We start from the raw sequence: 167,687 nt of genomic DNA, 5'->3' as shown, positions 1-167,687 counted from the left end.
TGAACTTCAAGGAGTTTTCCGTTTCGACTGCGCCGGAAGTGGGGCGAATTATAGGCCTCCAGAATCTGCCGTCAACCTTTAATTTCGCTTTAGACTGCAAAGACCTGTTTTACGCCCTCTATATAGTCGCAGACCACTACGCACCCACGCCCCAAAAGACATCACGAAAGGATCCCCATGGAAGCGTCACTGGAAACCGTCGCCTCAAACTGGCTTATGAGGAAGAAGGCCTGAGCCCGATCCTGCGCGATGATCTGGTCATGGGGGATTAGCGGCGGGACGTGTTCGAACTGTTGGTGCGCCGGGAAGACGTCCAGACCTGGCCCATTACATAGATGAAGGAAGTGGCGCCCCGCTTCTATTTTGATATCTTGCCGTCCATCTTCAGCGCTTATCATCGGGAACGCGCTGATCTCAGGCCATCGAAGGTTTAAGGAAAGGATCGAATGGATTTTTTGTGTTTTCTGGCATTTGTCGCGGCCTGGGGTCTCATGTGGCGCTGGGTGGTGAAAAACCGCGGTAGCTGGAACCTGTTTCTCGGAAACCTGATCGGCGCGGTCGGCGGTTTCATTGTTGGCGTCGTGGTGCTATCCATCTTCCTGTCGTTGTTCCCGTCCGCAAACAAGTCAAAAGACAAGCCAGCGCCCGAGATTGCCAAAGAGGCCGCCGCGACGAAACCTGGTCTGATGCCAGAGCAGGAGTCCGCCGCAACGCAAGCACCAATCGCTCCGGTTCCGGCACCAACACCGGTTTCCGACAACCTTGCAAGCTATGTCGCCAGCGAACCGCAGAATGAACCTTCACCGCCCGAATCCGCGCTTATGCCCTACTACAGTAAGCGCTTGGCAACTTCAGTATCTGAAAAGAAGGTCGAAGACACGGCAGGCAAAAACTTTGTCACTCTGCGCCAGATGATGGGCAAGGATCCGAACGCTGACAAATCGGTACTGGCATCGGTCATGTGCACGCCTTTCATCCAGAGTGCCATGCGTTTTCCAATGGCGGCGGTCATTACCCCGCAAGAGAAAACCAGCAGCAAACGGTTCAAGGATCAGACTTACACCATCAGTAATACTGTCACCGCCCGCAACATGCTCGGCGATGATGTCCGTTACCGGTTCGATTGTTCGATTCAACAACTGCCGGCCAATGACTCGGGTTATGCCGAGTGGCGCCTGCTGGATCTGAAGCTGCAAAAGACTGGTTCTTAAGCCTCGCTTAAGGGTTGAAGACGCAGGCTGCGCTATCATCGCCAGCCTGTGCGCCTTGAGCTTTTCCCTCTGATGTCTCGACCCTCTGCTGACCTCTCCCCGCTGCCTCCTGTATTGGCCGGCCCGCTGTTGCGGCGGCTGGAACCGACACGACTTGTATTGTGGCTGGTGGGTACTCGCCAACTGACGCTGACCCTACGCCTGCAAGGTGTGGGAGACATTCCTCTCGACGCAACGAAATGCACGGTCATCCCTGTAGGCACTCGGGCGTTTGTCCATCTGATCGATGTCGTCCTCGACAGCGCCCTGCCCTGCGAAGAACGCATCAACTATGACTTGCTGATTGACGGCGAAACACAGATCGCCGATTGGGCGCCCCATCTCCTGTACCCGACAGACCCGCGCCCGAACTTCGTCCTGCGTTCTCGGATCGATCAACTGTTGCACGGCTCCTGCCGCAAGCCCCATCACCCGGCAGCGGACGGCCTGCTGTGTGTCGATCGATTACTCGCCGCCGAAACCGATCCGCAACAGCGCCCGGCCCTGCTGATGATGAGTGGCGACCAGATCTACGCCGATGACGTCGCTGGCCCGATGCTGCGGGCGATTCACGCCCTGATCGAACGGCTTGGCCTGTTCGGCGAGCACCTCGAAGGTGCGGTGGTCAGCAATAGCTCCAAACTTTATGAGCACCCGGCCAGTTACTACCACCGTGCGGATTTGTTGCCCGCGCTCGAAAGCAACGAGACATTGCGCGAACGTTTTTTCGGCGGTGCACGTAAGCCGATTTTCACCAGCAGTAGTGCCGACAATCATCTGGTGACGTTTGCCGAAGTCATGGCCATGTACCTGTTGGTATGGTCACCAACGCCATGGACATTGATCGACCCGCAAGCGCCAGCGCTGACACCCCAACGCCACAAGCGCTACACCTTGGAACAAATCCGGATCGATGCCTTCAAGGCAGGTCTAGGCAACGTTGCCCGAGCCTTGGCGCACTTGCCGAGCCTGATGATCTTCGATGACCACGACATTACCGATGACTGGAACCTTTCCGCGCAATGGGAAGAAACGGCCTACGGCCATCCGTTCTCCAAACGCATCATCGGTAATGCACTGATCGCCTATATGTTGTGTCAGGGCTGGGGCAACAACCCGGACGCTTTCAGCGAGCTACTGAAGAAAACCCGTCGCCTGAGCGACAGCGGTGATGACCACTATCTCGATGCGCCAGTGCAAGGCGATCTGATCGATGCGTTGCTGCGTTTTCAGCACTGGCACTTTGTACTGCCGACCAGTCCGGCCTTGGTTGTACTCGACACCCGCACCCGACGCTGGCGCAGCGAAATGGCGCTCAAGCAACCTTCCGGTCTGCTCGACTGGGAAGCCTTGAGCGAACTGCAACAGGAACTGCTCGATCATCCCTCCGCAATCATCGTCTCACCGGCACCGATCTTTGGTGTAAAGCTGATCGAAACGGTGCAGCGGGTATTCAGCTGGTGCGGTTATCCACTGCTGGTGGACGCGGAAAACTGGATGGCCCACCGCGGCGCCGCCCAGGTGATCCTGAATATTTTCCGACACACACGTACACCGGGCAATTACGTGGTGCTGTCAGGGGATGTGCATTATTCCTTCGTCTACGAAGTGCTTATCCGACACCGCAAGGCCGGCCCGCGAATCTGGCAAATCACCAGCAGCGGTATCAAGAACGAGTTCCCGAAAACCTTGCTCGAATGGTTCGACCGCCTGAACCGCTGGCTCTACTCACCCCGCTCGCCGCTGAACTGGCTGACCAAACGCCGGCGCATGCGTATTGTGCCGTACGTTCCCGAGCATGCCGAAGCAGGTGAACGTCTGTGGAACTCGGCGGGGATTGGTCAGGTGTTTTTTAATCAACAAGGGCAGCCTCTGGACATCATTCAGCACAACTCGAATGGCGCGCCAGAGACCCGAATGCTGGCACCGGATCTGACGGATTATCCTGATTAGGATTGCGACAATTTCCGACAGGAGATTGCCCGGATGAACGAAGTGCCTGCCGAAAATAATCGGCAGCCACTTCAGACCAAGTCGCGACAGTCACTTTGCCTCAAGTATCCGTCCCATACCCCTGACAATCATCCCCACCTCCCGCTCATCAATCGTCAGCGGCGGCAGCAACCGTATCGTCTTGCCCCGGGTGACGTTGATCAGCAACCCATGATCCCGCGCTGCAATCAGTGTCAGGTCGCGAATCGGCTGCTTCAGTTCGATGCCGACCATCAAACCCTGCCCACGAATTGCCAGCACATTCGGATTGCCCGCCAGTTCCGCGTGCAAGCGACTGAGCAAGCGCTCACCTTGAATCCGCGCATTTTCCAGCAGGCCTTGTTCCTCGATGATCTCGAGCACGGTGAAGCCAACCCGGCAGGCCAGCGGATTACCGCCAAACGTGCTGCCGTGGCTGCCGGGAGTGAACAGGTCCGCCGCCCTGCCCCGTGCCAGGCAGGCACCAATCGGCACACCGTTACCCAAGCCCTTGGCGAGGGTCATGACGTCGGGAACGATGCCTTCGTGCTGGAACGCAAACCAGCGCCCGGTCCGGCCGATGCCGGTCTGGATTTCGTCGAGCATCAGCAACCAGGCGTGGCGGTTGCAGAGTTCGCGCAGGACTTTCAGGTAACCCGGCGGTGCCATTTGCACGCCGCTTTCGCCCTGGATCGGCTCGACCAGAATCGCCACGATCCGCTCGCCATGTTTTTGCTGCACCTGCTCCAGAGCCTCAAGATCACCAAACGGCACTTTGACGAAGTCACCCGGTAGATCGTTGAAACCCAGACGTACCGCCGGGCCATCGCTGGCTGACAAAGTGCCAAGGGTACGGCCATGAAACGCATTGGCCATGACCACCACCAGTGGCTGCTCGATCCCTTTGCGCCAGCCGTGCAGCCGCGCCAGTTTCAGCGCGGTTTCGTTGGCTTCGGCGCCAGAGTTGTTGAAGAACGCCCGCTCCATTCCCGCCAGTTGCGTCAATTTCAGCGCCAACTGCTGCTGCCAGTCGATGCTGTAGAGGTTGGATGTGTGCAACAGCAATCCAGCCTGTTCGCTGATCGCCGAAACGATCCGGGGGTGCGAATGGCCGACGTTGGTCACCGCCACTCCCGCGACGGCATCGAGATACTCGCGACCGGCCTGATCCCACAGACGGGTGCCCAGACCTTTGGTGAAACTCAGGGCCAGCGGTTGGTACGTGTTCATCAGGGCGGCGGTCATGACTTCAAACTCCAGTGAAGGTCGGTGTGATTGCAGTATGGTTAGCCACCAGAGCTGGATAAACTCGGTAAAACTTCAATCATTTAGAAGCAGGGCTTGATAATGGATCTGTTCCAGTCGATGAGCGTCTACGTCAAAGTCGTCGAAGCCGGCAGCATGACTGCCGCCGCCCTGCAGTGCGAAATGTCCACGACCATGGTCGGCAATCACCTTCGTGCACTGGAACAGCGGCTCGGCGTGCAACTGCTGCAACGCACCACCCGGCGTCAGCGGCTGACCGAATTCGGCACGGTCTACTACCAGCGATGCCTGGAGGTACTGGGGCTCGTGAAAGACTCCGAACGTCTCGCCGAACAGACCATGGATGAACCGCGTGGTCTCCTGCGCATCACCGCGCCGCTGACCTTTGGCGTCGAACGCCTGGCTCCCGCGCTGAGCGATTTTTCCCTGCAGTACCCGCAGGTAAAAATGGATGTGGTCTTGACCAACCGCCGACCGGACCTGATGGAAAGTGGTCTCGATGTGGCGTTCCGACTGGGGCATTTCGAGCAGTCGAATCTGATTGCCCGGCCATTGATCGACTACACCCTGACCGTCTGCGCCTCCCCGGAATACGTCGCCCGACGCGGCATGCCACTGACGCCCGAAGACCTGCAACAACACGATTGCCTGTCGTTCGCCTATCCCGCCGGTGATGACTGGCAATCGGTGGAAAAACGCTGGCGACTGAGTGGTCCGGAGGGTGAAATCATGATCGACGTCAGCGGGCCGATGCTGATGAACACCTCCGCCGGTTTGCATCAGGCGGCCCGTACCGGCATGGGCATCGTGATGTTGCCGGATGCACTGGTGGAACAGGATCTGCGCGACGGCAAACTGGTCACGGTGATTCCCGACTACCAACCGCCGAGCCGCCCATTGCACCTGCTTTATGCTCAGGATCGCTATCGACTGCCGAAGCTTAGGCGCTTCGTTGAGTTTGCGATGCAGACCTGGGGGAAAAGCTGACTACGCTAGGCATCGGTTCAATAACAATCACTTGGTCATCAAGGACTCGATCACCCAATGAAAAACGATCTGACGGTACGCGATCTACTACCCGCCGAAACGGAATCGGTGCGGTTGTTTCTCGGGCAGCACGGCTGGGCGCATCGAGTCGGATCCGCGGAGCATTTTGCGCAGTTGATTCAAAACTCGCAGCGGACGGCCGTCGCGCTATCGGGCGAACAGATTATTGGCTTTGCCCGCGGCATCACCGACGGTTTGTCCAATGGCTACCTGTCGATGGTGGTCGTTGATGTGCAGCACCAACGCAAAGGCGTGGGCCGGGCACTGGTCGAGCATGTGATGGGCGATAACCCCGATATCACCTGGGTACTGCGTGCGGGGCGCGAGGGAGCCGAAGCATTTTTTGCCAGCCTGGGGTTTGAAACATCAGTGATTGCGATGGAACGCCCGCGATTGAAATAACGGGTACTGAATGCGACCTCGGCTATTATCCACCTTCTTCTTTTTCAGCATGGATGCTGCGCGATGCTCACGATTCTGCAAAACACCCCGATACGGGCCTACGTGTTTTTTCTGATTGTGGTTTATTTCGGGATCAAGGCGTTTTCTCCCCGCCGTGAAAGCCGTCTCTCGATGCTCATAACACCACCCGCATTTTTGGCGTGGTCGTTGTACTCCCTGAACTTGACGATCGACCCGGTCCTGTTTTTTAGCAGTTGGTTCGGCGCGCTGTTGCTGGGCGGTCTCTCGGCCTGGCTGGTTTTCTCCCGTAAGGGCGTGGTACTCGACGACTCCTCGACTGGGCTGATCATGCCGGGCACCGTGAAAATCCTGATCATGTTCCTGATGTTTTTTTTCGCAAACTATTACTTCGGGTATCAGGATGCCGTAAATCCGGAGCTTGCCGCGTCCCCCGACATGCTGCTGCTCAAGTCCACGGTGTCGGGTTTCATGTGCGGCCTGATCAGTACCCGATCTCTGAAGCTCTACTGGACGTTGCGAGCCCTCGCCGCCCGACAGTCGCCCGTGACCGCACATTAACCATTGAATAACCGGTGATTACGACCCGCTTTTCACCAGCACCGGTTTCTCCTGATAACGCTGGGCAAACAACTGCTTCAATTGCGCCACTTTCGGCATGTCATTGATCACGATGTACGGATAGCTCGGGTGTTCGGTGAGGAAGTCCTGGTGATAGTCCTCCGCCGGGTAAAAACCGTTGTAGGTTTCCAGTTTGGTGACGATGGGTTTGCTGAAAGCGTGCGCGGCATCCAGTTGTGTAATGTAGGCCTGTGCTACACGTTGCTGATCCGTATTGACCGGGAACAGCGCCGAGCGATATTGGGTGCCGCTGTCCGGCCCCTGGCGGTTGAGTTCAGTCGGGTTGTGGGCCACCGAGAAGTAGATCTGCAACAGGCTGCCGTAACTGACCTGAGTTGGATCGAAGGTGACCTGCACCGATTCGGCATGGCCGGTATCCCCTTCGCTGACCCGTTCGTACTCCGCCGTATTGGCCGCACCGCCGGCGTAACCGGAAACGGCTTTCTGCACACCTTTGACGTGCTGGAAAACACCCTGCACGCCCCAGAAGCACCCACCGGCAAATACTGCGGTTTCGCTGTGTGCCTGGGTGTTTTCGTCGAGGGCCGGCGGCGGAATGACCACGCCCTCCTCGGCCCCGAAGGAAAACGCCGAGCATTGCGCAACAACCCCAGCCGTCGCGACGCCCAGCAGCAGACGACGCCAGATAGTTTGAGCTTTCATGTTCTGTACTCCTGATCAGCCGAAGGTAAAGGCGTAGGCCGACACGCCCGGATCGAGAAATTCGATGCAGAAGGTGCGGTCCTTCACGTCAGCGGTTTGCCGTACCAATTGATACAAGCGTTGTTCGGTCACGCGACCGCTGCCGTCAGGCGCCACGTCGACACCGTGGGCATCGCCCGGTGCCTGACCATCGATCATCACTTTGAAGCGCACCGGTTTACCGTCCGCCCCTGGGCCCAGCACGAGGTGCAGGTCACGGGCATGGAAGCGATAAACGATACGACTTGCCGGCGCACTGGCGGTGGCACGCTCAGCACCGACCGCCCATTGGCCGCCGAGGCTCCAGTCATTCAGGGCAAGATTTGCAGGTGTCTTGTAGGCCGCGACCTTGTCAGGCACCAGGCTGGTTTCCGGTACGAAATGTTCTGCGCGCTGGTAGCCGACGTAGGTTTCCGGTGACAGCACCTGATTCATGTCCGGTGCAAGCTGCACGCCTTGAGCGTCTGCGTTGATCAGGCCATCAGCCACGGTTTTTGCACCGGCCTCACGCAACAGTTGCTGTATGACTCGTTCCGACTCGGCGTAGTCCCCTTCGCCAAAATGGTGGTAACGAATGCGCCCCTGAGCGTCGGCAAAGTAATGCGCTGGCCAGTATTCATTGTTGAAAGCGCGCCAGATCTTGTAGTCGTTATCGATGGCTACCGGGTAATTGATGCCCAGTTCCTTCATGGCTTTGGTGACGTTGCCTACATCACGCTCAAAGGCGAATTCCGGCGCGTGGACACCAATCACCACCAGTCCCTGATCGCGATACTTCTCGGCCCAGGCTTTGACATAAGGCAGAGTGCGCAGGCAGTTGATGCAGGAGTAAGTCCAGAAATCCACCAGCACCACTTTGCCCTTGAGTGCCTGGGCATCCAGCGGCGCGGAGTTGAGCCACTGCACCGCACCATCGAGCGCTGGCAACTGCCCCTCGACCGGCAACGAACCCGGTGCCTTGGCGGCCATTTTCATCGCGCCGCCGGCCGCCATCATGCTGCCGTTTGCCACGTCATCCGCCGCAGGAATCTGCGCCATCATCGTGCCGTTGCCCTGAGGGGATTTGCCCGAGAGCTTGCCGACCAAGGCCTGTTCCAGCCCACCGGTGGAGGCGGTCGAGAACCGCGCCAGAATCCCGGTATCAAGATCCAGTGCGATGGCGGCCACACCGGCCAGCATCGCGGCGCCAAGTCCGCGTCGGATCCACTCGCCAGTCCCGATCGAACGCTTCATCACCGCGAAGACTTTACCGCCGAGCAACAGCGCCGCAGCGAGCGAGGTCGCGGCACCGGCGGCGTAGGCCAGCAGCAACAACGTGGTGGCGATGCTTGCACCTTGCAGCGCGGCACCGGTCAGAATCAGCCCGAGGATTGGCCCGGCGCAAGGCGCCCACAGCAGCCCCGTGGCGACGCCGATCAGAAACGAAGCGCCGGGACGCGGACGATTGTCCTGACCGGCGGCCTCCGACAAGCGACTGCCGGCGGACACCAGCGGCCGGGTCAGACGCTCGGCCAGACGCGGCAACAGCAGCGTCAGCCCGAACAGTGCAACGAACAGCAACGCGAGCCAGCGACCGTACTGATTGACTTGCACCACCCAACCGCCGCCCACCGCCGCCAACGAGGCGACGAGCGCGAAGGTCAGCGCCATCCCCGCCAACAGCGGCAAGCCACTTTTGATAAACGGCTGCCCGGTGCGAGCGAAGACAAAAGGCAGAACCGGCAGGATGCACGGGCTGACAATCGTCAGCACACCACCGAGATAAGCGAGAACCAAGAGCCACATAGTGTCGTCCTGTTGTAAGTGAAGATCGCCGGCGAGCCACGACTCAGGCCGCCACGGGTTTGAAGGTCATGGCCAGACCGTTCATGCAGTAACGCAGACCGGTGGGTTTGGGCCCGTCGTCGAACACATGACCGAGGTGACCGCCGCAACGCCGACAGTGGACTTCCTCCCGCGTCATGCCGAAAGAACGGTCCTGACGTATGGCCACGGCGTGTTCCAGCGGCGCCCAGAAACTCGGCCAACCGGTGCGGCTGTCGAATTTGGTCTCGGACGAGAACAGCGCCAGATCGCACCCGGCACAGGCAAACGTGCCGGTCCGGTGTTCGTTGTTCAGCGGGCTGCTATAGGCGCGTTCCGTGCCCTCTTTGCGCAGCACTTCGAATTGCTCATCAGTGAGCATCCCGTGCCATTCACTGTCGCTGTGTGTCACTTCAAACGCTTCGTCGGCCAACGCCTCGCCGACCAACGCGGAGCCGGTGGATAACTTTGGCAATACACCGGCCAGAAGGGCTGCAAGCCCCAGCCCGCCGCCCGTTGCCAGAATCTGTCGCCGTGAAAACATGGCCGTCTCCCAAAATTCCAGATGCCTGTCGTGGAACACAGCCTAGGCTTGGGTTGATCGCCAAATCCTCACGGGAAGTTAAACAATTCGTGATAACTCGCCCCGAGGAAAACCCGCACAATGCGTTCATCGCGCCGAAGGATTGAGCTTCATGGAACAGACCAAACGCGTCCTGGTGGTCGAGGACGACCTGCACATTGCCGACCTCATTTGCCTGCACCTGCGGGACGAGCAATTCGAGGTGGTACACAGCGCCGACGGCGACGAAGGCATGCGCCTGCTGCAGCAAGGTCACTGGGATGCGCTGATCCTCGACCTCATGCTGCCGGGGGTAGATGGTTTGGAAATCTGCCGTCGCGCCCGGGCCATGGCCCGTTACACGCCGATCATCATCACCAGCGCCCGCTCCAGCGAATTGCACCGCATTCTCGGCCTTGAACTGGGTGCCGATGATTACCTCGCCAAACCGTTTTCGATGCTTGAACTGGTGGCTCGGGTCAAAGCGCTGCTGCGCCGCGTGGACGCCATGGCCCGCAATCTGAAGATGGACGCCGGCAGCCTGAGCCTCGATGGCTTGACCATCGACCCGATCACCCGTGACGTGGCCCTCAACGGCCAGCGCCTGGACCTCACTCCCCGGGAATTCGACCTGTTGTATTTCTTCGCCCGTCAGCCGGGCAAGGTGTTCTCGCGCATGGATCTGCTCAACGCGGTGTGGGGCTACAGTCACGAAGGTTACGAACACACGGTCAACACCCACATCAATCGCCTGCGGGCGAAAATCGAAGCCGATCCTGCGCAACCGGTGCGCATCCTCACGGTGTGGGGTCGCGGCTACAAATTCGGCACGAGCGCAGAGCAACCATGAAACTGACCCTGACGCAGCGCCTGTCCCTCGTGTTCGCCGTGCTGTTGTTGGCGTGCTGCGGCACCTCGGCGTGGTTGCAAGTGCGCTCCAGTCAGATGCATGAGCTGGAAGTGGTGCAAGGTCTGTCCCGGGATCTGGCGCAACACATCGCCCACGACACGGTGCTGATGGACAGCAACGGACTGATGCCCGGCGCGGTGCGCGAATTGTTCAGCCAGTTGATGCTGGTCAACCCGAGTGTCGAGGTGTACCTGCTCGATACCGAAGGCCGGATCGTCGGTAACGCGGCACCGGAAGGACGCCTGCGTCGGCAGACTGTCGATCTCGCGCCGATTCGACGATTGCTCAACGATCAACCGTTGCCGATCCTCGGCGACGACCCGCGCAGCGTCGATGGTCGCAAGGTCTTCAGCGCCGCACCGTTGCAGGTCAACGGCAAAGCGGCCGGTTACCTTTACGTGGTCCTGCTCAGCGAAGCGCACGACCGTTTCGCCGAGCGCGGCGCCACCAGCGCAGCGCTCAACACGGCGCTGCTGTCCATCGGACTCGTGGCATTCCTGTGCCTGATTGCCGGCCTGACGGCATTCAATCTGATCACCCGGCCGTTGCGACGACTGACCGAAACCGTGGGCCAATTCGACATCGACGGCGCACCGCAATCACTGCCCGTCGCGCCGACACCTGTGGACAAGTCCGCGGACCCGGATGAAATCGCGGTGCTCGACGCGGCGTTCCGGCAGATGCAAAACCGTCTCGGTGAACAGTGGCGCTCACTGACCCGCCAGGATCAGGAGCGTCGGGAACTGGTGGCGAACATTTCCCATGACCTGCGCACACCGTTGGCCTCGCTGCATGGTTACCTTGAAACCCTGTCACTCAAGGACGCGACCCTGTCCCCGGAAGAACGCCGTCGCTATCTGGGCATTGCCCTGGATCAGAGCCGCAAGGTCGGCGGCCTCGCGCAATCGTTGCTGGAGCTGGTGCGTCTGGAACATGGATTCGTACAGCCTGTGCTGGAGAAGTTTTCCCTGACCGATCTGGTACAGGACATCTTCCAGAAATTCGAATTGGGCGCCGAAGCCCGAAATGTTGCACTCAAGGCCAGCTTCAGCACCAACCTGTCGACCGTCTGCGCTGACCTAGGGCTGATCGAACGAGTGCTGACCAACCTGTTCGATAACGCCTTGCGCCATACGCCGCCGGGTGGCGAAATCGAACTCGGCCTGAAACCCCAGGGCGCCCTGGTTGAAATCACCGTCAGCGATACCGGCCCCGGCATCGCCGCGGAGTTGCGCGAGGGTTTGTTCCTGCGACCGTTCAATATCGGTGGCGCGCGACGCGATGGCGGGCTGGGTTTGCGGATCGTGCACCGGATCCTGCAGCTGCACGGGCGTGAGATTCAGTTGCTCGATGTCGCGGGACGGGGCGCTACCTTTCGCTTTTCGCTGCCGGTGGATCAACAGAACGCCGAACAGTGGATCGTGCGTTCGATGAACCTGAATACGCCGGACAAATAATCAACTCCACCGGGCCGTTGCTCCGTGACAACAACGTCTCGCTCCCCTAAATTAGTCGGCCTGAAAAAGCCCCCCAAGCTTTCTCGTCTCATCTCAAGTTAAAAAAGTAGTGAAATTTCAATGTCCGATTTCAACACCGCTGAATCCGTAGTCACCCTGTCGTCCAAAGCGGAATACGAAAACTCCATCAATCTTTCACAACACATCCCACAGGCGAAGATCATCAGCGAAATGGTGCTGGACGCGTTCCAGTCGAGCCGCGAAAGCGACCAGATCCGCGAGCTGCGCGCTGCGATCCGCCAGGCCCACGACCGCTTCGATGACGACCAGGCCTACGAGCTGATGGGTGAACTCAAGCGTCTGAAAGATGCCGAAGCCGCCGACATTGCAGCGCTTGAAGACCTGAGCAGCAAATTCCCGATCAGCCGCATCCTGTCCAGCTTCAAGGACGACCCGGCGTTCCAGGAAATAGTCTACGGCCTGGCCCTGAAGGTTCTGAACCAGACCCATCAGGCGATCAGCAACCCGAGCGGCGGCAAAAGCAAAGCCGCACGCGCCAAGAAAGACGTCGAAGTGTTCAGCATCAGCAAGGACGGCATCAGCGTGACCCTGCCACTGCGCACGCCGCGCTCGCGCCTGAGCGTGGATCGTGAAGCACTGGAATTCCTCGGTTTCACCTTCGTCGGTGAAGGCGAAGAAGCCGAACTTGAAGGCGAGACCTTCGTCGACAACGCCGGCACCGAGCACGCGATCAACCGCAAGAACATCATCACCGCCCTGCAACAGCAGACCGCGTTCGACGGTTACAGCATCGCCGCCCAATAAGCGCAGCGCTGACGAAAAAAGCCCCGCTCTGAATTTCAGGCGGGGCTTTTTGTTGTTCGGCGTTAAGCAACTATGCCGACGGATGCACCGCCGCGATCATGTCGACTTCGATGGCGGCGTTTTTCGGCAACTGATAGACGCCGACGGTTGTACGCGTATGGCGGCCAGCATCACCCAACACATAACTGAAAACGTCGGATGCACCGTTGGCCACTTCGCTCAGGTCGACGAAGTCCGGGGTCGACTTCACATAGACCGTGACCCGCAACAACGCTCTGACCTTGTCCAGCGAACCGACTGCATCGACGATGAACGCCAGGCAACGCATGGCGCTGATGCTCGCGGCGGCTTGCGCATCCTTGAGAGTCAGCTCCAGCCCGACCCGCCCCGGATACTGAATCTTGCCCTCGGTGCGCGGCACCATGCCACTGATGTACAGCTCATCGTGATGACGAACCAGCGGCGCGTAATTACCGCCCACGGTGTTCTCGCCATTGATGTCGTAATTCAGCTCTTTTGCCAGGGCAATGAAGCGTTCGTCGCAGGTCATCCTCTCAGTCATTTCGCCCAGCCTCTTGATCGATGCATGAAGAATTGCAGATTACGACAGTTGAACGCCGAACAGTGCATGGCGCCATAACTGACAGGGTTGGATCCAAATCTAGGGCTTTTACCGACACACCGCAACCTGTGGTTGCTTGTACGAAAAAGCCCCGCACGACATTGAACGTGCGGGGCTCCATTTAGACTTGGAAACGACTTTAAACAGCGCTCAATCGCTCGACCATGTCAGGGAATTTTTCCACCAAACGGATCAGCAAAGCAGCCTGAGCGTTGGGCTTTGATTTCTCCTGCTCCCAGTTTCTAAGGGTGCTTGGACTTGTTCTGATTCTTCTGGCAAAAACTGCCTGTGACATGTGCAGTTTTTCCCGTAGCGCTACGATTTCCTGAGCAGCGACTTCAGGGGCTGGTTTGTCCTCAAGTGTCGTATTACGTAGTGTGATTTTTCCTTCGCGTTGAGCCGCCATCTCATCAACGCCCTGCATCAATTCTGCAAACAGGTCGCGTTTTTTCATGGGGTACCTCGTGTTTTCAACTCTTTCTCTATGGCTCCCTTGAGCGCCCTCTCTTGATCGGCGGTCAAATTCTCAAGCTCATCTTTGTCATAAATCGCAAACATCCAAAACTGGCCATCATTCATAAGCCAATAATAGATAACTCGCAAGCCACCTCGCCTGCCTTTACCACGACGAGCATCCGCCCAACGCAGTTTTCGGAAGCCACCGGTTCGTTGCATGACATCGCCTGCATGCGGATTGTTCTGCATGTAGGTCTGTAGCTCACGATATTCGTCGTCCGTGAGGTAATGACCCAGGTTTGCGGTGAACAGCGTGGTTTCAAAGAATATTGTTCTCATTCAAAAACTATAAGCAAATTGCTTATAGATTGACAATAAACACCTTTCGTTGCGGATAAACAATCCTCAACAAAAAACCCCGCTCATCTCTCGATGAACGGGGTTTCTCGTACAGCGTTCGAACCTTACGGCGCGTACGTCAGCAACAGCTCGGTCGGCACCTTGAAGTCCAGGGACATCATGACGCTCAACGCAGTGATGGTGAAGATCGAGAACACGAACAGCTTGCGTGCCCAGACCGTGTCATCCACCGCCTTGTAGCCGGTCCAGGCCATGTACAACCAGTACATGCCCATGGCCGCGGCGACGGCGAGGTAGCTCATGCCGGCGTAACCGCTGAAGGTCAGCATCAAGGTCGCCACGAGGAAGGCCAGGATGTAGAGCAGGATGTGCTTCTTGGCCACCTGGATTCCGCGCTTCACTGGCAGCACCGGAATCGATGCGGCCAGGTAATCGTTGAAGCGGAAGATCGCGATGGCATAGGAGTGCGGCATCTGCCACAGGCTGAACATCACCAGCAGGGTCAGTGCGGCCATGTCGAAGCTGTTGGTCACGGCGACGTAACCGATCACTGGCGGCATGGCGCCCGACAGACTGCCCACCAGCGTGCCGTGAACCGACTTGCGCTTGAGGTACAGGCTGTAGAAGCCGACGTAGATGATGAAGCCGATCACGGCGAACAATGCAGCCAACGGGTTGGCCACCTTGTACAGCAACGCAACGCCGGCGACACCCAGGATGGTCGCATAGACCAGGGCCAGTTTCAGGGAGATCAAGCCCTGGACCAGCACCCGGTTCTTGGTGCGTTCCATCTTCAGGTCGATGTCACGGTCGATGCAATTGTTGAACACGCAACCGGAGGCCACGACCAGGGAAGTGCCGATCATGGCGGCCAGGAACACCGCCAGATCTACATGCCCTTTCGAGGCCAGGAAGAACCCGCCTGCCACAGAAAGCACGTTACCGAAAATGATCCCCGGTTTGGTGATTTGGATAAAGTGCTTGAGCGACATCGGGTCTACCTCACTTCGCCATCATGAACGTGTGGATGCTGAACATGATCCACAGCGACAGGCCGACCAGCAGCAGGATCACGATGGCCGTAAAGACGAACGCGATCACGTTGTTACGCTGAGCCACGGAGCGGTCCAGGTGCAGGAAGTAATACAGGTGAACGATCACCTGGATCACTGCGAACAGCAGGACGATTGCCAGCGTGGTGGACTTCGGCAAGGTCGGGAACATCACCAGGCCGAACGGGATGACGGTCAGGATCACCGACAGGATGAAGCCGATGGCGTACGACTTTACGCTGCCGTGGCCAGCATCATGGCTGTCATGGGAGTGTGCATTAGCCATTACAGGGTCCCCATCAGGTAAACAACGGTGAATACGCAGATCCACACCACGTCCAGGAAGTGCCAGAACAGGCTCAGGCAGCTCAGACGGGTCTTGTTGGTCGCCGTCAGGCCGTGCTTGTTGACCTGGTACATCATGATGCCCATCCAGATCAGACCCGCGGATACGTGCAGACCGTGGGTACCGACCAGGGTGAAGAACGCCGACAGGAAGCCCGAACGGCTAGGACCGAAGCCCTCGGAGATCAGCAGGTGGAACTCGTTGATCTCCATGGCGATGAAGCCTGCGCCGAGCAGAAAGGTCATGAACAACCAACCCAGAACCTGCTGCTTTTTACCCTTGTACAACGCCAGCATGGCGAAGCCGTAGGTGATCGAACTGAACAACAGCAGAGCGGTTTCGCCCAGCACGTATGGCAGTTCGAAGATGTCGTGGCCCGACGGGCCACCGGCGACGTTGTTTACCAGTACCGCGTACACCGCGAAGATCGACGCAAACAGAATGCAGTCGGTCATCAGGTAGAGCCAGAAACCGTATACGGTCATCTCGCCCGAGTCGTGGTGATGGTCATCGTGCCCATGGTCATGACCATGAGCGTGTCCAGCATTGGTCACTAAGTTCGACATTGTTTAAGCCTGTTCCAACTTGGTTTCAACACGGGTTGCGGAAGCAGGGATCTTCCCGGCCGCTACCAGACGCTTGTGCTGCTCGGCTTCGATGCGCTCGATCGTTTCAACCGGAACCATGTAGCCCTGGTCGTCACGTGCAGCGTGGATCACGAAGTAGATGACAGTGCCGGCCAGGCTGGCGATCGCCAACCACCAGATGTGCCAGATCATCGCGAAACCGAACACGGTCAGCAGTGCGCCCATCACCACGCCAGTGGCGGTGTTGTTCGGCATGTGGATCGGTTCGTACTTGGCTGGAGCCTGGTACGCGGTACCGTTTTCCTTGGCCTCGGTGAACGGATCGATGCAGTCTGCCTTTGGCAGTACAGCGAAGTTGTAGAACGGAGGTGGCGACGAGGTCGACCATTCCAGGGTATGGGCATTCCACGGGTCACCGTGTTCGCACATGTTTTCTGGCTTGTTGCGGTCACGCACCGACACGTACAGCTGGATCAGCTGGCAGGCGATACCGACAGCGATCATCACCGCACCGAACATGGCAACGTACAGGTACGGTACCCACTCAGGGTTGGTGGTGGCGTTCAGACGACGGGTCATGCCCATGAAGCCCAGTGCATAGAGCGGCATGAACGCGACGAAGAAGCCCGAGATCCAGAACCAGAACGCTGCTTTACCCCAGCCTTCGTGCAGCTTGAAGCCGAATGCTTTCGGGAAGTAGAAGCCGAAACCTGCGATGTAGCCGAATACCGCGCCGCCGATGATCACGTTGTGGAAGTGAGCGATCACGAACAGGCTGTTGTGCAGAACGAAGTCAGCACCCGGGATGGCCAGCAGTACGCCGGTCATGCCGCCGATGGCGAAGGTCACCATGAAGCCCAGAGTCCACAGAACCTGGCTGGTGAAGCGCAGACGGCCCTGGTAGATGGTGAACAGCCAGTTGAACAGTTTCACACCCGTCGGGATGGAAATCAGCATCGTCGCCAGACCGAAGAAGGCGTTGACGCTGGCACCCGAACCCATGGTGAAGAAGTGGTGCAGCCAAACCATGAAGCCCAGTACCGAGATCGCGCCCGAAGCGTAGATCATCGAGTGGTGGCCGAACAGTTTCTTGCCGGTGAAGGCCGAGATCACTTCCGAGAAAATGCCGAATGCCGGCAGGATCAGGATGTAAACCTCAGGGTGGCCCCATGCCCAGAACAGGTTGACGTACATCATTGGATTGCCACCAAGTTCATTGGTGAAAATGTGGAAATCCATGTAACGGTCAAGGGTCAGCAGTGCCAGGGTAGCGGTCAGGATCGGGAACGAAGCCACGATCAGAACGTTGGCCCAGGTGCAGGTCCAGGTGAAGATCGGCATGTCCATCAGTTTCATGCCAGGGGTACGCATTTTCAGCACGGTCGCGAGGAAGTTAACCCCCGTCAGCGTTGTACCCAGACCGGATAGCTGTAGCGCCCAGATGTAGTAGTCCATGCCCACGCCAGGGCTGTATTGCAGACCCGACAGCGGTGGATAGGCAACCCAGCCGGTCTTGGCGAATTCGCCGACGCCCAGGGACAGGTTGATCAGCACAACGCCGGACACCAGCAGCCAGAAGCTCAGGGAGTTCAGGAACGGGAAGGCAACGTCACGCGCGCCGATCTGCAGCGGCACTGCAAGGTTCATCAGGCCGGTGAAGAATGGCATCGCCATGAAGATGATCATGATCACACCGTGAGCGGTGAAGATCTGGTCATAGTGTTCAGGCGGCAGGTAGCCAGGCGAACCCTCGGTGGCCATCGCCAGCTGGGTACGCATCATGATGGCGTCGGCAAAGCCACGTAGCAGCATGACCATGGCAACGATGATGTACATCACACCGATTTTCTTGTGGTCGACCGACGTCAGCCACTCGGTCCACAAGTAGGTCCACTTCTTGAAGTAGGTGATTGCAGCGAACAACGCCAGACCACCGAGCGCGATCATCGAGATGGTGACCATCACGATCGGCTCGTGGAAAGGGATCGCTTCCCAACTTAATTTACCAAACATCGTTTACTCCTCTGCCCCGGCAGCTGAATGCGAATTCGAGTCCATATCCGTTGCCGCCACTTCTTTCTCTTTCTTCTCGTGCTTCAGTGGCTTGCCCGGTTTCATGCCTTCGTACTTGTCGACGATGGTCTGGAACAGGTTCGGCGTGACCGAGGAGTAGAGCTCGACTGGATTGTTCTGGCTTGGCTTGGCAAGGGCTGCGTATTCAGCTGGTTCAAGCTGTTTAGGTGCCTTTTTGACTTCACTTACCCAGGCGTCGAAATCTTCCTGAGAAGTTGCGATCGCTTTGAATTTCATACCGGTGAAACCAGCGCCGCTGTAGTTGGCGGAGATACCGTCCATTTCAGCGTTGCGGTCAGCGATCAGGTGCAGCTTGGTGGTCATGCCCGCCATCGCGTAGATCTGGCCGCCCAGGCCCGGGATGAAGAACGAGTTCATCACGGCGTCGGAGGTGATCCGGAAGTTAACTGGCGTGTGCGCCGGGAACACGATCTTGTTGACCGTGGCGATGCCTTGTTCCGGGTAGATGAACAGCCACTTCCAGTCCAGCGCGACCACTTCGATGGTCACAGGCTTGACGTCGGATTCGATCGGACGATACGGGTCCAGCTCGTGGGTCGACTTATAGGTGATGTAACCCAGAGCGATGATGATCAGGACCGGAATGGTCCAGACCGCCACTTCGATCTTGGTCGAGTGCGACCATTTCGGGGTGTAGACGGCGTTCTGGTTGGAGGCGCGGTACTTCCAGGCGAACAGGAAGGTCATGATGATGACCGGCACAACGACCAACAGCATCAGCAGCGTGGCGGTGATGATCAGGTTGCGCTGTTCCAGGCCGACCTGGCCCGTTGGATTGAGCAAGGTCATGTTGCAGCCTCCCAGCAACAACGTGCCGAGCAGCGGCACTAGGCCTAGTAATCTGGGGTACCTGTTTTTACTCATCTCACGACCTCTAAAGCAGCTTGCGCAATGCAGTTGGGTTTTGATCGCCAACACTTCACCCTGCCAAGGGTTGGCATTTTCTTTGGATTGAATAAGGGCCGCCCGTCGCGCGTCAGACGCTCGACAAATCCTGGGACAGCGGTCAGTTCTTATTCGAATTCGTGGTCAAAGGCCTTGTTACAGACCAATTCCATTTGGTGCGGAAAGTTGGAAGGCACCGACACCTGGGTGTCTCGCAAGCCTTTCGGCCGCTCGACACCCGACTTCCTGCTCAGTTCCTTATAAAGGCTGAACAGTGCCGGGAATTCAGTGCGGGCGATTGTAGATAGGTAGCGCCCTATACACCATGTCTTATCCCGAAATAATTTTTATCCGTTCGAGCAACAATCCATCACCATTTTTGCAAAAGTTCCGCATGTTATCGAAATCGATTCTCAACAAAAACACCAAAAAATGTAGGTCTATCGGCCTCAGTTCAGACAGCTCCGAAAGCTTTTTCTGACGTCGCGATCCGCGCAAAGCCCGATACCCCAAGGCTTTTGGCCATGTGCCAGCGTCTGTTAAAACTGCCTGATCCGGCACACGCGTGCAAAAACAGACAAACGCTGAAACAGACCAATCCTTTTTTGTAACAGCGCACCAATCCGTGCCTGTGAAACGAGCTGCGACACGACGCGTGTGACAACATGTCGCACACCTGTCGCACCCTCCCTTGCCGTTCGTCACGGTGTTTTCACAAAGACCCTGAAATGCAAAACGCCCCGATTTCCATCACGGCAAATCGGGGCGTTTGTTTTATCGGCGCCGGGGCCGAAAAGTTGATTCAGCGCAGTGCTTTTCGGTTACGCGAAGTCAGCAGCGGCACCAGGATCACCACCAGCACGAAGGCCACCAGTGCCCATTGCGCCAGCGACAGACCGAGGATCGGCGGGTACGGCGTTGAGCAGAAACCGTCTACCTGAAAGCCCAGCGGGAAGATCTTCGCCAGCGGCAAATCATCGACGATCGGCTGCAGCACATCGATGCCGCAGCTCACGGCCGGGTAGAACTGGGTGTACACGTGATGCCCGGCGACACCGGCCCCGGCAATCGCGCAGATCACCACCAGCACCTCGAACACGGTGATGCTGCGGCGGGTGCGCATGGCCGCGCCGATGAACGCGAACAGCGCGATCAACAGCAAGGCATAGCGCTGCAGGATGCACAGCGGGCATGGCGCCTCGCCCAGCACGATCTGCATGTACAGCGCGCCGCCGATCAGCGCCAGGCAGATGATGCCCAGCAGCACCAGAAAGCGCCGCTCACGTCCCAATCGAATCGTTTCCTCGCTCATCGCGTTTCCCTTTCATGTCCATGGTTCAGCTGGCCGGCGGCTGCGCTTGCAGTTGCGCCATCAGGCTGATGTTGTCTTCGATATGCCAATTGGCCGCGATGCGACCGTTGTCGATCTGATAGATATCGGTTGCCCGGAAGTCTACACGCTGCCCCTGCCCTTTGAGAGCCTTGAACGTACCGGTGAAGTGCCCGCGAAAGTGCAGATGCACCACCACGCGATCACCGGCGACGATCATTTGTTCGATCTCGCAACTCAAGTCCGGCACCGCCGTGCGAAAGAACTTCGACGCCAGCAGCGGCCCGGTCGGCCCTTGCACCCGTCCTTCCGGCGGGGTCTTGTCGACAAACTGCGGCGACAGGGCTGCGGTGGCCAATGCCTCTTCGCCCGTGTTCCAGAAACTGCCATAACGCCGCGCCGCCAGTTCCATTGCATCACGCTGCGCCTTGGGCAGGCTCTGATCGACGATCAGGGTCTGCGGCTGGATCAACGCGGATTCGGCAAAGGCAAACGGACTGGACAGCAAGGCAACGGACAGGCCCAAAGTGGCCAGGCTGAAACGGCGGGAGGAAGCGAAGTGCGACATGGGGGCGATCCTGATCATGTAAACGAACGAGCGCCTATCATCAGCATCGGGGAATAAACGATAAACCGGTTAAGAAACGATTAACCTTTAAACACTTTTTAAGAATCAGAACGGTTCGAAAAAAAGCGACCCGAGAATCTCGGGTCGCTCATGAGGCTTATTCCAGAGCAGCCGCCGGCCCGAAGAACTCGTAACGGCTCTGTTTCTCCGGCACACCCAGCGCCTTCAGATGACGCTTGATCGCCCCCATGAAGCCTTTCGGCCCAAGGAAGTAGGCGTCCACATCACGCTGTTCCGGCAGCCACTCACCCAGTTGTTCCTGGCTCAGCAACCCGACCTTGTCCGCCGCCGGGCTCACGCCATCATCTTCGGCGTAGCAATAGAAACGCTTGAGCTGCGGATGACGCTCGGCCAGCCCGTCGATCCAGTCACGGAACGCATGCACGCTGCCGTTGCGCGCGCAGTGAATGAAATGCACCGGACGCTCGGTTTCCAGCGCCGCTTCCAGCATGGCCAGAGTCGGGGTGATGCCGACGCCGCCGCTGATCAGCACCAGCGGTTTGTCGCTGGCCGTCAGAGTGAACTCGCCCGATGGCGGGAACAGTTGGATGCTGGCGCCGACATGCAGTTGATCGTGCAGGTGATTGGATGCACGGCCGCCCGGTTCACGCTTGACGCTGATGCGGTACTGACCTTTGTTGGCCAGGGCCGACAGCGAGTAATTGCGGCGAATTTCTTCGCCGTCGAGCACCAGCTTCATGCCGATGTACTGTCCCGGCTCGGCTGCGAGGATCGGGCCTTTGTCCGCCGGTTCGAAGTAGAACGAAATGATTTCCGCACTCTCCTCGACCTTGGCCGCGACGATGAACTCCCGCGCCCCGCGCCAGCCGCCGACGGCGTGTTCTTTCTGGTCATAGATGGCGGTTTCGGCGCCGATCAGGATATCGGCCAACTGACCGTAGGCTGCGCCCCAGGCACTCATCACTTCCGGGGTGGCGATTTCTTCGCCGAGCACTTCGGAGATGGCGCGCAGCAGGCAGGTGCCGACGATCGGGTAGTGTTCCGGCAGAATCTGCAACGCCACGTGCTTGTTGATGATCTTGGCCACCAGATCGCCCAACTGGTCGAGTTGATCGATGTGGCGGGCGTACATCAACACGCCATTCGCCAATGCACGAGGCTGGTCACCGCTGGCCTGGTGGGCCTGGTTGAACAGTGGGCGGACTTCCGGGTACTCGGAGAGCATCATGCGGTAGAAATGGGTGATCAGCGCTTCACCGCCGCTTTCCAGCAGAGGCACAGTGGATTTGACGATGGCACGATCCTGGACGCTAAGCATAAGGGTGACTCCTGAGCTTTCTCTAAAAGTGCCTTAACCGTTTCAGTTATCGTGCCAACTAAATTATCCATATAAATCAATAACTTGAAATTTATGTAGTCAGATCGACACAAGCACATCTATAGTCGCTTCGACTACAACGCGTCTCTTTGACTACAAAACCATGTCCGCCAAATCCCTGCTGACCGCCCTGCTCCCACTGGTTTCCGACCTGTCCCGCGAACTGCCCGAAGGCGAGCGCTACCGACGCCTGCTCGAAGCCATGCGCGCCCTGCTGCCCTGCGATGCCGCCGCACTGCTGCGCCTCGATGGCGAGTGGTTGGTGCCATTGGCCGTGGACGGCTTGAGTACCGACACCCTCGGCCGCCGCTTCAAGGTCAGCGAACACCCGCGCTTCGAAGTGTTACTGGCAGGCGTCGGCCCGACCCGTTTCGCCGCCGACAGCGAATTGCCCGACCCTTATGACGGACTGGTCGACGGCCTCGACGATCATCTTGAAGTCCACGATTGCCTCGGTTGCCCGCTGTTTGTCGATGAAAAACTCTGGGGTCTGATCACCCTCGACGCACTCGATCCCGAGCGTTTCGAACCGATCGAACTCGATGCCCTGCAGGCCTTCGCCAGCCTCGCTTCGGCCACGGTCAACGCCGCCGAACGCATCGAACGTCTGGCGATCCGTGCTGAAGACGAGCACCAGCGCGCCGAGGTCTATCGCCAGGCCAGCGGCCAGCAGAACCGCGAGATGATCGGCCAAAGCAAGGCCCACAAACGGCTGGTGGAAGAGATCAATCTGGTCGGCGGTAGCGACCTGACCGTGCTGATCACCGGGGAAACCGGGGTCGGCAAGGAACTGGTGGCCCAGGCGATCCACGCCGCCTCCAAGCGTGCTGACAAACCGATCATCAGCCTCAACTGTGCGGCCCTGCCGGACACCCTGGTGGAAAGCGAACTGTTCGGCCACGTGCGCGGTGCCTTCACCGGCGCCACCAGCGACCGGCGCGGCAAGTTCGAACTGGCCAACGGCGGCACGCTGTTTCTCGATGAAGTCGGCGAGCTGTCGCTGACCGTCCAGGCCAAACTGTTGCGGGTTTTGCAGAGCGGCCAGTTACAACGTCTGGGTTCGGACAAAGAACATCAGGTCGACGTGCGCCTGATCGCCGCGACCAACCGCGACCTGGCCGAAGAAGTGCGCAGCGGCCGCTACCGCGCCGACTTCTATCATCGCCTGAGCGTGTACCCGTTGCGGGTGCCGGCGCTGCGTGACCGGGGTCGCGATGTGCTGCTGCTCAGCGGTTACTTCCTTGAACAGAACCGCTCGCGCATGGGCCTCAACAGCCTGCGCCTGAACAGCGACGCGCAAGAAGCGCTGCTTGCCTACACTTGGCCGGGCAATGTGCGGGAACTGGAACACCTGATCGGCCGCAGCGCGCTGAAGGCGCTGGGCAACTGCAAGGTGCGGCCGAAGATTCTCAGCCTGAGCGCGATGGATCTCGACCTGCCGCGTGAGGTTGTGGATAACTCGCCGGAGCCGGCCAGTGCCGTCGTCGCGATGCCGTTGATTTCCGGGGATCTGCGCGCAGCCACCGAGCAATATCAGCGGCAGTTGATCAGTGCTGCACTTGAGCGGCATCGGGACAACTGGGCCAGCGCCGCGCGTGAACTGGGGCTGGACCGGGCGAATCTCGGGCGAATGGCCAAGCGGTTGGGGATGAAATGACAGTCCCGCCGTCGGATTGGCGCCAGAATCCCTAAAGCCTGCCGGTTACAAGTCGATAACCCGGCATCAATAGTTTTCGGCGATTTCCACCCTCGCCCATCACCTTTTTTCCACAGAAGGTTTTTATGTCTTCCAACAAAGCCCGCGCAGATTCACTTTCGCTTCTGCTGTTTACCTTGCGCAGCGGCAAGCTGATGGCGATCAACCTGCTGAAAGTCAGTGAAATCATCCCCTGCCCGCCGCTGACCAAGCTGCCGGAGTCGCACCCGCACGTCAAAGGCATCGCCACCCTGCGCGGCGCTTCGCTGTCGGTGATCGACCTGAGCCGTGCCATCGGCGAGCGTCCGCTGGAAGACCCGAACGGCGGCTGCCTGATCGTCACCGATGTCAGCCGTTCGAAACAGGGCCTGCACGTGCAGGCGGTGAGCAAGATCGTGCATTGCCTGACCACCGACATCAAACCGCCGCCGTTCGGCTCCGGCGGTTCGCGCGCCTACATCACCGGCGTGACCTCGGTCGACGGCACCCTGGTGCAGGTGCTGGACATCGAAAAGGTCATCCACAGTATCGCCCCGGCGCAAATCGAGATGGCCCCGACCGACCTGAGCATGGAAGACGCCGAAGTGCTGGGCAACGCGCGGATTCTGGTGGTCGACGACAGCCAGGTGGCGCTCCAGCAATCGGTGCACACCCTGCGCAACCTCGGCCTGCAATGCCATACCGCCCGCAGCGCCAAGGAAGCGATCGACTGCCTGCTGGACCTGCAAGGCACGGCGCAGCAGATCAACCTGATCGTCTCCGACATCGAAATGTCCGAGATGGACGGCTACGCCTTCACCCGGACCCTGCGCGAGACCCCGGACTTTGCCCACCTCTACGTGCTGCTGCACACCTCGCTGGACAGCGCGATGAACAGTGAAAAGGCCCGCCTCGCCGGGGCGAACGGGGTGCTGACCAAGTTCTCCTCGCCAGAACTGACCCACTGCCTGATCGAAGCGGCCAAACACGTCGCCGCTCACGGACACTGAGTCTTGCGCGAGACGTTCTGTTTTCTGATGCGGCGCGACCTGAGCCAGGACGTGCCAGCCATCGAATGGCCGAACGGCATCGAACTCACGACCTACAGCGCCGAACGCGCACCCGCCGTGCATGAACTGATGCAAATCGGCTACCGCGAAGGTGGCGGCCGGGTGCCGGCGCTGGACGTCTGGCAACAGCAGTTTGAAAACGATCCGGAATACGATCCCGCACTGTGCTTCATCGCCAGCGATGCCGATGGCGTCCTCGGCGTGGCGCAATGCTGGACCAGTTCCTACATCAAGAATCTGGTGGTGCATCCTCGCACCCAAGGACGTGGATTGGGACGGGCGCTACTGCTTCATGCATTCAAGGTGTTTCAGGATCGGCGCGAAGGGTTTGTCGATCTGAAGGTGCTGGAAGACAACCGTCGGGCGCAGAGCTTGTACGAAACGTCCGGAATGTATGTGGTCCGCCGGGAATTGGTGCCGGACTGACAAACTAAAATCCTGCGGCATACTCCAACCCTGGCGATCAACCCTCCAAGGATGCCCAAACCATGAAACGCCTCGCCCTCTCAGTGCTTTGCCTCATCGCCCCGTTTGCACACGCCTCCAGCCCCGACGCCTGGGCCGCCTACGACAAAGCCGTACTCGCCAATTGCACCAAGGCCAGCGGCCTGAAAGACGCCAAACCGGTCGGCAACGCCGCGCAATTCGATGACCGCGTCGGTTACACCGCGCTATTGCTGCAGGGCCAGTACCCGCAAAAACACATGAAGGGCCAACAAGGCACCGAGCTGTGCCTGTACAACAAAAAGTCGAAAACCGCGTTCGTCACCGAATGGGACTCGATCCGCCCGACCGCCAAGCCCTGAGTGAATGGCGCACAACTTGCTTCAATCCAGGCCTGCATGGCGGCTTTACGTCGCCGTTTCACACCCTGATTGAAGATTGCCCGCTCAATGAATACGACGTTTTCCTGCGTAGGTTGCGGCAAATGCTGCACCGATCATCACGTGCCTCTCACGCTGGCCGAAGCCCGTATGTGGGCGGCTGACGGCGGTCAGGTGATCGTGTTGGTGGAGGCATTTCTCGCCAATGGCCTGGGCCTGCCGGTGCAACAGCGTGAACACGCGCAGCGTCGTTCGGCGGTGGTGCGCAGCGGAAACTCCGACGCCCATGTGGCGATCACCTTCGCCGCCTACAACGTCGGCCCCTGCCGGAATCTTGACGAAGACAAGCTGTGCCGCATCTACGAGCGCCGGCCGCTGGTGTGTCGCATCTATCCCGCCGAAATCAATCCGCACATTTCGCTGAACCCGGCTGCCAAGGACTGTCCGCCGGAGTCTTGGGAACAAGGGCCGGAGCTGATCGTCGGTGGTGAACTGGTGGATCAGGAACTGGTGACGCTGATCCAGCGCTCCCGTCAGGCCGATCGCGATGACATCCGGACCAAGGATGCGATTTGCGGGTTACTCGGCATCCGCACCACGGCACTCAAGGGTGACGGGTTTACCGCGTACCTGCCGGACATGAGCGTGTTTGCCTCGGTCATCGATCAGGTCACCGCGCAGCCATTGAGCGAAGTGTCCAGCGAATGGCTGTTTCACCTCTCCGGTGATGATGTCGCCGGGCAAGTGCTGGCGGCGGGTGCACAAGTGGTCACCGAACCGCCGCAGACTTACGCGTTCATTTCCCTGCGCGCGGCCTAGGATCCCTGCCGCCGCCCCCAGAACTCCCGCGCCAGCGAACGCAAATCCCCCGCCAGCCCCGCCACGTCCTGTGAGTTGAGCTGGCTCTGGCGCCCTTCATCCACCGTCAGCTCACACGCCGTGCGAATGCTGACGATGTTGCGGTTGATGTCCTCGCTCACTGCGCTCTGTTCTTCAACCGCTGCGGCAATTTGCAGACTCATCTCGGTGATCTGCTCGACCCGCCCACTGATACCGTCCAAGGCACGGGCCGCGCGTTGCGCCTGTTCGACACTGTTATCCACATGCTCGCTGCTCTGCTGCATCACCAGCACCGCATCCCGCGCACCGTTTTGCAGGGTACTGATCATCCGCTGAATCTCGTTGGTCGACTGCTGAGTACGCTGGGCCAGGCCCCGCACCTCATCGGCCACCACCGCAAAACCACGCCCGGCATCCCCGGCCCGCGCCGCTTCGATTGCCGCGTTAAGCGCCAGCAGATTGGTCTGCTCGGCAATGCTGCGAATCACCTCCAGCACGCCGGAAATCTCGCTGCTGTGGCCTTCGAGCTGATGAATCACCTCGGTGGCCCGGCCCAACTCTTCCGCCAGTCGCAACACCGCACTGCGACTCTCGCCGACCAGCAGATGCCCCTCACGGGTTTCCGTCCCCGCCATATCAGCCGCCACCGACGCCTGCTGCGCATGGCTGGCGACTTCGGCCACACTGGCCGCCATCTGATGAATCGCCGCCGCCACCTGATCGGTTTCCGCCTGCTGCGCCAACGTACTGGTGTGACTGCTGTGCAGATGATCCACCAGCTGCGCCGCATGTCCGGCCAGCCGTTGCGACGCATCGCCGATCCGCCCGACCACCGCGCCGACCTGCGCTTCGAGCATCTGCAAGGCGAACTCGATCTGCCCGAACTGATCCCGCCGCCCGGTATAAATGCCCTGGCTCAACGGATTGTCGGCAATCTGCCGCGCACGCTCGGTCAGTCGCTCCAGCGGCCGCAATAACCAACCCACGCCCAAGGCACACGCGCCACTGCCGGCCACCAGCGCAGCGGCTTCAATGCCCATGGACTCCGGCCGCAGCCAGGCTTCAATCCCCAGCACCACCGCCAGCACCGAACTGGTCAACGCCATGATCCGCGCCCGCAACCCCAACACCGGCAGCCACTGCCAACGCGCCACCCGCTCTCCGCGCAACTGCGCGTAGGCCCGCTCCGCCGCTGCAATTTGCCGCGCATCCGGCCGGGTACGCACCGACTGAAACTCCACCGCCGCACCGTTCTGCGTGACCGGCGTGACATAGGCACTGACCCAATAGTGATCACCGTTCTTGCAACGATTCTTCACCAGCCCCATCCACGACCGCCCGCGCTTGAGCGTCTGCCACATATGGGCAAACGCCTGCGCCGGCATGTCCGGATGACGCAACAGGTTATGCGGCGTGCCCAGCAGCTCGTCACGGCTGTAACCGCTGATCTTGATGAAGTCTTCGTTGGCGTAGGTGATCGCGCTGGTCAGATCGGTGGTCGAGAGAATGTTCGCATCCGGCGCAACATCGACATTGCGCCCGGTCACCGGGAGATTGATCTTCATGGAAAGCGCGCTCGTTTTATTGGAAAGAGTCGGCAGGGCTGCTGACTCTAAGCGCACTAACTGGTTAAACGTTGATCTGGCTCAGGTTCCGGGCATTTAGCCATCAATCGCCGATATACAACTGCTCAGTCTGACAATACCGCCACGCACTCGATCTCAACTTTGGCACCCGGCACCACCAGCTGTTTGCCGGCGAACGTTGTACGGGCAGGCAAACGGTCGCCAGGGAAGAACTGGCGGTAGGCCTGATTCATCCCGGAAAAATCCTTGATGTCGGCAAGGATCACCGTGCATTTGGCAACGTGCGATGAGGATGATCCGCTTTCCTTCAAGGCAATGCGCAGGTTTTCCAAGGCTTGGGCAGTCTGCGGGCCGATACCGCCCTTGACCAGTTGCCCGTTGGCATCCAGTCCCAGTACACCTGACAGATAAACGGTTTCCCCGACTCGCACGGAATCCGAGAATGGCAACCCTTCGGTGTTGGGCTTGTAGCGCAGGGAGTCATCGGCTGCGGCCGGAAGGTAACGCTCGGAGATCGACTGATATTTACCGCTGAGCTTCAGACGCTTCAGTGCAGAATTCAGGTCATCACGCAGTACGGAATCGGTTTTACGGATCGCCATTGCAACGCCCGAACCGAGCATCGGATCCATCAATACCGGACCTGCGAAAGCAAACTCCCGCCCCTGCGGCTGACTCAGCAGTGCCTGGGTAATCTCGATCGTGTCTTGCAAGGTCGCGTCGATTTCCCCTGATTGCAGGGCGGCAATCAATTGATCGTTGAACTGAAAACTACGCACCGTCACACCCGACGAACCCCACCGCTCCCTGGAGAACCCCTCTCGGCTGGTGCCGGCCAGAACGCCGATGCGTTTTCCTTTGAGCGATTGCACATCCGGACTCAGGTTCGACCCCTTGCGGGCGACCAACTGGCTGCTCAGCGGGTAAAGAATGTCGGTAAAGTCGACACGTTCACGCCGCGCCGGGGTGGGGCTCATTGGCATGATCACGTCAAACTGGCCGGCTTGCAGCGCTGCGATATTGCTCGCGTAATCCTGATCGACCCAGACGCATCGAGCCTGCAACTCCGCGCACAACGCGTTACCAAGTTCGATGTTTAACCCGACCAGCTCACCTTTGTCGTTGCGGCTCTCGAAGGGCGGAACCAGCGCCTCGACACCGATGCGGACAGCGCGATCAGGATTGGAAGAAACACATCCGGTCGTGAGAAGCATCAGCGAAAGAACAGTCAGTTTTTTTGCCAGAGACATTGCGGCAGCCTACTTCAAGTATTCAGGGGAGCGAATTCTTGTCGAGTGGCTGCCATTGTTCCCAGAGGATGATTCTCTCGTCTGCGTGGGAAGAGTCCGAATTGAAAAGCGAATTCTTTCCTGACGAGAAGGGAAACTCAGCGCTTGCCCATCGAACGGCGAGTGCCCGACGGAGCCACGCCCGGAATCTTGGCGTGACGATCACCGTCCTTGCCCTTGAACTGCGGCTGCTTGGCCGCTTTGGCAGCCGCCAGGTCACCTGGCTTGAACGGGAACTTGAAGGCCGGGATCTTGGCTTGGGTTTCGTTGGTTTCAGCATGCTCGGCCGTGACGTCGCTGATAGCGTCATCAACTGGCGGTTGGGTCGGGGAAGTCATAAAAGCTCCGCAAAGCAAAAAGTCGGGCCCGAACAGTGAGCCGCGAAGGCGCGCAGTATACCTGCGCGCCCAATATCGGCACCTGAAGATTTACACGGCACGCCGAACGGCTTACAGATAACTGATGGTGACAATGCCCTTGTCGCTCGAAGTCTTCAGCGCCTCATAAGTGACGGACATCGGCAGCGCCTCATGGCTGCACGCATTGCGAAAGGAATCGACATCAAGCGTCAGGCCAGGCTTGATCTCAACCTGCCGTGACTCCTTCGAACCCAACGCCCCGACACGCCCCACCTCACAACCTGACTCGACAATCCGCCCACTGAACCGGATCTCACCGGAACTCGTCTGCGGCGCGGCAAAGACACAAAGCGGAAGCCAGACAAGCACAGCCGATATTGCGATATTCAACTTCATGGCAAAGACACTCCCGAAAGACCCACCCCAATGGCGTCAGGGCTGTACACCGTGTATCCGCTGGTGGAGGCGGATCTTTAGGAGCGTAGTTGGCAGTCGCCAGGGAAGATAAAAATCTGGAGATCGCCGAGGCAAATATGAAAGGTGAATCACATTTTCAAAACTGAGTTGCTGATCCGCCCCCTTTCGCGAACAAACACGCTCCCACCACCCTGCACCTCACCACTCAAAACGATGAGCGTTAGCTCGAGTAAAGCTTTTGACGTGCCGGCCCCATCGGCAGGCTGAGTGGAGGGATTTATCCGGGGGAGGGAGCGCAGCGACCGTTCGACGCAGTCGAACACATCGAGAGGAGGTGCAGCGAAGCAAACCGTAGGCGATGCCCCCGGATGAATCCCGGAACGAAGGAACACCGAGCCAAAGCGAGGTGCCGAACGCCGGGGCCCAGCCCTTTGGTTACTTTGGGGCGTTTGCCAAAGTGACCCGCCGTAAGGGCGGAACCCTAAGCGGCCGTTACCGCAGCAACGGATATACACACAGGAAAACTGACAGCGCCGTCAGCTAGCCGTCACCCTCCTGACCCCCAAACAAGTTTATAAAGAACCAACCTGCCCAAACCCCGTCCCCCTGGCGCCCCACAAGCATGCAAATCCAGAAGAAAAAGGCCCTGCTCGCCACCCTGCTGATCGCCCTCGCAGCCGCCGGCCTGTGGTACGCGATAAAACCCGCACCGGCCAAACTCGCCGCCCCCACCGCCATCCCGGTCAGGGTCGTCGCCGTCAGCGAAAAAGACGTCCCCCGCTACACCAGCGGCATCGGCTCGGTCCTCTCGCTGCACAGCGTCGTGGTACGCCCGCAGATCGACGGCATCCTCACCAAGCTTCTGGTCAAAGAGGGTCAACTGGTCAAACAGGGCGACCTGCTCGCCACCATCGACGATCGCTCGATCCGCGCCAGCCTCGACCAGGCCCGGGCGCAACTGGGCGAAAGCCAGGCACAACTGCAAGTGGCGCTGGTCAACCTCAAGCGCTACAAACTGCTCAGCGTCGACGACGGTGTATCGAAGCAGACCTACGACCAGCAACAGGCACTGGTCAACCAGCTCAAAGCCACCGCCCAAGGCAATCAGGCCTCGATTGACGCGGCTCAGGTACAACTTTCCTACACCCAGATTCGCTCCCCGGTCACCGGCCGCGTCGGGATTCGCACGGTCGACGAAGGCAACTTCCTGCGCATGACCGACACCCAGGGTCTGTTCACCGTGACCCAGATCGACCCGATCGCCGTCGAGTTTTCCCTGCCGCAGCAAATGCTGCCGACCCTGCAAGGTTTGATCAGCGATCCGCAGCGCGCCCAGGTCAAGGCCTACATCGGCGCCGACACCGACGGCGAAACCGGCAACCTGCTCGGCGAAGGTCACCTGACCCTGATCGACAACCAGATCAACGCCAACACTGGCACCATCCGCGCCAAGGCCGAATTCGACAATCCCAATCAGAAACTCTGGCCGGGCCTGCTGGTGACGGTAAAGATTCAGACGGCGCTGGATAAAGATGCGCTGGTGGTCCCGCCTACCGTCGTACAGCGAGGTCTGGATCAACACTTCGTGTACCGGGTCAACGGCGACAAGGTTGAAGCCGTGCAGGTGCAGATGGTTTATCAGGGCAGCGGCCAGGACATCATCAAGGGCGTGAAGCCCGGCGACGTATTGGTCAGTGACGGCCAGTCGCGGCTCAAGCCCGGTTCGACCGTGCAGGTCATGAGCGAGCCGCCGCAGGTGGTGCAAGCGGAGCCCAAGCCATGAAGCAGCACAAAGGCGTTTCGACCTGGTGCATCGACCATCCGGTGGCGACGATTCTGCTGACCATCGCGCTGGTGCTGGTCGGGGTGATTGCCTTCCCGCGCCTGCCGATTGCCCCGTTGCCGGAAGCGGAATTTCCGACGATCCAGGTCTCCGCACAACTGCCCGGCGCCAGCCCGGACACCATGGCGTCGTCCGTGGCCACGCCGCTGGAGGTGCAATTCAGCGCCATCCCCGGCATGACCCAGATGACCTCCAGCAGTGCGCTGGGCTCCAGCCTGCTGACCCTGCAATTCACCCTCGACAAGAGCATCGACACCGCCGCCCAGGAAGTGCAGGCCGCGATCAACACCGCCGCCGGAAAACTACCGAAAGACATGCCGACCCTGCCGACCTGGAAGAAGGTCAACCCGGCGGACAGCCCGGTGCTGATCCTCAGCGTCAGCTCGACCCAGATGCCCGGCACCGAGCTCAGTGACCTGGTGGAAACCCTGCTGTCGCGTCAGATCAGTCAGATCGACGGCGTAGGCCAGATCAACATCACCGGTCAGCAACGTCCGGCGATTCGCGTGCAGGCCTCGGCGGACAAACTGGCGGCCATCGGTCTGACCCTCGCCGACATTCGTCTGGCGATCCAGCAGACCAGCCTCAACCTCGCCAAAGGTGCGTTGTACGGCGAGTCGAGCATTTCCACGCTGTCGACCAACGACCAGTTGTTCCACCCCGAGGAATACAGCCAGCTCATTGTTTCCTACAAGGATGGCGCCCCGGTTCACCTGAAAGATGTCGCCAAAGTCGTCAACGGTTCGGAAGATGCCTATGTGCAAGCCTGGGCCGGCGATCAACCGGGGGTGAACCTGGTGATCTCCCGCCAGCCGGGGGCCAACATCGTCGAGACGGTGGACCGCATTCAAGCCGCCCTGCCCGGCCTCGAAGCCATGCTGCCGGCCTCGGTGCAGGTCAAAGTGCTGATCGACCGCACCCAGACCATTCGTGCCTCCCTGCATGAAGTGGAAATCACCCTGCTGATCGCGATCCTGCTGGTGGTGGCGGTGATGGCGCTGTTCCTGCGCCAATTGTCGGCAACGATGATTGTCTCGGCGGTGCTCGGCGTATCGCTGACCGCCAGTTTCGCCTTGATGTACCTGCTCGGTTTCAGCCTGAACAACCTGACGCTGGTTGCGATTGTGGTGGCGGTCGGGTTTGTGGTCGACGATGCCATCGTGGTGGTGGAAAACATTCACCGTCATCTGGAGGCCGGCGACAGCATGCGCGAAGCGGCGGTCAAGGGCGCCGGCGAGATCGGATTCACCGTGGTCTCGATCAGTTTCTCGCTGGTGGCGGCGTTCATTCCGCTGCTGTTCATGGGCGGCGTGGTCGGGCGCCTGTTCAAGGAATTTGCCCTGACGGCGACCTCGACCATCATGATTTCCGTGGTGGTGTCATTGACGTTGGCGCCAACGCTCGCGGCGCTGTTCATGCGCAAACCGGTGCATCACGCCCATGACAAACCGGGGTTCAGCGAGCGCCTGCTCGGCTGGTACGAAAAAGGCCTGCGTCGCGCCCTCGCCCACCAGAAACTGATGATCGCGGTGTTCGGTGTTTCTGTGGCGATGGCCATCGGTGGTTACATCTTTATCCCAAAAGGGTTCTTCCCGGTGCAGGACACCGGCTTCGTCCTCGGTACGACGGAAGCCGCCGCGGACATTTCCTACAGCGACATGGTGAAAAAACACCTGGCGATGGCCGAAATCGTTGCCGCCGACCCGGCCGTCCAGGCGTTTTCCCATTCGGTGGGCGTGTCCGGCAGCAACCAGACCATCGCCAACGGCCGCTTCTGGATCGCCCTGAAAAAACGCGGTGATCGCGACGTCTCGGCCAGCCAGTTCATCGACCGCATCCGCCCGCAACTGATGAAAGTCCCCGGCATCGTGCTTTACCTGCGCGCCGGCCAGGACATCAACCTCAGCTCCGGCCCGAGCCGTGCGCAGTATCAATACGTGCTCAAGAGCAACGACGGGCCGACGCTCGCCACCTGGACCCAGAAACTCACCGAAAAGCTGCGCAGCAACCCGGCGTTCCGTGACATTTCCAACGACCTGCAACTGGGCGGCAGCATCACCCACATCAGCATCGACCGCAGTGCCGCCGCGCGTTTCGGCCTGACGGCGAGTGATGTCGACGAGGCGCTGTACGACGCCTTCGGCCAGCGGCAGATCAACGAATTCCAGACCCAGGTCAACCAGTACAACGTGATTCTGGAGCTGGACACCAAACAGCGCGGCAAGGCCGAAAGCCTCAACTACTTCTACTTGCGCTCACCGCTGAGCGGGGAAATGGTACCGCTGTCGGCGCTGGCCCGATTCGATGCGCCAACCATCGGCCCGCTGTCCATTGCCCACGACGGCATGTTCCCGGCCGCCAACCTGTCGTTCAACCTGGCGCCCGGCGTGGCGTTGGGCGACGCGGTAATCCTGCTCAATCAGGCCAAGGCCGAGATCGGCATGCCGACCGCGATCAGCGGCAACTTCCAGGGCGCGGCCCAGGCATTCCAGAGTTCGCTGGCCAGCCAGCCGTGGCTGATTCTGGCGGCGCTGGTGGCGGTGTACATCATCCTTGGTGTGCTTTATGAAAGCTTCGTCCATCCGCTGACGATCATCTCGACCTTGCCGGCAGCGGGCCTTGGCGCGGTGATCATGCTGTGGATCTGCGGCCAGGACTTTTCGATCATGGCGCTGATCGGGCTGGTGCTGCTGATCGGTATCGTCAAAAAGAACGGCATCCTGATGATCGACTTCGCCCTGGAAGCGCAGCGTCATCGCGGTCTGTCACCGCAGGACGCGATTTTCGAGGCGTGTATCACGCGGTTCCGGCCGATCATCATGACCACCCTCGCCGCCTTGCTCGGCGCGCTGCCGCTGATGCTCGGCTACGGCACCGGCGCCGAACTGCGCCAGCCGCTGGGGATCGCGGTCGTGGGCGGCTTGCTGGTCAGCCAGATGCTGACGCTGTTCACCACACCGGTCATATACTTGTGGCTTGAGCGGCTGTTCCACAAGCCCAAACCATCGCCCGTCGCGGCGCTGGCAACGACAGACTGAGGCGGGTCATGCGCGTTCTGATTATCGAAGACGAAGAGAAAACCGCGGACTATCTGCACCGCGGCCTGACGGAACAGGGTTACACCGTGGATCTGGCTCGCGACGGCATCGAGGGCCTGCACCTGGCGCTGGAAAGCGACTACGCGGTGATCGTCCTCGACGTGATGCTGCCGGGCCTCGACGGCTTCGGCGTACTGCGCGCGTTGCGTGCGCGCAAGCAGACGCCGGTGATCATGCTCACCGCCCGCGAACGGGTCGAAGACCGGATCAGGGGCTTGCGCGACGGTGCCGACGATTACCTCGGCAAACCGTTTTCCTTCCTCGAACTGGTGGCGCGTCTGCAAGCGCTGACCCGTCGCAGTGGCGGCCATGAACCGGTGCAAGTGAGCATCGCCGACCTATGGATAGATTTGATCAGCCGCAAGGCCACCCGCGCCGGCACCCGACTGGATCTGACCGCCAAGGAGTTTTCGCTGCTCAGCGTGCTGGCCCGGCGTCAGGGTGAGATCCTTTCGAAAACCGCGATTGCGGAAATGGTCTGGGACATCAATTTCGACAGCGACGCCAACGTCGTCGAAGTCGCGATCAAGCGTCTGCGGGCCAAGCTCGACGGGCCGTTCGACGAGAAACTGCTGCACACCATCCGTGGCATGGGTTATGTGCTGGAGAGCCGTGGTGTCCAGTAACTCTATCGCCCTGCGCTTGAGCGGGATGTTCACGCTGGTGGCGCTGCTGGTGTTTCTGTTGATCGGCGGCGCGCTGTATCAGCAGGTGGACAAGGGTTTGGGCCTGTTGCCGGAAGCCGAGCTGGATGCGCGTTATAGCGTGCTGGAGTCGGCACTCAACCGATTCGGCACCCCCGAACATTGGGTGAAGATCAACGCCAAACTGAACTTGCTCGGCGAAGAAGACAAACGCATCCGCTTCTGGGTGGTGAGCGGTGACCCGGGGTATGAATATGGCCAGCCGGACGCCATGATCCGCGCCTTTGCCCAAGGCCCTCTGGGCATGCGCGACCTGCAACTGCCCAACCATGATTACCCGCTGAAAGTGCTGCTGACCGAACTGCCGGCCAAGGATCAACGCCCGCCCCTGCGGTTCATGATCAGCATCGACACCGAGACCTTTCACCAGACCCAGCACAACCTTCTTATCGCCTTGATCGGCCTGGCGATTGTCGGCGTGTTGATGGCCTCTGCATTGGGTTATTGGGTAGCGCGGATCGGCCTCAAGCCGCTGATCAAACTGTCCCACGAGGCGCAGCGTCTGGCGCCGCCGCTGCGGGCCGGGCGCTTGCGTCTGTCGCCGTTGCCACCGGAGCTCGAACAGTTTGTCGACTCGTTCAACTCGACACTGGAGCGGGTTGAACAAGCCTACTCGCGTCTCGAATCCTTCAACGCCGACGTCGCCCATGAACTGCGTTCGCCGTTGACCAACCTGATCGGCCAGACCCAGGTCGCCCTGACGCGCGGGCGTTCTGCCGAGCATTATTTCGAAGTGCTGCAATCCAACCTCGAAGAACTGGAACGCCTGCGTTCGATCATCAACGACATGCTGTTCCTGGCCAGCGCCGATCAGGGCAGCAAGGCCACCAAACTGACCTCGACCTCGCTGGCCGATGAAGTGGCGACCACCCTCGAATACCTCGATTTCATCCTCGAAGATGCACAGGTCGAAGTACGAGTGAGCGGCGACGCGCAGGTGCAGATCGAGATCGCTCATTTGCGCCGGGCGTTGATCAATCTGCTGAGCAACGCAGTGCAACACACCGCGCCAGGACAGGTGATCGAAGTGCAGATCACGGTCGAGGAACATCAGGTCAGCATCGGCGTGGCCAACCCTGGTTCGCCGATTGCCAGCGAGCATTTGCCACGGTTGTTCGAACGCTTCTACCGGGTCGACGCGTCGCGCAGCAACAGTGGCAACAACCACGGTCTGGGGCTGGCGATCGTCAAGGCGATTGCGTTGATGCATGGTGGTGATGTGTTCGTGCGCAGTGATCGCGGAATGAACACTTTTGGCATTCACCTCCCGGTCTGAGGACCTGGATCGTTGCCATTCCCGCAACAGTCATTTATGAAAATCACGCTGTTTCCCAACGCCCGGCAACCTTATCTTTGCCCGCACCAAACAGCACTTGCCAAGCAAGAAGGTTTTCAAGATGTCCAACAGTATGGGTATTGCCAGCGCTTTCGTTTTGTCCTCATTGATCCTGTCGCCGATGGCGATGGCTGAAGAATCGCAGTCGTTCGTAGCGCAAAACGCCGCTCGCGCCCAGGCATTCGAGCAGTATCAGGCAGACGTGATGGCCAAGGCCCAAGACGCTACGCAAGCCCCTCAGGCTGCAACTTCCCAGGCTCAGGCAGCCGAGAAAGACAGCTGAGTCACGCACCGCACAAAGTTTCCCTCGACGCGGTTGTTTGGCTCTTCCCGTTCAACCGTCGTCCTTCCAGGCCGCTGACTTTCAGCGGCCTTTTTTCGTTGTGGTGTACAAGCGGACTGGTTCGTCTCTTACAATTAGAAACATCCCGCACCTCAAGACATTGAAGTGTCAGTTGACCCAAGGAGCTTTACCGCACGTGCGTTACCCAGTTCGCTTCACCCCGCTGTTCATTGCAATTGCCGCAACGATTGCCCCCGCCGCCCACGCCGTCGAACCCGAGAAAGAAGGTTTCGTCGAAGGCTCGAGCCTCAACCTCAACGCCCGCAACTACTACATGAACCGTAACCGCCTGCAGCAGACGGACGACAACATCGAGTGGGGCCAGGGTTTCCTCGGCAAATTCCAGTCGGGCTACACCGAAGGCACCGTCGGCTTCGGCATTGATGCCCACGCCATGCTCGGTCTGAAACTCGACGGTGGTGGCGGTACGGACAACTCCAGCATCCTGCCGGTCAGCGACGGCAACGGCAAAGCGCCGGGCTCGTTCTCCACTGCGGGTGGCACGCTGAAAATGCGTGCGTTCGATACCGAACTGAAGGCCGGTGACCTGTTCCTCACCAACCCGGTGATCGCCGGCGGTGAAAGCCGCATGCTGCCGCAGACCTTCCGTGGCGTCAGCCTGACCAACCACAGCTTCGACGGCTGGATGATCGAAGGTGGCCAGGCCAGTTTCACCAAACCGTACAACCAGAGCGGTCACAAACGCATCGGCACCTCTTATGGCACCCTCGCCGAGCACGATGACAGCCAGCACCTGAACTGGGCCGGCGTGGCCTGGAGCGGCGTCGAAGGCCTGACCAGCAGCCTCTACGCTTCCGAGCTGAAGGACATCTGGAACCAGTACTACTACGACCTCGACTACACCTGGGCGCTGAACGACCTGGTGACCCTCAACCCGGGCCTGCACTTCTATCACACGCAGGACACCGGCGACGCGTTGCTGGGCAACATCGACAACAACACCTACAGCCTGCATTTCACCGTCGGCATCGGCAGCCACAGCATCACCGCCGCCTACCAGCGGGTCAACGGCAACACGCCGTTCGACTACATCAGCCAGGGCGACAGCATCTACCTCGACAACTCCCAGCAGTACTCGGACTTCAACGGCCCGAACGAGCGCTCGTGGAAACTCAAGTACGCCTACGACTTCGCTGGCCTCGGCATGCCAGGCCTGACCTCGGCGGTGTCCTACTCGCGCGGCACGCTGGACCTGACCAAGGTCGACCCGGACAGCAAAGGCTACGCCTCGTGGTACAGCGCCGAAGGTCGCAACGCCAAGCACTGGGAACGCGACATCGACCTCAAGTACGTGGTGCAGAGCGGCCAGGCCAAAGATCTGGCGGTACGTCTGCAATGGGCCACCAACCGTGGCGGCAACGGTTACGGCGCGCTGGATACGGACACAGATGAATACCGCGTGATCATCGACTACCCGATCAACGTCTTCTAAGATCGGCGCTACAGTAAGAAGGCCAGCCTTATGCGCTGGCCTTTTTCTTGCGTGTGCGGCAGCGACGTTTGTACAACTACGCTTAGAAGACTCTTCAACCGATAACCCAACCATGATCGCGAGCCGTACCCCACCCGTTGCGGGCAAGACCGGACGCCCCGAGTTGCTGTTGATCCTCGGCAGTCTGCTGAGCGTCATCGCGATTGTGTGCATCGTCACTTTTCTGCTGATTCGTGAGCACGCCAACGCTCAGGAGTCGGCGACACGCAGCGCCACCACCATCGCCCAACTGATCGATGCCGATGTGTTGCGCACCGTTGAGCTATACGACCTGACCCTGCAGGGGCTGATCGCCGCCGCCCAGCGTGATGACCTGAAAAGCGTGTCGCCGCAGATCCGTCATCTGGCGCTGTTCGACCGCTCGACGACGGCGCGTTTCAAGGGCGACATCCTGCTGCTCGACAAACACGGCGAGGTCCTCGCCGACTCTTCCCGGATTGACCCACTGCCGGGCAACTTCGCCGACCGCGATTACTTCCTCGCCCACGCCTTCAAACGCGATACCGGCATGTACATCAGCCGCCCGTTCAAGCCACGTTGCGACTGCGACGACGCCAATCAGTGGCGTGTCAGTTTCAGCCGACGCATCTCTTCGGACACTGGCGAATTCCTGGGTGTGGCGGTCGCTTCGATGAAGCTCGATTACTTCGACCAGTTGTTCAACAGCCTCGACATCGGCGTCGACAGCACGCTGAACATCATCAACAGCGACGGCATCCTCTTGGCCCAGAAGCCTTATCTGCAGAGCGATTCGATCGGCAAGAGCTTTGCCGCCCGTCCCAATGTGGTGCGAATTTTGCGCGACCGCAGCGGCAATGGCAGCTTCAGCAGCATTTCGAGCATGGATCACCAGCAACGGCTGTACACCTACTCTCAGGTCGGCAACCTGCCGCTGACAGTCATCGTTGCGCTGTCGAGCGATGAAGTGTTCGGTGCGTGGAAGCGCACGGCGATTCTGATCAGCGGTGCCACCGGTGTGCTCTGCCTCGGCCTGTTGTGGCTGACCTGGCTGTTGGCTCGAGAGCTACGGCTGCGACAACGGGCCGAACATGAACTGGCGCAACTGGCTGCCACCGATGCCCTCACCGGCGTCGCCAACCGGCGGATGCTCGATCAGGCGCTGCGACACGAATGGTTTCGTGCCCAGCGCTCGGGCAAGGCGTTATCGGTACTGATGGTCGATGCCGATCACTTCAAGGCGTTCAACGACCGGCATGGCCACCAGGCCGGGGATCAGGCACTGCGTGAACTGGCCAAAGTGATTACCGCCAATGTGCGGCGCCCGGCGGATCTGGTGGCACGTTATGGCGGTGAAGAGTTCTCGGTGATCCTGGCCGAAACCGACAGCGTCGGCGCGCAACAGATTGCCGAACATGTACGGGCGGCGGTGGAGCAGTTGCCACGCCTGGAGGGGGATGAAGTGCCGATGACCGTGAGCATCGGTATCAGCACCTGGACGGCTGCGAGCGAAATCAGTCTGGAGCAGCTGATGTTTGCGGCAGACAAGGCGCTGTACCAGGCCAAGGAAGGTGGCCGGAATCGGGTGGTGATGGCGTCCTGAAAACCGGCATAAAAAAAGGCCACCCTAAGGTGGCCTTCAAAAAACTAGAGAGGTTTTTTACTTACACCGCCGCAACCGGGCGCATGTAAGAGATTGGTGCGGTGCTGGCGTCTTCAAACGTCACGACTTCCCAGGCATCTGTCTGCTCAATCAACTTGCGCAGCAGCTGGTTGTTCAGTGCGTGGCCGGACTTGAAGCCCTTGAACTCACCAATCAGGCTATTGCCCAGCAGGTACAGGTCGCCAATTGCATCGAGGATCTTGTGCTTCACGAATTCGTCTTCATAGCGAAGGCCGTCTTCGTTCAGTACGCCATCGGCGTCGACCACGATCGCGTTTTCAACGCTGCCGCCGAGTGCGAGGTTGTGCTTGCGCAGGTACTCGATGTCACTCATGAAACCGAAAGTACGGGCGCGGCTGACTTCTTTTACGAACGAAGTGCTGGAAAAATCCACGCTTGCACTTTGGGTGCGGTCCCGGAAAACCGGGTGATCGAAATCGATCTCGAAGCTCACCTTGAACCCTTCGAAAGGGACGAAAGTGGCGCGCTTGTCGCCGTCTTCCACTGTCACTTCACGCAGGATGCGGATGAATTTCTTGGCGGCGTCCTGTTCTTCCAGGCCTGCCGATTGAATCAGGAATACGAAAGGTCCTGCGCTACCGTCCATGATCGGGACTTCGGACGCGGAGAGCTCGACGTAGGCGTTATCGATGCCCAGGCCAGCCATGGCCGAGAGCAAGTGCTCTACCGTGTCCACTTTGACGTCGCCGTTAATCAGCGTCGTCGACATAGTGGTTTCACCGACGTTTTCCGCGCGGGCAGGAATCTGCACCACAGGGTCGAGGTCAGCGCGACAAAACACAATGCCAGTGTCGACAGGCGCAGGCTTGAGGGTCAGGTAGACCTTCTCCCCGGAGTGCAGGCCTACACCTGTGGCACGGATAATATTTTTCAGTGTGCGTTGTTTAATCATGGCTTGGGCCGCTTCAGCGCAAATTGCGAACTGGTATCAACAAAGGCTGGCGATGATAGCAGACCATGCCTTTGCTGAACACCAATCACCTTCATAGCCCTGATACATTCCATCAATCAGCCTGACGACGCAGGAAAGCCGGGATGTCCAGGTAGTCCAGGTCATCTTGCGGATTCATCTTCGCGGCAGTCGCAGCACCGGCCTGAGCCTGGTTGCGCATGACGGTCGGACGGTCCAGATCACGGTAGTTCACCGCTGGCGCTTCCTGACGGGCGGGAGCCGGTTGTTGCACCTGAGCGGCAGCCATGGAGGTGTGAACAGTGTTGTCGATGACCTTCACAGGCTTCTCGATTTTCGCGCCCAGACCGGTGGCAACCACGGTTACGTGCAGCTCGTCGCGCATGTCCGGATCGATAACGGTACCGACCTTGACCATCGCGTGCTCGGAGGCAAAGGCTTCGATGATCGAACCCACGTCGGAGTACTCACCCAGGGACAGGTCAGGACCGGCGGTGATGTTCACCAGGATGCCGCGTGCGCCTTGCAGGTTCACGTCTTCCAGCAGCGGGTTGCGGATGGCCGCTTCGGTCGCTTCACGTGCACGGTTCGGACCGCTGGCGCAGCCAGTGCCCATCATCGCCATGCCCATTTCGCTCATCACGGTACGCACGTCGGCGAAGTCGACGTTGATCATGCCCGGACGCTTGATGATGTCGGAGATACCGCGAACGGCACCGGCCAGTACATCGTCAGCCTTGGCGAAAGCCGACAGCAGGCTTGCGTCTTTACCGAGGATGGTCAGCAGCTTCTCGTTGGGAATGGTGATCAACGAGTCGACGCTTTCGGAGAGCATGCGGATGCCTTCGTCGGCGATCTGCATACGCTTGCGGCCTTCGAACGGGAACGGACGCGTTACGACAGCAACGGTCAGGATGCCCATTTCCTTGGCCACTTCGGCGATGATCGGCGCAGCACCCGTACCGGTACCGCCGCCCATGCCAGTGGTGATGAACACCATGTTGGTGCCGGCCAGCACTTCAGCGATGCGCTCGCGATCTTCCAGCGCAGCCTGACGGCCGACTTCCGGGTTGGCGCCGGCGCCCAGGCCTTTGGTCACGCCAGTGCCCAGTTGCAGAATGGTGCGCGCGCCGATGTTTTTCAGCGCTTGAGCATCGGTGTTGGCGCAGATGAACTCGACGCCTTCGATGTTGCTCTTGACCATGTGGTTGACAGCGTTGCCGCCGCCACCGCCAACACCGATAACTTTGATTACCGGGCTTGCGGGGATGTTGTCTACGAGTTCGAACATTTTCCCTCTCCTTACATTCTCTAGTTTTTTCGCCTACTGCATTTTGTTGCGGTGTTGCGGTAAAGCTTTAGAAGTTGCCTTGAACCCACTTCTTCAATCGGTCCAGCAACGGCGCCTGTGGCTCATCGTTGCTGTAGCTGTCGCGGCTGCCGATGCCCGAGAACGAGATCCCGTCTGACTGCTTCTGCAGGCCGTACATCAACAAGCCAACGCCAGTGGAATAAATCGGGTTGCGCACCACGTCATCCAGACCTTTCACGCCATGGGGCACGCCCAGACGGACCGGCATGTGGAAGATTTCCTCGGCCAGTTCGGTGGCGCCTTCCATCTTCGACGTACCGCCAGTCAGCACGATGCCGGCCGGGATCAGGTCTTCGTAGCCGCTGCGACGCAGCTCGGCCTGGATCAGGGTGAACAGCTCGTCGTAACGCGGCTCGACCACTTCGGCCAGGGCCTGACGGGACAGTTCGCGCGGCGGACGGTCGCCGACACTCGGCACCTTGATGGTTTCACCGGCACCGGCCAGCTTGGCCAGGGCGCAGGCGTAGCGGATCTTGATCTCTTCGGCGTACTGGGTCGGAGTGCGCAACGCCATGGCGATGTCGTTGGTCACCTGGTCGCCGGCAATCGGGATCACGGCCGTGTGGCGGATGGCGCCTTCGGTGAAGATCGCGATGTCGGTAGTACCGCCGCCGATGTCGACCAGGCACACGCCCAGCTCTTTTTCGTCGTCGGTCAGTACCGAGTAGGCCGAGGCCAGTTGCTCGAGAATGATGTCGTCGATTTCCAGACCGCAGCGACGCACGCATTTTTCAATGTTCTGTGCGGCGTTGACGGCGCAGGTGACCACGTGGACCTTGGCTTCCAGACGCACGCCCGACATGCCCAGCGGCTCGCGCACGCCTTCCTGGTTATCGATCACGTAGTCCTGCGGCAAGGTGTGCAGCACCCGCTGGTCAGCCGGGATCGCCACAGCCTGGGCGGCGTCGAGCACGCGCTCAAGGTCAGCCGAGCTGACTTCGCGATCACGAATCGCCACGATGCCGTGGGAGTTCAGGCTGCGGATGTGATTGCCCGCCACGCCGACGAACGCCGAGTGAATGCGGCAGCCCGCCATCAGTTGGGCTTCTTCGATCGCCCGCTGAATCGATTGCACGGTGGACTCGATGTTCACCACCACGCCTTTCTTCAGGCCGCGGGACGGATGAGTGCCGATCCCGACGATTTCCAGCGAGCCGTCGTCGGAGACCTCGCCGACCAGCGCCACCACCTTGGAGGTGCCGATATCGAGACCGACGATCATTTTGCCGCTTTGCACGTTTGCCATGGGTCCTGCCTCTTCTTAATTCTTTGCGACAGCGGGTTGGGCTGTCGTCGGCGCTACTGGTTCCCGCCAGCCAACAGCGAGGCCGTTGGCATAGCGCAGATCGATGCGCGCAATGTTCGTAATCTGGTCTTTAAGCGTCTTGTCATAGATGGCAATGAAGCGGCGCATCTTTTCCACCAGGTTGCCGCGTCCCAGCAGCAACTCGATGCCGGGGCCGGAACTGCCGGCACCGGTGGTCAGGAACCAGCTGCCACGCTCACGCAGCTCGAGGCGCGCAATCGAGAAGCCCATTGGCCTGAGCATCTGGCTCAGCACCTGATACTGCTGCATCACTTGCTGCTGGGCCCGCTGCGGGCCGAACAGCTGTGGCAGGTGTTCGTAGTTCGCCAGTTCCTTGGGCGTGAACGCCTGGCCCTGGTTGTTGAGCAGCGACTCGTCGCCCCAACGGGCCACGGGCAGTTGCTCTTCGAGGCGGATCACCACCTGGTCCGGCCACACCCGACGGACTTCGGCGTGAGCGATCCACGGCATCTGCTCCAGCTCGGTGCGCATGCTCGCCAGGTCGATGGTGAAGAAGCTCGACGCCACGTACGGGGCGATTCGCTGCTGCACCGCTTGCTGGCTGATGTAGCTCAGGTCGCCCTGCACCGCGATCTTGGTGATCGGCCGGTCGGCGTACGGCAACAAACGCTGCGCGCCTTCGTAGGTACCGAACCCGAGTACCACCAGCAATACCGGCCAGAACAGGCTTTTCAGAAAACCGAAATTGGCTTTGGGCAGGCGCGCGGACATCGGCTCTTTGGCCACCATTCGGCTGGCACCCCGCGGCACCGGCTTGCGGCCGGGAGCGGGTGGCTGATGTCTGAGCTGTGCGCCTTGCATGGTCTTAACCTCGCGCCTCTTTCTTGCCATCGGCATCGACACTGGCGGCCAGAATGGCCAGTACCAGTTGCTGGAAATCCAGACCGGCCGCTTTCGCCGCCATCGGTACCAGGCTGTGATCGGTCATGCCGGGAGCTGTGTTGACTTCCAGGAACCAGAATTTGCCGTCGGCGTCCTGCATTACGTCCGCCCGACCCCAACCACCGATGCCCAGCGCCTCGCAGGCTTGCGCCGTGAGGTCCATGAGTTCTTTTTCCTTGGCGGCATCCAGCCCGCACGGAATCCGATACTGGGTATCGTTGGCGATGTACTTGGCGTCGTAGTCGTAGAACGTGTGTGGCGTACCCAGGGCGATAGGAGGCAACACCTGGTCACGCAGGGTGGCGATGGTGAACTCCGGACCGTGGATCCATTGCTCGACCAACACTTGCGAATCGTAGGTACTGGCCGCTTTCCATGCGTCGATCAACTCGGACGCAGAACTCACTTTGGCCATCCCGATACTTGAACCTTCATGCGCCGGTTTGACGATCAAAGGGAAGCCCAGTTCCGTCGCGGCCGAAATACAATCGGCCTCGCTGCGCAGCACGGCGTGACGCGGCGTCGGAATCCCGAGGGTGTGCCAGACCTGCTTGGTGCGCAGCTTGTCCATCGCCAGCGCCGAAGCCAGGATGCCGCTGCCGGTGTATGGGATGCCGGCCACTTCGAGCAGGCCCTGCATGCTGCCGTCTTCACCGCCACGACCGTGGAGGATGATGAACGCGCGGTCGATCTTTTCACTCAGCAGACGCTGCAGAATGTCGGCGCCGACATCGATCCCGAACGCGTCCACACCGGCGCTTTGCAGCGCAGTGAGCACGGCGTTGCCGGACTTCAGCGAGACTTCACGCTCGGCACTCAAGCCACCGAACAGCACGGCAACGCGGCCGAAGTCTTTCGGGGCAATGGTGGAGAACAGATTGGCGTAGGCAGCAGTCATTTCAACTTCCCCTCGACCGGTGCGGCCACGGCACCGGCGAACAACTCGCTTTTCAACAGTTTCGGTGCGAGACCGCCGATATCACCGGCGCCCTGGCACAACAGAATGTCGCCGGCACGCAGCAGCGGCTTGACCAGCGGCGCCAGATCGACACCGCGCTCGATGTAGATCGGGTCGAGCTGACCGCGCTGACGGATGCTGTTGCACAGCTTGCGGCTATCGGCGCCCGGGATCGGCTCTTCGCCGGCCGGATAGACTTCCATCAGCAGCAGCACGTTGGCGTCGGCCAGTACATTGACGAAATCGTCGTACAGGTCGCGGGTGCGGCTGTAGCGGTGCGGCTGGTAAACCATCACCAGTCGGCGCTCTGGCCAGCCACCGCGCACAGCCTTGATCACGGCCGCGACTTCGGTCGGGTGATGGCCGTAGTCGTCGACCAGCATCACGTTGCCGCCGTCTACCGGCAGTTCGCCGTAGACCTGGAAGCGACGACCGACACCCTGGAACCCGGACAGGCCCTGGACGATGGCTTCATCGCTGACGCCTTCGTCGGTGGCGATGCAGATGGTCGCCAGGGAATTGAGCACGTTGTGGTTGCCCGGCATGTTCACGGACACGTCCAGCGGCTCGCGATCAGGGCGCAGCACGGTGAAGAAGGTCTGCATGCCTTGCTGGCGCACATTGATGGCGCGCACGTCAGCGTCTTCGCTGAAGCCGTAGGTCACGGTCGGACGTTTCACCTGCGGCAGGATTTCACGCACCACCGGATCGTCCAGGCACATCACCGCCAGACCGTAGAACGGCAGGTTGTGCAGGAACTCGACGAAGGTTTTCTTCAACTTGTTGAAGTCACCGTCGTAGGTCGCCATGTGGTCGGCGTCGATGTTGGTGACCACGGCCACCAGCGGTTGCAGGTGCAGGAAGCTGGCGTCGCTCTCGTCGGCCTCGGCGATCAGATAGCGGCTGGTGCCGAGCTGGGCATTGGTGCCCGCGGCATTCAGACGGCCACCGATGACGAACGTCGGGTCCAGGCCACCGGCCGCGAACACCGAAGCGATCAGGCTGGTGGTGGTGGTTTTGCCGTGGGTACCGGCGACGGCGATGCCATGGCGGTAGCGCATCAGCTCGGCGAGCATCTCGGCACGCGGCACCACCGGGATACGACGTTCCAGGGCATTCGCGACTTCCGGGTTGGACGTGTTCACGGCGCTCGACACCACCAGCACATCGGCGGCAGCGGCGTTCTCGGCACGGTGACCGATGAAGATCTGCGCACCGAAGGATTCCAGGCGCTCGGTGACCGGCGAAGCCTTGAGGTCGGAGCCGGACACGGCGTAACCCAGGTTCAGCAATACTTCGGCAATGCCGCACATGCCCACGCCGCCGATGCCGACGAAGTGGATGCGACGGATGCGGCGCATTTCCGGTTGCGGCATGGCTTTCTGATTCTCAACCATGGGCCACCTCCAGACAGGTATCGACCACGCTGCGGGTGGCTTCGGGTTTTGCCAGACGGCGGGCCGCTTGGGCCATTTCTTCGAGTCGTTGCGGTTGCATCAAGACCTCTGTCAGGCGCGCGGCAAGGTCCGCGGCACCAGTCGTTCTTTGCGGCATCAGGAAGGCAGCGCCTTCGCGGGCCAAATAATCGGCGTTGCGGGTCTGGTGATCGTCGATCGCGTGGGGCAAGGGCACCAGCATCGAGGGCAGACCGGCGGCAGCCAGCTCACTGACGGTCAATGCGCCTGCGCGGCACACCACCAGATCAGCCCAGCCATAGGCCTGGGCCATGTCTTTGATGAAGGGCTGCACCTGCGCGTCCACGCCAGCGGCGCGGTAGCGCTCTGCAGTCACTTCATCGTGATTTTTGCCGGCCTGATGAAACACTTCCGGGCGCAAGTCGGCAGCGACTTGTGCCAGGGCTTCAGGCAGCAACTTGTTCAACGGTTCTGCACCCAGGCTTCCGCCCAGGATCAGCAAACGCGCCTTGCGTCCGGCCAGTGCCGCACGCGGTGTTTCGAGGAACAGCTCGCTGCGCACCGGGTTACCGGTGGTACGGCGGCTGTCCGACAGGGTAAAGGTGTCGGGGAAGGCTTCACACACCCGGGCGGCGAACGGCACCAGCAACCGATTGGCGGTGCCGGCCACGGCGTTCTGCTCGTGAACGATCACCGGCACACCGGCCAGTTTGGCGGCGATGCCACCGGGGCCGGTCACGTAACCACCGAAACCGACCACACACACCGGACGCAACCGACGAATGATCGCCCGCGCCTGCCATACCGATTTCAGCAGCATGAACGGCGCCTTGAGCAGCGACAGCTTGCCCTTGCCGCGCAGACCGCTGGCGTTGATGCGATGCAATTCGAGGCCGGCGGCCGGCACCAGGTCGTTTTCGATCCCGCGTGGCGTGCCGAGCCAGTGCACGGTATAACCGCGCGCCTGGAATTCACGGGCACAGGACAGCGCCGGGAACACGTGGCCACCGGTACCACCGGCCATGATCAATACGTTAGCGCCCATGATTCGGCTCCTCCGCGAAGTCGCTCTCATGGAACTCCATCTCTTCACTGCCCAGATGGGTCCGACTCTCCCACTCGATCCTCAGCAACAAGCCAAGGCAGGCGCAGCAGATCACCAGGGAACTGCCGCCATAACTGAGGAACGGCAAGGTCAGGCCCTTGGTCGGCAGCAGGCCGACGTTCACGCCGATGTTGATCAGGAACTGGCCGATCCACAGGAACGACAGGCCGTAAGCAACATAAGCGGCAAAAAACTGTTTGGCTTTCTCGGCCCACAGACCGATGTACATGCCGCGAATACACACGAACACGAACAGCGCCACGGTGCACAGCGAGCCCACCGCGCCCAGCTCTTCAGCCAGTACCGAGAACACGAAGTCGGTGTGGGCTTCCGGCAGGTAGAACTGCTTCTGCACACTGTTACCCAGACCAACACCCAGCCACTCGCCGCGACCGAACGCGATCAAGGCCTGGGACAATTGATAACCGGCACCGAACTGGTCGGCCCACGGGTCGGCGAAGTTGGTCAGACGCGCCATCCGGTACGGCTGCATCTGAATCAGCAACACCACCGCCGCCACCGCCAGCACCACCATCAGCGAGAACCGGAACAACCCGACCCCGCCGAGGAACAGCATCGCCGCCGCAGCGCCCATCATTACGACGGTGGCACCGAAGTCCGGCTCCATCAGCAACAGACCGGCCATCGGCAGCAACACGATGAACGGCTTGAAGAAGCCCATCCAGCTCTCGCGCACTTCCTTCTGGCGACGCACCAGATAACCGGCGAGGTAAATCACCACGAACACCTTGGCGATTTCGGACGGCTGAACGTTGAAGAAGCTGAAACCGATCCAGCGCATCGAACCGTTAACCTCACGGCCGATCCCCGGGACGATCACCATCACCAACAGGCCGAACGCACCAATCAGCATCAGCCAGCCCAGCCGCTGCCAGGTGGCGATCGGAATCATCATCGTGACGATGCACGCGCCCAGTCCCAGCACCACGTAGATCAGGTGACGGGTCATGTAATACAGCGCACTGCCCGACTGCACCGCACCGACTTCGGTCGATGCCGAAGCGATCATGATCAGGCCCAGACCGAGCAGCGCCAGGCAACCGGCGAGCATCGGGAAGTCGAGGTCGATCCCGCGCCCGGTGATGATCGGCGACGGATACGGCTTGATGATATTTCGCAGGCTCATGCCAGTTCCTCCACGGCGCGGACGAACTGGTGACCACGGTCTTCGTAATTCTTGAACATGTCGAAACTGGCGCAGGCCGGCGACAGCAGCACCACATCACCCGGTTGGGCGGCGGCGCGGCATTGTTCGACGGCATCGACCAGCGAAGTGGCGCCGATCCGTGGAACGGCATCGCCAATGGCCTCGCCGATCTTGTCGGAGTCGCGGCCCATGAGGATCACGGCGCGGCAATGGGCCGCCACCGGATCGCGCAGATCCTTGAATTCGGCACCCTTGCCATCGCCACCGGCGATCAGCACGACCTTGCCGTCGATGTCCGCGCCCAGGCCTTCGATGGCGGCCAGTGCGGCGCCGACGTTGGTGGCTTTGGAATCGTTGTAGTAGCCGACGCCGTCCAGGTCACGCACCCACTGGCAGCGGTGTTCAAGGCCGGCGAAGTTGCGCAGGGCCGCGAGCATGGCGTCGAACGGCAGACCGACTGCATGTCCGAGCGCCAGCGCCGCCAGGGCGTTGGACTGGTTGTGGGCGCCGCGAATCTTCAGTTCACGCACTGGCATCAGGTTCTGGAATTCGAAGGCCAGGTATTTCTCGCCATTCTCTTCGCGCAGACCGAATGCCTTGAAATCGGGTTTGGTCAGGCCGAAGGTCCAGCATGGCTGGCCCTCGCCCATCAGCGGACGGGTCAACGCGTCCTGACGATTGACCACGAACTGCTTGGCGCCACGGAAAATCCGGTGCTTGGCCAGGTGATAGGCCGGCAGACCGCTGTAGCGATCCATGTGGTCTTCGCTGATGTTGAGCACGGTCGCCACTTCGGCGTTGAGCTGGTCGGTGGTTTCCAGCTGGAAGCTCGACAGCTCCATCACGTACAGCTCGACGTCATCGCTGAGCAGGTCCAGCGCCGGCGTGCCGAGGTTGCCGCCCACTGCCACACGTTTGCCGGCCGCAGCCGCCATCTCGCCGACCAGGGTGGTGACGGTGCTTTTCGCATTGGAACCGCTGATGGCCACGATCGGCGCCTTCGCGTTACGCGCGAACAGCTCGATGTCGCCGGACAACTTCACGCCACGGGCCGCGGCGGCTTGCAGGGCCGGGGTCGCCAGCGCCAGGCCGGGGCTCACGTAGAGCTCGTCGGCACGGCACAGGAACTCGACGTCCAGCTCGCCACAACGCACTTCCACGTGCGGATAGTCACGCTGAAGCGTGGCCAGTTCCGGTGGACTTTCCCGCGTGTCAGCCACTGCAAACGCCACGCCCCGGTTCGCCAGGAAGCGAACCAGGGACATGCCGCTCTTGCCGAGGCCGACAACGATGCGGAAGTGGTCAGAAGCGATCAGAGACACTCGTTCTACCTCAGCTTCAGGGTGGCAAGGCCGATCAGCACGAGAATCACGGTGATGATCCAGAAACGGACGATCACACGCGGCTCGGGCCAGCCCTTGAGTTCAAAGTGGTGGTGTATCGGAGCCATGCGGAACACACGGCGACCGGTCAGCTTAAAGGAAGCAACCTGAATCACGACTGACAGGGTTTCCATCACGAACACGCCGCCCATGATGAACAGGACGATTTCCTGACGGACGATCACCGCGATGGTGCCCAGGGCTGCGCCCAGCGCCAGTGCGCCGACGTCACCCATGAAGACTTGCGCCGGATAGGTGTTGAACCACAGGAAGCCCAAGCCCGCACCGATCAGCGCGCCGCAGAACACGATCAGCTCGCCTGCGCCCGGTACGTAAGGGATCAACAGGTATTCAGCGAATTTCACGTTACCCGACAGGTAGCAGAAGATGCCCAGGCCACCGCCGACCATCACCGTCGGCATGATCGCCAGACCGTCGAGGCCGTCGGTCAGGTTGACCGCGTTGCTCGAACCGACGATCACGAAGTAAGTCAGCACGATGAAGCCGGCGCCCAGCGGAATGCTGTAATCCTTGAGCATCGGCAGGATCAGGGTGGTTTCCACCGGAGTGGCGGCAGTCATATAAAGGAAGATCGCCGCGCCGAGGCCGAACACCGACTGCCAGAAATACTTCCAGCGACTTGGCAGACCACGGGAGTTCTTCTCGATCACCTTGCGGTAGTCGTCGACCCAGCCGATGGCGCCGAACAGCAGGGTCACCAGCAGAACGGTCCAGACATAACGATTACTCAGGTCAGCCCACAGCAAAGTGCTGACGCCGATCGAAGACAGAATCAGTGCGCCACCCATGGTCGGCGTACCGGATTTGGACAGGTGCGATTGCGGGCCGTCGTTACGAACGGACTGACCGATCTGACGGTTCTGCAGGGTGCGGATCATCCACGGGCCATAGCACAGCGACAGGACCAGCGCGGTCAGCACACCGAGGATCCCGCGCAGGGTCAGGTACTGGAAGACCGCGAAGCCTTTGTAGAACTGTTGCAGATACTCCGCTAGCAGCAGCAGCATTAATGTTTCTCCAGACTGGACCCGCACAGGGCCGCAACGATGTTTTCCATCGCTGCGCTGCGCGAACCCTTGATCAAAATGGTGGTGTTTTTGTCCTGCTCGGCGCCGAGGGCCTGGATCAGTTCGGCCTGTGTGCCGAAGTGATGCGCCTCGTTACCGAATGCGTTCACGGCGTGGACCATGTTCGGCCCGACGGCGTAAAGCGCGGAAACCTTGCCCCGGGCGTATTCGCCCACGTCGCGGTGCCCCTGCTCCGCCCAGTCGCCCAACTCGCCGATATCCCCGAGCACCAGAACGGTGCGGCCGGAAAAGCCGGCGAGTATATCAACGGCCGCACACATGGAGGTGGGGTTCGCGTTGTAAGTGTCATCGATCACGCGCATGCCGTTTTTCGCCAGTTGCGCGACGGTGCGACCCTTGACCGGTTGTACCGCGCCAAGCCCGGTGGCGATGCCGAACAGCGACACGCCCAAGGCGTGAGCGGCAGCGGCAGCGGCCAGGGCATTGGCGACGTTATGGGTGCCGAGCAGGTTCAGTTGAACCCGTTCCACACCTTCAGGACTGTGCAGGTTGAACGCCGGGCAGCCACGGGCGTCGGTGGCCAGATCGCTGGCGTGGAAGTCCGCCTGCGTGTTGCTCAGGGCGAAGGTCAGCACCTTGCGACCGGCAGCGCGGGTCTTCCAGATACCGAAGGCCTTGTCATCGAGGTTCAGCACGGCAATGCCATCAGCCGCCAGCCCTTCGATGATTTCGCCCTTGGCTTCGACGATTTTCTCTGGCCCACCGAACTCACCCACGTGAGCGGTGCCGGCGTTGTTGAGGATCGCTACGTGCGGCTTGGTCAGCCCGACGGTGTAGGCGATTTCACCCAGACGCGAGGCGCCCAGTTCGATCACTGCCGCGCTGTGCTCCGGGGCAAGTTCGAGCAGGGTCAGCGGCACGCCGAGATCGTTGTTCAGGTTGCCACGGGTCGCGTGCACCGAGCCGCGCGTGCGCAGGATGCTCGCGAGCATTTCCTTGACCGTGGTCTTGCCGCTGGAGCCGGTGACAGCCGCAACCGGTTTGGTAAATGCGGCACGGTTCAGCGCGCCCAACTGGCCGAGGGCCTGACGGGTGTCCTTGACCAGCAATTGCGGCAACGTGCTGTCGGCGACTTCACGCTCGACCAGCGCCGCGACCGCGCCTTTTGCAGCAACGTCATTCAGATAGTCATGACCGTCGAAACGCGGGCCGGTCAGTGCAATAAACAGTTGGCCAGCCTTGATGGCGCGGCTGTCGATGCTCACGCCGTCAAAACTGGCATCCGCGCTGATCAGCCGTGCGTCGAGTGCATTGGTCAGTTCGCTGAGTTTCAGGGCCTTAAGCATGGGCCACCTCCCACGCGGTCAGGGCGTGATCCGCCTCGACCAGATCAGAGAATGCGTGGCGCTCGCCGTTGATTTCCTGATAGTCCTCGTGACCCTTGCCGGCCAGGACAACCACGTCATCCGCCGAGGCGCTGGCGATCAGTTGCGCAATGGCCTGGCCACGGCCGGCCACGAACGTCACGTTATCCATAGCCGCAAAACCGGCGCGGATGTCATCGAAGATCACCGCCGGATCTTCGGTGCGCGGATTGTCATCGGTGACCAGCACGCGGTCGGCCAGACGCTCGACCACTTCGGCCATCAACGGACGCTTGCCGCGATCGCGGTCACCGCCGCAACCGAATAGGCACAGCAATTGGCCTTTGACGTGCGGGCGCAACGCAGTCAGAACTTTTTCCAGCGCATCCGGCGTGTGGGCGTAATCGACCACCACCAGCGGCTGAGTACCGCCGCCGAGACGCTGCATACGTCCGGCCGGGCCTTCGAGTTTCGGCAGCACCTTGAGGATTTCGTCGAGGGCGTAGTCCAGACCGAGCAAGGCGCCAACCGCAGCCAGTACGTTGCTCAGGTTGAAACGGCCCAGCAATGTGCTGCGCAGATGATGTTCGCCCTGCGGCGTGACCAGCGTGGCGCGCACGCCATGATCGTCGAACTGCGCTTCACGGACATACAGATAGGCGCTGCTGTCGAGCAGACTATAAGAGATCAGGCGCGACTCACGTTTTTCAGCGGCCAGTTGCCGGCCGAAATCGTCGTCCAGATTCACTACCCGGCACTTCAGGTCATTCCAGGCGAACAGCTTGGCCTTGGCCTCAGCGTACGCTTCCATGGTGCCGTGGTAATCGAGGTGATCGCGGGACAGGTTGGTCATCACCGCCACGTCGAACGCCAGTGCGGTGACCCGGCCCTGATCCAGACCGTGGGACGAAACTTCCATGGCCACGGCTTTGGCGCCGGCCTTTTTCAGGTCGCCCAGGGTCGCTTGCATGGCGATCGGGTTCGGCGTGGTGTGCAGGCCGCTTTGCAGCGAGCCGTAGAAACCGGAGCCCAGGGTGCCGACGATGCCGCAGTGCTGGCCGAGCAGGTCCAGCGCCTGGGCAACCAGCTGAGTCACGCTGGTCTTGCCGTTGGTGCCGGTCACGCCCACCAGATTCAGGTGATGACTCGGCTCACCGTAAAAACGGCCGGCGATATCCGACAGCTGCGCCGCCAGGCCTTTGACCGGAATCAGCGGCACGTCAGTGATCGGCAGCACGGTGGCGCCTTCCACTTCATAAGCCACAGCGGCCGCACCACGGGTGAGCGCATCAGCAATGTGCGCACGACCGTCGAACTTGCCGCCCGGCACTGCGAGGAACAGGTCGCCCGCGCGCACGTTGCGGCTGTCGAGCGCCAGTTCACGGATCAACAGATCGTGGCCGGCGTGGGGGAAAATCTTGTTCAGACTAAGAGACATCAGCCGCGCCCTCCATTGGCTTTCAGCGGAACGGCCGGGGTGGCGTTGGCCTGTTGTGTTGTCGGCAGGTTGTCCGGGGTAACGTTCATCAGACGCAGGGTGCCGGACATCACACGGCTGAACACCGGCGCCGAAACCAGACCACCGAAGTAACCGGCCTTGCTCGGCTCATCGATCACCACGACGATGGCGTAACGCGGATCGCTCATCGGGCCGAAACCGGCGAACAGCGAGCGGTACGAGTTTTCGGCGTAGCCCTTGGTGCCCACCGACGTCTTGCGCGCAGTACCCGACTTGCCCGCCACGTGATACGCCGGCACCTGCGCACGGAACACACCGCGCGGCGCCTCGATCACTTGTTGCAGCATGCCTTGCATGGTTTTCGCGACGGCCTCCGGCAGTACCTGAGTGGTCTGCGGCGCCTTGTCGGTTTTGATCAGGGTCAGCGGCGCGAGGCGACCGTTGTTGGCCAGCGCCGAGAACGCGTGCACCAGTTGAATCGCGGTCACCGAAATACCGTAGCCGTAGGACAGCGTTGCGGTTTCGGCTTTACGCCACTCGCGGTAGTTCGGCAGGTTGCCGACACGTTCGCCCGGGAAGCCGAGACCGGTGTCCTGGCCGAGGCCGACTTTCTGAGCGAGACGGAAAATGGTTTCGCCGCCGATATCAAACGCGACCTTGCTCATGCCGACGTTACTGGAATTGATCAGAATGCCGGTCAGGTCGAGTACCGGACCTTCGGTCTTCGATACGTCCTTGATCGTGTATTTGCCGATCTGCAGAGAGCCCGGGTACACCTCGACGGTGTCGCTCGGTTTCCAGCGGCCGGTTTCGATCGCGGCACTCATCGAGATCGCTTTCATGGTCGAACCCGGTTCGAACACGTCGATCATCGCGCGGTTACGCATCATCGCCGGTTGCAGGTTGCGACGGTTGTTCGGGTTGTAGGTCGGCTGGTTGACCATGGCGAGGATCTCGCCGGTCTTCACGTCCATGATCACCAGGCTGCCAGCCTTGGCGCCGTTCTCGATGATCGCGTTACGCAGCTCGCGGTTGGCCAGGTATTGCAGACGCAGGTCAATCGACAACGCCAAGGGCTTGCCGGCCTTGGCGTTTTTGGTGACCTGGACATCCTTGATCAGCCGTCCGCGCCGATCCTTGATGACTTGCCGCTTGCCGGGTACGCCGGCCAGCCATTCGTCGTAGGCCAGTTCGACGCCTTCACGACCGTGATCATCGATGTCGGTGAACCCGACCATGTGCGCGGTGACTTCACCGGCCGGATAGAACCGGCGGAATTCTTCGATGCCGTAGACGCCCGGCACTTTCAGGTCGAGCACGGCCTGGCCCTGCTCGGGGGTCAGCCCGCGCACCAGATAAATGAATTCTTTGTTGGCCTGGGCTTCGAGGCGTTCGGCCAGGGCTTTCGGATCCTGCCCCAGCGCCGCTGCCAGTGCCGGCCACTTCTCTTTGGCCGTCTGCATTTCCTTGGCGTTGGCCCACAGCGTGGTCACCGGGGTACTCACGGCCAGAGGCTCGCCGTTACGGTCGGTGATCAGGCCACGGTGTGCCGGAATCGGGATGTGACGAACGCTGCGCGCATCGCCCTGCCCCTTGAGGAAGTCACGGTCGACCACTTGCAGGTCAATGATCCGCCAGCAGATCGCGGCCACCATCACGCCGAGCAGACCTACCAACAGACGGAAGCGCCACGGGAAGAGTGCCCCTTCGAGTTTCATCATGGCGCCACCATCTTCACGTCAGCTGCGCCAGGGATGTGCATCTTCAGTTGTTCGGTGGCCAGCACTTCGATCCGGCTGTGGGCGGTCCAGGTGCTTTGCTCCAGGATCAGGCGCCCCCACTCGGCCTGCGCCTTGTCGCGCACGCTCAGTTCGTTGTACAGGGTGTTGAGCAACTGCCGGTTCCAGTGGGCGCTGTAAGACACACCAATGGCCGACACGAGCACGCCGATGAACAGCAGCAGCATGAAAAAGCTGCCGCCGGGCAGAGGCTTGGCGAAAAGCTTGCTCACCGCAGCTTCTCCGCGACGCGCATGACGGCGCTACGGGAACGTGGGTTGGCTTTGAGTTCGGCGTCGGAGGCCGTCTGCGCTTTGCCATGGACTTTGATTTTCGGTTCGAACGCAACGTGGCGAACCGGCAGGTTGCGCGGCAGGTTGTCGGCTTCGCCTTTCACCAGCTTGCGCATGAACAGTTTGACGATGCGGTCTTCCAGCGAGTGGAAGCTGATCACGACCAGACGGCCGCCGATTTCCAGGGATTCCAAAGCGGCTTCGAGGCCCGCTTCCAGATCGCCCAGCTCGTTGTTGACGTGAATGCGCAAGCCCTGGAATGCACGGGTTGCCGGGTTCTTGCCCTTTTCCCACGCCGGGTTGGCGACTTTCAGCACTTCGGCCAGATCGGCAGTGCGCTCGAACGGCGTGATGTCACGGCGCTCGGCCACGGCGCGAGCCATGCGACCGGAGAAACGTTCTTCGCCATATTCCTTGAACACCCGGGCGATTTCTTCCACAGGCGCGGTGTTGACGAACTCGGCTGCGCTGATACCACGGGACGGATCCATGCGCATGTCCAGCGGGCCGTCATTGAGGAAACTGAAACCGCGTTCGGCATCATCGAGCTGCGGCGAAGACACGCCCAGGTCGAGCAGAATGCCGCTGACCTTGCCGTCCAGACCACGCTCGGCAACCACCGAGCCGAGCTCGGCAAAGCTGCGCTGCACAACGACAAAGCGGCCGTCTTCGGCCGCTAGCGTTTGCCCGGTGGCAATCGCTTGAGGATCCTTGTCGAATCCGATGAGCCGGCCGTCGGGACCGAGCTTGCTGAGGATCAACCGGCTGTGCCCGCCGCGTCCGAACGTGCCGTCCAGATAGCAGCCATCAGGACGTACGGCGAGAGCCTCGACGGCTTCGTCAAGCAGTACGGTGATGTGGTTAAAGCCGCTATCAATAGTCACAGGATCAAATCACGCAGTTCGTCAGGCATGGCGCCCGGTTGTTGTATGGCAGCCAGGTCAGCGGCAGAAACCGCGTTCCAGGCATCTTCGTCCCACAATTGGAACTTGTTCAGTTGGCCGACCAGCATCGCGCGCTTGTCCAGCTTTGCGTATTCGCGCAGGCGCGGCGGAACCAGAAAACGACCACTGCCGTCGAGCTCGAGGTCAACGGCATTACCAATCAATAAACGCTGCAGACGACGGTTCTCTTCGCGAAGCGAAGGAAGCGCGCGCAACTTGGTTTCAATAATTTCCCACTCATCGAGCGGGTAGACACACAAACATGGATCAACGGCATCAATGGTCACGATCAACTGGCCGGAACTACGCGAAACGAGCTCGTCACGGTACCGGCTCGGCATGGCGAGACGGCCCTTTGCGTCGAGACTGATAGCGTTAGCTCCGCGAAACACGTCTGCGTTTCTCCAATTTTTATCGTTTTGAGCTCAAAAAACCCACTTCATGCCACTTTCCGCCACTTGCGCACACTATAGGAATGCGCCCACCACACCGTCAAGGCGCGGATTAAAGGAAAACCCTTACAGAACGGAGATTTAGGAGCATAAAAGGAGGCGCAACGAGAATCTGGCGGATGCTTTTATCCAATAACTTGATGCAGCACTGAAAGCTGCGCTCGAAAGTTAAAGTAATTTGTTAAGAGTAAGATTTTTTCGGTATTACAAAAGCGCTTCTGCTGTTGATTGAAGCAAGGTGGGAAATGGCTATTACTGCGGTTGCCGCTGCCGGATTTCCAGCGCAGGCCTGCTGATAATAAACAGCCCTGTCGCCTTTAATTCAAGCAGGGAAAAGAAAAAGGTGGAGAGTCGATCTGTAAGCCGGGTTCTGTCTTGAACAGTCATTCGTCTACGATGGCCATCACTGGACATCTTTAGCAACCTACCCGGTCCCAGCGCGGGCCACGCCTTGGGACCCTATTTGGTCTTGCTCCAAGTGGGGTTTACCTAGCCACGAACTGTTGCCAGACGTGCGGTGCGCTCTTACCGCACCTTTTCACCCTTACCGGCGCCGAAACGCTTAGGCGGTTATTTTCTGTGGCACTTTCCGTAGGCTCACGCCTCCCAGGCATTACCTGGCACTTCGCCCTATGGAGCCCGGACTTTCCTCCCCCCCCTAATTTTCATAGAGGGCAGCGACTGTCCGATCGACTCTCCGCCGCGCAGGTTAACGGCAGAGCGCCCGAAGAACAAGCGCTAATAGCCCGCAAACCGGTCTGCGCGACGGGTTACGCGTCTTTTTGCTGATCCAGCGCTACCTGATACAGCACGTTTTTGCGCTCACCGGTGATTTGCGCCGCCAGAGCCGCGGCACGCTTGAGCGGCATCTCTTCGAGCAAGAGATTGAGGATGCGCATCGCCTCGCTGCTGACGGCGTCTTCGGATTCCGGCGCAGTCCAGCCAGCCACCACAACAACACATTCGCCACGCTGCTGATTGCTGTCCGCCTCGACGAATGCGCGCAACTCGGCCAGCGGCAGGCCCTTGAGCGTTTCAAAGGTTTTGGTGATTTCACGGGCGAGCAATGCCGGGCGATCAGCGCCAAACACAGCTTCCATATCCTGCAGACACTCAAGAATACGATGCGGCGCCTCGTAGAAAATCAGCGTGCGCGGCTCTTCCTTGATCGCCTCAAGACGCGCCTTGCGCCCCACCGCCTTGGCCGGCAGAAAGCCTTCAAAGATAAAACGATCGGACGGTAGACCGGCAGCCGACAGCGCCGCAATCAACGCGCAGGCGCCCGGCACAGGCACCACATTGATCCCGGCGGCACGGGCCTGACGCACCAAGTGATAACCCGGATCGGAAATCAGCGGCGTACCGGCATCGGAAATCAGCGCCACGTTATCGCCAGCCAACAGCCGGGTGATGAAGCGACTGCCTTCGTCACGCTCATTGTGTTCGTGACAGGCCGCCAGCGGTGTAGTGATGCCGAAGTGCTGCATCAGACGCTGGGAATGGCGCGTGTCTTCGGCGGCAATCAGCGCCACTTCGCGCAGGATTTTCAACGCCCGGGCGCTGATGTCATCCAGGTTGCCGATGGGCGTCGCCACCACATAAAGCGAGCCCATAGCGGAATTCAAAGCACCTGGAGCAGTCAAAGCGCACACCTCATGATCGGTAAAAGCCGCCATTGTAGCGCGTCACGCGCCCGGCGATGCGGTCGTGGCAGACACGGTTTGTCGCACCATTGTGCGGTCGCGCAACATTTGTATCAGCTAAATTGACGGTTTCACGCCAGTAACATCGCGCCCCGGCCAGCGCTTGGGTACAATTCGACGCTAATTTGATCGAGTATCAGGAACACTTACATGATCGCTTGCCTGCGGCTGTTCACTGCCCTCTGCCTCGCTGCCTTGCTGGCGGCTTGCGCCAGCTCCCCTTCCTCCAGCCTTGGCGAACTTCCACGGACTCCGGATGCCAGCATCGAGCAACTGCTCGAACAGGCTGCCCAGGCCAAATCGCCAGACAAGGCTGCACTGCTGCGCCTGAGCGCGGCGGACATGGCTTACCGCCAAGGCAATGCCGGGCAGTCCGCGCAAATCCTGCAACAAGTGCCGATGGAACAACTCCAGCCTGGCCAGCAGGCATTCGCCAGCACCCTGGCCGCTGAACTGGCCATGACCCGCAACCAGCCGAAAGCCGCGCTGGCAGCCTTGAACCATCCAAGCCTGCAGCGCCTGAGCGAAATGTCGATTCCGCTGCAGGTTCGCGCCGGCACCGTTCACGCCCGCGCCCTTGAAGCCGATGGCCAGACACTGGCTGCCGCCCGCGAGCGCATCTTCATCGCACCGATGCTGGAAGGCGAAGCCGCCAGCAAGAACCACGAAGCGATCTGGACCCTGATTGCGTCGCTGCCGACCGATCAACTGCAACCGAACACCACCGACGACCTCGGTGGCTGGATGAGCCTGGCCCTGGCAGTGAAAACCGCCGGCACCCTGGAGCAACAGCAGGCTGCCATTGATGCCTGGCGCTCGCAGCACCCGAAACACCCGGCCGCGATCAACCTGCCGCTGCCACTGACCAAGCTCAAGGAACTGGCCAGCCAGCCTTTGAGCAAGATCGCCCTGCTGCTGCCGCAGGACGGCCAACTGGCATCGGTCGGCAAGGCCCTGCGTGACGGCTTCATGGCCGCGCACTACCAGGCTCAGCAAGCCGGCCAGAAACCACCGGCCATCGTGTTCTACGACAGCTCGCACCTGACCTCGATGGACGAGTTCTACCGCAAGGCCCAGGCCGACGGTGTGCAACTGGTTGTCGGGCCTCTGGAAAAACCACTGGTCAAACAGCTGAGCACCCGCCCGCAACTGCCGATCACCACCCTCGCGCTGAACTACAGCGAAGGCGACCAAGGCCCGGCACAACTGTTCCAGTTCGGCCTGGCGGCTGAAGACGAAGCCCGCGAAGTGTCCCGCCGCGCCCGTGCCGACGGTCTGCACCGCGCCGCGATCATGGTGCCGAAAGGCGAATGGGGCGACCGCGTCCTGCGTGCGTTCAGCCAGGACTGGCAAGCCAACGGCGGCAGCATCGTCGCCACCGAGCGCGTCGATCAGCCCGTGCAACTGGCCCAACAGATCGCCGACATGTTCCAGCTGCGTCAGAGCGAAGCCCGCGCCAAGAGCCTGCAGAATGCTGCCGGCACGAACGTCGCCGCCCAGCCTTCGCGTCGCCAGGACATCGAGTTCATTTTCCTCGCCGCGACCCCGCAACAAGCGCAGCAGATCAAGCCGACCCTGAACTTCCAGTACGCCGGCGACGTGCCGGTCTACGCGACCTCTCACGTGTTCAGCGCTAGCGGCGACGTGAACCAGTACAACGACATGAACGGTGTGCGCTTCTGCGAGACCCCATGGCTGCTGGATGCCAACGATCCGCTGCGCAAGCAGGTCACCGCACAATGGCCACAAGCCTCCGGCAGCCTCGGCCGCCTGTATGCGATGGGTGTTGATGCCTACCGCCTGGCACCACGCCTTGATCAACTCAAGGCGCTGCCGGACAGCCGCATCGACGGTCTGTCGGGCAGCCTGGGCATGACTCAGACACAACGCGTCGTGCGTCAACTGCCATGGGCCCAGTTCGTCAGCGGTCAGGTTCAGCGTCTGCCGGACACTCCGCGCTGATGCCCGACAGGTCACACCTGCAAAGCGGCAAGGATGCCGAGCGCCAGGCGCTCGAGCATCTGCAACACCAGGGTCTGCGCCTGCTGGCGCAGAACTGGTTATGTAAACGCGGCGAGCTTGATCTGGTCATGCTTGATGGCGATACAGTAGTATTCGTCGAAGTACGTTACCGAAAGAACACTCAATGGGGTGGAGCGCTCGACAGTATCGATGGGCGCAAACGGCAGAAACTGATTTTCGCCGCACAGTATTTTCTTCAGCGCGAGTCGCGTTGGGCCAACTCCCCCTGCCGCTTCGACGTGGTGGCCATCGACAGCCACCAGGGTCAGCTGAACTGGTTGCAGAATGCGTTCGACAGTTGAGCGCCTGCGCCGACCTGGACATTTTCACTCAACACTTTTGCTCTTTGCTTTGCGGGCTGCACATTCACGTGCCGGACAGCCGCGCTAATTAAGGTCACACAGATGGACATGCAATCCCGAATTCGCCAGCTTTTTCAGGCCAGTATCGACACCAAGCAACAGGCGATGGACGTACTTGCACCGCACATCGAGCAAGCCAGCCAAGTGATGGTCAACGCCTTGCTCAACGAAGGGAAGATGCTCTCGTGCGGTAACGGCGGCTCGGCCGGCGACGCCCAGCATTTCTCCTCGGAGCTGCTTAACCGTTTCGAGCGCGAGCGCCCGAGCCTGCCGGCGATCGCCCTGACGACCGACAGCTCGACCATCACCTCGATCGCCAACGACTACAGCTACAACGAAGTGTTCTCCAAGCAGATCCGCGCACTCGGTCAGCCAGGCGATGTGTTGCTGGCGATTTCGACCAGCGGCAACTCGGCGAACATTATTCAAGCGATCCAGGCCGCACATGATCGCGAAATGATTGTCGTAGCATTGACCGGCCGCGATGGCGGCGGCATGGCGTCGTTGCTGTTGCCCGAGGACGTCGAGATTCGCGTACCGGCCAACGTCACCGCACGTATTCAGGAAGTCCACTTGCTGGCGATCCATTGCCTTTGCGATCTGATCGACAGCCAACTGTTCGGGAGTGAAGAATGACCCCTAATCGCCTTGGCCTTCTGGCCTTGACCCTGTGCCTCGGAATTACTGGCTGCACCTCCGTGGTGAATGCCAGCCGCGAAGCACCGATCGAAGACGATCGCGGCACCCGCACCTTCGGCAGCAAGATCGACGACTCACTGATCGAAACCAAAGTCGGCGTCAATGTGTCCAAGGCCGATCCGAACATGGACAAAAAATCGCACATCGTCGTCACCAGCTTCAACGGCGTCGTGCTCTTGGCTGGCCAGACCGAGAACGCAGACCTCAAAGCCAAGGCCGAACAGGCTGCTGCCAACGTGCAACGAGTGAAGACGGTGCACAACGAGTTGCAATTGATTGCACCTTCAAGCTTCCTCGCCCGCCAGAATGACTCCTGGCTGACGACCAAGATCAAAACCCAGATGCTTGCCGACGCCAACATTCCCGGCTCGCGCATCAAAGTCGTGACCGAGAACGGCATCGTCTACCTGCTCGGCCTGCTGACCAAACAGGAAGCGGCCCAGGCCACCAACCTGGTGCAGGGTGTTTCCGGCGTGCAGAAAATTGTGAAGCTGTTCGAATACATCGACTGATACGCAAAGCGCAGGCACAAAAAAGGCGATCCGGTTGGATCGCCTTTTTTATTACTTCACCACTTTCAGACTTGGCCGACCGCTTGGGCGTGGCGGCTCGCTGTCCGGCGGCGGAATATCGTCATCCTGTTCGATCTCGTCTTCGTCATCCATCGGCGACTCCAGATCGAACACCATGCCCTGACCATTCTCCCGGGCATAGATACCCAGGATCGCGGCTATCGGCACGTACAGGCTGTGCGGAACGCCACCGAAGCGACCTTCGAAGGTCACGACGTCGTTGTCCATGTGCAGATGACGCACGGCACTCGGCGAAATATTCAGGACAATCTGCCCGTCACTGGCAAAACCCTGTGGCACCTGGACCGCCGGGTATTCGGAATTGACCAGCATGTGCGGGGTGCAATCGTTATCCACAATCCACTCGTAGAGCGCGCGGACCAGATAAGGTCGACTGGAGTTCATAGCGGCTCCTTAAGCCTTAGCGCATGTCGCGTTCGACACCAGACAGACTCGCCTGGAAAGCCTCACGCGCAAACTGACGCTCCATATAATCAAGCAGCGGCTTGGCTGGCCGCGGCAGTTCTATACCCAGAATCGGCAAACGCCAGAGTATTGGCAATAGGCAGCAATCCACCAGACTTTGTTCCTCACTGAGGAAAAACGGCTTGTCGGCAAACAACGGCGACACGCCTGTCAGGCTTTCGCGCAACTCCTTGCGCGCCACGACGCGCGCGGCTTCCTTGGTGCGTGAATCCAGAATCAGATCCACCAGACCACACCAGTCGCGCTGGATACGGTGTATCAACAGACGACTGTTGGCACGCGCCACCGGGTACACCGGCATCAATGGCGGATGCGGGTAACGCTCATCCAGATATTCCATCACCACGGTCGACTCCCACAACGCCAGGTCGCGATCGACCAGCGTCGGGAGACTCCCGTAAGGGTTCACCTCAATCAGTTTAGGCGGCTGACGACCAGCCTCCACATAAATGATTTCGGCGCTGACACCCTTCTCTGCAAGCACGATGCGCACTCGGTGGGAATAGTGGTCGGCGGGGTCGGAGTAACAGGCCAACCGATTGGTCACGCCCATGGCGATCCTCCTCGCTTGTTGAAATTGTCGGAGCCGGAAAAACGCGCGCGCCCAGAGGGCGCCTCCCGCAACACCTGACAGACCAGGCGTTGCGTTTTCAGAGGCGCCCTTGGGCGCGCGCGATTAACAGCAATTGCTTGAAGCGTTATCAGTGCACGTCTTTCCAGTATTCACGCTTGAGCAGGTAGGCGAACACAAAGAAGAACGCCAGGTACAGCAAGACGTAAGTACCGATGCGCTGATGTTGCAGCTTAACCGGGTTAGCCGAGTAAGCCAGGAAGGTTACCAGATTCTTGACCTTCTCATCGAACTGCTCTTCGTTCAGGGCTCCGGTTTTCGGCACGATGGTCAACTGATCGCACGCTTCATGAGTCAGAGGCGTACCGGTCAGCGGGTCATATTGCTTCTTGCCGTTTTCGACGATCTGCACCTGCTTGCAACCCACGACTTGACGACCTTGCAGGCCGACCAGCACGTTTGGCATGCCGACGTTCGGGAAGACCTTGTTGTTCACGCCCCATGGACGCGCAGGATCTTCGTAGAACGACTTGAGGTAACCGTAAAGCCAGTCAGTGCCACGAACACGAGCTACCAGGGTCAGGTCCGGCGGCGCTGCGCCGAACCAGGTCTTGGCGTCGGCCGGCTGCATGCCGATGGTCATGTGATCGCCGATCTTGGCGCCAGTGAACACCAGTTTCTGCAGCATCAGGTCATGCGGTACGCCGAGGTCATCGGCAACACGCTCGTAACGCTGGAACTTGGCACTGTGGCAACCCATGCAATAGTTGGCGAAGGTACGCGCACCATCCTGCAGGGCAGCCTTGTCGGAAACGTCGATGTCGACTTTTTCCAGTTCCGGACCACCGTGTTCAGCGGCGAAAGACAGCACTGGCAGCGCAGCAAAAATCAGAGCAAAAAATAACTTTTTCATCAGCCAGTCACCCTTTCCGGAACCGGTTTGGTCTTCTCGAGCCTGGTGTAGAAAGGCATCAGAATGAAGTAGGCGAAGTACAGGAAGGTACATACCTGCGACAGCAAGGTGCGCTCCGGCGTCGGGGCCAGAACGCCCAGAATGCCGAGGATCACGAACGAAATGCAGAACACCACCAGCCAGATCTTGCTCATCCAGCCTTTGTAGCGCATCGACTTGACCGGGCTGCGGTCGAGCCATGGCAGGACAAACAGCACCGCAATCGCCGCACCCATGGCGATAACACCCATGAGTTTGTCAGGGACCGCACGCAAGATCGCGTAGAACGGCGTGAAGTACCAGACCGGTGCAATGTGCTCAGGCGTCTTGAACGGGTTGGCTTGCTCGAAGTTTGGTTTTTCGAGGAAGTAGCCGCCCATTTCCGGGAAGAAGAACACAATGAAGCAGAAGATGAACAGGAACACCACGACGCCGACAATGTCTTTCACGGTGTAGTACGGGTGGAAGGCGATGCCGTCCAGCGGGATACCGTTTTCGTCTTTGTGCTTCTTGATGTCCACGCCGTCGGGGTTGTTCGAACCCACTTCGTGCAACGCCAGGATGTGCAGCACCACCAGACCGAGAATCACGATCGGCAGGGCCACAACGTGCAGGGCGAAGAAGCGGTTCAGGGTGATTCCGGAAATCAGGTAGTCACCACGAATCCACTGGGTCAGGTCGTTACCGATGACCGGAATCGCGCCGAACAGCGAGATGATCACCTGGGCGCCCCAGTAGGACATCTGGCCCCATGGCAGCAGGTAACCCATGAAGGCTTCAGCCATCAGCGCCAGGTAGATCAGCATGCCGAACACCCACACCAGCTCGCGCGGCTTCTGGTACGAACCGTAAAGCAGGCCACGGAACATGTGCAGATAGACCACGATGAAGAACGCCGAAGCGCCGGTGGAGTGCAGCAAACGCAGGATCGAGCCGTACTCGACGTCGCGCATGATGTATTCGACGGAGGCAAACGCTTCTTCCGCCGACGGGGTGTAGCTCATGGTCAGCCAGACACCGGTGACGATCTGGTTGACCAGAACGAGCAGCGCCAGCGAGCCGAAGAAGTAGAAGAAGTTGAAGTTTTTTGGAGCGTAATACTTGCTGAGATGGTCTTCCCACATCTTGGTGGCGGGGAAGCGCGCATCAACCCAATCCATGAACTTGCTCATCACGCTTTCTCCGTATCGACGCCAATGACAATCAGGTCATCGGTCTCATAGGAATGCGGGGGTACTGGCAGGTTCAAAGGCGCAGGTTGCGACTTGTAGACGCGGCCAGCCAGATCGTAGTGGGAACCGTGGCAAGGGCAGAAATAGCCGCCTACCCAGTCTTTTCCCAGATCCGCGGGTGCCACTTCGGGACGGAAGGTCGGTGAGCAACCCAGGTGAGTGCAGATCCCGATCAGCAGCAGAATTTCCGGCTTGATCGAACGCACTTCAGGGTCGACATAGGTAGGTTGCGTGGAGTTTTTGGAGGTCGGATCGGAGAGCTGGCCCTCGATCTTCTTGAGATTCCCCAGGATTTCCGCAGTACGGCGAACAATGAATACCGGCTGGCCGCGCCATTCAGCAATCATCTGCTGTCCGGGCTCGATTTTGCTGACATTCACTTTCACCGGTGCACCGGCAGCTTTCGCCTTGGCACTGGGAAACCATGACCCCACGAACGGGACCGCAGCCCCCACCGCTCCTGCAGCACCCACCACGGATGTGGCTGCTACCAAGAAGCGACGCCGGCCTGCATTCACGCCGTCATTGCTCATTCAGTCCTCTCCCATCAGCTTTGTGGCCTGTTAAATCAGGCATCTACTAAATATGAATCTATGTACTTATAAAAATTTTGCCGAATGGTAATGAAAAGCCCCAATTCTGACAAGGTAATTACCCGGAGGGGTGGCCCCCAAGCCTTGTAGTATAGGGGGTCTACGAATGTGGCAAGTTGTCACAGCGCAATTATTCGAGAAATCGCACGCATAAAAAAACGCCCGGTTCCGTGAGGAATCGGGCGTTCTTTTTGAACGTGGAAGCGAAATTAACGCTTCGAGTACTGCGGACGCTTACGCGCTTTACGCAGACCAACTTTCTTACGTTCAACTTCACGGGCGTCGCGGGTAACGAAGCCAGCTTTGCGCAGAGCGCTACGCAGGGTTTCGTCGTAGTCCATCAGAGCGCGAGTGATGCCGTGGCGGATTGCGCCAGCTTGACCACTTACACCACCGCCGATCACGGTGACGTAGATGTCGAATTTCTCGACAGTCTCGGTCAGTTCCAGCGGCTGACGAACTACCATGCGGGCAGTTTCGCGGCCGAAGAACGAATCCAGCGAACGGTTGTTGATGGAGATGTTACCAGTACCCGGACGCAGGAAAACGCGTGCGGTTGCGGTCTTGCGACGGCCAGTGCCGTAATTTTGAGTCGCCGACATAATGTACTATTCCGTTAAAACTTCAGTTCTTGGGGCTGCTGAGCAGTATGTGGGTGTGCAGCGCCCGCATAGACTTTCAGCTTACGGTACATGTCGCGACCCAGTGGGTTTTTAGGCAGCATGCCTTTAACCGCGGTCTCGATCACGCGCTCAGGGGCTTTGGCGATCAGCTTTTCAAAGTTGATCGACTTGATGCCGCCCGGGAAACCGGAGTGGGAGTAGTACATTTTGTCAGTGGTTTTAGCACCGGTAACACGGATCTGCTCAGCGTTGATTACGACGATGTAGTCGCCGGTGTCAACGTGAGGAGTGTACTCAGGCTTGTGCTTGCCACGCAGACGGCTCGCGATTTCGGTGGCCAGACGACCCAGGGTCTGACCAGCAGCGTCGACGACAAACCAGTCGCGCTTTACTGTTTCCGGTTTAGCAGTAAAAGTTTTCATTCTTTATAGCCTCAGGGGCCGCCTGTAAATAAGACGGCGGATCTTACTGAATAGTGCGTACTTTGACAAGTCAAAGGCAGCCGGATACAGACGCTTTCGGGGGCTCGGGTCGGCGCGTCCGTTCAACGGCAAGATTCTTCGGCGGCGGCGCATCACTTCCACTGCAGAAAGAGGTCGGCAATTATGCAGATTGCGAAAAAAATTTCAACCTGCTTTTATGCTTGTTTTGCCCAAGGAGCACCCGATGGACTATCGCCAGCTAGGCCGTACCGACCTGAACGTGAGTGCAATCTGCCTCGGCACCATGACCTGGGGCGAGCAAAACACTGAAGCTGAAGCCTTCGCCCAGATCGAACGGGCCAAGGGCGCCGGGATCAATTTCATCGACACCGCCGAGATGTACCCGGTGCCGCCGAAAGCCGAGACCTATGCCACCACCGAGCGCTACATCGGCAATTACTTCAAGAGTCGCGGCGACCGCGCCGACTGGATCCTCGCCAGCAAGATCGCCGGCCCCGGCAACACCATCGACTACATCCGCGACAAGAACCTGCGCCACAACCGCCAGCACATCACCGAAGCCGTGGACGCCAGCCTCAAGCGTCTGCAGACCGACTACATCGACCTGTATCAATTGCACTGGCCGGAGCGCAGCACCAACTTTTTCGGACAACTGGGCTACAAACACAAGATTGAAGCCAACCTCACCCCGCTCGAGGACACCCTCGAAGCGCTCGACGAGCAAGTGAAGGCCGGCAAGATCCGCCACATCGGCCTGTCCAACGAAACCCCGTGGGGCACCATGCGTTTCCTGGCTTTGGCCGAAGCCCGTGGCTGGCCGCGCGCGGTATCGATCCAGAACCCGTACAACCTGCTCAACCGCAGCTTCGAAGTCGGTCTGGCGGAGATCGCCATCCGCGAACAGTGCGGCCTGCTCGCCTATTCGCCACTGGCGTTCGGTTTCCTGTCGGGCAAGTACGAAGGTGGCGCCCGCCCGCCAAAAGGTCGCCTGAGCCTCTACAGCCGCTTCAGCCGCTATTTCAACGCGCAATCGGAAGCGGCGTGCAGCCGTTACGTGGCACTCGCCCGGGAACACGGCCTGGATCCGGCGCAAATGGCGTTGGCCTTCGTCAATCAGCAACCGTTCGTCACCAGCAACATCATCGGGGCGACGACGCTTGAGCAACTGGACAGCAACATTGCCAGTTTCTATCTGAATCTTTCAGACGAAGTGCTTGAAGGAATTGAAGCGATTCACAAGGATCATCCGAACCCGGCGCCTTGATCCCGCGCTAAAAGTCGCGCTCCCACGCACGAGCGTGGGAGCGCCCAGGTCATAGCGACCGCGCAATGATCTCTTTCATGATTTCGTTGGTGCCGGCATAGATCCGCTGCACCCGCGCATCCGCCCACGCCCGGGCCACCGGGTACTCCCACATGAAACCGTAGCCGCCATGCAGTTGCACGCACTCGTCGAGCACCTTGCATTGCAGGTCGGTGCCCCAGTACTTGGCCATCGCGGCGGTCGGTACGTCGAGCTTGCCTTGCAGGTGCAGTTCCAGGCAGCGATCGACGAACACCCGGCCGATCTGAATCTCGGTGGCCATTTCCGCCAGTTTGAAGCGCGTGTTCTGAAAGTCGGCGATTGCCTTGCCGAACGCCTTGCGGTCACGGGTGTATTCCAGCGTCCATTGCAGCGCCGCCTCGGCCGAGGCCAGCCCGCCAATGGCCACGGTCAGACGCTCCTGCGGCAACTCCTGCATCAGATAGGCAAACCCGGCTCCGGCCTGACCCAACAGGTTTTCCTTCGGCACTCGCACGTCCTGGAAGAACAATTCGGACGTGTCCTGAGCCTTCATTCCGACCTTCTCCAGGCGCTTGCCCTTGTCGAAGCCCGGCGTGTTCGCCTCCACCAGAAACAGACTGGTGCCCTTCGCTCCAGCCTTGGGATCGGTCTTGGCGACGACGATCACCAGATCGGCGAGAAAACCATTGGTGATAAAGGTTTTCGAACCGTTGATGACATATTCGTCACCGTCCAGCACGGCAGTGGTCTTGACCCCCTGCAGGTCGGACCCCGCGCCTGGCTCGGTCATGGCGATGGCCGTGACCATCTCGCCCGACACCAGCTTCGGCAGGTACTTGTGCTTCAACGCCTCGCTGCCGTAATGCAGGATGTACGGCGCGACGATGTCCGAATGCAGCGAGAAACCGATGCCGGTCAGCCCCAGCCGTCCGACTTCCTCGATCACTACGGCGCTGTACAGAAAGTCCGCCCCCAGCCCGCCGTATTCCTCCGGCAGGTGTGAGCAGAGCATCCCCGCCTCCCCTGCCTTGTTCCACAATTTGCGGTCGATGTAGCCTTGTTTTTCCCATTGCCCGTGGAACGGCACGGCCTCTTTTTCAAGGAATGTCCGCACGCTGTCGCGGAACAATTCGTGCTCGGAGCTGAACAGGGTTCTGGGGATCATGCGACACCTTTTCTTTATTGTTGAAGGGATCAGACCTTCAGAGACTAAGCCTCGCTTCCGATACAGGACACTGGACACATCCGACAAAAAATAAGACGATCCAGCCGTCTGGTGACCACTTTCCCTTATAAAAACAAAAGTTGAATTATGTCTAAGCAAGTCTCCACGCCCTTGCGGCGCGTCAGCATCCTGGCGATCGACCGGGTTTTCGCTTCCACCCTCATGCAAGCCAAGGATTTCTTCCATCTGGCCAGCCTGCGTTACGGCAAACAACTGGGCCACGGCCTGACTCCGGCGTTCGAAACCCGCCTGGTCAGCCCCGACGGCAAACCGGTGAACAGCTTCAGTGACGTGGTCATGCCGGTGGACGGCGGCCTGGAAAACGCCGACGTCATCATCCTTCCAGCGTTCTGGGATGACTTCGACACGCTCTGCCAACGTTATCCACAGGTGCTGCCGTGGCTGCGCGAACAACACGCCCGTGGCGCGGTACTCTGCGGCGAAGCCACCGGGGTGTTCTGGCTGGCCGAAGCCGGCCTGCTCAACGGCAAGGAAGCGACCACCTACTGGCGCTTCTTCAATGCCTTCGCCGAGCGTTTCCCGCAGGTCTATCTCAATCAGGACAAGCACCTGACCGACGCCGACAATCTGTACTGCGCCGGTGGCACCACCTCGGCCTGCGACCTCTATATCTACCTGATCGAGCGCTTCTGCGGCGCCAATGTGGCGCAAGCTGTAGCCCGCGACATCCTCTACGAAGTGCAGCGCAGCTATTCGCCGGGCCGCATCGGTTTCGGCGGGCAGAAACTGCACCAGGACGTGATCATCCTGCAGATCCAGCACTGGCTCGAAGAGCATTTCGCCGACAAGTTCCGCTTCGAAGACGTGGCCCGCGAGCACGGCATGAGCATCCGCAACTTCATGCGCCGCTTCCAGACCGCCACCGGCGACAAGCCGCTGCATTATCTGCAACGGCTGCGCATCGAGACCGCCAAGGGCTTGCTCTCCGGCAGTCGCAAGAGCATCAAGACCATCAGCTACGAAGTCGGCTACGACGATGCGAGCTTCTTCGCACGCCTGTTCCGCCAGCACACAGAACTGTCACCGAACCAGTATCGACAGCAGTTCCAGCAAGCTGCCTGACGATTCGACCAGACACAAAAAAGGGCCTGCATCTGCAGGCCCTTTTTGTTTGCCGAATCCGCTTAAGGCTTGTGTGCCCGGGACAGGAATTCGTGGGATTGCATCTCCAGCAGACGGCTGAGGGTCCGCTGGAATTCGAACGTCAGACGCCCGCCGGTGTACAGGTCTTTCAACTCGACTTCGGCAGAAATGATCAGCTTGACGTTACGGTCGTAGAACTCGTCGACCATGTTGATGAAGCGTCGGGCGATGTCGTCGGTAGCAACGCTCATCTGCTCCACGCCACTGAGCAACACGGCGTGGAAAATCTTGCCCAGCTCGATGTAGTCGTTCTGGCTACGCGGGCCGTCGCACAGTTCGCGGAAGTCGAACCAGGCCACGTCATCGCAGGTGCGCAGCGCGCGGATTTCGCGGTTCTCGATGATCAGCACATCGTTTTCCACGGCGGCCGTGCACTCAGGCGTCAGCGCGCGGAAGCTCTTGCGCAGGCTTTCGTGGGCGGCTTCATCGAGCGGGAAGTGGAACAGTTCCGCTTGTTCGAGGTGACGCAAACGATAGTCGACGCCGCTGTCGACGTTGACGATCTCGGTGTTCTGCTTGATCAGTGCGATGGCCGGCAGGAAACGCGCGCGTTGCAGGCCATCCTTGTACAAGCCGTCCGGCACGATGTTCGACGTGGCGACCAGGGTCACGCCGTTCTTGAACAGCTCTTCCATCAGCGTGCCGAGGATCATGGCGTCGGTGATGTCGGAAACGAAGAATTCATCGAAGCAGATGACCCGCGATTCAGTCGCAAAACGCTTGGCGATGATGGTCAGCGGGTTTTTCTCGCCGCCGAGGGTCTTCATCTCTTCGTGCACGCGCTTCATGAAGCGGTGGAAGTGGGTGCGGGTCTTTTCCTTGAATGGCAGGGCTTCGAAGAAGGTGTCCACCAGGTAAGTCTTGCCGCGACCCACGCCGCCCCAGAAGTACAGGCCCTTGACCGGGGTCTGATCCTTTTTGCCAAACAGCTTGCCCAGCAAACCCGGCTTGTTCTGCTCGGCCGCGATCAGATCGTCGTACAGGCGTTGCAAGTGACGCACGGCAGTTTCCTGCGCCGCATCATGGAAGAAGTCCGGGCGTTTCAGATCAGCTTGATATCGTTCTAGGGGCGTCATAATTCGTTAGCAAGGCAACAAAAACGGGCCGTCACTGTAGCGATGGCCCGTGGGAATGGCAATCGGCCCTTGGTCGGGCCGGCCCGTTGATTATTCCTGAACCGGTGTCAGCGCGATCCGCAAAGCCTCGACGGCCGCATCCCGCGCAGCCACGTCGGCGAACGCCGGGCTGTCGCCGACGCACTCGCCTTCCAGCCAGACGCTGAAGCTCAGGTCCTCGCTGCGTACATCCAGCGCCTGACCCGATTGCAGTTGCTTGGTCACCAGGCCCGCGGTCTTGCCGTCGGCGAAGTTGCGCGACAGCAACAATTGCTCGCCATCGGCCGCCAGCAGACGGAAACGGAAGCTGCCGTCATCTTCACGGAAGCTGACGAAACGTGCGGCTTTCGCGGCTTTCTTCTTGGTGGTCGCGGCAACCTGAACCTGATTGACGAACGAACGCAGGCCAACCGCTTCACGCAATTCATTGAGGAACGGCGTCGCGACCGAACGGGCCTTCTTGGCGCCGTGTTGCAGGATGTCTTCCAGATCCGCCGGACGTTCGATCAACTGATGATAACGCTCGCGGGACTCGCCCAATTCGTTGTCCAGCAGCTGGAACAGACGGTTCTTCGCTTCGCCCCAACCCAGACCGCCCAGCAGTTCGCTGCGGAATTCGTCTGCCTGTGCCGGCGTGGAGAACGCCTGGAACAGGGTGAACAGGTGCGAGTTGTCCGGATCTTTCGCTTCGCCCGGCGCGCGGGAGTCGGTAACGATGCGCGAGATCGCGTCCTTCATTTCCTTGGCGCTGGAGAACAGTGGAATGGTGTTGTCGTAGCTCTTGGACATCTTGCGACCGTCCAGGCCCGGCAAGGTGGCCACGCTTTCCTCGATCAGCGCTTCGGGCATGGTGAAGAACTCCTTGCCCTGGCCGAACAGGTGGTTGAAACGCTGGCCGATGTCACGCGCCATTTCCACGTGCTGGATCTGATCGCGACCGACCGGCACCTTGTGCGCGTTGAACATCAGGATGTCCGCCGCCATCAGCACCGGATAGCTATACAAGCCCATGGTGATGCCGGCATCCGGGTCTTCGCCGGTCTCGACGTTCTTGTCCACCGAGGCCTTGTAGGCGTGGGCGCGGTTCAGCAGGCCCTTGGCAGCGACGCAGGTCAGCAGCCAGGTCAGCTCGGGGATTTCCGGGATGTCGGACTGGCGGTAGAAGGTCACGCGATCCACATCCAGGCCACCGGCCAGCCAGGTCGCGGCGATTTCCAGGCGCGAGCGCTGAATGCGCAGCGGGTCATCGCACTTGATCAGGGCGTGATAGTCGGCCAGGAAGTAGAACGAGTCGGCATTGCTGTCGCGGCTGGCGAGAATCGCCGGGCGGATGGCGCCGGCGTAGTTGCCCAGGTGCGGGGTGCCGGTGGTGGTGATGCCGGTGAGGATGCGGGTACGGTTCGTCATGGGTAATCGCTTGTCAGACTGCAATCAATTCGAGAGACGCGGCAGGATCAGATCCTTGAGATCGGTCAGCTTGCCATGAAAAAAGTGTCCGCATTCTGCCACTTTCAGCAGCTCATGGGGGCGCTGGAGTTTGTCAGACCAGTCGTAGACCAGCTGCGGATCGATCACTTCGTCGGTTTCCGGCTGGATCACCGTGAGTTCGCCCTGCTGCGGCAACTGATCCTGATCGCCCAGGCGCATCACCGCCGGTGCAACCATGAACAGGTGCTTGAGCTGTACGCCCTGGGCTTCGAGTCGGCCGCCGAGACTTGCTGCAACAAATCCACCGAAGGAGAAACCGAACAGAGTCAGCGGCAGATCCGGGTGTTTTTCCAGCAGCCAGGCAGCGGCTGCCTGGGCGTCATCGACTTCACCGCTGCCCATGTCATGGGAACCTTCGCTGGCACCGACGCCACGATAGTTGAAGCGCAAGGTGATCAGACCAGCATCGCGCGCAGTGCGCTGCAGGGTCGAGACGACCTTGTTGAGCATGGTGCCGCCCTGCACCGGGTTGGGATGGCAGATCAGCGCGATGCCGCGCGGCTGCTCGCTATCCAGGTACAGACTTTCAAGTTGACCCACCGGGCCATCAATCACTACAGGGGTTTCACGCATCAGCAAGGAAGGAACTCCGTGACCTCGAATCGGGTCGACTCGTCTAGCAAATTGTCTGTGCCAATCTATTGCGAGTGAATCGCGGTATACAGCGCAGGTTCGAGCCGTTAACGTAAAGCAAAGCCGTTTATAGAGGAAGGACTCGTGGAACACTCGCTCTTAGTTTGGTTGTTACCGACTCTTGCCCTGGTTGTGGGTGTCGCCATTGGTTTCCTGATCGCACGCGTTGCGCCGAACGCCGCGCCCAGCCGCACACAGCGTCAACTGGACGACATTCAGGAACGCTTCGACAGTTATCAGAACGAAGTGGTGACCCACTTCAACAGCACCGCCAATCTGGTCAAGAAGCTGACCCAGAGCTATCAGGAAGTGCAGGATCACCTCGCCGAGGGCGCCAATCGCCTGGCCCTGGACGAACAGACCCGTCAACGTCTGCTCGCCTCTCTGCACGCAGAGGCTGCGCAGGCCCCACGCGAACGCCTGACGCCACCGCGCAATCAGGAGCCGCCGCGCGACTACGCGCCGAAGACTCCGAACTCGCCGGGCATGCTCGATGAGCATTACGGCCTGAAGAAGTAATCAGTCTTCAGCGCAAACAAAAAGCCCCCGGACAATCACTTGTCCGGGGGCTTTTTTGTGCCTGACGGTTACGGGTACTGCTGAACCGTGCCTGGCTGCTGTTGCTGCTGACCACCGTACTGCTGGCCCGGAATCGCCTTCAGGTTGACTTCAACGCGACGGTTCTGCGCCCGACCGTTGACGTCACCGTTGCTGGCAATCGGATTATCCGGGCCGGCACCGCGGGCCGACAGGTTGGCACCGCTGACACCTTGCGAAGTCAGGTAGGTCGCCACGCTCTGCGCACGGCGCTGGGACAGGTCCATGTTGTGCTGACGGCTGCCGGTGCTGTCGGTGTAGCCGACGATCTCGATCTGGTTCTGGCTGAACTCCTTGAGCGAGCCGGCCAGGTTGTTCAGCGGCTGATAGAAGCTTGGAGCGATGTTCGCCGAATCGGTGGCGAAGGTAATGTTGCCCGGCATGATCAGCTTGATCTGATCGCCCTGACGCTGCACCTCGACTCCGGTGTTGGCCATGCTGGCGCGCAGCTTCTTCTCTTGCTGGTCGGCGTAGTAACCGTAACCGGCTGCCGAAGCACCGACGACGGCGGCACCGATCAAGGCGCCCTTGCCGCGGTTGTTGTGGTCGATGGCAGCACCGGCCAACGCGCCGGCCAGTGCGCCGAGGCCACCGTACTTGGCGGTTTTGCTCATGCCCTGGGAGCCGCCGTCGGCCTGGCCCTGATTGTCATACGGGTTGGGCGAGGCGCAGCCGGACAGCACGGCGACGGCAGTAGCGACAATAATCAAACGACGCGTGGTGAACATGGAGAGCTCCTACTTTTTGCATTCTGTGGTGCAACGGCCGTTTGGCAATGGACCTTTGCGGGCGTTGGATCATGACAATGCACAAAAATTCCACCGCGCACTCGTGACAAAATGTTTAGGCGCGCACGAACGGGTTTTCGCGCATTTCGTCCCCCAGACGCGTGTCCGGACCATGTCCAGCCACAACGATCGCGTCTTCATCCAGTGTGTACAGCCGCTGCTTGATCGATCGCACTATGGTCGCCTGATCGCCGCCCCACAAATCCGTGCGCCCTACTCCGCGCCGGAACAACGTGTCGCCGGCAATCAACAGCTTAGCCTCGGAAAACCAAAAGCTCATGGAACCGGGTGTATGCCCCGGCGTGTGCAGTGCCACGCCGCAGCCGCAAGCCAGTTCCTCGTCGTCGCTCAGCCAGCGATCCGGTGACGGCACCGGGGTGTAGGGCACGCCGAACATCTGGCATTGCATTTCGAGGTTGTCCCACAGGAACTGATCTTCCTTGTGCAGGTGCAGGGTCGCGCCGGTTTTCTCTTTCATCTGACCGGAGGCCAGGAAGTGATCAAGGTGCGCATGGGTGTGGATGATGCTCACCACCTTCAGACCCAGCGCGTCGAGGCGCGCCATGATCAGATCGGGATTGCCGCCCGGGTCGACGACAATGGCTTTTTTCGTGACCGGATCACCGATGATCGTGCAGTTGCACTGCAGCGGGCCGACGGGAAAAGTTTCGCGAATCAGCATGGAGTTGGGGGCACTCATGGGAATTCCTGGACGAACGGTAGTGAGGTTGGTTTCAGAATTCTACTGCACAGGCCGATACAGATCGCCCGGTCAGTTATTTGACGCCAGCGATCAGAAAAATGATGGCTTAATGATGTCAAACTTCCTGTTTCTGGTGCAAAATCGCATTTTTTGTAGCGGTCGCATTCAGGAAGGGCCGCAGCGCACTCAGGAAATCCCCGCATGCCTACGCCCAAGACTTACTCCATCTCGTTCCCCGCTACTCTGACCGGCAATGCCACTGTTGACAGCCTCATTTCCGGCACCTACTGGCTGGGATCCAACTGGGGCAAAGGTGGAACCAGTCTGAGCTATAGCTTCATGGCTCCTGGTACCTCGTACTTCGTCACCGACTACAGTCCCGACAATGAATACAACGCGCTGTACGAGCTCACTCCGGGTCAGAAGGCGGCGGTGAACTACTCACTGGGGACTTGGGCAGCCGTCACCAATCTCAACTTCAGCCTGACCACAGACACGCTGACCAACGTGGGTGACCTGCGCTTCGGCGGCTATCGGCTGATGGACAACAAGACCGCTGCCTGGGCTTATTTCCCTGCCAACACCCCGGCCGGTGGCGATGTCTGGATTGGCCCGCAGACGGGCGAAGCCACCCCGCTGAAGGGGTCTTATGATGTCATGACCTTCATCCATGAGATCGGTCACGCACTGGGTCTCAAGCATCCGTTCGATGCCAGCTCGACCAACAAGACACTGCTGGATCCTTCACTGGACGACGTTCACTTCACGGTGATGAGTTACAGCAGCAATTACTCGTACCAGCCGACGACACCGATGGTTCTCGACATCATTGCGATTCAGAGCCTGTATGGCGTCAACACGATGTGGCAGACCGGCGACAACGTCTACAAGTGGGCACCTGACCAGTCGATTTTTGAAACCATCTGGGATGCCGGCGGTAACGACACCATTGATGGCAGCAATCAACTTGCCTCCGTGAAAATCAACCTGAATGAAGGGGCCTACAGCCAGATCGGCAAGACCTTCACTGACCTGAACACTCAGGCTGCGATCAATGACGGCCTGGCGATTGCCTATGGCGCAAAAATCGAGAATGCCATCGGCTCGGCATTCGATGACGTCCTGACCGGCAACGCACTGAACAACACCCTTAACGGCATGGCAGGTGCAGACTCCATGACCGGGGGCGACGGTAATGACACCTACTACGTCGATAACGTCGGCGATACCGTGGTTGAGCTTGCAAACGCCGGCTCGGGTATCGATACCGTCATTTCTTCCCTCAGCTACACCTTGGGCAATAACGTCGAAAACCTTACGCTGGTGGGCACCGATAATCTGACGGCCACCGGCAATGCGTTGAACAACGTATTGAACGGCAACAGTGGCAACAACTTCATTGATGGCGGTGCCGGCGCGGACTTCATGGCCGGCGGCGCGGGCAATGACACCTACATCGTCGACAATGTCGGCGACGTGGTCAGCGAAACCAGCACCGTAGCCGGTGAAATCGACACCGTTCGCTCTTCGGTCAACTTCATCCTGGGCGCCAACCTCGAAAACCTCACCCTCACCGGCACTGGCGACATCTTTGCCTTGGGCAACTCCCAGGACAACGTGCTGATCGGCAACGACGGCAACAACCAGCTGTCCGGTGCCGGCGGCCTCGACACCATGATCGGCGGCAAGGGCAACGACACCTATGGCCTCGATCAGGCAGGCGAACTGGCCCTGATCCAGGAACTGGCCAACGAAGGCACCGACACCCTGCTTCTGACCTATGCCGCCACCTCGCAGATCGTCGATATGACCATCAGCAACCTGCAGAACGTGGAAAACGTGACAGTGCTGGGCAGTGGTGCTTTCGCTGTGCTCGGCAACAGCCTGGACAACGTGCTGATCGGTAATGCCGACAACAACATTCTCAACGGCGGAGCGGGCGCGGACATCCTCAATGGTGGCGCGGGCAATGACACCTATGTAGTCGACAACGTCGGTGACGTGGTTATCGAAAACGGAACCTCGGCGACGGAAATCGACCAGGTTTACTCCTACATCAACTACACCCTGGGCAACAACGTCGAAAACCTTTCGCTGGTGGGTACTGACAATATCAACGCGACAGGCAACGCCCTGAACAACGTGTTGAACGGCAACAGCGGCAACAACATTCTCGACGGCGGTGCCGGCGCGGACTTCATGGCCGGCGGCGCCGGCAACGACACCTACATCGTCGACAATGCCGGCGACGTGGTCAGCGAAACCAGTACGGTAGTCGGTGAAATCGATACCGTTCGCTCTTCGGTCAACTTCATCCTGGGTGCCAACCTCGAAAACCTCACCCTCACCGGCACTGGCGACGTCTTTGCCTTGGGCAACTCGCAGGACAACGTGCTGATCGGCAACGACGGCAACAACCAGCTGTCCGGCGCCGGCGGCCTCGACACCATGATCGGCGGCAAAGGTAACGACACCTATGGCCTCGATCAGGCAGGCGAACTGGCCCTGATTCAGGAGCTGGCCGACGAAGGCAACGACACGCTGCTGATCAGCTACGCATCGACCCTGCAAACCAATGTCGTCGACCTGAATCTGAGCAACTTGCGCAACGTTGAAAACGTCACCCTGCTGGGCAGCGGCAACTTCACGCTGACCGGCAACAGCCTGAACAACACCCTGATCGGCAACGCCGACAGTAACTACATCGATGGTGGTGCCGGCGCAGACTTCATGGCCGGTGGCGCCGGCAACGACACCTACATCGTCGACAATGCCGGCGACGTGGTCAGCGAAACCAGCACCGTAGCCGGTGAAATCGACACCGTTCGCTCTTCGGTCAACTTCATCCTGGGCGCCAACCTCGAAAACCTCACCCTCACCGGCACTGGCGACATTTTTGCCTTGGGCAACTCGCAGGACAACGTGCTGATCGGCAACGACGGCAACAACCAGCTGTCCGGTGCCGGCGGCCTCGACACCATGATCGGCGGCAAGGGCAATGACACCTATGGCCTCGATCAGGCAGGCGAACTGGCCCTGATTCAGGAACTGGCCAACGAAGGTAACGACACCCTGTTGATCACCTACGCCGCCACACCGCAATCGAGCCTTGTCGATCTGAGCATCAGTAACCTGGTGAATGTCGAAAACGCCACGTTGCTGGGCAGCGGCAACTTCACGCTGACCGGCAACAGCCTGAACAACACCCTGATCGGCAACGCCGACAGCAACATTATCGACGGCGGTGCCGGCGCGGACTTCATGGCCGGTGGCGCCGGCAACGACACCTACATCGTCGACAATGCCGGCGACGTGGTCAGCGAAACCAGCACTCTGGCGAGCGAAATCGACACGGTACAAGCCTCGATCAGTTACGTCCTGGGCAACAACCTTGAAAACCTTACGCTGGTGGGCACCGACAATCTGACGGCCACCGGCAATGCGCTGAACAACGTGTTGAACGGCAACAGCGGCAACAACATTCTCGACGGCGGTGCCGGCGCGGACTTCATGGCCGGCGGCGCAGGCAATGACACCTACATCGTCGACAATGCCGGCGACGTGGTCAGCGAAACCAGCACCGTAGCCGGTGAAATCGACACCGTTCGCTCTTCGGTCAACTTCATCCTGGGCGCGAACCTCGAAAACCTCACCCTCACCGGCACTGGCGACGTCTTTGCCTTGGGCAACTCCCAGGACAACGTGCTGATCGGCAACGACGGCAACAACCAGCTGTCCGGCGCCGGCGGCCTCGACACCATGATCGGCGGCAAGGGCAATGACACCTATGGCCTCGATCAGGCAGGCGAACTGGCCCTGATTCAGGAGCTGGCCGACGAAGGCAACGACACGCTGCTGATCACCTACGCATCGACCCTGCAAACCAATGTCGTCGACCTGAATCTGAGCAACTTGCGCAACGTCGAGAACGCCACCTTGCTGGGCAGCGGTAACTTCCGTTTGAACGGCAACGCCCTGAACAACACCCTGATCGGCAACGCCGACAGTAACTACATCGACGGTGGCGCCGGTGCGGACTTCATGGCGGGCGGCGCCGGCAATGACATCTACATCGTCGACAATATCGGCGACGTGGTCAGCGAAACCAGCACCCTGGCGAGCGAAATCGACACGGTACAAGCCTCGATCAGTTACACCCTGGGCAACAACGTTGAAAACCTCACCCTAACCGGCACCGACAATCTCAATGGCACCGGCAATGCCCTGAACAACACCTTGATCGGCAACAGCGGCGACAACGTTCTCGACGGTGGTACCGGCGCAGACATCATGATCGGCGGCGCGGGCAACGACACCTACATCGTCGACAATGCCGGCGACGTGGTCAGCGAAACCAGTACGGTAGTCGGTGAAATCGATACCGTTCGCTCTTCGGTCAACTTCATCCTGGGTGCCAACCTCGAAAACCTCACCCTCACAGGCACTGGCGACGTCTTTGCCTTGGGCAACTCGCAGGACAACGTGCTGATCGGCAACGACGGCAACAACCAGCTGTCCGGCGCCGGCGGCCTCGACACCATGATCGGCGGCAAGGGCAACGACACCTACGGTCTCGATCAGGCCGGTGAACTGGCTCTGATTCAGGAACTGGCCAACGAAGGTAACGACACCCTGTTGATCACCTACGCCGCCACACCGCAATCGAGCCTTGTCGATCTGAGCATCAGTAACCTGGTGAATGTCGAAAACGCCACGTTGCTGGGCAGCGGCAACTTCACGCTGACCGGCAACAGCCTGAACAACACCCTGATCGGCAACGCCGACAGCAACATTATCGACGGCGGCGCCGGCGCGGACTTCATGGCCGGTGGCGCGGGCAATGACACCTACATCGTCGACAATGCCGGCGACGTGGTCAGCGAAACCAGCACCGTAGCCGGTGAAATCGACACCGTTCGCTCTTCGGTCAACTTCATCCTGGGCGCGAACCTCGAAAACCTTACCCTCACCGGCACTGGCGACGTCTTTGCCTTGGGCAACTCCCAGGACAACGTGCTGATCGGCAACGACGGCAACAACCAGCTGTCCGGTGCCGGCGGCCTCGACACCATGATCGGCGGCAAAGGTAACGACACCTATGGCCTCGATCAGGCCGGTGAACTGGCCCTGATTCAGGAACTGGCCAACGAAGGTAACGACACCCTGTTGATCACCTACGCCGCCACACCGCAATCGAGCCTTGTCGATCTGAGCATCAGTAACCTGGTGAATGTCGAAAACGCTACGTTGCTGGGCAGCGGCAACTTCACGCTGACCGGCAACAGCCTGAACAACACCCTGATCGGCAACGCCGACAACAACGTCCTCAATGGTGGAGCCGGGACGGACACGCTCACCGGTGGTGCAGGTGCGGACACGTTTGTCTTCGGTGGCGTCAACGAAATGGGTACCGGCAGCAACCGCGATGTCATTACCGACTTCAACAGTGCGCAAGGTGACAAGATCGATCTGACGAAGTTTGATGCCAATCTGCTGACCGCCGGTTTCAATGGCTTCACCTTCATCGGTGCGGGCGACTTCACTGGCGCTGGCCAACTGCGTTTCGTCGACCATGTGCTTTCGGGCAACGTCAGCGGCAACGCCGGTGCGGACTTCGAAATCCAGCTGGTCGGTGTAAACAGCTTCAGCGCCACCGATCTGGTGGCCTGATACAACCCGACACCCGACCTGTTTTCACAGGTCGGATGCCAAAAAAACGCCCCGATGATTCGGGGCGTTTTTGTTGGCGTCGATCAAGCCAAAGACCTAGCTCAGAACCCCGAGTTCCTTGGCCCTCGCCACTGCCTGTGTGCGCCGCTCAACCCCCAGTTTGCTGTTGATATGACTGGCGTGGGTTTTCACGGTATGCAGCGAAATGAACAGTTGTTCGCTGATTTCCTGATTCGAGCAGCCTTGGGCAATCAGTCGCAGGACTGCCAGTTCGCGACTGCTCAACTGCTCAGTGATCGGAGAATCCTGCACCGTGCGCAACGCTGGCGGCGGGAAGTGCTCCAGCAGTTGCTGACCGACAAGACCTGGTGCGTTCAGCGACAATTGCCCGCGTAACCAATCGGCGTGGTCTTTGACCAGGCGCTCGAATGGCTGCAACACCCCGCCACTGGCTGCTTCCATTGCCTGTGCCAACGCTTTGCGAGCCTCGGGTTCGCGATTGCTCACCAGCAGCAGCGTCACCTTCTGCGTCAACGCCATCACACTCAACAACTGGCGCCCGGTCTGCTGGCCGTTTTCCAACAGTACATTCAACCGGCCTTCGGCCAGCATCGGTTGCCCCTGAATGACATCCAGCAGCGCCTGCTGCAATTCGACATGCAACGGCAACTGCGGGTGAAACTCCGGTGGTGCCGCAGCGCGTTCGCCGGTGTAGGTCTGCCCCAGTCGCGCCAGCCAGGCCTCGGCCAGGTCAATCCGCCCCTGCGCCAGCCACAACTCGCATTTGACCAGCGTGATCATCGCCAGGTAGTAGATCGGCGGAACATCCCAGATGTGCATCAGACGCTCGGCTTCGGCCAGTTCGGCGAAAGCCCGGGCGTAATCCCCGCGGCTGCCGTCAAGCCGGGCAATCACGCAGTGACCAATCAACACGCTGATATCACGACAGGCCCGCGCTTCACTCAGGCCGGACTGCAACCGGGCTCGCGCCGCTTCGGGCTGCAAGCGCATGGCCAACAGAAACCCCTCATACAACGTCAATCGCGCACGCACGGCATACAAACGCTGCGCCGACAATCCGCGCAGACGCTCGAGGCCCTGATGCACTTCATCGAGCGAGCGCACGATCTCCCCCCGCGCCTGCAATACCCGGGCACGGTCGTAGTGGGCCAGCGCTTCGAACAGCGGATTGCCGACCCGTTGCGCCAGCTCCAGGGATTCGCGGTTCAAGCCCCGGGCGCGCCACAGATCGCCGTCGGCAATCGCCAGGTTGGACAAGGTCGACAAACACATCAGGCGCTGGCCGTAGCGCTTGGCCGGCAGGCTTTCCAGCGCTTCGCTGCAATACTCGATGGTCTGCTCGCGATGCCCTCGGCCACGGGCGATGATGCCCTTGAGCGCCAGCCATTGGGCAAGCATGGATTTCTGCGCGGTGGCCGACGGCGCCGGCAGAAACCGGCTCAGGTGGCTGGCGAGTTCTTCGGCCGCGTCGAGCTGACACGCCAGCCCCAGCGCCCAGCTGTACAACACGATCAGGCGTGGCGTGCTGATCAACAGACTGTCAGGCAAGTCCATCTTCCAGCGCAGCAACATGCCGACGTTCTGCTCGGCGAGCAGTTGTTCCTCGGACAGGTTCTGGACCAGATTCGCCGCCACGTCCAGATGCCCTGCCCGCAACGCCTGCTCCACGGCCTCATCCAGCAGGCCCTGGGCATTGAACCAGCGACAGGCGCGCAGGTGCAGTGTTGCCGCGGGGACGATCGCCCGGGCGATCGGCCTGCTGCGCAACAGATCGGAAAACAGATGGTGATAGCGGTACCAATGCCCGTGCTCATCCAGCGGCACCAGAAACACCTGATGCGCCAGCAGGAAGCCCAGAATCTCGGCACTGTCGTGGGACTCGCGCACTGCGTCGCACAACTCGCTGCAAAAGCGTTCCTGGGGCGCGGTGTCGTAAAGGAAGGCCTGCACCTCCACCGGGAGACAGTCGATGACTTCTTCCAGCAGGTAATCACGGATCAGCCCTTCCCCGCTGTTCAAGGCCTGTGGCAACGCTGCGTCACTCCCGGCCTCGGACACAGCCAGCAACCAGAAGCGCAGCCCGGCCACCCAGCCTTCGCTGCGCTGAATAAGATTTTCCAGGGCTTCACCGCGTAGCGAGCTGCTGTGCCGGTCGAGCAAAGCGAGGGCTTCGTCGTGGGTCAGGCGCAGATCCTGTTCATGCAGTTCCAGCAACTGTCGCGACAGGCGCAGACGGGCGAGATGCCAGTCCGGCCGCTGACGGCTGGTAACCATGACCAGCAGGCCATCGGGTAAATGATTGAGGAAAAATTGCAGGCAACGGTCAAGTACCGGTCCTTGAGCGAGGTGGTAATCGTCCAGCACCAGCAACAGAGGCGAGGTCGGTTGCAGGTGCAGGGCCAGCTCATCGAGCAGGCCGTCGAGCCATTCTTCGAAGGCGAACGGCTGATGACGCTGACGCATTTTCAACAGGCCGAGTGCGCGGCTGCCGAGTTCCGGGAAGTAGTCCTGCAGGCCTTCAAGCAAACGCTCGAGAAAGCGTCCCGGATCACTGTCCCGGGCGCTCAGTCCCAGCCACAGACTTTGCCAATGTCCCGGCAGACTTTGACAGAACTCCACGGCCAGCGAGCTTTTACCAAACCCGGCCGGGGCGCAGACCAGCAACAGACGTCCACCGAGCCCGGCTTGCAGGCGCTCGCAGAGGCGGGGTCGCAATACGTATCCGTCAGGCAGCGGAGGACGGAAAAAGCGTCCGTCCAGTGCCGCGACGGCAACGCTTGCGGGACCCGGAAGTGGGGACAGATCAGTCATGGCCGGCTCTTGTTTGAATGGCTGTTGGCGGCGTGGCAGATGTCCGCAGACTAGCCTTAAACGGCGTACATATGAAGTTGTTGCTACAAATGGCTACAAAATCACGACGCAAAAAAACGCCCCGAACCAGTCGGGGCGTTTTTTCGAGGATGCGGCCTCGGGTTACAGCTTAGCGGATACCGTCCTGGCCCAGGTTGCCTGGCTGGAATTCGCTTTTGCTGGCAGAGAAGCCGAAGTCATACGCTGATTTCTCTTCGTTCTTCATGCCCAGTGCCAGATAGCGACCCGATTGCAGGTCATACAGGGTTTCCAGCGCGTACCACGGCACTTGCTTGTCGTAGTAGTCCTCGGCATGCGCCTCGGCGACACGCCACAGCTGACCGCGACCGTCGTAATGGTCGATGACGGCTGCCTGCCAGGTATCTTCATCGATGAAGAAGTCACGTTTGGCATAGATGTGACGCTGACCCGGTTTCAAGGTTGCCACCACGTGCCAGACGCGACGCAGCTCGTAACGAGCCAGGTCCTGATTGATGTGGCCGGCCTTGATGATGTCGGTGTACTTCAGAGTTGGCGAATCGATCTTGTAGCTGTTGTTGGCAATGTACATCTCTTTCTTGCCTTCAAGCTTCCAGTCATAACGATCCGGTGCACCGTTGTACATGTCCAGGTTGTCGGAGGTACGCAGACCGTCCGCCGCAGTGCCCGGACCGTCATAGGACACTTGTGGTGCCTGACGTACGCGACGCTGGCCGGTTGCATAAACCCAGGCCTTGCGCGGCTCTTTCACCTGATCGAGGGTCTCGTGCACCAGCAGTACGGTACCTGCCAGACGAGCCGGCGCGGTCACTTTCTGCTTGAAGTAGAACAGCACGTTGCCCGGGTTGGCCGGATCGTAGTCCTTCATCTTGTCGCGGAACACGAACTGGTCCTGGAAATACACCAGGCTGAACGAGCCGTTGGTCTGCGGCGTTGCCTGGGTCACAAGACGGGTCACGCTGCCACCGCGGTAGCGGGTGATGTGGTTCCAGATGACTTCCAGACCGTCTTTCGGGATCGGGAACGGTACGGCGGTCTGGAAGTTTTCCAGACCGTTGCCACCGGCCACCAGCGTGGTGGTCGTTGCGTTTTTCCTGATAGCGGCGAACACGTCATCCGGCACGGTGGCACCGCGATGGGACGGGTAAACCGGCATCTTGAACGTGTCCGGGTAACGCTGGAACATCGCGTACTGACCCGGCGCGAGCTTGTCCTTGTACTGGTCGACGTTTTGCTTGGTGATGATGAACAGCGGTTTTTCACTGGCGTACGGATCGGACAGGAAGCCTTTGCTGTCGACGGTGCCGGCATTTTTCGCCAGTGGTTTCCAGGCCGGGATCGAACCGTCGGCGTTGCCCGCCATCTCGGCCCCCATCGGGGTCAGGCTCTTGCCCAGCTTGTCGGCTTCGGCGGCAGGGACCGCCGCCATCACGCTGGTCGCAAGCAGCGAAAGCCCCAGAACACCGGCGTGAAACAGACTCTTTGTTATTTTCATAGGTTTGTTCGTCCTGAAAAAACTGTGCTTAGAAGTTCACGCCAACACTGAGGGCAACGAAGTCGCGATCATCCACGGTGCTGTACTCGCCACCAAAGAAGTTGGTGTAGGCCAGGCTTGCGGTGTAAGTGTTCTGGTACTCGGCATCAAGACCGAGGCTGATTGCCTTGCGGCCTTCCTCGAAGTTGCCGCCAGGGCCTGGGGAGTAACCCTTGACGTCGTGGGACCAGGCCACGTTCGGCTTCAGGTTCACGCCGGCGAACACGTCGCTGTAATCCCAGATGGCACGAGCGCGATAGCCCCAGGAAGTAGCGGTGGTGAAGCCGTTGTTGTCGCAATTGCTGGAGCGGTTGCTGGTCGAAGCGCCAGGGCCGGCACCGTTGATGGTCGAGGTATTGAGGATCTGCGAGCAGGTATCCAGGCCGCCGGTCGCCGGCAACTCACCCGGACCGAAGACCGGATCGCGGCCATAACGGGCCTCGGACTTGCTTTCCAGACCGCCGACGTGAGTCACACCGACTTCACCCACCAGGGTCAGACGGTTGGCACCCATCACCTGATCGAAGAAGTGCGTCAGGGTGGTCTGGAGCTGAGTGATTTCCTTGCGGTTGTAACCGTGCAGGTCTTGACCCGGAACGCCGTTGAGGATCGAGGCGTTGGTCAGGGCACCGCCCAGCGGACGCACACCGGCGAACAGGATATCCGTGGAGTTCAGTTGCACTGGCGCGTTCGGCCGGTAGCTGACCTCACCGCTCCACGCCGTACCGGTAGGCAGGGTGGTGGAGAAGCTCAGACCGTAGAGGCGAATGTCCTCTGGATACTCGATGAAATACTCGGAGTTACCCGCGACCACCAGAGGGCCCAGTGCCTGGAACGGGCCAGGAAGTGCCTTGACGCCGTTGTAGATCGACTGTGGCGCGCCGGTTGCGCTGAAGATCGGCGCACGGCTGTGGTAGTTCATGAAGTAGGCACCGAACTCGGTGGCCAGCGGATCGAACATGTACTTGGCGGACACGCCCCACTGCCCGCTGTCCCGCGCATTGCGGTTCGGCGAACGGCGTACCAGCACGCCTTCTTCGTTGACGTCGACATTGGCGGCCGCCAGCGGGCCGAGGGCGATACCCGGAATGGTCGAGCGCTTGTTCAGCACGCGCAGGTTGTCGTCGCAGCCGGTGGTCACGATGTCAGGCTGGGAGAAGAACGTGCCGCAGTTGTCGGTCACGGTCTTCTGCCAGTCGATCTGGTAGAAACCTTCGGCCGACAGGTTTTCGGTGATGCTCTGGGACAGGTAGAACATGTTGACCGGGATCAGGCCTTCCTTGATCTCGGCGCCCGGACGGCGGAAGGCGGAAACGTCGATCGGGTTGATCGAGTTGATGCCGCCACCGATGAAGGTACTTTCACCCCAGTTCACCACCTGCTTGCCCAGACGCACCGAACCCGGCTCATCGGCAATGGAGTAATTGTGGTAAACGAAGGCGTCGAGGATCTGGCCACCCGAAGAGCGGGCTGCCACGTCGCGGTTATGGTTGCTGACGTCCTTGTATTCCAGATCCTGATTCTGCAGCGCGAAGTCGTACCAGTACTTGCCCCGGACGAAGACACCGGTGTCGCCGTATTTCAATTCGAGGTCGTGGATGCCCTTGAAGATCTTCGAGAAGGCTTGCCCGCTCTTGAAGTTCAAGTGACCGTCGTCGGAGGTCTGGGACAGGCCCCGGCCGCCGTTGTTGACACCAATAAGATCCTTGTTCGGCTGCTGGGTCGAAATACTCATGCCCAGGGAGAGCGAGGAGTCGAACTGGCCTTCGATTTCACCGACGTTGAAGCTGACGCCGAATGCGGGCCCGGCGAGCGTGGAGGCAAGACTGACCGCCAGAGGCAGTTTCGCCCGGCGCCAGAACTGGTTTACTGAGGTCATCGACGCTACTCCATGTGCATTATTGTTATGGCAGTGAGTACTTTTAAAAACGCCTGAAGGACCGGGCGCCAGAGGCTTCCCGAAATCACTTCAATGTTGCATCGCCCCGTTTGTGCGTGTGCCCCGTTCTTAAAAATCCTTGAGCGGACTATAGCCAGCAGGTGGTACTGCTTGATCCCTCTAAAGTGTGATTTGCAGCTGCCGGCCACTCTGGAACAGTCCTTTCGCCAGTCCGACACATGTCGGCACGGCAAGGATGGCTGAAAATTTCGATTTAACAAGCCAAGCGCTTGCTTGGTGGGTCTGGCGCGCCGTTTTCGGCGCGCCAGGGGACACTCAGAGTGTCGAGAGGAAGGTGCTGTTGTTGGCCTGCCATTCGGTGATGTCGAGGCGGATGCGCTTCTTGTCGAGCTTGCCGACACTGGTCTTGGGAATTTCAGTAACAAGGGCGATCTGGCTCGGAATCGCCCACTTGCTCAGGTGCCCCAGTTCCACGAACGGCTTGAGGTGTTCCTTGAGCTCACGGGCCCCGATGGCGTGCCCTTCGCGGATCACCAGCAAGGCAAACGGGCGCTCGCCCCACTGCGGATCGGCGATGCCCACCACTGCTACTTCACGTACCGCGACGTGACGACTGATCAGGTCTTCGAGGTCCAGCGAGGAAATCCATTCGCCACCGGTCTTGATCACGTCCTTGATCCGGTCGCGGATGTCGATCACGCCCATGCTGTCGAGCGTGGCGACGTCCCCGGTATGCAGCCAGCCGCCGGCCCACAGCTCGGCGCCCTTCTGCGGTTCGTTGAAATAACCTTCGGTCAGCCACGGTGCGCGCAGCACCAGTTCGCCCTGGGTCTCGCCGTCCGCCGGGAGGAAATTCCCCTCGGTGTCGACAATCGCCGCTTCGACCAGTGGCCCCGGCACGCCGGCCTTGATCCGGTAGGTGGTGCGCTCGTCTTCCGTGCCTGCCATCAATTCATCGTTCAGATGCGCGCACGAGACCAGCGGCCCGGTTTCCGACATGCCATAGGCGGCCGTCAGTTGAATGCCCTTGCTCTTGGCCGTTTCATACAGCGTGCGATTGAGTGCGCTGCCGCCGATGACGATTTTCCAGCCACCGAAATCGGTCCCCTGCGCGGCCTTGGCGTTGAGCAGCATTTGCAGAATGGTTGGCACACAGTGGGAGAATGTGACCTTCTCCTTGCGCCACAACTCGACGAGGAACTCCGGGTCGTAACGCCCCGGGTAAACCTGCTTGAGCCCGAGCATGGTCGCCACGTAAGGCAGGCCCCAGGCATGCACATGGAACATCGGGGTGATCGGCATGTACACGTCGTTGGTGCCCAGCAGCCGCACGCTGTCGATGGCGCCCATGATGGTCGACACGCCCATGGTGTGCAGCACCAGTTGCCGATGGGTGAAGTACACGCCTTTCGGATTGCCGGTGGTGCCCGTGGTGTAGAACGTGGTGGCGACCGAGTTTTCGTCGAAGTCCTGGAAATCGTACTGCGGGCTCGCGTCCGCCAGCAACTGCTCGTACTCGCCAACCAGATTCGGCAGGTCCGCGGTTTTTTCCGGCAGATCGGTCAGCAGCAGGGTTTTCTCCACCGTCGTCAGGTGTGGCGCGATGGCCTGGTACAGCCCGACGAACTCGCTGTTGACCAGCACGAAGCGGTCCTCGGCGTGGTTCATGGTGTAGAGGATCTGTTCCGGTGACAGGCGCACGTTGATGGTGTGGATCACCGCGCCGATCATCGGAATGGCAAACATGCACTCCAGGTAGCGATGGCTGTCCCAGTCCATCACCGCCACGGTATCGCCGGCCTTCACGCCGGCCGCCGTCAGTACGTTGGCCAGTCGCGCGACGCGTTCGATCAGCGTCGGATAGCTGTAGCGCAACTGGTCACGGTAGATGATCTCGCGGGTTTTCTCGTAACGGGCGCCCGACATCAGCAGCCGTTTAATCAGCAATGGATACTGGTAGGCCCCTTCGGCGGGCGGAATAACGCGAGTCTGCAACATAAGAATCCCTTTTCTGACTGCACGGTGTTGGCGTTGGAGTTTTGTACTCTAGAACCCTTATACGCCAGCCAAATCAGCCAAAGGAATGATTTGCAGAGCCGTACAAATGCTAGCTTTGCGCCAGCATTTGCCGGTATTCGTCACCAATCAGGCTGTTTGCCCTACCGCCGCTTCGGAAGGCGTACGTGGGAAAACCACCGCCGCGAGGAAAGTCAAAGCGCCAAAACCGGCCAGAATCAGGTAAAGCCCCACAAAACCATGACGCGGTTCGACATAGGCAATCAGCGGAATCGCCGTCGCACTGGCACCGAACGATAAACAGTAGCGCAAGGCAAACACTCGTGACTGCCATTGCGGCGCGACGAAGTTGGCGACCATCGAATCGTTCACCGTCACCTGGCCGAACACCACGAACATGAACGCTGCCCCGACGGCGATCACCGCCCAGCCCTCGACATAAGCCAGCGCAAACAGCAACGGCGCCTGACACAACGTCAGCGCGATAAACGGCCACTTCAGGCTGACGCGGTGCAACACCCGACCGATGCTCAACTGCGCAATCGCACCGAAGGCGTAAGCCAGGCTGACCACCACACCAAGGGTTTGCGGTGAGGCGAACAGGTCATGCAAGCGCTCCTGAAACAGTTTCGGATAGGTCATGGTGGTGGCGTTGAACACCACCCCGCCGGTGGCCGTGGCCAGGGCCAGCACGCCGAACACCATGACCATCGAAATACGCTGGCCACCGGCGCCCTTGAGCGCGGTGTGCGGGCGCTTGGGAATCGGCTCCTCGCGAACCTGCAAGGCAAAACCGATCCCCAGCACGATCGCCACGGCACCCGGCAACAGGAATGCCGAGCGCCAGCCGAACTGCGCCACCAACAGCCCGGTAATCAGCGCCGAAAACGCCACGCCAAGATTGCCCCACATGCCGTTGATGCCGATTTCGCGGCCGCGATTTTGCGCATAGGCCACCAGCATCGCCGTGCCGACCGGGTGATAGATCGCGGCAAAAATTCCGATCAGGGTCAGTCCAAGCACCAGCATCGTCGGGCTGTTACTGAGGCCAGTGAAGATTGCCGAGGCACCGATGCCGAAGAAAAACACCAGCATCATCCTTCGCCGGCTCCAGTGATCGCCCAGCCAGCCGGCCGGTAGCGAACACGCGCCGAACGCGATGAAGCCCCCCAGCGACAGGCCGATCAGCGCGGCGTAGTCGAGGGCGAAGGCTTGGGTCATGCCGAGCACGGCGGCAGGGAAAATCAGCATGAACATGTGATCGATCACATGGGCTGCGTTGATGTAGCGAATGACATTTCTGGATTGATTCATCGCGGCACGCTTTTCTTTTTATGAACAGGGAGGGTGTGAGCGCCTATGCTAAGTTGGCGAAAAAGCGCATTCCTGCCATTCAAGTCAGCGAACCGGACATGTTGATCAGCCATTTCGAACACGGCCCGGTGAGTGCCTATCCCCGGGATTATCTCGACGGCGCACACCAGCCATTGCACCTGCATCGCGAGGCACAGCTGCTGTATGCGGTGAGCGGCGTCATGCGGGTGGTCACGGCGCAAGGTGCCTGGGTGCTTCCGCCGACCCGTGCGGTGTGGATACCACCGGAAATCGCCCACGAGATCTTCATGTCCGGCGATGTGCAGATGCGTTCATTGTTCATCGCGCCCGAACTGTCGCCATCCAGCCTGCAACACTGTTGCGTGCTGGCGGTGACGCCGTTGCTGCGTGAACTGATCCTGCGTGCGGTGCAGGGCCCGCCCCACGCCGACAATCCATTGATCCAGCAATTGATGCTGGAGGAACTGGCCGGCCTCGAAAACCTGCCGCTGCACATCCCGATGCCGAGCGATCGTCGCCTGCAAAGCATTTGCCTGGCGCTGCTTCGCACCCCGGATCACCCCAATACCCTGGAAGACTGGGCGCAACAGGTCGGCGCCAGCTCACGCACGTTGGCGCGGCTGTTCCAGCAACAACTGAAGATGAATTTCAACGCCTGGCGCCAGCAACTGCGCCTGATGGAAGCCCTGCCCCGCCTGCTCGCCGGGGACAGCGTGCAGAGCGTGGCGCGGGATCTGGGTTACGGCAGCGCGCGGGCGTTCAGCGCGATGTTTCGCCGTTTGCTCGGGGACAATCCCCGGGAATACCTCAACACCCTGAATCAGCTCAGCTCGATCAATGCATCTCGGTGAACGCGAGCTTCACGCCGATGGCGATCAGCACCGCGCCCATGGTGCGGTCAAACCAGTGGCCCATGCGGGCGAAACCGGCGCGCACACGTTGTTGGCTGAACAACATCGCCACCAGGCAGAACCAGGTGGCGGTCGCGGCAGCCAGGTAAATCCCATAACCGGCCTGTACTGCCAGTGGCGTGTGCGGGTTGATCACCACGGTGAACAGCGACAGGAAAAACAGCGTGGCTTTCGGGTTCAGACCGTTGGTCACGAAGCCTGAAGTGAAGGCGCCACGGGCGGTGCGTTCGCCGGCCTCTTTGTGCAAATCGTCGGTCACGGTCTTGGCCGGCTGCGCGCGCAGCGCCTTGAAGCCGATGTACAGCAGGTAAGCGGCGGCGGCCCATTTCAGGGCGTTGAACAACACGATCGATTGCGAAACGATCAGGCCGATGCCCAGCAGCGAATAACCGACGTGCAGGAAAATCGCCGTGCCCACGCCCAGTGCCGTCCAGGTGCCGGCGCGACGACCGTGGGTCACGCTCTCGCGCACCACCACGGCAAAGTCCGGGCCGGGGCTGGCGACGGCCAGCAGGTGGATCAGTGCAACGGTCAAGAACTCGGTCCAGTACATGGGGGCTCCTTTCGGCCAAGCGTAACGTTTTGTTTCATCTGGTAGGCTCGGCAGATTACGCCTTCCCTTCAAAGCACAACAGGTACAGTTGATGACGAACGCCCACCGCGCCGTATTCCTCGATCACCCTTCCCTGGACCTCGGTGACCTTGACCTCGCGCCGTTGCGCGCCTGCTTCAGCGACCTGCAACTGTTCGCCCAGACACTGCCTGCGCAGGTTGCCGAACGCCTGCAAGGCGCGACCGTGGCCATCAGCAACAAGATCCTGATCGATGCCGCCGCCATGGCCGCCAATCCACAACTGAAACTGATCCTCATCACCGCCACCGGCACCAACAACGTCGATCTGGCCGCCGCCCGCGCCCACGGCATCACTGTGTGCAACTGCCAGGGTTACGGCACACCGTCGGTGGCGCAACACACGATCATGCTGTTGCTCAACCTCGCCACGCGGCTGGCGGACTATCAGAAAGCCGTCGGCGAAGGACGCTGGCAGCAGGCGAAACAGTTCTGCCTGTTGGATTACCCGATCGTCGAGCTGGAGGGCAAAACCCTCGGCCTGCTCGGGCACGGCGAACTCGGCGGCGCGGTCGCGCGTCTGGCCGAAGCCTTTGGCATGCGCGTATTGCTGGGGCAGATTCCGGGGCGCCCGGCCCGTCCGGATCGTCTGCCGCTGGAAGAACTGCTGCCACAGATCGATGCCCTCACCCTGCACTGCCCGCTCAATGAACACACCCGGCATTTCATCGGTGCCCGCGAACTGGCGTCCATGAAACCCGGCGCTTTTGTGGTCAACACCGCCCGTGGCGGGCTGATCGACGAACAGGCCCTGGCCGATGCCTTGCGCAACGGTCATCTGGGCGGCGCGGCCACCGATGTGCTCAGCGTCGAGCCACCGACTAATGGCAATCCACTGTTGGCTGCCGACATCCCGCGCCTGATCGTCACCCCGCATAACGCCTGGGGCAGTCGCGAAGCGCGGCAGCGGATCGTCGGCCAACTGGTGGAAAACACCCAGGCGTTCTACAGCGGTAAGGCGCTGCGGGTCGTCAGTTGATAAACTGCGGCACTTTTTTTCACAGGAGCAGTTATGGATCCGCGCAGTGAAGTACTGCTTCGTCAGGTCGAGTTATTCCAGGGTTCGCTGTTGTTGGCCGGTCTGCCCGCCGACGATCTGCTCGGGCGCCTGCCCAACGCCTTTGGCTGGTGCTGGCATGCCGGCGATCAGGCGGCGCTCGATGCGCGCTTTGAAGGCCGCAGCCATTTCGGCGTCAACGTGCCGGAGCGCGAGTTCGACAGCGCGGTGGTGTTCCTGCCCAAGTCCAAGGACCTGACCGATTACATCCTCAACGCCGTGGCCTCACGCCTGGCCGGGCGCGAAGTGTTTCTGGTCGGGGAAAAGCGCAGCGGCATCGAAGGTGCCTCCAAGCAACTCAACCCGTTCGGCAAGCCACGCAAGCTCGACAGCGCGCGTCATTGCCAACTCTGGCAAGTGACGATAGCCAACGCCCCTGAAGCCAAATCCCTGGAAAGTCTGGCGCAGACTTATGAGCTGCCACTGGCCGAAGGCCCGCTGAAAGTCATCAGCCTGCCGGGCGTCTTCAGCCATGGCCGACTGGATCGCGGCAGCGCCCTGCTGCTGGAGCATCTGGACAAACTGCCGAGCGGTCACCTGCTGGATTTCGGTTGCGGTGCCGGCGTGCTTGGCGCGGCGGTCAAACGTCGCTACCCGCACAATCAGGTCACATTGCTCGACGTCGACGCCTTCGCTGCCGCCAGCAGTCGCCTGACTCTGGCAGCCAACGGTCTGGAAGCCGACGTGTTGACCGGTGACGGAATCGACGCTGCGCCGATGGGTTTGAACGCGATTCTGAGCAACCCACCGTTCCACGTCGGCGTTCACACCGACTACTTCGCCACCGAGAACTTGCTGCGAAAAGCGGCCAAACATCTGAAAAACGGCGGCGAACTGCGTCTGGTGGCGAACAGTTTCCTGAAGTACCAGCCACTGATCGAAGAGCATCTGGGCGTGTGCGCGATCAAGGCCGAAGGCAATGGTTTCCGGATTTACCGGGCCAAACGCGGCTGAAAATTAGCACTTGCCGAATGGATTCTGCCTAGGCAGAATCCGCTCCGTCCTAGGGGAGTAGTCTCCCACGAGCACCATGCTCGTCCGGCATACGTCAACATACTTGATCCTCAGATCATGGCGTATGCGACCCAAGCGTCCGCAGCAGACGGATCGCAGGGTTTGACAAGACCTATGACACGCACACCTTACCCGGGGCGGGAAGGCTGTACGTGTCATAGCCGTGTCGACCCGCCCCTTAGGAAATCCTGATGCTGGACTCGTTACTCGTTCCCACCGCAATCGTTGCCTTGGCCGAAATCGGCGACAAGACGCAACTGCTCGCGCTGATTCTCGCCGCTCGCTTTCGCAAACCCTGGCCGATCATTGCCGGTATCGTCGCTGCGACCCTGGCCAACCACGCGGCAGCCGGTGCGGTAGGCGCCTGGTTCGGCAGCTTCTTCTCCGATGCGGTCCTGCACTGGATTCTCGCCGCGAGCTTCACCGCAACCGCCCTGTGGACGCTGGTGCCGGACAAGATGGATGACGATGAAGCCAGCACCGCCCGCAAGTTCGGGCCGTTCCTGACCACCCTGATCGCATTCTTCCTCGCGGAAATCGGTGACAAGACCCAGATCGCCACCGTGATGCTGGCCGCGCAATACCCGGAACTGTGGCTGGTGATCATCGGCACTACGCTCGGCATGTTGATTGCCAACGTACCGGTGGTTCTGGCGGGTAACTTTGCCGCAGACAAATTGCCATTGACCCTGATCCGTCGCCTCGCGGCTTCGGCATTCATGATTCTGGCAATCGTCGCGGTGTACAAGGCGATGCAGAGCAGCGGCTGGGTTTAATCATGCCAACGCCACTCGTTCCCACGCTCTGCGTGGGAACGCAGCCGGGGACGCTCTGCGCCCCGATGGAACGCGGAGCGTCCCTTGAGGCATTCCCACGCGGAGCGTGGGAATGATCACCTTAGCCGCACTGAAGGAATATCAGGACTTTGGCGCTTTTTCGTAAAGCGGCATGACCTTCGGAATGGCCGCCTGCAACGAGGCGATCCGGCTGGAGGATGCCGGGTGAGTGCTCATGAACTCTGGTGGCGCGCCTTCGGACGCCTTGCTCATCTTGTTCCACAAGGTGATCGCGGCGTTCGGGTTGTAGCCGGCGCGAGCGGCCAGTTCCAGGCCGATCAGGTCGGCTTCGTTTTCGTTGGCACGGCTGTTGGGCAGCGTCATCCCGTAGTTGGCCACGGTGTCGGCCAGCGCCAGGCTGTCCTGACCCAGACCGAGCAACGCACCGGCGCCCTGCTTGGCCATCTCGATGCCATAGGCCTTGGACATTGCTTCACGACCGTGCTCGCGCAGGGCGTGGGCGATTTCATGGCCCATGACCGCGGCGATTTCATCGTCGGTCAGTTTCAGGCTGTCGATCAGCCCGGTGTAGAAAATGATCTTGCCGCCAGGGCCGCAGTTGGCGTTGAGTTCGTCACTCTTGATCAGGTTCACTTCCCACTGCCACTGCGCGGCATCCGGACGGAAGTTCGGCGCCTGGGCGATCAGACGGTTGGCAATCGCCTGAACCCGCTTGGCTTCGTTGCTGGTCTTGTCCAGCACACCTTTGCTGGACGCCTCGCCAACGGTCTTCTGATAGGACTGGGCATACATCTGGTCGACCTCTTGCGAGGACAGCATGCTGAACATGTACTGCTTGCGCTCCACGCCCACGGCACCGCCGCTGGTGGTGTTGACCGACTGACAACCGGCCAGCAACAGCGCCGCGCTCAGTGCACTTACAACCAAAGTCTTGTTCATTCAAAAGCTCCCTGAAAACATGCCGCGTATCCTAGGCGGGTAATTGTATCGACGCCAGATACAACAGACGTGATGCACCTGTTTTCAGAAGACACCGCTCGGCCCTGTAGGAAAAAATTCACATCCGCCGACAAGCCCTCTGCAACTGCGTCGCACACTGATCCATTTGCGACATCCACCTTCAATTGCTCGCACTTCGCCTCATGGCGCAATAGTGGCTGCCGATACAGCAGCGCAGATGTCCTCTTGCGTGCGGAGCTTCCATGAAATTCAAGTCGATCCAGTTTTCCGTGGCGGCCCTGGCCGGCGCCATCGTTCTCAGCGTGGTGGCTGCGCTGGTGCTGTATGCGCTGTTTTCCGGCGCCCGCACTCAAGAGATGGTCCAACAACGGACACAAGCCCAGTTCGAACAAGTCATCGAACAACGCCTGACCTCGCTGGCGCAGACCCAGGTCAGCCAGATCCAGCGCGAGCTGGAAGCGCCGCTGCTGATTGCCGGCGGACTGGTGCGGGTCAACGCCCTGCTCGGCACGCCAGGCGCCGATGGCCAGCCACGACTGACCGTCAGCCGCGAGCAACTGATCAGCCTGATCAAGGAAAACGTCGAGAAAAACCCAAAGATTCTCGGCACCTACATCGGCTGGGAAAAGAACGCACTGGACCACAATGACGCGGCTTATGTCGGCACCAGCGTGGTCGGCATCGACGCCGCCAACGGGCGCTTCTTGCCGTGGTGGTTCCGCAACGAGGACGGCACACTCGGCCTGGACAAACTGGTGGACGTCGACGACCAGAAAGTCCTGTCCACCGGCGTGCGCGCCAGCGAGTACTACCTGTGCTCGAAAGAAACCAAAAAATCCTGCGTGATCGATCCGGCGCCCTACAAGGTCGGCGACAAGATCGTCATGCTCGCGTCCTTCATTGAACCGATCATGCTCAACGGCGCGTTCCAGGGCATCGTCGGCGCCGACCTGTCGGTGAACTTCATTCAGGAAATGCTCCTGGGCGCGAACCAGAAACTGTACAGCGGCGCCGGGCAAATGGCCCTGATCGGCGGCAACGGCCGGATCGTTGCCTACACCAAGGACCCGAGCAAATTCGGCGAGAAGGTCAGCGACATCCTCGACGCCCAGCAGATTGCCAACATGGCCAATCTCAAGCGCGGCGAAGTGACCTACACCGTCAATAAGGAGTCGGGCCGGATCGAACTGTACCTGCCATTCGGCATCGGTCAGACCGACGCACGCTGGACGCTGATGCTGCAACTGCCGCTCAACGCGGTGATGGCCGACCTGCAGAAACTCCAGGGTGACCTCGACGCCCAGCGCAAATCCGACACCTTCGGCATGGCCATGGTCGGCCTGATCATCGCCGGCCTCGGCCTGTTGGTGATCTGGCTGGTGGGCCACGGCATCGCCCGACCGCTGAAGCAAATGGTGACCATGCTCGATGACATCGCCCAGGGCGAAGGCGACCTGACCCGTCGCTTGAGCAGTGATCGCAAAGACGAACTTGGCTCAATCGCCAAAGGCTTCAACACCTTCCTCGCGAAGTTGCAGGCGATGATCACACAGGTAGTGACGTCGGTGCAGAGTGTCAGCGATTCGTCGGAGCACACGGCGGACATCGCGATCCGCACCAATATCGGCATACAGAAGCAGATGGCCGAGATTGATCAGGTCGCCACCGCCGTGCAGGAAATGACCGCCACTGCCCAGGACGTGGCGCGCAACGCGACCCAGGCCGCGCAAGCCGCCAGCCATGCCGATCAGGCTGCCAGCCAGGGGATGCAGATCGTGCGCGACACGTCGAATTCGATCGGCGTGCTGGCCGTGGAAATCGGCAAGGCGGTGGACGTGGTGCAGACGCTGGCCAAGGACAGCGAAAACATCAACGCGATCCTCATCGCCATTCGCGGGATCGCCGAGCAGACCAACCTGCTGGCCCTCAACGCGGCCATCGAAGCCGCCCGTGCCGGTGAGCAGGGACGCGGGTTTGCCGTGGTGGCCGACGAGGTGCGCAACCTGGCGCAGAAAACCCAGAAAGCCACCGAAGAAATCCAGAGCATGATCCAGCAACTGCAACAGGGCACCCGCGATGTGGTGCGGGTCATGGAAGACAGCCAGAACCGCACCGACGAAAGCGTGCAGCACGCGGCCAAGGCAGCCGAAGCGCTGGAGACCATCACCCAGGCGGTGTCGGTGATCAACGACATGAACACCCAGATCGCCAGCGCCGCCGAAGAACAGAGCGCGGTGGCCGACGACATCAACCGCAACGTGATCAACATCGGTCAGGTGGCGAATGAAGTGGCGGGCGGTGCGGACGAGTCGAGTTCGGCGAGTGCGGATTTGACCAAATTGGCGGAGCAGCAGCGACGGTTGATCAATCAGTTCAAGGTCTGATCAATCAGGCCGGAGTCAGGCACTCCGGCCCGTTGAGTTTCGGATCATTGACCATGTTCGCCAGCACCCGCTCGCGCAAGGCGGCGGGTTCGCTGGCGAGCAGGCCTTGCAGGACATGCAACGGCGTCTCGGGATCGAGCCACGCCGCCTGCCCTGCCTCATCGAGAATCAACGGCCGGCGCTGACTGGCCGCCGGTTGAGTGATCACCGCGGTGCTCAGCCAGACCTGCTCCTGCACCGGATACGCTTCCCAGATCGCCGCGAAAAACAGCGAAGAGCCTTCCCCCGGCGTCAACCAGTACGGTCGCTTGCGCGTGGTGCCGCGCCATTCGTAAAAGCCGTTGGCCGGCAGCAGGCAACGGCGCAGGCGCAGGGCTTCGCGAAACATCGGTTGTTCGGCGACGGTTTCGGCCCGGGCATGGGCCGGAGTGCGCGACAAATCAGTCAGCCACGGCGGCGTCAGGCCCCAACGGGCGCGGGCCAGCGTGCGCTGGCCATCGGCTTCGGCGCGCAGCATAAGCACCGAATCATTGGGGGAAATGTTCCACTGCGCCAGCTGATCGGCGGGAAAACCTGGCAGCGCCGCGAAGTCGCGGTTCCAGCGAAACAGGGCATAACGTCCACACATGGGGCAGCACGACTCAAGGATAAAACGAACGCCAGCCTAACAGACCAGCGTACCGGGGAAGCTCTCCGGTTCATCGCCGGGCAGCGGCAGCGCGGCATTGTACGCGCTGATCAGCTCGCGGGCGTATTCGGCCTGATCGTTCTCGACCGACAATCCGAGCAAACCGAAGATCGGCAACTCGCCCGTGCCACCGAGCAAATCGCGCCCGACCAGATGCGCCTCGATGCCTTCGCTGGCAAGCATGCCCTTGAGCATCTCGCCTTCCATCAGGTTTTCTGGCTCGTAGATTCGCTGCATGGGCGCACCTCACTCGTTTTCGCTGAAGACTTCCAGAAACCAGTCCTCGCCATGGACCTGCAGGACGAACGTAATCGGCCGGCAGCACACCTGACAGTCTTCGATATAGGTCTGATCGCCCCCCGACAGATCCACGGACGTCTCGACCTCTTCACCACAATACGGACATTCATATACTGCGCTTTCCAGCATCGCGGTCTCCCGGGTGACTTGTGCGTATAATCGCCGGTCTATTTGCAGGGCTATTTTTGTCTGGCTACTTTTTCAGACCGTGCCCCGTTGGTTTTCGATCAAAACCTTTACTTACCCTAGCCGTTTCCAACAAGAGAGCATGATGGGCGAATTCGATGCCATCCGACCTTACGACGACAGCGAAGTACCTGCGGTACTGGCAAGACTGCTCGGCGACAAGGCGTTTCTAGATATCCTCACCCACTTCCGCTTCCCGCGTTTCGCCGGTGCCTTCGGCTGGATGCTCAAACCACTTATAGCCCATCGGCTGCGTCGTGAGTTCGCCGACGTGACATCGGTGGCGACTTTGCAGGACAAGGTCGAGTTCTACGTCGACCACACCATCGAGCGCGCCACCGACGGCGTGACCTACACCGGTGTCGAGCAATTCAAGTCCGGCAGCGCTTATCTGTTCATCGCCAACCACCGCGACATCGTGATGGACCCGGCCTTCGTCAACTATGCGGTGTACCACGCCGGCCTGCCGACCCCGCGCATCGCGATTGGCGACAACCTGCTGCAAAAACCGTTCGTCAGCGACCTGATGCGCTTGAACAAGAGCTTCATCGTTCACCGTTCGATCACCGGGCGCCGCGAGAAAATGGCCGCTTATCAACTGCTGTCGGCCTACATCAACCACTCGATCCGCAACGATTGCGCCTCGATCTGGATCGCCCAGGCTGAAGGCCGCGCGAAGGACGGCGACGACCGTACCGAGTCGGCGATCCTCAAGATGTTCCACATGAGCCGCAAGGACGAGCCGTTCGGCGAGGTCATCCAGTCGCTGAACCTGACCCCGGTGTCGATCAGCTACGAATATGACCCATGCGACCAGGCCAAGGCCCGCGAGCTGTACATCCGCGCTACCACCGGTACCTACAGCAAGGCGCCGGGCGAGGATGACGTGAGCATCGCCAAGGGCATCACCGGCTACAAGGGCCGGGTGCACGTGAACTTCGCCGCGCCGATCACCGAACTGTTCGAAGACACCAAGCAATTGGCGGTCGAGATGGACAAGCAGATTCTCGGCGGCTACCGGTTGTTCCCGGTGCACTACCTGGCGTACGCGCAGTGGGCGGATACTGATCCGCAACTGAATGTGCCGAAGGCTGCCGAGGTGTTCGGCGCCGAGGAACTGGCCAAGGCTCAGGAAGAGTGGCAGAACCGATTGGATGCCTGCCCTGAAGAGCATCGTCCGTATCTGGTGCTGCAATATGCGACGCCGGTGCGCAATCAGTACCGGGTCAAGGCTGGCGTGCCGCTGTAAGCGGTTTCGGCTGGATACAAAAACGGCGCCTTCGGGCGCCGCTTTTCGTTCAGTAGCGGGTACTGATCCAGGACACCAGCAACGCCAGGCCCAGACAGGCAAAGCCGAAGCGGTAGAAGAAGCGGTTCATGCGCAAGGTCGCCCAATCCAGCACCGGCTCCTGATCAGGCCGACTCTGACGCTGGGCCGCGATACTGGCCATCGCCCGCTGTTCACGGCGGCGGGTCGCGTGCAACAGCCAACTGCCCGGGAAGGCCAACAGCAAGGCCAGCAGGTTGATCAGTTTGGCGGGATGGGCGGTAAACAGCGTCATCAAGTGCAGCGACATCACAGACCTCAATCTAAACCGGAATGGCGAACGCCAGACCGACGACCGCGGCGCGGATTCTACCGAAACCCTCCCCCACAGCCCTACCCTTTACGACAAATAACGCATCAATCGACCGATGGCTGTCCTGTGTCACGGCATCGTCATTTGTTTCGGCCACCCTGCGCGCCTCGAAACGTAAACGGAATGCGACATGCTTCACGCTGAAAACCAGGATCGCCTGTACCTCATCTCCCCGTCCGACGAACAACAGACCCTCGTCGGCAGCCTGGCCTTCAATGTTCAGGACCGTCACTGGCTGGTGTATTGCGCCCTCGGCGGGCACCAGCATGCGGACTTGCCCGAGACCGACCTGCTGACCGGCGTCAGCGTCCTCGACTTCTATTCGCAAGCCGCCTGAACGAAAAAAGCCCGGGGCCATCACTGGCCCCGGGCTTTTTCACATCAACCGAAAACTTATTCGGCGAGGATCTGACCCACGGTCGGATCCTTGAACAGACGAGTCAGCGCATCGCTCAGCACATCGCTGACCAGTTTGGTGTTGGTTTCCTGGTTCGGCGCCATGCCGAAACGCTGGTCCAGCGACGCGCCGTAACGGCCGCTGTAGCGACGGTTGCCGCTCTGCACGTCGGAACGGAAAGTCGCGCCGATAGTGGCCTCGGTCACGTACATGCCTTCTTTCGGCGACTGATATTTCAGTTCAGTCAGGGTCACGGTCAGTTGTGGAGCATTCATCGCGCCGTTGGACGGGGTGAAGCCCAGCAGACGCACGGCCGCTTCGGCCTGAGCCTGCAACTTCGGCAGGATCTGCTCGCGCTGTACGGTGATGGCGCTGGTTTCCGGGTACAAGCCACCGCGGGTGCCCAGGGTTGGCGACGGACGACCGTCGACCACGCGGACCACGACAGGCTGGCCGTGGCCGACCGGTGCCAGCTGAGTGGTCAGCTTCGGTTCCGGGCTCAGTTGTTGCGGGCTGTGGGCGCAGCCAACCAGGGTCAAACTGGTCACAGTGATCAAACCGAACAACAGGCGTTGCAACATGCTCTTCTCTCCAGAATCAGGCACAGACAGGCCCGCAGTATAGCGGTGGGCCACTGTGGGTCACCAGCACTGAAATCTCTGACAAACCCCGGCGCACGCGGTTCCTGTCACAGATTGTTCACCGCCCTTACATGTTCGCTTCACGGTCTTTTGACAATCTTCGTCACAGATCTCCAGAAGGAACACACACCATGCGCTATCTGATCTCGTTGTTCGCTCCACGTCCGCTGCACCGCAGCTTCGCCCTGCTCGACCACAACGGCCATTGCCAGGCTTTCAAACAGTGCAGCCTGCAGCCTATGGGTGACGGCTGGGTCGAAATCGAGGAAATCCGCCTCAACTGGTTGCACCAGCCTCTGCCTGCCAGCGCCCGGGTCGAACAGCACCGCCCTCGTGCACGAGCTCAGGCGATGTTGAGCATCTGACCGGATGCCTAATAAAAGTCATTAAACTCGACCAACTCCCCGCATTTCTTCGATACAATCTCCCCCCGATTATAAGGACGTCTCCTGATCGGGCCCCGCAACAGCGTCAATGCACTTGCATTGGCATCAAAATCGCCCACAGAGAGCCGCCCACACAGATCGAGTGAAGCTGGCGTGCTTGCTGTTTCCCTGGCAAATCCCCGCTTTTCGCGAATCTGCAGAGCTGTCATGACGCTCGGTCACTGAGTTGTTTGCCCGTTTTGCCTGCCCATGTATCGCGTGGCGGCAATCCTTCCGGGCACGGTGCCAGGCCCGGACAGCCCTTTTTGAGGTTCACGTCTTCAAAAGAGCGTGAAAAAAACGGGTTTTCACAACTTCACAAGAGTGTGGCGAGCAAATGAATAGTTTTGCGTCTGAACATGCACCATTAGCGTCTGAAACAGCCCAACGACACAGGAACGGGTACGCCTCGAATACCGGAGCCTGAAGCCTGTCCGCTACGGATTTGGTTGCACAAACGGATGTCTCGACCATAAGTCGAATTGCCAGCCCCGTGCTGAAATGAGTTCATGTGACTCTTGAAGCCAGGCCGCACGCATCCGTCGAAGTTGCGAAAAATTGCGAAGATTCGGACATGGCAAACCTGGCCATGGGTACCTGGGGCGCCACTGACCTGCCCCGGACACCTGGCAGCCATGCCGACAATTTGGTGCTGCAGATTTTGGAGACGCGTTAAATGGCGCATAACGAAGCAGTCGACGTAGTTCTGGTTGGGGCCGGCATCATGAGTGCCACCCTTGCAGTCCTGCTCAAAGAGCTCGACCCGGCGATCAAGCTGGAAGTCGTCGAGCTGATGGATTCCGGTGCCGCGGAAAGTTCCAACCCGTGGAACAATGCCGGTACCGGCCACGCCGGCCTGTGCGAGCTGAACTACACGCCGCAGGCTGCCGACGGCACCGTCGACATCAAGAAAGCCGTGCACATCAACACCCAGTTCGAGGTGTCGAAGCAGTTCTGGTCGTACCTGACCAAGAAAGGCACGTTCGGCTCGTGCAAATCCTTCATCAGCCCGGTGCCGCACCTGAGCTACGTCGAAGGCGAAAAAGGCGTTTCGTTCCTCAAGGAACGCTTCAACGTGCTGCACAAGCACCACGCCTTCGCCGACATGGAATACACCGAAGACAAGGCGAAGATGGCCGAGTGGATGCCATTGATGATGCCGGGGCGCCCGCAAGACCAGGTGCTCGCCGCCACCCGCGTGATCAACGGCACCGACGTCAACTTCGGCGCGCTGACCAATCAGTTGCTCAAGCACCTGACCAGCGCTCCGGATGCCCAGGTCAAATACTGCAAGCGCGTAACCGGCCTCAAGCGTAACGCCAACGGCTGGACCGTGAGCATCAAGGACGTCAACAGCGGCAGCAGCCGCGAAGTCGACGCCAAATTCGTGTTCCTCGGCGCCGGTGGCGCGGCCCTGCCGCTGCTGCAAGCCTCGGGCATCGAAGAAAGCAAAGGCTTCGGCGGCTTCCCGATCAGCGGCCAGTGGCTGCGTTGCGACAACCCGGAAGTGGTCAAGCATCACCAGGCCAAGGTCTACAGCCAGGCTGCGGTAGGTTCGCCACCGATGTCGGTGCCGCACCTCGACACCCGCGTGGTCGATGGCAAGAAGTCCCTGCTGTTCGGGCCATACGCCGGTTTCACCACCAAGTTCCTCAAGCACGGTTCCTTCATGGACCTGCCGCTGTCGGTTCGCGCTGGCAACATCGGCCCGATGCTGGCCGTGGCGAAGAACAACATGGACCTGACCAAGTACCTGGTCAGCGAAGTGATGCAGTCGATGGAACAGCGTCTGGAATCCCTGCGTCGTTTCTACCCGGAGGCGAAAGCCGAAGACTGGCGCCTGGAAGTGGCCGGCCAACGGGTGCAGATCATCAAGAAAGACCCGAAAAAAGGCGGCATTCTGCAGTTCGGTACCGAACTGGTAGCCGCGAAGGACGGCTCCCTCGCCGCCCTGCTCGGCGCTTCGCCAGGTGCTTCGGTGACCGTTTCGATCATGCTGGAACTGATCGAGAAATGCTTCCCGGCCAAGGCCAAGGGGGAGTGGGCTGCCAAACTGGCGGAAATCTTCCCGGCCCGTGAAAAGGTCCTGGAAACCGACGCTGCGCTGTATCGCAAGATCAACGCGCACAACAACGTCGCGCTGGAACTGGTTGCAGCCAGTAACGAGACCGAAAGCTACGCCTGATTCGGCTCCATGAAAAACGCCCCGCACTCACTGAGTGCGGGGCGTTTTTTTATGCCTCGGGAAAACCGCGGGCAATCAGCCGCGGGCCTTCTCGATCAGCTCGATGTATTCCGGTGCGTTGCGTTGATCGCGGATCTGGTCGACAAAGGTCTTGCCGTGCTCGTCTTTACCGTCCACGTCATAACCGGCTGCAACGAAGAAGGTCAGGAAACGCTCGAAATCGTCGATGCGCAGACCACGGTAGGCCTTGACCAGTTTGTGCAGCGACGGCGAGGTGGCGTCGACCGGCTCAAAATCGAGGAACAGTTTGATCTGCTCATCGCCGATCTCGTCACCAATCACTTGCTTCTTATCTTTACGCATTGCCGACTCCAGCTCGCAGACATTTCACGGGGCGGGCAGTTTACCCCCGCCCGGGCACAGGGCTCAACGCGCACGCGTGCTGCCGGTGTGCAGATCGGCCCAGATGTGGCCGTTGGCGTAGGTCAGGAATTGCACGTACACCGTTTCGTTGCGCAACAGATCGATCACCACCCGGTACTGGACCAGCGGATAGAACAGGGTCAGGGTCTTGCTCTTGTCGTCGTACACCGGTTTTTTCAGGCTTTTGCTTTCGCCGTCAAAACTGACCAGTACCTGGTTGATCGTCGCGCCCTTGTTCAGGGACTTGCCCTTGAGGCGGATCATCAACGGCGAGGTGACCGGGATCGGCTGCTGATTAGACTGACGCTGGGCGCCAACCACCACGGAATAATCGGTGACCTGCAACAGTTGCTGCTGCTCGGGTTCGGCATCGCGCAGGGTCAGGTCGTCGGGCGGCAGGAATTGGCTGTGCATCGGGGCGGCGGCCAGGGGCAGGCTGAGGGTCAGCAACAGGGCGGCGCAGCTGCGGATCAAGAGGCTCATGACAGGCTCCGGAGGGCGGGGCCGAGCACTTTAGCAGTCTTTAAAAGCAAAAGATCGCAGCCTTGGGCTGCGATCTTTCAAGGGGCTCTTACATGCCTTTGACGGCGAAGATCCCGTTGGCGTTGCGCCAGTAGCCTTTGTAGTCCATGCCGTAACCGAAGATGTAACGGTCGATGCATGGCAGACCGACGAAGTCTGCTTTCAGGTCAGGACGGGCCTTGCGGTCGTGGTCCTTGTCGATCAACACGGCGGTGTGCACTTTGCGCGCGCCAGCGTGTTTGCAGAAGTCGATGATCGCGCCCAGGGTGTGACCTTCGTCGAGGATGTCGTCGATGATCAGCACGTCGCGGTCGATGAACGAGACTTCCGGCTTGGCTTTCCAGAACAGGTCGCCGCCGCTGGTTTCGTTGCGATAGCGGGTGGCGTGCAGGTAGGACGCTTCCAGCGGGAACTGCAGATGGGTCAGCAGCTTGCCGGAGAAGATCAGCCCGCCGTTCATCACACAGAACACCACCGGGTTGCTCTCGGCCAGTTGTTCGTTGATTTGTGCACCGACGCGGGCAATGGCAGCCTCGACTTCAGCTTCGGTGTACAGGCAGTCAGCCTCTCGCATGACTTGACGGATATGCTCGAGATCAGCGGACATGGCGCTCTCCAAGGGGGGTCTGTTTCGGAAAAGCGGGCAAAGGTACGCATCCCGCACGGCCGAATCAAGCATTTGTGGACTAACGTACTGTATGTCCTATAGGACATCACCCTCGGATAGATTAATCTAGGCCGGTTTTTTTGCCCGCCGCCGGAGCCTTTCCCCATGTCCATCCAAGAGATCCGCCATCCGCTGATCCGTCACAAACTTGGCCTTATGCGCCGTGCAGACATCAGCACCAAGAATTTCCGTGAGCTCGCTCAGGAAGTCGGTGCCCTGTTGACCTATGAAGCTACCAAAGATCTGCCGCTGGAAACCTACGATATCGAAGGTTGGTGCGGCACTGTGTCGGTCGAGAAAATCGCCGGCAAGAAGATTACCGTCGTGCCGATCCTGCGTGCCGGCATCGGCATGCTCGAAGGCGTGCTGAGCCTGATCCCGGGTGCCAAGGTCAGCGCTGTCGGCGTTGCCCGTAACGAAGAAACCCTGCAGGCCCACACCTATCTGGAAAAACTGGTTCCGGAAATCGACGAACGCCTGGCCATGATCATCGACCCGATGCTCGCCACCGGCAGTTCCATGGTTGCGACCATCGACCTGCTGAAGAAGGCCGGATGCAAGGATATCCGTGCGATGGTGCTGGTTGCCGCGCCGGAAGGCATTGCCGCTGTCGAGAAAGCACACCCGGACGTGATCATCTACACCGCGTCCATCGATCAGAAACTCAACGAGCACGGTTACATCATTCCTGGGCTTGGCGATGCCGGTGACAAGATCTTCGGCACCAAGCAGAAGGACGCGTAACCATGCAGCAAGAGTTCAACGATCCGCTCTGGCGCACGGTGCTGTCCGGCGCGCAGATGCTGTTCGTGGCTTTCGGCGCTCTGGTGCTGATGCCGCTGATCACGGGCCTTGACCCGAACGTGGCACTGTTTACCGCAGGTCTTGGGACGATTCTGTTCCAGATCGTCACCGGGCGTCAGGTGCCGGTGTTCCTGGCATCGAGCTTTGCCTTCATCACCCCGATCATTCTCGCCAAGGGCCAGTTCGGCCTCGCCGCGACCATGGGCGGCGTGATGGCGGCCGGTTTCGTCTACACCTTCCTTGGCCTGGCCGTGAAGATCAAAGGCACCGGGTTCATCGACCGTCTGCTGCCGCCGGTGGTGATCGGTCCGGTGATCATCTCCATTGGCCTGGCCATGGCGCCGATTGCCGCGAACATGGCGATGGGCAAGGCCGGTGACGGTTCGGAGCTGATCCATTACCAGACCGCGATGATGATCTCGATGCCGGCGCTGCTGACCACGTTGATCGTGGCGGTGTTCGGCAAAGGCATTTTCCGTCTGGTGCCGATCATCTCCGGCGTGCTGGTGGGTTTCGCCATGTCCTTCTATTTCGGTGTCGTCGACACCGCGAAGATTGCGGCAGCCCCGTGGTTTGCGATCCCTCACTTCACCGCGCCGGAGTTCAACTGGCAGGCGATTTTGTTCATCGTCCCGGTGGCGCTGGCCCCGGCCATCGAACACATCGGCGGCGTGATTGCAGTCGGCAGCGTGACCGGTCGCGACTATCTGAAGAAGCCAGGCCTGCATCGCACCCTGCTCGGTGACGGTATCGCTACCACGGCCGCCGGCCTGTTCGGCGGTCCGCCCAATACCACCTACGCCGAAGTGACTGGCGCAGTGATGCTGACCAAGAACTACAACCCGAAAATCATGACCTGGGCGGCGATCTTCGCTATCAGCCTGGCGTTCATCGGCAAGTTCGGCGCCCTGCTGCAAAGCATTCCGGTGCCGGTGATGGGCGGGATTCTGTGCCTGTTGTTCGGTTCGATCGCGGCGGTGGGGATGAACACCCTGATCCGTCACAAGATCGACCTGGGCGAGGCGCGCAATCTGGTGATCGTTTCCGTCACGCTGGTGTTCGGGATTGGCGGTGTGCTGGTCGGCACCGGCACCGGTCCGGATGACTTCGGCCTCAAAGGCATCGCGCTGTGCGCGGTGGTGGCGATTGCGCTGAACCTGATCCTGCCGGGCAACGACAGCTGGAAACACAAGAAGGCTGATGAGCCGCTGCTCTAAGCCTTAGCTTCAAGATCGTTGATCGTTCCCACGCTCCGCGTGGGAACGCAGCCCGTGACGCTCTGCGTCACTGGACGCGGAGCGTCCCTAGAGGCATTCCCACGCAGAGCGTGGGAACGATCATCAAAGAGCCAGTGGCGCCCGCTCACACAGCGTCGCCAATGCCTTGGCCCATTGCGGGTCGTCATTCAGGCACGGCACCAGCACCAACTCCTCCCCTCCCGCCTCGCGGAACTGTTCCTTGCCGCGATCGCCAATCTCTTCCAGGGTCTCGATGCAATCGGCAACGAACGCCGGGCACATCACCAGAATCTTCTTCACGCCGCTCTTGGCCAACTCATCCAGCCGCGCTTCGGTGTAGGGCTCAATCCATTTCGCCCGGCCCAGCCGCGACTGAAACGACACCGACCATTTGCCTTCAGGTATGCCCATGCGTTTGGCAAACTCGGCTGCCGTGCGCAGGCACTGACCGCGATAGCAGGTGGCAACCACCTCCGGTGGTGCCCCGGCGCAGCAATCGCCGCCGCCCTCGAAACTGTGCCCCGGATTGAGTTTTTTCAGGTGCCGTTCCGGCAAACCATGGAAGCTCAGCAACAGGTGATCGTAGTCCTGCTGCAAGTGCGGTCGGGCACTCTCCACCAGCGCATCAAGGTATTCCGGCTGATCGTAGAACGGCTGCAACACCGACAGTTGCACATCGAGTTTCTTCTCGCGCACAACCCGCTTGGCTTCTTCGATCACGGTGGTCGTGGTGCTGTCGGCGAACTGTGGATAAAGCGGCGCGAGGGTGATGCGCTTGTACCCCGCCGCGACCAGCTTCAACAGGCTTGTCTCAATGGACGGTTCGCCGTAACGCATGGCCAGTTCCACCGGGCCGTGGGTCCACTGCGCCTTCATCTGCTGTTGCAGGCGACGGCTGAGCACCACCAGCGGCGAGCCTTCATCCCACCAGATCGAGGCGTAGGCATGGGCCGACTGCTCGGGGCGCTTGATCAGGATCAGCGACACCAACAGACGCCGCACCGGCCACGGCAGGTCGATCACGTACGGATCCATCAGAAATTGATTGAGGTAGCTGCGCACGTCGGCCACCGAAGTGGAGGCCGGCGAACCCAGGTTGACCAGAAGCAAGGCGTGATCGGTCATGCAACGTCCTATTTCAGAGGCGGCTGGACAGATCGTCCAGGGCCGCGCGTAAATCCGTGAACCGGAAACTGAATCCGGCTTCCAGCAAGCGTGCCGGCGTGGCCCGTTGGCCACCCAGCAACAGCAATGACATCTCGCCGAGCCCGACCTTCAAGGCAAGGGCCGGCATCGGCATGAACGCCGGGCGATGCAGCACGCTGCCCAGCGTCTTGGCGAATTCGCGATTGCGCACAGGTTTCGGTGCGCACGCATTATAAGGACCGCTGGCCTGATTGCGGTGCAGAAGAAAATCAATCAGGGCGATTTGATCGTCAATATGAATCCACGACATCCACTGCCGACCATTGCCCAAAGGCCCGCCCAGTCCGAGTTTGAACGGCAGCAACAGGCGCGACAAAAAACCGCCCTCGGCCGACAGCACCAGCCCGGTTCGCACCAGCACCACGCGAATGTCCATCGCTTCGGCGCGTTGCGCGGTTTCCTCCCAGGCAATGCACAACTGACTGGCGAAGTCGTCGATTACCGGTGGCGAATCCTCGGTCAACTCGCGCTCGCCGCCGTCACCGTACCAACCCACCGCCGAGCCCGAGATCAGCAGAGACGGTTTCTGCCCGCGATTTTCCAGCCACGCCAGCAACGATTCGGTGAGCGTGATGCGACTGCTCCACAACACGGTTTTACGTCGATGGGTCCACGGACGGTCGGCAATCGGTGCGCCGGCGAGGTTGACGATCACGTCGACCGGCTCGTCGCCAAAGTCCTCCAGACGCGCAATGCCACGCACTGGCGCTCCACAGATTTTTGCGACTTTTTCCGCGCGACGACTCAGCACGGTCAAGCGATGTCCCTGCCCCAACCAGTGCCGGCAGAGCTGACGTCCGATCAATCCAGTACCGCCGGTCAGCAATATGTGCATGACATCTTCCTCGCGTGGCGTTTTACCCCGATCCCTAGTCTATTTTTATAAGCAGGGATCTTTTCTATCGGGCAGGCTCTATTGTTTAACAATAGGCCAAGCTGTCAGAACGAAAACGCTGGAAGTTATACCAAAAAACAAAATTGTACAGGTTTCATCCACGGCGTAGTCTGTACAGAAAGGTAAACGAGGCCCCTATGACTGTACCTATCGCAATCATTGGCACCGGCATCGCCGGACTCTCCGCCGCCCAGGCCCTGACAGAGGCCGGGCACAGCGTTCAGTTGTTCGATAAAAGCCGGGGCAGCGGCGGGCGTATGTCGAGCAAGCGCAGTGACGCCGGCTCGCTGGACATGGGCGCGCAGTATTTCACCGCCCGCGACCGGCGTTTTGTCACCGAAGTCCAGCGCTGGCAAAGTCAGGGCTGGGTCGCCGAGTGGACACCGCAGCTCTACACCTATCATGGCGGACAACTGAACCTGTCGCCGGACGAGCAGACCCGTTGGGTCGGCACGCCGCGCATGAGCGCCATCACCCGTGGCTTGCTCGACGGCCTGGAAGTGCATTTCGCCTGCCGGATCACCGAGGTCTACCGCGGCGAAGAACACTGGCACCTGCAAGATGCCGAAGGCTTCACCCACGGGCCGTTCAGCCATGTGGTAATCGCCACCCCGGCCCCGCAAGCCACCGCGTTGCTGGCCGCTGCACCGAAACTCGCCGGGGCCGCTGCCGGGGTGAAGATGGACCCGACCTGGGCCGTCGCCCTCGCCTTCGACACCCCGCTGGATACCCCGATCGAAGGCTGCTTCGTACAGGACAGCGCCCTCGACTGGCTGGCCCGCAACCGCAGCAAACCGGGGCGCGACAACACGCTCGACACCTGGGTCCTGCACGCCACCAGCGCCTGGAGCCGGCAGCACATCGACCTGCCCAAGGAGGCCGTGATCGAGCAGTTGCACGGCGCCTTCGCCGAGTTGCTGCACAGCGCCATGCCCGCGCCCACCTTCAGCCTCGCCCACCGCTGGCTCTATGCCCGTCCATCCACCAGCCATGAATGGGGTACGCTGGCGGATGCCGATCTGGGGCTGTATGCGTGCGGTGACTGGTGCTTGTCGGGCCGGGTCGAAGGCGCGTGGCTCAGTGGTCAGGAAGCTGCACGCCGCCTGCATGAACACCTGCAGTGAACCGCCTCAATCCGCGCAAATTGCTGCTGTCGAAATGGACAGCAGTCCTCCCGCAAAACCGTGAAAAGCATTTTCTGGTGACCGAACTGTTCCGCGACGAGGATGGCACTGTGCTGGAAGTCGAGTTGCAGGCCGTGTTGACCCGACGCAGCCAACAATTGGACTGGCACGCATTGCAGGATGATGCGCACTGGAAAGTGGGTTGGCAGTAGGCTTTGTCGAAAATCTTGTACAAACAATTTGACTTGTACACCTTTGAATCTATGCTGAAGGCATGTTGTACAGATAAAACATTCTGTACAAATCTGGATTCGAGGTGCCTTCATGTCCGAACCGTCCCCACCGAAAATCGCCATCAGCGCCTGTCTGATGGGCGCCGAAGTGCGCTACAACGGCGGACACAAGGAATCGCGGCTATGTACCCGCACCCTCACTGAGTATTTCCAGTTCGTCCCGGTCTGCCCGGAAGTCGCGATTGGCCTGGGCATTCCCCGCGAGCCGATTCGCCTGGTGGGTGACCCGGATCATCCCCAGGCTCTCGGCACTGTTCATCGCGAGACCGACGTCACCGACGCGCTGTCCGCTTATGGCCAGAAAATGGCCACCGAACTCGATGACATCTGCGGCTACATCTTCATGCAGCAATCGCCGTCCTGCGGGCTGGAGCGGGTCAAGGTCTATCACCACAACGGCGCGCCGATCGGTAGCGGGCGCGGGATCTACGCCCAGGCCTTCTGCGCCTTGCACCCGGACTTGCCTGTGGAAGAAGCCGGGCGCCTGAACGATCCGGTCCTGCGGGAAAATTTCATCACCCGAGTGTTCGCCTACAGCGACTGGCAGCAGGTGCTCGAACACGGCCTGAGCCGCCGCGCCCTGACCGAATTCCACTCGCGCTACAAATACCTGCTGATGGCCCACAACCCGGTGCAATACAAAGCGCTGGGCAATCTGCTGGGCAACATGGGCCGGATCGATCCCGTGGCGCTCGGCCCGCGCTATTTCAGCCAATTGATGGCGGCACTGAGCACCTGCGCCACACGTCGTACCCACAGCAACGTGTTGCAGCACATCAGCGGTTACCTGAAACGGGCCATCAGCGCCGAAGACAAACAGGAAATGCAGCACGTCATCGGCCAGTACCGCCACGGCATCGTGCCGCTGGTGGTGCCGCTGACGCTGCTCAAGCATCACTTTCGCCAACACCCCGATCCGTACATCGCGCAACAGGTTTACCTGCAACCGCATCCGGAAAACCTCAGCCTGCGAAACGCCATTTGATGAACGACTCACCCGACACCAGCGCCCGCGAAGACCTCGGCGCCGACTTCAAGAAAGCCCTCGACGACGGCTGGCTGCCGATCCGCGAGGTCGCGCGCCAGACCGGCGTCAACGCCATCACCCTGCGCGCCTGGGAGCGTCGTTACGGATTGATCGTGCCGCAACGCACGCCCAAGGGACATCGCCTGTATTCGGCCGAACACGTGCAGCGTATCCAGACCATCCTCACCTGGCTCAACCGGGGTGTTGCGGTCAGTCAGGTCAAACCGCTGCTCGACACTCCGCAAGCCTTCAACGAGCCGCTGGAAAACGAATGGCAGCCGTTGCATCAGGCCGCACTGCTGGCGGTCACCCAATTGAACGAGCGCAGCCTCGACGACAGTGTCAACCAGGCGATGGCGTTGTACCCGCCGCGAACCCTGTGCGAGCAATTGCTGATGCCGTTGCTGGCGGAACTCGAACAGCGCTGGCAGGGACAGTTCGGTGCGCAGATGGAACGGGTGTTCTTTCATGCCTGGTTGCGTAGCAAATTCGGCGCGCGCATCTACCATAACAACCGTCAGTTGCGCGGTGCGCCGCTGCTGCTGGTCAATCAGTCGGATTTACTGCTGGAGCCGCACCTGTGGCTCTGCGCCTGGCTGATCAGCAGCGCCGATTGTCCGGTGCAGGTGTTCGACTGGCCACTGCCGGCCGGGGAGCTGGCGCTGGCAATCGAACATCTGCAGGCCCGTGGCGTACTGCTGTATTCCAGCAAAGCCATGAATCTTGCGCAGTTGCCGAAGCTGTTGAATGGCATCAGTTGCCCAAAAATGATTGCCGGACCAACGGTGTGCATCCACCACGCCGAGTTGTCCGTAAGAACTTCCGAGATCGCTGATTTGTACCTGGCCGAGGATCCTCTCGCGGCGCATCAGGTGCTGATCGAGCGTGGGTTGATTTAATGAAGACTGTCGAGAACACCATGCAATTGATCTGGCTGCGCAGCGACCTGCGCCAACATGACAACACCGCCCTGACGGCCGCCGCCGAGCGTGGCCGGACTGTGGCGGTGTACCTGTTGAGCCCCGAACAATGGCAGGAACATGACGACGCCCCGTGCAAGGTCGATTTCTGGTTGCGCAGCCTGCGGGAGCTGAGCAAAAGCCTCGGTAAACTGAACATCCCGCTGCTGATCCGCAGCGCCCCGCGCTGGGATCAGGCGCCAGCGGTGCTGCTAGAGCTGTGTCGGCAACTCAAGATCGAGGCCGTTCACGTCAACGAAGAATATGGCATTCACGAAAGCCGCCGCGATGCAGCGGTTGCGCGAGCCTTGCAAGCCGAAGGCATCGCGTTTCACAGCTACCTCGATCAGTTGCTGTTCAAACCGGGCAGCGTATTGACCAAGACCGGCACCTACTTTCAGGTGTTCAGCCAGTTCCGCAAAGTCTGTTACGAGCGTCTGCATCGCTCGATGCCACCGCTGATTAAGGCGCCATCCGCACAGGCTCCGCTGAACATCGCCAGCGATCCAATACCCGAATCCATCGAAGGTTTCCCGACTCCCGGCCAAGCCCTGCGCGATCTGTGGCCCGCCGGTGAAACCGAAGCCCAGCGACGCCTCGATACCTTCGCCGACGTGCAGCTCGACTATTACAAGAGCGAACGCGACTTTCCGGCCAAGCCCGGCACCAGCCAGCTCTCGGCCTATCTCGCGGCGGGCGTGATCTCGCCGCGCCAGTGCCTGCATGCCGCGCTGCAAACCAATCAGGGCGAATTCGAAAGCGGCAAGGTCGGCGCCGTCACCTGGATCAACGAGCTGCTGTGGCGCGAGTTCTACAAACACATTCTGGTCGGTTACCCACGGGTGTCCCGCCATCGCGCGTTTCGCCCGGAAACCGAAGCCCTGGCCTGGCGCGATGCACCGCAGGAACTGGCGGCCTGGCAGGAGGCACGCACCGGCCTGCCGATCATCGATGCGGCCATGCGCCAATTGCTCGAAACCGGCTGGATGCACAACCGTCTGCGGATGGTGGTGGCGATGTTCCTGACCAAAAACCTTTTGATCGACTGGCGCGAAGGCGAGCGCTTTTTCATGCGCCACCTGATCGACGGTGATCTGGCGGCGAACAACGGCGGCTGGCAGTGGAGTGCGTCGACCGGCACCGATGCGGCGCCGTACTTCCGGATATTCAACCCGGTCAGTCAGTCGGAAAAATTCGACAGCGAAGGCCTGTTCATCAAGCACTGGTTGCCCGAACTGGCCGGACTGAACAAGAAGGACGTGCACAACCCCGCGAGCGCTGGCGGGCTGTTCGGCGTGGCGGACTACCCGTCGCCGATCGTCAACTTGAGCACCTCGCGGGAGCGGGCGCTGACCGCGTTCAAGAATCTGCCATCACGCCAGGCAGCCGGAGGCGGGTATGAGTGAATTCCTGCGCCGTTTCGCCCGCCAGTTTGCGCAGTTGAACAAGGACAACCTGCACAACCTGGACGCGCTCTACAGCGAGGACATTCATTTCACCGATCCGCTGCACGAGGTGCAGGGACTGACGCAATTGCGCAGCTACTTCAGCGAGCTCTTCGCCAACGTCACCGAGCTGCGGTTCGACTTCCACGGTTTCGACCAGATCGGCGACTGCGAAGGTTACCTGCGCTGGGTCATGAGCTACCGCCACCCGCGCCTGGCGAGTGGACGATTGATTCGCGTCACGGGCTGCTCTCACCTGCTCTGGCGCGACAAGGTTTATCGCCACCGGGATTACTTCGATGCCGGGGCGCTGCTTTATGAACATCTACCCGTATTGGGCCGAGTGATTGCCTGGCTGAAAAGGAGAATGGGATGAGTCGTACAACTCCAAGGCGTTATTGGCTGACCGGTGCCAGCAGTGGCATCGGCGCGGCACTGGCTGAAGAGATACTGAAAACCGGCGCGCACCTGGCGGTCAGTTCCCGTCAGGTCGCACCGCTCAAAGTGTTGTCGCAACGCTATCCCGGACAAGTGCTGGTGGTGCCGGGGGATTTGACCAACAGCCAGACTGTGCGGGAAATCGGCGAGCAGATCGCGATGGACTGGGGATCGCTGGACAGCGTGATTCTCAACGCAGGCACCTGCGAGTACGTCGATGCCCAGCAGTTCGACGCCTCGATCATCGAGCACGTAGTGCGCACCAACCTGCTGGCCAGCAGTTACTGCATCGAAGCCGCCCTGCCCTTGCTGCGCAAGGGAACCGCGCCGCATCTGGTGGGCATGGCCAGCTCCGTCACCTACGTACCTTTGCCTCGAGCCGAAGCCTACGGCGCGTCGAAGGCCGGACTGCGTTACCTGTTCGAATCGCTACGTATCGACCTGGCGGACGAAGGTATTGAAGTCACTATCATCAGCCCGGGTTTTGTTGATACACCGTTGACGGCGAAAAACGATTTCCCGATGCCGTTGAGTTGGCCTGTGGATAAGGCCGCTCGACACATTTTCGCCAAGCTCAAGGAGCGGCCGCTGGAAATCGCTTTTCCAGCGCTATTCATGGCGGTTCTGTGGCCGTTGTCGAAGTTGCCCGCCCGGGTGCAATTGGCCATCGGCAAACGCATGGTGCGCAGCAACCCGCCGCTCAGGGATGCGACGTGAACATCGCCATTGTCGGCAGCGGGATCGCAGGCCTGACCTGCGCCTACCTGCTCAATCGCCGACATGACATCACGGTGTTCGAGGCCGGCGACTGGGTCGGCGGCCATACGCACACAGTAAAAGTGACGGTGGATGGGTGTGCTTACGCAGTGGACACCGGGTTCATCGTGTTCAACGACTGGACGTATCCGAACTTTATTCGTCTGCTCGACCAGTTGGGTGTGAGCAGCAAAGCCACCGAGATGAGCTTTTCGGTGACCGACCCCGACACCGGCCTGGAATACAACGGCAACAACCTCGACAGCTTGTTCGCCCAGCGCAGCAACCTGCTGTCGCCGGGGTTCTGGGGCATGCTGCGCGACATCCTGCGCTTCAATAAGGAAGCCCGGCGCGACCTCGCCGAACAGCGGATAACCACTGACACCACGCTGGACGATTACCTCAAGGCCGGCGGCTACGGCGAGCGCTTCATCCTGTATTACATCGTGCCGATGGGCGCGGCGATCTGGTCGATGCCCATGGCCGAGATGCTGAATTTTCCGTTGCAGTTCTTCGTGCGGTTCTTCGAGAACCACGGTTTGTTGTCGGTCAGCAATCGTCCGCAATGGCGAGTGATCGAGGGCGGCTCGAGTGCTTACATCGAGCCGCTGACCGAGTCATTCAAAGAGCGGATCCGCGTGAATTGTCCGGTAAGCCGGATCGAACGCAACGAACACGGCGTGGTTATCCACAGCCCCGTCGGCATCGAACACTTCGACAAAGTCGTACTGGCCTGTCACAGCGATCAGGCATTACGACTGCTGGCCAATCCCGGCAGTGCCGAGCGTGAAATCCTCGGTGCCCTGCCCTACGCCGACAACGAAGTGGTGCTGCACACCGACACCCGCCTGCTGCCGACTCGCAAACGGGCCTGGGCCAGCTGGAACTATCGACTCGGCGGGGCCGGCCATACCCAGGCGGCCGTGACTTACGACATGAATATCCTGCAAGGCATCCAGAGCGACACCACGTTCTGCGTCAGCCTCAACCAGAGCGCCGGCATCAGCCCCTCCAAAGTGCTTGCCCGTTTCACCTATGCCCACCCGCAATTCAGCCTCGCAGCGGTGGCGGCACAACAGCGCTGGGCCGAACTCGACGGAGCACAACACACCCATTATTGCGGCGCCTATTGGGCCAACGGTTTTCATGAAGACGGCGTAGTCAGCGCTTTACGCGTGGCCGCCGCGTTCGGAGAAAGCCTGTGAACAGCGCGCTCTACAGCGGCTGGATCGCTCATCGGCGATTCGCCCCGCGCCGGCATGAGTTCCGCTACCGGATCGGGCTGATCTACCTCGACCTGACCGAGCAGGACGCCGTGCTGAACCTGTCGCCGTTGGCGGGCGCGAGCCGGTTTGCCGCGTTTTCCTTTCGCGAGACCGACTATCTCAAGACCTTCACCGGTCGTGGCGTGCGGCTGATCGATGCCGTGCGCCTGCTGGTCGGTGAGGCCCTCGGTCATGAGCCGCAGGGCTCGATCTGCCTGTTGACCCAGCCTCGCAGCTGGGGCCTGGCATTCAACCCGGTGAGTTTCTTTTACTGCCACGAGGCCGACGGGCAACTGGCGGCGATTCTCTGCGAAGTCAGCAACACGCCGTGGCGCGAGCGCTATCACTATGTGCTGCCGGCGCGGTCGCCGACCAACGTGCGCGACTTCCACCAGCACTTCGCCGTGGCCAAGGCGTTTCACGTATCGCCCTTCCTGCCGCCGGATCTGGAATACCGCATGAGCTTCAGCCCCGCCGCGCAAACCCTGGGCGTGCACATGGCCGACTGGCAAGGCGAGCAAAAACTGTTCGACGCCACGCTCAACCTCAAACGCGAACCTCTTGATCGACGCAACCTGCACCGGCATCTGTGGCGTTTTCCATGGATGACCGCCAAGACCGCCCTCGCGATCTATTGGCAGGCCCTGCGATTGCTGCTCAAGCGCACCCCGCTGTTTTCCCATCGGACGGCTGACGACAGCTTTCGAACCGCCACTGCGACTCCCGAGGAGCACCGCCATGAAATCCTCTAGCGTTTCGGCCAGAGCCGCCATCCCGTTCAGTACGCACGGCATCACCGGTTCGCTGCTGCGCCGCGGTGTACTGCGCCAACTCGCACAGCTCAAACACGGGCAACTGGTGGTGATCGAGGACGGCGAACGCCAGGTCTTCGGCACGCCGGGCAGTGCATTGCTGGGCGAGATTCATGTCCTTGATGCAGCGGTGTGGGGCATGGTCGCGGGTAACGGTTCGATCGGTGCCGGTGAAGCCTTCATTCATGGTTACTGGAGTTCGCCGGACCTGACAGCGGTAGTGCGGGTCTTCGTCAGTAACCTTGAGGTGCTGGATGGCATGGAGGGCGGACTGGCGAAAATCGGCCGGCCGCTGGTGCGCGGTCTGCACTGGCTTAACCGCAACACACGCAAGGGCTCGCAGAAAAACATCGCCGCGCACTACGACCTCGGCAACGATCTGTTCGAGCAGTTTCTCGACCCGACCATGATGTACTCCGCGGCGCAGTTCCTGCACCCCGACGACAGCCTGGAACAGGCGCAGCTGAACAAACTGGAGCGGATCTGCCAGAAACTCGCACTCGAACCCGGCGATCACCTGCTGGAAATCGGCACCGGCTGGGGCAGCATGGCGCTGTATGCCGCGCAGCACTATGGCTGCAAAGTCACCACGACCACGCTGTCCAAAGAGCAATACGCGTTCACGGCCCGGCGCATCGAAAGCCTCGGCTTACAGGATCGAGTGACGCTACTGCTCAAGGACTACCGCGACCTCACCGGCCAGTACGACAAACTGGTATCTATCGAGATGATAGAGGCGGTCGGGCATCGCTTCCTGCCGACCTACTTCAAGCAGTGCGCGCACCTGCTCAAGAGCAACGGCCTGATGCTGCTGCAAGCGATCACCATTCGGGACCAGCGCTACGAGCAGGCGAAACGCGGCGTGGATTTCATCCAGCGTTACATCTTCCCCGGCGGCGCCCTGCCCTGTGTGCAGAAGATGCTCGAAATCGTCAGCCGCGACACCGACATGAATCTGCTGCACATGGAGGATTTCGGCCTGCACTACGCCCGGACCCTGCGCCTGTGGCATGAGAACTTTCGCCATGCCCACGGCCGTCTGAGCGAATTGGGCTACGACGATTATTTCCTGCGGCTGTGGGAATTTTATCTGTGCTACTGCGAGGGCGGCTTCCTCGAACGCACCATCGGCACCGCGCAATTGCTGTTGGCCAAACCGGCGGCCATGCCGGCACCGCTGCTCGGACGCTTCGATGCTTGAGCGGATCGCTAACGCCGTTCTGTTCCAGGTCGGCTGGCTGGCCTGCGTGCTCGGCGGCAACAGCCTGTGGTTGCTGGTGGCACTGGCGGTGCTGGTGATTCATCTGCGCTGGATCAGCAGTTGGGCGGCGGAGGGCCGACTGATTCTCAGCGTGGTGATTCTGGGCACCGCCGTGGACAGTGGCCTGCGCGGCCTCGGGGTCTTCGAGTTCAAGGACCTGTCGCCGCTGATTCCGCTGTGGCTGATGTTGTTGTGGGCGTTGCTCGCCACGACGTTGCGCCATTGCCTGCAATGGAGCGCCCGGCCCTGGTGGCTGGCGGCTCTGCTCGGGGCCGTCGGTGGCGCGCTGTCGTATTGCGCGGGTGGACGACTGGCCGGGGTGCAATTTCCCTACGGCGAATTACCGACTTTGATCGGCATCGGTCTGTTGTGGGCGCTGCTGTTTCCGTTGCTGCACCAACTGTCCGGGCGTCTGGAAGACTAATCGTCTGTCAGAGCTTTCACACGCATACCGGGCACTGCCGTACACTGGCGCCCATGAAAACCATTCCCCTCCAGCCAATCGACGAGCCCGCAGTCACGTGTTCGACCTGCGCGGCCTGCTGCTGTCAGCTCGAAGTCATGCTGATCACCGACACCGGCGTGCCCGAGCGCTATATCGACACGGATGATTGGGGTGGTGAAGTGATGTTGCGTCTGGACGACGGCTGGTGCGCGGCGCTGGATCGCGACACGATGATGTGCACGATCTACGAAAAACGCCCGCTGATCTGCCGCGAATTCGAAATGGGCTCGCCGGAGTGCATCGAGGAACGCCTGGGGATTGCCACGGCGTATCTCTGAATACAAAAAGGAGCGCCGGGCGCTCCTTTTTCATGGGTGTTACAACGGCATCGTGTAATGCAACGAGTAGCTTTCTACCCCCTCGTTGTTACTCGACATGCCGGCGTTGGAATAGTGAGTCGCGCGAATCCCCACCTCATGCCCGCCATGGAAGCGCAGACCGAAACCGATGCGGTCTTCGAACTGGAAGGCCTGGCCGATCTTGTTGCCTTCGTACTCGGTGTTGGAAAACACCGCAGCGCCGATGCCGGCCTCGACGTAGGGCTTGATCGACTCGCCGGAAAACTCGTAAACAAACACCGGCGAGAACGACAGGCTGTTGTTGCTGGAGCCCTTGTCACCTTCCCAGTAGGTGTAGGCGCCGCTCCAGTAACCGGTCAGGCGACCGACATCGCTTTGCAGCCAGCTCTTGTCCCAGTCGAAATTCATCCCCAGGCGATACGTCATCGTTGAATCGCTGGTGGCCCCAACCCCGAATTCCACACCCGCGGCTTGCGCGGTAAAACTTTGCCCCATCAGTGCGGCCGCAATCGCGGCCAAGCAGAATAGTCGCTTCACTTGAAACATCCTTTTCCGAACGGTCGTATGGTTTTTAGTTTGCTTGACGCTATAGAAATCGGCGTTTGAACAGAAGTTCAGCTGATTTTTCAGTTATGACGCAACTTTTTTACAAACCGAAGCTTTGCACATCGCCGGGCAATTGTCCCAGCAATGGCAGGATGTTTTTCAGGGATTGCGGATCGGCACTGGTCCAGAATTTCGCGGGGCGGTTCGGGCCCTCGGCGAGCAATTCGCGCTCGGCCAGCAGACGCTGAAGTTGCCGGGCCACGGCGGCGCCGGTGTCGATCAGGCTGATGTCGTCGGGGAGCATCGTCTTGAGCATCGGCTTGAGAAACGGATAGTGGGTGCAGCCGAGAATGATCGTGTCGCAACCCGCGCCCAGCAGGGGTTCAACATAGCGGTGAAGTAACTGGCGCAGCGCATCGCTGTGCAGGTCGCCGTTTTCGATACGCTCCACCAGTCCCGGGCAGGGTTGGGTAATGACCCGAATATCGGTGGCAAAACGATCGAGCAAGGCCGCGAATTTCGCGCTCTGCAAGGTGCCGGTGGTGGCGAGTACGCCGACTACTCCGCTGCGAGTGGCGGCAGCGGCCGGTTTGACCGCCGGCTCCATGCCGACAATCGGCCAGTCGGGAAAATCACGCCGCAAATCAGCAACGCCGGCCACGGTCGCGGTGTTGCAAGCGATCACCAGCGCCTTGGCACCCTGCTCGCGGAAAAAACCGGCCATCACGCTGCAACGCTGGCGAATGAACTCCGGGGTTTTCTCGCCATACGGAATATGGCCGCAATCGCCGAGGTACAGCAGCGATTCATGGGGCAGCAGCTGCTGGATTTCCGCCAGCACCGACAGGCCGCCGACGCCGGAGTCGAATACAGCAATCGGCGCCTCACGCATGGTGCGAACCACAGACGCTGCACCCCGGGTCACGCTTGACCCGCAGCTCACGGAATCGAGAACCCAGCGCATCGATCAACAACAGACGGCCCACCAGTGGTTCACCGAATCCTGCCAGCAACTTCAACGCTTCCAGCGCTTGCAGGCTGCCGACCAGACCGACCAGCGGACCGACCACGCCGGCTTCACTGCAGGTCAGTTCCGCTTCACTGCCGTGACCGTACAGGCAGTGGTAGCACGGACTTTCGGCACGACGCGGGTCGAACACCGAGAGCTGCCCTTCGAGGCGGATCGCCGCGCCGCTGACCAGCGGCTTGCGCGCAGCCACACACGCAGCATTGACCGCTTCGCGGGTGGAGAAATTGTCCGAACAGTCGAGCACCAGATCCACCGCTGCCACGGCGGCGGCGAGAGAGTCCTCGTCCAGTGCCTGACGGTGTGGCACCAGTTTGATTTCAGGGTTGATCGCGCTCAGGCGCTTGAGCGCCGAGTCGACCTTGGTCATGCCGACGCTGTCGGTGTCGTGGATGATCTGGCGTTGCAGGTTGGTCAGGTCGACCGTGTCGAAATCCGCCAGATGCAATTCACCGACACCCGCCGCCGCCAGGTACAAGGCCACCGGTGCGCCGAGACCGCCGAGGCCGACGATCAGGACACGGCTGTCCTTAAGCTTCAACTGGCCATCGATGTCGATGTGTTGCAGCAGGATCTGCCGACTGTAGCGCAACAATTCCTGATCATTCAGCACGGCAGGCGCCCCAGGCTGATCCGTTGATGGCCGCCCAGATCGGTGCGGCTGTGGACTTCTTCGAAACCTTGCGTCAGCAGCAGATCGCGCACGGCTTCGGCTTGATCATAGCCGTGTTCGAGCATCAGCCAGCCACCGGCCTCCAGATGCGCCGGTGCCTGGGCGATGATCAAACGAATATCGTCGAGCCCGTCGATGCCGGCCACCAATGCGCTTTCCGGCTCGAAACGCACATCGCCTTCCACCAGATGCGGATCGGCGGCGCGGATATACGGCGGGTTGCTGATGATCAGTTCAAACCGCTTGCCTTCGAGGGCGCTGAACCAGTGACTGCTCAGCACCGTGGCGTTGTTCAGGTGCAGGCGCTGACGGTTGCGTTCGGCCAGGGCCACGGCTTCCAGCACGCGATCCACGGCAGTGACGTTCCACGCCGGACGCTCGCTGGCCAGAGCCAGGGCAATTGCGCCGCTGCCAGTGCCGAGGTCGAGCACTTTGGCCGGGGTTGCCGGCAGCAATTCCAGTGCAGCCTCCACCAGCAGTTCAGTGTCCGGACGCGGGATCAGCGTGTGCGGCGCGACTTCCAGGTCGAGCTTCCAGAAACCCTGCTGGCCGAGAATGTAGGCCACCGGCTCACCGCTGCGACGACGCTGCAGGTATTCGGCGAAGACCAACACGGCTTCGCTCGGCACGATGCGCTCGGGCCAGGTGTGAAGAAAACTGCGCGACTTGCCCAGCGCTGCCGCAAGGAGCAGTTCGGCGTCCAGGCGCGCGGTAGGCGAGTCCGGCAGTTCGGTGGCGCGCAACAGGCTGGCGATGATGGTCATTTATTCACCTATCGCTGCAAGTTGGTCGGCCTGGTATTCGGCCAGCAGAGGCTCGATCACCGCTTCGACGCCACCGGCGAGGATTTCGTCGAGGGAATACAGGGTCAGGTTGACGCGGTGGTCGGTGACCCGGCCCTGAGCAAAGTTGTAGGTGCGGATACGCTCGGAGCGGTCACCGGAACCCACCAGCAATTTACGTTCGCTGGCGATGGCGTTGGCCGCCGCTGCGGTCTGCTGGTCGTTGAGCTTGGCCGACAGCCAGGCCATCGCCCGTGCACGGTTCTTGTGCTGGGAACGTTCTTCCTGGCACTCGACCACGATGCCGGTCGGCAAGTGGGTGATACGGATCGCCGAGTCGGTCTTGTTGACGTGCTGACCACCGGCCCCGGAGGAACGGTACGTGTCGACGCGCAAGTCCGCCGGGTTGATCTCGATCGCTTCCTGCTCGTCCGGCTCCGGCAACACAGCCACGGTGCAGGCCGAGGTGTGGATCCGGCCCTGGGATTCGGTGGCCGGCACACGCTGCACTCGGTGGGCACCGGACTCGAACTTCAACTTGCCGTAGACGTTGTCGCCTTCGACCCGAGCGATGACTTCTTTATAGCCGCCGTGCTCACCCTCGTTCTCCGAGAGGATTTCCACGCGCCAGCCACGCCGTTCGGCGTAACGCGAATACATGCGGAACAGGTCGCCGGAGAAGATTGCCGCCTCGTCACCACCGGTGCCGGCGCGGATTTCGAGGAACACGTTGCGCCCGTCGTTGGGATCCTTGGGCAGCAGCATGCGCTGCAAGGTGGCTTCCAGTTCGATGAGTTGCTCTTTGGTTTCGCGGACTTCTTCCACGGCCATTTCACGCATGTCCGGGTCGCCGTCCTTGAGCAGCGCCTGGGCGCCTTCCAGGTCGGCCTGAGCCTTGAGCAGCTGTTTATAGGCTTCGACGACCGGCTCGACTTCGGCGTATTCCTTGGAATAGGCGCGGAATTTGGTCTGGTCGGAAATGACTTCGGCGTCGCCGAGCAGCGCCGTCAGTTCCTCGAAACGGTCCTGGAGGATATCCAGCTTATTGAGCAGTGACGCTTTCATTGCGGTTTTTTATCCGAAAAGCTATCCGGTGAGCCCTCGAGGGCAAAGAGTTCCTGGGCCATGGCCAGCGCATCGAGGCGGCCTTCGGCAGAAAGCTTTTTCAACTGTACGCTCGGGGCGTGCAGGAGTTTATTGGTCAGGCCACGGGCCAACTGGCCCAACACGTCTTCGGCGTTGCCGCCATTGGCCAGCAGGCGCAGGGCCTTTTGCAGCTCTTCGTCGCGCAGGCGTTCGCTCTGTTGACGATAGGCCTTGAGCACATCGACCGCCGCCAGCTCGCGCAGGCGCACCATGAAATCGTCGGCACCGACCGAAACCATCTCTTCGGCGGCCTGGGCTGCGCCCTGACGGCTCTTGAGGTTTTCGGCGACCACTTCGTGCAGATCGTCGACGCTATAGAGGTAAACGTCGTCGAGTTCGCCGACTTCCGGTTCGATATCCCGGGGAACGGCGATGTCGACCATGAAGATCGGCTTGTGCTTGCGCAGTTTCAGGGCGCTTTCTACCGCGCCCTTGCCGAGAATCGGCAACTGACTGGCCGTGGAGCTGATGACGATGTCGCTGCGCACCAGTTCGGCCGGGATGTCCGAGAGCAGCACCGCGTGGGCGCCGAACTGTTCGGCCAGCAGGCTGGCGCGCTCCAGTGTGCGGTTGGCCACCACGATACGCTTGACCCCCAGCTCATGCAGATGGCGGGCGACCAGGGTAATGGTCTCGCCGGCGCCGATCAGCAGGGCCTGACTGCGTTGCAGGTCGCTGAAAATCTGTTTGGCCAGGCTGACGGCGGCAAACGCCACGGACACCGGGTTTTCACCGATGGCGGTGTCGGTGCGCACTTGTTTGGCAGCGTTGAACGTTGCCTGAAACAACCGGCCCAACAACGGCCCGATCGTGCCGGCCTCGCGGGCCACGGCGTAGGCCGATTTCATCTGGCCGAGGATCTGCGGTTCGCCCAGCACCAGCGAGTCGAGCCCGGAGGCGACGCGCATCATGTGACGAACTGCCGCATCATCTTCATGCACATAAGCACTCGCGCGCAGCTCATCGAGGCTTAAATGGTGATAGTCGGCCAGCCAGCGCAGCACGATATCGGCCGAAAGCTGATCCTGTTCTATATACAGTTCACTGCGATTGCAGGTGGAAAGGATCGCAGCTTCGCGGCTGTCGGTGAGTCGGCAGAGCTGCTGCAAGGCCTCCACCAGCTGCTCAGGGGTAAAGGCCACGCGCTCGCGGACGTCTACTGAAGCAGTCTTGTGGTTGATACCGAGTGCAAGGAAGGCCATTCAAGGTCGCTGATGGTGACGTGAAGCCGGCAATTGTCCTACTTCGTCAGATTCAGAACAACTACCGCTGACTATTGTCCCAATTGTCCGCCCCTATAATGGCCACAATCGAGACTCGGTTATGTTTGGCCGAAGGCTTGTGTCATGATGATCCGACCGCAGGTTAGTCGTCCTCTTCCTATATGAATAGATCTTCCGCGTTGCTCCTAGCTTTTGTCTTCCTCAGCGGCTGCCAGGCCTTGGCCCCCGTTTCGCACGATGGCACCTCATCGGTCGAAGACACCACGCCAGCCCCTGAAAAGCCCAAGGTTTACAGCTCGTTCAGCGAAGAAACGGTTTTCAGCCTGCTGAGCGCCGAACTCGCCGGCCAGCGCAATCGTTTCGACATTGCCCTGGACAACTACGTGACCCAGGCCATCAACACCCAGGATCCGGGTGTTTCCGAGCGGGCGTTCCGTATTGCCGAGTACCTGGGCGCGGATCAACCGGCGCTGGATACCGCACTGATCTGGGCGAAAAACGCCCCGGATGACCTCGAAGCGCAACGCGCCGCCGCCGTGCAACTGGCACGCGCCGGGCGTTATGACGACTCGATGGTCTATATGGAGAAAGTCCTGCAGGGCAAGGGCGACACCCATTTCGACTTCCTCGCGCTGTCGGCCGCCGACACCGATCAGGAAACCCGCAACGGTCTGATGAAGAGTTTCGATCGTCTGCTGCAGCGTCACCCGCACAACAATCAGCTGATTTTCGGCAAGGCCCTGCTGATGCAGCAGGACGGCGACACCAAAGGTGCGCTGACCCTGCTCGAAGACAATCCGCCGGACGACGGCGAAATCGCCCCGATCCTGCTGCGCGCCCGCCTGTTGCAAGGGCTGAACCGCGGCGACGAGGCCCTGCCGCTGCTGCAGAAAAACATCAAGAAGTACCCGGACGACAAACGTCTGCGCCTGACTTACGCGCGGATGCTGGTGGAACAGGACCGGATGGATGACGCCAAGGTCGAGTTCTCGACCCTGGTCCAGCAATACCCGGAAGACGACGAACTGCGTTACTCGCTGGCGCTGGTGTGCCTGGAAGCCAAGGCCTGGGACGAGGCCAAGGGTTACCTGGAAGACCTGATCGCCCGGGAAAGCCATGTCGATTCCGCGCATCTGAACCTGGGCCGCATTGCCGAAGAACGCAACGACCCGCAAGGCGCGCTGATCGAGTACGCCCAGGTCGGCCCCGGTAACGACTATCTGCCGGCGCAACTGCGTCAGGCCGATATTCTGATGAACAACGGCAAGACCGCCGAAGCCCAGAGCAAACTGGCCGCCGAACGTGATGCGCAACCGGATTACGCCATTCAGTTGTACCTGATCGAGGCCGAGACCCTGTCCGCCAACAATCAGGGCGACAAGGCCTGGAAAACCCTGCAACAGGCGTTGCTGCAATACCCGGATGACCTGAATCTGCTCTACACCCGGGCGATGCAGGCGGAAAAACGCAATGACCTGGCGCAGATGGAAAAGGACCTGCGCCTGATCATCAAGCGCGACCCGGACAATGCCATGGCCCTCAATGCCCTCGGCTACACCCTGTCCGACCGCACCACGCGCTACGCCGAAGCCAAGGCACTGATCGAACAGGCCCACCAGATCAATCCGGAAGACCCGGCGGTACTCGACAGCCTCGGCTGGGTGAATTTCCGCATGGGCAACCTGGATGACGCCGAGAAATACCTGCGCCAGGCCCTCGAGCGTTTCCCCGATCACGAAGTCGCCGCTCACCTGGGCGAAGTCCTGTGGACCAAGGGCAATCAGCGCGAAGCGAAACAAATCTGGGGCAAGTTCCTCAAGGATCAGCCCGACAGCACCATTCTGCGCAGCACCATCAAGCGCCTGACCGGATCCGAGACTCTTTAACTCATGTTTTTGCGCCACGTCATAGTGTTCAGCTTCATCGCCCTGCTCGCCGGTTGCGCGGGTTTTGGCGCTCGCGAATCGGTCGAGGGCCACGGCAGCCCTGCACAATGGGCCGCTAACAAACAGCAACTGACCGGCCTCGATGGCTGGCAGATCGACGGCAAGATCGGCATCCGCGCCCCGAAAGACTCGGGCAGCGGCACGCTGTTCTGGCTGCAACGTCAGGATTACTACGACATTCGTCTGTCCGGCCCATTGGGTCGCGGCGCAGCGCGATTGACCGGTCGCCCGGGCAAGGTTTCGCTGGAAGTCGCCAATCAGGGCCGCTATGACGCACAGTCCCCGGAAGTCCTGCTGGAAGAACAGCTCGGCTGGAAATTGCCGGTGTCGAACCTGGCCTGGTGGGTTCGCGGCCTGCCGGCTCCGGCCAGCAAGAGCCGCCTGACCCTCGATGGCGACAGTCGTCTGGCCAACCTGGAACAGGACGGCTGGCAGGTCGAATACCTGGGTTATGCCGAACAGAATGGTTACTGGTTGCCCGAGCGGATCAAACTGCACGGCACCGATCTGGACGTGACACTGGTCATCAAGACCTGGCAACCGCGTAAATTGGGGCAATAAGCATGACCGCTCCACGCCTGACGCTGCCCTCTCCGGCCAAACTCAACCTGATGCTGCACATTCTAGGTCGCCGTGAAGACGGCTATCACGAGTTGCAGACGATTTTTCAGTTCCTCGACTACGGCGACGAAATCACTTTCGCCGTGCGGGACGATGGCGTGATTCGCCTGCACACCGAATTCGACGGCGTGCCCCACGACAGCAACCTGATCGTGCGGGCGGCGAAAAAACTTCAGGAGCAATCCGGTTGCGCCCTCGGCATCGACATCTGGATCGACAAGATCCTGCCAATGGGCGGCGGCATCGGTGGCGGCAGCTCGAATGCGGCGACCACTCTGCTCGGCCTCAATCATCTCTGGCAGTTGGGCTGGGATGAAGATCGACTGGCAGCACTGGGCCTGAGCCTGGGTGCCGACGTCCCGGTTTTCGTGCGTGGACACGCGGCTTTCGCCGAAGGTGTCGGCGAGAAACTGACCCCTGTCGAGCCCGTCGAACCGTGGTATGTCGTGCTCGTTCCGCAAGTCTCTGTTAGTACGGCAGAAATTTTTTCAGATCCGTTGTTGACACGTAACACGCCGCCCATTAAAGTGCGCCCCGTTCCCGAGGGAAACAGTCGAAATGACTGCTTGCCGGTGGTATCAAGACGTTATCCAGCTGTACGTAACGCATTGAATTTGTTAGGTAATTTTACCGAAGCAAAACTCACCGGAACTGGAAGTTGTGTGTTTGGGGGCTTCCCAAGCAAAGCTGAAGCTGATAAAGTCTCGGCCCTTCTGACAGAGACCCTTAAAGGGTTTGTAGCGAAAGGAAGCAACGTTTCGATGTTGCATCGCAAGCTGCAAAGTCTGCTCTAAAGGAACCAAGTGCCCGGCACTTGCAAGCAACAGATACAGGGGCGTCGCCAAGCGGTAAGGCAGCAGGTTTTGATCCTGCCATGCGTTGGTTCGAATCCAGCCGCCCCTGCCATTTTCCTATACTCATCCAGGTATACCCTCAGCCTTCAGGTACTGCGCGTGTCCAAGATGATGGTCTTTACGGGGAACGCTAACCCCGATCTGGCTCGGCGTGTTGTACGTCAGCTGCATATCCCTCTCGGTGACATCTCTGTCGGTAAATTCTCCGACGGCGAAATTACAGCCGAGATCAATGAAAACGTTCGCGGTAAAGACGTTTTCATTATTCAGCCGACTTGCGCTCCGACCAACGATAACCTGATGGAACTGGTAGTGATGGCTGACGCCTTCCGCCGCTCCTCGGCTACTCGTATCACTGCTGTTATTCCTTATTTTGGTTATGCCCGTCAGGATCGCCGTCCGCGTTCCGCACGTGTGGCTATCAGCGCGAAAGTCGTCGCTGACATGCTTACCGTAGTCGGCATCGACCGTGTTCTCACGGTTGATCTGCATGCTGACCAGATTCAGGGTTTCTTCGATATTCCGGTAGATAACATCTACGGCTCCCCGGTTCTGGTGGATGACATCGAAGATCAGCGCTTCGAGAACCTGATGATCGTGTCCCCGGACATTGGTGGCGTCGTGCGTGCACGTGCCGTTGCCAAGTCCTTGGGCGTGGATCTCGGGATCATCGACAAACGCCGTGAGAAAGCCAATCACTCTGAAGTGATGCATATCATCGGTGATGTCGAAGGGCGTACCTGCATTCTGGTCGATGACATGGTCGATACCGCCGGCACTCTGTGCCACGCGGCCAAGGCCCTGAAAGAGCATGGCGCAGCCAAGGTCTTTGCCTACTGCACACACCCTGTGCTGTCGGGTCGGGCCATCGAGAATATCGAAAATTCCGTGCTGGACGAGCTGGTGGTCACTAACACCATCCCGCTGTCCGCTGCAGCACAAGCCTGTGCACGTATCCGTCAACTGGATATCGCACCGGTTGTTGCCGAAGCGGTTCGCCGCATCAGCAATGAAGAATCGATCAGCGCGATGTTCCGTTAAGGGCCCTGCCCTTCTCGAAATGTTTCGTTGACGAAAAGCGCCCCGCCCCGGCATTCCTGCCGGGGCGGGGCTTTTTTGCCCATACCGTGTTCGGCGCTGGTCGCAAACGCCACTCGGTCATGGCTATTTTGGAGATACAAAATGAACGATTTTACTCTGAATGCTGAAGCGCGTTCCGACCTGGGGAAAGGTGCGAGCCGCCGCCTGCGTCGTCTCGCCGCCCTGGTTCCAGCTGTTGTTTACGGTGGCGACAAAGCCCCTGAATCCATCAGCATGCTGGCCAAAGAAGTTGCCAAACTGCTCGAAAACGAAGCTGCCTACAGCCACGTTATCGAACTGAACGTTGGTGGCACCAAGCAAAACGTGATCATCAAGGCTCTGCAACGTCACCCGGCCAAAGGCCACGTGATGCACGCTGACTTCGTACGCGTTGTAGCTGGCCAGAAACTGACCGCTATCGTTCCTGTGCACTTCATCAACGAAGCTGCTCCAGTGAAGAAAGGCGGCGAAATCTCGCACGTTGTTGCCGAGATCGAAGTTTCCTGCCTGCCGAAAGATCTGCCTGAGTTCATCGAAGTCGACCTGGCTGACGCTGAAATCGGTTCGATCATTCACCTGTCGAACATCAAAGCCCCTAAAGGCGTTGAGTTCGTTGCTCTGGCACACGGCGATGACAAGGCTGTTGCCAACGTCCACGCTCCACGTGTTGCTCCAGAAGCTACCGAAGGCGCAGCAGAGTAATTCACTCTGTGAAGCCGGAGTGAGCAGGTAACATCGCGGACTGGAACGTAGCGAGAAAGCGGGCGAGAACGCGGAGTTTACATCCATGGTAAATGAGCATTTTTCGTCCACTTTCGCCGCACTTCCTGATTGCGGCGATGTTATCCACCACTCCAAGGAAGGGCCCCTATCGTGACTGCCATCAAACTGATCGTTGGCCTGGGAAATCCAGGCGCTGAATACGAACAGACCCGGCATAACGCAGGGGCCCTTTTTGTTGAGCGCATCGCCCACGCACAGAATCTGAATCTCGTGGCCGATCGCAAGTATTTCGGCCTGACCGGGCGGTTTTCGCATCAGGGTCAGGATGTTCGTCTGCTGATTCCCACCACCTACATGAACCGCAGCGGCCAGGCCGTGGCGGCACTCGCCGGTTTCTTCCGCATCAAGCCTGAAGAAATCCTGGTGGCGCACGACGAACTCGATCTGCCTCCGGGCGTCGCCAAACTTAAAGTCGGCGGCGGTCATGGCGGTCACAACGGATTGCGCGACATCATTGCGCAATTGGGCAATCAGAATACGTTCCACCGCCTGCGGCTTGGCATCGGCCACCCGGGCGTCGCCAGTATGGTTTCAAATTTCGTCCTGGGTCGTGCGCCACGCGCCGAACAGGAAAAACTCGATGCCAGCATCGACTTTGCCCTCGGCGTGCTGCCGGATATCCTCGCCGGTGAATGGAACCGCGCGATGAAAAACCTGCACAGCCAGAAGGCCTGACTCTTATCCGAGGGGAAACACCATGGGATTCAATTGCGGCATCGTCGGCCTGCCTAACGTCGGCAAGTCCACCCTGTTCAACGCCCTGACCAAATCCGGGATCGCGGCCGAGAACTTCCCCTTCTGCACCATCGAGCCGAACAGCGGCATCGTGCCGATGCCGGATCCGCGTCTGGACGCCCTGGCGGCCATCGTCAATCCAAAGCGCATCCTGCCGACCACCATGGAATTCGTCGACATCGCAGGCCTGGTAGCCGGCGCCTCGAAAGGTGAAGGCCTGGGCAACAAGTTCCTGGCCAACATCCGCGAAACCGACGCGATCGCTCACGTAGTGCGCTGCTTCGAAGACGAAAACGTGATCCACGTTTCCAACAGCGTCGACCCGAAACGCGACATCGAAATCATCGACCTGGAACTGATCTTCGCCGACCTCGACAGCTGCGAGAAGCAACTGCAGAAAGTCGCGCGCAACGCCAAGGGTGGTGACAAGGACGCCGTCGTTCAGAAAGGCCTGCTGGAGCAATTGATCGCTCACTTCACCGAAGCCAAGCCTGCGCGCAGCCTGATGAAGAACATGAGCACCGACGAGAAAGCGGTGATCAAGGGCTTCCACCTGCTGACCACCAAACCGGTCATGTACATCGCCAACGTCGCTGAAGACGGGTTCGAGAACAACCCGCACCTGGACGTGGTCAAGGCCATTGCCGAAGAAGAAGGCGCCATGGTCGTTCCGGTCTGCAACAAGATCGAAGCGGAAATCGCCGAGCTGGACGACGGTGAAGAGAAAGACATGTTCCTCGAGGCCCTGGGCCTGGAAGAGCCTGGCCTGAACCGTGTGATCCGCGCCGGCTACGAAATGCTGCACCTGCAGACCTACTTCACCGCCGGTGTCGAAGAAGTCCGCGCCTGGACCGTCCGCGTTGGTGCCACCGCACCACAAGCTGCTGGCGTGATCCACACCGACTTCGAGAAAGGCTTCATCCGCGCCGAAGTGATCGCCTACAACGACTTCATCCAGTACAAGGGCGAAGCAGGCACCAAGGAAGCCGGTAAATGGCGTCTGGAAGGCAAGGATTACATCGTCAAGGACGGCGACGTGATGCACTTCCGCTTCAACGTGTAAAAGCTGCACCCAAGAAAAAGCCGCGTTTGATACGCGGCTTTTTTGTGCCTGAAATTCAGCCCGTCAGACTTTTTTGGTTCTTGGCAGAAAGATCGCCAGCACCCCGAACAACGGCAGGAACGAGCACAGGAAATACACGTACTCGATGCCGTGAATGTCCGCGAGATGCCCGAGCAGCGCCGCGCCAATCCCGCCAAAGCCGAACATCAGACCGAAGAACACCCCGGCAATCATTCCGACGTTGCCCGGCACCAGCTCCTGCGCGTACACCACGATCGCCGAGAACGCCGACGCCAGGATGAAGCCGATCACCACGCTCAGGACTGTGGTCCAGAACAGGTCGACATGCGGCATGAGCAGCGTGAACGGCGCAACACCAAGGATCGAGAACCAGATCACCGCCTTGCGCCCGATCTTGTCGCCGATCGGCCCGCCGAAGAACGTGCCCGCCGCCACCGCGCCGAGAAACAGGAACAGGTGCAACTGCGAACTGGCCACCGACAGGTCGAACTTCTCGATCAGGTAGAACGTGAAGTAACTGGTCAGGCTGGCCATGTAGAAATACTTGGAAAACACCAACAACCCGAGTACCACCAGCGCGCTGGTCACCCTGCCCTTCGACAGTCCATGAGTGGCGGCTTGGCCAGCCTTGAGCTTGAACAGGTTCAGGTGATGGGCATACCAGCGGCTGATGCGGTACAGCACGAACAGCGCAAACACGGCGAACAGCCCGAACCACGCCACGTTACCCTGACCAAAGGGAATGATGATTGCCGCCGCCAACAGCGGGCCGAATGCCGAACCGGCATTACCACCGACCTGGAAGGTCGATTGCGCCAGACCGAAACGCCCACCCGACGCCAGCCGCGCAATACGAGAAGCTTCCGGGTGGAAGGTCGAAGAGCCGATACCGATCAGCGCCGCCGCCAGCAGAATCAGCGGGAAACTGCCGACCATCGACATCATCACAATGCCGATCAGCGTGCACACGGAACCGGCCGGCAACAGCCACGGTTTCGGGTGTCGGTCAGTGTGGTAACCGACCCACGGCTGCAGCAGCGAAGCGGTCAATTGGAACGTCAGGGTGATCAGGCCGACCTGGGTGAAGCTCAAGCCGTAGTTGGCCTTGAGCATCGGATAGATCGATGGCAGCACCGACTGGATCAAATCGTTGATCAAATGCGCCAGCGCCACCGCGCCGATGATGCGCATCACCAGAGGACTGCTTTGTGGAGGAGCGGACGCCGTCGCAGCGGCGGTCTGAACGTTGCTGATAGCCATGGGAGTTTCCGTACAGCAGATGGGTGCACGCAGGCAGGTGCGTCAATGTGCCATTTTTCGGTGCGCCAGCGCCATCCCCTTAGCCAGCTAACGAACTATTCATTCATCGCCGCGCAAGTGATAGCGCAAAGCCATGGTCTGATTCTTGCCTTGCTTCTCCGCTTGAACGCGGCCCCCTTACAAAGGGGATCGAGAATGGGAAGTTTTGCTACAGAGTCTGCCTACAGAGCGGACGAGAGTGGACTTTCGAAGCCTTTTAGCAGGGCACTGATCGCGCTCGCAACGAACGCGATGCACGCCAATGGTGCGTGGTGTCCAGAGGAGTCATGGGGCATGCAGGCTTTCTTATCACCGGGGATCAAATTGCTGGGGCGGTTTGGCTTCGCGCGTAAATTCCAGTTGTTGTTTCTGCTGTTCATTCTGCCGTTGGCCGGTAGCCTGTTGATGATCGGCCAGGACTATCGCGACAAGCTCAACCTGATTTCCGGCGAACGTGCCGGTGTGCGTCAGTTGCTCGCCCTCGATGCGCTCGACAACCTGCTCGCCGCTCAGCGCGACCGCGCTGCCCGCTGGCGTGCCACGGAAACCAACCGCCAACCGACGCCCGCGACTCTCGCCGCCATGGCCGCATTCGATGGCGTGCAACCTGCCGTCGCCCAAGCCACACAGGATCTGGGTAATGCGTTGAAAGCCGAAGGCGCGGAAGGTGAAACACTGGCTCGCTATCAGGCCCTGCAAACCGCCCTCGGTGGTCTGGACTCCAAGAGTCTGGCCGGCGTCGGCTGGTGGCCGGACGGTTACGACCGCTTCACCAACGCCCTCAGTGCCCTGCAAGCGTTGCGCGAACAAATCGCGATGGACAATCGCCTGATCCTCGCGCCATGGCTGGAAACCTATCTGCTGACGCAGATTTCCACCCAACATGCACCGGACCTGATCGAACGGGTCGGCCGACTGGCAGCCGTTGGCCAGGCGTCTGTGGTGTCCGGTCAGTTCACCCTGCAAAGTCGCTTGCAACTGCGTGATCTGCGCAGCCGCATCGGCGATGCCCGCGAGCAGCTTGTAAAAACTGCTGGCCTGCTCGAAGTGCGTCTGCCGCCGGCTCTGCAAGGCTGGGCCGGGCAATACCACGACAGCCTCAAGCAGCTGGACGCCGGTTTGAAAGTACTGGATGACGGGGTGTTCGGCGGCAGCATCAATCTCAAACCTGAAGAGTTCGAGCGCAGCCTCGATGCCCTGCTCGGCAACCTCGCCACGCTGCGCCAGCAATCGCTTGTGTCGCTGGACCAACGTCTGGATGAATACCACAGCTCGGCGATTCGTCAGTTCATCGTTGTGGCGATGGTCTTCGGTTGTCTGTTGCTGGCAGCCTTGTATCTGTTCGTCTGCCTGCAAGCCTCGATCCGTCGTAGCGCCAGCGGCATTACGGTGCTCGCCGAAGCCTTGCGCGACGGCAATCTGAGCCTGCAAGTGCCGGTCATGGGCCGCGATGAACTGGCATCGATCAGCACCGCGCTCAACGTGGCCGTGGTGCAACTGCGCACCAGCCTGCTGGGTGTCGATCACGAGACTTCGCAACTGAGCAACGCGGTGCGCAGCCTCAACGATCATTCCAGCGGCGCTCTCAGCGAAGTCGAAGCGCAGCAATTGCAGATCAGCCAGATCGCCGCAGCAGCCACGCAATTGGCAGCGACCTCCCAAGGCGTCGCGCAGAGCTGCGAACAAGCCTCCGGCAGCGCCCAGCACACCCGCCGCATCGCCGCCGACAGCAGCCGCGACAGTCAGCGCACCACGGCGAGCATTCAACAGCTCAATCAGCGTCTGAATGAGACCGCTGCCGCGCTAGGCCGGGTCAGCGAGCAGGGGCAACAGATTCAACTGGTGGTCGATACCATTCGTGGCGTCGCCGAGCAAACCAACCTGCTAGCGCTCAACGCCGCCATCGAGGCTGCTCGTGCCGGTGAACAGGGTCGTGGTTTTGCCGTGGTGGCCGACGAAGTGCGCAGCCTCTCGCAGCGCACGCAATCGTCCACCGCACAAATCGCCGGTACGGTCGACAGCTTGCGTGCGACAGTCAACGAAGCAGTGGGCTTGATGGAAGCGGCGTGTGGTCAGGCGCAAACGGATGCCGAAGCCGTCACCGGGCTGGGCGAACGCCTGGGAGAAATTGCCAGCGCCGTGCAGAGCGTCACCGACACCCTCGCGCAAATCGCCACGGCGGTCGAGGAACAGGCGAGCACCGCCGATGAGGTCAGCGGCAATATCCAGCAGGTCGATCAAGCGGCGGTGCGCCTGCTCGAAGGCGCACGGGCCGTGAACCTCGCGGCGGACACCTTGAGTCAGGGCAGCCACGCCTTGAGTGCGAATACCGGGAGATTTCAGCTGCGATGAAAGCCCTCCCCGCCCCGTTTTTCGGTGCGGGAGGATAAGCGGTTGAAAATAAGAAGAAATATTTTAAATTTACGCTTGACGCTTTTCCATTTCAGGGGAATAATGCGCGCCACTTGGCTACATAGCTCAGTTGGTTAGAGCATAGCATTCATAATGCTGGGGTCCGGGGTTCAAGTCCCTGTGTAGCCACCAAGTACTAAAAACGGCTTACCGAAAGGTAGGCCGTTTTTTTATGCCTCGAGAAAAGTGACCTCGCTCAGTGGGTCGGCCTGATTCCGTAGGAACAGGACGCGAAAGGCGTACGAAGAGGATTATTCGTTCGATCAGGCCCCTGTATCTCGGCAAGTCGGTTTGATCGCCCTCCCGATTGACCGACAAGCTCCCCTGTCTCGTTCCAAAGACAGACAGGGAGTTGTCATGGATCTGGACAAGTACCTTTTCGACGATGAATGGCATCGAAAACGCCCGAACGGCGGTGCCTCATGGGCCGCCTGGTTTCCGCCCCGAGAGCCGGAACCCGTCTACGTTCCAACAGATGAATGGCCAACCCCGAAGCCCCGCGACGATCTGGTATTTGCCAAGTCCTGCACTCCGGATAACTGGTGCCGAACGGATGCCGGTACGACACTTGAGCCCGCCTCCAGCTTCGGCAAGATCATGGTGGCGGGCGCCATACGCTTTCCCGCGGCCAGTAAGGTCGTAGCGAAGGCAATCGGCGCCGATCTGGCCTTGGGGCGCATGGCTGGCGGTGGAATCCTGCAGCAACGTCTCAACTGGGCCATACGGGGTGCAGGCGGGCCGGCCAGTGTGTTCATCCTCGGGATGCTGCCGGCCAGAATGGGGGACGGCACCCTTTATACCGACGAACAACTGCGCCCCCTACCCCGCGCCACCACTCGCGTGCGCTTCCAGTTCCGGCGTGACATCGACGGAGTGATGCAGATCTACGGCATCCACACCGGCGTCTTGGGCGACGACTCCGTGCGTACCGTAAAAGTCGAGTGGAACAACGACAAGACCGCCATGGAGGCCAAGCTCAACGGCATCACGATTTTGTGGACGCCGCAACGCGGGCCTCTGGGATCGATGCCGCCGCTGGTTCATCCGGAGCAAGGCGAAGCACTGAGCACGATCCTCGTCCACCCGATCGCTGCGAACACCGACAGCCAGATAGAAGTCCTGCCCGGCGAAGACATCACCGCCGAGGATTGTATTCTGGTGTTTCCGGCGGAGACCGGGCTGAAGTCGTTGTATGTGGTGTTTTCGAAACCGGCGAGATTGATGCCGGGGACAGTGACGGGGATTGGTGAGGATGTTTCCGGTGTATGGCTTGACCATGCCCGGGGGGGATCTGGCGCGCCAATCCCAACCAGCATTGCCGATTCGCTAAGAGGGCGTGAATATTCCAGCTTTGATTCATTCAGGCGCGCCTTCTGGGCCGAAGCATCAAAAGATACCAGGCTAGCCGGGCAACTCAGCGAAGATAGCCGGGAGCGTATGCGCAACGGAAAGGCGCCTCGCGCCCGATTAGCTGATGCGGCTGGTAAGAGAATCTCTCACGAAATTCATCATGTGGAACTGATATCTCAAGGCGGCGAGGTCTATAACGTTGACAACCTGAGGGTCCACACTCCTAAAAATCACGTCGAAATACACCAGGATTGAGGCAACTGCATGAGCGACCCCTTCATCAAAAGCAATTTCTCTGATTACACCGAACAAGACTTCGTTGAGTTCATTGACGAGATCAGAAAGGAAGACAAGGCACCTACAGATGACCGTGCAGATATTCTAGTGCTGCACTTCAACAAGATCGTTGGGCATCCGAGCAAGATGGATCTTATCTACTACCCTGAGCCAGGTGCTGACACGTCGTCCTTTGGCATAGCCCGCACAGTCGCGACATGGCATGAAGCAAACGGACTGCCAGGCTTCAAGAAGTGAAGATCTATGAAAAAAACCATTTCTGACTACACAGAAGCCGAGTTCATTGCGCTGTTGAAAGAGCTCGCTAAAGAAGATGAAGAAGCCGAAAACGATGATCGGGCTGACTTGTTACTGCTGCACTTCGAGAAAATCAGCGAACACCCAGCTGGATCGGATCTGATCTATTACCCGGAGCCGGGTGCGGATAGCTCCCCTCAGGGTGTAACGCAAATTGTGAAAGGCTGGCGCGCCACCAACGGGCTGCCAGGCTTCAAGCAGTAAACATCTGGCACTCATAGTCCAAGGCTGCGCATTACCTAATAGTCAAAACGGCTTACCAAAAGGTAAGCCGTTTGTTTATCCCTCGCCTACTAATGCTGCCAGTCCCTTCGCCCAGATCTGCCGCGTGCGCAAACCGACCATCGCCCTCCAGTCCGGATCCGCCGGATAAAACTGCTCCAGCAGATTCTGTTTGATCTTGCGCCCCGTCGCATCCAGCGGATCGCCATGCAGATGCAGCCAGTGATCGTCGCGCAGGTAGCGATGCACGTCCGGCCCCGGATAAGTCCCGCACTCGATCACGAACGGCATCAGTTGCACGTCCGGCAGCGCGTTAAGCAACGCCTGCGAGGTGTAACCGGTAGCGGTTGCCGCAACACCGGTTTCGCTCAAAGTCTCGGCACCGGTATGCAGCGTGTAGAGCCAAGGGCCGTAGATCGATTGCGCCCGGGCCAGAGCCGGATACGGTGCCTGAGTGATCGTCAGCAGCATCGGATGACCGTACTCGCCGGCGCCGGTGTGCAGGTCGAAACACATCACGGTTTCAGCACCGGCCAGGTGGGTCTCGATGATCTGATGCAGCGTGCGATTCGACCAGCTCGGGGCAAAGCCTCCGAAAAACAGTCCATCGGGATGACTGTGCTGGCCGCCCTCGACAATCGACATCACCGCCGGCCAGCCGTGCTCGGCGATTTGCGCATCCAGCAAGGCATCGGCGCGCTGCCGCTCGGGGCCATTCAAATCGGCGCAGGCGTAGATCTCATGCAGCGCGGCGTAGGCCTGGTTGTCCGGAAGCGGTTGATTGAAATCCAGATGATTACGATTGAGGTCGATGTTGTCTTCGTTGACCCGCCGCAACCATGCGGTGCCCCACGGATTGATCAGGTGAATCATCACCACCGCCACATCCTTCGGCAGCGAACCAGGGGTGAAATGCTTCAACCAGTCGATCTGACATTCCGAACCGTAGTAGCCCTCCACCCCGTGGGTGCCGCTGAGCGCCACCAGACGCCGTTTGGCCTGCGGATCTCCCAGCACCGCCACATCAGTGCTCAACGGCTCGCCAAACGGCCCGCAGCGCGGATGTGCGTAGGAGGTGAGCGTTGCACCGGCCGCGGTGGCGGCGGCAAGAAATTGTTCGCGCTGATGGCGGTAGCTGGACTGGGTCGGAAACTCGCTGTGCATGGTGGCCTCTTGTTGATTGTTCTGGCTTCACGTTTGCCCCTGACCCTACAGAAAATTCGCCAAGGCATGAAGGACAAACATACCGACGGTTTGCGTCCTGCACGGTCGGCCGATACAGTCCGTCAGACTTTTATCCCACGGACGGAGAGCCCCGCGTGTTTCCAGCCCTGCCCCTGAGCCGCTTTCGCCTGCCGGCGCTGACGCTGATCGTCAGCGCCATCACCCTCACCGCGTGCAATGCACCACCCTCCTCGACCTTGCCGCTGGCACCCGAAGCCGCCTCCGGTTATCGCACTGACCTGCAAGCCAGCCATGCCGAAAAACACATGGCCGCCGCTGCCAATCCGCTGGCTGCCGAAGCCGGTCGCGAGATGCTGCGTCTGGGTGGCTCAGCCATCGATGCCGCCATCGCGATGCAAGCCGTGTTGACGCTGGTCGAACCGCAATCCTCCGGGATCGGCGGTGGCGCGATGATCGTGCTGTGGGACGGCAAGCAGGTGCGCACCTACGACGGTCGCGAAACCGCACCGGCCGGTGCAACCGAGAAGCTGTTCCTGCAGGCTGATGGAAAACCGATGCCTTTCCCGCAGGCGCAGATCGGCGGACGCTCTGTCGGCACTCCGGGTGTGATGCGTGCGCTGGAACTGGCGCACAAACAACAGGGCCGCTTGCCGTGGGCGACGTTGTTCGAGCCGGCAATCAAACTGGCCGAACAGGGCTTTGCGATCTCCCCTCGCCTGCATTCGCTGCTGGAGTCCGATCCGGTGGTGCGCCGCTCGCCGGACATGGCCAGATATTTCCTCAACAGTGACGGCAGCGTCAAAGCCGTCGGCACACGACTGCAAAACCCTGCCTTGGCTGCCGTACTCAAACGCATCGCCAACGAAGGTGCGGACGCGCTGTACAAAGGCCCGATCGCCGAAGAGATCGTGGCCAAGGTCCAGGGCCACGCCAATCCCGGCAGCCTGTCGCTGAACGATCTTCAGCACTATCAGGCCAAGGAGCGCACGCCACTGTGCACCGACTACAAGCGCTGGCAGGTTTGCGGGATGCCGCCGCCGTCATCGGGCGGGATTGCAGTAGCGCAAATCCTCGGCACCTTGCAGGCGCTGGAAACCCGCGACCCGCGTCTGTCCCTGACACCGCTCAAACCTGTGAAAACCGATAAGCCGGCCGGCCTCGAACCTGCGCCGCAAGCCGTGCACCTGATTGCCGAAGCTGAGCGCCTGGCCTACGCCGACCGCGCGCAATACGTAGCCGATACCGACTTCGTACCGGTACCGGTCAAAGGCCTGGTCGATCCGGGTTATCTGGCCAGCCGCGCGAGCCTGATCGGCGAACGCAGCATGGGTACCGCCAAGCCCGGCACCCCACCGGGCGTGCAGGTCGCCTACGCACCAGACCGCTCGCCGCTGCGCATTTCCACCTCGCAAGTGGTGGCGGTGGATGACTTCGGTGGCGCGGTGTCGATGACGACCACCATCGAAGCCGCATTCGGCTCGCACCTGATGGTTCAGGGCTTCTTGCTCAACAACCAGATGACCGATTTCTCGTTCATCCCCGAAGAGAACGGACAGAAAGTCGCCAACCGCGTAGAGCCCGGCAAACGTCCGCGCTCATCAATGGCACCAACGCTGATCTTTGATCGCAACAGCGGTGAGTTCGTCGCCACCGTCGGCTCTCCGGGTGGCTCGCAAATCATCGAATACGTGGCCAAAACCACCGTCGGCCTGCTCGACTGGAACCTCGACCCGCAAAGCGCCATCAGCCTGCCCAACTTCGGCAGCCGCAACGGCCCGACAGAACTGGAACAGGGCCAGTTCACCCCGGCACTGATCCAGACGCTCAAGGACAAGGGTCATACCGTCAGCGAAATCGACATGACCAGCGGCACCCAGGCCATCGTGCGGGTCAAGGATGCGCAGGGGAAGGCAACGCTGGCCGGTGGGGCGGATCCTCGGCGTGAAGGGGAAGCGTTGGGGGATTGAGCTTGCCCTTGGGGCAAGCTTTAACCTCGAGTCCGAGCAGCCAACAGGAGAGGTTCATGCTTACCATCGGACAAATGGCCCGCAGCCACGGGCTCACCACCAAGACCTTGCGTCATTACGACAGCATTGGATTGTTCAGCCCGGCAGTCACCGGGCGTGACAACGGCTATCGCTATTACCGCCCGGAGCAGATTGTCACGCTTGGGCGGATCATCTGGCTCAAACAATTGGGCATGGCGCTGGAAGACATTCGTACCCTTGCCTCAGGTGGAGGCCTGGACAGCGTCATCAACCTGCGCGAGTCCCTTGAAAACCACGCTCGGCAGTTGAAGGCCGATATCCAGCGTAGCGAAAACATTCTGGGACAACTGACCCGCTACCTCGCGCAACCGGATCGTGAATTACCCGCCATGCAGACACCTCAGCGCATTGCCTGCCCCGAGTTGCGCATCATGGGGATGTCCTGGCAGCAGGAAGATGAAGGCACCATCGCCCAGATGTGGCAGCGCTTCGTACCACGGGAAGGTGAGATCGATCGGCTGCACGACCCGATCGGCACCTTCGGTGTATGCCAACCGCTGGAGGACGGCCAGTGGCGCTATATCGCCGGACTGCCGGTGGGTGCCGATGCGCCTCTGGTCGCAGGCATGGTCGAGCTGCGGATACCGGCGCGTGACTATGCTCGCGTTGAACACCACGGCACCGTCACCACGTTGCCGGAAACCTTCCGCGCCGCCTACAGCGAATGGCTGCCCGCTGCCGGTATGGCACCGGCCGAAGGCATCGAGTTCGAATACTGCGGAGAACGTTTTTTCGGCCCGATGGACCCGCGCAGCGTGGTCGAAATCTACATTCCGTTGCACGACCCGGATTGATCCCGGAGCCCGCCGCGACAGACTCCAGTGAGCATCCCCGTGTTGCCAGAGCAGAACCTGCGCCTGGCAACCGGAACCCTCAGGCTTCGCCCTCCTCATCCGCCACCCGAACCAACAGATCGCCGGGCTGACAGTTGAGGTACTCGCAGATGGCATCCAGCGTCGCCAGTCGCAGCCCTTTGACCTTGCCCTGTTTCAGCAGCGACAGGTTGGCCTCGGTAATGCCGATGGCCGCTGCAAGGTCTTTGGATTTGACCTTGCGCAGCGCGAGCATCACATCCAGTTGAATCACGATAGGCATGTCGACCTCATATAAACGTGCGGTTTTCCCGGTCCACTTCGCTTGCTTGCGACAGGATCCGCGCAATCACCGCAATACACGCGGCCAGGAACAATGCAACGAACGAAGCAGCCGTAATACTCAGGGTGAACAGCCGCTCACCGACCGGCGCATTCTGGGTGACCCACAGGCTGAGCATCGGCTCACAGAGGAAATCCAGGAGCACCCAGATCGCCACGGCTCGCCCGACCTTGCCCAGATGACCGGCCGTTTCACGGGCGAAATACTCACCCCGCCCATAGCTCTGAAACAGCCGGCGCAAATGGTTCAAGCCAGACGCCAGCGCCAGCAGGGGAATACTCGACAGCACGATCCCGCCCAGCTTCTGCCACCAAGGGAACAGCGTTGCAGTGTCGACCATTTGTGACAGTTGACGCTCGCTCAGCGCAAACCCCAGCCCCCAGCCCTCCTTTTCCGCCAAGGGTGGGTAAACCCACAACACAGCATTGAGCAGCAGCATTGCGACGATCAGGATTAACGTCATCGTCGCCATGCGCCGACTGAATCGAACGAGTCGGTGGTCATGGGAAAGCCTCACAAGAATGAATGTGAGCGCCACACTAGCGATTTAAATTATCGAATAACAATAATTAATTGCTGCAAAACATTAACAAACCGTCAAACGTCCAGATTCTTGCCGACCACCGGATCGCCGATTTTCAGAAAATTCCCACCGGCCACATGATGCAGCGTGCGCAGTTCATCATGCCCTTCAAAATGCCAACGCCCGTTGCTGAACACTCGCAAGTCGGCCTGCGCCGCGATGACCTCAGCCAGGAAGAGATCGTACTGTTCATGGTTGCGCGGCTCCGGCAGCAACCGACACTCGAGCCACGCCACGCAGCCTTCGAGCAGCGGCGCCTCGATCTGCTCGCCAGCGAAAGTCTGCAAGCCATGGGCCTGAAACTTGTCCCGGCCCTGATCACGATGGATTTCGAGGCCCGAAGTCGAACCGACGGTCTGCACAATGTCGGCCTGATTCACGCAAGGAACGTTGAGAACGAAGGTGCCGGACGCTTCGAGCAATTGCCGGGTCCAGGTGGACTTGTCCAGCACCACCGCGACTTTCGGCGGTTCGAAATCCAGCGGCATGGCCCAGGCGGCAGCCATGATGTTGCGCTGCCCGTCATGGGCGGCGCTGACCAGCACGGTCGGCCCGTGATTGAGCAAACGGTAGGCTTTGTTCAGGGGAACCGGGCGACGGAAGGATTCGCTCATGGGATCTGCTCCGGGAAAAAGAGCCGATTGTAGCGGGATAAAAACAGCGAAGGGATTGCCTTGGACAATCCCTTCGCCTGGCAGGCATCAGCTGGATAACTGGTTGGCGAACTGGCCGACCGCGTTCACCACTTTCTGCGCGCCATCCTGGATCTCGACGATCACCGTACCGGCCTCTGCCGCCAGCGCCAGCCCTTGCTCGGCCTGAAGCTTGCCGTCGGTCATCAGCGCCACGGCGTTGCGCGCCATGTCCTGGTTCTGACGCACCACACCAACGATTTCCTCGGTCGCCTGGCTGGTGCGCGAGGCCAGTTGCCGCACTTCGTCGGCCACCACCGCAAAACCACGGCCCTGCTCGCCTGCACGGGCGGCTTCAATGGCGGCGTTGAGCGCCAGCAGGTTGGTCTGCTCGGCAATGCCGCTGATGGTCTTGACGATGGTGCCGATCACCTGCGATTGCTCGTTCAGCGCTTCGATGCCTTCGCCGGCGGTCTGCATGTGCCGCGACAGGTCGCGCATCACGTTGACCGCTTCGGTGACCACACGGGTTCCGCGCTGGGCGGTGCTGTCGGTCTGCAAGGACGTACTGTAGGCGATGTTGGCGGCCTCGGCGACGGCTTGCTCTTGATTGACCTGATCGGTGATCACGGTGGCGAACTTCACCACTTTGTAGAGTTTTTCGTTGGCGTCGAGTACCGGGTTGTAGGACGCCTCCAGCCAGACGACCCGGCCATGGTGATCGACGCGCTTGAATCGTCCGGCAACGTACTCGCCATTGTTCAAGCGGCGCCAGAAGTTTTGGTACTCGGCGCTGTTGTACTCATCCGGTTCGCAGAACATACGGTGATGTTTGCCCTTGATCTGCGCCAGGCTGTAGCCCATCCCCTGGAGAAACCGGTCGTTGGCACTCAGCACGTTACCGTTGAGGTCGAACTCGATCACCGCCGTCGAGCGCACCAGCGCGCCAATCAGGTTCTCGTGTTCGCGGGAGGCTTCGATGGTGCGGGTCAGGTCGCTGGAGAAAATCGAGAAATGCTTGATCCGTCCGTCCGATGAGCGGATCGGCTGAGCGATCGAACGCAGCCACGCCTCTTCGCCATTGCCGCGCGACAGACGCACGGCACCGGCGAAATGCTCGCCCCGGGTCAGTGCAGACTTGAAGCGGTGATGAAATTCGTCGGACTTCACATGGGCCGGCACGATGTCTTCGATCGCGCGGCCGACCAGGTCATGGCTCTTGTAGAGCATTTCATTGAGGAAGTTCTGGTTGACCGATTGAATCCGTCCGTCGGGCTCAAGGGTCAGCACCAGCATCTCGCTTTCCAGGCTCTCCTTCACTTGCAGAAGGCTGGAGAGTTCTTCACGAAGAGCCGCCAGCTCTTGCTTGAGGCGTTTGTTGAACATGGGAAAGCACCGATGGACTAGATGGAAAGCGGGGTTACAGCCTAACCATCGGCCTTGGAAATCTTTTCTGAAGTGCGTTTGAGCCTTGTCCTACAAAAATAGTTACGCCTCGGGAAATCAGGCTGCTCCAGCCACCGGACAATGTCCTGCGCGCGGCATCCGCGAGCCGAAATACGCCGCACTGGCGATGCCCACCGCGCCCATCACCGCACAGAACATCACGCAGATCCATGGGCTCCATGGCATCAGACCAATCAGCAGCAATGGTGTGACACTGGCCCATGCGGCGTAGGCAATGTTGTAGGTGAAAGAGATGCCCGACACGCGGATACGTGCCGGAAACAGACTGACCATTACCGACGGTACGGCGCCGACCACGCCACAGCAAAGCCCTGCGATGGCGTAGGCCAGACCGACCCAGTCACCGCCGACAATCAGGCAGGTGTAGAGCACTCCGATGCCCAGAGGCAACAACAGGCTGTACAGCATGACAGTGCGCCAGGCGCCGATGCGGTCGACCAGCCCGCCGGCAATCACGCAGCCGATGTTCAGGAAGACGATGCCCAGGGCACTCAATGCAAAGGTATGGCTGGCAGTCATGCCGAAGGTCTTTTGCATCATGGTCGGGGTGATGACGACGAACACCACCACTGCCGAAGTGAGTACGCACGTCAGCAGCATGGCCGGCAGCATCGCCAGACGATGCTCGCGCAGTACCGTACGCAACGGCAGTTCGACCCGAGCCTCACGTTGCGCTTCCATGGCCATGAACACCGGGGTTTCGCTCAGCCAGCGACGCAGCCAGACGCCGATCACACCGAACACGCCACCGAGCAGAAACGGATAGCGCCACGCGTAATCGAGCACTTCGGCGGGGGTGAAGACTTGTGCCAGGAAGGTCGCGGTCAGTGCGCCGATCAGGTAACCAAACGTCAGCCCGGCCTGCAGAAAGCCCAAGGCGTAACCGCGATGCCCAACCGGCGCGTGCTCGGCCACGAACACCCAGGCGCTCGGCACTTCACCGCCCACCGCCGCGCCTTGCAGGATGCGCAGCGCCAGCAGCAGCAACGGTGCGAAATAACCGATCTGTGCATAAGTCGGCATGATCCCGATCAGCAGGCACGGCAGCGCCATCATCAGGATGCTCAGGCTGAAGACCTTCTTGCGCCCCAGCCGGTCGGCGAAATGCGCCATCAGGATCCCGCCCAGTGGGCGCGCCAGATAACCGGTGACAAAGATCCCGAAGCTTTGCAGCAGGCGCAGCCACTCAGGCATTTCCGGCGGGAAGAACAACTGGCTGAGGGTCAGGGCGAAGAACACGAAAATGATGAAATCGTAGATCTCCAGCGCCCCGCCCAAGGCTGCAAGGCCGAGGGTCTTGTAGTCGGAACGGCTGAATGGCGCCGGTCGGGCTTCGGAGTTGGCAGTCATGGCAAAGAACTCTGACACAGGCAAAAAACAAGGCGCCCATGGTCTACGCAAACGGGCCGATGGACAACCCGTTAGACCATAGTCTGATTCGGCAAAACACGGTCACAAAAATCCGCCGGTTGATTTACTGTTGGCACCTGTCCAGACGGGCCGGCCAAGCCCCGAAGACCACAATAAACATAAAAATCCGAGGTACTCCCGTGGCCGTTGATATCGAAGATAGCCGCTCTGCGCGCTTTGCCTTGCGCTGCTCAAGCTTTGCCGAACGCTGGTTTCCCGACTCCTGGGTGTTCGCCGCACTGGCGGTGATCATCGTGGCGCTGGCCACCCTGGCCATGGGTGCCAAACCCACCGACGCCGCCATGGCGTTCGGTGACGGTTTCTGGAGCCTGATCCCCTTCACCATGCAGATGGCCTTCGTGGTCATCGGCGGTTACGTGGTGGCCAGCTCGCCGCCGGCCGTGAAGCTGATCGACCGTCTGGCACGGATCCCGAAGAACGGTCGCTCCGCCGTGGCCTTGGTCGCGCTGATCTCGATGGTCGCGTCATTGCTCAACTGGGGCCTGTCGCTGGTATTTGGCGGTCTGCTGGTACGCGCCCTCGCCCGCCGCACCGATCTGAAAATGGATTACCGCGCCGCCGGTGCCGCTGCCTATCTGGGCCTTGGCGCCGTGTGGGCACTGGGCTTGTCGTCGTCTGCCGCCCAGTTGCAAGCCAACCCCGCCAGCCTGCCGCCGTCGATTCTGTCGATCACCGGGGTGATTCCATTCACTCAGACGATTTTTCTCTGGCAGTCGGGCGTGATGCTGCTGGCGCTGGTGGTGATCTCGATCATCATCGCCTACGCCACCGCACCGGGTCCGAACTCGGCGCGCGATGCCAAGGCTTGCGGCATCGACCCGGCCTTCAACCTGCCGCCACTGCAACCGCGCACTCGCCCCGGCGAATGGCTCGAGCACAGTCCGCTGCTGATCATCGTGCTGGTGCTGCTGGCGGCCGGATGGTTGTTCCACGAATTTTCGACCAAACCTGCGATCACTGCGATTTCCGGGCTCAACACCTATAACTTCCTGTTCATCATGCTCGGCGCGTTGCTGCACTGGCGCCCGCGCAGCTTTCTCGACGCAGTGGCGCGAGCGGTGCCGACCACCACCGGCGTGCTGATCCAGTTCCCGCTGTACGGTTCGATTGCCGCGCTGATGACCACGGTGAAGGGCACCGACGCCCAGACCCTGGCCCATCACATCTCGACCTTTTTCGTCAGCATCGCTTCCCACGACACCTATGCGCTGCTGATGGGCGTGTACTCGGCGATTCTCGGTTTCTTCATTCCGTCCGGCGGCGGCAAGTGGATCATCGAGGCGCCGTACGTGATGCAGGTGGCCAACGACCTCAACTATCACCTGGGCTGGGCGGTGCAGATCTACAACGCCGCCGAAGCCCTGCCGAACCTGATCAACCCGTTCTACATGCTGCCGCTGCTGGGCGTGCTGGGGTTGAAGGCGCGGGACCTGATCGGCTTCTCGTTCGTGCAACTGCTGGTGCACACGCCGCTGGTGCTGCTGTTGCTGTGGGCGCTGGGGACGACATTGGCGTATACGCCGCCGGTGATGCCGTAGCGATTGAAGCCGTCCGACGCTATAGAAATCCTCGTCTTACAAAGCTCGTTGCACTGTCCCACACACCACGTGGGACAGTGCTGACTTTGCCAATCGCCGACTTCGTTTAGTTTGTCTCGGATCAATAACCCCTTGCCCAAGGAAGAACCGATGACACCGATATCCAAAACGCTGGAAGAGCTGATCCGTGAAATTTATCAGGACGGCAGCGTTTCCGTAGTCGAGTACAGCACGCTACGCGACACTGCGGACCTGCGTATGGAGGCCGTTACCCGTGAGTTTGGTCAGCACAACAATCTGACGGCTTTCCAGAAAGCGATGGATGTGGCGATGCAATTGCTGCAGACCTCCGTCATCGATGCCAAGAAAGCCAGACTGACCGACACTGGCGAAGCGATCGTCAAGGACGCGGTGACAGCCCAAGTCGAATACTTGCGCGCAGGCAGCGAGCTCGCATTGCGTCTTCTGTGACCGATTGAACAACAGGGAAAATCTGCGGGAGTGAGTGAGCTCGCTCCCCATTTGCATTGCATATGCACTGAACAGTCACCCAACCGTCACATTCCCTTGCTAGCGTCCGCCCGAAACATACTGAAACAATTAAGCAAAACGGACTTCGACATGAACGACGACACAGACGGCAAAGATCCCTCCTCGCCAGAATCCGACAATCCCACAGACACCAGCCGTCGCCGCTTTCTCGGCGGCGTCGCCGTCCTGGGTGTGGGCGCCACGCTGGCAGGGTGCGGAAATGCCGGTGATCAGCCAGGCAAACCCGAGGAGCGCCCGCTCTCGCCTGCCGAGCTGGACAAGGCCCTGCGTGATCAGGTGAAGACCGTCGTGGTGATCTACGCCGAGAACCGCAGTTTCAACAACCTGTTCGGTGATTTCCCCGGTGTCGAAAAACCGTTGTCGGCGCTCAAGCCTGCCGACTATCAACAACGTGACCGCGACGGCAGCCTGCTGCAGACCCTGCCGCCGGCCTGGGGCGGTGTGTTGCAGATCGGCCCGCAGACTCTCGATGGCGTGACCTATCCCAGCGCCGTCCAGTTCCAGGAAAACCTGCCCAACGCGCCTTTCGCCCTCAAAGGTCCGAACGCCGAGGACTTGCCGCTCGGCCTGGTAACTCGCGACTTGTGGCACGTGTTCTATCAGAACCAGATGCAGATCAATGGCGGCAAGAACGACGGCTTTGTCGCCTGGGCCGACTCCGGTGGCCTGACCATGGGCCACTATGCCCAGAGTCGTTATTCCCTGCGCCTGTGGGACGTGGCCCAGGAGTTCGTGCTGTGCGACAACTTCTTTCAGGGTGCCTTCGGCGGCTCGTTCCTCAATCACCAATACCTGATCAGTGCCACCGCGCCGTTCTACCCGAACGTCGCCAGTTCGGTTGCCAAGAGTCAGATCGCAGCGCTGCAAAGCGACGACCCGGCCGACCCGCGCCTCAAGCCGCTGGAGCAATCCCCGGCCAGCGCCATGACCGGCCCGCCGCAGTTCGGCCCAAGCGCGCTGACCCCGGACGGTTACGGGGTCAACACTCTCGCCCCGCCCTACTGGCCGACGTGGATTCGCGACCCTGAGCGTCCGGCGTATTCCAAAGCCGATCTGCCGAACGTCCTGGTGCCCCAGACCCACGAACACATTGGCGACAAGCTGTCGAAGAAGAACATCGACTGGGCGTGGTACGCCGGTGCCTGGCAGGCGACGCTGGATCAGTACAAGGATTCCGGCGGCATCCCGAAAATCCCCAACTTCCAGTATCACCACCAGCCGTTCAATTACTTCCAGCAGCAAGGCCCGGAGCATCCCGAAGAGCGCAGCAAGCGCCTGCGCGACGCTGGCCTGGGCGATGAATCGAGCACCAACAAGTTTTTCGCCGACGCCGAAGCGGGCAAGTTGCCGGCCGTGAGTTTCTACAAGCCTCAGGGCAACCTGAACATGCACGCCGGTTACGCCGACGTGGCCTCCGGCGACCGCCACATCGTCCGCGCCCTGAAAGTGCTGCGGGAAAGTCCGCAGTGGAAAAACATGGTGGTGATCGTGACCGTCGATGAAAACGGCGGCTGGTGGGACCACGTCGCGCCGCCCAAGGGCGATCGCTGGGGGCCGGGTTCGCGAGTGCCGGCGCTGGTGGTGTCACCGTTTGCCCGCAAAGGCACGGTGGATCACACGGTCTATGACACCGCTTCGATCCTGCGCCTGATCACCCGGGTGTTTCAGCTGGAGACACTGACGGGTATCAAGCAGCGTGACGATGCGATGATCGGTCGTGGTCAGAAGCCAATGGGCGACTTGACCAACGCCCTGCATTTCAAGGCCTGAGGACAGGTCCTGCGGTACAGCTCAAAAAACTGTGACTGACGGCTTCTCGCCATCACCCGGCTGATCCAATATGTGGCGCACCCGACCAACGGGGAACCCACGCTGAAAAGGATCTGAGCATGTTCAAACTCGCAGGACTCACCCTCGCTGCGCTCACGTTGAGCGCAGCCGCCCACGCCGATGTCGACCTGAAACTGGGCAGCACCGAGCGCGTCACCCGCCTCTTCGCTTATCCCAACAATTGCAGCGTGATCTGCTTTCGCAACTGGACACTTGAGCAGACCGTCGCCCATTACCTGACTCAAAGTGTGCAGCGCGATGGTTATGCCAACGCCAAGGTGCTGGTGAAAACCGACAACCATCAGCTTTACGCCGAGATCAGCGGCGTGCCGAAAGGCTATGACAAGCCGCTGGCCGCGCTGCTGGATGCTGGCGACCTGGCCTATACCGGCGCCAGCAAGCTCAACGCCGATGGCAAATGGGCGTACAGCTGGTATCTGTTCCTGCCACTGGGCATGGCTCTGGAAAACCGTAAAAGCGTCGAACTGCTGCACTTCCCGCCGGATTACTCGCTGACCCAGGCTCAGGATTACCTGCGCTCCAACACCACCGACCGCTGGGCTGCGCTGCTGACCGACAACGGCATCCCCGCCGACCAGACGCCGGGCTATCAGACCATCATCGACATCGCGCCGATTGCCGCACCCGCCAGCGCCGGCAAGGATCTGGAAGGGGTCTACGACTACTTCAAGGACTATCAGACCACCATGGTCAAGGAAGTCAGTCAGAACGCCAAAGGCGCCACTCTGCCAATGGTCGCTTTCGGCGCGCCAGTGCGTAACTGGATCAAACAGCAATACGGCGCGACCGTGAATGTACTGGGCCTGGCCACCATCAGCCCAAGCGCAGGCGTGAACGTGCCGGTGCTGGGCTCCAACCACCCGAGTTACATCTGGTACGCCGCCGACCCGGCCAACTACACCGGTGACGATGCACAGGCCAAGGCCGATGCGGCAGGTTTGAAAGTGATGGGGCAAGACTTGAGCGCAGCCTGCTGGCAGGCCGGGATGGGCAGCAAACCGGGCACGGATCCGAAAACCTTGCTGAACAGTTGCACCCAGACCTGGCAAGTGACGCAGAAGGCCAAGACCTGCGAGCTGTTCTACACCTCGATCCGTAACGAAACCGCAGCGCAGGCAGCGACCACCTGCTCGACCCCGACGATCCAGACCCAGCTGCAACAGCTGAAGAGTCCGCTGCCGGCCATGGCCGCACCGGCTCCCCACCTCTGAACCCACGCGTGAAGTTCCCGTGTCAGCCCTGGCTGACTCGGGAAAGCGTCTATTTCGCCTGTCAGATCTGACAGTAGACCGCTAGTGTGATTTACGGGATTCTTGGATTCAAAGCTCGGACTCAAGGACTGACAGGATGTCAGTCTCGGGAATCGCGACACCTGGCCGACAAGGAACGTTATGAACACTTACGCACTGCAAAGTGGCTCCCCTCGCGACACCGAGGGCATTTATCCCTTCGCCGGACTCCCGGTTCGCCTCGGATTCCCCTCCAGAGCTGATTTCGAAATTGTTCAAGGCAGCCACGCAGTGTCCATCGCCGTCGTGGCGCGCCGGGAATTCCTGCGTATTACCCGAATGTGCCGGGTCTCGGGGCAATTGCTGCCTTACCGCTGCCGGCAGACCCGGCAACTGCAGCCCGGTATTCATATCTACGATCCGCGCTTTTTCGGACTGTTCGAACACTCGTGCGACCCGAACGTGTTTCTCGACATGAGCGAATTATGGCTGTGGGCACTGCGGGACATCAAACCCGGCGACCGGCTGACCATGGATTACACCGCCACCGAGGACAAACTGCTCAGGCAGTTCGTCTGCGGTTGCGGGTCTTCACACTGTCGCGGGTGGATTGTCGGCTACGACGAATCCCCCAATCTTGAAGGCCAGCGCTATTTGCAGAGCTGGCGTCGGCAAGGTTTGCGCTGACCGGAGAGTTACTGCGCTTCTACCGGACGCAAACGGTATTGCGGCGGCAGTTGCTCGAAACCGCTGATGGTCGTGTTCAGGCTCTTCCAGCGGCCATCCTTGATGCCGTAGATGCAACCGTGGATCGACAGGCTCTGCCCGCGATGCCAGGCGTTCTGGATGATGCTGGTGTGAGCGACGTTGGCCACTTGCTGGATCACGTTGAGCTCGCACAGGCGATCGACCTGCTCTTCTTCGGTCGGCAGCTTGGCCAGTTCTTCACGTTTTTCGTAATACAGATCGCGGATCGACCGCAGCCAGCCATCGATCAGACCGAACTGGCGATCCTGCATCGACGCCCGCACACCGCCGCAACCGTAGTGGCCGGTGACGAGAATGTGTTTGACCTTGAGCACGTCTACCGCGTACTGGATCACCGACAGGCAATTGAGGTCGGTGTGCAGTACCACGTTGGCAACGTTACGGTGAACGAACAGATCACCCGGCAGCATGCCGACGATCTCGTTGGCCGGCACCCGTGCGTCGGAGCAACCGATCCACAGATATTCCGGCGTCTGCTGGCGGGCCAGTTTGGCGAAGAAATCCGGGTCTTCCTTGGTAATCGCGTCAGCCCAACGCTCGTTGTTATCAATCAGGTCTTGTAAGTCATGCATGCTGTAAGGCCTCAAGAAAGATGCGCTGCTTTGACAGACAACCGTCCGTCGGGGTCACGAAAGGATCGCAGATGATTTCGTTGGAATTTCTCGTGTGCCCGGTGAGTCCACCTCAGTAAGGCCCACAGTATGAGGATTTGCCATGACTGATTCACGACGTCCCTTCGATGCGGTGCAGCCGGAACCCATCGATGATAACGAAGACCGCATGGGATCGGTGCATGAGCTGGACTTCGACGACGAACAGCCCAGCGCAAGGATCGGCGACGAACTGCCGGAAACCGAGCGGGAACAGCTGATGCCCCGCGAGCGGGTGCGTGAGGCGGGCCTGACCGGCGCTTCAGTGGCTGATCATGAGCCGACCGACGATGATCTGAGCCCGGAAACCCTGATCCACGAAGATGGCGCACGGGATGCCGACGAGTTGGGGGCGGGCAATCAGGCGGATTGGGACTTGAGCATTGTCGATGAAGACGACATTGGCGGCGGAAACGGGCTGGATGAAGCGGAAATGGCGCGGCGCGATCCGATGGATGGCAAGCGCGGATGACCTGAAAGAACGTCATCGCGGGCGGGCCCGCGATGCATTCGATGCTTAATCCACCAGGGTGCAGGCCATGACCACGGCGTCTTCACGCCCGCCCACCGCCGGGTAGTAATCCCGGCGCCGGCCGATTTCGTTGAAGCCATAGCGCTCATACAAGCGAAAGGCCGAGGTGTTGCTGTCGCGCACTTCGAGGAAACATTCCCGGGCATCCGCGGCATAGGCGCGAGACATCAGGTGCTCGAGCAATGTCAGCCCCAGGCCCCGGCCCTGATTTTCCGGTTTGACCGTGATGTTGAGCAGGTGCGCCTCATCCAGAATGATCTGCACCACGCCATGTCCGACTTGTTGCTCACCTTCGAACATCAGCCAGATCTGGTATTTGCCCAGCCCGTCGAGAAAGATCCCGCGAGTCCATGGATGGCTGTAGGCCGCGAATTCAATCTTCAGTACGGCATCCAGATCGGCTTCGACCATCGGGCGGAACGTTACAGCGTCACTCATTCGATTCTTTCCAGCGCGCCATCAGCCGACGCATGGCTTGCCACACGGCGGCCTTGCGCTGTGGCTCTTCCATCAACAATTCAAGCCCCGGCACGGCCCACGCCAGGCCAAGACCCTCGATTTGCAATTCGCGGTTGAACGCTTCGGCATCCGCTTCGCCGGCAAAACGCACCGCCGGCAGGCCGATCAGCCACAGGCAGGCGCACGGCGCCGCCTCCATTTGAACCGACAGGAATCCCTGGACGAAATCCCGGGCCGCTTCGGGCCCCTGATCCATGGTGCCGCGCACCAGCAATGGCCAGCGCACCGGATCACCGACGATCTGCGGCGCATCCGGCAGACCGGCGGCGCGCAGCATGTCCTTGAGCAACAGATACGCCGGATCGCGGGACTGGAAAGAATCGCCTGTGGGTAACTCCACCAACAGCAGGCAACGACCGGCCCGCAGCAATTGCAGAGTAAAACGCGGTGGCGGGACCGGCGCCGGTTTGACCACCACAGGCGTTTCGTCGACTTCTTCCACCGGCTTGGCGCCCGTGCGGGTGCTGGCCAGCGAAGGTCGCGGGACCTCGATCTTCGGCCGTTCGACCGGACGCGCGGCAGGCTGCACCGGCGCATCGGCCTGCGGCGCAGGTGCCACGAACACCGGGACGTCAGGCTCGGGCTCGGCAACGTCCAGCAGCTCGGGCCGTGACGGCGCGGCAAAGGGCAATTCGGTGCGCGGCAGCCAGTTGACCACCTGCATGGCGTTCAAATAGGCGCGGCGGCGGGACTCGATTAGCAAGGGTCGGCCACTTGTGGATAACTGAAGTGCGCTGATTCTACCGCCCTTCGCTCAAGATCGCCCGCTGTTGATCGATAGTCTTGACCGATACCTTGACGCAAAGAAAAGCGACAGCCCGTCCCGAGAGTGAATCGCATCCCGCGTGATGCAGTACAATCGCGGCTTTTAATCGCCAACCAGCCGGCCATTCCGATGATCGAACCCAAGCGCGTCTTGCGCGCCCTCGCTGAACACTGGGCACTTCTGGAGCCACTGTGCGAGCACTTCGACCAAGGCACCCTGAGCCTCAACGAACTGCGCACGCAACTGGCCGCCCAACAACTGGACAGCACGCCGCAGGACATCACCAGTCTGCTCGACGTGTGGATTCGCCTCGACATTCTGGTGCCTGTGGCCAAAAGCCCGAACCGTTTCGAGCTGAACGCGCAGATTCATGACTTCCTCGCCTACCTGCGTCGGGAACACCGACTGGGCCTGTGCCTGGAGATCGAAGCGTATCTGCGTCACCTCGAGCGTCTGGCCGGTTATATCCAGGATGCATTCGATGTCCGTGACGGCAATGATCTGGCCCGTCAGCTGCGTCTGCTCGACATGCGCGTGCGCGACGTTCTGAAGAAACTCGACAACGATGAACAGGCGCTGGTGGCTGTGGCCGAACGGGCCAAGACCAGTGATCGTCAGATCCCCCTGCGTCAGCGTTACGCCGAAGTACTGGCGACCTGGGACGAATACGTCGAGCCGATGATTGATCTGGTGAACGCCGACGGCGCCTTCGAACAAGGCGTGCGCAAGGTCGAAACCGTGCTGCTGAAGATGCTCAGCGAACAGCAGCGCCTCGGCCATCTGGTCGATGACGACATGCTGCTGCGCACCCACGCGCGCATCCTCGAGATGCAGACCAGCGCCCAGCTGACCCTGCGTCACGCCCGCGAACTGCTGCTGCCGCTGCGTGAAGAAGCACGCCGGCACAACGCCGTGACCCGTGGTGCAGCCCTCGCCCTTGCCGCGATCCGACGCAAAGGCATCGACGCCGTACCGCAAGCCGCGATGCCGCTGTTCACCCGGCCGCAAAGCACCTTCCTTGGCAGCGCCAGTCAGGTTGAAGCCTACGTCTACGCGTTGGCCCGTTTCGAGCCGAAGCCGGCGCGCTTCCCCAAGGCGCACAAGACACAGAAAGGCGAAGCCCCGCGCGCACCGCGCACTGTGCGCGAAATGGTCGACCGCTGCGAAGAATCCCTGCCGATGCCGGATCTGATGACCTGGCTGCTGGAGCAGGAACCGGACGGTGCTACCGACGAATTGCTTTACTGGTTCTCGCGCCTGTCGCGGGAAAAACGCTTCAAGCGCGAGCGTCTGGAACGCCGCGAATACCACACTCACGAGCACCAGGTCAGCCTGCGCTCCTTCGCCCTGCTCTCGGCCGCCGACACCGCCGCCGAGGATTCTGCGAGCATCCCCAATGCATCTTGATCTTTCCGAACTGTCGCAACTCGCGCCGATCTTCCGCGAGCTGTTCAAGGGCTACCACGTCAGCCGCCGCGACCCGGAGCTGTACGCGCAACTGTCGAACTTCCAGGACCAGTACCGCACGCTGTTCAAGGCACTGGGTTTCGAACTGGTCTGCGACACCCGTGGTTTCTATTACTTCGTGCCGGACATGGCCGCTGCGGCGGTGAACAAGACCGCTCAGCGCCTTGCGCTGTTCACCTTCATCCTCGTCGAGCATCTGGCCGATCAGGGTCGCGATCCGATCGCCGTGCTCGATGGTGGCAGCCTCGGCCGCGAAGAACTGCCGTCGCTACTGGAAAAGTACCGCGACCTGTTCATCCAGGCCGAAGTGCAGACCGTTGAAGAGCTCGAAGAAAAAATCATGCGCCGCATGACCCAACTCGGCTTCGCTGGCGAAGAAAACGGCGTGTACCGCTTCCTGCCGCCGATGCACCGCTTCCTCGACGTCTGCCTGTCGGTTCAGCAGGACCGCGATCTGGCGGCCAGCGTTCACAGCGTGCTGCCGCTGCCGGCACCGGTGCTGATCGACGAAGAAGCCGAAGCCAAATTCCTCGCCACCGACGATCCGCTCGATCTTTCCGAATTTGAGGAAGAGAGCGAAGAAGACGCACTGGCCCGCGCCATTGCCGAAGAACAGGAGTCCGACGCATGAGCCAGGAACGCTACGGCATCCGCCGCTTTGCCCTTTTGAACACTGCCGGTTACAGCCTCGGCCTGTTCCCGCTGGAAGAACCGCTGTCGGTATACGGCGCGAACAACCTCGGTAAATCCGCCTCGATCAACGCCTTGCAGTTCCCGATCCTGGCGCGCATGTCGGACATGAGCTTCGGCAAGTACAGCCTGGAACAGTCTCGTCGCTTCTACTTTGCCTCCGACACCAGCTACATCCTCGTCGAAGTGAACCTGCCCCACGGCCCGCACGTGATCGGTGTGGTCGGTCGCGGCCCGGGTGGTGGTTTCGGTCACCAGTTCTTTGCCTACGCCGGCAAGCTCGATCTGGCGCACTACCAGAAAAACGATACCTGCCTGCGTCAGAAAGAACTGTTCAGCAACCTTGAGAAGGAAGGCCTGAAGGCTTACGAACTCAAGCCCGATGAGCTGCGTCGTTTGCTGGTTGGCGGTCATACGTCGATCCCGCTGGATCTGACCCTGATCCCGCTGCGCTCCACCAGCGAGCAGAGCCTGAAGACTTTCCGCGCGCTGTTCATCAACCTGCTGCATATGCGCGAAATCACCGCAGCCAAGCTCAAGCAGCTGTTCCTCGATGCTTTCGAGCACAGCCTGCGTTCCGGCAGTGTCGATTACATCGCCGCGTGCGAAGAAGCCTTCCGCGACGTGCGCCGCATGGAACAGGACTACAACTCGCTGGTAGCTGCCGGCCCGCTCGTCGAAGCCTTGGCCAACGGCGTGAAACAGCGCGACGTGCTGCGCGGTAAACTGCATCGCCTGTCGCCGCTGCTCGATTCGTTGCTCGGCACCTGGTCGGATTACGCCGGTGCGCGCAAAGAAGAACTGGCGATCCAGGCCGAACATTACCGTCGCGAGCAGGACGACCTGCAAAACGATCAGCGCGGCGGCACTCAGGAGCTGATGCGTCTGGAGCGGGAAATCTCCGGCATTCAGCGCTGGCTTGGCGAATTGTCGGTACTGAAGAACCGCTTTGCGCTGGTCGATGACGTCAAGGTGCTGGAGCAGCAACTGCTGGCGGCCAAGGACGCTCACGATGAACTCGCCGGTGCGCTGGCGCAGTCCCGTCAATTCAGCGCCGAGGATCTCGAGGAGCGTCTGCGGGATCTGGAAAAACGCCTGAAGTCGGTGAAACAGCAACTCGATCACGCCGACAACAACAGCTACGCCCGCCTGCGTGAAGAGTTCTCGCAACAGGACGTCGAACGCCTGATGCGTCTGTTCAACAGCGCGCTGTTCAGCCTGCCGCTGGGCGAACACGGCATCACCCTCGACGAGGACGGCGAGTGGGTCAAATCGGTCGAGCTGATCCTCGATGGTTTCAAGGGCGAGCGTTTCGAAGTGCCGGGCCTGTCGATCGACATCTCGCACATCGAGCCGCCGGCCCTGCAAGCGCTGGCCGACCGTGCCGCGCTGCGCGATCAGAAAGAGCGTCTGGAAAAAGAGCTCAAGCAACTCAAGACCCAACAAGCCGTGGCCGCCGACCGCGCCGCGAGCAAAACCCAGACCGAAGCGCTGTACCAGCAGGTGCTGGATGCGCAGAAAGCTTTGGAAGACTTCCGCCGCACCCAGACCCTGAGCGCCGAAGAAGGTGACAAGCTGGAGCAACTGGCGCAGATGGAAGCCGCGCAGGACGAACTCAAGCGTTCCAGCGATGCGTTCACCGAGCGCGTCCAGCAACTGTCGGCCAAGCTGCAACTGGTCGGCCGGCAGATCGCCGACATGGAAGCCAAGCAACGCACCCTCGACGATGCCCTGCGTCGCCGTCAGTTGCTACCGGCGGATCTGCCGTTCGGGACGCCGTTCATGGATCCGGTCGACGACTCGATGGACAACCTGCTGCCGCTGCTCAATGACTATCAGGACAGCTGGCAAGGCCTGCTGCGTGCCGATGGCCAGATCGAAGCGCTGTACGCGCAAGTGCGCCTCAAAGGCGTGGCCAAGTTCGACAGCGAAGACGACATGGAGCGCCGTCTGTCGCTGCTGATCAACGCTTACGCGCACCGCACCGACGAAGCCCTGACCCTCGGCAAGGCGCGTCGCGCAGCCGTGACCGATATCGCGCGGACCCTGCGCAATATCCGCAGCGACTACGACAGCCTCGAGCATCAACTGGCGCTGTTCAACCGCGAGATCAACAAGCGTCAGGTCTCCAACCTGCAGAGCTTCCGCATCGTGCTCGCGCCAAACAAAGAAGCGCTCAAGCACATCGACCAGATCATCCACAGCGCCGGTCAGTACGAAGAAGGCGAAACCCTGTCGGTGTTCGACCTGAGCCAAAGCGCGGAACAGGACAACAAGAACGAAGAGGCCAAGGAATACCTGGCGCGTCTGGTGGCGGCGAACCACAACCAGCTCGGCCTCAAGGACTTGTTCGAACTGGCGTTCGAGATCACTAAGGTCAACGGCCAGCCGGTGATCCACACCGACATCGATGGCGCGGCGTCCAACGGCACCACGATGACCATCAAGGCGCTGACCAACATGTACTTGTTGCTGCACTTGATGGATCGCGACCTGGCCGGTCGCGTGCGCCTGCCGTACTACCTCGACGAGGCGGCGGACATCGACGAGAAGAACCAGGCAGCATTGCTGGAAACCAGCCTGCAACTGGGCTTCGTGCCGATTCTGGCAAGTGTGAAGCCGCAGGTCTGCGCCAGTGTCGCCATCGACCTGGAAGGCGGCAGCGGCCCGGCCGGCATCTACATCGACGAGGCGGACTGGAAATACATCCGCCGTCACGATGTGGTGAAAGCCACCGTCAATGTCGAAGCGGACGAGCCGGAGCTGGATGCGGTTTGATGCGTAACTGACGGGCACAAAAAAGGGCCGCGATCCATTGGATCGCGGCCCTTTTTCATGAGCTCGGGATTATTTGTCGAGGGGGATTTTAGGCGCCCAGGTCAGCCATTCGTCTTCGAACTTGTCGAACAGCGCGAAGGTCTGTTCAGCCCGAGCCGGGTTGCCCATGCGCTCACCGTCCGGCGTGGCGAAGGCGATGCCGCCCTGAATCGCCGTCTCCAGAGACTCAGTGCGTACCGTCACGCCCTTGAACAGACCGATATCGAAACCGACACCGCTGGTGTTCCAGAAGCGACTGCCGCTGCGTACCAGCGGGGCATATTTCGGCTCGATCAGGATGTGTACCAGTACGCGATCCGCAGTCTGGCCCAGTTCATAACCTGTGACTTTACCCACAGTGATTTCACGGTAAGTCACTGGCACACCCGGCTTCAACGAACCACGGCGCGCGGCGCTCAGGACCAGACTCAAGCCTGCCTCCTGCTTGGCCAATTCTGGCGGATTGGCCAACGCCACGAAGTTCTTCTGCGGGCCGAGGTTCTTGGCTGCCGGTTGGACTTCGAGGTATTGGCCAGTGACCAGGGTTTCCAGATTCGAAGTCTTGATCAGCCCCAACTCAGGCTTGACCACCCAGAACTGACTGCCGACCCGGGCAATCTTCTCCGGCACTTCAGTGATGCGTGCGGTGAGGATCACCGATTGCAGATCATCGGTCAGGTCGACACTTTCGATCTTGCCGACGTCCAGACCCTTGAAGCGAATCGGCGTGCCGCTACGCAAACCGTCGGCACGGTCGACCTTGATGGTGACCACCGCGCCTTTCTGATTCGCATCATCATGATTGGCGAACAGACGGAAGCGCGGAATGCGCTTCTGCAGCGGGGCCTTGGCTTGCGGTGTTTCGAACGCGATGCCGCCGGCCATCAGGGTCTGCAACGACTCGCTCTTGACCTGAATGCCGCCGGTCAAGCCGCCGGTCAACGTGACCCCGCTGACGTTCCAGAACCGGGTCGAGGCGTTGACCAGGTTTTCGTATTCCTTCTCGATGTGGACGCCGATCACCAGTTGCTTCCGGGTCTTGGAGAACTGATAGCTCTGCACCGAACCGACCTTGACCTGCTTGTAGAGGATCGGGCTGCCGACATCGATTGAGCCGAGCGTATCGGTGAACAACACCAGATGCAGACCCGGTGAACGGAGGTCCAGCGGCGGCGCTTTCGGCCGGGCTTCGAACTCACGCTGCGGAGCGCCGCCCTTGTCGCCTGGGCGCACGGCAATGTAGTTACCTTTGACCAACGCTTCCAGACCGGTAATGCCGGCAAGGGAAATCGACGGCTTGACCACCCAGAACTGGGTGCCGGTGACCAGATATTCTTCAGCCAGAGGATCGAGGGTCAATTCAGCGGTGGCGCTGGACAGATCCGGATCGATCTTCAGCGCTTTCAGGTTACCGACCTGAATGCCCTTGTACATCACCGGGGTACGCCCGGCCTGCAAGCCTTCGAAATCGCTGAGTTTGACCTTCACGCGGATGCCGGCGGCGGCCGCATCGAAGTCTTCGTAGAGGCGGAACGGCAGGCTCGGATCGGTCGGCGGGCTGTCCTTGCGGTTCTCCGGCGTCGCGAAGGCAATACCGCCGGCGACGATGCTGGCCAGGGACTCGCTACGCACTTTCACCCCGGACAGGTTGGCGTCGATGCTGATGCCGCTGGCGTTCCAGAAGCGCGTATGTTTGCGCACCAGTTTGGCGTAGGTCGGCTCGATGAACACCTTGAGTTCGACAGTGCTCTGGTCTTCCGACAGCACGTAACTCTTGATCTGGCCAACCTTGATCTGCTTGTAGAACACCGGGCTGCCACGGTTCAACGACCCCAGGCGATCAGCCTTGATCGTCAGGTGCAGGCCGGGTTTGGAGTCCGACAGCGGCGGCTCTTCGGCCAGGGCCTTGAACTTGCGGGTCGGCTCGCCTTCACCCGGGCTGATCGCGACATAGTTACCCGATACCAGGGTTTCCAGACCGGTGATACCGGCCAGTGTCACACTCGGTTTGACCAGCCAGAAACGGGTACTGGTCTTCAGGTATTGATCGACATCCTTGTTCATTTCAATGGTGGCGATCACGCCTTTGGTGCCGCCTTCGTCGTCGAGCTTGAGGGCTTTGACCTTGCCGACGGGCATGCCTTTGTAGACCACTTCGGTCTTGTTGGCCTGGATGCCTTCACCGCTTTCGAAGCGCACCTGAATCTCGATGCCGGTTTCGTTGTAGGCACGCCATCCCAGCCAGCCGCCGATGATCAGGGCAATCAGGGGCAGTACCCAAATGGCAGACCAGTTCGAAGCCGGTCGGGTTTTCGCTACAGGCAAATCAGTCATGGTCGGCGTCCGACTCCGTGTTATCCCAAATCAGTCGGGGATCGAAAGTGACAGCGGCGAGCATCGTCAGAATCACCACACTGGCGAAGGCGATGGCGCCAAGATTGGCTTCGACGCTGGCAAGCCGGCCGAAGTTGACGACCGCCACCAGAATGGCGATCACGAAAATATCGAGCATGGACCAGCGGCCGATGAACTCGATGAAACGGTACATCCAGATCCGCTGGCGCGCGGACAATGGCTGGCGGCGCTGTACCGAAAACAGCAGCAGAGCGATGCCCACCAGTTTGAATGTCGGCACCAAAATACTGGCGATGAACACCACGGCAGCGATCGGAATCATGCCGTGCTGCACCAGCTGGATGACGCCGGACATGATCGTGCTCGGATCCCCCTGCCCCAGAGAGCTGACTGTCATGATCGGCAGGACATTGGCCGGGATGTAGATAATCGCCGCAGTGATCAGCAACGCCCAGGTTCGGGCGAGACTATTGGGCCGCCGGGCGTGAACCAGAGCACCGCATCGAGTGCAGGTCTGCACATCGCTGTCGGCATCCTGCCTGTTCAGTTCGTGGCATTCGGTACAGATCAGAATGCCCGCATCAATCGCCCGCATGGGCATCTTCTCCTGATAACGCCTGCCAGATCTGGTGCGGTGACATCACCACTTCGAGCCAGACCTGAACCAATAACAGACCGATGAAACATGCCAGACCGAGACCGACGGTGATGGCCGCCATGTCCGCCAGTTTGACGATCGCCACCAGGACGCCCATGAGGTACACCTCAAGCATGCCCCAGTCTTTGAGGTGGTGATAAATGCGGTAAAGCAACAGCCCGTAGCTACGACCGATGTTGAACCGGATCGTCAACAACACCATCAACTGACACAGCAGTTTCAGCAGTGGAATCGCCATGCTGCAAAGGAACACGACGACTGAAACGCCGCGCATATCAGTATTGAACAGACCGATAACGCCGCTCCAGACAGTGTCCTGCGACGATTGCCCGAGAACATTGAGCTGCATGATGGGTAAAAAGTTCGCCGGCACGTAGAGCAGCAGTGCGGCAATGACCAGGGCAAGACTGCGCTGCACCACGTTATGGCGGTGGGCATACAGTTCGTAACCGCAGCGTGGGCAGAGGGCTTTTTCGCCGTGGGCAAGCTTGGGCTTGCGCATCAGCAGATCGCACTCATGACAGGCCACCAAGTCATCCAGCGGTAAATCTGACAGCCCGGGGGCGTCAACCGAATCAGACATAAGGGCTCTGGCTCCGAAAAAGTTGGGATCTATTCTAGTGTTCTGATTCGAAAATAACTGTGCAAATTTGTTCGCTGACGCGAGCAAAAACTTTCCTGCGGACAAAACAAAACCCCAACTGCTTTCGCAATTGGGGTTTCGGAATTTAATCTTGACGATGACCTACT

The 167,687-nt window shown here is 60.3% G+C and carries 157 protein-coding genes, 2 tRNA genes, 1 other RNA gene, 5 pseudogenes and 1 riboswitch; of the genes and pseudogenes, 77 read left to right on the top strand and 88 right to left on the bottom strand.

Features of this window, described 5'->3' with window-relative positions; all coding sequences use genetic code 11:
• The 3 genes and pseudogenes from AC07VV_RS28945 to AC07VV_RS28935 form a co-directional block, all read left to right on the top strand.
• A pseudogene (locus AC07VV_RS28945) lies at positions 1-272 on the top strand (hypothetical protein); the annotation flags it as partial.
• Positions 273-446: 174 nt separating this feature from the next.
• On the top strand, positions 447-1,211 hold the full coding sequence (locus AC07VV_RS28940; RefSeq protein WP_495038185.1) for a hypothetical protein: 765 nt from the start codon (positions 447-449) through the stop codon (positions 1,209-1,211).
• A gap of 72 nt (positions 1,212-1,283) precedes the next feature.
• Positions 1,284-3,203, top strand: a complete 1,920-nt coding sequence (locus AC07VV_RS28935) for an alkaline phosphatase D family protein (protein WP_495038184.1) — start codon at positions 1,284-1,286, stop codon at positions 3,201-3,203.
• A gap of 90 nt (positions 3,204-3,293) precedes the next feature.
• Here the strand turns inward: AC07VV_RS28935 and AC07VV_RS28930 are convergent, their stop codons facing one another.
• The gene (locus tag AC07VV_RS28930) at positions 3,294-4,466 is read right to left on the bottom strand and encodes an aspartate aminotransferase family protein (protein WP_495038183.1); all 1,173 of its coding nucleotides are present in this window, start codon (positions 4,464-4,466) and stop codon (positions 3,294-3,296) included.
• A 102-nt stretch (positions 4,467-4,568) separates the two neighbouring features.
• Between AC07VV_RS28930 and AC07VV_RS28925 the strand changes: the two genes are divergently transcribed.
• The 3 genes from AC07VV_RS28925 (at position 4,569) to AC07VV_RS28915 (ending at position 6,515) form a co-directional block, all read left to right on the top strand.
• Positions 4,569-5,474, top strand: coding sequence for a LysR family transcriptional regulator (locus tag AC07VV_RS28925; protein ID WP_495038182.1), 906 nt, complete (start codon positions 4,569-4,571; stop codon positions 5,472-5,474).
• A gap of 57 nt (positions 5,475-5,531) precedes the next feature.
• Positions 5,532-5,936, top strand: a complete 405-nt coding sequence (locus tag AC07VV_RS28920; protein WP_493158853.1) for a GNAT family N-acetyltransferase — start codon at positions 5,532-5,534, stop codon at positions 5,934-5,936.
• A 63-nt stretch (positions 5,937-5,999) separates the two neighbouring features.
• Complete coding sequence (locus tag AC07VV_RS28915) at positions 6,000-6,515, top strand: DUF6622 family protein (protein WP_495038181.1); 516 nt, start codon at positions 6,000-6,002, stop codon at positions 6,513-6,515.
• An 18-nt stretch (positions 6,516-6,533) separates the two neighbouring features.
• Here AC07VV_RS28915 and msrA read toward each other — a convergent pair whose 3' ends face one another.
• From msrA to msrB, 3 genes are read right to left on the bottom strand one after another with little or no spacing between them, the layout of a single operon-like run.
• Positions 6,534-7,238 (bottom strand): peptide-methionine (S)-S-oxide reductase MsrA, encoded by a 705-nt coding sequence (gene msrA, locus AC07VV_RS28910; protein WP_495038180.1) that lies wholly within the window; start codon positions 7,236-7,238, stop codon positions 6,534-6,536.
• A 15-nt stretch (positions 7,239-7,253) separates the two neighbouring features.
• Entirely contained in the window at positions 7,254-9,062 is a 1,809-nt protein-coding gene (locus AC07VV_RS28905; RefSeq protein WP_495038179.1) for a cytochrome c biogenesis protein DipZ, read from the bottom strand.
• Positions 9,063-9,105: 43 nt separating this feature from the next.
• Positions 9,106-9,624, bottom strand: coding sequence for a peptide-methionine (R)-S-oxide reductase MsrB (msrB, locus tag AC07VV_RS28900; protein ID WP_495038178.1), 519 nt, complete (start codon positions 9,622-9,624; stop codon positions 9,106-9,108).
• 151 nt (positions 9,625-9,775) lie between these two features.
• Between msrB and AC07VV_RS28895 the strand changes: the two genes are divergently transcribed.
• The 3 genes from AC07VV_RS28895 to AC07VV_RS28885 all read left to right on the top strand — a co-directional run bounded on the left by AC07VV_RS28895 (position 9,776) and on the right by AC07VV_RS28885 (position 12,834).
• Positions 9,776-10,492 (top strand): response regulator transcription factor, encoded by a 717-nt coding sequence (locus AC07VV_RS28895; RefSeq protein ID WP_096822804.1) that lies wholly within the window; start codon positions 9,776-9,778, stop codon positions 10,490-10,492.
• Positions 10,489-12,009, top strand: coding sequence for a sensor histidine kinase (locus AC07VV_RS28890; RefSeq protein WP_495038177.1), 1,521 nt, complete (start codon positions 10,489-10,491; stop codon positions 12,007-12,009). Before AC07VV_RS28895 ends, AC07VV_RS28890 begins: the two co-directional genes overlap by 4 nt.
• 120 nt (positions 12,010-12,129) lie before the next feature.
• Complete coding sequence (locus AC07VV_RS28885; protein ID WP_493158857.1) at positions 12,130-12,834, top strand: hypothetical protein; 705 nt, start codon at positions 12,130-12,132, stop codon at positions 12,832-12,834.
• A gap of 70 nt (positions 12,835-12,904) precedes the next feature.
• Here AC07VV_RS28885 and AC07VV_RS28880 read toward each other — a convergent pair whose 3' ends face one another.
• The 11 genes from AC07VV_RS28880 to hmpA all read right to left on the bottom strand — a co-directional run bounded on the left by AC07VV_RS28880 (position 12,905) and on the right by hmpA (position 22,473).
• Positions 12,905-13,396: a RidA family protein gene (locus AC07VV_RS28880; protein ID WP_085709372.1), complete on the bottom strand. Its 492-nt coding sequence runs from the start codon at positions 13,394-13,396 to the stop codon at positions 12,905-12,907.
• Positions 13,397-13,595: 199 nt separating this feature from the next.
• Positions 13,596-13,910: a helix-turn-helix domain-containing protein gene (locus tag AC07VV_RS28875; RefSeq protein WP_096822807.1), complete on the bottom strand. Its 315-nt coding sequence runs from the start codon at positions 13,908-13,910 to the stop codon at positions 13,596-13,598.
• Entirely contained in the window at positions 13,907-14,251 is a 345-nt protein-coding gene (locus AC07VV_RS28870; protein ID WP_495038176.1) for a toxin, read from the bottom strand. Before AC07VV_RS28870 ends, AC07VV_RS28875 begins: the two co-directional genes overlap by 4 nt.
• Before the next feature lie 125 nt (positions 14,252-14,376).
• Complete coding sequence (cyoE, locus tag AC07VV_RS28865; RefSeq protein WP_249484757.1) at positions 14,377-15,264, bottom strand: heme o synthase; 888 nt, start codon at positions 15,262-15,264, stop codon at positions 14,377-14,379.
• A 10-nt stretch (positions 15,265-15,274) separates the two neighbouring features.
• Positions 15,275-15,610: a cytochrome o ubiquinol oxidase subunit IV gene (cyoD, locus tag AC07VV_RS28860; protein ID WP_065261339.1), complete on the bottom strand. Its 336-nt coding sequence runs from the start codon at positions 15,608-15,610 to the stop codon at positions 15,275-15,277.
• Positions 15,610-16,236, bottom strand: a complete 627-nt coding sequence (locus AC07VV_RS28855; protein ID WP_007956720.1) for a cytochrome o ubiquinol oxidase subunit III — start codon at positions 16,234-16,236, stop codon at positions 15,610-15,612. The genes cyoD and AC07VV_RS28855 overlap by 1 nt, the downstream gene beginning before the upstream one ends.
• 3 nt (positions 16,237-16,239) lie before the next feature.
• Positions 16,240-18,270, bottom strand: coding sequence for a cytochrome o ubiquinol oxidase subunit I (gene cyoB, locus AC07VV_RS28850; protein ID WP_096822810.1), 2,031 nt, complete (start codon positions 18,268-18,270; stop codon positions 16,240-16,242).
• 3 nt (positions 18,271-18,273) lie between these two features.
• On the bottom strand, positions 18,274-19,215 hold the full coding sequence (gene cyoA, locus AC07VV_RS28845) for a ubiquinol oxidase subunit II (protein WP_096822811.1): 942 nt from the start codon (positions 19,213-19,215) through the stop codon (positions 18,274-18,276).
• Between the two features lie 823 nt (positions 19,216-20,038).
• Positions 20,039-20,548, bottom strand: coding sequence for a disulfide bond formation protein B (locus tag AC07VV_RS28840; RefSeq protein WP_025109264.1), 510 nt, complete (start codon positions 20,546-20,548; stop codon positions 20,039-20,041).
• A gap of 25 nt (positions 20,549-20,573) precedes the next feature.
• Positions 20,574-21,134 carry an ester cyclase gene (locus AC07VV_RS28835; RefSeq protein ID WP_096822812.1) on the bottom strand — a complete coding sequence of 187 codons (561 nt, stop codon included), beginning with the start codon at positions 21,132-21,134 and terminating at the stop codon, positions 20,574-20,576.
• 157 nt (positions 21,135-21,291) lie between these two features.
• Complete coding sequence (gene hmpA / locus AC07VV_RS28830; protein ID WP_495038175.1) at positions 21,292-22,473, bottom strand: NO-inducible flavohemoprotein; 1,182 nt, start codon at positions 22,471-22,473, stop codon at positions 21,292-21,294.
• A 163-nt stretch (positions 22,474-22,636) separates the two neighbouring features.
• Here hmpA and norR point away from each other — a divergent pair, with 163 nt between their 5' ends.
• The 5 genes from norR (at position 22,637) to AC07VV_RS28805 (ending at position 26,921) form a co-directional block, all read left to right on the top strand.
• Positions 22,637-24,190 (top strand): nitric oxide reductase transcriptional regulator NorR, encoded by a 1,554-nt coding sequence (gene norR, locus AC07VV_RS28825; protein WP_495038174.1) that lies wholly within the window; start codon positions 22,637-22,639, stop codon positions 24,188-24,190.
• A gap of 125 nt (positions 24,191-24,315) precedes the next feature.
• Positions 24,316-25,218, top strand: a complete 903-nt coding sequence (locus AC07VV_RS28820; protein WP_096822815.1) for a chemotaxis protein CheV — start codon at positions 24,316-24,318, stop codon at positions 25,216-25,218.
• 27 nt (positions 25,219-25,245) lie between these two features.
• The gene (locus AC07VV_RS28815) at positions 25,246-25,704 is read left to right on the top strand and encodes a GNAT family N-acetyltransferase (protein ID WP_495038188.1); all 459 of its coding nucleotides are present in this window, start codon (positions 25,246-25,248) and stop codon (positions 25,702-25,704) included.
• A gap of 62 nt (positions 25,705-25,766) precedes the next feature.
• Positions 25,767-26,084 (top strand): hypothetical protein, encoded by a 318-nt coding sequence (locus AC07VV_RS28810; RefSeq protein ID WP_495038173.1) that lies wholly within the window; start codon positions 25,767-25,769, stop codon positions 26,082-26,084.
• Positions 26,085-26,171: 87 nt separating this feature from the next.
• Positions 26,172-26,921: a YkgJ family cysteine cluster protein gene (locus AC07VV_RS28805; RefSeq protein ID WP_495038172.1), complete on the top strand. Its 750-nt coding sequence runs from the start codon at positions 26,172-26,174 to the stop codon at positions 26,919-26,921.
• Here the strand turns inward: AC07VV_RS28805 and AC07VV_RS28800 are convergent.
• The 5 genes and pseudogenes from AC07VV_RS28800 to AC07VV_RS28780 all read right to left on the bottom strand — a co-directional run bounded on the left by AC07VV_RS28800 (position 26,918) and on the right by AC07VV_RS28780 (position 30,572).
• A complete protein-coding gene (locus AC07VV_RS28800) occupies positions 26,918-27,982 on the bottom strand; it encodes a methyl-accepting chemotaxis protein (protein WP_425220395.1) in 1,065 nt (354 codons plus the stop codon). The two genes, AC07VV_RS28805 and AC07VV_RS28800, sit on opposite strands and share 4 nt — an antisense overlap.
• A gap of 243 nt (positions 27,983-28,225) precedes the next feature.
• Positions 28,226-28,507: pseudogene (locus AC07VV_RS28795) on the bottom strand (PAS domain-containing protein); the annotation flags it as partial.
• Positions 28,508-28,632: 125 nt separating this feature from the next.
• Complete coding sequence (locus AC07VV_RS28790) at positions 28,633-29,778, bottom strand: transporter substrate-binding domain-containing protein (RefSeq protein WP_495038171.1); 1,146 nt, start codon at positions 29,776-29,778, stop codon at positions 28,633-28,635.
• Between the two features lie 137 nt (positions 29,779-29,915).
• Positions 29,916-30,155: a hypothetical protein gene (locus AC07VV_RS28785; protein WP_495038170.1), complete on the bottom strand. Its 240-nt coding sequence runs from the start codon at positions 30,153-30,155 to the stop codon at positions 29,916-29,918.
• Positions 30,156-30,266: 111 nt separating this feature from the next.
• A complete protein-coding gene (locus AC07VV_RS28780; RefSeq protein ID WP_495038169.1) occupies positions 30,267-30,572 on the bottom strand; it encodes a type 1 fimbrial protein in 306 nt (101 codons plus the stop codon).
• A 643-nt stretch (positions 30,573-31,215) separates the two neighbouring features.
• Between AC07VV_RS28780 and AC07VV_RS28775 the strand changes: the two genes are divergently transcribed.
• The 7 genes from AC07VV_RS28775 (at position 31,216) to AC07VV_RS28745 (ending at position 40,991) form a co-directional block, all read left to right on the top strand.
• Positions 31,216-32,376: an efflux RND transporter periplasmic adaptor subunit gene (locus AC07VV_RS28775; RefSeq protein ID WP_096822821.1), complete on the top strand. Its 1,161-nt coding sequence runs from the start codon at positions 31,216-31,218 to the stop codon at positions 32,374-32,376.
• The gene (locus AC07VV_RS28770; protein WP_249484779.1) at positions 32,373-35,474 is read left to right on the top strand and encodes a multidrug efflux RND transporter permease subunit; all 3,102 of its coding nucleotides are present in this window, start codon (positions 32,373-32,375) and stop codon (positions 35,472-35,474) included. The genes AC07VV_RS28775 and AC07VV_RS28770 overlap by 4 nt, the downstream gene beginning before the upstream one ends.
• Before the next feature lie 8 nt (positions 35,475-35,482).
• Positions 35,483-36,160 (top strand): heavy metal response regulator transcription factor, encoded by a 678-nt coding sequence (locus AC07VV_RS28765; RefSeq protein WP_053123617.1) that lies wholly within the window; start codon positions 35,483-35,485, stop codon positions 36,158-36,160.
• Positions 36,150-37,514, top strand: coding sequence for a heavy metal sensor histidine kinase (locus tag AC07VV_RS28760; protein ID WP_495038168.1), 1,365 nt, complete (start codon positions 36,150-36,152; stop codon positions 37,512-37,514). Before AC07VV_RS28765 ends, AC07VV_RS28760 begins: the two co-directional genes overlap by 11 nt.
• Before the next feature lie 121 nt (positions 37,515-37,635).
• The gene (locus AC07VV_RS28755) at positions 37,636-37,857 is read left to right on the top strand and encodes a hypothetical protein (protein WP_273540038.1); all 222 of its coding nucleotides are present in this window, start codon (positions 37,636-37,638) and stop codon (positions 37,855-37,857) included.
• A 196-nt stretch (positions 37,858-38,053) separates the two neighbouring features.
• Positions 38,054-39,370, top strand: a complete 1,317-nt coding sequence (locus AC07VV_RS28750; protein WP_495038167.1) for an OprD family porin — start codon at positions 38,054-38,056, stop codon at positions 39,368-39,370.
• A gap of 112 nt (positions 39,371-39,482) precedes the next feature.
• Positions 39,483-40,991 (top strand): sensor domain-containing diguanylate cyclase, encoded by a 1,509-nt coding sequence (locus AC07VV_RS28745; RefSeq protein WP_495038166.1) that lies wholly within the window; start codon positions 39,483-39,485, stop codon positions 40,989-40,991.
• A gap of 61 nt (positions 40,992-41,052) precedes the next feature.
• Here the strand turns inward: AC07VV_RS28745 and lpxC are convergent, their stop codons facing one another.
• The 18 genes from lpxC to rsmI all read right to left on the bottom strand — a co-directional run bounded on the left by lpxC (position 41,053) and on the right by rsmI (position 60,543).
• Positions 41,053-41,964: a UDP-3-O-acyl-N-acetylglucosamine deacetylase gene (lpxC, locus tag AC07VV_RS28740; RefSeq protein WP_007916984.1), complete on the bottom strand. Its 912-nt coding sequence runs from the start codon at positions 41,962-41,964 to the stop codon at positions 41,053-41,055.
• Positions 41,965-42,076: 112 nt separating this feature from the next.
• Positions 42,077-43,273, bottom strand: coding sequence for a cell division protein FtsZ (gene ftsZ / locus AC07VV_RS28735; RefSeq protein ID WP_025109282.1), 1,197 nt, complete (start codon positions 43,271-43,273; stop codon positions 42,077-42,079).
• Positions 43,274-43,340: 67 nt separating this feature from the next.
• The gene (gene ftsA / locus AC07VV_RS28730) at positions 43,341-44,600 is read right to left on the bottom strand and encodes a cell division protein FtsA (protein ID WP_495038165.1); all 1,260 of its coding nucleotides are present in this window, start codon (positions 44,598-44,600) and stop codon (positions 43,341-43,343) included.
• A 15-nt stretch (positions 44,601-44,615) separates the two neighbouring features.
• Positions 44,616-45,482: a cell division protein FtsQ/DivIB gene (locus tag AC07VV_RS28725; protein ID WP_096822827.1), complete on the bottom strand. Its 867-nt coding sequence runs from the start codon at positions 45,480-45,482 to the stop codon at positions 44,616-44,618.
• Positions 45,483-45,486: 4 nt separating this feature from the next.
• A complete protein-coding gene (locus AC07VV_RS28720; RefSeq protein WP_096822828.1) occupies positions 45,487-46,461 on the bottom strand; it encodes a D-alanine--D-alanine ligase in 975 nt (324 codons plus the stop codon).
• Positions 46,458-47,918, bottom strand: coding sequence for a UDP-N-acetylmuramate--L-alanine ligase (gene murC, locus AC07VV_RS28715; RefSeq protein ID WP_495038164.1), 1,461 nt, complete (start codon positions 47,916-47,918; stop codon positions 46,458-46,460). Before murC ends, AC07VV_RS28720 begins: the two co-directional genes overlap by 4 nt.
• Positions 47,911-48,981, bottom strand: coding sequence for an undecaprenyldiphospho-muramoylpentapeptide beta-N-acetylglucosaminyltransferase (gene murG / locus AC07VV_RS28710; RefSeq protein WP_096822829.1), 1,071 nt, complete (start codon positions 48,979-48,981; stop codon positions 47,911-47,913). The genes murC and murG overlap by 8 nt, the downstream gene beginning before the upstream one ends.
• Positions 48,971-50,188 carry a putative lipid II flippase FtsW gene (gene ftsW, locus AC07VV_RS28705; RefSeq protein WP_096822830.1) on the bottom strand — a complete coding sequence of 406 codons (1,218 nt, stop codon included), beginning with the start codon at positions 50,186-50,188 and terminating at the stop codon, positions 48,971-48,973. Before ftsW ends, murG begins: the two co-directional genes overlap by 11 nt.
• Complete coding sequence (murD, locus tag AC07VV_RS28700; protein WP_495038163.1) at positions 50,185-51,531, bottom strand: UDP-N-acetylmuramoyl-L-alanine--D-glutamate ligase; 1,347 nt, start codon at positions 51,529-51,531, stop codon at positions 50,185-50,187. Before murD ends, ftsW begins: the two co-directional genes overlap by 4 nt.
• Positions 51,532-51,536: 5 nt before the next feature.
• Positions 51,537-52,619 carry a phospho-N-acetylmuramoyl-pentapeptide-transferase gene (gene mraY / locus AC07VV_RS28695; protein WP_096822832.1) on the bottom strand — a complete coding sequence of 361 codons (1,083 nt, stop codon included), beginning with the start codon at positions 52,617-52,619 and terminating at the stop codon, positions 51,537-51,539.
• On the bottom strand, positions 52,619-53,986 hold the full coding sequence (locus AC07VV_RS28690) for a UDP-N-acetylmuramoyl-tripeptide--D-alanyl-D-alanine ligase (protein WP_495038162.1): 1,368 nt from the start codon (positions 53,984-53,986) through the stop codon (positions 52,619-52,621). The genes mraY and AC07VV_RS28690 overlap by 1 nt, the downstream gene beginning before the upstream one ends.
• Complete coding sequence (locus AC07VV_RS28685) at positions 53,979-55,442, bottom strand: UDP-N-acetylmuramoyl-L-alanyl-D-glutamate--2,6-diaminopimelate ligase (RefSeq protein WP_495038161.1); 1,464 nt, start codon at positions 55,440-55,442, stop codon at positions 53,979-53,981. The genes AC07VV_RS28690 and AC07VV_RS28685 overlap by 8 nt, the downstream gene beginning before the upstream one ends.
• A complete protein-coding gene (locus tag AC07VV_RS28680) occupies positions 55,442-57,181 on the bottom strand; it encodes a peptidoglycan D,D-transpeptidase FtsI family protein (RefSeq protein ID WP_173861365.1) in 1,740 nt (579 codons plus the stop codon). The genes AC07VV_RS28685 and AC07VV_RS28680 overlap by 1 nt, the downstream gene beginning before the upstream one ends.
• Positions 57,181-57,474 carry a cell division protein FtsL gene (ftsL, locus tag AC07VV_RS28675; RefSeq protein ID WP_007956777.1) on the bottom strand — a complete coding sequence of 98 codons (294 nt, stop codon included), beginning with the start codon at positions 57,472-57,474 and terminating at the stop codon, positions 57,181-57,183. The genes AC07VV_RS28680 and ftsL overlap by 1 nt, the downstream gene beginning before the upstream one ends.
• Positions 57,471-58,418 (bottom strand): 16S rRNA (cytosine(1402)-N(4))-methyltransferase RsmH, encoded by a 948-nt coding sequence (gene rsmH / locus AC07VV_RS28670; RefSeq protein ID WP_371858318.1) that lies wholly within the window; start codon positions 58,416-58,418, stop codon positions 57,471-57,473. Before rsmH ends, ftsL begins: the two co-directional genes overlap by 4 nt.
• Positions 58,415-58,870 carry a division/cell wall cluster transcriptional repressor MraZ gene (gene mraZ / locus AC07VV_RS28665; RefSeq protein ID WP_003205355.1) on the bottom strand — a complete coding sequence of 152 codons (456 nt, stop codon included), beginning with the start codon at positions 58,868-58,870 and terminating at the stop codon, positions 58,415-58,417. Before mraZ ends, rsmH begins: the two co-directional genes overlap by 4 nt.
• Positions 58,871-59,273: 403 nt before the next feature.
• An RNA gene (gene rnpB, locus AC07VV_RS28660) (RNase P RNA component class A) lies at positions 59,274-59,627 on the bottom strand.
• Positions 59,628-59,700: 73 nt separating this feature from the next.
• The gene (gene rsmI, locus AC07VV_RS28655; RefSeq protein WP_173861362.1) at positions 59,701-60,543 is read right to left on the bottom strand and encodes a 16S rRNA (cytidine(1402)-2'-O)-methyltransferase; all 843 of its coding nucleotides are present in this window, start codon (positions 60,541-60,543) and stop codon (positions 59,701-59,703) included.
• A 240-nt stretch (positions 60,544-60,783) separates the two neighbouring features.
• Between rsmI and AC07VV_RS28650 the strand changes: the two genes are divergently transcribed.
• The 4 genes from AC07VV_RS28650 to AC07VV_RS28635 all read left to right on the top strand — a co-directional run bounded on the left by AC07VV_RS28650 (position 60,784) and on the right by AC07VV_RS28635 (position 64,228).
• Positions 60,784-62,595: a penicillin-binding protein activator gene (locus tag AC07VV_RS28650; protein WP_495038160.1), complete on the top strand. Its 1,812-nt coding sequence runs from the start codon at positions 60,784-60,786 to the stop codon at positions 62,593-62,595.
• Positions 62,595-62,957: a YraN family protein gene (locus AC07VV_RS28645; protein WP_007956783.1), complete on the top strand. Its 363-nt coding sequence runs from the start codon at positions 62,595-62,597 to the stop codon at positions 62,955-62,957. The genes AC07VV_RS28650 and AC07VV_RS28645 overlap by 1 nt, the downstream gene beginning before the upstream one ends.
• A gap of 102 nt (positions 62,958-63,059) precedes the next feature.
• Positions 63,060-63,653: a phosphoheptose isomerase gene (locus AC07VV_RS28640; RefSeq protein WP_007928463.1), complete on the top strand. Its 594-nt coding sequence runs from the start codon at positions 63,060-63,062 to the stop codon at positions 63,651-63,653.
• Positions 63,650-64,228, top strand: coding sequence for a BON domain-containing protein (locus AC07VV_RS28635; RefSeq protein WP_096822839.1), 579 nt, complete (start codon positions 63,650-63,652; stop codon positions 64,226-64,228). The genes AC07VV_RS28640 and AC07VV_RS28635 overlap by 4 nt, the downstream gene beginning before the upstream one ends.
• Before the next feature lie 51 nt (positions 64,229-64,279).
• On the opposite strand, the gene AC07VV_RS28630 is transcribed toward AC07VV_RS28635, so the two are convergent.
• The 7 genes from AC07VV_RS28630 to rplM form a co-directional block, all read right to left on the bottom strand.
• Complete coding sequence (locus tag AC07VV_RS28630; protein ID WP_065261496.1) at positions 64,280-64,693, bottom strand: ClpXP protease specificity-enhancing factor; 414 nt, start codon at positions 64,691-64,693, stop codon at positions 64,280-64,282.
• A 16-nt stretch (positions 64,694-64,709) separates the two neighbouring features.
• On the bottom strand, positions 64,710-65,327 hold the full coding sequence (locus AC07VV_RS28625) for a glutathione S-transferase N-terminal domain-containing protein (RefSeq protein ID WP_096822840.1): 618 nt from the start codon (positions 65,325-65,327) through the stop codon (positions 64,710-64,712).
• 148 nt (positions 65,328-65,475) lie between these two features.
• Positions 65,476-66,258, bottom strand: a complete 783-nt coding sequence (locus AC07VV_RS28620) for a cytochrome c1 (RefSeq protein WP_096822841.1) — start codon at positions 66,256-66,258, stop codon at positions 65,476-65,478.
• A complete protein-coding gene (locus AC07VV_RS28615) occupies positions 66,258-67,469 on the bottom strand; it encodes a cytochrome b (RefSeq protein ID WP_096822842.1) in 1,212 nt (403 codons plus the stop codon). Before AC07VV_RS28615 ends, AC07VV_RS28620 begins: the two co-directional genes overlap by 1 nt.
• Entirely contained in the window at positions 67,469-68,062 is a 594-nt protein-coding gene (gene petA, locus AC07VV_RS28610; protein WP_003228055.1) for a ubiquinol-cytochrome c reductase iron-sulfur subunit, read from the bottom strand. Before petA ends, AC07VV_RS28615 begins: the two co-directional genes overlap by 1 nt.
• A gap of 269 nt (positions 68,063-68,331) precedes the next feature.
• A complete protein-coding gene (gene rpsI, locus AC07VV_RS28605) occupies positions 68,332-68,724 on the bottom strand; it encodes a 30S ribosomal protein S9 (protein ID WP_007961615.1) in 393 nt (130 codons plus the stop codon).
• A gap of 14 nt (positions 68,725-68,738) precedes the next feature.
• The gene (rplM, locus tag AC07VV_RS28600; protein WP_007917032.1) at positions 68,739-69,167 is read right to left on the bottom strand and encodes a 50S ribosomal protein L13; all 429 of its coding nucleotides are present in this window, start codon (positions 69,165-69,167) and stop codon (positions 68,739-68,741) included.
• 244 nt (positions 69,168-69,411) lie between these two features.
• On the opposite strand from rplM, the gene AC07VV_RS28595 reads away from it, so the two are divergent.
• Positions 69,412-70,452, top strand: a complete 1,041-nt coding sequence (locus AC07VV_RS28595; protein ID WP_085709340.1) for an NADP(H)-dependent aldo-keto reductase — start codon at positions 69,412-69,414, stop codon at positions 70,450-70,452.
• A gap of 49 nt (positions 70,453-70,501) precedes the next feature.
• Here AC07VV_RS28595 and AC07VV_RS28590 read toward each other — a convergent pair whose 3' ends face one another.
• The gene (locus AC07VV_RS28590; protein WP_096822844.1) at positions 70,502-71,638 is read right to left on the bottom strand and encodes an acyl-CoA dehydrogenase family protein; all 1,137 of its coding nucleotides are present in this window, start codon (positions 71,636-71,638) and stop codon (positions 70,502-70,504) included.
• A gap of 246 nt (positions 71,639-71,884) precedes the next feature.
• On the opposite strand from AC07VV_RS28590, the gene AC07VV_RS28585 reads away from it, so the two are divergent.
• Positions 71,885-72,781, top strand: coding sequence for a GlxA family transcriptional regulator (locus tag AC07VV_RS28585; RefSeq protein WP_173861364.1), 897 nt, complete (start codon positions 71,885-71,887; stop codon positions 72,779-72,781).
• A 62-nt stretch (positions 72,782-72,843) separates the two neighbouring features.
• Here the strand turns inward: AC07VV_RS28585 and zapE are convergent, their stop codons facing one another.
• The 3 genes from zapE to AC07VV_RS28570 all read right to left on the bottom strand — a co-directional run bounded on the left by zapE (position 72,844) and on the right by AC07VV_RS28570 (position 76,038).
• Positions 72,844-73,938, bottom strand: a complete 1,095-nt coding sequence (gene zapE, locus AC07VV_RS28580) for a cell division protein ZapE (RefSeq protein ID WP_045121816.1) — start codon at positions 73,936-73,938, stop codon at positions 72,844-72,846.
• A 90-nt stretch (positions 73,939-74,028) separates the two neighbouring features.
• A complete protein-coding gene (locus tag AC07VV_RS28575) occupies positions 74,029-75,384 on the bottom strand; it encodes a tryptophan--tRNA ligase (RefSeq protein WP_495038159.1) in 1,356 nt (451 codons plus the stop codon).
• Positions 75,385-75,408: 24 nt separating this feature from the next.
• Complete coding sequence (locus AC07VV_RS28570) at positions 75,409-76,038, bottom strand: alpha/beta hydrolase (RefSeq protein ID WP_457381980.1); 630 nt, start codon at positions 76,036-76,038, stop codon at positions 75,409-75,411.
• A gap of 144 nt (positions 76,039-76,182) precedes the next feature.
• Between AC07VV_RS28570 and AC07VV_RS28565 the strand changes: the two genes are divergently transcribed.
• Complete coding sequence (locus AC07VV_RS28565; RefSeq protein ID WP_096822847.1) at positions 76,183-76,617, top strand: Z-ring associated ZapG family protein; 435 nt, start codon at positions 76,183-76,185, stop codon at positions 76,615-76,617.
• A 68-nt stretch (positions 76,618-76,685) separates the two neighbouring features.
• On the opposite strand, the gene AC07VV_RS28560 is transcribed toward AC07VV_RS28565, so the two are convergent.
• Positions 76,686-77,423, bottom strand: a complete 738-nt coding sequence (locus AC07VV_RS28560; protein ID WP_096822848.1) for a YiaD family glycine zipper/OmpA-like lipoprotein — start codon at positions 77,421-77,423, stop codon at positions 76,686-76,688.
• A 115-nt stretch (positions 77,424-77,538) separates the two neighbouring features.
• Positions 77,539-78,183 (bottom strand): MBL fold metallo-hydrolase, encoded by a 645-nt coding sequence (locus AC07VV_RS28555; protein WP_096822849.1) that lies wholly within the window; start codon positions 78,181-78,183, stop codon positions 77,539-77,541.
• Between the two features lie 204 nt (positions 78,184-78,387).
• On the opposite strand from AC07VV_RS28555, the gene AC07VV_RS28550 reads away from it, so the two are divergent.
• Complete coding sequence (locus AC07VV_RS28550) at positions 78,388-83,856, top strand: M10 family metallopeptidase C-terminal domain-containing protein (RefSeq protein ID WP_495038158.1); 5,469 nt, start codon at positions 78,388-78,390, stop codon at positions 83,854-83,856.
• 96 nt (positions 83,857-83,952) lie between these two features.
• Here the strand turns inward: AC07VV_RS28550 and AC07VV_RS28545 are convergent, their stop codons facing one another.
• From AC07VV_RS28545 to AC07VV_RS28525, 5 genes are all read right to left on the bottom strand, one after another.
• Entirely contained in the window at positions 83,953-86,688 is a 2,736-nt protein-coding gene (locus AC07VV_RS28545; RefSeq protein WP_495038157.1) for a winged helix-turn-helix domain-containing protein, read from the bottom strand.
• Positions 86,689-86,857: 169 nt separating this feature from the next.
• Positions 86,858-88,222, bottom strand: a complete 1,365-nt coding sequence (locus AC07VV_RS28540) for a DUF1329 domain-containing protein (RefSeq protein ID WP_495038156.1) — start codon at positions 88,220-88,222, stop codon at positions 86,858-86,860.
• A 28-nt stretch (positions 88,223-88,250) separates the two neighbouring features.
• Positions 88,251-90,140, bottom strand: a complete 1,890-nt coding sequence (locus AC07VV_RS28535) for a DUF1302 domain-containing protein (RefSeq protein WP_495038155.1) — start codon at positions 90,138-90,140, stop codon at positions 88,251-88,253.
• 336 nt (positions 90,141-90,476) lie between these two features.
• Entirely contained in the window at positions 90,477-92,159 is a 1,683-nt protein-coding gene (locus AC07VV_RS28530) for a fatty acid--CoA ligase (RefSeq protein ID WP_495038154.1), read from the bottom strand.
• Positions 92,160-92,306: 147 nt separating this feature from the next.
• Positions 92,307-93,491 (bottom strand): MFS transporter, encoded by a 1,185-nt coding sequence (locus AC07VV_RS28525; RefSeq protein WP_495038153.1) that lies wholly within the window; start codon positions 93,489-93,491, stop codon positions 92,307-92,309.
• Positions 93,492-93,589: 98 nt separating this feature from the next.
• Here AC07VV_RS28525 and AC07VV_RS28520 point away from each other — a divergent pair, with 98 nt between their 5' ends.
• Positions 93,590-94,363 (top strand): AraC family transcriptional regulator, encoded by a 774-nt coding sequence (locus AC07VV_RS28520; protein WP_495038187.1) that lies wholly within the window; start codon positions 93,590-93,592, stop codon positions 94,361-94,363.
• On the opposite strand, the gene AC07VV_RS28515 is transcribed toward AC07VV_RS28520, so the two are convergent.
• The gene (locus AC07VV_RS28515) at positions 94,347-94,976 is read right to left on the bottom strand and encodes a LysE family translocator (protein WP_085700862.1); all 630 of its coding nucleotides are present in this window, start codon (positions 94,974-94,976) and stop codon (positions 94,347-94,349) included. The two genes, AC07VV_RS28520 and AC07VV_RS28515, sit on opposite strands and share 17 nt — an antisense overlap.
• Positions 94,977-95,067: 91 nt before the next feature.
• Here AC07VV_RS28515 and AC07VV_RS28510 point away from each other — a divergent pair, with 91 nt between their 5' ends.
• The 3 genes from AC07VV_RS28510 to AC07VV_RS28500 all read left to right on the top strand — a co-directional run bounded on the left by AC07VV_RS28510 (position 95,068) and on the right by AC07VV_RS28500 (position 97,901).
• Complete coding sequence (locus AC07VV_RS28510) at positions 95,068-96,033, top strand: 2-hydroxyacid dehydrogenase (protein WP_114885455.1); 966 nt, start codon at positions 95,068-95,070, stop codon at positions 96,031-96,033.
• Positions 96,034-96,066: 33 nt separating this feature from the next.
• Complete coding sequence (locus AC07VV_RS28505; protein WP_495038152.1) at positions 96,067-97,065, top strand: methyltransferase; 999 nt, start codon at positions 96,067-96,069, stop codon at positions 97,063-97,065.
• A 39-nt stretch (positions 97,066-97,104) separates the two neighbouring features.
• A riboswitch (yybP-ykoY riboswitch) is annotated at positions 97,105-97,229 on the top strand.
• Between the two features lie 87 nt (positions 97,230-97,316).
• A complete protein-coding gene (locus AC07VV_RS28500) occupies positions 97,317-97,901 on the top strand; it encodes a TMEM165/GDT1 family protein (protein WP_096822781.1) in 585 nt (194 codons plus the stop codon).
• A gap of 141 nt (positions 97,902-98,042) precedes the next feature.
• On the opposite strand, the gene AC07VV_RS28495 is transcribed toward AC07VV_RS28500, so the two are convergent.
• Positions 98,043-98,861: a M48 family metallopeptidase gene (locus tag AC07VV_RS28495; RefSeq protein WP_096822780.1), complete on the bottom strand. Its 819-nt coding sequence runs from the start codon at positions 98,859-98,861 to the stop codon at positions 98,043-98,045.
• Between the two features lie 263 nt (positions 98,862-99,124).
• Between AC07VV_RS28495 and AC07VV_RS28490 the strand changes: the two are divergent.
• Both AC07VV_RS28490 and AC07VV_RS28485 read left to right on the top strand, forming a co-directional pair.
• A pseudogene (locus AC07VV_RS28490) lies at positions 99,125-100,411 on the top strand (methyl-accepting chemotaxis protein); the annotation flags it as partial.
• A gap of 12 nt (positions 100,412-100,423) precedes the next feature.
• Complete coding sequence (locus AC07VV_RS28485; protein WP_495038186.1) at positions 100,424-101,266, top strand: methyl-accepting chemotaxis protein; 843 nt, start codon at positions 100,424-100,426, stop codon at positions 101,264-101,266.
• Positions 101,267-101,270: 4 nt separating this feature from the next.
• Here the strand turns inward: AC07VV_RS28485 and AC07VV_RS28480 are convergent, their stop codons facing one another.
• The 3 genes from AC07VV_RS28480 to AC07VV_RS28470 are packed head-to-tail and all read right to left on the bottom strand — an operon-like array spanning position 101,271 to position 102,383.
• A complete protein-coding gene (locus AC07VV_RS28480; RefSeq protein WP_096822778.1) occupies positions 101,271-101,894 on the bottom strand; it encodes an SOS response-associated peptidase in 624 nt (207 codons plus the stop codon).
• A gap of 36 nt (positions 101,895-101,930) precedes the next feature.
• Complete coding sequence (locus tag AC07VV_RS28475) at positions 101,931-102,191, bottom strand: putative signal transducing protein (RefSeq protein ID WP_085709319.1); 261 nt, start codon at positions 102,189-102,191, stop codon at positions 101,931-101,933.
• Between the two features lie 9 nt (positions 102,192-102,200).
• Positions 102,201-102,383: a CPXCG motif-containing cysteine-rich protein gene (locus tag AC07VV_RS28470; protein WP_495038151.1), complete on the bottom strand. Its 183-nt coding sequence runs from the start codon at positions 102,381-102,383 to the stop codon at positions 102,201-102,203.
• A gap of 142 nt (positions 102,384-102,525) precedes the next feature.
• Here AC07VV_RS28470 and AC07VV_RS28465 point away from each other — a divergent pair, with 142 nt between their 5' ends.
• A complete protein-coding gene (locus AC07VV_RS28465) occupies positions 102,526-103,689 on the top strand; it encodes a 1-acyl-sn-glycerol-3-phosphate acyltransferase (RefSeq protein WP_495038150.1) in 1,164 nt (387 codons plus the stop codon).
• Positions 103,690-103,738: 49 nt separating this feature from the next.
• Here AC07VV_RS28465 and AC07VV_RS28460 read toward each other — a convergent pair whose 3' ends face one another.
• On the bottom strand, positions 103,739-104,017 hold the full coding sequence (locus AC07VV_RS28460; protein WP_096822775.1) for a hypothetical protein: 279 nt from the start codon (positions 104,015-104,017) through the stop codon (positions 103,739-103,741).
• 193 nt (positions 104,018-104,210) lie between these two features.
• On the opposite strand from AC07VV_RS28460, the gene AC07VV_RS28455 reads away from it, so the two are divergent.
• Positions 104,211-104,417 (top strand): hypothetical protein, encoded by a 207-nt coding sequence (locus AC07VV_RS28455; RefSeq protein ID WP_039766399.1) that lies wholly within the window; start codon positions 104,211-104,213, stop codon positions 104,415-104,417.
• Between the two features lie 56 nt (positions 104,418-104,473).
• Here the strand turns inward: AC07VV_RS28455 and AC07VV_RS28450 are convergent, their stop codons facing one another.
• Entirely contained in the window at positions 104,474-105,058 is a 585-nt protein-coding gene (locus AC07VV_RS28450) for a YajG family lipoprotein (RefSeq protein WP_096822774.1), read from the bottom strand.
• A 191-nt stretch (positions 105,059-105,249) separates the two neighbouring features.
• On the opposite strand from AC07VV_RS28450, the gene AC07VV_RS28445 reads away from it, so the two are divergent.
• On the top strand, positions 105,250-105,483 hold the full coding sequence (locus AC07VV_RS28445) for a hypothetical protein (RefSeq protein ID WP_085733640.1): 234 nt from the start codon (positions 105,250-105,252) through the stop codon (positions 105,481-105,483).
• A 736-nt stretch (positions 105,484-106,219) separates the two neighbouring features.
• Complete coding sequence (gene mqo / locus AC07VV_RS28440; protein WP_495038149.1) at positions 106,220-107,728, top strand: malate dehydrogenase (quinone); 1,509 nt, start codon at positions 106,220-106,222, stop codon at positions 107,726-107,728.
• Positions 107,729-107,803: 75 nt separating this feature from the next.
• On the opposite strand, the gene AC07VV_RS28435 is transcribed toward mqo, so the two are convergent.
• From AC07VV_RS28435 to AC07VV_RS28425, 3 genes are all read right to left on the bottom strand, one after another.
• Positions 107,804-108,091 (bottom strand): PA4642 family protein, encoded by a 288-nt coding sequence (locus tag AC07VV_RS28435; protein ID WP_007951679.1) that lies wholly within the window; start codon positions 108,089-108,091, stop codon positions 107,804-107,806.
• A gap of 63 nt (positions 108,092-108,154) precedes the next feature.
• Positions 108,155-108,634: a hypothetical protein gene (locus AC07VV_RS28430; protein WP_495038148.1), complete on the bottom strand. Its 480-nt coding sequence runs from the start codon at positions 108,632-108,634 to the stop codon at positions 108,155-108,157.
• A gap of 88 nt (positions 108,635-108,722) precedes the next feature.
• Positions 108,723-109,280: a hypoxanthine-guanine phosphoribosyltransferase gene (locus tag AC07VV_RS28425; RefSeq protein WP_495038147.1), complete on the bottom strand. Its 558-nt coding sequence runs from the start codon at positions 109,278-109,280 to the stop codon at positions 108,723-108,725.
• A gap of 165 nt (positions 109,281-109,445) precedes the next feature.
• Here AC07VV_RS28425 and upp point away from each other — a divergent pair, with 165 nt between their 5' ends.
• A complete protein-coding gene (gene upp / locus AC07VV_RS28420) occupies positions 109,446-110,084 on the top strand; it encodes a uracil phosphoribosyltransferase (protein ID WP_007951682.1) in 639 nt (212 codons plus the stop codon).
• A 2-nt stretch (positions 110,085-110,086) separates the two neighbouring features.
• Positions 110,087-111,361 carry a uracil-xanthine permease family protein gene (locus tag AC07VV_RS28415; protein ID WP_096822768.1) on the top strand — a complete coding sequence of 425 codons (1,275 nt, stop codon included), beginning with the start codon at positions 110,087-110,089 and terminating at the stop codon, positions 111,359-111,361.
• Positions 111,362-111,484: 123 nt separating this feature from the next.
• Here the strand turns inward: AC07VV_RS28415 and hemH are convergent, their stop codons facing one another.
• Positions 111,485-112,507, bottom strand: a complete 1,023-nt coding sequence (gene hemH, locus AC07VV_RS28410; RefSeq protein WP_495038146.1) for a ferrochelatase — start codon at positions 112,505-112,507, stop codon at positions 111,485-111,487.
• A 13-nt stretch (positions 112,508-112,520) separates the two neighbouring features.
• Positions 112,521-113,423, bottom strand: coding sequence for a TIGR01777 family oxidoreductase (locus AC07VV_RS28405; RefSeq protein ID WP_495038145.1), 903 nt, complete (start codon positions 113,421-113,423; stop codon positions 112,521-112,523).
• Between the two features lie 197 nt (positions 113,424-113,620).
• Between AC07VV_RS28405 and AC07VV_RS28400 the strand changes: the two genes are divergently transcribed.
• The 12 genes from AC07VV_RS28400 to AC07VV_RS28345 all read left to right on the top strand — a co-directional run bounded on the left by AC07VV_RS28400 (position 113,621) and on the right by AC07VV_RS28345 (position 123,646).
• Positions 113,621-114,607, top strand: a complete 987-nt coding sequence (locus AC07VV_RS28400; protein WP_096822763.1) for an NAD(P)/FAD-dependent oxidoreductase — start codon at positions 113,621-113,623, stop codon at positions 114,605-114,607.
• Positions 114,604-114,819 carry a TIGR02450 family Trp-rich protein gene (locus tag AC07VV_RS28395; protein ID WP_495038144.1) on the top strand — a complete coding sequence of 72 codons (216 nt, stop codon included), beginning with the start codon at positions 114,604-114,606 and terminating at the stop codon, positions 114,817-114,819. Before AC07VV_RS28400 ends, AC07VV_RS28395 begins: the two co-directional genes overlap by 4 nt.
• Before the next feature lie 112 nt (positions 114,820-114,931).
• A complete protein-coding gene (locus AC07VV_RS28390; protein WP_495038143.1) occupies positions 114,932-115,885 on the top strand; it encodes a YbgA family protein in 954 nt (317 codons plus the stop codon).
• Positions 115,885-116,826 carry a MerR family transcriptional regulator gene (locus tag AC07VV_RS28385; RefSeq protein WP_495038142.1) on the top strand — a complete coding sequence of 314 codons (942 nt, stop codon included), beginning with the start codon at positions 115,885-115,887 and terminating at the stop codon, positions 116,824-116,826. Before AC07VV_RS28390 ends, AC07VV_RS28385 begins: the two co-directional genes overlap by 1 nt.
• A 20-nt stretch (positions 116,827-116,846) precedes the next feature.
• Positions 116,847-118,292: a deoxyribodipyrimidine photo-lyase gene (phrB, locus tag AC07VV_RS28380; protein WP_495038141.1), complete on the top strand. Its 1,446-nt coding sequence runs from the start codon at positions 116,847-116,849 to the stop codon at positions 118,290-118,292.
• A complete protein-coding gene (locus AC07VV_RS28375; RefSeq protein WP_495038140.1) occupies positions 118,285-118,707 on the top strand; it encodes a nuclear transport factor 2 family protein in 423 nt (140 codons plus the stop codon). The genes phrB and AC07VV_RS28375 overlap by 8 nt, the downstream gene beginning before the upstream one ends.
• Complete coding sequence (locus AC07VV_RS28370) at positions 118,704-119,486, top strand: SDR family NAD(P)-dependent oxidoreductase (protein WP_495038139.1); 783 nt, start codon at positions 118,704-118,706, stop codon at positions 119,484-119,486. The genes AC07VV_RS28375 and AC07VV_RS28370 overlap by 4 nt, the downstream gene beginning before the upstream one ends.
• Positions 119,483-120,730, top strand: a complete 1,248-nt coding sequence (locus AC07VV_RS28365) for an NAD(P)/FAD-dependent oxidoreductase (RefSeq protein ID WP_495038138.1) — start codon at positions 119,483-119,485, stop codon at positions 120,728-120,730. The genes AC07VV_RS28370 and AC07VV_RS28365 overlap by 4 nt, the downstream gene beginning before the upstream one ends.
• Positions 120,727-121,542: a DUF1365 domain-containing protein gene (locus AC07VV_RS28360; RefSeq protein ID WP_495038137.1), complete on the top strand. Its 816-nt coding sequence runs from the start codon at positions 120,727-120,729 to the stop codon at positions 121,540-121,542. The genes AC07VV_RS28365 and AC07VV_RS28360 overlap by 4 nt, the downstream gene beginning before the upstream one ends.
• Positions 121,529-122,803, top strand: coding sequence for a class I SAM-dependent methyltransferase (locus AC07VV_RS28355; RefSeq protein WP_495038136.1), 1,275 nt, complete (start codon positions 121,529-121,531; stop codon positions 122,801-122,803). The genes AC07VV_RS28360 and AC07VV_RS28355 overlap by 14 nt, the downstream gene beginning before the upstream one ends.
• Complete coding sequence (locus AC07VV_RS28350; protein WP_102621221.1) at positions 122,796-123,287, top strand: DUF2878 domain-containing protein; 492 nt, start codon at positions 122,796-122,798, stop codon at positions 123,285-123,287. Before AC07VV_RS28355 ends, AC07VV_RS28350 begins: the two co-directional genes overlap by 8 nt.
• Before the next feature lie 53 nt (positions 123,288-123,340).
• Positions 123,341-123,646 (top strand): YkgJ family cysteine cluster protein, encoded by a 306-nt coding sequence (locus AC07VV_RS28345; RefSeq protein WP_495038135.1) that lies wholly within the window; start codon positions 123,341-123,343, stop codon positions 123,644-123,646.
• A 39-nt stretch (positions 123,647-123,685) separates the two neighbouring features.
• Here AC07VV_RS28345 and AC07VV_RS28340 read toward each other — a convergent pair whose 3' ends face one another.
• From AC07VV_RS28340 to hemA, 6 genes are all read right to left on the bottom strand, one after another.
• Positions 123,686-124,204 (bottom strand): acyloxyacyl hydrolase, encoded by a 519-nt coding sequence (locus AC07VV_RS28340; protein ID WP_495038134.1) that lies wholly within the window; start codon positions 124,202-124,204, stop codon positions 123,686-123,688.
• Between the two features lie 109 nt (positions 124,205-124,313).
• A complete protein-coding gene (gene murI, locus AC07VV_RS28335) occupies positions 124,314-125,105 on the bottom strand; it encodes a glutamate racemase (RefSeq protein WP_495038133.1) in 792 nt (263 codons plus the stop codon).
• A complete protein-coding gene (locus AC07VV_RS28330; RefSeq protein WP_085733619.1) occupies positions 125,098-125,853 on the bottom strand; it encodes a molybdopterin-synthase adenylyltransferase MoeB in 756 nt (251 codons plus the stop codon). Before AC07VV_RS28330 ends, murI begins: the two co-directional genes overlap by 8 nt.
• Positions 125,847-126,677, bottom strand: coding sequence for a peptide chain release factor N(5)-glutamine methyltransferase (gene prmC, locus AC07VV_RS28325; protein ID WP_495038132.1), 831 nt, complete (start codon positions 126,675-126,677; stop codon positions 125,847-125,849). Before prmC ends, AC07VV_RS28330 begins: the two co-directional genes overlap by 7 nt.
• The gene (gene prfA, locus AC07VV_RS28320; protein WP_096822736.1) at positions 126,678-127,760 is read right to left on the bottom strand and encodes a peptide chain release factor 1; all 1,083 of its coding nucleotides are present in this window, start codon (positions 127,758-127,760) and stop codon (positions 126,678-126,680) included. It abuts the gene before it with no gap.
• Positions 127,757-129,043 (bottom strand): glutamyl-tRNA reductase, encoded by a 1,287-nt coding sequence (gene hemA / locus AC07VV_RS28315; protein ID WP_007951716.1) that lies wholly within the window; start codon positions 129,041-129,043, stop codon positions 127,757-127,759. Before hemA ends, prfA begins: the two co-directional genes overlap by 4 nt.
• A 182-nt stretch (positions 129,044-129,225) precedes the next feature.
• Here hemA and AC07VV_RS28310 point away from each other — a divergent pair, with 182 nt between their 5' ends.
• From AC07VV_RS28310 to ychF, 8 genes are all read left to right on the top strand, one after another.
• Complete coding sequence (locus AC07VV_RS28310; RefSeq protein WP_192558981.1) at positions 129,226-130,950, top strand: tetratricopeptide repeat protein; 1,725 nt, start codon at positions 129,226-129,228, stop codon at positions 130,948-130,950.
• 3 nt (positions 130,951-130,953) lie between these two features.
• The gene (lolB, locus tag AC07VV_RS28305; RefSeq protein WP_096822732.1) at positions 130,954-131,571 is read left to right on the top strand and encodes a lipoprotein insertase outer membrane protein LolB; all 618 of its coding nucleotides are present in this window, start codon (positions 130,954-130,956) and stop codon (positions 131,569-131,571) included.
• Positions 131,572-131,573: 2 nt separating this feature from the next.
• Entirely contained in the window at positions 131,574-132,425 is an 852-nt protein-coding gene (ispE, locus tag AC07VV_RS28300; protein ID WP_495038131.1) for a 4-(cytidine 5'-diphospho)-2-C-methyl-D-erythritol kinase, read from the top strand.
• 37 nt (positions 132,426-132,462) lie between these two features.
• Positions 132,463-132,537: transfer RNA gene (locus AC07VV_RS28295), tRNA-Gln, on the top strand.
• 47 nt (positions 132,538-132,584) lie between these two features.
• Entirely contained in the window at positions 132,585-133,526 is a 942-nt protein-coding gene (locus tag AC07VV_RS28290; protein ID WP_003171603.1) for a ribose-phosphate pyrophosphokinase, read from the top strand.
• Positions 133,527-133,667: 141 nt separating this feature from the next.
• Positions 133,668-134,267, top strand: coding sequence for a 50S ribosomal protein L25/general stress protein Ctc (locus AC07VV_RS28285; protein ID WP_249484658.1), 600 nt, complete (start codon positions 133,668-133,670; stop codon positions 134,265-134,267).
• A 171-nt stretch (positions 134,268-134,438) separates the two neighbouring features.
• A complete protein-coding gene (gene pth, locus AC07VV_RS28280) occupies positions 134,439-135,023 on the top strand; it encodes an aminoacyl-tRNA hydrolase (protein ID WP_495038130.1) in 585 nt (194 codons plus the stop codon).
• Positions 135,024-135,045: 22 nt separating this feature from the next.
• Complete coding sequence (gene ychF / locus AC07VV_RS28275; protein WP_495038129.1) at positions 135,046-136,146, top strand: redox-regulated ATPase YchF; 1,101 nt, start codon at positions 135,046-135,048, stop codon at positions 136,144-136,146.
• 63 nt (positions 136,147-136,209) lie between these two features.
• On the opposite strand, the gene AC07VV_RS28270 is transcribed toward ychF, so the two are convergent.
• A complete protein-coding gene (locus tag AC07VV_RS28270; RefSeq protein ID WP_495038128.1) occupies positions 136,210-137,427 on the bottom strand; it encodes an MFS transporter in 1,218 nt (405 codons plus the stop codon).
• A gap of 333 nt (positions 137,428-137,760) precedes the next feature.
• Between AC07VV_RS28270 and AC07VV_RS28265 the strand changes: the two genes are divergently transcribed.
• From AC07VV_RS28265 to AC07VV_RS28245, 5 genes are all read left to right on the top strand, one after another.
• The gene (locus AC07VV_RS28265; RefSeq protein WP_495038127.1) at positions 137,761-139,818 is read left to right on the top strand and encodes a methyl-accepting chemotaxis protein; all 2,058 of its coding nucleotides are present in this window, start codon (positions 137,761-137,763) and stop codon (positions 139,816-139,818) included.
• 115 nt (positions 139,819-139,933) lie between these two features.
• Positions 139,934-140,010, top strand: a tRNA-Met gene (locus tag AC07VV_RS28260).
• Between the two features lie 225 nt (positions 140,011-140,235).
• Positions 140,236-141,483, top strand: coding sequence for an S-type pyocin domain-containing protein (locus AC07VV_RS28255; protein ID WP_495038126.1), 1,248 nt, complete (start codon positions 140,236-140,238; stop codon positions 141,481-141,483).
• A gap of 9 nt (positions 141,484-141,492) precedes the next feature.
• Positions 141,493-141,762 carry a bacteriocin immunity protein gene (locus AC07VV_RS28250; RefSeq protein WP_495038125.1) on the top strand — a complete coding sequence of 90 codons (270 nt, stop codon included), beginning with the start codon at positions 141,493-141,495 and terminating at the stop codon, positions 141,760-141,762.
• Positions 141,763-141,768: 6 nt separating this feature from the next.
• A complete protein-coding gene (locus tag AC07VV_RS28245; protein ID WP_495038124.1) occupies positions 141,769-142,026 on the top strand; it encodes a bacteriocin immunity protein in 258 nt (85 codons plus the stop codon).
• A gap of 75 nt (positions 142,027-142,101) precedes the next feature.
• Here AC07VV_RS28245 and AC07VV_RS28240 read toward each other — a convergent pair whose 3' ends face one another.
• Entirely contained in the window at positions 142,102-143,208 is a 1,107-nt protein-coding gene (locus AC07VV_RS28240) for a DUF2817 domain-containing protein (protein ID WP_495038123.1), read from the bottom strand.
• Between the two features lie 155 nt (positions 143,209-143,363).
• Between AC07VV_RS28240 and ggt the strand changes: the two genes are divergently transcribed.
• Entirely contained in the window at positions 143,364-145,196 is a 1,833-nt protein-coding gene (gene ggt / locus AC07VV_RS28235) for a gamma-glutamyltransferase (protein WP_495038122.1), read from the top strand.
• Between the two features lie 56 nt (positions 145,197-145,252).
• Entirely contained in the window at positions 145,253-146,071 is an 819-nt protein-coding gene (locus AC07VV_RS28230; RefSeq protein WP_192558988.1) for a MerR family transcriptional regulator, read from the top strand.
• 79 nt (positions 146,072-146,150) lie between these two features.
• Here AC07VV_RS28230 and AC07VV_RS28225 read toward each other — a convergent pair whose 3' ends face one another.
• From AC07VV_RS28225 to AC07VV_RS28200, 6 genes and pseudogenes are all read right to left on the bottom strand, one after another.
• Positions 146,151-146,372: a helix-turn-helix domain-containing protein gene (locus AC07VV_RS28225; RefSeq protein ID WP_102621208.1), complete on the bottom strand. Its 222-nt coding sequence runs from the start codon at positions 146,370-146,372 to the stop codon at positions 146,151-146,153.
• 7 nt (positions 146,373-146,379) lie between these two features.
• Positions 146,380-146,895 (bottom strand): DUF2975 domain-containing protein, encoded by a 516-nt coding sequence (locus tag AC07VV_RS28220; RefSeq protein WP_495038121.1) that lies wholly within the window; start codon positions 146,893-146,895, stop codon positions 146,380-146,382.
• Between the two features lie 134 nt (positions 146,896-147,029).
• The gene (locus AC07VV_RS28215) at positions 147,030-147,629 is read right to left on the bottom strand and encodes a flavin reductase family protein (protein WP_495038120.1); all 600 of its coding nucleotides are present in this window, start codon (positions 147,627-147,629) and stop codon (positions 147,030-147,032) included.
• A gap of 87 nt (positions 147,630-147,716) precedes the next feature.
• Positions 147,717-148,148 (bottom strand): annotated as a pseudogene (locus AC07VV_RS28210) (methyl-accepting chemotaxis protein); the annotation flags it as partial.
• Between the two features lie 108 nt (positions 148,149-148,256).
• Positions 148,257-148,943: pseudogene (locus AC07VV_RS28205) on the bottom strand (PAS domain-containing protein); the annotation flags it as partial.
• 207 nt (positions 148,944-149,150) lie between these two features.
• Complete coding sequence (locus tag AC07VV_RS28200; RefSeq protein WP_495038119.1) at positions 149,151-150,464, bottom strand: MFS transporter; 1,314 nt, start codon at positions 150,462-150,464, stop codon at positions 149,151-149,153.
• Positions 150,465-150,664: 200 nt separating this feature from the next.
• Between AC07VV_RS28200 and AC07VV_RS28195 the strand changes: the two genes are divergently transcribed.
• From AC07VV_RS28195 to AC07VV_RS28175, 5 genes are all read left to right on the top strand, one after another.
• Complete coding sequence (locus AC07VV_RS28195) at positions 150,665-152,083, top strand: short-chain fatty acid transporter (RefSeq protein WP_495038118.1); 1,419 nt, start codon at positions 150,665-150,667, stop codon at positions 152,081-152,083.
• Positions 152,084-152,233: 150 nt separating this feature from the next.
• Positions 152,234-152,554 (top strand): hypothetical protein, encoded by a 321-nt coding sequence (locus tag AC07VV_RS28190; protein ID WP_102621202.1) that lies wholly within the window; start codon positions 152,234-152,236, stop codon positions 152,552-152,554.
• Positions 152,555-152,704: 150 nt separating this feature from the next.
• Complete coding sequence (locus AC07VV_RS28185) at positions 152,705-154,405, top strand: acid phosphatase (RefSeq protein ID WP_495038117.1); 1,701 nt, start codon at positions 152,705-152,707, stop codon at positions 154,403-154,405.
• A 119-nt stretch (positions 154,406-154,524) separates the two neighbouring features.
• Positions 154,525-155,697, top strand: a complete 1,173-nt coding sequence (locus tag AC07VV_RS28180) for a hypothetical protein (RefSeq protein ID WP_495038116.1) — start codon at positions 154,525-154,527, stop codon at positions 155,695-155,697.
• Between the two features lie 180 nt (positions 155,698-155,877).
• Positions 155,878-156,402 (top strand): SET domain-containing protein-lysine N-methyltransferase, encoded by a 525-nt coding sequence (locus tag AC07VV_RS28175; protein ID WP_495038115.1) that lies wholly within the window; start codon positions 155,878-155,880, stop codon positions 156,400-156,402.
• 8 nt (positions 156,403-156,410) lie between these two features.
• On the opposite strand, the gene can is transcribed toward AC07VV_RS28175, so the two are convergent.
• On the bottom strand, positions 156,411-157,055 hold the full coding sequence (gene can / locus AC07VV_RS28170; protein ID WP_096822671.1) for a carbonate dehydratase: 645 nt from the start codon (positions 157,053-157,055) through the stop codon (positions 156,411-156,413).
• A 142-nt stretch (positions 157,056-157,197) separates the two neighbouring features.
• Between can and AC07VV_RS28165 the strand changes: the two genes are divergently transcribed.
• Complete coding sequence (locus AC07VV_RS28165; protein WP_495038114.1) at positions 157,198-157,605, top strand: serine kinase/phosphatase; 408 nt, start codon at positions 157,198-157,200, stop codon at positions 157,603-157,605.
• Positions 157,606-157,650: 45 nt separating this feature from the next.
• On the opposite strand, the gene rimI is transcribed toward AC07VV_RS28165, so the two are convergent.
• A complete protein-coding gene (gene rimI, locus AC07VV_RS28160; protein ID WP_096822667.1) occupies positions 157,651-158,103 on the bottom strand; it encodes a ribosomal protein S18-alanine N-acetyltransferase in 453 nt (150 codons plus the stop codon).
• A complete protein-coding gene (locus tag AC07VV_RS28155) occupies positions 158,096-158,848 on the bottom strand; it encodes an energy transducer TonB (protein WP_493066647.1) in 753 nt (250 codons plus the stop codon). Before AC07VV_RS28155 ends, rimI begins: the two co-directional genes overlap by 8 nt.
• 231 nt (positions 158,849-159,079) lie before the next feature.
• On the opposite strand from AC07VV_RS28155, the gene mksB reads away from it, so the two are divergent.
• From mksB to mksF, 3 genes are read left to right on the top strand one after another with little or no spacing between them, the layout of a single operon-like run.
• Complete coding sequence (gene mksB, locus AC07VV_RS28150) at positions 159,080-160,357, top strand: Mks condensin complex protein MksB (RefSeq protein WP_249484635.1); 1,278 nt, start codon at positions 159,080-159,082, stop codon at positions 160,355-160,357.
• Positions 160,347-161,048 carry an Mks condensin complex protein MksE gene (mksE, locus tag AC07VV_RS28145; RefSeq protein WP_186622818.1) on the top strand — a complete coding sequence of 234 codons (702 nt, stop codon included), beginning with the start codon at positions 160,347-160,349 and terminating at the stop codon, positions 161,046-161,048. The genes mksB and mksE overlap by 11 nt, the downstream gene beginning before the upstream one ends.
• Positions 161,045-163,885 (top strand): Mks condensin complex protein MksF, encoded by a 2,841-nt coding sequence (gene mksF, locus AC07VV_RS28140; RefSeq protein ID WP_102621194.1) that lies wholly within the window; start codon positions 161,045-161,047, stop codon positions 163,883-163,885. Before mksE ends, mksF begins: the two co-directional genes overlap by 4 nt.
• 69 nt (positions 163,886-163,954) lie before the next feature.
• On the opposite strand, the gene AC07VV_RS28135 is transcribed toward mksF, so the two are convergent.
• The 3 genes from AC07VV_RS28135 to AC07VV_RS28125 are packed head-to-tail and all read right to left on the bottom strand — an operon-like array spanning position 163,955 to position 167,520.
• Positions 163,955-166,258 (bottom strand): PqiB family protein, encoded by a 2,304-nt coding sequence (locus tag AC07VV_RS28135; RefSeq protein WP_495038113.1) that lies wholly within the window; start codon positions 166,256-166,258, stop codon positions 163,955-163,957.
• On the bottom strand, positions 166,251-166,874 hold the full coding sequence (locus AC07VV_RS28130; protein ID WP_011335949.1) for a paraquat-inducible protein A: 624 nt from the start codon (positions 166,872-166,874) through the stop codon (positions 166,251-166,253). The genes AC07VV_RS28135 and AC07VV_RS28130 overlap by 8 nt, the downstream gene beginning before the upstream one ends.
• A complete protein-coding gene (locus tag AC07VV_RS28125) occupies positions 166,861-167,520 on the bottom strand; it encodes a paraquat-inducible protein A (protein WP_495038112.1) in 660 nt (219 codons plus the stop codon). The genes AC07VV_RS28130 and AC07VV_RS28125 overlap by 14 nt, the downstream gene beginning before the upstream one ends.
• Between the last annotated feature and the right edge of the window lie 167 nt (positions 167,521-167,687).

The sequence above is a fragment of the Pseudomonas sp. GW821-FHT02C04 genome (assembly GCF_059421845.1).
This window is presented reverse-complemented; position numbering and strand designations above follow the sequence as displayed.

Bases quoted from the DNA above. Each gene is read 5' to 3' on its own strand.
- AC07VV_RS28255 (WP_495038126.1), top strand. From the start codon at position 140,236: ATGGATCTGGACAAGTACCTTTTCGACGATGAATGGCATCGAAAACGC.
- AC07VV_RS28405 (WP_495038145.1), bottom strand. From the start codon at position 113,423: ATGCACATATTGCTGACCGGCGGTACTGGATTGATCGGACGTCAGCTC.
- AC07VV_RS28895 (WP_096822804.1), top strand. From the start codon at position 9,776: ATGGAACAGACCAAACGCGTCCTGGTGGTCGAGGACGACCTGCACATT.
- AC07VV_RS28515 (WP_085700862.1), bottom strand. From the start codon at position 94,976: ATGTACTGGACCGAGTTCTTGACCGTTGCACTGATCCACCTGCTGGCC.
- cyoD (WP_065261339.1), bottom strand. From the start codon at position 15,610: ATGGCTAATGCACACTCCCATGACAGCCATGATGCTGGCCACGGCAGC.
- AC07VV_RS28935 (WP_495038184.1), top strand. From the start codon at position 1,284: ATGTCTCGACCCTCTGCTGACCTCTCCCCGCTGCCTCCTGTATTGGCC.
- prmC (WP_495038132.1), bottom strand. From the start codon at position 126,677: ATGACCATCATCGCCAGCCTGTTGCGCGCCACCGAACTGCCGGACTCG.
- AC07VV_RS28460 (WP_096822775.1), bottom strand. From the start codon at position 104,017: ATGTCGCTGCACTTGATGACGCTGTTTACCGCCCATCCCGCCAAACTG.
- AC07VV_RS28535 (WP_495038155.1), bottom strand. From the start codon at position 90,140: ATGACCTCAGTAAACCAGTTCTGGCGCCGGGCGAAACTGCCTCTGGCG.
- mksE (WP_186622818.1), top strand. From the start codon at position 160,347: ATGCATCTTGATCTTTCCGAACTGTCGCAACTCGCGCCGATCTTCCGC.
- AC07VV_RS28355 (WP_495038136.1), top strand. From the start codon at position 121,529: ATGAAATCCTCTAGCGTTTCGGCCAGAGCCGCCATCCCGTTCAGTACG.
- AC07VV_RS28745 (WP_495038166.1), top strand. From the start codon at position 39,483: ATGATCGCGAGCCGTACCCCACCCGTTGCGGGCAAGACCGGACGCCCC.
- cyoE (WP_249484757.1), bottom strand. From the start codon at position 15,264: ATGTCGCTCAAGCACTTTATCCAAATCACCAAACCGGGGATCATTTTC.
- AC07VV_RS28510 (WP_114885455.1), top strand. From the start codon at position 95,068: ATGACGAACGCCCACCGCGCCGTATTCCTCGATCACCCTTCCCTGGAC.
- AC07VV_RS28245 (WP_495038124.1), top strand. From the start codon at position 141,769: ATGAAAAAAACCATTTCTGACTACACAGAAGCCGAGTTCATTGCGCTG.
- AC07VV_RS28770 (WP_249484779.1), top strand. From the start codon at position 32,373: ATGAAGCAGCACAAAGGCGTTTCGACCTGGTGCATCGACCATCCGGTG.
- petA (WP_003228055.1), bottom strand. From the start codon at position 68,062: ATGAGCAATGACGGCGTGAATGCAGGCCGGCGTCGCTTCTTGGTAGCA.
- AC07VV_RS28775 (WP_096822821.1), top strand. From the start codon at position 31,216: ATGCAAATCCAGAAGAAAAAGGCCCTGCTCGCCACCCTGCTGATCGCC.
- AC07VV_RS28430 (WP_495038148.1), bottom strand. From the start codon at position 108,634: ATGAGCCTCTTGATCCGCAGCTGCGCCGCCCTGTTGCTGACCCTCAGC.
- AC07VV_RS28615 (WP_096822842.1), bottom strand. From the start codon at position 67,469: ATGAGCAAGTTCATGGATTGGGTTGATGCGCGCTTCCCCGCCACCAAG.
- AC07VV_RS28445 (WP_085733640.1), top strand. From the start codon at position 105,250: ATGCGCTATCTGATCTCGTTGTTCGCTCCACGTCCGCTGCACCGCAGC.
- prfA (WP_096822736.1), bottom strand. From the start codon at position 127,760: ATGAAAGCGTCACTGCTCAATAAGCTGGATATCCTCCAGGACCGTTTC.
- ftsA (WP_495038165.1), bottom strand. From the start codon at position 44,600: ATGGCAAACGTGCAAAGCGGCAAAATGATCGTCGGTCTCGATATCGGC.
- AC07VV_RS28180 (WP_495038116.1), top strand. From the start codon at position 154,525: ATGTTCAAACTCGCAGGACTCACCCTCGCTGCGCTCACGTTGAGCGCA.
- AC07VV_RS28855 (WP_007956720.1), bottom strand. From the start codon at position 16,236: ATGTCGAACTTAGTGACCAATGCTGGACACGCTCATGGTCATGACCAT.
- AC07VV_RS28755 (WP_273540038.1), top strand. From the start codon at position 37,636: ATGTCCAACAGTATGGGTATTGCCAGCGCTTTCGTTTTGTCCTCATTG.
- AC07VV_RS28800 (WP_425220395.1), bottom strand. From the start codon at position 27,982: ATGGGCATTGAAGCCGCTGCGCTGGTGGCCGGCAGTGGCGCGTGTGCC.
- can (WP_096822671.1), bottom strand. From the start codon at position 157,055: ATGCATGACTTACAAGACCTGATTGATAACAACGAGCGTTGGGCTGAC.
- upp (WP_007951682.1), top strand. From the start codon at position 109,446: ATGTCCATCCAAGAGATCCGCCATCCGCTGATCCGTCACAAACTTGGC.
- phrB (WP_495038141.1), top strand. From the start codon at position 116,847: ATGCAATTGATCTGGCTGCGCAGCGACCTGCGCCAACATGACAACACC.
- lolB (WP_096822732.1), top strand. From the start codon at position 130,954: ATGTTTTTGCGCCACGTCATAGTGTTCAGCTTCATCGCCCTGCTCGCC.
- mksF (WP_102621194.1), top strand. From the start codon at position 161,045: ATGAGCCAGGAACGCTACGGCATCCGCCGCTTTGCCCTTTTGAACACT.
- AC07VV_RS28595 (WP_085709340.1), top strand. From the start codon at position 69,412: ATGGACTATCGCCAGCTAGGCCGTACCGACCTGAACGTGAGTGCAATC.
- AC07VV_RS28475 (WP_085709319.1), bottom strand. From the start codon at position 102,191: ATGCAGCGAATCTACGAGCCAGAAAACCTGATGGAAGGCGAGATGCTC.
- AC07VV_RS28620 (WP_096822841.1), bottom strand. From the start codon at position 66,258: ATGAAAAAGTTATTTTTTGCTCTGATTTTTGCTGCGCTGCCAGTGCTG.
- murG (WP_096822829.1), bottom strand. From the start codon at position 48,981: ATGGGCGCTAACGTATTGATCATGGCCGGTGGTACCGGTGGCCACGTG.
- AC07VV_RS28815 (WP_495038188.1), top strand. From the start codon at position 25,246: ATGCGGCGCGACCTGAGCCAGGACGTGCCAGCCATCGAATGGCCGAAC.
- AC07VV_RS28520 (WP_495038187.1), top strand. From the start codon at position 93,590: ATGTTGATCAGCCATTTCGAACACGGCCCGGTGAGTGCCTATCCCCGG.
- AC07VV_RS28680 (WP_173861365.1), bottom strand. From the start codon at position 57,181: ATGAAACTCGAAGGGGCACTCTTCCCGTGGCGCTTCCGTCTGTTGGTA.
- AC07VV_RS28470 (WP_495038151.1), bottom strand. From the start codon at position 102,383: ATGCTGGAAAGCGCAGTATATGAATGTCCGTATTGTGGTGAAGAGGTC.
- AC07VV_RS28575 (WP_495038159.1), bottom strand. From the start codon at position 75,384: ATGACGAACCGTACCCGCATCCTCACCGGCATCACCACCACCGGCACC.
- AC07VV_RS28220 (WP_495038121.1), bottom strand. From the start codon at position 146,895: ATGACGTTAATCCTGATCGTCGCAATGCTGCTGCTCAATGCTGTGTTG.
- AC07VV_RS28500 (WP_096822781.1), top strand. From the start codon at position 97,317: ATGCTGGACTCGTTACTCGTTCCCACCGCAATCGTTGCCTTGGCCGAA.
- AC07VV_RS28645 (WP_007956783.1), top strand. From the start codon at position 62,595: ATGCCCGACAGGTCACACCTGCAAAGCGGCAAGGATGCCGAGCGCCAG.
- AC07VV_RS28525 (WP_495038153.1), bottom strand. From the start codon at position 93,491: ATGAATCAATCCAGAAATGTCATTCGCTACATCAACGCAGCCCATGTG.
- ychF (WP_495038129.1), top strand. From the start codon at position 135,046: ATGGGATTCAATTGCGGCATCGTCGGCCTGCCTAACGTCGGCAAGTCC.
- ispE (WP_495038131.1), top strand. From the start codon at position 131,574: ATGACCGCTCCACGCCTGACGCTGCCCTCTCCGGCCAAACTCAACCTG.
- AC07VV_RS28370 (WP_495038139.1), top strand. From the start codon at position 118,704: ATGAGTCGTACAACTCCAAGGCGTTATTGGCTGACCGGTGCCAGCAGT.
- AC07VV_RS28570 (WP_457381980.1), bottom strand. From the start codon at position 76,038: ATGCGTGAAACCCCTGTAGTGATTGATGGCCCGGTGGGTCAACTTGAA.
- AC07VV_RS28640 (WP_007928463.1), top strand. From the start codon at position 63,060: ATGGACATGCAATCCCGAATTCGCCAGCTTTTTCAGGCCAGTATCGAC.
- AC07VV_RS28135 (WP_495038113.1), bottom strand. From the start codon at position 166,258: ATGACTGATTTGCCTGTAGCGAAAACCCGACCGGCTTCGAACTGGTCT.
- AC07VV_RS28450 (WP_096822774.1), bottom strand. From the start codon at position 105,058: ATGTTGCAACGCCTGTTGTTCGGTTTGATCACTGTGACCAGTTTGACC.
- AC07VV_RS28725 (WP_096822827.1), bottom strand. From the start codon at position 45,482: ATGCAAGGCGCACAGCTCAGACATCAGCCACCCGCTCCCGGCCGCAAG.
- AC07VV_RS28270 (WP_495038128.1), bottom strand. From the start codon at position 137,427: ATGGCTATCAGCAACGTTCAGACCGCCGCTGCGACGGCGTCCGCTCCT.
- AC07VV_RS28555 (WP_096822849.1), bottom strand. From the start codon at position 78,183: ATGAGTGCCCCCAACTCCATGCTGATTCGCGAAACTTTTCCCGTCGGC.
- AC07VV_RS28780 (WP_495038169.1), bottom strand. From the start codon at position 30,572: ATGAAGTTGAATATCGCAATATCGGCTGTGCTTGTCTGGCTTCCGCTT.
- AC07VV_RS28720 (WP_096822828.1), bottom strand. From the start codon at position 46,461: ATGACTGCTGCCTACGCCAATCTGTTCTCCACCATTGCCCCGAAAGAC.
- AC07VV_RS28905 (WP_495038179.1), bottom strand. From the start codon at position 9,062: ATGTGGCTCTTGGTTCTCGCTTATCTCGGTGGTGTGCTGACGATTGTC.
- AC07VV_RS28285 (WP_249484658.1), top strand. From the start codon at position 133,668: ATGAACGATTTTACTCTGAATGCTGAAGCGCGTTCCGACCTGGGGAAA.
- AC07VV_RS28930 (WP_495038183.1), bottom strand. From the start codon at position 4,466: ATGACCGCCGCCCTGATGAACACGTACCAACCGCTGGCCCTGAGTTTC.
- AC07VV_RS28625 (WP_096822840.1), bottom strand. From the start codon at position 65,327: ATGGGCGTGACCAATCGGTTGGCCTGTTACTCCGACCCCGCCGACCAC.
- AC07VV_RS28485 (WP_495038186.1), top strand. From the start codon at position 100,424: ATGATCACACAGGTAGTGACGTCGGTGCAGAGTGTCAGCGATTCGTCG.
- AC07VV_RS28350 (WP_102621221.1), top strand. From the start codon at position 122,796: ATGCTTGAGCGGATCGCTAACGCCGTTCTGTTCCAGGTCGGCTGGCTG.
- AC07VV_RS28200 (WP_495038119.1), bottom strand. From the start codon at position 150,464: ATGACTGCCAACTCCGAAGCCCGACCGGCGCCATTCAGCCGTTCCGAC.
- AC07VV_RS28890 (WP_495038177.1), top strand. From the start codon at position 10,489: ATGAAACTGACCCTGACGCAGCGCCTGTCCCTCGTGTTCGCCGTGCTG.
- AC07VV_RS28375 (WP_495038140.1), top strand. From the start codon at position 118,285: ATGAGTGAATTCCTGCGCCGTTTCGCCCGCCAGTTTGCGCAGTTGAAC.
- AC07VV_RS28920 (WP_493158853.1), top strand. From the start codon at position 5,532: ATGAAAAACGATCTGACGGTACGCGATCTACTACCCGCCGAAACGGAA.
- AC07VV_RS28265 (WP_495038127.1), top strand. From the start codon at position 137,761: ATGCAGGCTTTCTTATCACCGGGGATCAAATTGCTGGGGCGGTTTGGC.
- AC07VV_RS28165 (WP_495038114.1), top strand. From the start codon at position 157,198: ATGACTGATTCACGACGTCCCTTCGATGCGGTGCAGCCGGAACCCATC.
- hemA (WP_007951716.1), bottom strand. From the start codon at position 129,043: ATGGCCTTCCTTGCACTCGGTATCAACCACAAGACTGCTTCAGTAGAC.
- AC07VV_RS28505 (WP_495038152.1), top strand. From the start codon at position 96,067: ATGGATCCGCGCAGTGAAGTACTGCTTCGTCAGGTCGAGTTATTCCAG.
- AC07VV_RS28530 (WP_495038154.1), bottom strand. From the start codon at position 92,159: ATGTTGCAGACTCGCGTTATTCCGCCCGCCGAAGGGGCCTACCAGTAT.
- AC07VV_RS28425 (WP_495038147.1), bottom strand. From the start codon at position 109,280: ATGTCCGCTGATCTCGAGCATATCCGTCAAGTCATGCGAGAGGCTGAC.
- AC07VV_RS28225 (WP_102621208.1), bottom strand. From the start codon at position 146,372: ATGCCTATCGTGATTCAACTGGATGTGATGCTCGCGCTGCGCAAGGTC.
- AC07VV_RS28870 (WP_495038176.1), bottom strand. From the start codon at position 14,251: ATGAGAACAATATTCTTTGAAACCACGCTGTTCACCGCAAACCTGGGT.
- cyoA (WP_096822811.1), bottom strand. From the start codon at position 19,215: ATGAGTAAAAACAGGTACCCCAGATTACTAGGCCTAGTGCCGCTGCTC.
- AC07VV_RS28345 (WP_495038135.1), top strand. From the start codon at position 123,341: ATGAAAACCATTCCCCTCCAGCCAATCGACGAGCCCGCAGTCACGTGT.
- AC07VV_RS28590 (WP_096822844.1), bottom strand. From the start codon at position 71,638: ATGATCCCCAGAACCCTGTTCAGCTCCGAGCACGAATTGTTCCGCGAC.
- hmpA (WP_495038175.1), bottom strand. From the start codon at position 22,473: ATGCTTAGCGTCCAGGATCGTGCCATCGTCAAATCCACTGTGCCTCTG.
- AC07VV_RS28155 (WP_493066647.1), bottom strand. From the start codon at position 158,848: ATGCAGGTGGTCAACTGGCTGCCGCGCACCGAATTGCCCTTTGCCGCG.
- cyoB (WP_096822810.1), bottom strand. From the start codon at position 18,270: ATGTTTGGTAAATTAAGTTGGGAAGCGATCCCTTTCCACGAGCCGATC.
- AC07VV_RS28635 (WP_096822839.1), top strand. From the start codon at position 63,650: ATGACCCCTAATCGCCTTGGCCTTCTGGCCTTGACCCTGTGCCTCGGA.
- AC07VV_RS28465 (WP_495038150.1), top strand. From the start codon at position 102,526: ATGGGCGAATTCGATGCCATCCGACCTTACGACGACAGCGAAGTACCT.
- rpsI (WP_007961615.1), bottom strand. From the start codon at position 68,724: ATGTCGGCGACTCAAAATTACGGCACTGGCCGTCGCAAGACCGCAACC.
- mqo (WP_495038149.1), top strand. From the start codon at position 106,220: ATGGCGCATAACGAAGCAGTCGACGTAGTTCTGGTTGGGGCCGGCATC.
- AC07VV_RS28400 (WP_096822763.1), top strand. From the start codon at position 113,621: ATGACTGTACCTATCGCAATCATTGGCACCGGCATCGCCGGACTCTCC.
- ftsW (WP_096822830.1), bottom strand. From the start codon at position 50,188: ATGAGCCTGCGAAATATCATCAAGCCGTATCCGTCGCCGATCATCACC.
- AC07VV_RS28835 (WP_096822812.1), bottom strand. From the start codon at position 21,134: ATGTCGCACTTCGCTTCCTCCCGCCGTTTCAGCCTGGCCACTTTGGGC.
- AC07VV_RS28650 (WP_495038160.1), top strand. From the start codon at position 60,784: ATGATCGCTTGCCTGCGGCTGTTCACTGCCCTCTGCCTCGCTGCCTTG.
- AC07VV_RS28435 (WP_007951679.1), bottom strand. From the start codon at position 108,091: ATGCGTAAAGATAAGAAGCAAGTGATTGGTGACGAGATCGGCGATGAG.
- hemH (WP_495038146.1), bottom strand. From the start codon at position 112,507: ATGACCGATCACGCCTTGCTTCTGGTCAACCTGGGTTCGCCGGCCTCC.
- AC07VV_RS28415 (WP_096822768.1), top strand. From the start codon at position 110,087: ATGCAGCAAGAGTTCAACGATCCGCTCTGGCGCACGGTGCTGTCCGGC.
- AC07VV_RS28550 (WP_495038158.1), top strand. From the start codon at position 78,388: ATGCCTACGCCCAAGACTTACTCCATCTCGTTCCCCGCTACTCTGACC.
- AC07VV_RS28790 (WP_495038171.1), bottom strand. From the start codon at position 29,778: ATGTCTCTGGCAAAAAAACTGACTGTTCTTTCGCTGATGCTTCTCACG.
- rimI (WP_096822667.1), bottom strand. From the start codon at position 158,103: ATGAGTGACGCTGTAACGTTCCGCCCGATGGTCGAAGCCGATCTGGAT.
- AC07VV_RS28540 (WP_495038156.1), bottom strand. From the start codon at position 88,222: ATGAAAATAACAAAGAGTCTGTTTCACGCCGGTGTTCTGGGGCTTTCG.
- msrA (WP_495038180.1), bottom strand. From the start codon at position 7,238: ATGAAAGCTCAAACTATCTGGCGTCGTCTGCTGCTGGGCGTCGCGACG.
- AC07VV_RS28840 (WP_025109264.1), bottom strand. From the start codon at position 20,548: ATGAGCGAGGAAACGATTCGATTGGGACGTGAGCGGCGCTTTCTGGTG.
- AC07VV_RS28805 (WP_495038172.1), top strand. From the start codon at position 26,172: ATGAATACGACGTTTTCCTGCGTAGGTTGCGGCAAATGCTGCACCGAT.
- murI (WP_495038133.1), bottom strand. From the start codon at position 125,105: ATGCGTGAGGCGCCGATTGCTGTATTCGACTCCGGCGTCGGCGGCCTG.
- AC07VV_RS28630 (WP_065261496.1), bottom strand. From the start codon at position 64,693: ATGAACTCCAGTCGACCTTATCTGGTCCGCGCGCTCTACGAGTGGATT.
- AC07VV_RS28480 (WP_096822778.1), bottom strand. From the start codon at position 101,894: ATGTGTGGACGTTATGCCCTGTTTCGCTGGAACCGCGACTTCGCGGCG.
- AC07VV_RS28495 (WP_096822780.1), bottom strand. From the start codon at position 98,861: ATGAACAAGACTTTGGTTGTAAGTGCACTGAGCGCGGCGCTGTTGCTG.
- mraY (WP_096822832.1), bottom strand. From the start codon at position 52,619: ATGCTGCTGCTGCTAGCGGAGTATCTGCAACAGTTCTACAAAGGCTTC.
- AC07VV_RS28820 (WP_096822815.1), top strand. From the start codon at position 24,316: ATGTCTTCCAACAAAGCCCGCGCAGATTCACTTTCGCTTCTGCTGTTT.
- AC07VV_RS28175 (WP_495038115.1), top strand. From the start codon at position 155,878: ATGAACACTTACGCACTGCAAAGTGGCTCCCCTCGCGACACCGAGGGC.
- AC07VV_RS28545 (WP_495038157.1), bottom strand. From the start codon at position 86,688: ATGACTGATCTGTCCCCACTTCCGGGTCCCGCAAGCGTTGCCGTCGCG.
- AC07VV_RS28785 (WP_495038170.1), bottom strand. From the start codon at position 30,155: ATGACTTCCCCGACCCAACCGCCAGTTGATGACGCTATCAGCGACGTC.
- AC07VV_RS28385 (WP_495038142.1), top strand. From the start codon at position 115,885: ATGAACGACTCACCCGACACCAGCGCCCGCGAAGACCTCGGCGCCGAC.
- lpxC (WP_007916984.1), bottom strand. From the start codon at position 41,964: ATGATTAAACAACGCACACTGAAAAATATTATCCGTGCCACAGGTGTA.
- AC07VV_RS28685 (WP_495038161.1), bottom strand. From the start codon at position 55,442: ATGTCTCTTAGTCTGAACAAGATTTTCCCCCACGCCGGCCACGATCTG.
- AC07VV_RS28885 (WP_493158857.1), top strand. From the start codon at position 12,130: ATGTCCGATTTCAACACCGCTGAATCCGTAGTCACCCTGTCGTCCAAA.
- mksB (WP_249484635.1), top strand. From the start codon at position 159,080: ATGATCGAACCCAAGCGCGTCTTGCGCGCCCTCGCTGAACACTGGGCA.
- AC07VV_RS28765 (WP_053123617.1), top strand. From the start codon at position 35,483: ATGCGCGTTCTGATTATCGAAGACGAAGAGAAAACCGCGGACTATCTG.
- AC07VV_RS28390 (WP_495038143.1), top strand. From the start codon at position 114,932: ATGTCCGAACCGTCCCCACCGAAAATCGCCATCAGCGCCTGTCTGATG.
- AC07VV_RS28940 (WP_495038185.1), top strand. From the start codon at position 447: ATGGATTTTTTGTGTTTTCTGGCATTTGTCGCGGCCTGGGGTCTCATG.
- AC07VV_RS28560 (WP_096822848.1), bottom strand. From the start codon at position 77,423: ATGTTCACCACGCGTCGTTTGATTATTGTCGCTACTGCCGTCGCCGTG.
- AC07VV_RS28925 (WP_495038182.1), top strand. From the start codon at position 4,569: ATGGATCTGTTCCAGTCGATGAGCGTCTACGTCAAAGTCGTCGAAGCC.
- murC (WP_495038164.1), bottom strand. From the start codon at position 47,918: ATGGTTGAGAATCAGAAAGCCATGCCGCAACCGGAAATGCGCCGCATC.
- AC07VV_RS28310 (WP_192558981.1), top strand. From the start codon at position 129,226: ATGAATAGATCTTCCGCGTTGCTCCTAGCTTTTGTCTTCCTCAGCGGC.
- AC07VV_RS28215 (WP_495038120.1), bottom strand. From the start codon at position 147,629: ATGAGCGAATCCTTCCGTCGCCCGGTTCCCCTGAACAAAGCCTACCGT.
- AC07VV_RS28185 (WP_495038117.1), top strand. From the start codon at position 152,705: ATGAACGACGACACAGACGGCAAAGATCCCTCCTCGCCAGAATCCGAC.
- ftsZ (WP_025109282.1), bottom strand. From the start codon at position 43,273: ATGTTCGAACTCGTAGACAACATCCCCGCAAGCCCGGTAATCAAAGTT.
- rsmI (WP_173861362.1), bottom strand. From the start codon at position 60,543: ATGGGCTCGCTTTATGTGGTGGCGACGCCCATCGGCAACCTGGATGAC.
- rplM (WP_007917032.1), bottom strand. From the start codon at position 69,167: ATGAAAACTTTTACTGCTAAACCGGAAACAGTAAAGCGCGACTGGTTT.
- AC07VV_RS28125 (WP_495038112.1), bottom strand. From the start codon at position 167,520: ATGTCTGATTCGGTTGACGCCCCCGGGCTGTCAGATTTACCGCTGGAT.
- AC07VV_RS28190 (WP_102621202.1), top strand. From the start codon at position 152,234: ATGACACCGATATCCAAAACGCTGGAAGAGCTGATCCGTGAAATTTAT.
- AC07VV_RS28455 (WP_039766399.1), top strand. From the start codon at position 104,211: ATGCTTCACGCTGAAAACCAGGATCGCCTGTACCTCATCTCCCCGTCC.
- AC07VV_RS28130 (WP_011335949.1), bottom strand. From the start codon at position 166,874: ATGCGGGCGATTGATGCGGGCATTCTGATCTGTACCGAATGCCACGAA.
- AC07VV_RS28880 (WP_085709372.1), bottom strand. From the start codon at position 13,396: ATGACTGAGAGGATGACCTGCGACGAACGCTTCATTGCCCTGGCAAAA.
- AC07VV_RS28690 (WP_495038162.1), bottom strand. From the start codon at position 53,986: ATGCTTAAGGCCCTGAAACTCAGCGAACTGACCAATGCACTCGACGCA.
- AC07VV_RS28875 (WP_096822807.1), bottom strand. From the start codon at position 13,910: ATGAAAAAACGCGACCTGTTTGCAGAATTGATGCAGGGCGTTGATGAG.
- AC07VV_RS28250 (WP_495038125.1), top strand. From the start codon at position 141,493: ATGAGCGACCCCTTCATCAAAAGCAATTTCTCTGATTACACCGAACAA.
- zapE (WP_045121816.1), bottom strand. From the start codon at position 73,938: ATGACGCCCCTAGAACGATATCAAGCTGATCTGAAACGCCCGGACTTC.
- AC07VV_RS28810 (WP_495038173.1), top strand. From the start codon at position 25,767: ATGAAACGCCTCGCCCTCTCAGTGCTTTGCCTCATCGCCCCGTTTGCA.
- AC07VV_RS28915 (WP_495038181.1), top strand. From the start codon at position 6,000: ATGCTCACGATTCTGCAAAACACCCCGATACGGGCCTACGTGTTTTTT.
- AC07VV_RS28240 (WP_495038123.1), bottom strand. From the start codon at position 143,208: ATGCACAGCGAGTTTCCGACCCAGTCCAGCTACCGCCATCAGCGCGAA.
- AC07VV_RS28230 (WP_192558988.1), top strand. From the start codon at position 145,253: ATGCTTACCATCGGACAAATGGCCCGCAGCCACGGGCTCACCACCAAG.
- norR (WP_495038174.1), top strand. From the start codon at position 22,637: ATGTCCGCCAAATCCCTGCTGACCGCCCTGCTCCCACTGGTTTCCGAC.
- msrB (WP_495038178.1), bottom strand. From the start codon at position 9,624: ATGTTTTCACGGCGACAGATTCTGGCAACGGGCGGCGGGCTGGGGCTT.